Annotated in this window: 199 protein-coding genes, 3 rRNA genes, 14 pseudogenes and 1 riboswitch (1 of these 217 cut by a window edge); of the genes and pseudogenes, 84 read left to right on the forward strand and 132 right to left on the reverse strand. The window is 71.8% G+C overall.

What is annotated here, in order from left to right:
- From CCZ36_RS05345 to CCZ36_RS05370, 6 genes are all read right to left on the reverse strand, one after another.
- On the reverse strand, window positions 1–176 hold the start of the coding sequence (locus CCZ36_RS05345) for a Zn-dependent alcohol dehydrogenase (RefSeq protein WP_069738859.1). The gene continues 907 nt to the left of window position 1, outside the view; only the first 176 of its 1,083 coding nucleotides appear in the window; its start codon is at window positions 174–176; its stop codon lies beyond the left edge, outside the window.
- A 33-nt stretch (window positions 177–209) separates the two neighbouring features.
- Window positions 210–1,604: an aldehyde dehydrogenase family protein gene (locus CCZ36_RS05350; RefSeq protein ID WP_069738860.1), complete on the reverse strand. Its 1,395-nt coding sequence runs from the start codon at window positions 1,602–1,604 to the stop codon at window positions 210–212.
- Between the two features lie 145 nt (window positions 1,605–1,749).
- Entirely contained in the window at window positions 1,750–3,006 is a 1,257-nt protein-coding gene (locus tag CCZ36_RS05355) for an MFS transporter (RefSeq protein ID WP_069738861.1), read from the reverse strand.
- Complete coding sequence (locus CCZ36_RS05360; RefSeq protein ID WP_128817121.1) at window positions 3,006–4,457, reverse strand: CitMHS family transporter; 1,452 nt, start codon at window positions 4,455–4,457, stop codon at window positions 3,006–3,008. Before CCZ36_RS05360 ends, CCZ36_RS05355 begins: the two co-directional genes overlap by 1 nt.
- Window positions 4,458–4,596: 139 nt before the next feature.
- Window positions 4,597–6,801, reverse strand: a complete 2,205-nt coding sequence (locus CCZ36_RS05365; protein WP_069738863.1) for a molybdopterin oxidoreductase family protein — start codon at window positions 6,799–6,801, stop codon at window positions 4,597–4,599.
- Between the two features lie 171 nt (window positions 6,802–6,972).
- The gene (locus tag CCZ36_RS05370; protein WP_237302597.1) at window positions 6,973–7,593 is read right to left on the reverse strand and encodes a TetR/AcrR family transcriptional regulator; all 621 of its coding nucleotides are present in this window, start codon (window positions 7,591–7,593) and stop codon (window positions 6,973–6,975) included.
- A gap of 270 nt (window positions 7,594–7,863) precedes the next feature.
- Here CCZ36_RS05370 and hmgA point away from each other — a divergent pair, with 270 nt between their 5' ends.
- The 4 genes and pseudogenes from hmgA to CCZ36_RS05390 all read left to right on the forward strand — a co-directional run bounded on the left by hmgA (window position 7,864) and on the right by CCZ36_RS05390 (window position 12,713).
- Complete coding sequence (gene hmgA, locus CCZ36_RS05375) at window positions 7,864–9,183, forward strand: homogentisate 1,2-dioxygenase (protein WP_128817122.1); 1,320 nt, start codon at window positions 7,864–7,866, stop codon at window positions 9,181–9,183.
- 39 nt (window positions 9,184–9,222) lie between these two features.
- Entirely contained in the window at window positions 9,223–10,029 is an 807-nt protein-coding gene (locus CCZ36_RS05380; protein ID WP_069738866.1) for a GntR family transcriptional regulator, read from the forward strand.
- 70 nt (window positions 10,030–10,099) lie between these two features.
- Window positions 10,100–11,391 (forward strand): annotated as a pseudogene (locus tag CCZ36_RS05385) (type ISP restriction/modification enzyme).
- A 125-nt stretch (window positions 11,392–11,516) separates the two neighbouring features.
- The gene (locus CCZ36_RS05390) at window positions 11,517–12,713 is read left to right on the forward strand and encodes a CaiB/BaiF CoA transferase family protein (protein ID WP_069738892.1); all 1,197 of its coding nucleotides are present in this window, start codon (window positions 11,517–11,519) and stop codon (window positions 12,711–12,713) included.
- Window positions 12,714–12,767: 54 nt separating this feature from the next.
- Here the strand turns inward: CCZ36_RS05390 and CCZ36_RS05395 are convergent, their stop codons facing one another.
- Window positions 12,768–13,031: a hypothetical protein gene (locus CCZ36_RS05395; protein WP_006123458.1), complete on the reverse strand. Its 264-nt coding sequence runs from the start codon at window positions 13,029–13,031 to the stop codon at window positions 12,768–12,770.
- Between the two features lie 296 nt (window positions 13,032–13,327).
- Window positions 13,328–14,131, reverse strand: coding sequence for an SGNH/GDSL hydrolase family protein (locus CCZ36_RS05400; protein ID WP_128817123.1), 804 nt, complete (start codon window positions 14,129–14,131; stop codon window positions 13,328–13,330).
- Window positions 14,132–14,361: 230 nt separating this feature from the next.
- On the opposite strand from CCZ36_RS05400, the gene CCZ36_RS05405 reads away from it, so the two are divergent.
- Window positions 14,362–15,456, forward strand: coding sequence for a DUF5925 domain-containing protein (locus tag CCZ36_RS05405; protein WP_069738893.1), 1,095 nt, complete (start codon window positions 14,362–14,364; stop codon window positions 15,454–15,456).
- A 29-nt stretch (window positions 15,457–15,485) separates the two neighbouring features.
- Here the strand turns inward: CCZ36_RS05405 and CCZ36_RS05410 are convergent, their stop codons facing one another.
- The gene (locus tag CCZ36_RS05410) at window positions 15,486–15,860 is read right to left on the reverse strand and encodes a GntR family transcriptional regulator (protein WP_128817124.1); all 375 of its coding nucleotides are present in this window, start codon (window positions 15,858–15,860) and stop codon (window positions 15,486–15,488) included.
- Between the two features lie 70 nt (window positions 15,861–15,930).
- Between CCZ36_RS05410 and CCZ36_RS05415 the strand changes: the two genes are divergently transcribed.
- Both CCZ36_RS05415 and CCZ36_RS05420 read left to right on the forward strand, forming a co-directional pair.
- Window positions 15,931–16,848, forward strand: coding sequence for a GNAT family N-acetyltransferase (locus CCZ36_RS05415; RefSeq protein ID WP_128817125.1), 918 nt, complete (start codon window positions 15,931–15,933; stop codon window positions 16,846–16,848).
- Window positions 16,832–17,341, forward strand: coding sequence for a DUF402 domain-containing protein (locus tag CCZ36_RS05420; protein ID WP_128817126.1), 510 nt, complete (start codon window positions 16,832–16,834; stop codon window positions 17,339–17,341). Before CCZ36_RS05415 ends, CCZ36_RS05420 begins: the two co-directional genes overlap by 17 nt.
- Window positions 17,342–17,426: 85 nt before the next feature.
- On the opposite strand, the gene CCZ36_RS05425 is transcribed toward CCZ36_RS05420, so the two are convergent.
- From CCZ36_RS05425 to CCZ36_RS05445, 5 genes are all read right to left on the reverse strand, one after another.
- The gene (locus CCZ36_RS05425) at window positions 17,427–17,732 is read right to left on the reverse strand and encodes a hypothetical protein (RefSeq protein ID WP_069738871.1); all 306 of its coding nucleotides are present in this window, start codon (window positions 17,730–17,732) and stop codon (window positions 17,427–17,429) included.
- 229 nt (window positions 17,733–17,961) lie between these two features.
- Window positions 17,962–19,455, reverse strand: a complete 1,494-nt coding sequence (locus CCZ36_RS05430) for a trifunctional class I SAM-dependent methyltransferase/NUDIX hydrolase/VOC family protein (RefSeq protein ID WP_128817127.1) — start codon at window positions 19,453–19,455, stop codon at window positions 17,962–17,964.
- A 13-nt stretch (window positions 19,456–19,468) separates the two neighbouring features.
- Window positions 19,469–20,998 carry a tripartite tricarboxylate transporter permease gene (locus CCZ36_RS05435; protein WP_069743927.1) on the reverse strand — a complete coding sequence of 510 codons (1,530 nt, stop codon included), beginning with the start codon at window positions 20,996–20,998 and terminating at the stop codon, window positions 19,469–19,471.
- A 3-nt stretch (window positions 20,999–21,001) separates the two neighbouring features.
- The gene (locus CCZ36_RS05440) at window positions 21,002–21,601 is read right to left on the reverse strand and encodes a tripartite tricarboxylate transporter TctB family protein (RefSeq protein ID WP_128817128.1); all 600 of its coding nucleotides are present in this window, start codon (window positions 21,599–21,601) and stop codon (window positions 21,002–21,004) included.
- Window positions 21,598–22,581, reverse strand: a complete 984-nt coding sequence (locus CCZ36_RS05445; RefSeq protein ID WP_128817129.1) for a Bug family tripartite tricarboxylate transporter substrate binding protein — start codon at window positions 22,579–22,581, stop codon at window positions 21,598–21,600. Before CCZ36_RS05445 ends, CCZ36_RS05440 begins: the two co-directional genes overlap by 4 nt.
- 115 nt (window positions 22,582–22,696) lie before the next feature.
- Here CCZ36_RS05445 and CCZ36_RS05450 point away from each other — a divergent pair.
- Window positions 22,697–23,381, forward strand: a pseudogene (locus CCZ36_RS05450) (response regulator).
- 208 nt (window positions 23,382–23,589) lie between these two features.
- On the forward strand, window positions 23,590–24,636 hold the full coding sequence (locus CCZ36_RS05455; RefSeq protein WP_128817130.1) for a lytic polysaccharide monooxygenase auxiliary activity family 9 protein: 1,047 nt from the start codon (window positions 23,590–23,592) through the stop codon (window positions 24,634–24,636).
- 127 nt (window positions 24,637–24,763) lie between these two features.
- On the opposite strand, the gene CCZ36_RS05460 is transcribed toward CCZ36_RS05455, so the two are convergent.
- Entirely contained in the window at window positions 24,764–25,654 is an 891-nt protein-coding gene (locus CCZ36_RS05460; RefSeq protein ID WP_128817131.1) for an esterase/lipase family protein, read from the reverse strand.
- A 355-nt stretch (window positions 25,655–26,009) separates the two neighbouring features.
- Here CCZ36_RS05460 and CCZ36_RS05465 point away from each other — a divergent pair.
- Window positions 26,010–26,506: pseudogene (locus CCZ36_RS05465) on the forward strand (phospholipase).
- 82 nt (window positions 26,507–26,588) lie between these two features.
- On the opposite strand, the gene CCZ36_RS05470 reads toward CCZ36_RS05465, so the two are convergent.
- Window positions 26,589–27,674: an alpha-lytic protease prodomain-containing protein gene (locus CCZ36_RS05470; RefSeq protein WP_128817132.1), complete on the reverse strand. Its 1,086-nt coding sequence runs from the start codon at window positions 27,672–27,674 to the stop codon at window positions 26,589–26,591.
- A 448-nt stretch (window positions 27,675–28,122) separates the two neighbouring features.
- On the opposite strand from CCZ36_RS05470, the gene CCZ36_RS05475 reads away from it, so the two are divergent.
- On the forward strand, window positions 28,123–29,010 hold the full coding sequence (locus CCZ36_RS05475; protein WP_069738880.1) for an alpha/beta fold hydrolase: 888 nt from the start codon (window positions 28,123–28,125) through the stop codon (window positions 29,008–29,010).
- Window positions 29,011–29,058: 48 nt separating this feature from the next.
- Here the strand turns inward: CCZ36_RS05475 and fxsT are convergent, their stop codons facing one another.
- The 4 genes from fxsT to fxsA all read right to left on the reverse strand — a co-directional run bounded on the left by fxsT (window position 29,059) and on the right by fxsA (window position 36,930).
- Window positions 29,059–32,994, reverse strand: a complete 3,936-nt coding sequence (gene fxsT / locus CCZ36_RS05480) for an FxSxx-COOH system tetratricopeptide repeat protein (RefSeq protein WP_079149648.1) — start codon at window positions 32,992–32,994, stop codon at window positions 29,059–29,061.
- Window positions 32,991–34,331: an FxsC protein gene (gene fsxC, locus CCZ36_RS05485; protein WP_024263307.1), complete on the reverse strand. Its 1,341-nt coding sequence runs from the start codon at window positions 34,329–34,331 to the stop codon at window positions 32,991–32,993. Before fsxC ends, fxsT begins: the two co-directional genes overlap by 4 nt.
- Before the next feature lie 73 nt (window positions 34,332–34,404).
- Window positions 34,405–36,735, reverse strand: coding sequence for a radical SAM/SPASM protein FxsBH, inactivated beta-hydroxylase extension form (fxsBH, locus tag CCZ36_RS05490; RefSeq protein WP_128817133.1), 2,331 nt, complete (start codon window positions 36,733–36,735; stop codon window positions 34,405–34,407).
- 30 nt (window positions 36,736–36,765) lie between these two features.
- Entirely contained in the window at window positions 36,766–36,930 is a 165-nt protein-coding gene (gene fxsA / locus CCZ36_RS05495) for an FxSxx-COOH cyclophane-containing RiPP peptide (protein WP_010056998.1), read from the reverse strand.
- 628 nt (window positions 36,931–37,558) lie between these two features.
- On the opposite strand from fxsA, the gene CCZ36_RS05500 reads away from it, so the two are divergent.
- Complete coding sequence (locus tag CCZ36_RS05500) at window positions 37,559–38,485, forward strand: DUF4231 domain-containing protein (RefSeq protein WP_069738882.1); 927 nt, start codon at window positions 37,559–37,561, stop codon at window positions 38,483–38,485.
- 26 nt (window positions 38,486–38,511) lie between these two features.
- Here the strand turns inward: CCZ36_RS05500 and CCZ36_RS05505 are convergent, their stop codons facing one another.
- The 4 genes and pseudogenes from CCZ36_RS05505 to CCZ36_RS05520 all read right to left on the reverse strand — a co-directional run bounded on the left by CCZ36_RS05505 (window position 38,512) and on the right by CCZ36_RS05520 (window position 42,594).
- Window positions 38,512–38,991: a hypothetical protein gene (locus CCZ36_RS05505; RefSeq protein WP_069738883.1), complete on the reverse strand. Its 480-nt coding sequence runs from the start codon at window positions 38,989–38,991 to the stop codon at window positions 38,512–38,514.
- 188 nt (window positions 38,992–39,179) lie between these two features.
- Window positions 39,180–40,078: pseudogene (locus CCZ36_RS05510) on the reverse strand (S1 family peptidase).
- Between the two features lie 230 nt (window positions 40,079–40,308).
- Window positions 40,309–41,127 (reverse strand): DUF1684 domain-containing protein, encoded by an 819-nt coding sequence (locus tag CCZ36_RS05515; RefSeq protein ID WP_069738885.1) that lies wholly within the window; start codon window positions 41,125–41,127, stop codon window positions 40,309–40,311.
- 252 nt (window positions 41,128–41,379) lie between these two features.
- Window positions 41,380–42,594 (reverse strand): DUF5685 family protein, encoded by a 1,215-nt coding sequence (locus tag CCZ36_RS05520; protein ID WP_128817134.1) that lies wholly within the window; start codon window positions 42,592–42,594, stop codon window positions 41,380–41,382.
- Window positions 42,595–42,903: 309 nt separating this feature from the next.
- Between CCZ36_RS05520 and CCZ36_RS05525 the strand changes: the two genes are divergently transcribed.
- Window positions 42,904–43,347 (forward strand): cell division protein SepF, encoded by a 444-nt coding sequence (locus CCZ36_RS05525; RefSeq protein WP_032767521.1) that lies wholly within the window; start codon window positions 42,904–42,906, stop codon window positions 43,345–43,347.
- A gap of 67 nt (window positions 43,348–43,414) precedes the next feature.
- Here the strand turns inward: CCZ36_RS05525 and CCZ36_RS05530 are convergent, their stop codons facing one another.
- Both CCZ36_RS05530 and CCZ36_RS05535 read right to left on the reverse strand, forming a co-directional pair.
- Entirely contained in the window at window positions 43,415–44,635 is a 1,221-nt protein-coding gene (locus CCZ36_RS05530) for an acyl-CoA dehydrogenase family protein (protein ID WP_069744586.1), read from the reverse strand.
- A 102-nt stretch (window positions 44,636–44,737) separates the two neighbouring features.
- Entirely contained in the window at window positions 44,738–46,456 is a 1,719-nt protein-coding gene (locus CCZ36_RS05535; protein WP_128817135.1) for an MFS transporter, read from the reverse strand.
- Window positions 46,457–46,955: 499 nt separating this feature from the next.
- On the opposite strand from CCZ36_RS05535, the gene CCZ36_RS05540 reads away from it, so the two are divergent.
- Window positions 46,956–47,969: a phosphatase PAP2 family protein gene (locus CCZ36_RS05540; protein ID WP_128817136.1), complete on the forward strand. Its 1,014-nt coding sequence runs from the start codon at window positions 46,956–46,958 to the stop codon at window positions 47,967–47,969.
- Between the two features lie 89 nt (window positions 47,970–48,058).
- Here CCZ36_RS05540 and CCZ36_RS05545 read toward each other — a convergent pair whose 3' ends face one another.
- The 4 genes from CCZ36_RS05545 to CCZ36_RS05560 all read right to left on the reverse strand — a co-directional run bounded on the left by CCZ36_RS05545 (window position 48,059) and on the right by CCZ36_RS05560 (window position 51,745).
- Window positions 48,059–48,274 (reverse strand): I78 family peptidase inhibitor, encoded by a 216-nt coding sequence (locus CCZ36_RS05545; protein ID WP_006123499.1) that lies wholly within the window; start codon window positions 48,272–48,274, stop codon window positions 48,059–48,061.
- A 344-nt stretch (window positions 48,275–48,618) separates the two neighbouring features.
- On the reverse strand, window positions 48,619–49,584 hold the full coding sequence (locus tag CCZ36_RS05550; RefSeq protein WP_069740443.1) for a helix-turn-helix transcriptional regulator: 966 nt from the start codon (window positions 49,582–49,584) through the stop codon (window positions 48,619–48,621).
- A gap of 44 nt (window positions 49,585–49,628) precedes the next feature.
- Complete coding sequence (locus tag CCZ36_RS05555; protein WP_128817137.1) at window positions 49,629–50,465, reverse strand: transferase; 837 nt, start codon at window positions 50,463–50,465, stop codon at window positions 49,629–49,631.
- Window positions 50,462–51,745 (reverse strand): glycosyltransferase family 4 protein, encoded by a 1,284-nt coding sequence (locus tag CCZ36_RS05560; RefSeq protein ID WP_128817138.1) that lies wholly within the window; start codon window positions 51,743–51,745, stop codon window positions 50,462–50,464. Before CCZ36_RS05560 ends, CCZ36_RS05555 begins: the two co-directional genes overlap by 4 nt.
- A 526-nt stretch (window positions 51,746–52,271) precedes the next feature.
- On the opposite strand from CCZ36_RS05560, the gene CCZ36_RS05565 reads away from it, so the two are divergent.
- Together CCZ36_RS05565 and CCZ36_RS05570 are read left to right on the forward strand one after the other, a co-directional pair.
- Window positions 52,272–53,054: a hypothetical protein gene (locus tag CCZ36_RS05565; protein WP_006123503.1), complete on the forward strand. Its 783-nt coding sequence runs from the start codon at window positions 52,272–52,274 to the stop codon at window positions 53,052–53,054.
- Window positions 53,055–53,190: 136 nt separating this feature from the next.
- Window positions 53,191–53,526 carry a hypothetical protein gene (locus CCZ36_RS05570; RefSeq protein WP_069740447.1) on the forward strand — a complete coding sequence of 112 codons (336 nt, stop codon included), beginning with the start codon at window positions 53,191–53,193 and terminating at the stop codon, window positions 53,524–53,526.
- A gap of 81 nt (window positions 53,527–53,607) precedes the next feature.
- Here CCZ36_RS05570 and der read toward each other — a convergent pair whose 3' ends face one another.
- The 5 genes from der to aroH form a co-directional block, all read right to left on the reverse strand.
- Window positions 53,608–55,077 carry a ribosome biogenesis GTPase Der gene (der, locus tag CCZ36_RS05575; RefSeq protein ID WP_069744580.1) on the reverse strand — a complete coding sequence of 490 codons (1,470 nt, stop codon included), beginning with the start codon at window positions 55,075–55,077 and terminating at the stop codon, window positions 53,608–53,610.
- 78 nt (window positions 55,078–55,155) lie between these two features.
- The gene (locus CCZ36_RS05580; protein WP_069740449.1) at window positions 55,156–55,812 is read right to left on the reverse strand and encodes a lysophospholipid acyltransferase family protein; all 657 of its coding nucleotides are present in this window, start codon (window positions 55,810–55,812) and stop codon (window positions 55,156–55,158) included.
- Window positions 55,809–56,504 carry a (d)CMP kinase gene (cmk, locus tag CCZ36_RS05585; protein WP_069740450.1) on the reverse strand — a complete coding sequence of 232 codons (696 nt, stop codon included), beginning with the start codon at window positions 56,502–56,504 and terminating at the stop codon, window positions 55,809–55,811. Before cmk ends, CCZ36_RS05580 begins: the two co-directional genes overlap by 4 nt.
- 132 nt (window positions 56,505–56,636) lie before the next feature.
- On the reverse strand, window positions 56,637–57,722 hold the full coding sequence (locus CCZ36_RS05590) for a prephenate dehydrogenase (protein ID WP_128817139.1): 1,086 nt from the start codon (window positions 57,720–57,722) through the stop codon (window positions 56,637–56,639).
- Window positions 57,719–58,081 carry a chorismate mutase gene (aroH, locus tag CCZ36_RS05595; RefSeq protein ID WP_069740452.1) on the reverse strand — a complete coding sequence of 121 codons (363 nt, stop codon included), beginning with the start codon at window positions 58,079–58,081 and terminating at the stop codon, window positions 57,719–57,721. Before aroH ends, CCZ36_RS05590 begins: the two co-directional genes overlap by 4 nt.
- A gap of 265 nt (window positions 58,082–58,346) precedes the next feature.
- On the opposite strand from aroH, the gene CCZ36_RS05600 reads away from it, so the two are divergent.
- Window positions 58,347–58,769 carry a Rieske (2Fe-2S) protein gene (locus CCZ36_RS05600; protein ID WP_128817140.1) on the forward strand — a complete coding sequence of 141 codons (423 nt, stop codon included), beginning with the start codon at window positions 58,347–58,349 and terminating at the stop codon, window positions 58,767–58,769.
- 56 nt (window positions 58,770–58,825) lie between these two features.
- On the forward strand, window positions 58,826–59,566 hold the full coding sequence (locus CCZ36_RS05605) for a nucleotidyltransferase domain-containing protein (RefSeq protein WP_128817141.1): 741 nt from the start codon (window positions 58,826–58,828) through the stop codon (window positions 59,564–59,566).
- Here CCZ36_RS05605 and CCZ36_RS05610 read toward each other — a convergent pair.
- The 15 genes and pseudogenes from CCZ36_RS05610 to CCZ36_RS05675 all read right to left on the reverse strand — a co-directional run bounded on the left by CCZ36_RS05610 (window position 59,532) and on the right by CCZ36_RS05675 (window position 74,727).
- Entirely contained in the window at window positions 59,532–59,975 is a 444-nt protein-coding gene (locus tag CCZ36_RS05610) for an SRPBCC family protein (RefSeq protein WP_069744590.1), read from the reverse strand. The two genes, CCZ36_RS05605 and CCZ36_RS05610, sit on opposite strands and share 35 nt — an antisense overlap.
- A 61-nt stretch (window positions 59,976–60,036) precedes the next feature.
- Complete coding sequence (locus CCZ36_RS05615) at window positions 60,037–60,813, reverse strand: ADP-ribosylglycohydrolase family protein (RefSeq protein ID WP_443069792.1); 777 nt, start codon at window positions 60,811–60,813, stop codon at window positions 60,037–60,039.
- Window positions 60,813–61,061 (reverse strand): annotated as a pseudogene (locus tag CCZ36_RS36880) (ADP-ribosylglycohydrolase family protein); the annotation flags it as partial. The pseudogene CCZ36_RS36880 and the gene CCZ36_RS05615, both read right to left, overlap by 1 nt.
- The gene (locus CCZ36_RS05620) at window positions 61,058–61,822 is read right to left on the reverse strand and encodes an NUDIX hydrolase (RefSeq protein ID WP_069740457.1); all 765 of its coding nucleotides are present in this window, start codon (window positions 61,820–61,822) and stop codon (window positions 61,058–61,060) included. The pseudogene CCZ36_RS36880 and the gene CCZ36_RS05620, both read right to left, overlap by 4 nt.
- Window positions 61,819–62,898 carry an AAA family ATPase gene (locus CCZ36_RS05625; RefSeq protein WP_128817142.1) on the reverse strand — a complete coding sequence of 360 codons (1,080 nt, stop codon included), beginning with the start codon at window positions 62,896–62,898 and terminating at the stop codon, window positions 61,819–61,821. The genes CCZ36_RS05620 and CCZ36_RS05625 overlap by 4 nt, the downstream gene beginning before the upstream one ends.
- The gene (pnuC, locus tag CCZ36_RS05630; RefSeq protein WP_069740459.1) at window positions 62,895–63,551 is read right to left on the reverse strand and encodes a nicotinamide riboside transporter PnuC; all 657 of its coding nucleotides are present in this window, start codon (window positions 63,549–63,551) and stop codon (window positions 62,895–62,897) included. The genes CCZ36_RS05625 and pnuC overlap by 4 nt, the downstream gene beginning before the upstream one ends.
- Window positions 63,552–63,676: 125 nt before the next feature.
- Window positions 63,677–64,974: pseudogene (locus tag CCZ36_RS05635) on the reverse strand (pseudouridine synthase).
- A complete protein-coding gene (gene scpB, locus CCZ36_RS05640; protein ID WP_069740505.1) occupies window positions 64,974–65,624 on the reverse strand; it encodes an SMC-Scp complex subunit ScpB in 651 nt (216 codons plus the stop codon). The pseudogene CCZ36_RS05635 and the gene scpB overlap by 1 nt, the downstream one beginning before the upstream one ends.
- Window positions 65,621–66,646 carry a segregation and condensation protein A gene (locus CCZ36_RS05645; RefSeq protein WP_128817143.1) on the reverse strand — a complete coding sequence of 342 codons (1,026 nt, stop codon included), beginning with the start codon at window positions 66,644–66,646 and terminating at the stop codon, window positions 65,621–65,623. The genes scpB and CCZ36_RS05645 overlap by 4 nt, the downstream gene beginning before the upstream one ends.
- An 87-nt stretch (window positions 66,647–66,733) precedes the next feature.
- The gene (locus CCZ36_RS05650; protein ID WP_069740507.1) at window positions 66,734–67,297 is read right to left on the reverse strand and encodes a hypothetical protein; all 564 of its coding nucleotides are present in this window, start codon (window positions 67,295–67,297) and stop codon (window positions 66,734–66,736) included.
- The gene (locus CCZ36_RS05655; RefSeq protein WP_069740508.1) at window positions 67,294–68,412 is read right to left on the reverse strand and encodes a ParA family protein; all 1,119 of its coding nucleotides are present in this window, start codon (window positions 68,410–68,412) and stop codon (window positions 67,294–67,296) included. The genes CCZ36_RS05650 and CCZ36_RS05655 overlap by 4 nt, the downstream gene beginning before the upstream one ends.
- Window positions 68,413–68,780: 368 nt before the next feature.
- Entirely contained in the window at window positions 68,781–69,896 is a 1,116-nt protein-coding gene (gene ald / locus CCZ36_RS05660; RefSeq protein WP_069744601.1) for an alanine dehydrogenase, read from the reverse strand.
- 143 nt (window positions 69,897–70,039) lie between these two features.
- The gene (locus CCZ36_RS05665; protein ID WP_069740509.1) at window positions 70,040–72,172 is read right to left on the reverse strand and encodes an ATP-binding protein; all 2,133 of its coding nucleotides are present in this window, start codon (window positions 72,170–72,172) and stop codon (window positions 70,040–70,042) included.
- 182 nt (window positions 72,173–72,354) lie between these two features.
- Window positions 72,355–72,981 carry an NUDIX domain-containing protein gene (locus CCZ36_RS05670; protein WP_069740510.1) on the reverse strand — a complete coding sequence of 209 codons (627 nt, stop codon included), beginning with the start codon at window positions 72,979–72,981 and terminating at the stop codon, window positions 72,355–72,357.
- A 90-nt stretch (window positions 72,982–73,071) separates the two neighbouring features.
- A complete protein-coding gene (locus CCZ36_RS05675; protein ID WP_069740511.1) occupies window positions 73,072–74,727 on the reverse strand; it encodes a CTP synthase in 1,656 nt (551 codons plus the stop codon).
- A gap of 417 nt (window positions 74,728–75,144) precedes the next feature.
- On the opposite strand from CCZ36_RS05675, the gene CCZ36_RS05680 reads away from it, so the two are divergent.
- Complete coding sequence (locus CCZ36_RS05680) at window positions 75,145–76,971, forward strand: glycoside hydrolase family 15 protein (protein ID WP_079134351.1); 1,827 nt, start codon at window positions 75,145–75,147, stop codon at window positions 76,969–76,971.
- 30 nt (window positions 76,972–77,001) lie between these two features.
- Here CCZ36_RS05680 and CCZ36_RS05685 read toward each other — a convergent pair whose 3' ends face one another.
- Complete coding sequence (locus CCZ36_RS05685) at window positions 77,002–77,811, reverse strand: aminotransferase class IV family protein (protein WP_128817144.1); 810 nt, start codon at window positions 77,809–77,811, stop codon at window positions 77,002–77,004.
- A gap of 59 nt (window positions 77,812–77,870) precedes the next feature.
- On the opposite strand from CCZ36_RS05685, the gene CCZ36_RS05690 reads away from it, so the two are divergent.
- Window positions 77,871–78,215 (forward strand): MerR family transcriptional regulator, encoded by a 345-nt coding sequence (locus tag CCZ36_RS05690; protein ID WP_069740514.1) that lies wholly within the window; start codon window positions 77,871–77,873, stop codon window positions 78,213–78,215.
- A 160-nt stretch (window positions 78,216–78,375) separates the two neighbouring features.
- Entirely contained in the window at window positions 78,376–80,001 is a 1,626-nt protein-coding gene (locus CCZ36_RS05695; RefSeq protein WP_069740515.1) for a PucR family transcriptional regulator, read from the forward strand.
- 67 nt (window positions 80,002–80,068) lie between these two features.
- Here CCZ36_RS05695 and CCZ36_RS05700 read toward each other — a convergent pair whose 3' ends face one another.
- From CCZ36_RS05700 to CCZ36_RS05720, 5 genes are all read right to left on the reverse strand, one after another.
- Window positions 80,069–81,166 (reverse strand): glycosyltransferase family 4 protein, encoded by a 1,098-nt coding sequence (locus CCZ36_RS05700; RefSeq protein WP_069740516.1) that lies wholly within the window; start codon window positions 81,164–81,166, stop codon window positions 80,069–80,071.
- A 280-nt stretch (window positions 81,167–81,446) separates the two neighbouring features.
- The gene (recN, locus tag CCZ36_RS05705; protein WP_069740613.1) at window positions 81,447–83,192 is read right to left on the reverse strand and encodes a DNA repair protein RecN; all 1,746 of its coding nucleotides are present in this window, start codon (window positions 83,190–83,192) and stop codon (window positions 81,447–81,449) included.
- A 95-nt stretch (window positions 83,193–83,287) separates the two neighbouring features.
- Window positions 83,288–84,193 carry an NAD kinase gene (locus tag CCZ36_RS05710; RefSeq protein ID WP_069740612.1) on the reverse strand — a complete coding sequence of 302 codons (906 nt, stop codon included), beginning with the start codon at window positions 84,191–84,193 and terminating at the stop codon, window positions 83,288–83,290.
- An 8-nt stretch (window positions 84,194–84,201) separates the two neighbouring features.
- Entirely contained in the window at window positions 84,202–85,017 is an 816-nt protein-coding gene (locus tag CCZ36_RS05715) for a TlyA family RNA methyltransferase (protein WP_069744594.1), read from the reverse strand.
- Window positions 85,018–85,024: 7 nt separating this feature from the next.
- The gene (locus CCZ36_RS05720) at window positions 85,025–85,381 is read right to left on the reverse strand and encodes a hypothetical protein (protein WP_069740610.1); all 357 of its coding nucleotides are present in this window, start codon (window positions 85,379–85,381) and stop codon (window positions 85,025–85,027) included.
- A gap of 42 nt (window positions 85,382–85,423) precedes the next feature.
- On the opposite strand from CCZ36_RS05720, the gene CCZ36_RS05725 reads away from it, so the two are divergent.
- A complete protein-coding gene (locus CCZ36_RS05725) occupies window positions 85,424–85,771 on the forward strand; it encodes an SCP2 sterol-binding domain-containing protein (protein WP_069740609.1) in 348 nt (115 codons plus the stop codon).
- A gap of 36 nt (window positions 85,772–85,807) precedes the next feature.
- Here the strand turns inward: CCZ36_RS05725 and CCZ36_RS05730 are convergent, their stop codons facing one another.
- A complete protein-coding gene (locus CCZ36_RS05730; protein WP_069740614.1) occupies window positions 85,808–86,608 on the reverse strand; it encodes an ABC transporter ATP-binding protein in 801 nt (266 codons plus the stop codon).
- A gap of 161 nt (window positions 86,609–86,769) precedes the next feature.
- A complete protein-coding gene (locus CCZ36_RS05735; RefSeq protein ID WP_069740608.1) occupies window positions 86,770–87,801 on the reverse strand; it encodes an HAD-IIA family hydrolase in 1,032 nt (343 codons plus the stop codon).
- Between the two features lie 72 nt (window positions 87,802–87,873).
- Here CCZ36_RS05735 and CCZ36_RS05740 point away from each other — a divergent pair, with 72 nt between their 5' ends.
- Window positions 87,874–89,154 (forward strand): DUF1015 domain-containing protein, encoded by a 1,281-nt coding sequence (locus CCZ36_RS05740; RefSeq protein WP_128817145.1) that lies wholly within the window; start codon window positions 87,874–87,876, stop codon window positions 89,152–89,154.
- Window positions 89,155–89,224: 70 nt separating this feature from the next.
- Here the strand turns inward: CCZ36_RS05740 and CCZ36_RS35050 are convergent, their stop codons facing one another.
- The 6 genes and pseudogenes from CCZ36_RS35050 to CCZ36_RS05770 form a co-directional block, all read right to left on the reverse strand.
- Entirely contained in the window at window positions 89,225–89,920 is a 696-nt protein-coding gene (locus CCZ36_RS35050) for a tetratricopeptide repeat protein (RefSeq protein WP_069740606.1), read from the reverse strand.
- A complete protein-coding gene (locus CCZ36_RS36660) occupies window positions 89,917–91,089 on the reverse strand; it encodes a hypothetical protein (protein WP_335755790.1) in 1,173 nt (390 codons plus the stop codon). Before CCZ36_RS36660 ends, CCZ36_RS35050 begins: the two co-directional genes overlap by 4 nt.
- 212 nt (window positions 91,090–91,301) lie before the next feature.
- A 5S ribosomal RNA gene (gene rrf / locus CCZ36_RS05750) occupies window positions 91,302–91,418 on the reverse strand.
- Between the two features lie 111 nt (window positions 91,419–91,529).
- Window positions 91,530–94,649, reverse strand: a 23S ribosomal RNA gene (locus CCZ36_RS05755).
- 306 nt (window positions 94,650–94,955) lie between these two features.
- Window positions 94,956–96,481 (reverse strand): 16S ribosomal RNA (locus CCZ36_RS05760).
- The 16S, 23S and 5S rRNA genes sit together here, the layout of an rRNA operon.
- Before the next feature lie 679 nt (window positions 96,482–97,160).
- Window positions 97,161–97,812, reverse strand: a pseudogene (locus tag CCZ36_RS05770) (DNA-3-methyladenine glycosylase).
- 87 nt (window positions 97,813–97,899) lie between these two features.
- On the opposite strand from CCZ36_RS05770, the gene CCZ36_RS05775 reads away from it, so the two are divergent.
- The 3 genes and pseudogenes from CCZ36_RS05775 (at window position 97,900) to CCZ36_RS05785 (ending at window position 99,956) form a co-directional block, all read left to right on the forward strand.
- A complete protein-coding gene (locus CCZ36_RS05775; protein ID WP_128817147.1) occupies window positions 97,900–98,682 on the forward strand; it encodes a sporulation protein in 783 nt (260 codons plus the stop codon).
- A gap of 90 nt (window positions 98,683–98,772) precedes the next feature.
- Window positions 98,773–99,307: pseudogene (locus tag CCZ36_RS05780) on the forward strand (YbhB/YbcL family Raf kinase inhibitor-like protein).
- Window positions 99,308–99,445: 138 nt separating this feature from the next.
- Window positions 99,446–99,956, forward strand: a pseudogene (locus CCZ36_RS05785) (HNH endonuclease).
- Between the two features lie 63 nt (window positions 99,957–100,019).
- On the opposite strand, the pseudogene CCZ36_RS05790 reads toward CCZ36_RS05785, so the two are convergent.
- The 4 genes and pseudogenes from CCZ36_RS05790 to CCZ36_RS05805 all read right to left on the reverse strand — a co-directional run bounded on the left by CCZ36_RS05790 (window position 100,020) and on the right by CCZ36_RS05805 (window position 103,349).
- Window positions 100,020–100,792: pseudogene (locus CCZ36_RS05790) on the reverse strand (sulfite exporter TauE/SafE family protein).
- 78 nt (window positions 100,793–100,870) lie between these two features.
- Complete coding sequence (locus CCZ36_RS05795) at window positions 100,871–101,851, reverse strand: SPFH domain-containing protein (protein WP_010061443.1); 981 nt, start codon at window positions 101,849–101,851, stop codon at window positions 100,871–100,873.
- A gap of 165 nt (window positions 101,852–102,016) precedes the next feature.
- Window positions 102,017–102,445: an NfeD family protein gene (locus CCZ36_RS05800; protein ID WP_069743241.1), complete on the reverse strand. Its 429-nt coding sequence runs from the start codon at window positions 102,443–102,445 to the stop codon at window positions 102,017–102,019.
- A 106-nt stretch (window positions 102,446–102,551) separates the two neighbouring features.
- Complete coding sequence (locus CCZ36_RS05805; RefSeq protein ID WP_069740598.1) at window positions 102,552–103,349, reverse strand: ABC transporter ATP-binding protein; 798 nt, start codon at window positions 103,347–103,349, stop codon at window positions 102,552–102,554.
- A 144-nt stretch (window positions 103,350–103,493) separates the two neighbouring features.
- Between CCZ36_RS05805 and CCZ36_RS05810 the strand changes: the two genes are divergently transcribed.
- Window positions 103,494–104,285 carry a hypothetical protein gene (locus CCZ36_RS05810; RefSeq protein WP_069740597.1) on the forward strand — a complete coding sequence of 264 codons (792 nt, stop codon included), beginning with the start codon at window positions 103,494–103,496 and terminating at the stop codon, window positions 104,283–104,285.
- A 156-nt stretch (window positions 104,286–104,441) separates the two neighbouring features.
- Here the strand turns inward: CCZ36_RS05810 and CCZ36_RS05815 are convergent, their stop codons facing one another.
- The 3 genes from CCZ36_RS05815 to CCZ36_RS05825 form a co-directional block, all read right to left on the reverse strand.
- Window positions 104,442–104,693, reverse strand: a complete 252-nt coding sequence (locus CCZ36_RS05815; RefSeq protein ID WP_069740596.1) for a chaplin — start codon at window positions 104,691–104,693, stop codon at window positions 104,442–104,444.
- Window positions 104,694–104,842: 149 nt separating this feature from the next.
- Window positions 104,843–105,487 (reverse strand): response regulator, encoded by a 645-nt coding sequence (locus CCZ36_RS05820; protein WP_069740595.1) that lies wholly within the window; start codon window positions 105,485–105,487, stop codon window positions 104,843–104,845.
- A complete protein-coding gene (locus CCZ36_RS05825) occupies window positions 105,480–106,625 on the reverse strand; it encodes a GAF domain-containing sensor histidine kinase (RefSeq protein ID WP_069740594.1) in 1,146 nt (381 codons plus the stop codon). The genes CCZ36_RS05820 and CCZ36_RS05825 overlap by 8 nt, the downstream gene beginning before the upstream one ends.
- A gap of 242 nt (window positions 106,626–106,867) precedes the next feature.
- On the opposite strand from CCZ36_RS05825, the gene CCZ36_RS05830 reads away from it, so the two are divergent.
- The 3 genes and pseudogenes from CCZ36_RS05830 to CCZ36_RS05840 all read left to right on the forward strand — a co-directional run bounded on the left by CCZ36_RS05830 (window position 106,868) and on the right by CCZ36_RS05840 (window position 109,900).
- Entirely contained in the window at window positions 106,868–107,593 is a 726-nt protein-coding gene (locus CCZ36_RS05830; RefSeq protein WP_069740593.1) for an SDR family NAD(P)-dependent oxidoreductase, read from the forward strand.
- Window positions 107,590–108,851, forward strand: a pseudogene (locus CCZ36_RS05835) (S-adenosylmethionine:tRNA ribosyltransferase-isomerase). The gene CCZ36_RS05830 and the pseudogene CCZ36_RS05835 overlap by 4 nt, the downstream one beginning before the upstream one ends.
- A gap of 272 nt (window positions 108,852–109,123) precedes the next feature.
- Entirely contained in the window at window positions 109,124–109,900 is a 777-nt protein-coding gene (locus tag CCZ36_RS05840; RefSeq protein ID WP_006123564.1) for a transglycosylase SLT domain-containing protein, read from the forward strand.
- Window positions 109,901–109,999: 99 nt separating this feature from the next.
- Here CCZ36_RS05840 and CCZ36_RS05845 read toward each other — a convergent pair whose 3' ends face one another.
- Entirely contained in the window at window positions 110,000–112,615 is a 2,616-nt protein-coding gene (locus CCZ36_RS05845; protein ID WP_128817148.1) for an ABC transporter ATP-binding protein/permease, read from the reverse strand.
- A gap of 367 nt (window positions 112,616–112,982) precedes the next feature.
- Here CCZ36_RS05845 and serB point away from each other — a divergent pair, with 367 nt between their 5' ends.
- The gene (gene serB, locus CCZ36_RS05850; protein ID WP_069739696.1) at window positions 112,983–114,287 is read left to right on the forward strand and encodes a phosphoserine phosphatase SerB; all 1,305 of its coding nucleotides are present in this window, start codon (window positions 112,983–112,985) and stop codon (window positions 114,285–114,287) included.
- A gap of 134 nt (window positions 114,288–114,421) precedes the next feature.
- Here the strand turns inward: serB and CCZ36_RS05855 are convergent, their stop codons facing one another.
- The 4 genes from CCZ36_RS05855 to CCZ36_RS05865 all read right to left on the reverse strand — a co-directional run bounded on the left by CCZ36_RS05855 (window position 114,422) and on the right by CCZ36_RS05865 (window position 116,819).
- The gene (locus CCZ36_RS05855) at window positions 114,422–114,940 is read right to left on the reverse strand and encodes a SixA phosphatase family protein (RefSeq protein WP_069743236.1); all 519 of its coding nucleotides are present in this window, start codon (window positions 114,938–114,940) and stop codon (window positions 114,422–114,424) included.
- Between the two features lie 93 nt (window positions 114,941–115,033).
- Window positions 115,034–115,237, reverse strand: coding sequence for a hypothetical protein (locus CCZ36_RS05860; protein ID WP_128817149.1), 204 nt, complete (start codon window positions 115,235–115,237; stop codon window positions 115,034–115,036).
- A 149-nt stretch (window positions 115,238–115,386) separates the two neighbouring features.
- Complete coding sequence (locus CCZ36_RS36345; protein ID WP_252120221.1) at window positions 115,387–115,503, reverse strand: SGM_5486 family transporter-associated protein; 117 nt, start codon at window positions 115,501–115,503, stop codon at window positions 115,387–115,389.
- A gap of 17 nt (window positions 115,504–115,520) precedes the next feature.
- Entirely contained in the window at window positions 115,521–116,819 is a 1,299-nt protein-coding gene (locus tag CCZ36_RS05865; protein ID WP_069739694.1) for a CynX/NimT family MFS transporter, read from the reverse strand.
- A gap of 128 nt (window positions 116,820–116,947) precedes the next feature.
- Here CCZ36_RS05865 and CCZ36_RS05870 point away from each other — a divergent pair, with 128 nt between their 5' ends.
- Window positions 116,948–117,622: a FadR/GntR family transcriptional regulator gene (locus CCZ36_RS05870; protein ID WP_128817150.1), complete on the forward strand. Its 675-nt coding sequence runs from the start codon at window positions 116,948–116,950 to the stop codon at window positions 117,620–117,622.
- A 12-nt stretch (window positions 117,623–117,634) separates the two neighbouring features.
- Here CCZ36_RS05870 and CCZ36_RS05875 read toward each other — a convergent pair whose 3' ends face one another.
- The 3 genes from CCZ36_RS05875 to fabG form a co-directional block, all read right to left on the reverse strand.
- The gene (locus tag CCZ36_RS05875; RefSeq protein ID WP_069739692.1) at window positions 117,635–118,006 is read right to left on the reverse strand and encodes a hypothetical protein; all 372 of its coding nucleotides are present in this window, start codon (window positions 118,004–118,006) and stop codon (window positions 117,635–117,637) included.
- Window positions 118,007–118,192: 186 nt separating this feature from the next.
- Window positions 118,193–118,960 (reverse strand): enoyl-ACP reductase FabI, encoded by a 768-nt coding sequence (gene fabI / locus CCZ36_RS05880; protein ID WP_069743232.1) that lies wholly within the window; start codon window positions 118,958–118,960, stop codon window positions 118,193–118,195.
- A 5-nt stretch (window positions 118,961–118,965) separates the two neighbouring features.
- Window positions 118,966–119,685 carry a 3-oxoacyl-[acyl-carrier-protein] reductase gene (gene fabG, locus CCZ36_RS05885; RefSeq protein WP_069739690.1) on the reverse strand — a complete coding sequence of 240 codons (720 nt, stop codon included), beginning with the start codon at window positions 119,683–119,685 and terminating at the stop codon, window positions 118,966–118,968.
- A gap of 238 nt (window positions 119,686–119,923) precedes the next feature.
- On the opposite strand from fabG, the gene CCZ36_RS05890 reads away from it, so the two are divergent.
- The 3 genes from CCZ36_RS05890 to tyrS all read left to right on the forward strand — a co-directional run bounded on the left by CCZ36_RS05890 (window position 119,924) and on the right by tyrS (window position 124,270).
- A complete protein-coding gene (locus CCZ36_RS05890) occupies window positions 119,924–121,447 on the forward strand; it encodes a TldD/PmbA family protein (protein WP_069739689.1) in 1,524 nt (507 codons plus the stop codon).
- Window positions 121,448–121,529: 82 nt separating this feature from the next.
- The gene (locus CCZ36_RS05895; RefSeq protein WP_128817151.1) at window positions 121,530–122,924 is read left to right on the forward strand and encodes a metallopeptidase TldD-related protein; all 1,395 of its coding nucleotides are present in this window, start codon (window positions 121,530–121,532) and stop codon (window positions 122,922–122,924) included.
- Between the two features lie 74 nt (window positions 122,925–122,998).
- Window positions 122,999–124,270 carry a tyrosine--tRNA ligase gene (tyrS, locus tag CCZ36_RS05900; protein ID WP_069739687.1) on the forward strand — a complete coding sequence of 424 codons (1,272 nt, stop codon included), beginning with the start codon at window positions 122,999–123,001 and terminating at the stop codon, window positions 124,268–124,270.
- 127 nt (window positions 124,271–124,397) lie between these two features.
- Here the strand turns inward: tyrS and CCZ36_RS05905 are convergent, their stop codons facing one another.
- Both CCZ36_RS05905 and CCZ36_RS05910 read right to left on the reverse strand, forming a co-directional pair.
- A complete protein-coding gene (locus CCZ36_RS05905) occupies window positions 124,398–124,763 on the reverse strand; it encodes a hypothetical protein (protein ID WP_069739686.1) in 366 nt (121 codons plus the stop codon).
- A gap of 260 nt (window positions 124,764–125,023) precedes the next feature.
- Window positions 125,024–125,302, reverse strand: coding sequence for a GlsB/YeaQ/YmgE family stress response membrane protein (locus tag CCZ36_RS05910; protein ID WP_006123578.1), 279 nt, complete (start codon window positions 125,300–125,302; stop codon window positions 125,024–125,026).
- Between the two features lie 200 nt (window positions 125,303–125,502).
- Between CCZ36_RS05910 and CCZ36_RS05915 the strand changes: the two genes are divergently transcribed.
- Both CCZ36_RS05915 and CCZ36_RS05920 read left to right on the forward strand, forming a co-directional pair.
- On the forward strand, window positions 125,503–125,868 hold the full coding sequence (locus CCZ36_RS05915; protein ID WP_079134198.1) for a DUF3099 domain-containing protein: 366 nt from the start codon (window positions 125,503–125,505) through the stop codon (window positions 125,866–125,868).
- A 241-nt stretch (window positions 125,869–126,109) separates the two neighbouring features.
- On the forward strand, window positions 126,110–126,367 hold the full coding sequence (locus tag CCZ36_RS05920; RefSeq protein WP_069739684.1) for a hypothetical protein: 258 nt from the start codon (window positions 126,110–126,112) through the stop codon (window positions 126,365–126,367).
- Window positions 126,368–126,420: 53 nt separating this feature from the next.
- On the opposite strand, the gene moaA is transcribed toward CCZ36_RS05920, so the two are convergent.
- The 3 genes and pseudogenes from moaA to CCZ36_RS05935 all read right to left on the reverse strand — a co-directional run bounded on the left by moaA (window position 126,421) and on the right by CCZ36_RS05935 (window position 129,606).
- Window positions 126,421–127,410: a GTP 3',8-cyclase MoaA gene (gene moaA / locus CCZ36_RS05925; protein WP_069739683.1), complete on the reverse strand. Its 990-nt coding sequence runs from the start codon at window positions 127,408–127,410 to the stop codon at window positions 126,421–126,423.
- 191 nt (window positions 127,411–127,601) lie between these two features.
- The gene (locus CCZ36_RS05930) at window positions 127,602–129,245 is read right to left on the reverse strand and encodes a solute symporter family protein (protein ID WP_069739682.1); all 1,644 of its coding nucleotides are present in this window, start codon (window positions 129,243–129,245) and stop codon (window positions 127,602–127,604) included.
- A pseudogene (locus tag CCZ36_RS05935) lies at window positions 129,242–129,606 on the reverse strand (DUF485 domain-containing protein). Before CCZ36_RS05935 ends, CCZ36_RS05930 begins: the two are co-directional and overlap by 4 nt.
- Before the next feature lie 344 nt (window positions 129,607–129,950).
- Between CCZ36_RS05935 and CCZ36_RS05945 the strand changes: the two are divergent.
- Window positions 129,951–131,489, forward strand: coding sequence for a S8 family peptidase (locus tag CCZ36_RS05945; protein WP_069739680.1), 1,539 nt, complete (start codon window positions 129,951–129,953; stop codon window positions 131,487–131,489).
- 70 nt (window positions 131,490–131,559) lie between these two features.
- Here the strand turns inward: CCZ36_RS05945 and CCZ36_RS05950 are convergent, their stop codons facing one another.
- Window positions 131,560–132,255: a lysoplasmalogenase gene (locus CCZ36_RS05950; RefSeq protein WP_128817153.1), complete on the reverse strand. Its 696-nt coding sequence runs from the start codon at window positions 132,253–132,255 to the stop codon at window positions 131,560–131,562.
- On the reverse strand, window positions 132,252–133,181 hold the full coding sequence (locus tag CCZ36_RS05955; RefSeq protein WP_128817154.1) for a sterol desaturase family protein: 930 nt from the start codon (window positions 133,179–133,181) through the stop codon (window positions 132,252–132,254). Before CCZ36_RS05955 ends, CCZ36_RS05950 begins: the two co-directional genes overlap by 4 nt.
- Before the next feature lie 150 nt (window positions 133,182–133,331).
- Here CCZ36_RS05955 and CCZ36_RS05960 point away from each other — a divergent pair, with 150 nt between their 5' ends.
- From CCZ36_RS05960 to CCZ36_RS05985, 6 genes are all read left to right on the forward strand, one after another.
- A complete protein-coding gene (locus tag CCZ36_RS05960) occupies window positions 133,332–136,418 on the forward strand; it encodes an NACHT domain-containing protein (RefSeq protein WP_128817155.1) in 3,087 nt (1,028 codons plus the stop codon).
- Window positions 136,419–136,471: 53 nt separating this feature from the next.
- The gene (locus CCZ36_RS05965; RefSeq protein WP_128817156.1) at window positions 136,472–137,503 is read left to right on the forward strand and encodes a DEDDh family exonuclease; all 1,032 of its coding nucleotides are present in this window, start codon (window positions 136,472–136,474) and stop codon (window positions 137,501–137,503) included.
- A 63-nt stretch (window positions 137,504–137,566) separates the two neighbouring features.
- Entirely contained in the window at window positions 137,567–137,800 is a 234-nt protein-coding gene (locus CCZ36_RS05970; RefSeq protein ID WP_006123591.1) for a hypothetical protein, read from the forward strand.
- Between the two features lie 78 nt (window positions 137,801–137,878).
- Window positions 137,879–138,682 (forward strand): SURF1 family cytochrome oxidase biogenesis protein, encoded by an 804-nt coding sequence (locus tag CCZ36_RS05975; protein WP_069739675.1) that lies wholly within the window; start codon window positions 137,879–137,881, stop codon window positions 138,680–138,682.
- A 68-nt stretch (window positions 138,683–138,750) separates the two neighbouring features.
- Window positions 138,751–140,544 (forward strand): glycoside hydrolase family 15 protein, encoded by a 1,794-nt coding sequence (locus CCZ36_RS05980; RefSeq protein WP_069739674.1) that lies wholly within the window; start codon window positions 138,751–138,753, stop codon window positions 140,542–140,544.
- Window positions 140,545–140,548: 4 nt separating this feature from the next.
- Window positions 140,549–141,304: an SDR family oxidoreductase gene (locus CCZ36_RS05985; protein WP_069739673.1), complete on the forward strand. Its 756-nt coding sequence runs from the start codon at window positions 140,549–140,551 to the stop codon at window positions 141,302–141,304.
- Between the two features lie 40 nt (window positions 141,305–141,344).
- On the opposite strand, the gene amaP is transcribed toward CCZ36_RS05985, so the two are convergent.
- From amaP to CCZ36_RS06010, 5 genes are read right to left on the reverse strand one after another with little or no spacing between them, the layout of a single operon-like run.
- Window positions 141,345–141,923, reverse strand: a complete 579-nt coding sequence (amaP, locus tag CCZ36_RS05990; RefSeq protein WP_069739672.1) for an alkaline shock response membrane anchor protein AmaP — start codon at window positions 141,921–141,923, stop codon at window positions 141,345–141,347.
- Between the two features lie 5 nt (window positions 141,924–141,928).
- A complete protein-coding gene (locus CCZ36_RS05995; protein WP_069739671.1) occupies window positions 141,929–142,609 on the reverse strand; it encodes a DUF6286 domain-containing protein in 681 nt (226 codons plus the stop codon).
- Complete coding sequence (locus tag CCZ36_RS06000) at window positions 142,606–142,956, reverse strand: Asp23/Gls24 family envelope stress response protein (protein ID WP_069739670.1); 351 nt, start codon at window positions 142,954–142,956, stop codon at window positions 142,606–142,608. The genes CCZ36_RS05995 and CCZ36_RS06000 overlap by 4 nt, the downstream gene beginning before the upstream one ends.
- Window positions 142,953–143,144 carry a hypothetical protein gene (locus CCZ36_RS06005; RefSeq protein WP_006123598.1) on the reverse strand — a complete coding sequence of 64 codons (192 nt, stop codon included), beginning with the start codon at window positions 143,142–143,144 and terminating at the stop codon, window positions 142,953–142,955. Before CCZ36_RS06005 ends, CCZ36_RS06000 begins: the two co-directional genes overlap by 4 nt.
- Window positions 143,145–143,186: 42 nt before the next feature.
- Window positions 143,187–143,657 carry an Asp23/Gls24 family envelope stress response protein gene (locus tag CCZ36_RS06010; RefSeq protein ID WP_069739669.1) on the reverse strand — a complete coding sequence of 157 codons (471 nt, stop codon included), beginning with the start codon at window positions 143,655–143,657 and terminating at the stop codon, window positions 143,187–143,189.
- A gap of 93 nt (window positions 143,658–143,750) precedes the next feature.
- Here CCZ36_RS06010 and CCZ36_RS06015 point away from each other — a divergent pair, with 93 nt between their 5' ends.
- A complete protein-coding gene (locus CCZ36_RS06015; RefSeq protein WP_128817157.1) occupies window positions 143,751–144,596 on the forward strand; it encodes a hypothetical protein in 846 nt (281 codons plus the stop codon).
- Between the two features lie 102 nt (window positions 144,597–144,698).
- Here the strand turns inward: CCZ36_RS06015 and CCZ36_RS06020 are convergent, their stop codons facing one another.
- The 3 genes from CCZ36_RS06020 to CCZ36_RS06030 all read right to left on the reverse strand — a co-directional run bounded on the left by CCZ36_RS06020 (window position 144,699) and on the right by CCZ36_RS06030 (window position 147,798).
- Window positions 144,699–145,490 (reverse strand): enoyl-CoA hydratase/isomerase family protein, encoded by a 792-nt coding sequence (locus CCZ36_RS06020; RefSeq protein ID WP_069739667.1) that lies wholly within the window; start codon window positions 145,488–145,490, stop codon window positions 144,699–144,701.
- A 145-nt stretch (window positions 145,491–145,635) separates the two neighbouring features.
- Complete coding sequence (locus CCZ36_RS06025) at window positions 145,636–145,857, reverse strand: helix-turn-helix domain-containing protein (RefSeq protein WP_006123601.1); 222 nt, start codon at window positions 145,855–145,857, stop codon at window positions 145,636–145,638.
- 342 nt (window positions 145,858–146,199) lie between these two features.
- On the reverse strand, window positions 146,200–147,798 hold the full coding sequence (locus tag CCZ36_RS06030; protein WP_069739666.1) for an ABC-F family ATP-binding cassette domain-containing protein: 1,599 nt from the start codon (window positions 147,796–147,798) through the stop codon (window positions 146,200–146,202).
- A gap of 203 nt (window positions 147,799–148,001) precedes the next feature.
- Between CCZ36_RS06030 and ypfJ the strand changes: the two genes are divergently transcribed.
- The gene (ypfJ, locus tag CCZ36_RS06035; RefSeq protein WP_069739665.1) at window positions 148,002–148,892 is read left to right on the forward strand and encodes a KPN_02809 family neutral zinc metallopeptidase; all 891 of its coding nucleotides are present in this window, start codon (window positions 148,002–148,004) and stop codon (window positions 148,890–148,892) included.
- 117 nt (window positions 148,893–149,009) lie between these two features.
- Window positions 149,010–149,423, forward strand: coding sequence for a VOC family protein (locus CCZ36_RS06040; protein WP_128817158.1), 414 nt, complete (start codon window positions 149,010–149,012; stop codon window positions 149,421–149,423).
- A gap of 76 nt (window positions 149,424–149,499) precedes the next feature.
- Here CCZ36_RS06040 and CCZ36_RS06045 read toward each other — a convergent pair whose 3' ends face one another.
- From CCZ36_RS06045 to CCZ36_RS06055, 3 genes are all read right to left on the reverse strand, one after another.
- Window positions 149,500–150,843 (reverse strand): hypothetical protein, encoded by a 1,344-nt coding sequence (locus CCZ36_RS06045; protein WP_128819404.1) that lies wholly within the window; start codon window positions 150,841–150,843, stop codon window positions 149,500–149,502.
- A gap of 184 nt (window positions 150,844–151,027) precedes the next feature.
- Window positions 151,028–152,155, reverse strand: coding sequence for an alpha/beta hydrolase (locus CCZ36_RS06050; protein WP_069739662.1), 1,128 nt, complete (start codon window positions 152,153–152,155; stop codon window positions 151,028–151,030).
- Window positions 152,156–152,234: 79 nt separating this feature from the next.
- The gene (locus tag CCZ36_RS06055) at window positions 152,235–152,894 is read right to left on the reverse strand and encodes a class II aldolase/adducin family protein (RefSeq protein WP_128817159.1); all 660 of its coding nucleotides are present in this window, start codon (window positions 152,892–152,894) and stop codon (window positions 152,235–152,237) included.
- A 277-nt stretch (window positions 152,895–153,171) separates the two neighbouring features.
- Between CCZ36_RS06055 and CCZ36_RS06060 the strand changes: the two genes are divergently transcribed.
- From CCZ36_RS06060 to CCZ36_RS06090, 7 genes are all read left to right on the forward strand, one after another.
- Entirely contained in the window at window positions 153,172–154,425 is a 1,254-nt protein-coding gene (locus tag CCZ36_RS06060) for an inorganic phosphate transporter (RefSeq protein ID WP_069739660.1), read from the forward strand.
- Between the two features lie 12 nt (window positions 154,426–154,437).
- Window positions 154,438–154,668: a hypothetical protein gene (locus tag CCZ36_RS06065; protein ID WP_069739659.1), complete on the forward strand. Its 231-nt coding sequence runs from the start codon at window positions 154,438–154,440 to the stop codon at window positions 154,666–154,668.
- 150 nt (window positions 154,669–154,818) lie between these two features.
- Window positions 154,819–154,950: riboswitch (cobalamin riboswitch) on the forward strand.
- Between the two features lie 137 nt (window positions 154,951–155,087).
- Complete coding sequence (locus CCZ36_RS06070; protein ID WP_128817160.1) at window positions 155,088–156,083, forward strand: cobalamin biosynthesis protein; 996 nt, start codon at window positions 155,088–155,090, stop codon at window positions 156,081–156,083.
- Complete coding sequence (locus CCZ36_RS06075) at window positions 156,080–157,771, forward strand: cobyric acid synthase (RefSeq protein WP_128817161.1); 1,692 nt, start codon at window positions 156,080–156,082, stop codon at window positions 157,769–157,771. Before CCZ36_RS06070 ends, CCZ36_RS06075 begins: the two co-directional genes overlap by 4 nt.
- A complete protein-coding gene (locus tag CCZ36_RS06080) occupies window positions 157,768–159,798 on the forward strand; it encodes a putative cobaltochelatase (protein WP_128817162.1) in 2,031 nt (676 codons plus the stop codon). Before CCZ36_RS06075 ends, CCZ36_RS06080 begins: the two co-directional genes overlap by 4 nt.
- Window positions 159,798–160,397 (forward strand): cob(I)yrinic acid a,c-diamide adenosyltransferase, encoded by a 600-nt coding sequence (cobO, locus tag CCZ36_RS06085; protein ID WP_069739465.1) that lies wholly within the window; start codon window positions 159,798–159,800, stop codon window positions 160,395–160,397. The genes CCZ36_RS06080 and cobO overlap by 1 nt, the downstream gene beginning before the upstream one ends.
- Complete coding sequence (locus CCZ36_RS06090) at window positions 160,391–161,752, forward strand: cobyrinate a,c-diamide synthase (RefSeq protein ID WP_128817163.1); 1,362 nt, start codon at window positions 160,391–160,393, stop codon at window positions 161,750–161,752. Before cobO ends, CCZ36_RS06090 begins: the two co-directional genes overlap by 7 nt.
- Before the next feature lie 107 nt (window positions 161,753–161,859).
- Here the strand turns inward: CCZ36_RS06090 and CCZ36_RS06095 are convergent, their stop codons facing one another.
- On the reverse strand, window positions 161,860–162,594 hold the full coding sequence (locus tag CCZ36_RS06095) for a ZIP family metal transporter (protein ID WP_069743212.1): 735 nt from the start codon (window positions 162,592–162,594) through the stop codon (window positions 161,860–161,862).
- 179 nt (window positions 162,595–162,773) lie between these two features.
- On the opposite strand from CCZ36_RS06095, the pseudogene cobC reads away from it, so the two are divergent.
- A pseudogene (cobC, locus tag CCZ36_RS06105) lies at window positions 162,774–164,398 on the forward strand (Rv2231c family pyridoxal phosphate-dependent protein CobC).
- A 69-nt stretch (window positions 164,399–164,467) separates the two neighbouring features.
- On the opposite strand, the gene CCZ36_RS06110 reads toward cobC, so the two are convergent.
- Entirely contained in the window at window positions 164,468–165,451 is a 984-nt protein-coding gene (locus tag CCZ36_RS06110) for an SCO1860 family LAETG-anchored protein (protein WP_128817166.1), read from the reverse strand.
- A gap of 301 nt (window positions 165,452–165,752) precedes the next feature.
- A complete protein-coding gene (locus CCZ36_RS06115) occupies window positions 165,753–166,829 on the reverse strand; it encodes an amidohydrolase family protein (protein ID WP_128819405.1) in 1,077 nt (358 codons plus the stop codon).
- Between the two features lie 148 nt (window positions 166,830–166,977).
- Between CCZ36_RS06115 and CCZ36_RS06120 the strand changes: the two genes are divergently transcribed.
- The 6 genes from CCZ36_RS06120 to CCZ36_RS06145 all read left to right on the forward strand — a co-directional run bounded on the left by CCZ36_RS06120 (window position 166,978) and on the right by CCZ36_RS06145 (window position 172,936).
- Window positions 166,978–168,084: a pyridoxal-phosphate-dependent aminotransferase family protein gene (locus CCZ36_RS06120; protein ID WP_128817167.1), complete on the forward strand. Its 1,107-nt coding sequence runs from the start codon at window positions 166,978–166,980 to the stop codon at window positions 168,082–168,084.
- A gap of 310 nt (window positions 168,085–168,394) precedes the next feature.
- On the forward strand, window positions 168,395–168,925 hold the full coding sequence (gene ectA, locus CCZ36_RS06125; protein WP_079134193.1) for a diaminobutyrate acetyltransferase: 531 nt from the start codon (window positions 168,395–168,397) through the stop codon (window positions 168,923–168,925).
- Between the two features lie 181 nt (window positions 168,926–169,106).
- Window positions 169,107–170,369, forward strand: a complete 1,263-nt coding sequence (ectB, locus tag CCZ36_RS06130; protein WP_069739472.1) for a diaminobutyrate--2-oxoglutarate transaminase — start codon at window positions 169,107–169,109, stop codon at window positions 170,367–170,369.
- A gap of 89 nt (window positions 170,370–170,458) precedes the next feature.
- On the forward strand, window positions 170,459–170,857 hold the full coding sequence (locus CCZ36_RS06135) for an ectoine synthase (RefSeq protein WP_006123624.1): 399 nt from the start codon (window positions 170,459–170,461) through the stop codon (window positions 170,855–170,857).
- 3 nt (window positions 170,858–170,860) lie between these two features.
- On the forward strand, window positions 170,861–171,754 hold the full coding sequence (gene thpD / locus CCZ36_RS06140) for an ectoine hydroxylase (protein WP_069739473.1): 894 nt from the start codon (window positions 170,861–170,863) through the stop codon (window positions 171,752–171,754).
- A gap of 147 nt (window positions 171,755–171,901) precedes the next feature.
- Window positions 171,902–172,936, forward strand: a complete 1,035-nt coding sequence (locus CCZ36_RS06145) for a VOC family protein (protein ID WP_128817168.1) — start codon at window positions 171,902–171,904, stop codon at window positions 172,934–172,936.
- Here CCZ36_RS06145 and CCZ36_RS06150 read toward each other — a convergent pair.
- Window positions 172,912–173,982, reverse strand: coding sequence for an alkene reductase (locus CCZ36_RS06150; RefSeq protein WP_128817169.1), 1,071 nt, complete (start codon window positions 173,980–173,982; stop codon window positions 172,912–172,914). The two genes, CCZ36_RS06145 and CCZ36_RS06150, sit on opposite strands and share 25 nt — an antisense overlap.
- A 176-nt stretch (window positions 173,983–174,158) precedes the next feature.
- On the opposite strand from CCZ36_RS06150, the gene CCZ36_RS06155 reads away from it, so the two are divergent.
- Window positions 174,159–174,680, forward strand: a complete 522-nt coding sequence (locus tag CCZ36_RS06155) for a MarR family winged helix-turn-helix transcriptional regulator (RefSeq protein WP_069739476.1) — start codon at window positions 174,159–174,161, stop codon at window positions 174,678–174,680.
- 36 nt (window positions 174,681–174,716) lie between these two features.
- Here the strand turns inward: CCZ36_RS06155 and CCZ36_RS06160 are convergent, their stop codons facing one another.
- Complete coding sequence (locus CCZ36_RS06160) at window positions 174,717–175,775, reverse strand: aminotransferase class V-fold PLP-dependent enzyme (RefSeq protein ID WP_069739477.1); 1,059 nt, start codon at window positions 175,773–175,775, stop codon at window positions 174,717–174,719.
- Window positions 175,776–175,890: 115 nt separating this feature from the next.
- On the reverse strand, window positions 175,891–176,607 hold the full coding sequence (locus CCZ36_RS06165; RefSeq protein WP_069739478.1) for a DsbA family oxidoreductase: 717 nt from the start codon (window positions 176,605–176,607) through the stop codon (window positions 175,891–175,893).
- A 147-nt stretch (window positions 176,608–176,754) separates the two neighbouring features.
- Between CCZ36_RS06165 and CCZ36_RS06170 the strand changes: the two genes are divergently transcribed.
- The gene (locus CCZ36_RS06170) at window positions 176,755–177,138 is read left to right on the forward strand and encodes a VOC family protein (protein ID WP_069739479.1); all 384 of its coding nucleotides are present in this window, start codon (window positions 176,755–176,757) and stop codon (window positions 177,136–177,138) included.
- Between the two features lie 40 nt (window positions 177,139–177,178).
- Here the strand turns inward: CCZ36_RS06170 and CCZ36_RS06175 are convergent, their stop codons facing one another.
- Together CCZ36_RS06175 and CCZ36_RS06180 are read right to left on the reverse strand one after the other, a co-directional pair.
- The gene (locus CCZ36_RS06175) at window positions 177,179–177,790 is read right to left on the reverse strand and encodes a DUF1349 domain-containing protein (protein WP_069739480.1); all 612 of its coding nucleotides are present in this window, start codon (window positions 177,788–177,790) and stop codon (window positions 177,179–177,181) included.
- Window positions 177,787–179,310, reverse strand: a complete 1,524-nt coding sequence (locus tag CCZ36_RS06180) for an aldehyde dehydrogenase (NADP(+)) (RefSeq protein ID WP_069739481.1) — start codon at window positions 179,308–179,310, stop codon at window positions 177,787–177,789. The genes CCZ36_RS06175 and CCZ36_RS06180 overlap by 4 nt, the downstream gene beginning before the upstream one ends.
- Window positions 179,311–179,560: 250 nt before the next feature.
- Between CCZ36_RS06180 and CCZ36_RS06185 the strand changes: the two genes are divergently transcribed.
- The 7 genes and pseudogenes from CCZ36_RS06185 to CCZ36_RS06215 all read left to right on the forward strand — a co-directional run bounded on the left by CCZ36_RS06185 (window position 179,561) and on the right by CCZ36_RS06215 (window position 187,059).
- Window positions 179,561–180,331 carry an IclR family transcriptional regulator gene (locus CCZ36_RS06185; RefSeq protein WP_069739502.1) on the forward strand — a complete coding sequence of 257 codons (771 nt, stop codon included), beginning with the start codon at window positions 179,561–179,563 and terminating at the stop codon, window positions 180,329–180,331.
- On the forward strand, window positions 180,331–180,810 hold the full coding sequence (locus tag CCZ36_RS06190) for a GNAT family N-acetyltransferase (RefSeq protein WP_128817170.1): 480 nt from the start codon (window positions 180,331–180,333) through the stop codon (window positions 180,808–180,810). Before CCZ36_RS06185 ends, CCZ36_RS06190 begins: the two co-directional genes overlap by 1 nt.
- Window positions 180,811–180,910: 100 nt before the next feature.
- Window positions 180,911–181,990: a hypothetical protein gene (locus CCZ36_RS06195; protein WP_237302598.1), complete on the forward strand. Its 1,080-nt coding sequence runs from the start codon at window positions 180,911–180,913 to the stop codon at window positions 181,988–181,990.
- Entirely contained in the window at window positions 181,987–183,291 is a 1,305-nt protein-coding gene (locus CCZ36_RS06200) for a sensor histidine kinase (RefSeq protein WP_128817171.1), read from the forward strand. Before CCZ36_RS06195 ends, CCZ36_RS06200 begins: the two co-directional genes overlap by 4 nt.
- Window positions 183,288–183,950 (forward strand): response regulator transcription factor, encoded by a 663-nt coding sequence (locus tag CCZ36_RS06205; protein ID WP_069743196.1) that lies wholly within the window; start codon window positions 183,288–183,290, stop codon window positions 183,948–183,950. The genes CCZ36_RS06200 and CCZ36_RS06205 overlap by 4 nt, the downstream gene beginning before the upstream one ends.
- 90 nt (window positions 183,951–184,040) lie before the next feature.
- Window positions 184,041–185,492 carry a peptidoglycan D,D-transpeptidase FtsI family protein gene (locus CCZ36_RS06210; protein WP_069743195.1) on the forward strand — a complete coding sequence of 484 codons (1,452 nt, stop codon included), beginning with the start codon at window positions 184,041–184,043 and terminating at the stop codon, window positions 185,490–185,492.
- Between the two features lie 290 nt (window positions 185,493–185,782).
- Window positions 185,783–187,059: pseudogene (locus CCZ36_RS06215) on the forward strand (MFS transporter).
- Here the strand turns inward: CCZ36_RS06215 and CCZ36_RS06220 are convergent.
- Complete coding sequence (locus CCZ36_RS06220; protein WP_069739487.1) at window positions 187,045–188,220, reverse strand: hypothetical protein; 1,176 nt, start codon at window positions 188,218–188,220, stop codon at window positions 187,045–187,047. The pseudogene CCZ36_RS06215 and the gene CCZ36_RS06220 sit on opposite strands and share 15 nt — an antisense overlap.
- Window positions 188,217–188,381 carry a hypothetical protein gene (locus tag CCZ36_RS34715; protein ID WP_164873449.1) on the reverse strand — a complete coding sequence of 55 codons (165 nt, stop codon included), beginning with the start codon at window positions 188,379–188,381 and terminating at the stop codon, window positions 188,217–188,219. The genes CCZ36_RS06220 and CCZ36_RS34715 overlap by 4 nt, the downstream gene beginning before the upstream one ends.
- 233 nt (window positions 188,382–188,614) lie before the next feature.
- Between CCZ36_RS34715 and CCZ36_RS06225 the strand changes: the two genes are divergently transcribed.
- Both CCZ36_RS06225 and CCZ36_RS06230 read left to right on the forward strand, forming a co-directional pair.
- A complete protein-coding gene (locus CCZ36_RS06225; RefSeq protein ID WP_010070345.1) occupies window positions 188,615–188,836 on the forward strand; it encodes a hypothetical protein in 222 nt (73 codons plus the stop codon).
- Between the two features lie 136 nt (window positions 188,837–188,972).
- Window positions 188,973–190,208 carry a TerD family protein gene (locus CCZ36_RS06230; RefSeq protein WP_128817172.1) on the forward strand — a complete coding sequence of 412 codons (1,236 nt, stop codon included), beginning with the start codon at window positions 188,973–188,975 and terminating at the stop codon, window positions 190,206–190,208.
- A 63-nt stretch (window positions 190,209–190,271) separates the two neighbouring features.
- Here CCZ36_RS06230 and CCZ36_RS06235 read toward each other — a convergent pair whose 3' ends face one another.
- The 4 genes from CCZ36_RS06235 to CCZ36_RS06250 form a co-directional block, all read right to left on the reverse strand.
- Window positions 190,272–190,502 (reverse strand): hypothetical protein, encoded by a 231-nt coding sequence (locus CCZ36_RS06235; RefSeq protein ID WP_003969918.1) that lies wholly within the window; start codon window positions 190,500–190,502, stop codon window positions 190,272–190,274.
- 184 nt (window positions 190,503–190,686) lie between these two features.
- A complete protein-coding gene (locus CCZ36_RS06240) occupies window positions 190,687–192,144 on the reverse strand; it encodes a hypothetical protein (RefSeq protein ID WP_069739490.1) in 1,458 nt (485 codons plus the stop codon).
- A 161-nt stretch (window positions 192,145–192,305) separates the two neighbouring features.
- Entirely contained in the window at window positions 192,306–193,019 is a 714-nt protein-coding gene (locus CCZ36_RS06245) for an antibiotic biosynthesis monooxygenase (protein ID WP_128817173.1), read from the reverse strand.
- A 203-nt stretch (window positions 193,020–193,222) separates the two neighbouring features.
- A complete protein-coding gene (locus tag CCZ36_RS06250; RefSeq protein ID WP_128817174.1) occupies window positions 193,223–193,897 on the reverse strand; it encodes a DUF4232 domain-containing protein in 675 nt (224 codons plus the stop codon).
- A gap of 147 nt (window positions 193,898–194,044) precedes the next feature.
- On the opposite strand from CCZ36_RS06250, the gene dapA reads away from it, so the two are divergent.
- Entirely contained in the window at window positions 194,045–194,929 is an 885-nt protein-coding gene (gene dapA / locus CCZ36_RS06255; RefSeq protein ID WP_069739491.1) for a 4-hydroxy-tetrahydrodipicolinate synthase, read from the forward strand.
- 17 nt (window positions 194,930–194,946) lie between these two features.
- Here dapA and dapD read toward each other — a convergent pair whose 3' ends face one another.
- Window positions 194,947–195,945 carry a 2,3,4,5-tetrahydropyridine-2,6-dicarboxylate N-succinyltransferase gene (gene dapD, locus CCZ36_RS06260; RefSeq protein ID WP_069739506.1) on the reverse strand — a complete coding sequence of 333 codons (999 nt, stop codon included), beginning with the start codon at window positions 195,943–195,945 and terminating at the stop codon, window positions 194,947–194,949.
- A gap of 10 nt (window positions 195,946–195,955) precedes the next feature.
- Window positions 195,956–197,200, reverse strand: a complete 1,245-nt coding sequence (locus tag CCZ36_RS06265) for an MFS transporter (RefSeq protein WP_069739492.1) — start codon at window positions 197,198–197,200, stop codon at window positions 195,956–195,958.
- A gap of 146 nt (window positions 197,201–197,346) precedes the next feature.
- Between CCZ36_RS06265 and CCZ36_RS06270 the strand changes: the two genes are divergently transcribed.
- Window positions 197,347–198,225, forward strand: a complete 879-nt coding sequence (locus tag CCZ36_RS06270) for a winged helix-turn-helix transcriptional regulator (protein ID WP_069739493.1) — start codon at window positions 197,347–197,349, stop codon at window positions 198,223–198,225.
- Window positions 198,226–198,243: 18 nt separating this feature from the next.
- Here CCZ36_RS06270 and CCZ36_RS06275 read toward each other — a convergent pair whose 3' ends face one another.
- Together CCZ36_RS06275 and CCZ36_RS06280 are read right to left on the reverse strand one after the other, a co-directional pair.
- Entirely contained in the window at window positions 198,244–198,879 is a 636-nt protein-coding gene (locus CCZ36_RS06275; RefSeq protein WP_069739494.1) for a TetR/AcrR family transcriptional regulator, read from the reverse strand.
- Window positions 198,879–199,205: a DMT family transporter gene (locus CCZ36_RS06280; protein ID WP_128817175.1), complete on the reverse strand. Its 327-nt coding sequence runs from the start codon at window positions 199,203–199,205 to the stop codon at window positions 198,879–198,881. The genes CCZ36_RS06275 and CCZ36_RS06280 overlap by 1 nt, the downstream gene beginning before the upstream one ends.
- A 288-nt stretch (window positions 199,206–199,493) precedes the next feature.
- Between CCZ36_RS06280 and CCZ36_RS06285 the strand changes: the two genes are divergently transcribed.
- Complete coding sequence (locus CCZ36_RS06285) at window positions 199,494–200,483, forward strand: hypothetical protein (protein ID WP_069743187.1); 990 nt, start codon at window positions 199,494–199,496, stop codon at window positions 200,481–200,483.
- A 79-nt stretch (window positions 200,484–200,562) separates the two neighbouring features.
- On the opposite strand, the gene CCZ36_RS06290 is transcribed toward CCZ36_RS06285, so the two are convergent.
- From CCZ36_RS06290 to CCZ36_RS06325, 8 genes are all read right to left on the reverse strand, one after another.
- Complete coding sequence (locus tag CCZ36_RS06290) at window positions 200,563–200,901, reverse strand: metal-sulfur cluster assembly factor (protein ID WP_003969897.1); 339 nt, start codon at window positions 200,899–200,901, stop codon at window positions 200,563–200,565.
- Window positions 200,898–201,353, reverse strand: coding sequence for a Fe-S cluster assembly sulfur transfer protein SufU (gene sufU / locus CCZ36_RS06295; RefSeq protein ID WP_010061311.1), 456 nt, complete (start codon window positions 201,351–201,353; stop codon window positions 200,898–200,900). The genes CCZ36_RS06290 and sufU overlap by 4 nt, the downstream gene beginning before the upstream one ends.
- Window positions 201,354–201,363: 10 nt before the next feature.
- A complete protein-coding gene (locus CCZ36_RS06300; RefSeq protein ID WP_069739496.1) occupies window positions 201,364–202,632 on the reverse strand; it encodes a cysteine desulfurase in 1,269 nt (422 codons plus the stop codon).
- A complete protein-coding gene (gene sufC / locus CCZ36_RS06305) occupies window positions 202,629–203,393 on the reverse strand; it encodes a Fe-S cluster assembly ATPase SufC (protein WP_128817176.1) in 765 nt (254 codons plus the stop codon). The genes CCZ36_RS06300 and sufC overlap by 4 nt, the downstream gene beginning before the upstream one ends.
- A 7-nt stretch (window positions 203,394–203,400) precedes the next feature.
- Window positions 203,401–203,718: a bifunctional 3-phenylpropionate/cinnamic acid dioxygenase ferredoxin subunit gene (locus tag CCZ36_RS06310; RefSeq protein WP_010061308.1), complete on the reverse strand. Its 318-nt coding sequence runs from the start codon at window positions 203,716–203,718 to the stop codon at window positions 203,401–203,403.
- On the reverse strand, window positions 203,718–204,899 hold the full coding sequence (gene sufD, locus CCZ36_RS06315) for a Fe-S cluster assembly protein SufD (protein ID WP_029182346.1): 1,182 nt from the start codon (window positions 204,897–204,899) through the stop codon (window positions 203,718–203,720). Before sufD ends, CCZ36_RS06310 begins: the two co-directional genes overlap by 1 nt.
- A 98-nt stretch (window positions 204,900–204,997) precedes the next feature.
- A complete protein-coding gene (gene sufB, locus CCZ36_RS06320) occupies window positions 204,998–206,419 on the reverse strand; it encodes a Fe-S cluster assembly protein SufB (RefSeq protein WP_128817177.1) in 1,422 nt (473 codons plus the stop codon).
- The gene (locus tag CCZ36_RS06325; protein WP_069739497.1) at window positions 206,416–207,159 is read right to left on the reverse strand and encodes a helix-turn-helix transcriptional regulator; all 744 of its coding nucleotides are present in this window, start codon (window positions 207,157–207,159) and stop codon (window positions 206,416–206,418) included. The genes sufB and CCZ36_RS06325 overlap by 4 nt, the downstream gene beginning before the upstream one ends.
- A gap of 136 nt (window positions 207,160–207,295) precedes the next feature.
- Here CCZ36_RS06325 and CCZ36_RS06330 point away from each other — a divergent pair, with 136 nt between their 5' ends.
- The 3 genes from CCZ36_RS06330 (at window position 207,296) to CCZ36_RS06340 (ending at window position 210,065) form a co-directional block, all read left to right on the forward strand.
- Window positions 207,296–208,237, forward strand: coding sequence for an ABC transporter ATP-binding protein (locus tag CCZ36_RS06330; RefSeq protein ID WP_069739498.1), 942 nt, complete (start codon window positions 207,296–207,298; stop codon window positions 208,235–208,237).
- On the forward strand, window positions 208,234–209,001 hold the full coding sequence (locus CCZ36_RS06335) for an ABC transporter permease (protein ID WP_069743186.1): 768 nt from the start codon (window positions 208,234–208,236) through the stop codon (window positions 208,999–209,001). Before CCZ36_RS06330 ends, CCZ36_RS06335 begins: the two co-directional genes overlap by 4 nt.
- 77 nt (window positions 209,002–209,078) lie before the next feature.
- Window positions 209,079–210,065, forward strand: a complete 987-nt coding sequence (locus tag CCZ36_RS06340; RefSeq protein ID WP_128817178.1) for a COX15/CtaA family protein — start codon at window positions 209,079–209,081, stop codon at window positions 210,063–210,065.
- Window positions 210,066–210,129: 64 nt separating this feature from the next.
- Here the strand turns inward: CCZ36_RS06340 and CCZ36_RS06345 are convergent, their stop codons facing one another.
- The 3 genes from CCZ36_RS06345 to CCZ36_RS06355 form a co-directional block, all read right to left on the reverse strand.
- On the reverse strand, window positions 210,130–211,248 hold the full coding sequence (locus CCZ36_RS06345) for an amidohydrolase family protein (RefSeq protein WP_128817179.1): 1,119 nt from the start codon (window positions 211,246–211,248) through the stop codon (window positions 210,130–210,132).
- Between the two features lie 86 nt (window positions 211,249–211,334).
- Window positions 211,335–211,712 carry a hypothetical protein gene (locus CCZ36_RS06350; RefSeq protein ID WP_069740707.1) on the reverse strand — a complete coding sequence of 126 codons (378 nt, stop codon included), beginning with the start codon at window positions 211,710–211,712 and terminating at the stop codon, window positions 211,335–211,337.
- Window positions 211,713–211,805: 93 nt separating this feature from the next.
- A complete protein-coding gene (locus CCZ36_RS06355; protein WP_079134191.1) occupies window positions 211,806–212,759 on the reverse strand; it encodes a heme o synthase in 954 nt (317 codons plus the stop codon).
- A 286-nt stretch (window positions 212,760–213,045) separates the two neighbouring features.
- Between CCZ36_RS06355 and tkt the strand changes: the two genes are divergently transcribed.
- The 6 genes from tkt (at window position 213,046) to CCZ36_RS06385 (ending at window position 220,074) form a co-directional block, all read left to right on the forward strand.
- Window positions 213,046–215,133: a transketolase gene (gene tkt / locus CCZ36_RS06360; protein WP_128816952.1), complete on the forward strand. Its 2,088-nt coding sequence runs from the start codon at window positions 213,046–213,048 to the stop codon at window positions 215,131–215,133.
- 34 nt (window positions 215,134–215,167) lie between these two features.
- Window positions 215,168–216,286: a transaldolase gene (tal, locus tag CCZ36_RS06365; RefSeq protein ID WP_128817180.1), complete on the forward strand. Its 1,119-nt coding sequence runs from the start codon at window positions 215,168–215,170 to the stop codon at window positions 216,284–216,286.
- A gap of 5 nt (window positions 216,287–216,291) precedes the next feature.
- Complete coding sequence (gene zwf, locus CCZ36_RS06370; protein WP_010061287.1) at window positions 216,292–217,824, forward strand: glucose-6-phosphate dehydrogenase; 1,533 nt, start codon at window positions 216,292–216,294, stop codon at window positions 217,822–217,824.
- Window positions 217,821–218,861 carry a glucose-6-phosphate dehydrogenase assembly protein OpcA gene (opcA, locus tag CCZ36_RS06375; protein ID WP_128817181.1) on the forward strand — a complete coding sequence of 347 codons (1,041 nt, stop codon included), beginning with the start codon at window positions 217,821–217,823 and terminating at the stop codon, window positions 218,859–218,861. The genes zwf and opcA overlap by 4 nt, the downstream gene beginning before the upstream one ends.
- Window positions 218,858–219,640 carry a 6-phosphogluconolactonase gene (gene pgl, locus CCZ36_RS06380; RefSeq protein ID WP_069740405.1) on the forward strand — a complete coding sequence of 261 codons (783 nt, stop codon included), beginning with the start codon at window positions 218,858–218,860 and terminating at the stop codon, window positions 219,638–219,640. The genes opcA and pgl overlap by 4 nt, the downstream gene beginning before the upstream one ends.
- A 71-nt stretch (window positions 219,641–219,711) precedes the next feature.
- On the forward strand, window positions 219,712–220,074 hold the full coding sequence (locus CCZ36_RS06385; protein ID WP_128817182.1) for a VOC family protein: 363 nt from the start codon (window positions 219,712–219,714) through the stop codon (window positions 220,072–220,074).
- 26 nt (window positions 220,075–220,100) lie between these two features.
- Here the strand turns inward: CCZ36_RS06385 and CCZ36_RS06390 are convergent, their stop codons facing one another.
- From CCZ36_RS06390 to secG, 6 genes are all read right to left on the reverse strand, one after another.
- On the reverse strand, window positions 220,101–220,616 hold the full coding sequence (locus CCZ36_RS06390) for a hypothetical protein (protein ID WP_237302826.1): 516 nt from the start codon (window positions 220,614–220,616) through the stop codon (window positions 220,101–220,103).
- A 103-nt stretch (window positions 220,617–220,719) separates the two neighbouring features.
- Window positions 220,720–222,246: a PH domain-containing protein gene (locus tag CCZ36_RS06395; protein ID WP_128817184.1), complete on the reverse strand. Its 1,527-nt coding sequence runs from the start codon at window positions 222,244–222,246 to the stop codon at window positions 220,720–220,722.
- Window positions 222,243–222,749: a PH domain-containing protein gene (locus CCZ36_RS06400; protein WP_069740401.1), complete on the reverse strand. Its 507-nt coding sequence runs from the start codon at window positions 222,747–222,749 to the stop codon at window positions 222,243–222,245. The genes CCZ36_RS06395 and CCZ36_RS06400 overlap by 4 nt, the downstream gene beginning before the upstream one ends.
- Before the next feature lie 4 nt (window positions 222,750–222,753).
- Entirely contained in the window at window positions 222,754–224,412 is a 1,659-nt protein-coding gene (pgi, locus tag CCZ36_RS06405) for a glucose-6-phosphate isomerase (RefSeq protein ID WP_128817185.1), read from the reverse strand.
- 183 nt (window positions 224,413–224,595) lie between these two features.
- Window positions 224,596–224,931, reverse strand: a complete 336-nt coding sequence (locus CCZ36_RS06410; protein WP_073217477.1) for an RNA polymerase-binding protein RbpA — start codon at window positions 224,929–224,931, stop codon at window positions 224,596–224,598.
- Between the two features lie 111 nt (window positions 224,932–225,042).
- Window positions 225,043–225,276 carry a preprotein translocase subunit SecG gene (secG, locus tag CCZ36_RS06415; RefSeq protein ID WP_010061274.1) on the reverse strand — a complete coding sequence of 78 codons (234 nt, stop codon included), beginning with the start codon at window positions 225,274–225,276 and terminating at the stop codon, window positions 225,043–225,045.
- Between the last annotated feature and the right edge of the window lie 9 nt (window positions 225,277–225,285).

Below are 225,285 nucleotides of genomic sequence, written 5' to 3' on the forward strand. Positions count from 1 at the left end.
CCGAGGACGGCGGGCACCGGGACGCGCATGGTGCCGTTGGACAGGGACAGGTCGGAGTGGCAGACCCCGGCGGCGGCGAGACCGATACGCACCTGGCCGGGGCCGGGCTCCGGCAGGACGATGTCGGTGATCTCCAGCGGAGCTCCGACGGCGGGCAGTACGGCGGCGCGGACCACGAACAGGCTCCTTACGGAAAAGGGTTACGGAGGTCAGAACTGGAGCGACTTGGTCTGGAGGTACTCCGCCAGACCGTGCGGGCCCAGCTCGCGGCCGACCCCCGACTGCTTGTAACCGCCGAACGGGGCCAGCGGGTTGAACCGTCCGCCGTTGATGTCGACCTGCCCGGTGTCCATCCGGCGGGCGAAGGCCACCGCCTCCTCGTCGTCGGCGGCCCACACGGCCCCGGCGAGCCCGTACACGGTGTCGTTGGCGATCCGGAGGGCGTCGTCCACGTCCTCGTACCGCAGGATCGAGACCACCGGGCCGAAGATCTCCTCCTGGGCGATCGTCATGTCCGGGGTGACGTCGGCGAAGACGGTCGGGCTGACGTAGTAGCCGGTCTCCAGCGGCGCGTCCGGGCCGCCCGCGATCAGCCGGGCGCCCTCCTCGACGCCCTTGGCGATGTAACCGCGCACCCGGGCCTGCTGCTTGGCGTTGACCAGCGGGCCGACCCGTTCGCCGGGAACGTACTTGGTGACCGCGTTCGCCGCCAGCTCCACGGCCTCGTCGTACCGCTCGGCGTCCACCAGCATCCGGGTCCAGGCGCTGCACGTCTGGCCGGAGTTGGTCATCACGTTGGCGATGCCGACGTTGACCGCCTTGGCGAGGTCCGCGCCGGGGAGGATCACGTTGGCGGACTTGCCGCCCAGCTCCAGGGCGACGCGCTTCACCGCGGCCCCGGCGGTGGCGCCGATCTGCCTGCCGACGGCGGTGGAGCCGGTGAACGAGACCAGGTCGACGTCCTCGTGGGCGGCGAGCGCCTGGCCGGCCACCGGTCCGAGGCCGGTGACGAGGTTGAAGACCCCGGGCGGCAGCCCGGCGGCCTCGGTGGCCTCGGCGAAGAGCTGGGCGGTGAGCGGGGTGTCCTCGGCGGGCTTGAGGACGACGGTGCAGCCCGCGGCAAGAGCGGGGGCGACCTTGGCGACGATCTGGTGGAGCGGGTAGTTCCAGGGGGTGATCGCACCGACCACGCCGACCGGTTCCAGCAGCACGGTGGAGTTGCCGATCCGCTCCTCGAAGGCGTGGCGGGCGGCCAGTTCGGCGTACGAGGCGGCCACCAGCACGGGAACGCCCGCGTGGACCATCTGCGACAGCGGCAGCGGTGAGCCCAGCTCCGCCGTGATCGTCTCCGCCAGCACGTCCTTGCGGGCGGCCAGCGCGTCGGCCAGCGCGGTGAGCCGGGCGGCACGCTCGGCGGGCGGCGTCGCGGCCCAGGCGGGGAAGGCGGCGCGCGCGGCCCGTACCGCCGCGTCGACGTCCTCCGCCGTCCCCGCCGGCACGTGGGCGATGACCTGCTCGTCCGCCGGGTTCACGACCGCGATCGTGTCCCGGCCGACGGCGGGCCGCCACGCACCGTCGATGTACATCTGGTCATGGGCCTTCATGGCTGTTTCCCTCCCGGACGTGCTGTGCGGAGCGCCGAAGCCGTGCGGCGGGCGCGGGGCACACGTCGCACCCGCCCAAACTAGCGCCGTTAGTTTTCCGGCGCCAGGGAGCCTGCCGAGACGCCGGTCACGCCGGTCACACCGGTCACGCCTTCGCACCCGGTTCAGCATGGTCCCTCGCCCCGGGGCGGCCGGGGTCGTCGCCCCGGTCCGTACGGCTCTCGCCCTCGCCGCGCAGGCCGAGGCCCGCCGCGCCCACCAGCCCCGCGCCGAGCAGCACGAACGGGGCCGCCACCCCCACCGCGCCCGCGATCAGGCCCGCCGCCGCGGGGGCGGCGACCTGCCCGAGCCGGTTGCCGGTCAGCCGGAGGGCGAGCGCGGTGGAACGGGCCTTGTCGGGGGCGGCGCGGACGACCGTGGTCATGGACAGCGGCTGGCCGACGCCGAGGCAGAAGCCGAGGACCGCCAGCATCAGGGCGAGGAACGGGACGGGGACGGGCAGCGCGACGCCCGCGCAGAGGAGTCCGGCGAGCAGGCAGCCGGTGGTCAGCAGGGCCCGGCGGCCCAGCAGCCGCAGCAGCGGTGCCATCAACAGTCGGCAGGCGATCGTGGCGGCGGCCCGCAGGCTCAGCAGCAGTCCGACGGTGGCCGGCGCGATGGACCGGTGCTCGCCGACAACCGGCAGGTAGGCGGTGAGGACGTCGGTGGCGGACAGCACCGCCATGCTGATGAGGATGCCCGCGGGGACGCCGCGCGCGCCGAGGATCGTCCGGACCGGGACCTTGCCGTCGGCCCGCGGCCGGGCGCCGGCCGTCCCGCGGTGCTCGATGCGCCGGAGCGAGGTGAGGGCGAGCGCGCAGACTCCGGCCGCGACGAGGAGGGCGAGGGCGCTCGTACGGCCCAGGGCTCCGCCCTGTCCGGAGATGAGCGCGCCCGCCGCGATCGGGCCGATGAGCTGGCCGAGCGAGGCCCCGATGGTGAAGTGGCCGAAGTTGCGGTCCTGTTCGTGGGGTGCGGACTGCCGGGCCACGATCGACTGCGCGCCGATCACGAAACACAGATGGCCGAGACCCATCACCCCGCTCCAGGCGGCCATCGCGGGCAGCGAGGAGACGAGGCCGCTGAGCGCGCAGCCGCCGGAGACGAGGAGGACGCCGATGGGCAGCAGGGGCGCGCAGCGGCCGTGGTCGGTGCGGCGGCCGAGCGGTACGGCGACGAACAGCGGGAGCAGGGCGTACACCCCGGCGATGACACCGACAGCTGTTTCGTCCGCACCCAGCGCGAGGGCCCGGTAGGAGACGGCGGGCCGCGCCATCGACACCGCCCCCTGCGCGAAGGCGAAGGCGATGACGAGGCGCAGCAGCCAGCCCCTGCCGGGCCCGGGTCGCGGTCGGTCGGCCATCACATGATGCCGAAGACGACGCCCGCCGCGAGCACCACGAGGGAGGTGAGCACCGCCCACTTGACGGTGAAGCGGGTGTGGTCGCCGAACTCGACCTTCGCCATGCCGACGAGGACGTACACGGCGGGCACGAGGGGCGAGGACATGTGCAGGGCCTGACCGGCCAGGGAGGCGCGGGCGATCTCCAGCGGCGAGACCCCGTGGGCCGCGCCCGCCTCGGCGAGGACGGGCAGGACGCCGAAGTAGAAGCCGTCGTTGGACATGAAGTAGGTGAGCGGCAGGCTGAGCAGGCCGGTGACGAGGGCCATGTGCGGGCCCATCGCCTCGGGGACCGCGCCGACGACCCAGTCGGCCATGTGCTCGACCATGCCGGTGCCGGTGAGGACCCCGGTGAAGACGGCGGCGGCGAAGACCATGCCGGAGACGTTCAGGACGTTGTCGGCGTGGGCGGCGATCCGGGCCCGCTGGTCGGGCATGTGGGGGAAGTTGACGGTGAGCGCGAGGGCCGCGCCGAGGAGGAAGAGCACCGGGATCGGCAGCAGTTCCATGATCATCGCCGTCAGCAGGGCAGCGGTGAGCCCGGCGTTGAACCAGTAGAGCTTGGGGCGGAGCGTGGACCGGTCGGGGTCGAGGCCCTGGAACTCGTCGTCGTCCCCGTCCGTGACCGTGACCGAGCCCGCGCCCGCGCCCGCCGAGCCGCTTCCCGTACCGCTCGCGGAGACGGAGGCGGCGGTGCCCTTGTGGAGGCGGTCCTTGCCGCCGGTGCCACCGGCGTCGGCGGACACGGTCTCCGGCTCCGGCTCCGGCTCCCGGGCGAGCGCCTCGTCGAGGGTGAGCGTGCCGAGGCGCTTGCGCTCCCGGATGCCGAGCACGTACGCCAGCACGAACACGGCGAGCAGGCCCATGGCCAGCGCCGGGATCATGGGGACGAAGATCTCGGAGGCGTCCAGCTTGAGGGCGGTGGCGGCGCGGGCGGTGGGGCCGCCCCAGGGCAGGGTGTTCATGACGCCGTTGGCGGTGGCCGCGACGCCGGTCATCACGACCAGGCTCATCTTCAGGCGTTTGTAGAGGGGATACATCGCCGAAACGGTGATCATGAAGGTGGTGGAACCGTCGCCGTCCAGCGAGACGATCGCCGCGAGCACCGCCGTACCGACCACGATGCGCATCGGGTCGGCCTGGCAGAACTTCAGGATGCCCCGGACGACCGGGTCGAACAGGCCGACGTCGATCATCACGCCGAAGTAGACGATGGCGAACATCAGCATGGCGGCGGTGGGGGCGAGGTTGCCGACGCCTTCGATCACGTAGTCGCCGAGTCGGGCTCCGTCTCCGACGGCGACACAGAAGAGTGCGGGGATCAGTACCAGCGCCGCGATCGGCGACATCTTCTTCGTCATGATCAGGACCAGGAAGGTCGCGATCATGACGAAGCCGAGGATTGTCAGCATGGGGGATACCTAACGTTCATCCTTGAACTCCCACCGGTCCCGGCGGTCGGTCCGGATGACGTTAGGGGCCCCCTCGAAGAGTTAACAAGACGTTGACGCGTGAGCAATACGAGCAAAACCCCAGGTCAACGCGGTGGCGCTAGTGAGCTGGGGTGACGGAGACGGGGATGGCGTTCAGGACCGCGGTGCCGGACAGCGGATCCAGGAGCGTGCCGTCGAGCAGCTGGTTCACGTTCGCCCCGGGGTGGGCGGCGGCGATGGACATACGCGTCCCGGGGCGGCCGTGGCCCCAGCCGTGCGGGAGGCTCACCACCCCGTTGCGGACGGTGTCGGTGATCTCGGCGGGGGCCTCGATGCCACCGCCCGACGACTCGATCCGGGCGGTGTCCCCGTCGGCCAGCCCCAGGCGGGCCGCGTCGTCGGGGTGGATCTGGAGGGTGCAGACGTTGGACCCGCCGGTGAGTGAGCCGACGTTGTGCATCCAGCTGTTGTTGGAGCGCAGATGGCGGCGGCCGACGAGGACGAGCGGGGCGGGACGGCCGCCCAGCGCCCGGCGCAGCCGCGGCAGATCGGCGGCGATCGGTTCCGGGAGCAGTTCGACGCGGCCGGAGCGGGTGCGCAGGACCTCCGGGAGGCGGGGTTTCAGCGGGCCGAGGTCGATGCCGTGCGGGTGGGCGAGGAGTCGCTGGAGCGTCAGCCCGTACGGCCCGAGGCGCAGCAGCAGGTCCAGTCGCCGCTCGGGGCCGCTCTCTCCGGTGAGTTCGGCGGCCAGCTCCTTCGGGGCCCCGGCCCGGGTGAGGGCGGTGTCGACGGCCAGGTCGTCGACGGCGGAGGGCGGCGCGCCGTGCATGCCGCTCACCGCGAGGATCAGCCGGGCGTGGATCTCGCTCTCGTCCATCCGCCCGTCCTCCAGGGGCACGGCGGCGCGGGTGTAGCGGACCTGGTTGTGGACGGCGAAGGTGTTGAGCGCGAAGTCGAAGTGGGCGCTCTGCGAGGGCGGCGGCGGGGGCAGGACGACGTCGGCTCGGCGGGAGGTCTCGTTGAGGTACGGGTCGACGCTGACCATGAAGTCGAGCCCGTCGGCGAGGGCCGCGTCGAGCCGGTCGCCGTCGGGCGCGGAGAGTACGGGGTTGGCCGCGATGACCACCAGGGCGCGGATACGGCCCTCGCCCGGGGTGTCGATCTCCTCGGCGAGGGCGGCGATGGGCAGTTCGCCCTTGGCCTCGGGGTGCCCGGAGACCCGGCTCGACCAGCGGCCCAGCGCGAAGCCCTTGCCGGGGACGGCGTTACGAGTCCCGGGGGCGGCCGCCCGGGGTGCGCGGGCGGTGGCGGAGAGCGGGAAGAGCGCTCCGCCGGGCCGGTCGAGGTTGCCGGTGAGGATGTTGAGGACGTCCACCAGCCAGCTGGCCAGGGTGCCGTGCTCGACGGTGCAGCTGCCGATGCGCCCGTAGACGGCGGCGGTGGGGGCGGCCGCGAGTTCGCGGGCGATGGCGGTGATGGTGTCCGCGTCCACGTCGCAGGCGGCGGCGACCGCGTCCGGGGTGAAGTCCGCCAGGGCGGCGGCGAGTTCGTCGAGTCCGTCCAGGTGCTCGGCCAGCGGCCCGGGGTCGGCGAGCTTCTCGTCGATGAGGGTGTGCGCGACGGCCGCCAGGAGCAGTGCGTCCGCGCCGGGCCGGATCGCGACGTGCCGGTCGGCCAGGCGGGCGGTGCGGGTGCGGCGCGGGTCGATGACGGTGAGGGTGCCACCGCGCCGGCGCAGGGCCCTGAGCCGGCCGGGGAAGTCGGGGGCGGTGCAGAGGCTGCCGTTGGACTCCAGCGGGTTGGCGCCGATCAGGAGGAGATGGCCGGTGCGGTCGAGATCCGGCACGGGGATGGCGTGCGCGTCACCGAAGAGCAGGCCGCTGGAGACGTGCTTGGGCATCTGGTCCAGGGTGCTCGCGGTGAACACGTTGCGGGTGCGCAGGGCGCCGAGCAGCAGGGGCGGATAGAGGAAGCCCGCCATCGTGTGCACGTTGGGGTTGCCGAGGACCACACCGACTGCCTGTGGGCCGTGCGCTTTCACCAGGTCCGGTATCCGCGCGGCGATCAGGTCGAACGCCTCGCCCCAGGTCGCCTCGCGCAGCTCCCCGTCCTCGCCGCGCACGAGGGGGACGCGCAGCCGGTCGGGGTCGGCGTCGAGCCCTCCGAAGGAGGCCCCCTTGGGGCAGATGAAGCCCCGGCTGAAGATGTCGTCGCGGTCGCCGCGCGCACCGGTGACGGTGGTCCCCTCGATGGTGAGGGTGAGGCCGCAGGTGGCCTCACAGAGGGGGCAGATACGCGGTGCGGTGCGAGAGTCGTGGGACATGGGCCCTCCCCAGGGCGGCTGCGGCGACGGCACGCGGACATGGGCCGGGCAGGGGCGCCGGAACCCCGGGGCCCGGCACAGGCGAGCATACCGACCGGTACGCATGGTGGGGAGGGGTCGCACGGAGAAGACGACGGGCGGGCCCCGCGGAAGCGGCCCGAGGCGCTCGGCTCAGTCCAGCGTCTGCGCGAGATAGGACCTGACCAGGGTCCGCGTCTCGGCGATGATGGCCGCGTCCCCCGAGGGGTCCGTACGAAAGGCGAGTTGCAGCAGCGCGTCGGCGGCCTCGACGCTCACCAGGATCGCCCGGGAGAGCCCCTCGTCGGGCCGGCGGCCGAGGTGCCCGGCGAGCAGCACGGCGAGCCGGTCCGCCAGCCGTCGGTTGGCGTCGTCCGCCGCACCCTCGACGGGGAACGGCGGCCCGAAGTCGACGAGCGCGAAGCCGGGGACGCTCCGCTTCATCGCCAGGTACTCGTCGAGCACCGCGTCGATGGCGGCGCGCCAGTCGCCGACGGGGAGGCCGGCGAGCCGGGCGGCGATGCGGTCGGCGTAGGCGTCCAGATTGCGCAGCGCGAGGGCGTCGACGAGCGCGCGCTTGTTGGAGAAGAACCGGTAGACGGAGCCGATCGGCACCTCGGCGCGCTCGGCGACGGCCCGGGTGGTGAGCTGCTCGTATCCAGTCTCGTCGAGGAGACCGGCGCAGGAGTCGAGTATCCGGGCCAGCCGGTCGGCACTGCGCTGCTGCACGGGGGCGCGGCGGAGATTCGGGGAGACAGGGGGCTGAGAAGGCACGGGCCCATGATGCCGTGCCCCGCGCACGGGCCGGACACCAGTGGGGAGCGGGGCGGAGCCCAGGGGCAGGGGCGGACACCGGCGGCAGCAAGGGCCGGCACCACAGGCACAGGCACCCGGTCACGCACACGCACCGCACCGCACCGCACCGCACACGCACCGAATGGCCCGATGTGTGCCGTTGACGCGCCCCGCTCCTATTCCTACGGTGGTGCATAGGATTCGTCGTCCGGCGGATCCGATGGCTTTCTTGGGCACCGGGAGTGCGGGATGAGCGCGATCGACCAGGCGAGGAAGACGGCCGAGGGGCTGACCCATTCCTCCGGCTTCGGCAACGAGCACAGCTCGGAGGCGGTGCCGGGAGCGCTCCCGCACGGCCGCAACTCCCCCCAGCGCGCCCCCCTCGGGCTGTACGCGGAGCAGCTGAGCGGCTCCGCGTTCACCGAGCCGCGCGCGGACAACCGCCGTTCCTGGCTCTACCGGATCCGCCCCTCGGCCGCCCATCCGGCGTTCACCCGCATCGACAACGGCGCCCTGCGCTCGGCCCCGTTCACCGAGACCGTGCCGGACCCCAACCGGCTCCGCTGGAACCCGCTGCCCGACCCCGCGCCGGCCACGGACTTCCTGAGCGGGCTGTGGACGCTCGGCGGCAACGGCGACGCCGCGCAGCGCGCCGGGATGGCGATCCACCTCTACCACGCCAACTCCTCGATGACGGACCGTGTGTTCAGCGACTCCGACGGCGAGCTGCTGATCGTCCCGGAGCGCGGCGGGCTGCTGCTCCGCACCGAGCTGGGCCTGCTCCGCGCCGAACCGGGCCACATCGCGCTGATCCCGCGCGGGGTCCGCTTCCGGGTGGAGCTGCTGGAGGAGACCGCGCGCGGTTACGTCTGCGAGAACTACGGCCGCCCGTTCGCGCTGCCCGATCTCGGCCCGATCGGCGCCAACGGCCTGGCGAACGCCCGGGACTTCCTGGCGCCCGTCGCCGCGTACGAGGACCACGAGGGCCCGGTGGAGGTGGTCAACAAGTTCTGCGGGAACCTCTGGTCGGCGACGTACGACCACTCGCCGCTCGATGTGGTGGCCTGGCACGGCAACCACACCCCGTACGTCTACGACCTGCGCCGGTTCAACGTGATCGGCACGATCAGCTACGACCACCCCGACCCGTCGATCTTCACGGTGCTGACCTCGCCGTCCGACACCCCGGGGCTGGCCGGGGTGGACTTCGTCGTCTTCGCCCCGCGCTGGCTGGTCGGCGAGGACACCTTCCGCCCGCCGTACTTCCACCGCAACGTGATGAGCGAGTACATGGGCCTGATCGGCGGGGCGTACGACGCGAAGGCCGACGGCTTCGTCCCCGGCGGCGGCTCCCTGCACAACATGATGTCGGCGCACGGCCCGGACCGGGAGACCTTCGACCGGGCGAGCGCGGCGGAGCTGAAGCCGCAGAAGATCGACGACGGACTGGCCTTCATGTTCGAGACCCGGTGGCCGGTCACGGCGACGGAGCAGGCGGCATCCGCCGGTCATCTGCAGCGCGGCTACGACGACGTGTGGCAGGGTCTGAGCCGCAACTTCCGGCCGTAGCCGACGGGCGCGGCAGGGGCGGAACGGGACGGGGACGACATGACCGAGAGCCATGAGCAGGCCGGGGCGGACAGCGGGGTGGACCAGCCGCGCCATCCGCCCGCCTTCGCCCCCGACTCCCTCGTCCTGAACCGGAAGCTGCCGCTCTGGTATCAGGTCTCCCAGTCGCTGCGGGCCTCCATACTGGGCCGCCCGCAGGACGCCTCCGCCCGGCTGCCCACCGAGGAACAGCTCGCCGCGCACTACGGGGTCAGCGTCCTCACGATGCGCCAGGCGCTCAAGGAGCTGGAGACGGAGGGGCTGATCAGCCGGCACCGGCGGCGCGGCACGTTCATCGAGCCGCGCGCCCGGCGGGTCTCCCCGGTCCGGCTGCTGGGTTCGGTCGACGCGATCGTCGCCCAGCAGTCCGGCGAGGCGACGACCGTGCTCGGCCACGGCCCGGTGCCGCTGCCCGGCGATCTCGCGGAGTTCTTCCCCGACTGCGCCGAGGTCACCCGCTACCGGCGGCTGCGCCGCGACAACGAGAGCGACGAGCCCACCAACTGGGCGGAGAACGCGGTCCGCCCCGACATCGCCGCCCGCATCGACGTGGCCGATCTCGAACGCTGGCCGATGACGAAGGTCCTGCGGGACGTCGTCGGGGTCAGGATCTCCCGGATCACCGACACGGTGGAGGCCCGCCTCGCCGACCCCGTCACCGCCGAGCTGCTCCAGGTCCCGCTGCTCAGCCCGATCCTGCACTACACGGGCGTGACGTACGACGAGGAGGGTCGCGTGGTGGACGTGGCCCGGATCCGCTACCGGGGCGACCGGTTCTCCTTCTCCGTGACGGTGGAAGCCCACTGACCTCGCCCCCGCGGACGCCGCCCGCCGTTACGATGCGAAGGCTCACGGCGGACAGGGGAGGGACGGCTCGGTGGCAGCGCGCAGGACGGCGGCGGCCGGATCCGGCGGGGACACGGAGTCCTCGCCGCTCGACGCGTTCGTCCCCCTGGACGAGCTGATGCCGTGGTCCGTACGCCCGATCCGCACCGGCCGCGCCTGGGTCAGCGGCCCCGACCCCGTGGCGCTCCGGACCCGCTGGGAGCGGCTGGCCGGGGCCGAGGCCGCCGAGCAGGAGCGGCTGTTCGCGTCCACCCGTTCCCGTACGCCGCACACCTCGGCTGCGGCCCTGCCCGGCCAGTCGACCGGTACGGCCCGCTTCGCCCGGGACCCCGGCCCCTGCCCCGACCCCGTACGGATCCTGCACGGCCCCTACGACGAACAGTGGCTGCTCCCCGACCACCGTCTGATCGACGCGGCCCGGCCGGAGCTGTGGCGGGTCGCCGACGGGCAGCAGCTCTTCGCGGTCGAACACAGCTCCGCCCCCGAGGACGCCGGGCCCGCCCTGTCCGTGACCGCGCTGCTGCCCGACGGGCACTCCCCCGCCGGGCGGCCCGGCCGGATCAGGCCGCTCCACCGCAGGCCCGGGGGCACGGAACCCAACCTCGCGCCGGGCCTCCTGGACCTGCTGCGGGGGCGGCTCGGCGGCGGCACGGGGCCGGACGCGTTCGTCCCGGAAGCGGTGCTGGCCTGGATCCTGGCCGCCGCCCGGCCCTCCGCCACCGGCCCCCTGGTCCCGTTGCCGGCCGACGGGACGGTGTGGTCGCAGGGGGTGGCGCTCGGCCGGGAGCTGCTACGGCTCCAGACGCGCGGGGCCCGGGGCGGGGAGCGGCCCCGGCTGCCGGGCGGGCGCAGGCCCTATGTGCGGGCGGCGCTCCCCGCGCGCCCCACGGAGCTGTCCTACGACACCGAGGACGAGGCGCTGATCGTCGGCGACGGGCGGATCTCGCCGGTGCCCGCGGAAGCCTGGGGGTTCACGGTGGGCGGGGTGCGCGTGCTGGAGCTCTGGTTCGGCCGCCGGGCGGCGGCTGCGGGGGCCGGGGGCCGGACGGTGCGGCTACGGACGGCCTGGACGCGGTCGGGGCGCGCGGCTGGCCCCGGGAATGGACCTCGGAGCTGCTCGAACTCATCACCGTACTCGCTCTGCTGGACGGCACGGCGGGCGCCCGCGAGGAGTTGCGGGGAGCGCTGGAGAGGGGGCCGCTGATCGGTCCGGCCGAGCTGCGGGCGGCCGGAGTACTGCCGGTCCCGGCCTCGGCGCGGCGTCCGGCATCCGTCCTCGGCCACCAGGAGGAGGGCCCGGAGGGGCAGTTCGCGCTGCTGTAGCGGCGGGCGCAGAGCGGTTCTCGCTGCTGTGAGCGGTGGCCGGAAAGCAGCTCGCACTGCCGTGAGCGGCGGGCCGGGCGGGCGGAGGGTGGCGAAAGCGCCGGTCAGCGGGTATGCACGGGGTCATGGATTCCTTGCCCCTCCCCCTCGACGGCATCACGGTGGTGGCCGTCGAGCAGGCGGTCGCCGCCCCCTTCGCCACCCGGCAGCTCGCCGACCTCGGAGCCCGGGTCATCAAGGTGGAGCGCCCGGACGGCGGTGACTTCGCGCGCGGCTACGACACGGCGGCGCGCGGCCTCGCCTCGCACTTCGTCTGGTGCAACCGCGGCAAGGAGTCCCTCGCCGTCGATCTCAAGGACCCGCGCGGCCTCGCGGTGGTCCGTGAACTCGTCGCCGGAGCCGATGTGTTCGTCCAGAATCTGGCGCAGGGGGCGGCGGCCCGGCTCGGGCTCGACGCCGCCTCGCTCTGCGCCGCGCACCCGCGGCTCGTGGCCGTCGACATCTCCGGGTACGGGGCGGAGGGACCGTACGCCCACAAGCGGGCCTACGACATGCTCGTGCAGTGCGAGGCCGGGCTCGTCTCGGTGACGGGGACGGCGGAGCAGCCGGTGAAGGCAGGCATTCCGGCGGCCGACATCGCGGCGGCCATGTACGCGTTCTCCGGGGTGCTCGCGGCGCTGCTGCGGCGGGCGACCACCGGCCGGGGCGGCCCGGTGGAGGTCTCCATGCTGGACGCGCTCGCCGAGTGGATGGGCCACCCGCTGCACCAGGGGATGCACGGGGCCACGCCCCCACCGCGCACCGGTCTCGCGCACTCGGTGATCGCCCCGTACGACGCCTTCGCCACGGCCGACGGCGAGCAGGTGCTGCTCTCCGTGCAGAACGACCGGGAGTGGCGGCGGCTGGCGGAGCAGGTGCTGGGGCGGCCCGAGCTGGCCGATGACCCGGACTTCGCGACGAACGCCGCACGGACCGCGAACCGGGAGCGGACCGACGAAGCGGTGGGCCGGGCGCTGGCGCACCTGACGGGCGAGGAGGCGCTGACCGGCCTGGAGGCGGCGGGTATCGCGTGCGCCCGGCTGAACACGGTGGCCGACGTGGCGGCGCATCCGCAGCTCGCGGCACGGAACCGGTGGCGGGAAGTGGGTTCACCGGTGGGGCCGTTGCGGGCGCTGCTGCCGCCGATCACCCTGCCGGGCGGTGCGGATCCACGGATGGGTGCCGTACCGGCGCTGGGCGAGCACACCGATGCGCTGCTGCGAGCCCTGGGGATGACGGACGAGCAGACATCGGTGCTGCGCCGGGACGGAGTGATCGCCTGACCTGGTCCGTCCCGAGCGGTGGGACGGCTCACGGCGGGCGAGCCGGGCCGTGGGTCAGCGGCGGCTGCCGAAGAGCGAGCGCCGCAGTCGCCGCAGCGGCGCGAAGAGCGACACGCGGGCGCTCCTGCTCCGGCGGGTGTGCGCGGCGTCGCGCGAGGTCAGCTCACGCATGAGCAACGTCGCTTCGGCCGCTTCGCGCTGCGGGACGACGGGGCCGCCGAGCACCGCGAGATGGCGGTCGAGGCGCGTACTGGTCGCACCGCTCCCGCATGTGATGGCAGGCACACGCGGCCTGCTTCGCACCGTTATCTGTTCCATGTCACTCCCCACCCGTACGAGGGCACCCGGTCCGGGCAGGTTAACCCTATCGTCCCGGGGTGACACCCGTGTATCCCGGCCACACGATTGCGCACACATATACGGAGGTTGACGGGCCGTTACCGAATCCGCGCGATTCCAGGGCGACTTGGGGCAGTTCGACAGGTTTGCCCCTGAGGTCGCCCGCCGTTCACCCAGAAGCGGGAGACCTCGACCGCCGAGGACTCCCGCGACTTTCGCGGCTCCAGCAACTTCCGTGACTTCCGCACGAGGCTGCCGGCAGAGGAACGCGCCGGTCAGAGAGCGGACTTGAAGACCGGGAGGTACCCTCCCGACTGTCCGGCGGCGGTGGGGTGGTAGGACTCGCCGATATTGAGCCAGTTCACGCTGTGCAGCCAGGAGTTGCCGGAGCAGATCTCGTGCCCGGTGAAGGTCGTCCTGACGTCCCCGAAGGTGAAGCCGTGGTCCGCCGCCCGCTTGGCGGTGGCCGTGTTGAGGTGGTCGGACGCCCCGTTGATGGCGGTGCGCTCCTTCTCGCTGAGGCCGGCGATGCAGCTGCCGCCGAGCTGGTAGAAGCGGGGGTAGCCGAGGACGACGACCCGCGCGGAGGGGGCCTTGGAACGAATGGCCGAGTACACGGAGTCGAGCCTGCCCGGGAGGGTGGAGTCGACGTAGGCGCGGGCGGTGGCGATCCGGTTGAGACAGGTGGCCTCGGACTGGAGGACACAGGTCGTCATGACGTCGGCGAAGCCCGCGTCATTGCCGCCGATCGAGATCGAGACGAGGTCGGTCGAGGCGTTCAGCTTGCCGAGCTGACTGCCCGTGACGTCGTTGGTCCTGGCACCGGAGCAGGCGGCGAAGTCGAAGGACGAGGGGGAGTTGGCGGCGGCCCAGAGCGCGGGGTAGGCGCGGCTGCTGCGCTTGCAGCTGGAGCCGTCGTAGCTGCCGGCTCCGACGCCGGAGGAGTAGGAATCGCCGAGGGCGACATAGTCGACGGCCGCGGCGGACGAGTCGGCGTTCGCGACCCCCGCACCGGTCAGGGCGAGGGCGGCGCCGAGCAGGAGAGAGGACGAGAACGCCACGAGTCTGGACATTTTCATGGAACCTCCTTGAGCAGGGGATATCTGCCTACTCCGTAGTAGCAGCACCCTCGCCCGACCGGAAGTGTCCATGCCAAAAATAGGGGTGGAGTGCTTCCGTCCGCCCCCGGCGGTTCAACGGGCGCTCATCGGCACTCTGCTGTCGCTCCGTCGGCTGCCGCTGCTCACGCGCCCGGCACACGCCGGGAAACCGGGTGCGCGGGGTGCCCCTGTGCCGGATCATGAGCGCCATGCCCGACTCCCCCGAATCCGCTCTGCCGATCCGGCTCACCCTCGACGACAGCGATTCCCCGTCCGACGTCGTCGACGCGCTCTTCCTCGGCCGCTTCGCGACGGGCGAGCAGCCCTACTCCCACAGCTCCTCCCTCGACCGGATCAAGGCCGGGGCGACGCTGCTGCCGCCGGACGCCCGGGTGTTGCGGACCACCCGCGACGACAACCGCGGCTCGACGCTGGCGGAGGGCGAGGGGTGGACCCTGCTGGCCTCCCGGTGGAACCGGGGCGCGGACGTCACCGTGACCGCGACCAGCGCGGAGCTGGCGGAGAAGGTCCTCGGCCAGGCCACGGACGGGGCGCGGGACGAGCCGGAACCCCAGCCCGACAACGTGACCATGGGCTTCTGGTACGTCTCGCCGACCCGCGGCCCGCACCGCACCACCCGCCGGATCACCGCCGGGACCTGGGACGAGGTCCGCCCCAACTACACCGCACCGGTGGCCGACGCCGTGGGCCGGCTGATGAAGGTGACGCCGGACGACATCGCGGGCCGGCTGCTCCTGCTGCACGGACCGCCCGGCACCGGCAAGACGTCCGCGCTGCGCACCCTGGCCCGCTCCTGGCGCGACTGGTGCCAGGTCGACTGCGTGCTGGACCCCGAGCGGCTCTTCAGCGACGTCGGCTACCTGATGGACATCGCGATCGGCGAGGACGACGGCACGGAGAAGGGCCGGTGGCGGCTGCTCCTCCTGGAGGACTGCGACGAGCTGATCCGCGGCGAGGCCAAGCACACGGCGGGCCAGGCCCTGTCCCGGCTGCTGAACCTGACGGACGGTCTGCTGGGCCAGGGCCGCAACGTGCTGGTGGGGGTCACCACCAACGAGGACCTGGAACGGCTGCACCCGGCCGTCGTCCGGCCCGGCCGCTGTCTGGCCAGGATCGAGGTCGGCCCGCTGACCCGTCAGGAGTCGGTGGCCTGGCTGGGCACGGACGAGGGGGTGGGCCGGGAGGGCAACTCCCTGGCCGAGCTGTACGCGCTGCGCCGGGGCATCGGCCCCGCGTCGGTGCCGCAGCAGGACACGGGGGCGGACGCGGGGCTGTACCTCTGAGGCCGCGCCCTTCGGGGTACGGCCGCGGGTCAGTCCCCGTACGCCGCCCGCACCGCGTCCTTGGCCAGCGACAGGGCCTGCTGCCGGGTGAGGCCGAGCCGCTCGGCGGTCTCCGCGTACTGCTGCGCGGCGGTCGCGGCCCGCTGTTCGGCCGCTCCCCCGGCGGCCGCGACGAAGGTTCCGTGCCGCCCCCGGGTCTCGATCACCCCGTCCGCCTCCAGAGCCCGGTAGGCCTTGGCAACGGTGTTGGCGGCGAGGCCCAGCTCCTCGGCGAAGCCGCGTACGGTCGGGAGCCGGTGGCCGACGGGCAGCGCGCCGGAACGGGCCAGTTCGGAGAGCTGCGTGCGCAGTTGCTCGTACGGGGCAATGCCGGAGTCCGGGTCGAGGACGATCTTCTCAGTCACGGGGCGATTGTCCCCCACCGGCGGAAAAAGGGGAGGCGTTCGGGGTGCGGCTGCGCATACGGTCCACCGCATGACTGTGATCGTGCGTGATTTCCGCCCGTCCGACGCGGAGGCGTGGACCCGGGCCCGCCGGGCCTCGGTGCCGTGGATGGTGGCCACCCCCGAGCAGATCGTCCACGACCTGACGCACGCCCATCCGGACAAGCACTACCGGCTGCTGGTCGCCGAGGAGGACGGCGAGATCATCGCCACGGCCCAGGCGGGCATCGCCCACGAGAGCCCCGAGCCGGGGCAGGGCTTCTTCACCCCGCAGACGCTCCCCGGCCGCACCAACCGGGGCGCGGGCTCGCTGCTGCTGCGCACGGCCGAGGAACATCTGGCCGGGGTCGGGGCCACCGTGCTGTACGCATGGGTGCTGGACAACCCGGAAAGCCTGGAGTTCGCCCGTAAGCGGGGTTACGAGCCCAAGCGCTCGGCCCACTTCCAGCGGCTGGACCTCGCGGGCGGCACCCTGCCGCCGCGTCAGGAGCTGCCGCCGGGTGTCGAGCTGCGGACCGGGGCGGACTTCGCCGACGATCCCCGGGCGCTGTTCGAGGCGGACTCCGAGGTGACGGCGGACGAACCGGGCGACATCACCTCGGAGCTGGACGACTACGAGGACTGGCTGACGAACGTCTGGCGGCACCCGGCCTTCGACCAGGGGCTCACGTCGGTGGCGCTGGTGGGCGGGAAGGTGGCGGCGTTCAGCGCGGCCACCACCGACGGCGAACGGACGTATCTGAGCGCCATGACCGGCACCCTGCGGGAGTTCCGGGGACGGGGCCTGGCGAAGCTGGCGAAGAACGACTCGCTGCACCGGGCGCGGGCGGCCGGCTACACGGACGCCTACACCTCCAACGACACCGGCAACGGCCCGATGCTGGCCGTCAACCAGTGGTTCGGCTACCAGGTCTGCGCGACGGAGGTCCGCCATGTCCGTACCCTCTGAACCCCGCGCGGGCGGCCCGGAGGAGCTGGTCGTCGCCCTGACCAAGGCGGGCCGCACCAAGATCCGCTACCCGGCCGAGCTGGCCCGGGACGACGGCGTCCGCGTCACCGTCCGCGCGCCGTGGGCCGCGCCCGGGGTGCGGGACTTCGGCTTCGTCCGGTTCGAGCCGGGCGACGTGTTCACCGAGCACTACTGGCGGGACCGGTGGTTCGCGGTGAAGGAGGTCCGCACGGGCGACGGCGGGCTCAAGGGCTGGTACTGCGACATCACCCGTCCCGCCGTGCTCGCGGACGGGGTGCTGACGGTCGAGGACCTGGACCTGGATCTGTGGGTCTCGGCCGACGGCTCGACGGTCCTGAGGCTGGACGAGGACGAGTTCGAGGCGAGCGGCCTGGCGGAGCGCGACCCGGCGGCGGCCGGCGCGGCGGCCTCGGCCCTGGACGAGCTGGAACGCCTGGCGAGGTTCGAGGGCCTGGCTCCTCTCCTGACCTGACCGGCCCGGCAGGCGTCGGGGCAAGGGCTCGTGCGAACCGCCGGGCGGCTCAGGGTGGCCCTGAAGCTGGCGACCCCTTGGGGCCTCAGCCCTGCGGCCGCGCGGCGGGCACGTCACGGCGGGCCAGCCGGGAAAGCATCCTGGCGTACACCGTGGTCGCCGCCGCGATGACGGCCGCCAGGGTTGCCAGCGCGAGGATGCCCACCAGCGCGGGCCACTGCCGCAGTTCGCTGCGGCAGAGGACGTCTTCGGAGGGCGGGCCGACCAACGGGCCCCGGCACATCGGGCCGCCGCTTCCGAACTCGGGGCCGTAGTCGGAGAGCATCAGGAACGCGAACCACGCCCAGGCCGCCAGAGCCAGGAGCATCCACGCGATCGACCAGGCTTCCATCCGTCGGGCGTCCCGCCGGGCCTGATCCGGTGCGGCATCTGTTGGGGCGGGCACCGGCGGTGCGGATTCGTCGGCTGGCATTTCTCCCCCTGACCTCGGTAGACGCACGCCAGTCCATCACGGGCTGCGCACCGGAAGGACGGCGGCCCCGCCGGCACCACGGCACCATCGCCGAACAAGCCCGACACCGTCAGGCACCGGGGCCGGGCTGGAGGAACCGCGTGGCGGCTCACGGGCGCGGTCGCGACGCGGCGACCAGCTCCACCTCGTACCCCGCCGGGTCCTCCAGATAGGCGGCGTGGTGGCCGTCGCCGCCCGCGTGCGGATGGCGGTCGGGGAACAGCAGGCGCCAGCCGTACGCCGGGGCCTCGGCCGTCAGGGCGTCCAGGGCGGCCCGGTCCGCGACGTGGAACGCCAGGTGGTTGAGCCCGGGGCGGCGGCGGTCGTGATCACCCGCGACCAGGTCCGGGGACTGCTCCAGGACGATGTAGGCGTCGCCGCGCCGCCAGCTGCGGCCGTGGGCCCAGTGCTGGTACGGGACATGGCCGAGGCGGCCCAGGAGCCAGCCCCAACTGCGCTCCGCCGCCGCCAGGTCCGCGACCCACAGCTCGATGTGGTGGACCCGGCCGGTGGTCTCCCCGGCGGCGGGCAGCGGGAGGCCCCGCCCGGCACCGCCCGGGACGTACGCGATCGGCTCCCCGTCCCGATGCCAGTGGATCATGAAGTGCTCGCCCGAGCGGTAACCGTCCAGGCCCGCACGGCAGTACGCCACCATGTCGTCCGGCAGCGCGGCCAGCGGGAACCAGTCCAGCTCGGAGCACTTGTCCGGCTCCGCGTTGCGCGGCGGGCGCTCAGGGTCGTACTCGGCGACGAAGAACCAGCCCATGCGCGCCCCGCCGCCGGGGCCCCGGTGCTGCATCACCAGGGCCACCCGCAGTTCGTCGGGGTCCAGATCGAGGCCGGTCTCCTCGGCGGCCTCCCTGATCATCGCCTCGCGGACGTCCTCGCCGTCCTCCGCGTGGCCGGAGGGCAGATGGAGCAGGCCGTCCGCATAGCCCGTGTTGGAGCGGCGGGCCAGCAGGACGTCCGGGCCCCGGCGCAGGATCAGATGGACGTCGACGACCTCGGTGTGCCGGTGGGGCGGCATCGCGCGGGCGATGAGCGCATAGCGCTCGTCGTCGACCTTCTTGCCCCAGAGCCGGCTGTCGGACGTCAGGTCCTCGTGGTGGATGCGCTCGGTGTGCGCGGAGAGCAGGGCGGTGAGCGCGTTGGCGGACAGGCCCGTGCCGTTCCACACCCCTTCGACCAGGACGAGCCGGCCGCCCGGCTTCAGCAGGCCGAACCAGTGCTCCAGAGCCGCTGCGGGGTCGGGCAGCAGCCAGACGACATGCCGGGCCACGACCACGTCGAACGCCCGCTCCCCGACCGGGGGCCGGGCGGCGTCCCCGACGAGGACCTCCGCACCGGTCCCGGCGAGCTTGGTCCGGGCCAGCTCGGCCATGCGGGGCGAGCGGTCGACGGCGGTGACGCGGTGGCCCTGGCCCGCGGCGAGCAGGGAGAGGCTGCCGGTGCCGCACCCCAGGTCCAGCACGTCACCGCGGGTGACGGGCAGCCAGCTCTCCAGCCGCCCGGCCCAGGCGTCGCGCACCGCGGGGTCGAGAAGCCCGTGATCGGGCTCCTCGTCGAAGGAGCCGGCCGCCGCGTCCCAGTCGATCGTGGTCATGGCTCCGATGCTCTCAGCCGCCACTGACAGTGCGGGACTTCTCTGCCCTTTTCCGGCCACCGCGCAGCCGTACGATCAGCCGCCCGATCAGCGGCCACGCCACGATCAGCACCACGATCGCGTAGACCGTGACGGAGAACGGGGTGTTGACCAGGCCGGTCACGCTGCCGTCGCTGATCTGGAGGGCGCGGCGCAACTGCTGTTCGGCGGCCGGGCCGAGGATCACGCCGATGACGGCGGGCAGCACCGGCAGCCCGTACCGCCGCATCCCGAACCCGATCAGCCCGATGACCAGGAGGATCACCAGGTCGAGGGACTCGCCGCCGACCGCGTACGCGCCGACGGCGGCGAAGAAGAGGATGCCGGCGTACAGATAGGGACGCGGGATGCGCAGGAGCTTCGCCCAGACGGGCGCGAGCGGCAGGTTGAGCGCGAGCAGCAGCACCATGCCGACGAAGAGCGAGGCGATGAGCCCCCAGACCAGCTCCGGTTCACGCTCGAAGAGAAGCGGGCCGGGCTGGATTCCGTACTGCTGGAAGGCGGCCAGCATCACGGCGGCGACGGCGGTGGTGGGCAGTCCGAGGGTGAGCATCGAGACGAGGGTCCCGGCGGCGGAGGCGGAGGCCGCGGCCTCGGGTCCGGCGACGCCTTCGATGGCGCCCTTGCCGAACTGGTCGCGGTGCTTGGAGAGCCGCTTCTCGGTGACGTAACTGAGGAAGGTGGGTATCTCCGCGCCGCCCGCCGGGATCGCCCCGAACGGGAAGCCGATGACGGGCCCGCGCAACCAGGGTTTCCAGGTGCGCTTCAGATCGGCCCGGCCGAGCCAGGGCCGGCCGACGGGGATCGGCTTTCCGGTGGAGCGGCGCAGGTGGGCGGCGACCCAGAGGGCCTCGCCGATGGCGAAGAGCCCGACCGCGACGATCACCACGTCGACGCCGTCGGCGAGTTGGAGCGAGCCGAAGGTCAGGCGCTGCTGGCCGGTCATCTGGTCGAGGCCGACCAGACCGATGGTGAGGCCGATGAGGAGCGAGGCGATGCCGCGGATGCGGGAGGCGCCGAGGACGGAGGTGACGGCGATGAAGGCCAGCACCATGATGGCGAAGTAGTCGGGTGCGCCGATGCCGATGGCGAGCGACGCGACGGTCGGGGCGAGGACGACCAGCAGGATCGTGCCGATCATGCCGCCCGCGAAGTGACCGATCGCGGCGGCGGCGAGCGCCTGGGCGCCGCGTCCGCCCTTGGCCATCGGGTTGCCCTCGATCGCGGCGACCACGGCGGCGCTCTCACCGGGGGTGTTGAGGAGGATCGAGGTGGTGGAGCCGCCGAACATCGCCCCGTAGTAGATGCCCGCGAACATGATGAACGCGCCGGTCGGGTCGAGTCCGTACGTCACCGGGAGCAGCAGCGCCACGGCCATCGCGGGGCCGATGCCGGGAAGCACACCGATCGCCGTGCCGAGCAGGACGCCTGTCGCGGCCCACAGCAGGTTCATCGGAGTGAGCGCGGTACCGAAGCCGTCGATGAGGGAGTTGAGGGAATCCATCGGTCAGAGCACCCCCATCAGCGGGCCGCCCGGAAGGGGGACACCGAGCAGGTTGTCGAAGACGAAGTAGGTGAAGAGGGAGAGCCCGGCGGCGATGAGCGGATCGCGGTCGTGGTGGCGGCTGCCCAGCGCGTAGGCGGCCCCCCAGAAGAGGAGCGCCCCGGCGATCGGGAAGCCGAGCGGGCCGATCAGGACGGCGGTGGCGAGGAAGACTCCGGTGAGCAGGAGGACGGTGCGCCAGTCGGCGGGTTCGTCGAGGTCGACGTCCTCGCCGCTCTCGGCCTCGCCGCGTCCGCCGCGCAGGACGTCGACGGCGAGCAGGGCCCCGACCAGCAGGAGCCCGGCGCCGACGACGAAGGGGACGGTGCGGGGGCCGATGGGGCCGCGCTGGGCGATGTCGACGTCCATGGTGAGGGCGTCGGTGAGCACGAGCACGCCGAGCGCGAACAGCAGGACGCAGACGCCGAGTTCGGAGCGTTCGCGCAGCCAGGCGCGGGCACCGCCGCCGGCTGTGGCGGATTCGGCGGTCCCGGCCGGTCCGGCGGTCCCGGCCGGTCCGGCGGGTCCGGTGGACCCGGCGGGTTCTGTCGATTCGGTGGTCACAGTCCCAGCTCCTTGAGGACGGTGGCGACGCGCCGGTCCTGCTCGTCGAGGAAGGCGCCGAAGGGTTCACCGGCGAGGAAGGCGTCGTCCCAGCCGTTCTTCTTCATCGACTCCTTCCACTCCTTCGAGGCGTGGAGCTCGCGGATGAGGCCGGTGAGCTTGTCGCGTTCGGCGTCCGAGAGGCCGGGCGGGGCGACGATGCCGCGCCAGTTGGTGAACTCGGTGTCGAGTCCGGCTTCGCGCAGGGTGGGGGCGTCGAAGCCCGGCACCCGCTCGGGTCCGGTCACCGCGAGCAGCCGCAGCTCGCCCGCCTCGATCTGGTCGCGGTACTCGCCGAGGCCGGAGACCCCGAAGCCGACCTTGTCGCCGAGGATGGAGGCGAGGAGCTCGCCGCCGCCGTCGAACGGCACGTAGTTGACCGTCTTCGGGGCGATTCCGGCGGCCTGCGCCATGAGCATCGGGGCGAGGTGGTCCGGGCCGCCGGGCGAGGAACCTCCGCCGACCGGGACGCGGGCCGGGTCCCTCTTCCAGGCGGCGAGGAGGTCGGCGATGGTGCGGTGGGGCGAGTTCTCGGCCACCACCACGATGCCGGGCTCCTCGGTGAGCCGGGCGATCGGGGTGGTGTCGGCGAGGGTGCTCGGAGACTTGTTGGTGTGGACGGCCCCGACGACGCCGAGGCCCATGGAGAGGGCGAGCTTGCCGTTGCCGTGTTCACCGACGAGCCGGGTCAGGCCGACCGTTCCGCCGGCGCCCGGCAGGTTGAACACCTCGATGTTGTGGGTGAGTCCGGCGTCCTCGGCGTTCTTGGCCATGGTGCGGGCGGTGATGTCGTAACCGCCGCCGGGGGTGTTGGGGACCATGAAGCGGAGCCCGGGAATCTGAGTGCCGGTGTCGGAGCCGCCATCGGTGGAGAGCAGGGGTGGCCCCACCACCACGAGCAATGCGGCCCCGAACAGGGCGAGGAGAGTGCGCAGTCGCACAGGTTCCGCCTTTCGCTGTGAAGTGGCCCACATGTTGCCTGCGCGTTAAGAAGCTGTCTCTCTTCCGGTATCAACGGACGTTGTGGTCATTGAGGTCGCGGCCTAGCGTGGCGGCGTGACAACGGTGCTGGTGGTGGACGACGACTTCATGGTCGCGAAACTGCACGGCCGCTATGTGTCCGCGATGGACGGTTTTACGGTGGTGGGGGTGGCGCACAACGGCGCCGATGCCCTGCGGGCCGCCGAGCGGCTGCACCCCGATCTGGTGCTGCTCGACATCTACCTGCCCGACATGGACGGGATCGACGTGCTGCGCGCCCTGCGCACGGCGGAGGAGCGGGACGCGTCGCGCCCCAGCACGGACGCCCTGTTCATCACGGCGGCCAAGGACGCGGGGGTGATCCGGGCGGCGCTGCGGGCCGGAGCCCTCCATTACCTGATCAAGCCATTCAACCGCTCCGCCCTCCAGGAGCAGTTGCGCCATGTCGCCGCCCTGCGCACCCGCCTGGACGAGCTGGGAGAGGCCCGCCAGGAGGACGTCGACCAGATCTTCGGCACCCGCCCGCCCGGCTCCCGCGAGCTGCCGAAGGGCCTGGCCGCCCCCACGGCCGACCTCGTGGAACGCACCCTGCGCAACCACCCGGGGCCTGTCGGCCTCGGAGTGCGCGGAGGCGGGATCGCTGTCCCGGGTGAGCGCGCGCCGCTACCTGGAGTGGTTCGCCGGAACGGGCCGCGCGGAGGTGACCTTGCGGTACGGCGGGACGGGGCGGCCGGAGCGGCGGTACCGGTGGAAGGGGTGAGGAGCCACGGGGCCCCGCCGCTGGCGCACCCGCCCGAGGCGCCCCGGCACGGAGCCCGGCCCGGTTCCTGAGCCCACGCCTAACCGCTCCTTAAACGCACCATAAGGATCGCCATCACCCCCTCCCAACAGGGGTTTTCGCCCTTCCGAGCGGCTAGCTTGCTGATCGCCACCCCCGACAGCAGTGCCGTATCGAAGGAGATCCATCCATGACCGCTCGTCGCAAGGCCGCCGGAGTCCTCGCTCTCGGACTCGCACCGCTCGCGCTGGCCGGGCTGACCGCCACGCCGGCCGTCGCGCACGGTTCGCTGACCGACCCGGTGAGCCGGGTGTCGGCGTGCTTCGCGGAGGGGCCGGAGAGTCCGAAGTCGGCGGCGTGCAAGGCGGCGGTCGCGGCGGGGGGTACGCAGGCGCTGTACGACTGGAACGGGGTGAACATCGCCAACGCGGCGGGCAAGCACCGTGATCTGATCCCGGACGGCAAGCTCTGCAGCGCGGCCAACGACACGTTCAAGGGCCTGGACCTGCCGCGCGCCGACTGGCCGGCCACCGCGTTGTCGGCGGGCAAGCACACCTTCCGGTTCCGGGCGACGGCCCCGCACAAGGGCTCGTTCGAGCTGTACATGACGAAGCCCGGCTATGACGCCACGAAGCCGCTGGCCTGGTCGGACCTGGAGGCGAAGCCCTTCGCCGAGGTCACCGACCCGGTGCTGGAGAACGGTTCGTACGTCTTCGACGGGACGATTCCCGAGCGCTCCGGGCGGCAGCTCGTCTACACGATCTGGCAGCGTTCCGACTCTCCCGAGGCGTTCTACGCCTGCTCCGACGTGACGTTCGGCGGGGGTTCGGCGGGCGGGGGTTCGGCGGAGAAGGAAGAGGGGAAGGGGGAGCAGGGTTCCGGCGGTGACGCCGGTGCCGGGGCTCCGGCGCCGGCTCCCTCCGCTCCGTCCGAGGAGGCCATCACCGAGGGCGCCGCGAAGTCCTCCGTCGAGCACAACGGCCACGGTGACGACGACGCGAACACCGGGGCGAAGGTGACCGCCGCCGCTCCGGCCTCTCCGGAGAAGGAGGCCGAGGGCAATGCCCCCGAGGTCAACGCCGCGAGCGAGGACGAGGTGCTGGCCGAGACCGGTGGCTCCAGCAGCAGTACCTACCTGGCGATCGGGGGCGCCGGGGTGCTCGCCGCCGGTGCGGCCGTGCTGTTCGCCTCGCAGCGCCGCCGGGCCGCCGCCGCGACGGGGCGCCACAGCCGCTGACCGCGGCGCCCCTCTCCGTACCCCTGCCGCGTCCCTCCGGGACGTCGGGCGCGGCAGGACATGACGGGCCGGGGTCCGCCGTCCGTACCCTCGGACGTCGGACCCCGGCCCGTTGTCGTGCGGTGGGTCAGCCGATGACCGAGGCGCAGGTGGTCGGAGTGGCGCGGGTCGGATCGAGGGCGTTGGCCACCTCGTGGAAGGCGATGCGGTCGATGGTCCCGATCGCGACGTGCTCGGAGAGGTCGAGCGGGCACAGGTCCTGGAGCAGCACGTTGCGTACGTTCGGCCCGTCCAGGTACTGCGTGCGGTACGGGGTCACGACCTGGTCGTACGTGGTCGCGATGACGGTGTAGCGGACACCGGGTACGGTGTCGCCGCCCGCCGTGAGCTTGGTGATGAAGGGCGATCCCGCGATCTGGTCGGCGAGCCCGGGGGTCTTGTCGCTGATGAACTTCTCCACGCCGGGGAAGAACGGCAGCAGTTTGGTGAGGCCGAGCAGCGTGGTGCCGTGGTTGTCCGGTGCGATGCCGACGAGGGCGTTGACCTTGGCAGCGCCGCCGAGGAACTTCAGGTAGTAGTTGGGCATCATGCCGCCCTGGGAGTGGCCGACGAGGTCGGCCTTCGGGGCTCCGGTGGCGTCGAGCACCTTGTCGACGAACACGTCGAGTTGTTCGGCGGACTTGTCGATGGGCCCGAGACCGTGGAAGAACGGCACGCCGGGGAGCTGGCCGTAGTCGAGGGAGAAGACGCAGTAGCCCCGGTTGACCAAGTAGGGGGCGAGGACCAGCCAGTTGTCGATCGAGTTCCCGAAGGTTCCGTGGACCAGGACGACGGGCCGGGGATGGGCGGCGGAGGGCTTGCAGGAGTAGTCGTTCCAGCCTCGCGAGGTGGCCGCTTCGGCGGCCGGGGCCGCGCTCGCGGTCGCCGTGGGGGCGACGAGAACGGTGAGGGCGAGAAGCAGGGCGGCGAGCAGGCTGCGCGTGCGGGGAACGCGCGCAGCACGGATCCAGGGCAGCATCGTGTGGTCTCCTTGCGGCTCAAGGGAGGTGCGATGGCGGTGCGCCCTGTGGCCCGGACCACAAGCTGTACGTGCTCATGCCAAATTACGCACGAGTAAGCGGACGAGGGAAGTTACGCGTCGGTAAAAACTGGCACGGCCCCGACCCGGATCACGTAGTGGGGATCCCCGGCCGCTTCCGACCCCGCCCGGGCCGCCGGATCGACGCACCCTCCCACCCCACCCCTATCTTGATGTTCTGCGGGCCGAACACCTAGGCATGACGGGTCCATGACGACATTCTGTTCCTGCTCCTCGCACCACCCGACGAGGAGCACCTCAGGAGCAACTCCATTCACCCCCACGGAGGTCGTCCATGCGTCGTCGCTTCACGGTTCCGCTCGCCGCTGTCGCCCTGTCACTCCCCCTCGCCCTGGGCACCGCCGGTTCCGCATCGGCCGCCCCCGCCGACAAGCCCCAGGTGCTCAGCTCCTGGACCCAGACGAGCGCCACCAGCTACAACGCCTGGAACGCGGCCCGCAACAACCAGGGCGCCTGGGCGGCGTACGGCTTCAACTGGTCGACGGACTACTGCAGCACCTCCCCGACAACCCCTTCGGCTTCCCCTTCCAGAACTCCTGCGCCCGCCACGACTTCGGGTACCGGAACTACAAGGCCGCAGGCACGTTCTCCGCCAACAAGGCCCGGATCGACTCCGCCTTCTACGAGGACCTCAAGCGCGTGTGCGCCCGCTACTCGGGCGCGACGAAGACCTCGTGCAACAGCACCGCCTGGACCTACTACCAGGCCGTGAAGATCTTCGGCGTCTCCCCGGCGGACGCGGGCACGCGCAATCTGCCGCAGGCCGCCTGAACCCGACCGCGTCAGGACATACGGGAAGGGGCCCCGGCGTAGTACCGGGGCCCCTTCCTCACTGCCGTCGTACGGTGGTGCGTCAGCCGATCTCGGCGCCGTAGGCGGCCAGCGCCTCCGGGACCGGCTGGAAGAAGGTCGTACCGCCCGAGGAGCAGTCGCCGCTGCCGCCCGAGGTCAGACCGAGCGCGGTGTCGCCCGCGAAGAGGGCGCCGCCGCTGTCGCCCGGCTCGGCGCAGACCGTCGTCTCGATGAGGCCGTTGACGATGTCGCCGTTGCCGTAGTTGACCGTGGCGTCGAGGCCGGTGACCTCGCCGTCGTGCACCTGGGTGGTGGAGCCGCTGCGGGTGACCGCCTGGCCGACCGTCGCGTCGCCCGCCCGGGTGATCGCCTGGGTGGAGCCGTCGTAGAGGTTCACCTCGCTCGGGTGCTCGATGTCCGAGGTGTACTTGACCAGGCCGTAGTCGTTCTCCGGGAAGCTGGAGCCCTCGTTCGCCCCGATCTCCGCGCCGCCCTGGGAGTCCGACCAGCTGGTGACCGACTCGGTGCAGTGGCCGGCGGTCAGGAAGTACGGCTCGCCGTCCTTGACCACGTTGAAGCCGAGCGAGCAGCGGGAGCCGGAGCCGAAGATCGCGTCGCCGCCCGCGATCAGCGGCTTGAACTCCCCCTTGGTCTTGGAGAGTTCGGCCTTGCCGCCGAGACCGTCGACCACGGCCGAGAGCTTCTCCCAAGCCGCGCCGTCGACCGTGCTGTCGGCGGTGACCTTCACCTTGTTGGTCACCGGGTCGACCGCCCAGGAGGTGCCCGGGATCGTCGCCCTGTCGGTGAGGGTCTGCCGGGCCGACTTCAGCTCGGCGAGGGAGTTCTCCACGATTCTGGCCTTGGCGCCCGCCTGGCGGACCTGCTCGGCGCCGGCCTCGTCGACGACGTTCACGACGAGGGCCTTCGCCGAGGCGTCGTAGTACGAGCCCGCCGCGTCCGCACCCAGATCACGGTCCAGGGTGTCGGCCAGCTTTCCGGCCGCGCCCGCGCTGAGGGTCTTGGCCGCGAACTGCGGCACATCGTCACTGGCGTTCGCAGACTGGAACGTGAATCCCGCTGCGACCAGGGCGACGACAGCCGAGCCGGCCAGCGTCGCGCGCTTCCTGGATATGCGTCGATGCTTCAACTTCGACCTCCTGTGGGGCCGCGCACGGAGCATGTGGGGTGCCCGTACACGGAGGATGGGGCGCCCACTATTCCGAGGCCGGGAAACGCGCACAAGGCCGACTTCCGGACGTGCACACGACACCGACGCTTCACCCTCGGGTCGTTCACTTACCCTCGGTCATGCCATGTCGGTTCCCTTCGCAAACACCCGGTGCAACCGTCGACGGCCCCAGGGTGAGGACTAGTCCTGTCCGATATTCGCCCCCTCGGTCCGGATGATGGTGCGGTCCGTCCGGATGGCGACGGAAATCCTCCGCCGACGGCCGCCCAGGACCTTCACAGTTCGTCGTCGACGAACGGTCCCCGTAACGCCCCTGATGGGTCATCATCGAAACGGCGGCAGGCACCGGGAGCGCATCGGGTCCGGGCCCGCCGGGCGACCGGGTGACCGAGCGGGGGAGGCACGGGTGCGCGATCGGGTGCGCGCGGCGGACGGGCGGCATCTGATGGTCGAGCGGATGGGCGATCCCCGGGGAAGACCGGTCTTCCTCCTGCACGGCACCCCGGGCAGCAGGCTCGGCCCCGCGCCCCGCGGCATGGTCCTCTACCAACGTCATACGCAGCTCATCGCCTACGACCGCCCGGGCTACGGGGGCAGCGACCGCCACGAGGGCCGACGGATCAGCGACGTCGTCGGGGACGTCCGCGCGATCGCCGACGCGCTGGGGCTGGAGCGCTTCGCCGTGGTGGGCCGCTCCGGCGGGGCCCCGCACGCCCTGGCCTGCGCGGCCCTGATGCCGGAACGGGTCACCCGGACCGCGGCCCTGGTCAGTCTCGCGCCCCGGGACGCGGCCGGTCTCGACTGGTTCGAGGGGATGAGCGCGTCCAACGTGCTGGCGTACTCCACGGCGGCCGACGACCCGGAGTCCCTGGCGCGGTCCTTCATCGACCGCTCGGCGCAGATCCGGCGGGATCCGGTCCGGCTGCTGGACGATCTGCGCCGGGAGCTGACCGACTCCGACCGGCTGGTGGTCAACGACGCGGGCATCCGGTCCATGCTGCTGCGCAACTTCAGCGAGGGGCTGCGTCATTCGGCGTACGGCTGGATCGACGACGCCATCGCGTTCTGCCGCCCCTGGGGGTTCGATCCGTCCCGGATCACCGGCGAGGTGCTTCTCTGGCACGGAGTGAAGGACGTCTTCTCCCCGGTCGGCCACTCCCGCTGGCTGGCCGGGCAGATCCCGGGCGCCACCACCGTACTGGAGCCGAAGGCGGCCCACTTCGACGCGTTCCCCATGCTCCCCCGCATCCTCGACTGGCTGCTGGACGAGCGGGAGCACTGCGGCGGGAACTGACGCCGGCCGCCGCGCGCCGGGAGGACGAGCCTCCCGGCGCGCGGTGGATCACACCGGCATCGGCTCCAGCTCCCGGCGGAAACGCTCGTCGGTGCGGGCCATCCGGGCCAGCGGATGGTCGTCGCCGAGCTGGCGCGACAGCTCCATGACGATCTCCGACCGCAACTGCCCCGCCTCGTCCTCCCGGCCCATCGCATCGAGCGTGACCGCCATGTTCGACGTCATCGCCAGGGTCTCCGGATGGTGCGCCCCGAGCGCGTCGCGCAACTGCCCCGACAGCCGCCGTTCGGTCTCCAGCACGATGTCCAGGTCGCCGCGGTCGGCCGTCGCGCTCGCCAGGTTCATCACACAGAACAACGTGTTGGGGTGCTCCCGGCCGAACGCCTCCCGCATGGCGGCGACGACCTGCGTCAGCACCCGCTCCGCCGCCTCCGCCTCGCCGACGCCCGTCAGGTAGACGCCGAGGTTGTTCTGCGCCGCCAGGGTGTACGGGTGCTTCTCCCCCGGCACCTTCATGTACTGGTCGACGACCTCCTGCGCGGTCTCCAGCGCCTCGGCGCTCTCGCCCGCCGCGAACAGGTCCGCCGCCAGGTTGAGGTCGCAGGCCAGCGACTCGGGGTTGGCGACGGTGTACTTCGCCCGGTAGCGGGCGCGGGTCGCCACCGTGAGCCGGCGGGCGTCCTCCAGCCGGCCCGCCCTGCGCAGCGACACCGCGAGGCTCTTCGCGGCGCTCAGCGTGGTGGGGAAGGTGCGGCCCATCGTCTCCTTGAAGCTGTTGTACGTCGTGCTGAGCAGCCCCACCGAGTCCTCGTACCGGCCGACCTCCCGCAGGTCGCGCGCCAGGTTCATGGCGGAGGACAGGCTGTAGGGGTGGTCCGGTCCGAGCACCTGGGTGCGCAGGTCGTAGACGTCCTGGTCGATCTCCCGGGCCCGCGCGTACTGGCCGACGCTGCGCAGGTTCAGGGCGAGGTTGTTGGCGGCGGCCAGGGTCCGGGGGTGGGAGTCGTGGAAGATCTGCCCGAACCCCTCGTGGGCCTCGGTCGCCATCTCGATCGCCCGCGCGTAGTCCCCGAGCAGCCCGAGGTCGATGGCCAGGCTGCTGGTGGTCATGTACGTGTGCGGATGCTCGGGTCCCAGCACCTCCCGCTGCCGCTCCAGGGTGACCTCGTCCAGCTCTCGCGCCTCCACGTAACGGCCGCGCGTGCGGAGGATGTTGGAGAGGTGGAAGCGGAGGTACAGGTACTGGAGGTCGCGCTCCCCCAGCTTGTCGCGCCAGAGCTCGCGCAGATCCTCGCCGAGCGCCCAGGCGGTCCTGATGTCGCCGCGCTTCCACAGGTAGCGGACGCGGTCGATCAGCAGCCTGCGGGTCTCCGGCTCCTTGCAGTTGCGGGCGTCGGAGGGGCCGAGGTGCGGCCAGATCGTGGCGAAGCGCGGCCAGGTCTCCGGATTGTCTATCGGCTCGTCGTCGTCGGGGCGGGCCCCGGCGAGGATGCGGTGGACGACGTGCCGGGCCTCGCGCTGCTCCTCCTCGCTGAGCTGCGCCTTGATCACGGCTTGGACGAGGCGGTGCACCTGGATGGAGTTGGAGACCTGGTCGACCTTGGCCAGGGCGAAGCGGCCGATCTCCCGGATGACCCGGCCCAGCACCAGCTTCTCCTGGAGCGAGGAGTCGTACGGCTTCAGCGCGTCGATCATCTCCTTGCTGTAGAGGAGGTTCGCGGAGATCGGCTCGGGCGCGAAGAAGGCGCAGAGCTGGAGCAGCCGGACGGCGGCGGGCGAGCGCTCCTTGAGCCGGGCGATGGAGATGTTCCAGGTCGCGGCGACCGGTTCCGGGTAGCCGGCCGGCTGGTTGAGCGCGAGGACCTGGGGCGCCTGCCGGGCGAGCTGTTCGAGATAGGCGTCGATGGGGGTGGCGGTCTCCGCGATCCAGGCGGCCGCCTGCTCCACGGCGAGCGGCAGGTCGCCCACCGCGGTCGCCACCTGGGCGGCGTCCTCGTCGCTGAGCCCCGGGGCCCGGCGCTGGAGGTGCTCGATGGACTCCTCGCGGAGGAAGACGTCCACGGGCAGCGCGTCCCCGTGCTGGGACCAGCTCTGGTTGCGGGAGGTCACCAGGATGTGGCCGGAACCGCCCTGCGGGAAGTAGCGGCGCAGCTGCTCGGGGTCGTCCGCGTTGTCGAAGACCAGCAGCCAGCGGTCGGAGGGCACCCCCCGCCGCAGCAGGTCGACGGCCTCCTGGGAGGCGGCCGCGATGTCGTCGCCGCCCTGGGCGCCGAGCCGGGTGGCGAGTTCGGCGAGCGAGGCGACGACGTCGTCGGGCTGCTCGGACGATATCCACCAGACCAGGTCGTAGTCGGCCATGAAGCGGTGCACGTACTCCAGGGCCACCTGGGTCTTGCCGACGCCGCCGAGTCCGTACAGGGTCTGCGGCTGCGGCAGGACGACGGCCAGGCCGCCGCCGAGCTGGTCGCGCATCCGCTCCAGGACGAGCGAGCGGCCGGTGAAGCCGGGGTTGCGGGGCGGCGCGTTCCAGATCCTCGGTACGGTGCCGGGGAAGCGGGGACCGGGCGAGACGCCGTCGGCCACCTGCACCGGGCGGTCCAGGGCCCGCATCACGGCGGTGGTGGCGTGCACCTCGTCCAGCCGGAAGAGGTCGACCGGGTTGCGGTCGATGTACGGGGAGGTCAGGCGTACGTCCCCGATCCGCAGCGGGACCAGCCGGCGGCGGCCGCTGCCGACGGCCTCGGCGGCGGTCCGTTCCCACAGCTCGACCGCGCGCTGGGACTTCAGATACGCGCTGGAGAGCAGGACGACGGTGCGGGCGGCGTTCTCGGTGGTGGTGTCGGCCGGCTCCTCCGGGGGGCGTTCGGCGGAGACGTCGCGCGGAACGACCCGGAAGCCGGCCCGGGTGAGAATCGATTCGAGCCAGTCGGCCCACATCCGGTTCTCGGCCACATAGCTGAGGTGGAGATCGGCGGGCAGGGCGGGCCTGCGCCGGGTGAAGGCGTCGCGGATCCGCAGCCGGACCTCTTCGCCGACCGGGGGCATCGAGGTGATCTCCCGGTCGGTGATGACCGCGGTGAGCCGTTCGAAGGCGGAGAGCAGAGAGTTGGTGAGCCCGGCCTCGTCGCCGAAGGTGGCCAGCGTCTCCTCGTAGGCGTAGTAGGGCCGGTACGGGATCTCCACCGCCCCCCAGTAGGCGGTGAGTTCGTCGCCGGACAGATCGCGCGGCAGCCGGTCGAACTTGAGCCGGGCCAGCGCGCGTCCGGCGTCCGCCTTCTCCTTCTCGCCCTCGTCGATGCGCATCGGCACGGGGTAGAGGGCGATGGGGCGGCCGGTGTTGCGCTCGGCGATCTGGCGGGCGACCGAGGCCGCGCCGTCGATGGACTGGTCGCTGAGGGTGAAGCAGTCGACGAGCACGTCCGGGAGGTGGACGGTGCAGATGTCGGCGATGTCGCTGAGGCCGGTCCGGCTGTCGATGAGGACGTAGTCGTAGTTGGCCTTCATGTCGTCGCGCAGGGCGTCGAAGAAGTGGCCGCCGCCGAACCGGTCGTAGAAGTTGTCCCAGTCGAAGGTGGAGACGGTGGCGCTGTACTCGCGGTTCTGCCGTCCGGCGGAGACGAAGTCGAGCGTGCCGCCCTGCGGGAACTCCCAGCCGAGCGACTCCGGCGTCAGCGACACGGCGTGCGGCTGGATGCGGGCGTAGTCGCGGTGCCAGTCGTCGGCGCGCTGGGCGGGGCTGGTCGCGGCCCAGGCGTACTCGGTGATCAGGTCGATCACGCCGGTGGTGGCGCCGAGGGTGGCCGGGTCGAGGAAGGGGTGGAAGAACCGGTGGAGTCCGGGGGCTTCCAGGTCCCAGTCGACGGCCAGGACCCGCTTGCCGTTGGCCGCGAGGATCCAGGCGACGTTGGCGAGCGCCATGGTGCGCCCGGTGCCGCCCTTGTACGAGTAGAAGGTGACGATGCGCCCGTCACGACCGGCACTCATAGGTCCTCCGCTTCCGTCGCAGGGTCGTGCGGGTCGGGTATGTAGCTCGTGTTGCCCATGGGGCCGGTGAGCCGGGTCCGCTCGCCGGATCCGCCGCCGGATCCGGGCGGGTAGGCCTTCGCGTGTTTCAGGTACTGCTGGGCGGCCACCTCGACCACCTGGGGCAGGAGTTGACCGAACGCCTCCATGGTGGGCACTCCTTTCGCGGCGGCCCGGCAGAGGGCCCGTCCCTGGCCCATCTTGACCGGCATGACCGCTTCGAGTTTCTCGGTGAGCTCGGTCTCCGCCGCTCTGCTCTGGTGGTCGTCGCGGCTCCACGGGACGACCATGGTCACCCAGGGCCGGTTCTCCGCGTCGAAGGCGGCGAGCCTGCGGCAGTGGTCCTCGTCCCGCAGGGCCCAGCGGTCGACGAGCAGGATCTCGGGGGTGCTGGGCGGGGCCTTGCCGTCGTGCCGGTCCTCGTCGAACGAGGTGATGACGGCCTGGTAGTTGAGCGAGCGGACCAGCTCCTCGGCCACATAGGCCAGCGGCCGGGCGGAGGCGGGGTAGTACGGGTTCCAGTCCTGGGGATGGTCGCCGTAGTGGTCGCTGTTGCGGCCCTCCGGCAGATCGTGGCGGGTGGGCGCCGCGATGGTGATCTGCATCGGCCGGGGTGCGCCGACTCCGCTGCTGGGGGAGCCGAAGGCGCTGGGGGCGAGGCGGTAGTCGACGGGCCGCCCGGTGTCGATGCGGACCGAGTCGGCGACGCTGACGATGCGTTTGGCCAGCTCGTAGACGGCCCGTTCGTACTCCTCGGCGAAGAGTCTGAGCTTGATCAGACCGTAGAGGCCGTCGCTGACGTACCGTTCGCCGAAGTCGCGGTGGTTGAACTGCAACCGCTCGGCGGATCCCGGCAGTTGGCTCGGGGGCACCGGCACCCAGAGAGCGGGGACGATGGCCTCGGCCGGCTGGTTGGAGCGGGCCCGGTGGTGGATGGCCCGCTGTTCGAAGGCGTACCACTCCTTGCCGCACATCTCGCTGGCGAAGTAGCGCGGTGAGAACAGCGGAACGAAGACCCGGCAGGTGGCGAGGACGTCGCCGAGCCGTTCCGACCAGCCCTCCCCGGAGCGTATCTCCCGGTCCATGAATCCCGCGGGCGCGCCGGCGGGTAAGTCGGTCATGGCCATCACATGGCCGCAGAGGTCCTGGAAAAGCCGTTCGACCCACATATCGGGGTCCGTGCCGGCGCCGTACCCGGGCGTGTGGGCGTAACTCAGAAAGAAATACGGCCGATGGCCCACCGCTCGCTGTTGCGTCGATGCGTGCACACGACCCCCGTCCTGTATGAGCACTCGCATCCCGGAAGGAGGAAGGGAGTGCAAGCGAACTCATCATTCCGGAGCGGGCCGCGTTCCAGCCCCTCCCGTTCGGTCAATCGAACGTCACTTTCCGGTCAGACGCCAGGACGTTCGTTCCATGACCGGCCGGCGAGAAGCCCTTGCCGCGATTCTTTCCGGCCGCGCTCCGTGTTCCGCTGATCTCCTTGCGGACAGCGGCGATCAGCTGTTTTCCGTCGACCGTCACCTCCGCCGCGTTTTCGATCATCTCGAGTGCTTCCGGAACACCCGTGAGGAAGCGAGGATCGTAAAGCCCGAGCCCCGCCCGTTCGTATGTCTCGGCCAGCAGTCGGGAGAACGTCACGTGTTCGTTCCCCCAAGGCGTTCGATGTTCCCAGGTGCCGTCCAGGGCGTAAAGATCCGTCACTTCACCGAGCGCCCGCAGTTTCGCCCGGCGGAATCCGCTGAGCAGACCGAGTGCCAGCTCGTTCGCGCCGGTCACGGGGCCGGCGCCGAGCGCTCCGGGACCGTGGTGGCCCGGTGCGGCGGCCCCGGCGGGCAGCGGGGTCAGCGTGGTGAGCGTACGGGCGGCCTCGGCGGCCTGGTCCGGTACGGCGTCGGCCAGCAGCGCCCAGGCCTCGGCCATCCGGTCCGCCCAGGCCTCGGCCTCGTCGGCGGGGAGGCGGCCGGCCGCGGGGTCCTCGAAGCAGTCGCGGAGGGGGTCGAGGTCGTCCAGCAGGAGGGCGGGGGCCGGCGCCCGGCGCAGGACGCGCACGGGCAGCCAGTGCCGGCCTTCGGGCTCGTCGGGCATGATGCGCAGTCCGGTGCCGGGCGCGGCGTCCCGCAGGCGGACGAGGAAGCCGTCGCCGGTGGCCCGCACCACCGCCGTTCCCCGCTCCCCCGGCCCGCCCAGGACCACGGTGCCGAGGGTGGGCAGGTGGAGGCTTCCGTCGCGGTAGGCCACGGGCACGGGCAGGTCGAGCCGGGCGCGGACGGCGGCGGCGGCCACGGTCGCGGCGAGCCGTTCGGCGGCGGGTTCCGCGAGCCCTCGGCCGGCGTCGAGGTCCGCGAGGGCGTCGACCAGCCAGGTGCGGGTGTAAGGGTGCGCGAGGACCGCGTCGAGCGCGTCGGCGCCGGAGGCGTCCGCCTCGACCGCCGCCGCGAGCCGCCAGGCGTCGTCCCAGAGCGCTCCGCCCCGCCCGTCGAGGGTGTCGTGGACCACGGCGAGCAGGGTCCGGGTCAGGTCCTGGTGGGCGGCGAGCAGGGCGTCGGGCGAGCGGACGGCGGGTGACTCGGTGGCGGCGGTCCGTTCCTCGATGCCCCGGATCAGGGCGGCCAGGTCGTCGCAGTACACGGAGGGGTTGTCGAAGCCTCCGCCGGAGGCGTCGTCGGAGCGGTAGCGGTGGGTGTAGAGCCCGCCGCCGCACGAGCGTACGACCGGGCAGCGGCGGCAGGTCTCGCTGACTCCGGCCAGTCCGAGCTGCCGGGCCCGGACGCCGGGGTGGGCGGCGACCTCGTCGAAGGTGTTGCGGAAGACGTCGAACCCGGTGGCGGCGGCGCCCTCGTAGGCGCTCTTGAGCGAGTCGACCTGTTCCAGCGTGCCGTCGGTCTCGATGACGACGAGGTCGGTGGGGGCGAGGCCCAGGGACTCGGTGAGGCTGGGGCCGCCGCTCAGGCTGGAGAGCACCGAGGCGAACATCCGGACGGGCATCGGGCGGCCCTGTTCCGTCCAGCGGTCGAAGACCGTCAGGAGCCATGCGGCGTACGCGGTGGGCGATCCGTCCGGGCGAGGCGGCGGCTCGTCCCAGGTGGCGTGCGGCAGCAGGAAGTCGACGAGCGGGGGTTCGAGCGCGGCGAGGGCGTCGTGCACGGCCACCGGGTCGTTGTGGATGTCGACCGTGCAGAGCAGGCCGAGGTCCAGATGGCGGTAGCGCTCCTCGCGGAGCAGGTCGACCGCGCGCAGCACCATCGGGTGGCTGCTGCGTCCGTCGGCGTACCGGCGGTGGCGGTCGTTGGCGGCGCGGTCGCCGTCGAGCGAGATCCCGACCCGGACGTGGAACTCGTCGAAGAGGTCGAGGTAACGAGGGCTGAGCTGGACGCCGTTGGTGTGGATCCTGAGGTCCAGCTCAGCGATGCCGTTCAGGGCCGAGCCGAGCTCCTCGCAGACCCGGCGCAGTCGCGCGGGCCCTGCCAGGAGCGGTTCCCCGCCGTGCAGGATCACTGTGACGGAGGGAAGCGCATGAGTGGTCGCATGCTCGGCCAGACGCCGGGCCGTCCAGGAAATCGCCTCGTCGGAGATGACTTTCGGTCGGGTCAGCCAACTCTGATCTGCGTGTTCGTAGACGTAGCAGTGGTCGCAGGCGAGATCGCACCTGCTGTGCACCTTGAGAACGAATTCACGGAAAGGGACCAGGGGTCCTGTCATTCCGCCATTCTAGCCAGCTCTGACGCCTGCTCAGAGAGCGGAATTGAACGTGGAGATCCGGGTGGACCGGGCCGTGGTCGCACCGCATACGCGGTTGATCTTCGTGACGGCGTCGGCGCTGCGGACGTCGGTCGCCGCGAGGGTTGCGCGGGTCTTCGCAGGGGCGAAGTCGGGGGTGGTTCCGTAGGTCTTCACGGCCGTCCTAGGGGGATCCTGAGGGGGTCTGTTTCCGGACATTGAAACGCTGCCGGATTCCGTCTCATCACACGGCCCGGCACGCGCACTTTACTACCGGCGGGGCCCCTCCACATGCCGGCGGAACAGCCTTCACTCCAGTGTTTCGAAAGTCGAATCACGCCTTCCGTTCGGCCTCTTGGGTGAGCGAGGCGGGGGCGGCGGGGCCTGCGGGCGGGAGAGTGGGCTTCCGCGCCGCCGGCTTTCGCAGGTGGGAGGCTTGCGGCCGGCTCCGGAGCCGGCCCGGACCGGGGGCGGCCGCGCGAACCGCGAGGCGCCCGCCGCGGCCTCGCCGGGCCGCCGGGACGCCCTGGCGGGGTCCGTAATTCACTCGTTCACCGGCTCCGCTCCGGGGCGGCCGCCCTCCGCGCGGCGGTCACGACGTCCGCGCCCCGGCCCCGGGCCGGGCGGGCAGCGGCCCGGCCTTCCCGGCACGCCCTGCGCGACGTGGCCGAACCCCGTCGTGGCGGCCTTTCGAGGGGCCATGGCGCTCTTGCCCGGTCCTGCCCTCCCGCCTACTCTCGTGTGCCCGGGCGGGTCAGGCGCGACGGCCGGCCGGGTCATACGACAACTGCAGACGGAGGCGACCATGACGGCGTTGCCCGAGCCGCTGAGATCCATGGTCTTCAGGAACGACGATCTGCCCGAGCTGTTCCATCACACGGACGCGGTCGCCGTGGCCCGCCAGCGCGAGGCCGTGAACACGACCCGGGTGCAGCTGGCGCTGCTCGTGGCCGGCACGGTGCCCGCGGCGCTGCCCTGGCACGCCGACGACGGGCCCGCGGCCCGGGCGCTGTACGGCGCGGCGGTGCTGGCCTATCTGGGCGTGCTCTTCACGACCTTCCTCGCCTCCCAGCGCAAAGCAAAGTCGCATTGGCAACTCAACCGCTCCGCAGCCGAGTTCATCAAATCGAACTGCTGGCGCTACGCGGTGCACGGCGCCCCGTTCGACAGCGCTTCCGAGCATCCGGAGGCGCTGTTCGCCAATCGTCTGGAGGACGGTCTCCAGGAGCTGCGGAAGGTGGGCTGGGCCGATCCGCGCGAGGAACTGCCGGATTCCGGCGGCCTCATCACGGATTCCATGCGCGCGTTGCGGAACAAGGCCTACACGGTCCGCAAGGAGACGTATGTACGGGACCGGCTCATCGAACAGCGCCGTTGGTACCGCCGGCGTCAGCAGGCCTCCCGGCGCGGGGCGCTCATGTGGTCGGGCGCCATCGTCGCGCTGACGCTCCCGGCACTGGCACTGAGCGTGCTCCAGACCTTCGGGGTGGGCCGGTCGTTCGGTCTGACGGGGGCGCTGTCCGCGGCGGCGGCGGCCTGTCTCGCCTGGAACGAGATGCGCCGGCACCATCCGCTGATCTCGGCGCACTCGCTGGTGGAGCAGGACCTGGAGTCGATGCAGGCCGTCATGGAGACCACCCTCACCGAGCGGCACTGGCCGGCGGCGGTGTTCGAGACCGAGCGGATCGTGTCGCCCGAGCACACCGACTGGCTGGTCCGACACCGCGTGTGAGCCCTCGGACGCGGCCCCGGCTCCGGTCAGCCGCGCCGCACCCCGTCGCGCCAGATCACGGTGACCGGGCGGCCCAGGGTGCGGGCGTACGTCACGATGTCGCCCGTGCCGCCGAGGCCCCGGGCGGGGAGGCCGTCCCAGACCGCGAGCAGCCGGTCGCAGTGGTCGGCGATGTAGGCGCCCGCCGCGTAGTACGCCTCGTCGGTGGAGTGCGGGAAGTCGAGCCGGACCTCCCGCGCCGCGCGGGCCTTGAGCGTCCGGTAGCGGGCGAGGTCGGCGGCGTTGTCGAAGCAGGCCTCGTAGTCGCCGCTGGGGATCACGGCGGTCAGTTCGGCGCCGCAGGTGAGGGCGAGGTCGGCGAAGAGCTGGTCGGCTCCGACCGCCAGACTGGAGAGGGCCTGGCCGGGGCGGTCGGGTCCGCAGAGAGCGGCCCGCATTCCGGCGAGCACATGGGCCTCCGCCTCGGCGGGGATGGAGCGGTGACCGGTCACTCCGATGCGATACACGGACCTGCTACCCCCTGATGCCAGCGGAGCGCACCCCGGGAGCGCCCCCGCCCCCTGCCGCCCCGTCACGACGATCCGTCGTGGCGACATCCTCTCAAGAGCCCCCCGGCGAGCGGGAGCCCCCGTCCGGAATTCCGGACGGGGGCACGTATGTACGGACTGCTCCGTACCTGATCCGGTGGGGCCGGTCAGTACACGCTGACGCCGTACGCGTTCAGGGCTTCCACGACCGGCTGGAAGAAGGTCGTGCCGCCGGAGGAGCAGTTGCCGCTGCCGCCGGAGGTGAGACCGATCGCCCGGGTGCCGGAGTAGAGCGGGCCGCCGGAGTCGCCGGGCTCGGCGCAGACGTTGGTGCGGATCATGCCGTAGACGACGTCGCCGCCCCCGTAGTTGACGGTGGCGTTGAGTCCGGTGACCGAACCGCTGCGGGTGCCGGTGGTGGAGCCGCGGCGGGTGACGGCCATGCCGACGGTGGCGTTGGCGGCGCTGGTGATGTCCTGGCCGCCGACCGTGCCGTCCTTGGGGATCGTGGTGTTGGTGTAGCGCACGATGCCGTAGTCGTTGTTCGGGAAGCTGGACCCGGCGGTCGTCCCGAGCACGGTGGTGCGGGCGGAGTTGGCGTACCAGGTGGTCGCACCGTCGGTGCAGTGACCGGCGGTGAGGAAGTAGTAGGTGCTGCCGCTGCGGACGTTGAAGCCCAGTGAGCAGCGGCCGGTGCTGGAGTAGATCGCGTCGCCGCCGGAGATCAGCTTGGTGAACGTGCCGGGAGTGCGCTCGATGCGCAGCGCGCCGGCGTTGGCACCCGCCGACTTCTTGATCGTGTTGATCTCCGCCTGTGTGACCGTGCTGTCGACGGTGACGACGAGGCGTTTGGTCTGCGGGTCGATGTTCCAGGCGGTGCCCGCGATATCGGCGCCGAGCACGGCGTCGCTCGCCGCGGTCAGCTGGTTGGCGCTGAACGTCCGGGGGTTTCGGCGTTCGCGGTGGGGATGGCCATCGCCGCGACGGCGGCGAGCCCCGCGAGGACGGCCGTGGTACGGACGCGTCTCGCCGCGATGGAGCGGTTGTTGGTGCGCTTGATCCTCACGTCGGGTTCCTCCGAGGGGAATCGGGGGCCCTCCTGTGGGGTGGTGGGCCCGTGAGGCGCAGTCGGGGGCCTGTCCGGATTCCGGAATTGCCGTGCCCCTGACAATCGCTGACCGGAGTATCGAGGGGTCCGGACGGGAGGCGCAAGAATGCCTTTCGGCCACGCGGGCCCCACGCGTCTCCGGCCCCGGGGGCCGTGGGGTTGCCGGGGCCGGAGAGGTCTGTCGCGGGTCAGGCGTCGATCCGGTTCCGCTCCCCTGCCTCGACCGCCACGGTGAGGGCGTTGCCCGGGGGCGGGAAGGGGCAGATGAAGTGATCGGCGAAGGCGCACGGCGGCAGCAGTGCGCGGTTGAAGTCGACGCTGACGCTGCCGTCCTCGGCGGGTGCGCCGGGCCGCAGGAAGCGGAAGCGGTAGCTACTGTTCCCGCTGGTCACATCGGCGAAGACGGCCCACAGCGATCCGTCTGGCTCGACCGCCACCTGGAGCGTGTGCTCCTGGCCGTCGACCGTGAAGGCGAGCTCCCCGCCGAGCCCGAGACCGCGCTCGACCCCGTCCGCGTTGGCCACCCGTACGGTCCGGTCGGCGTACGGACGGAAGGTCCCGGGCAGCGTCCAGCGGGGGTCGTACGGGGTGGCCTCGATGGTCGAGAAGGCGTGCCGGGCCGGGGAGCCGGGGTCGAAGTCCCGTACCGCCCACAGCCCTTCGCGACGGAGGACCACCAGACGCCGCTCCCCCCGCGCGACCCGGGAGTCGTCGATGGGTCCGCGGTCCGCGCCGAGCCGGACCTCGCCGGTCAGGGGCTTGCCGTCGACGACGACGCCGTCCTCGGCGGCCGCCGTGAGGACCACCTCGTCGCCCTCCTCGCGCCAGTGGCCGGGGACGGCCGGAATTCGCCCTTCCGGGTAGTCGGCGAGCCAGTGGGTTCCGGTCAGGGAGAGAGGGCCGTACGGGGCGGCGACGGCGACGACGCGCCCTTCGTGCCACCGCTGCCAGTCCCGCGCGGCGTCCGGCCCGCCGCCCTGTTCCTGCTGCTGTGCGTCGGTGCTCATGCGGCCAACCTTTCCATACCGGCTCCGGGCGGCCGGGGCGCGACCGCGGTGGGCGTCCGGTGTGTTCGGAGCGGAACGCGCCGCTCTTCCGCAGGAGCGGAACGACCGTCGACGACGTCGTCCGGGCCGCGGGTCGGCCGGATCCAGGAGCACGGCACCTACGACCGCACCCCGAGGAAGCCGGGACCGCGATCGAGACCACCGAGACCGCACCGCCCGGGGCGAGGTGACCGGGTGTCAGCCCTGCCCGACTCAGCAGTCGCAGCCGCAGGAATCGCCGCAACAGCAGCAGCCCTCGCCGCACTGACCGCAGCAGTCGCACGCCTCGCAGCAGTCGCCGCAGTTCTGGCACGGCGCCTGCCGCTGCTCCCGGCTCCAGGGGTCCTCGTAGCTCCCGCAGCACATCTGGCAGGTGCAGGCGAGCCCGACCCAGACCAGGCAGCCGGCGATCAGCCCGCGCCGGTCGCGGGGCGGCCGTGGCGGAGGCGGCGGGGAGCCGGGTCCGCCGGGGGCGTACGGGTTGCCGGGCGGCGCCCCGTACGGATTGCCCGGCGGGGGCCCGAAGGAGCCGTCCGGGGGCAGCGGCCCCCGGCCCTCCTGGTGCGAGCAGGAGGAGGTGCCGAACGCCCGGTCGACCGAGCGCCGCAGTTCATGGGCGAGCAGGACGTGGACGAGCTTGCCGTCGGTGAACTCCACCTCGCGCAGCGCGAGCCGTACGCCGTGCAGCGCGTCGTCGCAGAGCCGGCGCGCCTCGGCGAGCGGGGTGCCGGTGGCGGTCAGCGGGTTCCAGGCGCCCGACGCGGCGTCCGCCTCCCGGTCCTCGACCGCGTCCAGCAGATGCGCGAGCCGCCCGAAGAGCCGGCCGGCCTCCGCGAGGGGCGCGGCGTTCTGCGGCTTCCCGGCGAGGTGGGCGGTGTGGGCGAAGGCGGCGGCGGTGGCGGTCTCGGTGGGTTCGGTGACCGTCAGCAGCGGGGTGCCGATCCCGGCGAGCGTCTCGATGCCGGTCTGCCGGTCCACCGCGTCGACCAGGAGGGCGGTGTCGAAGCCGAGGGCCGCCCCGGTCCGGGCACCCGCCCGGTCCCACCCGGCGGCGACCCGGCGCGCGGCGGCGGCGACCGGGCGGCGGGCCAACAGCCCGTCCCGGTCGGCGACGTGGTCGCGGACCTTGGCCGAGGCGAGGACGAGCGAGACGGCGGCGGCGAGCCGGGCCCCCTCGCCCTGGGCCACCGGTGCGGTGCGCATGGCGCGCAGCGGACAGGGGCCCGCGGTGCGACGCCCGCCGGGAGCGGGTCCCGTCTGAGCCTCCGTCAGGACGGAGACGATGAGGCCGTCATAGTTCGTCACGATACGGGCGAACTGCCCATGATCCGCCCTCAGAGCCAGGCAGAGACCGCAGAGATGGGCCATCCACTCGACCCTGAGACCTTCGGAGAGACGGTGGGTGCAGGGCCTGACGATTCCGAACACGACGATCCCCCGGGAGCCGTTCAGCCGGTGCGCGACACTCGCGCACCGGGGCGTCGTGCATCGTATCCAGCCATCCGTTCACCCGTCCGTCGGCAGGATCACCCGTACGGCTCGAAGCATCATATTTTCTTTTTGCAACCCCCCTTATGCAGGACGAACCCTGACGAATCGCCACATCCTCTGCACCAGTAGCGTCACGAATCGCCTGCGAGCCGACTATCTACTTGGCGCGCTATCCGCATCATGGACGACCATAGGGATACGAAAGAGATGCGGAACGCCACAGAACCGCGGTGAGAGGAGGCGTCCATGGGATCGGTGCGCAAGGCGAGTGCCTGGCTGGGCCTCGTGGAGGACAACGACGAGCGGTACTACGACGACGAGTACAACGAGGGCACGGAGACCGGTACGGGCAACCAGGCCTGGGTCACCGACCCGCGGGTGCAGGTGGCCGCCGAGGCGGCCGAGGAGCGGGACCGCCGGATCGCGACGGTGACCCCGGACAGCTTCCGGGACGCCCGGGCCATCGGCGAGCTGTTCCGGGACGGCGTCCCGGTGATCGTCAACCTCACGGCCATGGACCCCGCCGACGCCAAGCGCGTGGTGGACTTCGCCGCCGGGCTGATCTTCGGTCTGCGCGGCTCGATCGACCGGGTGGCCACCCGGGTCTTCCTGCTCTCCCCCGCCGACACCCAGGTGGTGGCGGGCGAAGCCGCCGGCCGGAAGACCGACGGCTTCTTCAACCAGAGCTGAGCAGGGCGCTCGCCGGAAGGTTCCGGTCAACGCCGCCGGTCGGCGTGTGCGTCACGGCGCACCTCCGTCACCGGAAGGCGTCGAGACCGGTGAGCGCCTTGCCCAGTACCAGCTGGTGCATCTCCACGGTGCCCTCGTAGGTGAGCACCGACTCCAGGTTCGTCGCGTGCCGCATGACCGGGTACTCCAGCGAGATTCCGTTGGCCCCGAGGATGGTGCGCGAGGTGCGGCAGATCTCGATCGCCTCCCGCACGTTGTTGAGCTTGCCGAAACTGACCTGCTCCGGCCGCAGCCCGCCCGCGTCCATCCGGCGGCCCAGGTGGTGGGCGAGCAGGATGCCCTTGTGCAGCTCCAGGGCCATGTCCGCCAGCTTGGCCTGGGTGAGCTGGAAACCGCCGATCGGGCGGCCGAACTGCTCCCGGCTCCGCGCGTAGTCGAGGGCCGCCTCGAAGCTGGCCCGCGCCGCGCCCATGGACCCCCAGACGATGCCGTAGCGTGCATGGCTCAGACAGCTGAGCGGGCCGCGCAGCCCCTTCGCGTCCGGCAGCACCGCGTCGGCCGGCAGCCGCACCTCGTCCATGACCAGCTCACTGGTGACCGAGGCGCGCAGCGACCACTTGTGGTGGATCTCCGGCGCGGCGAAGCCGGGGGCGTCGGTCGGCACGACGAAGCCCCGGATGCCCCGGCCGTCCTCGCCCTCGTCGGTCTGCGCCCAGACGACGGCGACCCCGGCCACCGAGCCGTTGGTGATCCACATCTTGCGGCCGGTGAGGATCCAGTCCTCGCCGTCGCGCTTGGCGTACGTCCGCATCCCGGCCGGGTCCGAGCCGTGGTCGGGCTCGGTCAGGCCGAAGCACCCGATGATCTCGCCGGCCGCCATGCCGGGCAGCCACCGCTGCTTCTGCTCCTCGGAGCCGAAGCGGTGGATCGCGTACATGGCGAGCGACCCCTGTACGGAGACGAGCGAGCGGATCCCGGAGTCGGCGGCCTCCAGCTCCAGGCAGGCCAGCCCGTACTGGACGGCGCTCGCCCCGGCGCAGCCGTAGCCGTCCAGCGACATGCCGAGCGCGCCCAGGGCGCCGAGTTCGCGGGCCAGCTCCCGGATGCCGGGCAGCTCGCCCTTCTCGTACCACTCGGCGATGTGCGGCAGCACGCGGTCGGTGGCCCAGGTGCGGACGGTGTCGCGGATCGCGAGGTCCTCCGGGCCGAGCAGGTCGTCGATACCGAGGGGGTCGGCGGCGTCGAACGGCGGGAGCTTCGACGGCTTCGCGGACTCGGTGCTGGACATGAGGGTGCCTCCGGCGGCTCGCACGGTGCTCGGAGGGACCGGGAGACGCCCGCCCTCCGAAAACTAGCAGTGGTAGTCAGGGCGTCGTGCTGACGTTACGGGTCAGCGTGCCACGCGTCCAGAGCCCGCCGCCTCGGCCGGTTCGCGGCGCGCGGGCAGCACCGGGCGCGGGACCGGACGGTTCCGCGCGGCCGGACGGACGGCCTCGGCCTCGGCCGCGTCGACCGGCTCGGGCAGTCCGGCCGGCCCGGCTTCGCTCCGGCGGCAGGGCTCCTGCGGCGGGCACTCCATGACCTTCGGCAGCCGCAGTGCGGCCAGCGCCCCGAGCAGCAGCAGCCCGGCGCTGACGAATAGCGTGATGTGGAGCCCGCCGATGAAGGCGTGCCGGGCCGTGGTGCGCAGCAGATCGCCCAACGGGCCGCCGAGCTGCGCGGCGACCTGGTAGGCCTCGCCCAGCGAGTGGGAGGCCTCGGCCCCGGCGCGGGCGGGGACGCCCTTCTCCCCGAGGGAGGCGAGGCCGGGGGCGTAGGCGGCGTTCATGACGCTGCCGAGCAGGGCGATGCCGAGACCGGCGCCCAGCTGGTAGGAGGTCTCGCCGATCGCCGCAGCGCCGCCCGCCCGCTCCGGCGGGGCGTCGCTGAGCATCGACTCGTACGCCCCGAAGAGCGTGGTCTGCAGCCCGAAGCCGAGCAGGACGAAGGCGCAGGTCAGTAGGGCGGGCCGGTCGTGCTGGCCCATCGCGGTGAGCACCAGGACCGAGGACGCGGTGAGGACGAAGCCGCAGCCGACCATGCGCCGGGGGCCGAAGCGGCGCAGGGTGTACGAGCCGGTGGCGCCCGCGGCCATCGCCGCGAAGGTCAGCGGCAGGAGGCGCAGTCCGGTCTCCAGCGGGGTGAGCCCCAGCACGAGCTGGAGGTACTGGACGGCGATCAGCTGGAGGCCGACCAGCGCCAGCATGGCCAGCACGATGCAGCCGACGGCGGTGGAGAAGGCCGGGCGGGCGAACATCGAGACGTCGATCAGCGGATGCCTGCGGCGCTTCTGCCGGCGGACGAAGAGGATGAGGAGCGCGAGGCCGAGGGCCAGCGGGCCGAGCGCGACCGGATCCAGGAGTCCCGCCCCGCCGCCCAGGCGCTTGACGCCCAGGACGAGGCCGAGCACCCCGGCCGCGGCCATCAGCGCGCCCAGCACGTCCCACGGGCCGTCGTCGCCGCCGCGCGATTCGGGCAGCAGCCAGCGGCCGAGCGGCAGGATCACCGCCATCAGCGGGATGTTGATCAGGAAGACCGAGCCCCACCAGAAGTGCTCGACCAGGAAGCCGCCGACGACCGGGCCGGTGGCGGCGCCGACCGCGGCGACCGCGGTCCACACCCCGATGGCGAGCGCCCGCTCCCGGCGGTCGGGGAAGACCTGGCGCAGGATCGACAGCGTGGCGGGCATGATCATCGCGCCGCCGACGCCGAGGAGGGCGCGGGCCGCTATCAGGGCGCCGGAGGTGTCGGCCGTCGCGGCGAGCACGGAGGCGGCGCCGAACAGCGCGTAACCGATCAGGAGCACGCGCCGTCTGCCGATCCGGTCACCCAGCGTGCCGAAGAGGATGAGCAGCGAGGCGCAGACGAGGGGGTAGGCGTCGACGATCCACAGGAGGGCGCTACCGCTCGGGCGCAGATCCTCGGTGAGGGACGGAACCGCGACATGGAGCACGGTCGCGTCGAGGGCGACGACCAGAAGACTGAGACAGAGGACGACGAGGACGACCCAGCGGTTGGCGTCGTCGGCGGCTTTGCGCAGCCGGACTCCGGCCGTGGTCGTCCCGGACATCTACGTACCTCCCGATGAGTCCTCGCGCTCGGCGGACCGACGGTGACGTGTGGGGGTGCGCGTCCCTCGGGCCCGGCATCGACGGGCGAGTGATTCGCCAGCGTACGCGAGTTCGGGGTGGTCACATGTGGTCCACGTCACACCCCGGTCCGCCGCACAGTGTGGCGTACGCCATCCCGGGCCCGGTCGGGGGGGCTCCCGTCGGAGGCCCGGCGGACCCGTCGCGGCGGGGCCGCGGGCGGCCGGCGCGGGGACGGCGGGACGGTGCGCGGCTCCCCCGAATGGCCGGATCAATTGCCGCGGATTTCGGTGCGCTCCAATTTCCGAGAGATCAAACACGCTTACGAACGGAACCCGTGGGCTATTGGGGCCAAGATCACGATGATTCTTCTCGACGCCCGGAAAAGACGCCGTTCCGAGACAAAGTCCACATCACATCGTCATCACAAAGCGGCCGGATTGGCCTGCTCGCACACTCACTCGCTGTAACGTCGATTGGGTGCGTACCGACATCTTTGCCCGGCTGGACCGGGAGCCGGAACCGCCGAAGATAGATGCACCGCGGATGAGCCGTCACCGCATCGCCCTCTTCGGCGGGACGTTGGCGTTCTATCTCGCCATCGTCTGGGCGGTGCTGATCACGTCCTGGCTGGTGGCCCTGGACTGGAAGGTCATGCTGTTCCGGCCCTACCAGCAGTGGCCCGAGCTGCACCCCTTCCTGGACTACTACGTCGTGCTCGGCCAGCGCGGCCCCACGGCGGTGATGGTCGCCTGCTGGCTGGGCTGGCGCTCCTGGCGTCAGCACACGCTCCGGCCGCTGCTGGTCCTCGGCACGTCCCTGCTGCTGCTCAATGTGACGGTGGGCGCGGTCAAGCTGGGGCTCGGGCGGCTCGGCCCGCACTACGCGACGCAGATCGGTTCGGCCGAGATGTTCGCCGGCGGCGATATATTTCCCTCCGGGCACACCGCGAACGCCGTCGTGACCTGGGGAATCCTCGCCTATCTGGCCACCACGCCCCGGGCCAGGCGCTACCTGTCGGCGGTCTCCGCGACCGTCTCGCTGGGTGTCGGCCTCACCACCGTCTACATCGGTACGCACTGGCTCAGCGATGTCCTGCTGGGATGGGCGGCCGGGCTGCTCATCCTGCTGGCGCTCCCGTGGTTCGAGCCGCTGATCGCCCGGACCGAGGCCTGGATCTTCGCGATGCGCGAGCGGTGGCGGGAGCGGCGCGGCGGGGCCCGTCCGGCGCCCGTCTCCGACACCGGACCGCAGCCGGTGCTGCTGCCGCAGTCGATGGCCGCCGACGGCCTCACCGCCGAAGCCGTGACGGCCCCGGCCGAACCGGTCCTCCCCGCCGGGCACGCGGCGGGCGTCCGGGCGCGGGCCCACACCGGGCACCCGGCGCGCCCGGGCTCCATGCCGGCGGCCCCGGCCGGGGTCCGCCGTCCGCCGCCGCACACCGAACGGGGTCCGCGTGCGGGCAGCCCGGCCCGCCCGATGACCGGCGGCTGACACCAGCCCGCGGAGACGTCGAAGGCCCCGACCACGGTCGGGGCCTTCGACATGTTCCGGCGTGTCGGAGGGGACGCGGGGCGAGCGGGTCAGCCCACCCAGCAACGCGTCACGGTGTCGTCCTCGACCTGGAAGTTGATGCGGCCGTGGCGGAACTCCATGGTCAGGAAGGCGCCCGGGGGGACGGCCCGGACCGTGTCCCAGCCACGGCTTCTGGCCTGCCGCTCGGCGGTGTCCGCAGCGAGGCCGACGTACGCGTCGGCGTCGTCGTCCGGCTGTGCTGGAGGGGTCGGTAGAGATGCCATGCCCTCACCGTAGGCGGCCCGGGACCGTGACGGAAGGCGGGGCCGTCAGGGCGTTCCGCCGCATCTCCTCGTGCCGAGGCGGTCACGCTTGTGTCACAGGATCCCCACACGCTTATACGCGGTTCTATTCACCCGAACGGACCGGAGGGAAGCCTCGGCGCACGATATCCGGGCCCTCGGACCACCGGCAGGAGTGAGGCGTCGGCGGCCTTCCGGAATCATGCGGTGACCTGCTTCTTTTACGATCGGAGCGGCAGCCCGTCCGAATGGCAGGGGCACCGGAATTTCCCTCCCCCGTAAGCCGTCCTTTCCTTTCCGTACGTTTCCCCACCCGGCCCCGGGGCTCACGGTCCGTCGAGCGCCCGCGTGAGCCGGCCCCACGCGTCCCGCATCAGCTCGGTGAGCTCGGGAGGCTCGATCACCTCGAAATCGATCCCCATCAGCAGGACGTGGATCACCAGCACGGTGAGGTCCGGGGCGCCCGTGGTGAGCCGGCAGGTGTCCGCGTCCACGGTCTCCAGGACCCCGGCGGACGGCGAGATGCGCTGGGCGGCCTCCGCCAACGGGGCTTTCAGCAGGATCACGGCGCGGGCCGCGTAGGCGGAGACCGCGACGCCCCGCGAGACGTACGCCGCCAGGTCCTCGGCGGGCGGAGGGCGCGGGACGAAACGGGGGCCGTGGGGCGGGGCCGGGGTGATCCGGTCCGCCCGGAAGGTGCGCCAGTCCTCCCGCTCCAGATCCCAGGCCACCAGGTACCAGCGGCGCTCGGTGCAGACCAGCCGGTGCGGCTCGACCGTCCGGCGCGAGGACTCCCCGCCGTGGGTCCGATAGGCGAACCGGAGGCGTTCGGCGTCCCGGCAGGCCGCGGCCAGCTCGGTGAGCAGGCCGGGATCGACCACGGAGGCGTCCTGATCGTGCAGCATCGGCACGGTGAACGCACCGAGCGCGCCCACCCTGCGGCGCAGCCGGTTCGGCAGTACCTGCTCCAGCTTGGCCAGCGCGCGTACGGAGGACTCGCCGATGCCCTCGATACCGTGTCCGGCGGCCGTGCGCAGGCCGACGGCGACCGCGACGGCCTCCTCGTCGTCCAGCAGCAGCGGTGGCAGCTCGGCGCCGGCCCCGAGCTGGTAGCCGCCGCCGGTGCCCCGGGCGGCGTTCACCGGGTAGCCCAGTTCACGCAGCTTGTCGACGTCCCGCCGGACGGTGCGCGGGGTGACGCCGAGCCGGTCGGCCAGATCGGCGCCGGACCAGTCGCGGTGGGTCTGGAGCAGGGAGAGCAGGCGCAGCAGTCGTGCCGAGGTCTCCAACATGGGGGCGAGTCTGCCAGGGCTTGCGGACAGCCCTGGTCCGCAAGCTAGCGGTCCGCGGGGACCGGCTCCAGGCGCAGGCAGAGGTCGTTGTCGGTGGTGTAGCAGGGGGTGGCGCGTACTCCGGGGGCCGCCGGGTGGCCCGGGTAGACGAAGGACTTGTCGCGGGACCAGACGTCGTCGAGGATCCGGGAGACCCTGATTCCGGCCGCGCCCGTCGCCGGGATCAGCCACAGCTGCCAGCGCTGCGCCTCGGGCACCGGTCCGGCGGCCGGCGGGGCGTAGGGCAGGGTGAAGGTGAAGGACCCGGCCGGTCCGTCCGGGTCCGGGGCGGTGAGCGGGACGCTGTGCACCCGGTCCGGCTCCCCCGGCAGCCGGGCCTCCACCGCGGCCCCCTCCCCCGCCTCGACGCCGTACAGCACGCCCCTGACCGTCATGCCGGACGGGCCGGCGAGGACGGTGCCCGCCTCGGCGTGCGGGGCTCGGACCCAGGAGCGCACCGCGAGCCGGCCGTCGAGGGTCGGGTACGGGACCCGGGCGCTGACGGTCGCGGCCGAGGTGTCCGGGCAGCGGTCGACGAGGGCCCGCAGGTCGCGCAGCCCCGGTTCGACGACCGTCTCGGCGGGCTCGTCACCGGGCTTCTCGACGTACGCGTCCCAGCGTCCCTCGGCCAGTTCGGCGGAGGCCGGGAGCACCGCCCGCAGCCGCCCGGGGGCCGGCCTGCTGAGCGGTATGCGTATCGTGCCGCCGGGCTTCCTGCCCGCCGCGCCCCGGCGCCGCAGGAGCAGCACGGAATCGAGGGCGGGGGCCGGGGCGGTCAGGTCGAAGGTGATCGTTCCGGCGCGATCGGCGGCGCAGTCGGCCCGTACGGCGGTGGAGCTCATGAGGTCCTTCCCTTGCGGAGCACATCGGCGGCCTTGTAACGCAGGGCGTAGGCTCCGTCGAGAACGCTGCCCCGGGTGCGGTGCAGCGCGGTGCGCAGGGCGCTGTGCCCGTGCCCCTGGGAGCCGCGCGCGACGAGTTCGGCGAACAGGCTCTCGTGCCGCTCGGCGATCCGGGCCGGGTCGAAGCGGGCCGAGGCCTTCAGCGCGGCACCGGCCATCCGGTGGCGCAGTCCGTCGTCCTCGATCAGCTGGAGCAGGGCTGCGGCGATCGCGTCCGGGTCGCCGACCGGCACCAGCCGGCCGTCGACGCCGTCCTCGATGATCTCGGCCGGTCCGTGCGGGCAGTCGGTGGCAACGACCGGCAGTCCGCCGCGCATCGCCTCGACGATCGTCATCCCGAAGGACTCGCGCTCCGACGTGACGGCGGCGATCGACCCCTTGAGCCACTCGGCCTCCATGGGGTTGGCCGAGCCCATCAGGAACACATGGTTGTGCAGACCGAGTTCGTCGACGAGGGAGCGCAGCTCGGCCTGTTCGTTCCCGGTCGCGTCCCCGGCGCCGTAGATGCGCAGCCGCCAGTCGGGGCGGGCCGCGGACACCTGGGCGAAGGCCCGCACGAGGAGGTCGTAGCGCTTGACGCGGTGCAGCCGGCCCGCCGCGACGACCCACTTCAGGTCGCCGTCCGCGGGCGGGCAGGCGGGCTCGGGGACGGCGTTGGGGATGGCCTCGATCCGTACGCCCGGGAGCTTCAGCCGGCTGCGGTAGTCGTCCGCGTCGGCGCGGGTGACGGTGGTGAGCGCGTCGAGCAGCGTGTAGCGGTGGGCGATCTCGCGGCGCAGCCGGTAGCCGTGGCTGTCGAGCGTCAGGTGCTCCTGCCCGACGCGCACGGGTCCGCGGCGGGTCTGCCGGCTGAGGTGCACGTTGAGTCCGGGGCGGGTGCCGACGACGACGTCCGCCTCGATGCCCTGGAGATGGGCGGCGATCCGCGCGTCGGTGAGCCGGCTGTACTGCTTGTGCCTGCTGTCGCCGCGCGGGAACACGGTGGCGGGCCGGGCGTGTTCGGCGCTGTCGCCGTCGTACGTCGCGCTCTTCTTCCGCAGGTCGACGAGGTGGCGCAGCGTCACGCCCTCGGGGGCGCCGAGGACGGGGGCGTCACGGTGCCGGAAGACGGACACGATCTCGACGTCGTGCTGCTCGGCGAGCGTACGGGCGAGCGTGAACGTCGTCCGGATCGTTCCTCCGATTCCGTAGGCATTGTGCAGAAGAAAAGAAATATGCATGGTGTCGCTGTTTCCCCTGTCGACCCGGCCTGGTCAAGACTGTCACTTCCCCGCGGATCAGTGCCCGAAATACGCCGGGAAATCCCGGAGCATCCGCGAGATGGCGCACGGAATCCCGTCTTCCGCCGCCGGACACACGTTGACCTGCGGGTTCCGGAGGCTACCCATCCGTTTTCCTGCGGGTCCGAAAGTGCCGGTCCGCTTCCGCGGGCCCACCGGTGCGGTGAACCGGCGCCTACCCGTCACCCGTTCACCACTGCTTTCCTCCGAGCTTGACGAAGGAAAATGCCGGGAGGTTGCCCGCACCCCGGAAAAACTTCCGGGCGGGGCACGGGAGCTGTACACCGGACGGGCGGAAGCCGTACGGCGGAGACGCGTGAGCCGTACGCCGAACAGTCGATGTACCGACGTGTCGACCTGGCCGCACTTCTGTCCGCTCAGGTGCGTGACCCCGGCCACGGATCCCGCGTTGTCTCTTCATGAGCCGGGAACCACCCGGCCCACGCACCGAGTTCGAGGAGCCCCCGTGCCGCGCATGCTCGACGTCAGCCAGGACGTACGCGCCGAGATCGGCGACGACGAAGCCGACCGGCTGCTCGTCGGCGACAACACCCCGGGCAGTTACGACTGCACCTCCTGCCGCACCCCCGGCGACTCCGACCAGGAACGCACCAGCACGGTGCTGTTCATCGGCGACGAGACCGCCGTGCTCGCGTTCGCCCACGCGACGTGCATCCCCTCGCAGGTCGTCAGGGTCGCGGAGGACCAGCTCCAGGGCGCGGTGCGCAGTATCACCGGCAGCGAGCAGAAGGACACGGAGGGGCTCATGCCCGAACAGGCCGTCCTCGGCATCACCAGCGGACTCGTCCTCATCGAGGACGATCTGCGCCCGGCCCTGGTCGTCGAACCGACCGGCCCGGTCGCCCGGCCCGGCACCGACGGCAGCGGGGGCGACGAGTTCCTCCAGCTGCTGCTGGAGCAGGGGTTCCGCCCCGCCCCCGACATGAACCGGCTGCCGGAGGTCCTCCCGGGCTGGTCCGTACTGCTTGCGGTGGGACAGCTGCACGCCGTGCTCCAGCCGAGCGCCGGCGGCGGCAACCCGGTGGCCTGGTGGCAGGCCCACCAGCCTCTCCAGGTCACCGAGGGCTGGCGGGCGGCGGTCAACAAGTCGCAGACGGTCCTCGTCTTCGCGGCCCCGGCCGGCACCATCGGCCAGCAGCCGCGCGAGGATCTGCTGCGGGACGCCCTGGAGAAGGCCGCGGTCAACGGGGTCCTGGTCGCCGCCTCGATGCCGCTGGCCGGGACCTGATCATGTCCGGTCGGCTCGGCCACCCCCGCCGAACAGCGATTTCTCCGGCGGGGCCGCATCCGACGGGCCGTGAGGTCGTTGGCACCTACGTGCACTCATACGACTCCCCCGCCAGCATCAGAGTCAGATCCCTGCCATGCGTCCTGCGCAGGATCCGTCGGGGGGCCTGTCCCCCACCCCGATCTACGACGCGCTGTACTCCGAGTACCGGCGCTCGTTCCGGGCGTTGCCGGGCGACCGGAGCGGCGAGGAGAATCTCGGCTTCTCGGCCTTCGGCGCCGGTCTCTTCGCCTCCCGGGCCCCGCTGAGCGGCTACTCCGCCGCCTCCTCGCACGGCGGTCACGGCGGCCAGAGCGGGAGCGGCGGGCAGAGCCAGCGCACGACCGGCAGCCTCGGTTCCTGGCAGCGGGTCGGGCGGCATGCGGGGCGGCCCCGTCCCGCGGCGCTGCCACCGGGGCCACGGGACTCCTGAGACCCGGACGGGCACGGGTTGGACGACGAAGCCCTGGGCCGCTCTCTCGGGAGCGGCCCAGGGCTTCGTCGTACGCCGGTGCTACTTGTTGCGGCCGCGCTTCTCGCGGACCCGGACGGAGATGTGGATCGGGGTGCCCTCGAAGCCGAACTCCTCGCGCAGCCGGCGCTCGACGAAGCGGCGGTAGCCGTGCTCCAGGAAGCCGGAGGCGAAGAGCACGAAGCGCGGGGGCTTGGTGCCCGCCTGGGTGCCGAAGAGGATGCGCGGCTGCTTGCCACCGCGGATCGGGTGCGGGTTGGAGGCGACGATCTCACCGAGGAAGGCGTTGAGCCGGCCGGTGGGGACGCGGGTCTCCCAGCCCTCCAGCGCGGTCTCGATGGCCGGGACCAGCTTCTCCATGTGGCGGCCGGTGACGGCGGAGACGTTGACGCGCGGGGCCCAGGCGATCTGCGCGAGCTCCGTCTCGATCTCGCGCTCCAGGTAGTAGCGGCGCTCCTCGTCGAGGGTGTCCCACTTGTTGAAGGCGACGACGATGGCGCGCCCGGCCTCCACGGCCATGGTGATGATGCGCTGGTCCTGGACGCTGATGGACTCGCTGGAGTCGATCAGGACGACGGCGACCTCGGCCTTCTCGACGGCGGCGGCCGTACGCAGCGAGGCGTAGTAGTCCGCGCCCTCCTGGAGGTGGACGCGGCGGCGGATGCCGGCCGTGTCGATGAACTTCCAGGTGATGCCGCCGAGGTTGATCAGCTCGTCGACCGGGTCGCGGGTGGTGCCCGCCAGCTCGTTGACGACGACCCGGTCCTCGCCCGCGACCTTGTTCAGCAGGGAGGACTTGCCGACGTTCGGGCGGCCGATCAGGGCGATCCGGCGGGGTCCGCCGAGCGCGGTGCCGAACTTCTGGGCCGGGGCGTCCGGCAGGGCCTCCAGGACCGCGTCGAGCATGTCGCCGGTGCCGCGGCCGTGCAGCGAGGAGACGGGGTGGGGCTCGCCGAGGCCGAGGGACCACAGGGCGGCGGCGTCGGCCTCGCCGCTCTGGCCGTCGACCTTGTTGGCGCAGAGGACGACGGGCTTGCCGGCCCGGCGCAGCAGCTTGACGACGGCCTCGTCGGTGTCGGTGGCGCCGACGGTGGAGTCGACGACGAAGACGACCGCGTCGGCCGTCTCGATGGCGTACTCCGCCTGGGCGGCGACCGAGGCATCGAGGCCCAGTACGTCCTGCTCCCAGCCGCCGGTGTCGACGACCTTGAAGCGGCGGCCGGCCCATTCGGCCTCGTAGCTGACGCGGTCGCGGGTGACGCCGGGCTTGTCCTGCACGACGGCCTCGCGGCGGCCGATGATCCGGTTCACCAGGGTCGACTTGCCGACATTGGGGCGGCCGACGACGGCGAGTACGGGGAGCGGGCCATGACCGGCCTCGCCGAGGGCGCCCTCGATCTCCTCGGGGTCGAAGCCCTCCTGCGCGGCGAGCTCCATGAACTCCGCGTACTCGGCATCGCCAAGTTCTCCGTGCTCGTGGCCCGAGCCCTCGGAGTGAATCTGGTCGTTCATGAAGTCCGTTCCTCTTTGCATCATCATCGATGGACCACGATCAGCGCGGTCCACTACTCACGTCTGGTCAAGTCTCGCCTATCGCCCGGTGAGGCGCTTGGCGCTTTCCAGGTGGGCGGTCAGCTTCGCCTGGATCCGCAGGGTCGCCTCGTCCAGCGCCTTGCGCGTACGCCGCCCGTCGCCGGCGCTCGCGTCGAACGCGTCGCCGAAGACGACGTCGACCCGGCTGCGCAGCGGGGGCAGCCCCCGTATCAACCGTCCGCGGCGCTCGGTGCTTCCCAGAACGGCCACGGGGACGATCGGGGCCCCGCCCCTGACCGCGAAGTACGCGAGTCCGGCCCGCAGCGAGGCGAAGTCTCCCTCGCCCCGGGTGCCCTCCGGGAAGATCCCCAGGGCGCCGCCGTCCGCCAGCACGCCGAGGGCGTGGCTGATCGCGGTGCGGTCGACGACTCGGCGGTCCACTTCGATCTGCCCGATCCTGTGCAGGAACGGGTCGAGGGGGCCGACGAACGCCTCCTTCTTGATCAGGAAGTGCACCGGCCGGGGTGCGGTGCCCATCAGCATCGGTCCGTCGATGTTGTGGGAGTGGTTCACCGCGAGGATGACGGGTCCGGCGGCGGGCACCCGCCAGGCGCCGAGGACCCGGGGCTTCCACAGCCCGTACATCAGGCCGATGCCGATGGTGCGCCCGACGGCCGCTCCGCGCAGCGTGGGCGCGCCGGTGGCATCGCTCACGCGGCGACCCGCTTCCCCTCGACGAGGGTGACGACGCACTCGATGACCTGCTGGAGGGTCAGCTCGGTGGTGTCCACCTCGACGGCGTCGTCGGCCTTGGCGAGCGGGGAGGTCTTGCGGCCGGAGTCGGCGGCGTCCCGCTTGATCAGGGCCTCACGCGTGGCGGTCAGGTCGGAGCCCTTGACCTCGCCGCTGCGGCGGGCGGCGCGGGCCTCCGGGGAGGCGGTCAGGAAGATCTTGAGGTCGGCGTCGGGCAGCACGGTGGTGCCGATGTCCCGGCCCTCGACGACGATGCCGCCGGTGGCGGCCGCGGCGATGGAGCGCTGGAGCGCGGTGATGAGCGTGCGCACTTCGGGGACCGCGCTGACGGCGCTGACCTTGGAGGTGACCTCCTGGGTGCGGATCGGGCCCGAGGCGTCCTCGCCGTCGACGGTGATCGTCGGGGCGGCGGGGTCGGTGCCGGAGACGATCACGGGCTTGGCGGCGGCGGTGGCGATCTCCTCCGGGTTGCTCACGTCGATGCCGTTGGTCAGCATCCACCAGGTGATGGCCCGGTACTGCGCGCCCGTGTCCAGGTAGCTCAGGCCGAGCTTGGCGGCGACGGCCTTGGAGGTGCTCGACTTGCCGGTGCCCGAGGGCCCGTCGATGGCGACGATCACGGAGGAGCGTGCGGTTTCCACGGTGGTGGACACCTTCCTGGTACACGGGGTGGGGACGGACGGGCCAGGGAACGGCCTCGTACCAGGTTACCGAGTGCGGGAGGCGCCCTTGTACCCCGTACGGGGGAGGCTCCCGCCACCCCGCACGGGTGGCCCTAGCCGGGCTCAGCCGCGGATCGACCAGCCCCGCTCCTGGAGGGCCGCGCCGAGGACCGGGGCGGCGCTGGGCTCGACCATGATCTGGACGAGGCCCGCCTGCTGGCCGGTGGCGTGCTCGATGCGGACGTCCTCGATGTTGACCCCGGCCCGCCCGGCGTCGGCGAAGATCGCGGCCAGCTCGCCCGGCTTGTCGCCGATGAGGACGGCGACGGTCTCGTACGCGGTGGGGGCGGCACCGTGCTTGCCGGGGACCCGGACGCGGCCGGCGTTGCCGCGCCGCAGGACGTCCTCGATGGCGTGGGTGCCCGCGCTCCGCTTCTCCGCGTCGGCCGAGCCGAGCCCGCGCAGCGCGGTCACGGTCTCCTCCAGGTCGGCGGCGACCCCGGCGAGCACGTCGGCGACCGGGCCGGGGTTGGCGGAGAGGATCTCCACCCACATCCGGGGGTCGGAGGCGGCGATCCGGGTGACGTCGCGGATGCCCTGGCCGCACAGCCGTACGGCGGTCTCGTCGGCCTCCTCCAGCCGGGCGGCGACCATCGAGGAGATCAGCTGCGGGGTGTGCGAGACGAGGGCCACGGCCCGGTCGTGGGCGTCGGCGTCCATGACGACGGGGACGGCCCGGCACAGGGCGACCAGCTCCAGCGCGAGGTTGAGCACCTCCGTGTCGGTGTCCCGGGTCGGGGTGAGCACCCAGGGGCGCCCCTCGAAGAGGTCGGCGGTGGCGGCCAGCGGGCCCGACCGCTCCTTGCCGGCCATCGGATGCGTACCGATGTACGCGGTGAGGTCGAGGCCGAGCGCCTCCAGCTCGCGGCGCGGGCCGCCCTTGACGCTGGCGACGTCCAGGTAGCCGCGGGCCACCCCGTCGCGCATGGCGGTGGCGAGGACGGCGGCGGTGTGCGCGGGCGGCACGGCGACGACGGCGAGGTCGACCGGGCCGGCGGGCGGTTCCTCGGTCCCGGCGCCGAGCGCGGCGGCGGTGCGGGCCGACTCGGGGTCGTGGTCGACGAGGTGCACGTGGATGCCCCGGTCGGCCAGTGCGAGGGCGGCGGAGGTGCCGACGAGCCCGGTTCCGATGACGAGGGCGGTTCTCACTGGGCGATGTCCTTGCGCAGGGCGGCGGTGGCGCCGAGGTAGACGTGGCTGATCTCGGCGCGCGAGAGGTAGGTCTCGACATGCACGAGGATACGGACGACCCGGGGCATCGCCCCTTCGACGTCCAGCTCCTGGGCGCAGATCAGGGGTACGTCGACGATCCCGAGGCCGCGCGCGGCGGCGGCCGGGAAGTCGCTGTGCAGGTCCGGGGTGGCGGTGAACCAGATGCTGATCAGGTCGTCGGCGACGAGCTCGTTGCGTTCCAGGACGGCGGTCAGCAGCTCACCGACCCGCTCGTCCATGTGCCCGGCCTCGTCCCGCTCCAGCTGGACGGCGCCCCGGACCGCTCGTACCGCCACGTCGCACTCCTCGTTCTTCGCTGCTCTTCGGTGCTCTTCGATGTCAGGGGCCCGGCGTCTTCCGACGCGGGCCGCCGCTCTCCTCAGCCTAGATCGACAGCGGCGGAGCCGGTCACGGTGTTCCGTCCGTGAGACGGGCGGGCCCACGTCCGTCGGAGTCCCGTCCGCCACCCGGTCGGGGGCACGGCCCGCCCGGTTGCTTCGCCCGGGGGCCCGACGCCGCCACGATGGCCCCCCACCCGCCGTCACCGAAGGAGAGCGCCCCATGAACGCACGGCGAAGGACGGTGCTGGCCGCGGGTGCGGCGGGCGCCGCCGCCCTGGCCACCGGCTGCGGCTCCTCCGACGGGGGCGACGACGGGGCGAGCCCGGCGCCGAGCGCGCCGGGGGACGCCACGGACGGCGCGGAGCTGGCCCGGACCGCGGACATCCCCGTCGGCGGCGGCACCGTCTTCAAGGAGCGGAAGGTGGTGGTGACCCAGCCGACGGAGGGCGAGTTCAAGGCGTTCTCCGCCGTGTGCACCCATGCGAGCTGTCTCGTCTCGACGGTGCGCGACGGCACCATCAACTGCCCGTGTCACGGCAGCAGGTTCAGCATCACGGACGCGGCGGTCGAGGCGGGCCCGGCGACCCGGCCGCTGCCCGCCGAGCAGATCAGCGTCTCGGGCGGGGCGATCCGGCTGGGCTGAGGGCGGACCCGGAATCTCAGGGGCGTCGCGGCCCGCTCCCCCGTACGCTCGCAGCCATGATCAGCGCCCCCGACGAGGCACTCGTACGCGACCACACGGTCTACGCCTGTGTGATGGGCTCGCGCGCGTTCGGACTGGCCACAAAGGACAGCGACACGGACCTGCGGGGTGTGTTCCTGGCACCCACTCCGCTGTTCTGGCGGTTCGAGAAGCCGCCGACGCATGTCGAAGGGCCCGCGCCGGAGCAGTTCTCCTGGGAACTGGAGCGCTTCTGCGAGCTGGCGCTCCGGGCCAACCCGAACGTGCTGGAGTGCCTGCACTCCCCGCTGGTCGAGTCGGTGGACGACACGGGCCGGGAGCTGCTGGCGCTGCGCGGGGCGTTTCTGTCCCGTCGGGCGCACGGCACGTTCGTCCGGTACGCGCTGGGACAGCGGCGCAAGCTGGAGGCGGACGTGCGGGTGCACGGCGCGCCGCGCTGGAAGCACGCGATGCATCTGCTGCGGCTGCTGGCGAGCAGCCGGGACCTGCTGCGTACGGGTGAGCTGGGCATCGACGTGGGCGATGCCCGGGAGGAGCTGCTGGCGGTGAAGCGGGGCGAGGTGTCCTGGGCGGAGGTGGAGCGCCGGATGGACCGCCTCGGCGAGGAGAACGACGAGGCGGCGGCCCGGTCCCCGCTGCCGCCGGAGCCGGACCGGGCGGCCGTGGAGGACTTCCTCGTACGGACCCGGCGGGCCTCGGCGCGCGCCGAGGCCCCTGACGGGCTCAGAGCGTCCGGGGGCCGCCCGCCTCGGCCGTGAGCTCGGCCAGCTTCTGGAACTCGCCCAGATCGTAGTTGGCCAGCGTGGAGTCGAGGTTGGTCAGCGCCCCGAGGTGCTCGATGAAGCCCTGGGGGTCGTACTCGATCTGCAGGGCGACGCGGCTGGACGTGTCGTCGAGCCGGTGGAAGGTGACCACCCCCGCGTGGTGGACCCCTTCGGTCGTCTTCCAGGCGATGCGTTCCTCGGGGATCACCTCCGTCAGTTCGGCGACGAAGTTCTTGTCCGCGCCGGGCAGCGAGAGCTGCCAGGCGAAGCGCCGCTCGTCGATCGGATCGACGCGCTGCACATGGCTCAGGAACCGCGGCCACTGGGTGACATCGCTCCACAGGGACCAGGTGACGGCCACCGGGGCCTTGATGTCGACGGTCTCGACGAGTGAGGAGGACACGGATACCACCAGACCTTCGTACGGGAACAGGTTCGCCCCCTCGTACCCTCTCCCCCGCCGCTCAGGCGTCCCAGAGTGCCGCGAGGGAGAGCAGGTCGCTGCGGTACTCGATGCGCTCGGACCACTCCTTGGGCCAGGCCGCCGCGCCCAGGTGGGCCCCGGCCAGAGCGCCGGCCAGGCAGGCGATGGAGTCGGAGTCGCCCCGGGTGCAGGCGGCCCGGCGCAGGGCGGTGACGGGCTCCTCGGGGAAGAGCAGGAAGCAGTGCAGGGCGGTGGCGAGGGCCTCCTCGGCGATCCAGCCGTCGCCGGTCCGCTCGCACGGGTCGGTCTCCGGCGACGGGTCGCGCAGGGCGTCCCGTACGGTCTCCAGGGCCGCCAGGCACTCGTCCCAGCCGCGCTGGATGTACGCCTGCGGGGTGGCGTCGCCCGCGTGGCGCCAGAGGTCGCCGAGCCAGCGGGTGTGGTAGCGGCCCCGGTTCTCCAGGGCGTAGCTGCGCAACTGCCCGATCAGGCCGAGGGGTTCGGCGCCCTGGGCGAGCAGGAACACCGCGCGGGCCAGCAGGTCGGAGGCGGCCAGGGCGGTGGGGTGGCCGTGGGTGAGGGCGGCCTGGAGCTGGGCGGCGCCGGCCCGCTGCTCCTCGCTGAGGCCGGGGACCAGGCCGACGGGGGCGACCCGCATGTTGGCGCCGCAGCCCTTGGAGTGCGTCTGGCTGGCCTCCTGCCAGATCCGGGTGTGTTCGAGCAGGCGGCAGGCGGTGAGGCAGGTGTTGCCGGGGGCGCGGTTGTTGTCCGGCGCGTGGTACCAGGCGATGAACTCGGCGCTGACCGGGCCCACCATGCGTTCGGGGTGAGCAGTCCGCTGTCCATGGCGGTACGGATGCCCCGGCCCAGCGCGATCGTCATCTGGGTGTCGTCGGAGACGACGGCGGGCTCCATGAGGGGCATGTGCCGCCAGGGGCCGAACTTGGCGAGGATGGAGGGCACGTCGTTGAACTCGGTGGGGAAGCCGAGCGCGTCGCCGAGGGCGAGCCCGGTCAGGACGCCGGTCGCGGCCTGCTTGGTGAGGGGCGGGATGGCGAGGGTCATCGGTCGTGTCCTTCCGTTGCGGAGGGGGTGGCGTCGGTGCGCGGCGGGCGCAGGAGCGGCGGGTGCAGGGCGGTGGCGTCGCCCGCCCGGTAGAGGGCGGCGGGTTTGCCCCGGCCGCCGGTGCGGCGCGGCGGGCCGCCGACCGGCTGGACGAAGCCCGGCGCGCTCAGCACCTTGCGCCGGAAGTTGGGCCGGTCCAGCTCGACGCCCCAGACGGTCTCGTAGACCCGCTGGAGCTCGCCGAGGGTGAATTCGGCGGGGCAGAACGCGGTGGCCAGGCAGCTGTATTCGAGCTTGGCGCCGATCCGGTCGCGGGCGTCGGCGAGGATCGTGTCGTGGTCGAAGGCGAGGGGCCCCACAGCGTCCGCGTCCCACCACCGGGCGCTGGCCGCGTCGCCGCCACCGCGCGGTTCGGGCAGGTCCGGCAGGAGGGCGGTGTAGGCGACGGAGACGACCCGCATCCTCGGGTCGCGGTCCGGGCCGGTGTAGGTGCGCAGCTGCTCCAGGTGGAGGGCGCCGACCGTGTCCGGGCCGAGGCCGGTCTCCTCGGCCAGTTCGCGGCGGGCCGCGTCGTCCGCGGACTCTCGGGGAAGCAGGAAGCCGCCGGGCAGCGCCCACCGGCCCCGGAAGGGCTCCTGGCCGCGTTCGACGAGCAGCACGTGCAGCCGGGCCTCGCGGACGGTGAAGACCGCGAGGTCGACGGTGACCGCGAACGGGGCGTAGGCGTGCGGGTCGTAGCCCTCGGGGGCGGGGGTGGTCATCGTTTCTCCGGGAGGGGGGCGGCGAACTCCCAGCCGTTGGTGAGGAGTTCGTCGACGGCGGCGACGGCGGCGGCGAGCCGCGTCTCGGGCGGTCCGGTCATCTCGATGAACCGGCGTCCGGTGCGAATGAGTTCGGCGCGGAAACGGTCGGTCGTCCAGGGGCGCAGCTCCTCGCCGTCGCGCAGCCCGTCGTCCTCGAAGGCGACGCCCTCGTGGTCGGTGAGCAGCCAGAGGTGGTGGTCGGCCCGGTCGGCGATCTCCTCGACGAGGGGGTTGCGGCCACCGACGTACCGCTCGTGCCAGACGGTGGTGGCGAAGGAGTCGGTGTCGCAGAAGAGCACCGGGGACCCGGCGCGGGCGGCGGCCTCCTCGCGGTCGTTCTGGGTCTGCGCGATGCGCGGGAAGTCGTCGGTGGTGAAGGTGACGTCCTCCCAGGCGGCCCCGGGCCACCGTCCGCGCAGGGCGGCGAGCTTGTCCTCGCTGTACTCGCGCCCGTACTCGGCGACGCACCCCGTGCGCGCCCACACGCCGCCGCGTGCCCGGTAGTGGGCGGCGAGCGCGCGGGCGAGGGTGGTGGTGCCGGTGGACTCCGCGCCGAGGACGACGACGCGGCGGGCGAGGGCGGCCCGTACGGGCGGCTGGAGGAAGTCCCAGCAGCCGACGGGGTCCTCGCGGACGGCGGTGCCGGAGACCGGGAAGAGAGTGCGGCCGGGGTCGACGAGCACGGAGTCCGCGCCGAAGCGGCGGCCCAGTTCCTTCCCGTACGCCTCCGAGGTGAAGACCGCGTCCACGCGCTCGGGCACGGCCGCCCTGAAGACGGCCATGTGCGCGTCCCAGACCGCCGGATCACGCACGTCCATGTGCGTGTCGTCGACCGCGCCGACCACCGTGGCCTCCGGGTGCACCTCGCGCATCCAGTCGACCCGGTCGGCGAGGGGGACGGACTCCACGGATGCGGCGCAGACCAGCACGGTCAGCCGTTCGCAGCGGTCCTGGGCGGTGCGGACGAGGTGGTGGTGGCCGGCGTGCGGCGGGTAGAACTTGCCGAGGACCAGGCCGTGTTCGTAGCGCTTCATGCCGCGGTCACCGCCGGGGTCCGGGCCTCGCGTGCGGTCAGGTCGCGGTGCCAGTTGCGCAGGCCGACGACGCAGAGCGCGAGGAACCCGGCGTACAGCAGCGAGGTCAGATGCAGCCCCTTGTGGGCGTAGAGCGGGATGTAGACCACGTCGGCGGCGATCCACAGCCACCAGGACTCCAGCCGCTTGCGGCACTGCCCGTACGTCGCCATCAGCGACAGGGACGTCGTAGCCGCGTCCCAGAACGGGACGGTGGAGTCGGTGGCCCGGGACAGCAGCAGCGTGATCGCGGCGGTCCCCACCACCCCCGCCGCGAGCAGCCAGGCCCATTCGGCGCGGGTCGTCCTGCGCACCGGCAGGACCGCGGTCCCTGGTCCACCCCCGTGGGTCCAGGTCCACCAGCCGTACGCGGCGAGGGTGATGAAGACGATCTGGAGGCCGGCGTCGGCGTACAGGCCGGCCTGGGTGAACAGCAGGATGAAGAAGAGGTTGTTGGCGATGCCGATCGGCCAGTTGGCGATGTGCTGGCGGGCCACGAGCCAGACGCAGAGCGCCCCGCTGCCGAATCCCAGCACCTCGGTCCAGCTGACCGGGGTGTCGAGGACGGTCACCAGGGGCTGTTGCAGGGGATCGAGTATGTCCGCGAGGCTCACGGGCCCGCCTCCTTTTTTATAGTCACTCTGACTATAAAGGGTGGACGGGGACAGCAGAAGGCCCGCGGCCGGTTCTGTTCGGACTTTCCGAACAGAACCGGCCGCGGGCCCCGGGAGCGTCCTGCCTAGAGGCCGACCTCGCGCATCAGCATGCCGACCTCGGTGTTGGTGAGGCGGCGCAGCCAGCCGGACTTCTGGTCGCCCAGCGGGATCGGCCCGAAGGACGTCCGCACCAGCCGCTCGACCGGGAAGCCGGCCTCGGCCAGCATCCGGCGCACGATGTGCTTGCGGCCCTCGTGGAGGGTGACCTCGACCAGGTAGTTCTTGCCGGTGTTCTCGACGACCCGGAAGTGGTCGGCGCGGGCGTACCCGTCCTCCAGCTGGATGCCGTCCTTGAGCCGCTTGCCGAGGTCGCGCGGCAGCGGGCCCTGGATGGCGGCCAGGTAGGTCTTCTTCACGCCGTACTTCGGGTGCGTGAGGCGGTGGGCCAGCTCACCGTGGTTGGTGAGCATGATGATGCCCTCGGTCTCGGTGTCGAGCCGGCCGACGTGGAAGAGCCGCGTCTCGCGGTTGGTCACGTAGTCGCCGAGGCACTGGCGGCCGTCCGGGTCCTCCATCGAGGAGACGACCCCGGCGGGCTTGTTCAGCGCGAAGAAGAGGTACGACTGGGCGGCGACGGTCAGGCCGTCGACCTTGATCTCGTCCTTGTGCACGTCGACGCGCATGCCCTGCTCGACGACGATCTCGCCGTTGACCTCGACGCGGGCCTGCTCGATCAGCTCCTCGCACGCGCGGCGCGAGCCCATGCCGGCCCGGGCGAGGACCTTCTGCAGCCGCTCGCCCTCCTGCTCGGCGCCCGGGTGGGTCTTGGGCAGCTTGATGTCGGGCTTGCCGGCGTACCGGTCGCGGTTGCGCTGCTCGATCTTGGCGTCCAGCTCACGGGGGCGCGAGGGACTGCCGCCACGCCGGAAGCCGCCGCCGCTGCCGCCCTGCGCGGACTTCGGGCCGCCCTTGGCGCCGCCGCGGGCCGCCGACCCACGGCCCTTGCGGGGCCGTCCTGGCCGCCCCGCGCGCCGGGGGCGTCGTTGCCGACGTCGTAGCGGCGCTCCTCCGGGCGAGGGCGGCGGGGACGCTGGTCCTGCTCGGCCCGCCCGCCCTGGAAGCCCTGACCGCCGCCCTGACCGCCGGAACGACCGCCCTGGCCGCTGCCGCCGGAGCGTCCGCCGCCCTGGCCGCTGCCGCCGCGTCCGCCGCCGCCCTGGCCGCCGGGGCGTCCGCCCTGGCCCCGGCGGGAGGACCCGCCGTCACGCCCGCCCTGACCGCGACCGCCGCCGCCCTGACCGCCGGGGCGACCGCCCTGGCCGCCGCCGCTCCGGCCACTGCCGCCGCTGCCGCTTCCGCTGTTCCTGCCACTGCTTCGCATCAAAATTCCGTCTTGTCGTCTGCGTGAGTATCCGGGGTGTCCGGTGCGTCCGGATCGAACGACGGCACACCCTCTAGCGTCTCAGCCTCGATCGCGTCCGCCTCCGGGAGGAAGGGCGCGAGCTCCGGGAGCTCGTCCAGGCCGCGCAGGCCCATTCGCTCCAGAAAGTAGTTCGTCGTCCTGTACAGGATCGCACCTGTTTCGGGTTCCGCGCCCGCCTCGGCCACCAGGCCCCTCTGGAGCAGGGTCCGCATGACCCCGTCGCAGTTGACTCCGCGCACCGCCGAGACCCGCGAGCGGCTCACCGGCTGCCGGTACGCGACCACCGCCAGGGTCTCCAGCGCGGCCTGGGTGAGCCGGGCGTGCTGGCCGTCCAGGACGAAGCCCTCCACGGCCGCCGCGTACTCGGGCCGGGTGGAGAACCGCCAGCCGCCCGCGACGAGCCGCAGTTCGAAGCCCCGGCGCTGCACGGTGTACTCGTCGGCCAGCTCCCGCAGCGCGTCCGCCACGGCCCTGCGGGGCCGCTGGAGCACCTTGGCGAGGTGGTCCACGGTGGCGGGCTCGTCGACGACCATGAGGACCGCCTCCAGCGCGGGCTTGAGGTCGAGCGAGGCGACCGCGCCCTCGTCCCGCTCCGGCTGCTCACTCATTCCCGTACGCCCTCCTCGTCCGTGCCGCCGTTCAGCTCCTGATCGAACTCGTCCGTCACCACCGGCTCCGCGCCCTCCCCGCCGCACCAGGCCACCAGCAGGTCGCCCAGCGCCTCGTCCTGGTCCAGGGTGACGGCCTTCTCGCGGTACAGCTCCAGGAGGGCCAGGAACCGGGCCACCACGGTCAGAGTGTCCGGCGCGTCCTCCGTCAGCGTCCTGAAGCTGACCGCCTCCCCGGCCGCGCGCAGCCGCTCCACCACCAGACCCGCCTGCTCCCGGACGCTGACCAGCGGGGCGTGGATGTGGTCCACGTACACCTGGGGCTTCGGCTTCGGCCGCATCGCCTTCACCGCCAGCTTCGCGAAGCCCTCGGGACCGATGCTGATGACCACCTCGGGCAGCAGCTCGGCGTGCTGGTCCTCCAGTCCGACCGTACGCGGGTGGCGACGGGCCTCCGACTCCAGCCGGCCCTGGAAGATCTCGGCGATCCGCTTGTACGCGCGGTACTGGAGCAGCCGCGCGAAGAGCAGGTCCCGCGCCTCCAGGAGTGCCAGGTCCGCCTCGTCCTCCACCTCGGCGGCGGGCAGCAGCCGGGCGGCCTTGAGATCGAGGAGGGTGGCGGCGACGACGAGGAACTCGGTGGTCTGGTCGAGGTCCCAGTCGGGGCCCATGGCGCGGATGTGCGCCATGAACTCGTCGGTGACCTTGGAGAGCGCGACCTCGGTCACGTCCAGCTTGTGCTTGGAGATCAGCTGGAGGAGGAGGTCGAAGGGGCCCTCGAAGTTCACGAGGCGGACAGTGAACCGCTTGTCGTCGCTCCCGGCCCGTTCCTCGCCCTCTTCCGCGGCCTCCGGCTCGGCCGGCGGTACGGGAACGGCTTCCGGCTCCGGTACGCGCTCCGGTTCGGTCGCGGGCTCCCGTACGGGCTCCGGTACTGCTTCCGGCTCCGGGAACGCCGCCACGCCCGGCCCCGGGCCCAGGGCGCGGCGGCGTGGGGCGGCGGGGTCGTCGGGCGTGGGCATCGGGGTCCAGGGGTGGGGCGGCGGCGGGGGCGGGCCCCGGTGGCGGGTGGGTGGGTCCTGCGGGGCAGGCTACCCGCGCCGTGCCGCTCAGCGGCCGCGCAGCCGCCGTACGAGGATGCTCGCGTCGCCCCGGGACTCCAGGTCGGCGAGGACCACCGCCACCGCCTCGCGGACGATACGACCCCGGTCGACGGCGAGGCCGTGTTCGCCGCGCAGGACGAGCCGGGCGTGTTCGAGGTCCATCAGCTCCTCGGCGGAGACGTAGACCGTGATCTTCTCGTCGTGGCGTTCCCGGCCGCTGGGGCGGCGGTTCGCGCCGCGTGCGCCGCCTCGCCTGCGCTGGGGCTGGACCGCGGGGGGCTGCTCGGCCGGGGCGGGGGCGGCGGGCCGCTCTCCGGAGGCCTTGGCGGACGGGGCTCGCTCGCCCTCGCCGCCACGGCCGCGCGAGTCGCCGCCGTCGGCGTCGGCCGCGGCGTGCTCCTCACGCTCGGCGGACGACGGGGCCTGGCCGGAGGGATCGCTCTCCCCGGCGGGCGCGGGCACCCGCGGCTCGCCGTTCGCCTTGCGCCGCCGCTCCGCGGGGGAGGACGGCTGGAGGCCCATCCCGCCTCCGGTGGTACGGAACAGTTCGTCGGCCCCCGGCAGACTCACTCGGCGTGACACCGGGCGAGCACCTCCCTGGCGAGCTGGCGATAGGCGGCGGCGCCGACCGAGTTGGAGGCGTAGGTGGTGATGGGCTCACCGGCGACCGTGGTCTCCGGGAAGCGGACCGTGCGCCCGATGACCGTGTGGTAGACGTGCTCGTCGAAGGCCTCGACGACGCGCGCCAGGACCTCGCGGCTGTGCACCGTACGGGAGTCGTACATGGTGGCGAGGATGCCGTCGAGCTCCAGCTCCGGGTTGAGCCGCTCCTGGACCTTCTCGATGGTCTCGGTGAGCAGCGCCACCCCGCGCAGCGCGAAGAACTCGCACTCCAGCGGCACTATGACCTTGTGAGCGGCCGTCAGGGCGTTCACGGTGAGCAGGCCGAGGGAGGGCTGACAGTCGATCACGATGTAGTCGTAGTCGGCCATCAGCGGCTTCAGGGCGCGCTGGAGCGTGGACTCGCGGGCCACCTCGCTGACGAGCTGCACCTCGGCCGCGGAGAGGTCGATGTTGCTGGGCAGCAGGTCCATGTTGGGGACCGCCGTCTTGAGCAGGACGTCGTCGGCCGCCATGCCCCGCTCCATGAGCAGGTTGTAGACGGTGAGGTCGAGCTCCATCGGGTTGACCCCGAGGCCGACGGAGAGCGCGCCCTGCGGATCGAAGTCGACGAGCAGGACCCGGCGTCCGTACTCCGCGAGCGCGGCGCCCAGGTTGATGGTCGACGTGGTCTTGCCGACGCCGCCCTTCTGGTTGCACATCGCGATGATCTTCGCGGGCCCGTGGTCGGTCAGGGGGCCCGGGATCGGGAAGTACGGGAGGGGCCGTCCGGTGGGGCCGATGCGCTCGCGGCGCTGACGCGCGGCGTCGGGCGCGAGGGTGGCCGCGTACTCCGGATCGGGTTCGTACTCGGCGTCGGGGTCGTAGAAGTGCCCCTCGGGCACCTCGGCGAAGTCGGCGAAGCGGTCGGTGTCCCGGCTGCTCTCGTTGCCGGCCGTGGCGTTCACGTTTGGGCCGTCCATCATCTGGGGGGCTGTCGTCATGTGCTGTTGGGTGGCGAAGGTGCGGACCGCGACGGAGCCGACAGCTTCGAGCCCGGTCGGGCTCAGACCCCGTACAGGCATCCCTGGTTGACCACCCCCAGGAGTAATTGTCGACTCATTCACAAGTCGTCTTACCTCCTTGGATGTGACCAGGAAACTTATCGATAGGTCAGCGTGGCACCATGCCGACGATTGGCGACTCTATGGCGTGTCACCGGTCCGCAGCAACACAATCCGCCGGACCCGGCCCGATGTGTCGGCAATCGAACGCCTCGCTGTCAAGGGTGCACAGCGACCAAGCCGCACATTTCACCGCTGCACGAAACGGGTAAAGAGTTACGTTCGGCGCGAGTTGCGCAAGGGCCTCACAGGGCCCGATACACGTCCGGCCGGACCTTGCGCGGCAAGGTCCGGCCGGACGTGCGATGTTGACGAAGGGGGTTGACCCGTCAGCCGAGGAGCGTGCTCAGCTCCACGTGCGGGAGGCCGTGCGCCTCGGCCACCTCGCGGTAAACCACCTGTCCCTCATGGGTGTTGAGACCCTTGGCCAGCGCGGCGTCACGGCGCAGGGCGTCGGCCCAGCCACGGTTGGCGAGCTCCACGATGTAGGGAAGCGTCGCGTTGGTGAGCGCGTAGGTGGAGGTGTTCGGGACCGCGCCGGGCATGTTGGCGACGCAGTAGAAGACCGAGTTGTGGACCGGGAAGGTCGGCTCGGCGTGGGTCGTCGGACGCGAGTCCTCGAAGCAGCCGCCCTGGTCGATCGCAATGTCGACAAGTACACTTCCGGGCTTCATCTTGGCGACGAGCTCGTTGGTGACCAGCTTCGGGGCCTTGGCTCCGGGGATCAGTACGGCGCCGATGACGAGGTCGGCCTCGACGACGGCCTTCTCCAGTTCGAAGGCGTTGGAGACGACGGTCTTCACCTTGGTGCCGAAGATCTTGTCGGCCTCGCGGAGCTTGTTGATGTCGCGGTCGAGCAGCGTGACGTGGAAGCCGAGGCCCACGGCGATCTGGGTGGCGTTCCAGCCGGAGACACCGCCGCCGATGACGACGGCCTCGCCGGCGTGGGTGCCGGGGACACCGCCGGGGAGCACGCCGCGGCCGCCCACCGAGCGCATCAGGTGGTACGCGCCGACCTGCGGGGCGAGGCGGCCCGCGACCTCGGACATCGGGGCGAGCAGCGGGAGCGCGCGGTTGGCGGTCTCGACCGTCTCGTAGGCGATGGCGGTGGTGCCGGAGGCCAGCAGCGCGTCGGTGCACTCGCGGGAGGCGGCGAGGTGCAGGTAGGTGAAGAGCGTCTGGTCCTTGCGGAGGCGGTGGTACTCCTCGGCGACCGGCTCCTTGACCTTGAGCAGCAGATCGGCGGCGGCCCAGACCTCGTCGGCGGTGGCCAGGATCTGCGCGCCGGCGGCGACGTACTCGGCGTCGGGGATGGACGAGCCGACGCCGGCGTCGTGCTCGATGACGACCTGGTGGCCGTGGCGGACGAGCTCATGCACTCCGGCGGGGGTGATCGCCACCCGGAACTCGTTGTTCTTGACTTCGCGGGGGATGCCGACCTTCACGTCGATCACGGTCCTTGGCTCGGAGGGTCATCCGGGCACAACGGTGCAGACCCGGACATATACAGCATAAATGGAGACGCCACGGAGGAACGCGGCAGAGCCAGTCTAATGAAGGACTTCGCGCTGTCTAGCCTTACAAAGCATTAATTTTCTGTCGAAGCACTGCGGATTTCGTAGGCCGAGGCCTCCTCGCCCAGCAATCTCTCGGCAGCACCCCGGTGCAACCGGGCCGCCGCGGGATCCCCGAGCCGGTCGAGCGTGTCCGCCAACCGCAGCTGGAGCGCGGCCTGAAGCCGCACGTCACCGGCGCGCCGGGCCAGCTCGACGGCCTCCCGGCAGGTCCGGAGCGAGTCGTGCGGCCGGCCCGCGTACTCCTGGACCCTCGCCGCCTCGCTGAGCGAGCGCGCCTGGGCCGCCGGATCGCCGAGCCTGCGGTGCCCGGCGGCGGCGGCACGCCAGTTCCGCAGCGCCTCGCCGTAGCGCCCGGCGTACGTGTGGACCGCCCCGAGCCGGCCGTAGAGCCGGGCCTCGTCGGCCCGCTCACCCTGGGTGAGACGCTGGGAGAGCGCCCGGCCGTACCAGTCGGCGGCCCGGTGGTAGTCCCCCAGCTCCTCGTACGCGCCGCCTACGGATTCCATCGCGCGGCCGGTGGCGTAGAGGTCCTTCGCGGCCTTTCCGGCGTCCAGCGCGGCCCGGTAGCGGGCCAGCGCCTCCCGGGTGCGGCCGGTGCGGGCGTCCAGGTCGGCGAGGTTCAGCAGGGCGGCCGCCTGTTCGCGGGGCAGCTCGCGGCGGCGCGCCACGTCGAGGACCAGACCGTGCAGCCCGTACAGCTCGGGGGCGGCCTCCTCCGTCCCCCGGTGCGCGGCCAGCGCCCGCACCAGGGCCGCGACCAGCCGGCGCGCCAGGGTGTCCAGCTCACCGTCGGCCACGGCGAGCCGGGCCGAGGCGAGCAGGGCGGGCTGGCGGACCCGCAGCCAGGCGCCCGCCTCCTCGGCGCTCGGGAACCGCAGCGAGCGGGGCAGGCCGGCGAGCTTGCCTCGGGCGGCGGACCCCTCCGGCTCGGTGATCGCACGGCAGGCCTGGAGCCGACGCACGGTCCGCTCCAGCATCCGGGCGCGGGCCAGCTGGATCTCGGCCGGGCGGTCCCGGTCCTCCAGGAGCGCCCGCAGCATCGGGGCGAGGCAGCCGGGGACCGCGTACTGGGGATGGGCCGCGCCGTCCGTCCGCAGCAGCCCGAGCTTCACGAAGTCGTCGAGGGTGGCGCGGGCGGCGGAGACCGAGCAGCCGGCCAGCGCGGAGGCGGTGTGGGCGTCGGCGAGCCCGGCGGGGGCGAGGGCCAGCAGGCGCAGTATCCGGGCGGCGGTCTGCGGCAGGGAGTCGTGGACGAGCCGGAAGGCGCGGGCCAGCGGGCGGGCGCCGACGGGCTGCTGTTCGTCGGGGTCGGGCAGCGCGCGCAGCTGCCCCGCCACATCGGCGACGGAGGCCATGGGGTGGGCGGCGAGCAAACCGCCCATCAGGACGAGCGCCGCGGGCTGCCCCCCGCACTCTTCGGCCAGCCGCTCCGCGGTGCGGGGGTCGACCGTGATGCGGACCTGGCCGATGGCACGGGCCAGCAGCCGCACCGCCGCGCCCTTCTCCAGACCGCCGAGAGTGCACGGCCGGACGTCGGGGATGCCGGTCAGCGGGCCGGTCGCGGTGGCGAGGACCAGGCAGTCGGGGTTGTCCGGGAGCAGCGGGTCGACCTGTTCGGCGTCGGCCGCGTCGTCGAGGACCAGGACGAGGCGGCGTCCGGCCAGGGCCTCGCGGACCATCTCGGACAGCTGGTCCTGGTCGGCCCCGGGCGGGACCGCGATCCCGAGGAGGCCGAGGATCTCGCCGGCGGTGCGTTCGGTGGGGACCCGCTCGCCGTCGGGGTCGGTGAGGCCGACCCGGAGCACCCCGTCGGGGTAGTCGCCGGAGCCCGTACCGGCGACGGCCCAGGGCAGGGCGCCCGTGACGGTCCCGGCGGCCCCGGCGGCGTCGGTTCCGCTGAGCGCCCCGGCCAGTTCCTCGGCGAGTGCGCTGCGGCCGGAGCCGGGGCGGCCCGCGACGAGCAGGACCCGGGCGCGGGGGGCCTTGCGGCCGGCCAGGGTGTCCAGGCCGGCGCGCTCGATGTCCGCCCGGAGATCCTTCAACTCGCGTTCGCGGCCGAAGAATCGGGGTGGGGCGGCACCGGACGGCTCCTCGGCCCCCGGGGCCTTCGCCGGGCCGCTGGTGTCCACCGCCTGATCGGTCACGAGCCACGCTCCACTTCGCTGCGCGCGATGCCCGCCGGAACTCCGGTCGGACGCGGTTCGAGCGTAGTTCAGCGGCGGGGACGATCACTGCGGAGCGAGGCGGGGCAGGCCCCGATGTCCCCCGATCGGATCAGCTTTTCTTCATCTCGTACGACCGGGAGTCCGGGGTGACGGACGGACCGTCAGGCTTCGAAGGGCCGGGCCGGCCACGGTGCTTCGGCCGGGCGCAGCGAGTCGACGCCGTCGCCCGCGCGGACGGCGGTGAGGGCGAGCACCCCGACGACGAGGCAGTTGTTGTGCAGGTCCCCCGCGACGACCGAGCGGACCAGCTCGTCCAGCGGCACCCGGGCCTGCTCCATGTCGGCCTCCTCCTCCGCGACCGCGTACCGCTCGCCCTCCGCCTCGGAGAGATCGCGGGCCAGGAAGATCCGCACGGCCTCGTCGCAGCCGCCGGGCGTGGTGTAGACGTCGGTCAGCACCCGCCAGTCCTCGGCCTTGACGTGCGCCTCCTCGTACAGCTCGCGCTGGGCGGCGTGCAGGGGGTTCTCGCCGGGGATGTCGAGCAGTCCGGCCGGGATCTCCCAGAGCCGGTGGCGTACCGGGTGGCGGTACTGGCGCAGCACGATGACCCGGTCCTCGTCGTCGATCGCGAGGACGGCGACGGAGCCCGGGTGGACCTGGTAGTCACGGCCGTGGACGGAACCGTCGGGCATCACCACCTGGTCGGTCCGGACGCTGGTCTTGTTGCCGGTGAAGGGGGTCACCGTCGCGGTGACCTGCCACTCCTCGGGCGTGTCCTGGATACCCACTGCGTCCTCCCACGTACCACGTACAAAACGAGAAACCGGGGCACGCATCCGTCAAGGATCCGTACCCCGGTCAACCGTAATGCCTCGGGACTACTCGGCCGCGCCGGTCTTGCGTGCGACGGCGGCCTTCACCAGACCCGCGAAGAGCGGGTGCGGGCGGGTCGGGCGCGAGCGCAGCTCCGGGTGCGCCTGGGTGGCGACCAGGTAGGGGTGGACCTCGCGCGGGTACTCGACGTACTCGACGAGCTTGTTGTCCGGGGAGGTGCCGGAGAAGACCAGTCCGGCCTTCTTCTCCAGCTCGGCGCGGTAGCCGTTGTTGACCTCGTAGCGGTGGCGGTGGCGCTCCTCGACGTACGGCTCGCCCGCGTACGCCTCGCGCACCACGGAGCCCTCGGCGAGCTTGGCCGGGTAGAGGCCGAGCCGCATGGTGCCGCCGAGGTCGCCCGCGCCCTCGACGTACGCGAGCTGCTCCTCCATCGTCGAGATGACGGGGTGGGAGGTGGCGGCGTCGAACTCGGTGGAGTTGGCGTCGGGGATCTCGGCGAGGTTGCGCGCCGCCTCGATCACGATGCACTGGAGGCCGAGGCAGAGACCGAGGAGGGGGACCTTGTTCTCGCGGGCGTAGCGGATGGCGCCGACCTTGCCGTCGACGCCGCGCTCGCCGAAGCCGCCCGGGATGCAGATCGCGTCCACGTCACCGAGGTGCTCGGCCGCTCCGGCGGCGGTGCGGCAGTCGTCGGAGGTGACCCACTTGACCTTGACCCGGGCCTTGTTGGCGAAGCCGCCGGCGCGGATCGCCTCGGTGACCGAGAGGTAGGCGTCGGGCAGGTCGATGTACTTGCCGACCAGGGCGACGGTGACCTCGTGGTCGGGGTTGTGGACCCGGTCCAGCAGGTCGTCCCAGGTCGTCCAGTCGACGTCGCGGAAGGGCAGGTCGAGCTTGCGCACGACGTAGGCGTCCAGGCCCTCGGTGTGCAGCACCTTGGGGATGTCGTAGATCGACTTGGCGTCGATGGCGGCGACCACGGCGGCCTCGTCGACGTCGCACATCAGCGAGATCTTGCGCTTGATGGCGGTGGGGACCTCACGGTCGGCGCGCAGCACGATGGCGTCCGGCTGGATGCCGATGTTGCGCAGGGCGGCGACCGAGTGCTGGGTGGGCTTGGTCTTCAGCTCGCCGGAGGGGCCGATGTAGGGCAGCAGCGAGATGTGCACGACGAAGACGTTGTCGCGGCCGACCTCGTGGCGGACCTGGCGGACGGTCTCCAGGAACGGCAGCGACTCGATGTCGCCGACCGTGCCGCCGACCTCGGTGATGACGACGTCCACGTCGTCGGTGGCCATGCGGCGGATGCGGTGCTTGATCTCGTTGGTGATGTGCGGGATGACCTGGACGGTGTCGCCCAGGTACTCGCCGCGCCGCTCCTTGGCGATGACCTGGGAGTAGACCTGGCCGGTCGTCACGTTGGCGGAGCCGTCGAGGTCCACGTCGAGGAAGCGCTCGTAGTGGCCGATGTCCAGGTCGGTCTCGGCGCCGTCGTTGGTGACGAACACCTCACCGTGCTGGAACGGGTTCATCGTGCCGGGGTCGACGTTGAGGTAGGGGTCGAGCTTCTGCATGGTGACCCGCAGGCCCCGTGCCTTGAGCAGGGCACCCAGGCTGGAGGCAGTCAGACCCTTGCCGAGGGAGGAGGCGACACCCCCGGTGACGAAGATGTGCTTGGTCGTCGTGGATGTGGGCTGCATAGCCAAAGGGGGCTCCCGTGGTCGCGATTCTGAGGTGCGTACGGCAGCCGAACCGAAGATTCCGGGGGTGCCGACGCTGCGGTTCGGGGGCCTCGTCCGCTGTCAGAGACGACCACCGTCCACGGGCTACCAGGGTAACAGCGACGGCGGGAGGCTGCTTCCGGCCACACCCTGCACAGAGGCGTCACACCATCACCTCAGTCATTTCACGTCCCACCCGATCAGCTCAGAGATCTTGCGGACACCGTCGCGCGGATCTTCGTGGTGCGTCGTATCCTGCTCAAACACTCGCTGCCGAGACGGCGGGGCGGCGGCACCACCCAGGCCGCCCACCGGTACAGGAACTCGTCGGATCTTCCCGGGTGAAAGACCCTACGACCCCCTTGACCCGCAGTAAGCGCCCTTTGACGGGGCGACATGGCCGTTCGACTGGAGACGCACGTGGCCGGGCGCATCGAGGATTACGCACTCATCGGAGACATGCAGACCGCCGCCCTGGTCTGCCGGGACGGCACAGCGGACTGGCTGTGCCTCCCCCGCTTCGACTCGCACGCCGTCTTCGCGGGGCTGCTGGGCACCGAGGAGCACGGCTTCTGGCGCCTGGGCCCCGCGAGACCGGAGGGGACGGAACCGGCCTCCGCCGACCGGCGGCGATACCGCGGTGACTCCCTCATCCTGGAATCGGAGTGGGACACACCGCGCGGCACCGTACGGGTGACCGATTTCATGCCCCCGCGTGACGGCGCGCCCCAGCTCATCCGGATCGTGGAAGGTGTCAGCGGCCGGGTGCCGATGCGCTCGGAGCTGCGGATGCGTTTCAGCTACGGCCGGGTGACGCCGTGGGTGCACAAGGTCGACAACCGTACGGTCGCGGTCGCCGGCCCGGATTCGGTCTGGCTGGACACGGAAGCGGAAACGTATGGCCAGAATCTGACCACCTACTCCGACTTCACGGTGGGCCCCGGGGACCGGGTGGCGTTCACGATCAGCTGGCAGCCCTCGCACCACGAGCCGCCCGCCCTCCCCGAGCCGGAGCACTCGCTGGAGGCGACGGAGAACTTCTGGCGCGATTGGGTCGAGCAGTGTACGTACCACGGGCCCTACCGGGAGGCGGTCGTCCGCTCCCTGATCACGCTGAAGGCCCTCACGTACGCCCCGACCGGTGGCATCGTCGCCGCGCCGACCACGTCGCTGCCCGAGGAGATCGGGGGCGTACGGAACTGGGACTACCGCTACACCTGGCTGCGGGACGCCGCCATCACCCTCTCCTCGCTGCTGCGCACCGGCTACCGGGAGGAGGCCCGGGCCTGGCGTGAGTGGCTGCTGCGGGCGGTGGCGGGGGACCCGGAGAACCTCCAGATCATGTACGGCATCGCCGGCGAGCGCGAGCTCGGTGAGGCGGAGCTGGACTGGCTGCCCGGTTACGAGAACTCCACCCCGGTCCGGGTCGGCAACGGCGCCGCCAACCAGCTCCAGCTGGACGTGTACGGCGAGGTCACCGAGGCGCTGCACCTGGCGCACATGACGGGCCTGACCCGCAACGACTACGCCATGGGGCTCCAGCTCAAGCTGATCGAGTATCTGGAGAAGCACTGGGAGGAGCCCGACGAGGGCATCTGGGAGGTGCGCGGGCCGCGCCGCCACTTCGTGCACTCGAAGGTGATGGCGTGGGTCGCGGTCGACCGGACGATCAAGCTGGTCGAGTCCGGTGACGTGGAGGGCCCGCTGGAGCGGTGGTACGAGCTCCGCGACGACATCCACCGGGATGTGTGCGAGCGCGGCTACGACAAGGAGCGCAACACCTTCACCCAGTCCTACGGGTCGAAGGAGCTGGACGCCTCCCTGCTGCTCATCCCGCAGATGGGCTTCCTGCCGCCGGACGACAAACGGGTCATCGGCACGATCGAGGCGATCCAGCGGGAGCTGTCCACGGAGGACGGCTTCATCCTGCGCTACCCGACCGAGGGCGAGGACGCGGGCGTCGACGGTCTGGAGGGCGACGAGGGCGCGTTCCTCGCCTGCTCGTTCTGGATGGCGGACGACCTGGCGATGATCGGCCGGGTCGACGAGGCGCGCCAGCTGTTCGAGAAGCTGCTGTCGCTCCGCAACGATCTGGGCCTGCTGGCCGAGGAGTGGGACTCGAACCTCCAGCGCCAGGTGGGGAACTTCCCGCAGGCGTTCAGCCACGTCCCGCTGATCGACACGGCCCTGCGGCTGACGGCCAGCGGCGCGTACGTGGGCTGAGGCCGGTCACCGGACCGTCCGTCGCGCCCCTCACGGCGCGGTGGGCGGTTCGGCCGTGTACGCCCGGTGCAGGGTCTCCAGGAACCGGGGCGCGGCGGGCAGTTCGGTGGAGCCGATGCGGTGGACGGGGATCCCCGGGGTCCAGGAGTTCATGACGGCCGCGCCGGCGAGGGCGGGCAGGTCGTCGGGGGTGACCGGGGCGACCCGCTGGCCGATGCCCAGCCGGTCCAGCTGCCGGCGGACGATGCCCAGGGTCGTGCCGGTCAGGATCCGGGCCTCGGGCCACACCACCGCGTCCCCGTCCCAGAACACCAGGTTCCAGATGGTCGCCTCGCTGAAGCGGCCCCTCCGGTCCAGGAAGGCGGCGTCGTCGAAGCCGTCGGCGACGGCCTGTCGGAGCAGGTGCGTCTTGGCCACCTCCCCGACGTGCTTGATGTGCGGCAGGAACCGTTCGTGTTCCACCGCGGCCAGGGCGAGCGGACCGGCGGGCCCGGACGACGGCGGTCCGGTCCGCACCAGGAGTGTCGGGTCGCCGTCGGGCGCGGCGAACTCCCCCGCCGTGGAGGAGACCGTGGCGGTCAGCGAGAGGTCGGCGGCCGGCGCGGCGGCGAGGGCGGTACGGAGGCGGGCGCGGACCACGTCGTCGGGCAGGGCCCGGCCGAACAGCTCCACCGACGCCGACCGCAGCCGCTCCAGATGGAGGTCCAGGCCTCGGATCCGCCCGTCGCGGATCTGTGCAGCGGTGAAGTGGGCATGGCCCGAGAAGGCGAGCGGCGCCAGGTCACCGGTGGTCGCCGGCCGGCCGTCGAGGTGCGCGATGTGCGGGGAATCTTCTTTCATGGCTGGGACGTTAGAGCTTGACACCGGTGTGAAGGTCAAGCGTCGAGGGCGGGGAATCCATGCTGATCGGGGAGTTGTCCCGGCGGACGGGCGTCAGCGCGCGGTCGTTGCGGTACTACGAGGCGCAGGGGCTGCTGGAGCCGCGACGCGGGACGAACGGCTATCGCGCGTACGACGAGGACGCGGTCGCCTCCGTGCGAAAGATCCGGGCGCTGCTGCGGGCCGGGCTCTCCACCGAGGTGATCCGTCAGGTGCTGCCGTGTGCCCGGGGCGAGCAGGTGGGCTTCGACTGGTGTGCGGAGCTGCGGGCGATCCTGGACGGGGAGCTGGCGGACCTGGACGAGCAGATCGAGGCGTTGCGGCGCAGCCGGGGGGCGTTGGTGGGGTTGCTGGCCGAGCGGTGACGGGCGGTGGGCCGTCCGGGCCCTGCCCGACCACGGCGTCCGGGCCTCCCCTGCCATGCGCACCCCGGGCCCCGGGCGGTAGCGTCCTGAACAGGACAGTCCGGATCAGGACGACCGCCCGGGAAGCGGGCAGGGCACCAGGGGAAAGCGGGCCGGGTACGTGGAGAGCCACAGCGGAATCACCGTGCAGCGGGCGCTGGAGCTGCCGGGGCTGCGCGCCGGGCTCCCGGAGGTGGTGGCCGGCGCCGACCGGCTGAACCGCACGGTGCGCTGGGTGCACGCGGGCGAGGTCCCGAACATCGCCTCGCTCCTCAAGGGCGGTGAACTGCTCCTGACGACCGGGCTCGGCCTGGGCGCCCGCCCCGCCGAACAGCGCGCCTTCGTCCGCCGCCTCGCCGACCGGGGCATCGCCGCCCTGGTGGTGGAGCTGGGCCCGCGCTTCGGCCGACTGCCCGCCTCCATCGTGGACGCCGCCCGCGCGGCCGGTCTTCCGCTGGTCCAGCTGCACCGCGAGGTGCCGTTCGTCGCGGTGACCGAGGAGGTGCACACCGAGATCGTCAACGGGCACTACGCGCTGCTCCAGCAGGCGGAGGAGGTACACCGGCGCGCCACCCGGGCACTGCTCGACGGGGGCGGGGTGCCGCAGGTCCTCGGTATCCTCGCCGACTTCACCGCCAACCCGGTCTTCCTGGAGACGCCCGACGGCCAGCTCCTGTACGCGGCGTCCACCGGGACCGGCCCGGTCGGCGCGGATCCGCTCCAGGTCTGGGAGGGCATGCGCGGCGACCGGGCGGCCCGGGAGTCCCCGCCGACCGGTGCGCTGCTGGTGGACGTGCCCGGCGGCGGTCCCGAGACCGGTTCGGTCCGGGCGCGGCTGGTGCTGCTCGCGGTGGCCGGGCCGTTGGCGACCGTGCACCGGATGGCGGCGGAGCGCGCCGCGGGCCTTCTGGCGGTCGTGCTGATGCAGGCCCGGCAGGAGGAGGAGCTGGCCGCCCGGGGCCGGGGCGACTTCCTGACCGACCTGGCGGAGGGCCGGATCGCCCCGGAGGACGCCCCCGCCCAGGCCCGGGTGCTCGGTTTCCGGCCCGGCGACACCCCGCTCCTGCCGGTGGTGATGCGGCTGGCCCCCGAGCTGTCCCCGTCGGGCAACTGGGCGCTGCTGGCCCGTGCGGTCCTGGAGGAGCTGGCCTCGGTCGGGGTGCCGGTGCTGCTCGGCGTACGCCCCGTGGAAGGGCGGGTTCCGCTGCTGTTGGGGCTGCGTTCGGAGGGCGAGCGCACGGCGGTCGCGGACCGGGTGGCGGCGGCGCTGCGGGCGGGTGTGGAGCGGGCCGGACTCGACCGGGCCGGATCGCAGCCGCCGGTGGTCGTGGTCGGCGTCGCGGGCGGCTGGGCGGCGGCGGGCGCCGGGCTGCGCCACGCGTCGGAGACGTCGACGGCCGCGCAGGGCCTGGACGACCGGCCCTGGTACGACGCCCGGCGGCTCGACATCGATCTGCTGCTGTGGCGGCTGCGGGACCATCCGGACCTGGCGGCGTTCGTGAACCGGGCGATCGGTCCGCTGCGCGAGCACGACCGCACATCACGCCCGCCCCTGCTGCCGACGCTCCAGGCCTATCTGGCGCACGCGGGCCGCAAGGCGGAGACCGCCCGCGAGCTGCACCTCAACCGCCAGACCCTCTACAACCGGCTCGCCCGGATCGGCGAGCTGCTGGGCACGGACCTGGACGACCCGCAGACGGTGCTGGCGCTGAGCCTGGCGCTGCGGGCCCGCCGTCACACGACCTGACCGGCCGGGGTACGCAACGGCTCGGTGCCCGCGCCGGCCTGCCGCCGCGCCGGGGGAGGCGCCGGGCTCAGCGGCCGCGTCCCGTCGCCAGCGGCTGGGCCAACTCGTCGTACACGCTGAGCACATGGGCGATCGTGTCGTCCTCGGTGGGCCAGCTCGCCGCCTGCACCCGCCCGGCCTCGGCGAGCCGGGTCCGCGCCGCCGGGTCCCCGAGCAGCCTCACGACCGTACGCGCGAGGGCCTCGGCGTTGCCGTACGGCACCAACTCAGCGGCTTCGCCGACCAGTTCGGGCACACCACCGACCGCTGTGGCCACCAGGGGCACCCCGGACCGCAGTGCCTCCTGGGCCAGCAGGGAGCGGCCTTCCCATCGGCTCGGCAGCAGGGCCAGATCGGCGGCGGCGATCAACTCGCCCACGTCCTCCCGGGGCCCGATGAGGGAGACAGGCAACTCCTCGTCCCTGATCCGCCGTTGCAGAGCGTCCCGGTCACGTCCCTCCCCCGCGATGACCAGCAGCGGCACGGGGTCCAGCCGCCGCCAGGCGCGGGCCGCGTCCAGCACAGTACCGAAGCCGTGGTGCGGTACGAGGCTGCCGACGGCCATCATCAACGGCCGCTCCACCGCCCCCAGTCCGGCCCGCACCTTGCCCGCGTCGACGGCCCCGCCCGGGTGCGCGGGCGGGGCGGCCGTGGGGGCGAGCCGGGCATCGCGGGCGCCCCGTTCCCGGGCCCGGTCCACCAGGTCGGAGGAGGGGGCGAGGACCACGGCCGCCGCCCGTGCGGCGCGCCGTTCCAGCAGGTGCAGGATCTGGCGGCGGGCCCCTTCCGCGTACCGCCGGGTGTGCCAGGTCGTCACCAGGGGCACGGTGCGTCCGCTCAGCGCGAGGGCGGTGCGGGCGGCGGCGTGGAGCCCGTGGGCGTGGACGACGTCCGCCCCCGTGCAGGCGGCCCGCAACGCGGCGACGGCGGCCGGGTCGCTGCGCCGGGGCACCGGCAGGAAGCGGGCCCCGGTCGCCGTGAAGCCGTAGGCGCGGTCCACGGCGGCCGGCGCGCAGACGGTCACCTGCACCCCGCGCGCCACCAGCCCGGCGGTCAGCGAACCGACGTGCGCGCTGCTGCCCGCACTGCCGCCGCCCAGGACTTGGACCGTACGCAGCTGTGACACGTTGATTGGCTCCCCGGGGCTCCGGAGTCGGCGGTAGGTACAGCGCCAAGGATGCCAGCCCGTACGCGCGTTCCGGCACCGCCGTAACGTTGCTGCCGCACCCACGGCGACAACCGACCACACCGCATCACCCTCACGGGTGAATTACGGCTGAACAGGGAGACGCGGAGTCGCCGTCATCGGCGGTGGAAGGGGAAGGGGTCCGGGCGGAGGAGGCGCCCCGCCCGGACCCGCCCGGGGGCGGAGCGCGCCGCGCGGGACGGCACGGCGCGCCCGCCCCTCACCCGTCGGCGCGCGCCGTGGCGAGCAGCTCCTCGGCGTGGGCGCGGGCCGTCTCGGAGTCCTCCTGGCCCGCCAGCATCCGGGACAGCTCCCGGACCCGGTCCTCGCCCTCCAGGACCGTGACACCGCTTCGGGTCACCGAACCGTCCACGGTCTTCTCGACCAGCAACTGCCGGTCGGCGAAGGCCGCGACCTGCGGAAGGTGGGTCACGACGACCACCTGCGCGGACTTGGCGAGCTTGGCGAGCCGGCGGCCGACCTCGACCGCCGCCTTGCCGCCGACGCCCGCGTCGACCTCGTCGAAGAGATACGTCGGTACGGGGTCGGAGCCCGCGAAGACGACCTCGACCGCGAGCATCACCCGGGACAGCTCACCGCCCGACGCGCCCTTGGCGATCGGCCGGGGCTGGGCGCCCGGGTGCGGAGCGAGGAGCAGTTCCACCTCGTCGGCGCCCGAAGGGCCGTAGAGGACGCTCCGCCCGCCGATGTCGATGCCGGACGCCTCGTCGGACGCCTCGGTCTGCCGAATGGCGAAGGAGACCCGGGCGTGCGGCATGGCGAGCGAGGCCAGCTCCTCGGTCACCGCCTGGGCGAACCGGGCGGCGGCCTCCGTACGCGCGTCGGTCAAGGCCTGCCCGAGCACGGAGAGTTCGGCCCGCAGAGCGTCGCGTTCGGCGGTCAGTTCGCCGATCCGCTCGTCGTCGCCCTCCAGCTCGGTCAGCCGGCCCGCGCCTTCCTGGGCCCAGGCCAGCACGGCCGTGATGTCCTCCCCGTACTTACGGGTCAGGGCGGTCAGCGCGGCCCGGCGCTCCTCCACGGCGGCCAGCCGCAGCGGATCGGCGTCGAGCTGGTCGGCGTACCCGGCCAGCTCGCCGGAGACGTCGGCGAGCAGGATGGAGATCTCCCCCACCCGGTCCGCCAGCGCGGCCAGCGCCGGATCGTGCGCCCGGACCCCGTCCAGGGCCTGCCCGGCGGCGGCGACCACCGTGGTGGCGTCCACGCTCTCCGGGTCCTCCGGATTCCCCGCCAGCGCGGTGTGCGCGAGGGCGGCGGCGGAGGCGAGGGCCTCCGCGTGCCCGAGCCGCTCCGCCTCGGCGGCCAGCTCGACGTCCTCCCCCGGCAACGGTTCGACGGCGGCGACCTCGTTCAGCCCGAACCGCAGCAGATCCGCCTCCTGGGCCCGCTCCCGGGCCCGGGTGGTCAGCTCTTCGAGCTCTGTGGCGACGGCGCGCAGCCGCCGGTAGGCAGCCGCGTACTTGGTGTGCGGGACCTCCACACCGTCCCCGGCGTACCGGTCCAGAGCCCCTCGCTGCCGGGCGGGCTTGAGCAGGCCCTGCTGGTCGGTCTGGCCGTGCACGGCGACGAGTTCGTCCGCCAGCTCGGTGAGGACCCCGACCGGCACGGATCTGCCGCCGAGGTGGGCCCGTGAGCGCCCCTCGGCCGAAACGGTACGGCTGATGAGCAGCGCACCGTCGTCGAGTTCCGCCCCGGCCTCCTCGGCCCGCAGCGCCGCCGCGTCGCCCTCGGACACGGTGATCCGGCCCTCGACGACCGCGGCCTTGGCCCCGACCCGTACGAGAGCGGGGTCCGCGCGCCCGCCGAGCAGCAGCCCGAGGCTCGTGACGACCATGGTCTTGCCCGCGCCGGTCTCACCCGTGACCGCGGTGAAACCGGGTGACAGCTCCACCACCGCGTCGTCGATGACTCCGAGCGACCGTATCCGCATCTCCTCCAACACGGACATGACCTTACGAGGTCCCGGGCCGGACGCGCGACGGCCCCCGCTCCCGGATTCACTCTCCCGGGTAGGACGGGGGCCACGGGCGCTCCCGGTGACCGTCAGTGGGGCGCGCCCCGCCACCCCGAGACGGGCAGCGCGAACTTCGCCACCAGACGGTCGGTGAACGACGCCTGGTGCAGCCGCGCCAGCCGTACGGGCACCGCGCCGCGCCGCACCTCGACCCGGGCGCCGGCGGGCAGCTCCACGGTCCGCCGGCCGTCGCACCACAGCACCCCGTGCGGGGTGTGCGGCTGGACCTCCACGGCGAGCACGGACGTGGGCGAGGTCACCAGGGGCTTGGCGAACAGCGCGTGGGCGCTGATCGGGACCATCAGCAGCGCCTCGACCTCGGGCCAGACGACGGGCCCGCCCGCCGAGAAGGCGTACGCCGTCGAACCGGTCGGGGTCGCGCAGACGATCCCGTCGCAGCCGAACCCGGTGACGGGACGGCCGTCGATCTCCAGGACCACTTCGAGCATCCGCTCGGGCGACACCTTCTGCACGGCCGCCTCGTTGAGCGCCCAGTCGCTGTGCACGACGTCGCCGTTGCTGTGCACGAGGACGTCGATCGTCATGCGCTCCTCGACGTCGTAATCGCGGGTGACGACCCGGGAGACCACTTTGTCGAGGTCGTCGCGCTCGGCCTCGGCGAGGAAGCCGACGCGTCCGAGGTTGACGCCGAGCATCGGCACCCCGGAGGCGCGGGAGAACTCCGCGCCGCGCAGCAGCGTGCCGTCACCGCCGAGGACGATCAGCAGTTCACAGCCGTCGACCGCGGAGGGGCTGGTGTCGGTGACCGTCTCCACGGTGTCCGGCAGCGGCAGATCGGCCGCCTCGGCCGCCGAGACCCGTACGCCGAGCCCGTTGCGCAGCAGCCCCTGCACGACGAGCTCCGCGCTGCGGATCGCGGCCGGGCGGCCGGTGTGCGCCAGAAGAAAGACAGTTCGTGCCGTATCGGTCGTCACATTCGTCGTCAACGAGGCCCCTCCGCCACTGCACGGTCGACATCCGCGGGATCCAGCTCGGGTGCGCCGGCCCGCAGCCACAGAAAGTACTCGACGTTGCCCGAAGGCCCGGGCAGCGGACTGGCCGTCACCCCGCGCACGCCGAGCCCCAGCTCCCCGGCCCGCCGCGCCACCTCCCGTACGGCTTCGGCGCGCAGCTCCGGGCTCCGCACCACGCCGCCGCTGCCGAGCCGCTCCTTGCCCACCTCGAACTGCGGCTTGACCATGAGGACCAGGTCCGCGCCGGGGGCGGCGCAGCGGGCGAGGGCGGGCAGCACGAGGCCCAGCGGAATGAAGGACAGATCCCCCACCACCAGGTCGACCACCTCCCCGTCGATGTCCTCCAGAGTCAACTCCCGTACGTTGGTACGGTCCTTGACGACGACCCGTTCATCGGACCGCAGCGACCAGGCGAGCTGCCCGTACCCGACGTCCACGGCGACGACCTGCCGGGCCCCGGCCCGCAGCAGCACATCGGTGAACCCCCCGGTCGACGCCCCGGCGTCCAGCGCCCGCCGCCCTTCCACCTCCAGCCCCAGCGGGACGAAGGCGGCGAGCGCCCCGGCCAGCTTGTGCCCGCCGCGCGAGACGTAGTCGGGATCGTCGTCGTCCTGGGTGACGACGATCGCGGCGGCCGTCTCGACCTGGGTGGCGGGTTTGGTCGCGGTGGTCCGGCCGACGGTGACGCGCCCCGCGGCGATCAGCTGGCTCGCGTGCTCGCGCGAGCGGGCGAGCTTGCGGCGTACCAGCTCGGCGTCGAGGCGGCGACGTGCCACTCCTGCCACGTTCGGTTCAGCTCCTGTGGTCGTGCGTGTTGTCGTACGCGGATGGGGTTCCGGGTGCGGCCGCGCTCCCGGGCGGCCCGGGTACGGCGGCCGGACGGGCGTCCAGCGAGGTCAGCTCGGCCCGCAGCCCACGGTGTACATCCTCGTACACCTCGATGTGCCCGTCCGCCGCGAGGTGGTCGGCGTCGGCCAGCCGCTCCAGCCGGGCGTCCACGGCCGCATGGCCGGTGGGGGTGCGCACGACCCCGAGGGGCGCGGGCCCGGCGGGCTCGAAGGAGGGCGCCTCGGCGGCCGGCTCTCCGTCCACCGGCTCGTCGGGCGTGCTCACGGGCGGTGTCCCCGCCTCCGGCGTCCAGTCGCTCATGCCGAAACGCTACCGCGACCGGCCGGTGTACCGTCGAGCACGATGGCGACCATGGCGGAGTGCCGCAGCGCACTCGACAAACTCTCCGACAACCTCGCAGCCGCCGAGGGCGACGTGCGCAGCGCGGCTGCCCTCGACCGCTCGCTGAGCTGCCACATCAAGGACCTCGACATCACGTTCACCGGCCGGCTGGCCCATGGCCGGATCCGGGTCGCGGACACGGTCGAGGGGCCGCCCGGGGAGAAGGCCGAGATCAGGCTCGCGATGACGAGCGACGACCTGGTGGCCCTGGTGGACGGCGACCTGAACTTCGCGAAGGCGTGGGCATCGGGCCGCGTACGCCTGGAGGCAGGCTTCAGGGACCTGCTGAAGCTGAGGACCTTGCTGTAGGAATCAAGCCCGTCCGGCGATGGAGGCCAGAGCCTTTCAGGCGGCGACCTTCCGAGCCTTGCGCGCAGCCGGCACGACGAGCGGCGTCCCCGTCTCCGGATCGTCGATCACCTGGCACCGCATTCCGAACACCCGCTCCACCAGCTCCGCGTCGACGACGTCCGAAGGCGCCCCCTCCGCGACGACCGCCCCGTCGCGCATCGCGATGAGATGCGTGGCGTACCGCGCGGCGTGGTTCAGATCGTGGAGCACGGCGACCAGGGTGCGTCCCTGCGTCTCGTGCAGCTCGGCACAGAGGTCCAGTACGTCGATCTGATGCTGGATGTCGAGGTACGTCGTCGGCTCGTCGAGCAGCAGCAGCGGAGTCTGCTGGGCCAGCGCCATGGCGATCCAGACCCGCTGGCGCTGACCGCCGGACAGCTCGTCGACATAGCGCTCGGCCAGCTCGGCGACGCCGGTGGACTCCATGGACTCGTTGACCACCCGCTCGTCCTCCGGCGACCACTGCCGCAGCAGCCCCTGGTGGGGGTAGCGGCCGCGGGCGACGAGGTCGGCGACGGTGATCCCGTCGGGGGCTATGGAGGACTGCGGCAGCAGCCCCAGCGTCCGGGCGACCTTCTTCGCGGGCAGCTGGTGGATGGTCTGGCCGTCGAGCAGCACCTGCCCCCGGCTCGGCTTCAGCATCCGGGCGAGGGCCCGCAGCAGGGTCGACTTGCCGCAGGCGTTGGGCCCGACGATCACGGTGAAGGAGTTGTCGGGGATCTCGACCGAGAGGTCCTCGGTGATGACCCGCTGGTCGTAGCCGAGGGTCACCGATTCTGCGGTGAGGCGCTGCATGGTCGTACTCCCGGAGTCGGTGAGGTGAAGCGGTACGGCGCGGGGCGCGGGCGGACCACCGAGCAGCACCAGGTTAGGGTAACCTACCTTCTCCCTCGCGCCACGGGTCCCGGTGGCCGCCCCACACGCTCAACGCCCTCACAGACAAAGGGCGTCCCGGTTCAGAGCTGAAGCCCGGCGACGGCCTTCCCCGCCTCAAGACCGCACACACCCGCACCGGCGAAGGCCCAGGCCGTCGCGCAGAGCGCCCGCAGCCCGTCGAGCGCGTCGCCTTCCCCTTCCAGGGCCAGCGCGTCCCCGCGCACGGAGGCCGCCCAGCCCCCGCAGCGGTACGCGTCCCCGTCCCGTGACACCTCGGGCTGCCCGGTCAGCAGTCCTCGCAGGTCCCGGTCCACATAGGTCGGCCGGTGCTCCGGCGGGGCGGCGACGAGCTGGGCCGCGTCGGTCACCCCGGTCAGGACCAGCAGGGAGTCCACGCCCCCGTTGAACGCTCCCTCGATGTCCGTGTCCAGCCGGTCTCCGACGACGATCGGCCGCTTCGCCCCGGTCCGCAGCACGGTCTCGCGGTGCATCGGCGGCAGCGGCTTCCCCGCGACCTGCGGCTCGGCCCCGGTGGCGATCCGTACGACCTCGACCGCGGCCCCGTTGCCGGGTGCGATGCCCCGGGCGCTCGGGATGGTGAGGTCGGTGTTGGACGCGAACCACGGCAGCCCGCGCCGGATCGCGTAACTCGCCTCGGCGAACCGCCCCCACGCCATGTCCGGCCCGCCGTACCCCTGGACCACGGCGGCCGGGTCGTCGTCCGCCGACTCCACCGGCTCGAGACCGCGCTCCCGCAACGCGACCCGCAGCCCCTCGCCGCCGATCGCCAGGACCCGCGCCCCGGGCGGCAGTTGGTCGGCGACCAGCCGGGCGACGGCCTGGGCCGAGGTGATCACGTCGGAGGGTTCGGCGGGCACGCCCAGCTCCGTCAGGTGCTCCGCCACCGCGTCCGGCGTCCGCAGGGCGTTGTTGGTGACGTAGGCGAGGTGCATGCCCCCGGCCCGCGCGGCGGCCAGCGACTCCACGGCGTGCACGATGGCCTCGCCGCCCGCGTACACCACCCCGTCGAGGTCGAGGAGAGCCGTGTCGTACGCCTCGATCAGCGCCGTGGCACTCCCCGACGGCCGAACGCCGTTCTGCTGGTGGCTCATATGAGTCGCTCCTCTTCGCTCTGCGTCTGCCCCGATCATCGCGTATGCCCCAGGCACACATACGATGCCCTGATGAACACTTCAGGTCCCGTCGACCAGGGGCTGCGGCTGATCCCGTTCCGCGGACTGCGTTACGTCCCCGAGCGGGTCGGCAGTCTTGCCGCCGTGACCTCGCCCCCGTACGACGTGGTCGTCCGGCCGGACGGGCTGCACCACCTGGAGTCCGCGGATCCGCACAACATCGTGCGCCTCATCCTCCCCCAGGCCGACACGGCCCGGGACCGGCACCGGCAGGCGGCCGACACGCTGGACCGCTGGCTGGCCGAGGGGGTCATCGCCCCGGACCCGGACCCGGCGCTGTACGTCTACGAGCAGCGCGACGACGAGATCCTCCAGCGGGGCCTGATCGGCGCACTGGCGCTCTCCCCCGCCGACGAGGGCATCGTGCTGCCCCACGAGGACGTCATGGACGACGTCGTCGCGGACCGCGCGGAGCTGATGCGTACGACAGGGGCCCATCTGGAGCCGCTGCTGCTGACGTACCGCGGCGACGGGGGCACGCCGACGGGGGCGGCCGCGGTCATCGACCGCACGGTCCTGCGGGAACCGCTGCTCACGACGACGACGGAGGACGGCTTCCGGCACCGGCTGTGGGCGGTGACGGACGCGTCGGACCGGCGCGAGATCGAGACGGACCTCGCCCGGCACCAGGCGCTCATCGCGGACGGCCACCACCGCTGGGCCACCTACCTCCGGCTCCAGCGGGAACAGGCCGCCCCGGGCCCCTGGGACCACGGCCTGGTCCTCCTCGTCGACACGGCCCGCCACCCGCTGCAGGTCCGCGCCATCCACCGGCTCCTGCGCAACCTGCCGGTTGCCCGGGCCCTGGAAGCGCTGACCGGCCACTTCCGCGTCCAGCAGGTCGAAGGGACGCTCCCCCGGGCCCTCGGCGTTCTGGCCGAAGCGGCGGCCGCCGGCAACGCGTTCCTCCTCGCCGGCGACGGGGGCTTCCACCTGGTGGACCGCCCCGACCCGGCTCTGCTGGCCCGCACCGTCCGTGCGGACCGCCCCGACGCCTGGCGCACCCTGGACGCGACGGTCCTGCACTCCGCGCTGCTCGACGAGGTGTGGCGGATCCCCGACGCGCCCGAGCACATCGGTTACATCCACGACACCGCGGCAGCCGTCGAACAGGCGGAACGTCTCGACGCCACGGCGGTCCTGATGCATCCCGTGCGCGAAGAGGTCGTCCGGGACCTGGCCCGGCAGGGCGTGACCATGCCCCGCAAGTCGACGTCGTTCGGCCCGAAGCCGGCCACGGGCCTGGTCATGCGGAGCCTCGCCCTCGACTGACCACCCGCCGGCGAACGAGAAGAGGGGGCGGCACTCCGGTCGGAGTGCCGCCCCCTCTTCTCGTCAGCGATCAGGCCTTGGCGGAACCGTCCACGGGACCGTCCTCGGCACGAGGCGTGCTCTCGTCGGCCGCGTCCGCCTCGTCGTCGTCGAGGACGTCGACGAACTCCACGCCGTCCATCTCGGCGAGCCGGTCCGAAGCGTCCGTGGAACCGTCCTTGTCGGCCTCCAGCGCCTTCCCGAACCACTCCCGGGCCTCGTCCTCGCGCCCGGCCTCCAGCAGGGCGTCCGCGTACGCGTACCGCAGCCGCGGGGTCCACGGCTGCACGGAGCTGGACGCCAGTTCGGGGCTCTGGAGCGTCACGATGGCGGCGTCGATCTGGCCCATGTCCCGGCGGGCGCCGGCGGCCACGAGCCGCATCTCGACCTGCCCGGCCTTGTCCAGCTTCTGCACCTCGGGCTCACCGGCCATGGCCATCGCCCGCTCGGGCCGCCCGAGCCCGCGCTCGCAGTCCGCCATGACGGGCCACAGCTCGACGGATCCGGTCATCCGCCGGGCCGCCCGGAACTCGGCGAGGGCCTCGGCGTACTTCTGCGTCGCGTACGCCGCGAACCCGGCCGCCTCACGGACGGCGGCGACACGGGACGCGAGCCGGAGAGCGATACGGGAGTAGGCGTACGCCTGCTCGGGGTCCTCGTCGATCAGCCGGGCCACCATGACGAGGTTGCGCGCGACATCCTCGGCAAGGGTCTTCGGCAGGCTCATGAGCTCCTGGCGTACGTCCTTGTCGATCTCGTCGCCCGTGACGTCGTCCGGAATCGGCAGCCGCTTGATCGGCTCACGGTCGCGGTCCCGGTCACGGTCATCGCGCCCCCGGAAACCGCCACGGTCCCGGTCGTCGCGCTGGCCGCCGCGGTATCCACCACGGTCGTCGCGGCGGAAGCCTCCACCACGGCTGTCGTCACGACGGAAGCCTCCACCACGGCTGTCGTCGCGGCGGAAGCCACCACCGGAACCGCCCCGGTCGCGGTCACGGTCGCGGTCGTCGCGACGGTAGCCGCCGGAGGGCCGGTCGTCGTCACGGCGGGGGCCGCGGGGACGGTCGTCACGGCGATCGAAGCCACCACGGTTGTCATCGCGACGGAAACCGCCACCGGAGCCACCGCCCCGGTTGTCGTCGCAACGCGGGCCACGGTCCCGATCCCGATCACGGTCGTCACGACGGAAACCGCCACCACGATGGTCGTCCCGACCGTAGCCGCCGCCGGAGGGCCGGTCGTCGTCGCGACGGGGGCCGCGGGGACGGTCGTCACGGCGATCGAAGCCACCACGGTTGTCATCGCGACGGAAACCGCCACCGGAGCCACCGCCCCGGTCGTCGTCGCGACGCGGGCCACGCGGGCGGTCGTCCCGACGGTCAAAGCCACCGCCCCGGTTGTCGTCCCGCCGGAACCCGCTGGAAGGCCGGTCGCGGTCGTCGCGACGGTAGCCGCCGGAGGGCCGGTCGCGGTCGTCGCGACGGTAGCCGCCGGAGGGCCGGTCGTCATCACGGCGGGGACCGCGCGGACGGTCGTCACGCCGATCGAAGCCTCCACCGGAACCACCACCGGGGCGCCCGCCCCGGTACCCACCACGGTCGTCCTCCCGGCGAGGCCCACGGTCCCGGTCACGGTCGTCACGACGGAACCCGCCACCGGGTCCGCCACCACGGCTGTCATCCCGACGGAAGCCACCACCGGAACCGCCACCACGGCTGTCATCCCGACGGAAACCACCACCGGAACCGCCACCACGGTTCTCGTCGCGACGGAAACCGCCACCGCTCGGCCGGCTGTCGTCACGGCGCGGGCCACGGTCGCGATCCCGGTCGTCGCGGCGGAAGCCGCCACGGTCGTTGTCACGTCGAGGTGCGCCGGAACCGGACCGGTCGTCACGACCACCGCGGTAGCCGCCCCTGTCACCGCCGTCCCGGCGACGCGGCTCGCGCTCCGGACGGTCGTCGGGAGAGTTGGTGGACATGGGTGTGACTCCTGTCTTCGGGTACCACAGACATTCTCGCGCAGCCGACCAGCCGACGCGCTCCGGGAAAAACAAAAGGACCCCTGGTCCCAGCGTGAACGCTGGGACCAGGGGTCCTTGAAAGATTGTTCGGCGGCGTCCTACTCTCCCACAGGGTCCCCCCTGCAGTACCATCGGCGCTGAAAGGCTTAGCTTCCGGGTTCGGAATGTAACCGGGCGTTTCCCTAACGCAATGACCACCGAAACCCTATCGGGTTCTAGCGAACAAGCACACTCTTCAATTAAGTAGTGAAACTGTTCAACCGGTGCGATAACTGTTCGCAACCCGGGAACAACACAGTGGACGCGAGCAACTGAGGACAAGCCCTCGGCCTATTAGTACCAGTCAGCTCCACCCGTTACCGGGCTTCCACATCTGGCCTATCAACCCAGTCGTCTACTGGGAGCCTTAACCCCTCAAGAGGGTGGGAATACTCATCTCGAAGCAGGCTTCCCGCTTAGATGCTTTCAGCGGTTATCCTTTCCGAACGTAGCCAACCAGCCATGCCCTTGGCAGGACAACTGGCACACCAGAGGTTCGTCCGTCCCGGTCCTCTCGTACTAGGGACAGCCCTTCTCAATATTCCTACGCGCACAGCGGATAGGGACCGAACTGTCTCACGACGTTCTAAACCCAGCTCGCGTACCGCTTTAATGGGCGAACAGCCCAACCCTTGGGACCGACTCCAGCCCCAGGATGCGACGAGCCGACATCGAGGTGCCAAACCATCCCGTCGATATGGACTCTTGGGGAAGATCAGCCTGTTATCCCCGGGGTACCTTTTATCCGTTGAGCGACAGCGCTTCCACAAGCCACTGCCGGATCACTAGTCCCGACTTTCGTCCCTGCTCGACCCGTCGGTCTCACAGTCAAGCTCCCTTGTGCACTTACACTCAACACCTGATTACCAACCAGGCTGAGGGAACCTTTGGGCGCCTCCGTTACTCTTTAGGAGGCAACCGCCCCAGTTAAACTACCCATCAGACACTGTCCCTGATCCGGATCACGGACCCAGGTTAGACATCCAGCACGACCAGAGTGGTATTTCAACGACGACTCCACAACCACTGGCGTGGCCGCTTCACAGTCTCCCACCTATCCTACACAAGCCGAACCGAACACCAATATCAAACTATAGTAAAGGTCCCGGGGTCTTTCCGTCCTGCTGCGCGAAACGAGCATCTTTACTCGTAGTGCAATTTCACCGGGCCTATGGTTGAGACAGTCGAGAAGTCGTTACGCCATTCGTGCAGGTCGGAACTTACCCGACAAGGAATTTCGCTACCTTAGGATGGTTATAGTTACCACCGCCGTTTACTGGCGCTTAAGTTCTCAGCTTCGCCACCCCGAAGAGCAGCTAACCGGTCCCCTTAACGTTCCAGCACCGGGCAGGCGTCAGTCCGTATACATCGCCTTACGGCTTCGCACGGACCTGTGTTTTTAGTAAACAGTCGCTTCTCGCTGGTCTCTGCGGCCACCCCCAGCTCACCGAGTAAATCGGATCACCAGTGATGGCCCCCCTTCTCCCGAAGTTACGGGGCATTTTGCCGAGTTCCTTAACCATAGTTCACCCGAACGCCTCGGTATTCTCTACCTGACCACCTGAGTCGGTTTAGGGTACGGGCCGCCATGAAACTCGCTAGAGGCTTTTCTCGACAGCATAGGATCATCCACTTCACCACAATCGGCTCGGCATCAGGTCTCAGACTTATGCACGACGGATTTGCCTACCGTGCGTCCTACACCCTTACCCCGGGACAACCACCGCCCGGGCTGGACTACCTTCCTGCGTCACCCCATCGCTTACCTACTACAAGTCTGGTTCATCGGCTCCACCACTACCCTCAACTCCGAAGAGATCGGGCCGGCTTCACGGACTTAGCATCGCCTGATTCAGTACTGGGCGTTTCAAAGCGGGTACCGGAATATCAACCGGTTGTCCATCGACTACGCCTGTCGGCCTCGCCTTAGGTCCCGACTTACCCTGGGCAGATCAGCTTGACCCAGGAACCCTTAGTCAATCGGCGCACACGTTTCTCACGTGTGTATCGCTACTCATGCCTGCATTCTCACTCGTGAACCGTCCACAACTCGCTTCCGCGGCTGCTTCACCCGGCACACGACGCTCCCCTACCCATCCATACAGGCGTTGGCCCTATGTGTATGAATGACACGACTTCGGCGGTACGCTTGAGCCCCGCTACATTGTCGGCGCGGAATCACTTGACCAGTGAGCTATTACGCACTCTTTCAAGGGTGGCTGCTTCTAAGCCAACCTCCTGGTTGTCTCTGCGACTCCACATCCTTTCCCACTTAGCGTACGCTTAGGGGCCTTAGTCGATGCTCTGGGCTGTTTCCCTCTCGACCATGGAGCTTATCCCCCACAGTCTCACTGCCGCGCTCTCACTTACCGGCATTCGGAGTTTGGCTAAGGTCAGTAACCCGGTAGGGCCCATCGCCTATCCAGTGCTCTACCTCCGGCAAGAAACACACGACGCTGCACCTAAATGCATTTCGGGGAGAACCAGCTATCACGGAGTTTGATTGGCCTTTCACCCCTAACCACAGGTCATCCCCCAGGTTTTCAACCCTGGTGGGTTCGGTCCTCCACGAAGTCTTACCTCCGCTTCAACCTGCCCATGGCTAGATCACTCCGCTTCGGGTCTAGAGCGTGCAACTCAAACGCCCTGTTCGGACTCGCTTTCGCTACGGCTTCCCCACACGGGTTAACCTCGCTACACACCGCTAACTCGCAGGCTCATTCTTCAAAAGGCACGCAGTCACGACGCACCGAGCAAGCTCGATGCGCGACGCTCCCACGGCTTGTAGGCACACGGTTTCAGGTACTATTTCACTCCGCTCCCGCGGTACTTTTCACCATTCCCTCACGGTACTATCCGCTATCGGTCACCAGGAATATTTAGGCTTAGCGGGTGGTCCCGCCAGATTCACACGGGATTTCTCGGGCCCCGTGCTACTTGGGTGTCTCTCAAACAAGCCGCTGATGTTTCAGCTACGGGGTCTTACCCTCTACGCCGGACCTTTCGCATGTCCTTCGCCTACATCAACGGTTTCTGACTCGTCTCACAGCCGGCAGACTATGAAAGAGAGATCCCACGACCCCGCATGCGCAACCCCTGCCGGGTATCACACGCATACGGTTTGGCCTCATCCAGTTTCGCTCGCCACTACTCCCGGAATCACGGTTGTTTTCTCTTCCTGAGGGTACTGAGATGTTTCACTTCCCCTCGTTCCCTCCACACTGCCTATGTGTTCAGCAGCGGGTGACAGCCCATGACGACTGCCGGTTTCCCCATTCGGAAACCCCCGGATCAAAGCTTGGTTGACAGCTCCCCGGGGACTATCGTGGCCTCCCACGTCCTTCATCGGTTCCTGGTGCCAAGGCATCCACCGTGCGCCCTTAAAAACTTGGCCACAGATGCTCGCGTCCACTGTGCAGTTCTCAAGCAACGACCAGCCACCCATCACCTCGTCCTGGGACGAGTTCACTGGGGCCGGCGTCGAAGGCAGCCATGTTCGGCCGTACCTTCAGACACCCAACAGCGCGCCCAGTACCCGGAATTCATTCGGTTCGTTTTCCACGCTCCGAGGAGCAGTACTCACGTCCCGGCTGAACCACCAGGTACTGAATAGTCAACGTTCCACCCATGAGCTGACCACCGTCGAACATTTGCCGACGTAGTGGCTCTGGATTCCTTGCGGAATCTAGATGCTCCTTAGAAAGGAGGTGATCCAGCCGCACCTTCCGGTACGGCTACCTTGTTACGACTTCGTCCCAATCGCCAGTCCCACCTTCGACAGCTCCCTCCCACAAGGGTTGGGCCACCGGCTTCGGGTGTTACCGACTTTCGTGACGTGACGGGCGGTGTGTACAAGGCCCGGGAACGTATTCACCGCAGCAATGCTGATCTGCGATTACTAGCAACTCCGACTTCATGGGTCGAGTTGCAGACCCCAATCCGAACTGAGACCGGCTTTTTGAGATTCGCTCCGCCTCGCGGCATCGCAGCTCATTGTACCGGCCATTGTAGCACGTGTGCAGCCCAAGACATAAGGGGCATGATGACTTGACGTCGTCCCCACCTTCCTCCGAGTTGACCCCGGCAGTCTCCTGTGAGTCCCCATCACCCCGAAGGGCATGCTGGCAACACAGAACAAGGGTTGCGCTCGTTGCGGGACTTAACCCAACATCTCACGACACGAGCTGACGACAGCCATGCACCACCTGTATACCGACCACAAGGGGGGCACCATCTCTGATGCTTTCCGGTATATGTCAAGCCTTGGTAAGGTTCTTCGCGTTGCGTCGAATTAAGCCACATGCTCCGCTGCTTGTGCGGGCCCCCGTCAATTCCTTTGAGTTTTAGCCTTGCGGCCGTACTCCCCAGGCGGGGAACTTAATGCGTTAGCTGCGGCACCGACGACGTGGAATGTCGCCAACACCTAGTTCCCAACGTTTACGGCGTGGACTACCAGGGTATCTAATCCTGTTCGCTCCCCACGCTTTCGCTCCTCAGCGTCAGTAATGGCCCAGAGATCCGCCTTCGCCACCGGTGTTCCTCCTGATATCTGCGCATTTCACCGCTACACCAGGAATTCCGATCTCCCCTACCACACTCTAGCTAGCCCGTATCGAATGCAGACCCGGGGTTAAGCCCCGGGCTTTCACATCCGACGTGACAAGCCGCCTACGAGCTCTTTACGCCCAATAATTCCGGACAACGCTTGCGCCCTACGTATTACCGCGGCTGCTGGCACGTAGTTAGCCGGCGCTTCTTCTGCAGGTACCGTCACTTTCGCTTCTTCCCTGCTGAAAGAGGTTTACAACCCGAAGGCCGTCATCCCTCACGCGGCGTCGCTGCATCAGGCTTTCGCCCATTGTGCAATATTCCCCACTGCTGCCTCCCGTAGGAGTCTGGGCCGTGTCTCAGTCCCAGTGTGGCCGGTCGCCCTCTCAGGCCGGCTACCCGTCGTCGCCTTGGTAGGCCATTACCCCACCAACAAGCTGATAGGCCGCGGGCTCATCCTTCACCGCCGGAGCTTTCAACCCCGTCCCATGCGGGACAGAGTGTTATCCGGTATTAGACCCCGTTTCCAGGGCTTGTCCCAGAGTGAAGGGCAGATTGCCCACGTGTTACTCACCCGTTCGCCACTAATCCACCACCGAAGCGGCTTCATCGTTCGACTTGCATGTGTTAAGCACGCCGCCAGCGTTCGTCCTGAGCCAGGATCAAACTCTCCGTGAATGTTTACCCGTAATCGGGTGCACACACACGAGAGCGGAACAACCGGTCGGAATAAGACCCGTTGTTCACAGCGTCCTCGCTGTGTATTGCCTACCGCCGCACATGGCGACCGTAGGACTTTCAAAGGAACCACCAACCTGCCGAAGCAGGCCGGGTATCAACATATCTGGCGTTGACTTTTGGCACGCTGTTGAGTTCTCAAGGAACGGACGCTTCCTTCGGTCCCGTATCACCGGGCCCTCCGGGCGCTTCCCTTCGTTTACTTCTTTGTCCTGCTGTCTTGCGTTTCCGACTCTATCAGACTCTTTCGTGTCCGATTCCCGGTCGAAGCGGGCCGTGCAGTTTCGCTTTCCAGGTTCTTCGCTTTCGCGTTTTCCCTTTCCGGCGGTTCCAACTTTACCAGACTCTTTTTCGTTCCGTTTCCGGTCCGAATTCGATTTCCGGTGGCCTGTGGAGTGGCCTTGCCTTTCGGCGTGTCCGCTACGTTAGCCGATTCTCTTGGCAGCTCATAATCGAGCCGATAGGGCGAATTACGGCATGCCGAATTCGCACCCGCCAGGGTGAGTCGTAGGTAGTGGTGTGGCCGCTTCGAGTGGCTCGGTCCGGTCCGATGGACTGTGCCGAGAGCTGTACCCGTGTCAAGCGGCTCGGACTACATTAGGCGTCCGCCGAGGGCGCGTCAAGTCGCCTTGCGGCTCGGTCGGCGGCGAGGTGCGTGGGCGCGGTACGGACTCACCGTGGGGTCTCCCTCGATCCAGAAGCGCCACGGCTGGTGGGCTCCGTCGCCGCCCACTCCGGTCCGGGGACCGCTGCGTACGAGGTCACGGGGCGGCGGGGTGCCGTGCAGGACGGACAGTGCGGGAGTGGGCCGCCGAAGAGGTCGCTGCCGTTCAGGTCGCGGTCGACGTCGAGGGCGGTGGCGAGGCGGGCCGGGCCTTTGGCCAGTTCCTTGTCGTTGCGGGCCGAGATGCGTCGCTCACGGGCCAGGTGGGCGCCGACGTTGATCTCGCCGGCCCGGAGCAGGACTCCGCTGGCGTGGCCGTCCGGGCCGCAGACCAGGTTGAGGCAGTGCCACATCCCGTAGGTGAAGTAGACGTACGTGTGGCCGGGCGGGCCGAACATCGTGCTGTTGCGGGCGGTGCGGCCGCGGAAGGCGTGCGAGCCGGGTCGATCTCGCCCGCGTACGCCTCCACCTCGGTCAGGCGCAGCTCGATCGTGCCCGCCGGCTCCCGGCGTACGAGGGTACGGCCCAGCAGATCGGGGGCGACCTCCAGGACGTCGCGGGCGAAGAAGTCTCGCGTCAGCGGGGTGCGGTCCGGGTTCTTGGTCATGGCGTCCGAGGGTACTGGGATCGCCACGGCGGGAACCGGCTACCGTCGTGGCGCGTATGTAGGGGTCAGGACCTAGAAGGAGTGACTATGGGCTTCAAGCGGCTGCTCGCGAGCATGGGTGCCGGCGGTGCCTCGGTGGAGACCGAGCTCACCGAGGTGAATGTCGTCCCCGGTGGGGTCGTCCAGGGTGAGGTGCGGATCCAGGGCGGTTCGGTCGCCCAGCAGATCGAGGGGCTCAACGTCGGGCTCCAGGCGCGGGTCGAGGTGGAGAACGGCGACCAGGAGACCAAGCAGGACATCGAGTTCACCAAGCTGAACCTCGGCGGCGCCTTCGAGGTGCAGCCGGGCGCGGTGCACGTGGTGCCGTTCGGCCTGGAGATCCCGTGGGAGACGCCGATCACGATGTTCGGCGGCCAGCATCTGCGCGGGATGAACATCGGGGTGACCACCGAGCTGGAGATCGCCCGGGCGCTGGACTCCGGTGACCTGGACCCGATCAACGTGCACCCGCTGCCGGCCCAGGAGGCCATCCTCAACGCCTTCCGGCAGCTCGGCTTCGGCTTCCGCAGCGCGGACATGGAGCGCGGTCACATCCGGGGGACGCGTCAGCGGCTGCCGTTCTACCAGGAGATCGAGTTCGTCCCGCCGACGCAGTACCGCGGGCTGAACCAGGTGGAGCTGACCTTCGTCGCCGACGACCGGGAGATGGACGTCATCCTGGAGATGGACAAGAAGCCGGGGCTGTTCAGCGAGGGCAGCGACTCCTACCGCGCGTTCAAGGTCGGGCTGCACGACTACCAGCAGACCGACTGGGCGGCGTACCTCAACCAGTGGCTCGCGCAGGTCGGCGGTCAGCGCAACTGGCTCTAGACGGCAGTACGCCCTCCGGAGCGGTGGTGCTCTTACGCCCCCTACAGTCGGGTAGGAAGGCAGACGAACCGATCAGGAGAGGTGCCAGACGTGACCGAGCCGAAGAGGGCCCCGCTGCCGCACGACTTCCATCCGGAGGTGCCGGCGTTCACCGTGGTGAGCGACGACCTCGCGCCGGGGCCGTGCTGGCTGACGCCCAGGTGCTTGCGGCCGGAAACACTTCGCCGCAGCTGCGGTGGGAGGGTTTCCCCGAGGGGACCAAGAGCTTCGCCGTGACGTGCTTCGACCCGGACGCGCCGACGGGCAGCGGCTTCTGGCACTGGGTGCTCTTCGACCTCCCGGTGTCGGTGACCGAGTTGCCGGCCGGTGCGGGCAGCGGGGAGTTCAAGGGGCTGCCGGAGGGCGCCGTTCAGGCGCGTAACGACTACGGGTCGAAGGATTTCGGCGGCGCCGCGCCGCCGGCCGGCGAGAACCACCGGTATGTGTTCACCGTGTACGCGGTGGACACCGAGAAGCTCGGATCGACAGTGATTCCTCGCCCGCCGTGGTCGGATTCAACCTCCGGTTCCACACACTCGGGCGTGCGCAGCTGATCGGTGAGTACCGGGCTCCCGCCGGCGATTAGTTCGTCTGCTGTTTGCCCTGCTCTGGTCTTGGAGAGACCAGAGCAGGGCATTTTTTATTGCGTTGTCCATCGCGGCCTGCCCAGCCAGAGTTGATCCGGGCCTGCCAGGGGGCGGGCGGCACACGGGAGGTGGGCAGGATGCGTGACACGTTGGTTCTCAACGCGAGCTTCGAGCCGCTGTCGACAGTGACCCTCAACCGTGCGGTGGTCCTGATCCTGACGGACAAGGCCGTCGTCGAGCAGTCGCACCCCGAACTCCGTATGCGCGGTGCCGCCGTGGACATTCCGGCCCCCCGGGTGATCAGGCTCTGCCGGTACGTACGGGTGCCGTTCCGAAGACAGGCCCCGTGGTCCAGAAGGGGGTGCTCGTCCGGGACCAGCACCGGTGCGCGTACTGCGGGCGGCGGGCGTCCACCGTCGACCACGTGGTGCCGCGTGCCCAGGGCGGGCAGGACACCTGGCTGAACACGGTGGCCTCCTGCGCCGAGGACAACCACCGCAAGGCTGCCCGTACGCCGGAGCAGGCGGGGATGCCGCTGCTGAAGCAGCCGTTCGTCCCCTCCCCCGCCGAAGCGATGTTGCTGGCGATGGGGCCGGTGACCGGGCGGAGCTGCCGGAGTGGCTGGACCGGGCCGTGGCGGCGGCCTAGTCGGCGTACGCCTGATGACGTAGAGATGGGCCCGTCCCTCGGTGGGGGCGGGCCCATCGTCTGTCAGCGGAGCAGCAGCTGGACGATGGCCACCGTGCCCACGGCGACGATGAGGGCGCGCAGGACGGTGGGGCTCAGGCGGCGGCCGACCTTGGCGCCTATCTGGCCACCGATGGCCGAGCCGACCGCGATGAGGACGACGGCCGTCCAGTCGAAGTGGGCGACGAAGAGGAAGAACAGCGCGGCGATGCTGTTGACGATGGCGGCCAGGACGTTCTTGACGGCGTTGAGGCGCTGCATGGTGTCGTCGAGCAGCATGCCCATCAGGGAGAGGTAGATGATCCCCTGGGCGGCGGTGAAGTAGCCGCCGTAGACGCTGGCGAGCATGAGGCCGGTGAACAGGAGGGGGCCGCCGTCGGTGCGGGCCACGGCGCCGGTGTGTTCACGGCGGCGCTGCACGGCTTTGCTGATGCGTGGTTGCAGGATCACCAGGACGAGCGCCATGGCGACGAGGACCGGACGATCGTCTCGAAGGCCGTGGAGGGCAGGGCGAGCAGGAGCGTGGCTCCGGTGAGGCCGCCGATGGCGGCTCCGATGCCCAGTTTGATGATGCGGCGGCGCTGGCCGGCCAGTTCCCTGCGGTAGCCGATGGCTCCGCTGATGGAGCCGGGGATGAGGCCCAGCGCGTTGGAGACCGTCGCGGTGACCGGCGGGAGGCCGGTGGCGAGCAGGACGGGGAAGGTGATCAGGGTGCCGGAGCCGACGATCGTGTTGATCGTGCCCGCTCCGACCCCGGCCGCGAAGACGGCGAGTATTTCCCAGATGGACAAGGCCATCTCCTTCGGTGGTCAGTGACGCCTCCCCGCCATGAAGGTCGAGGGGCCTCACTGATCATGCCCGAAGGGGATTCCGGGTCAGGAGACCGGGGGTTCCTCGCGGCGCTCCACCGCGGGGGCCGGGATGCCGCCCTTGGGACCGCCGCCGTTTCCGCCGTCGCCGCCGGTGTTGAAGCCGGGTACGCCGCCGCCGAGGTTGCCGAAGGCGCCGCTGAGGCCCTTGAGGGCGTCGCCGATCTCGCTGGGCACGATCCAGAGCTTGTTGGCGTCTCCCTCGGCGATCTTCGGGAGCATCTGGAGGTACTGGTACGAGAGGAGCTTCTGGTCCGGGTCTCCGGCGTGGATGGCCTCGAAGACGGTGCGGACGGCCTGGGCTTCACCCTCGGCGCGCAGGGCGGCGGCCTTGGCCTCACCCTCGGCGCGCAGGATCGCGGACTGCTTCTCACCCTCGGCGGTGAGGATCTGGGACTGCCGGATGCCCTCGGCGGTCAGGATCGCGGCGCGCTTGTCGCGGTCGGCGCGCATCTGCTTCTCCATCGAGTCCTGGATGGAGGTGGGCGGCTCGATCGCCTTGAGCTCGACGCGGTTGACGCGGATGCCCCACTTGCCGGTCGCCTCGTCGAGGACGCCGCGCAGGGCCGCGTTGATCTCCTCGCGGGAGGTGAGGGTCCGCTCCAGGTCCATGCCGCCGATGATGTTGCGGAGGGTGGTGACGGTCAGCTGCTCGATCGCCTGGATGTAGCTGGCCACTTCGTAGGTCGCGGCGCGGGCGTCGGTCACCTGGTAGTAGATGACGGTGTCGATGTTGACGACCAGGTTGTCCTGGGTGATCACCGGCTGCGGCGGGAAGGGCACGACCTGTTCACGGAGGTCGATCCGGTTGCGGATCGAGTCGATGAACGGGACGACGATGTTCAGGCCCGCGTTCAGGGTGCGGGTGTAGCGGCCGAATCGCTCCACGATGGCGGCGCTGGCCTGCGGGATGACCTGAATCGTCTTGATCAGGGCGATGAAGACGAGCACCACCAGAATGATCAGAACGATGATGATCGGTTGCATCGTGTCTCTCGTGCCCTTCGGTTGGCCGGTGGATCGCGGTGATCGGGGTCGGTCCTCAGGTGCGGCCGGTGGTCGGTGAGTTGCCGTCCGGGCCGGGGCTCCCTGGTGATCAACATGATCGACTTCGAGTCTGGCAGACGTGGGCCCGCCCCGTGCGCGCTTCGGTCACATCACGACGGCCGTCGCTCCGTCGATGTCGACGACATCGACCTGGGTGCCGGGCTCGAAGACCTGGTCGGCGTCGAGCGAGCGGGCCGACCAGACCTCGCCGGCGAGCTTGATGCGGCCACTGTCGGCCGACACCCGTTCCAGCACGACCGCTTGACGGCCCTTCAGGGCGTCGATGCCACTGGCCTGCCCGGTCTGTCCGGCCCGGTGTCTGGCGGCGATCGGGCGCACGACGGCGATCAGCGCGACCGAGACCAGGACGAAGACCAGCACCTGGGCGACGATTCCGCCGCCGAGGGCCGCGACGGCCGATGCGGCCACCGCCCCGACGGCGAACATACCGAATTCGGGCATCGCGGTCAGGACGAGGGGGATGCCCAGTCCCACCGCGCCGATCAGCCACCACACCCATGCGTCGATGTCCACATGGTCATCGTAGGACTGTCGGTGCGTCACCGACAGGGCGCACGGGGATCAACTGCTGTGAACCGCCTACCGATACGGGTGCGATGGCCTCGTGCGGCGGCCTCGGTCAGGAGAGCGGGAGGCCGTGGGCGGTGTAGCGGTCGCCGGTGTGCTCGACGATGAGCGGCAGGCCGAAGCAGCGGGAGAGGTTGCGGGAGCTGAGCTCGGTCTCCATGGGGCCGGCGGCGAGAATCTTGCCCTGGCGAATCATCAGGACGTGGGTGAACCCGGGGGCGATCTCCTCGACATGGTGGGTGACCATGATCATGGAGGGGGCGTACGGGTCGCGGGCGAGACGGCCGAGGCGGCGGACGAGGTCCTCGCGCCCGCCGAGGTCGAGCCCGGCGGCGGGCTCGTCGAGGAGCAGCAGCTCGGGGTCGGTCATCATGGCGCGGGCGATGAGCGTGCGCTTGCGCTCTCCCTCGGAGAGCGTGCCGAACTTGCGGTCCAGGTACTCGGTCATGCCGAGGCGGTCGAGGAAGGCGCGGGCGCGCTCCTCGTCGACGGCTTCGTAGTTCTCGTGCCAGGTGGCGGTCATGCCGTACGCGGCGGTGAGGACGGTCTGCAGCACGGTCTGGCGCTTGGGCAGCTTGTCGGCCATCGCGACGCCCGCCATGCCGATCCGGGGGCGGAGCTCGAAGACGTCGGTGCCGACGCCGCCGAGCTTCTCGCCGAGGACGGTGGCCGTTCCCTTGCTGGGGAAGAGGTAGCTGGACGCGAGGTTGAGGAGGGTCGTCTTGCCGGCGCCGTTGGGGCCCAGGATGACCCAGCGCTCCCCCTCCTTGACCGACCAGGAGACGTCTTCCACCAGAGCGCGTCCGTCGCGGACCACGGATACGTCCACCAGCTCCAGTACATCGCTCATGGCGCGTTGTCTCCCCAAGCAGTCTCGTCGATCGTCGCGTGCCGGTGGGCACGGCTCCCAGGGAAAACCTACGCCACCGCGCGAGTGGTTCGGGCGTGAGGTCCGTACGCCGGCCACGGTCCGGGCGTTCCCTAGGCTGTCGGCATGCTTGTCGAACCACGTTCAGGGTTGTTGGCCGCTTGGGGAAACGCGCTTCTGGCGGGACTCGTCTCACCCGACGAGGCGGCCCTCGCGATTGTCGGAGAGGACGCGGTGCACCGCGTCGAGGGGCTGCCGGGTGAGGCGGGGCCGGTCGGGCTCACGCTGGCGCTCGGCCGGCTGAGGGGGCTCGGGGCGACCGGATTCAGGGTGGCGTTGCCGGTGCCGGGGCATCCGCTGGGGCTGAGCGGTCCGCCGGACTTCAACGCGCGGGCGCTGGAGGCGGAGGAGGCCGTGGTCGGGTACGGGGTGCCGTACGGGCTGGTGCCGGAGGTGAGCGAGGCCGGGCCGGAGGGGGATCTGCACGTGGAGGTGGTGTGGCGGGTGCTGCCGGTGCGGGAGGCGCCGCCCGCGGATGTGCCGTCGCTGGGCGAGGCGGAGCGGGAGCTGGCGGAGGCGTTGCGGGATGCGACGGCGGTGCTGTCACGGCTGGACGTGGCCGGTTCCGGGCCGGTGGCGGAGGCGGCGGTGGACGCGTACCGGGCGCGGGTGGAGCGGGGTGGCGGGCGTGAGGTGCTGGCGCCCGGGTATCCGCCGCGGGCGGTGCGGGTGCTGGAGATGGCGCAGCGGGTGGGGCTGCTGGTCTCGGTGGCGTACGAGAACGGGCACGGCGGTGCGGTGAGCGCGTCGGAGATCGCGGCGCGGGGGGAGGCGTTGCGGCCGGTGGAGCGGGTGGCTCGGCGGGCGTTGGTGGCGGCGTACAACGCGTATGTGGAGGGCGGGGAGGTTCGGCGGTAGGGCCGCGGGCTCTCTGTCCTCAAGCGCCGGACGGGCAGGGGGGCGGTGCCCCTGGGCGGAGCTTTGTTCTGGTGCGGGAGCCCCGCCGTGAGGGTTCCGTCCTCAAGCGCCGGACGGGCTGGAACAGCGGGCGGGGCTTCCGGCTTCAGGGGCTGGTCAGTGGTTCAGGCCGAGGTTGCCGAAGGCCGGGTTGAGCAGGCCCACCACGTTGACCGTGTTGCCGACCACGTTCACCGGGACGGCGACCGGAACCTGCGCGAGGTTGCCGCTGACGACGCCCGGGGAGTCGGTGGCCACACCGTGGGCGTCGGCGCCGCTGTGGCCGGTGGCGGAGGCAGCACCGGCGCCGGCGGCGATGAGCCCGCCCGCGATCATCGTGACGGCGGCGGCCTTCTTCAGGTTCTTCACTTCAGGATCCTCCTAGAAAGGCTGCGGCAAGCCGCCGCAGCACGTCCTGGAGAACGCCGTGCCACCCGGAAGGATGCGCCGTTCGGGTGACATCCACCCGACAGTATGAAACTCGGTCCGGGTGGGAACCCGCACCCGAGGCCGCGGCGTCAGCCCACGGCTCCGTGGCGTACCGCCCACAGCGCCGCCTGGGTGCGGTCGGCCAGGTCCAGCTTCATCAGGATGTTCGAGACATGGGTCTTGACCGTCTTCTCGGAGAGGACGAGAGCCCGGGCGATCTCCCGGTTGGAGCGGCCGTCGGCGATGAGGCCGAGCACCTCGCGTTCCCGCTCGGTGAGCGTGCTCCCCCGGCCCGTGCCGGTGCCCGCGTCCTCCTGGGCGAGGAGGGCCCCGGCGACCTCGGGCTGGAGCAGGACGTGTCCGGCGTGGACCGAGCGGATCGCCCCCGCCAGGGCGTCCGGGTCGACGTCTTTGTAGACGTAACCGGAGGCTCCGGCGCGCAGGGCGGGGACCACCGTGCGCTGCTCGGTGAAGCTGGTGACGATGAGGACCTTGGCCGGGTTGTCGAGTTCCCGCAGGCGGCGCAGCGCCTCGATGCCGTCGGTGCCGGGCATCTTGATGTCCATCAGCACGACGTCGGGGCGCAGCTCCTCGGTCCGGGTCACGCCCTCCGCGCCGTCGGACGCCTCGCCGACGACCTCTATGTCCTCCTGGATCTCCAGGAACGTGCGCAGTCCGCGGCGGACCACCTGATGGTCGTCGACCAGCAGCACCCTGATGATCTTGTCAGCCACCGGGGACCTCCATCTCGATCGTGGCGCCCTTGCCGGGCTCCGATGCAACGGTGAGTCGGCCGCCGACGCTGTTCGCCCGGTGGCGCATGGAGACGAGGCCGAGGTGGCGGCCCGCCCGCCGGACGGCGGTGGGGTCGAATCCGTCCCCGTCGTCGGTGACGCGCAGGACGGTGGCGGGGCCGCGCCGGGCCAGGGTGACGCTCACGCGCTCCGCCCCGGAGTGGCGCAGGGCGTTGTGGAGGGCTTCCTGGGCGACCCGGAGCAGCGCTTCCTCCTGGGCGGCGGGCAGTGCGCGCACCCCGCAGCTCTCGAAGACGACCTCTGCGGTGTGCGCCCGGTCCAGGACCTGGATCTGGGTGCGGAGGGTGGCGATCAGGCCGTCCTCGTCGAGGGCGGCCGGGCGCAGTTCCACGACCGCCGCCCGCAGCTCGTCGACCGCCTCGGCGGCGAGGACGGCGACCTGCTGGAGCTCGCCCTTGGCGCGGACGGGGTCGCGGTCGACGAGGGCGGCGGCGGCCTGGGCCGTGAGGCGGAGCGAGAACAGCTTCTGGCTGACCGCGTCGTGCAGCTCGTGGGCGAGGCGGGAGCGCTCCTCGGCGATGGTCAGCTCGCGGCTGCGTTCGTAGAGGCGGGCGTTGGTGAGGGCGATCGCGGCGTGCTGGGCGAGGATCGAGAGCAGTTCCTCGTCCTCGGCGGTGAAGCCGCAGCCGCCCTCGGGTTTGGGGCACATCTTGTTGGCGAGGAAGAGCGCGCCGATGATCTCGTCGCCGTCCGTGATGGGAAGGCCGAGGAAGTCGGACATGTCGGGGTGGGCGTCGGGCCAGCCGCCGAAGCGGGGGTCCTGGCGGACGTCGGCGAGCCGTTCGGGCTTCGCCTGGTGGAGCATCGCGGCGAGGATGCCGTGCTGGCGGGGCAGCGGGCCGATGGCCTTCCACTGTTCGTCGCTGACGCCGTCGACCACGAACTGGGCGAAGCCGCCGTGGTCGTCCGGGACGCCGAGTGCCGCGTACTGGGCGTCCAGCAGCTCCCGGGCGGAGGCGACGATCTTCTTCAGGACGTCGCCCACTTCGAGGTGCCGGCTCATGGCGAGCAGCGCGGCACTCACCGCGGCGAGGCCCGACGGTGGGCGATGGCTCATGGGATCACCGTACCGGCGGGGGTGGGCGGTCGTATCGGCCCCGGGTCGGGGCTCGGCCCGCCGGGTCCTAGGCCCGGGCGGGACGGCCCCTCGGCCGGAGGTCGTAGGACTGCCCGGGACCTACGCCGAAGTGCCGGGTTTGGGTGCGGCTCCAGGGCGAGGCGCGGTGCGGCCGGGCCTTCCTACGGTGAGGTCGCCGGGGTCTTCCGGCGGACGCCGAGGGTACGAAGGGGACGGTCACCATGCCGGTCGCGATGATCACAGGTGGTTCGAAGGGGCTGGGACGGGCGTTGGCGGGGGCGCTGGCCGGGGAGGGCTGGGACCTGGTGCTGGACGCCCGGACGGCCGGGGTGCTGGAGGAGACGGCGCGGGAGCTGAGCGGGCGGTACGGGACGCGGGTGGTGGCGGTCCCCGGGGACGTCACGGACGCGGCGCACCGGGCGGATCTGGTGGCGGCGGCCGGGTCGCTGGGCGGTCTCGACCTCCTGGTGAGCAACGCGAGCGTGCTGGGCGCGGAGCCGCTGGTCCGGCTGGACGCGCTGCCGCTGGAGGGGCTCAGGCGTGCGCTGGAGACGAACGTGGTGGCGGCGCTCGGTCTCGTACAGGAGGCGTTGCCGGCGTTGCGGGCCTCGGAGGCCGGGGCGGTGGTGGTGATCAGCTCGGACGCGGCGGCGGAGCCGTACCCGACGTGGGGCGGTTACGGGGCGTCGAAGGCGGCGCTGGACCAGTTGGCGGCGGTGCTGGGCGAGGAGGAGCCGGGGCTGCGGGTGTGGGCGGTCGACCCGGGTGACATGGCGACGGACCTGTACGCGGCGGCGGTGCCGGAGGACGCGGACGCGTCGCGGCCGTCGCCGGAGAGCGTGGCGCCGGCGTTCCTGCGCCTGGTGCGGGAGCGGCCGGCCGGGGGCCGGTACGCGGCTCCGGCGCTGCTGGAGGGGGCGGCGGGGCAGGGCGGGGGTACCCGATGACCGCGCGGGGGCGGTGCGGGAGCGGCGAGGTGGCCCTTGCCGTGCCGGGGGCGGGCGGGGGGCCGTCCGTCTCGCCGGGCCCGGGCGGGGCGGGGCCGTCGGCGGCGGCCGCCGTGGGTTCCCCGGCCCCGCCGGAGCCGGACCGGGCCCGGACCGCCGAAGCTGCGGGGGCCACCCCGCTGGAGGCCCTGCGGGTGCCGGAGGAGTTGTCGGCCCGGGTGCCGGCCGAGCAGCGCGGGGCGGGGCGTGATGACGTGCGGCTGCTCGTGTCCCGGGGGCGGGCGGTCGCGCACCATGCGTTCCGGGAGCTGCCGGGGCAGTTGCGGGCCGGGGACGTGCTGGTGGTGAACACGTCCATGACGTTGCCCGCCGCGGTGAACGGGCGGGTCGGCGGAGAACGGGTCGTCGTGCACTTCTCGACGCGCGGTGCGGACGGGCGGTGGGCGGTGGAGCTGCGGGCGCCCGTGGGGGCGGGGGTGACCGGGCCGCGGCCCGGTGGTCCGGCGGGGGCCGTGGTGCGGTTGCCGGGCGGGCGGGCCCTGGTGCTGGAGGAGCCGCTGGGACCCGCGGCCGGGGCCCGGCTGTGGTGGGCGCGGGTGCCGGAACGGGTGCCGGAGCTGTTGCGCAGGCACGGGCGGCCCATTCGGTACGGCTACGCGGATCGGGATCAGCCGCTGTCGGCGTACCGGACGGTGTTCGCGGTGGACTCCCCGGACGGGAGCGGTTCGGCGGAGATGCCGAGCGCCGCGCGCCCCTTCACGGTCCCGTTGGTGGCGGAGCTGGTGCGCCGGGGGTGCTGTTCGCGCCGCTGTCCCTGCATACGGGGGTGGCCTCGGCGGAGGCGCACGAGCCGCCGTACCCGGAGCGGTTCGCGGTGCCGGCGGCGACGGCGTGGCTGGTGAACGCCGTACGGGCGGCGGGGAGCGGGCGGGTGGTCGCCGTGGGGACGACGGCCGTGCGGGCGCTGGAGTCGGCGGCGGGGGCGGACGGGGTGGTGCGGTCCGCCGACGGGTGGACGGACCTCGTGGTGACGCCGCGGCGCGGGGTGCGGGTGGTGGACGGGCTGCTGACCGGGCTGCACGAGCCGCAGGCCTCGCATCTGCTGATGCTGGAGGCGGTGGCGGGGGGCGAGGCGCTGCGCCACGGGTACGAGGCTGCGCTCCAGGAGCGGTACCTCTGGCACGAGTTCGGGGACGTCCACCTCATCCTGCCGGATGAGGAAGGTAACGCTCCGAATTGCTCCAGCAACGAATGGTGAGACTGTTACCTCGCCGATGTGAGCCCAGGCATAGGGTCCACGTCACTTACGAACGTACCTAGTGGGCCCATAAGGTCGTTTTGAGCAGGCACTGAGGAGGGTCATTTCGGGCGAACGGGACCCTTCTCCACTACCCGGCTTCGTACGTCACACCTTTGCCACAGGATTTTGCTGCCGCTAAGAATTGCTCTCGTCCCCGACGGAGGTGCGCATCACCGCCTCCGGTCTCGTCCTCCGTGAGGACACCTGAGCATTCGAAGAGGTAGCCCTACATGTCTGCGACTCGCATTCCCAGTCGTCTCCGTCGTCTGAACAAGGTCCAGAAGATCTCCGTGGCCGGTGTGTCGGCCCTGGGCGTCGCCGCCCTGACCTTCTCGCTCGTCCCGTCGAACGCCGATGCCGAGATTGCCCCGCAGGCGGCAGCCGCCGCTGCGCCCGTGGCCTTCACCAACGCCACGGGAACCGCCCAGGCCAAGACCGTGCAGAACAGCATGATCGAGCAGCACTCCACCGCGGAGAAGCTCGTGAAGGCCGCCGACGCCGCCAAGGCGAAGGCCGCCGCCGAGACCAAGGCCAAGGCCGCGAAGGCGAAGGCCGCGTCCGAGGCGAAGGCCAAGGCCGCCGCCGACGCGAAGGACAAGGCCGAGAAGGCCGCCAAGGCCAAGGCGGACGCGAAGAAGCGCGCGTCCGAGAAGGCCAACCGCTCGACCGCGCGCAAGCCCGTCTACGCCAACAACCTGGACGGCTGGATCCGCGAGGCCATGGCGATCATGAAGAAGGAAGGCATCCCCGGCTCCTACGAGGGGATCCACCGCAACATCATCCGTGAGTCCAGCGGTAACCGCTGGGCGATCAACAACTGGGACATCAACGCCCGCAACGGCGTCCCGTCCAAGGGTCTGCTCCAGGTGATCCAGCCGACCTTCGACCGCTACCACGTGGCGGGCACCAAGAAGGACCTGTACGACCCGGTCGCCAACATCGTCGCCGCCTGCAACTACGCGGCCGACCGCTACGGCTCCATGGACAACGTCAACAGCGCGTACTGAGCCGCTGCGACACCTGGGCGCTGAGTCACCGAGATCAGCCCTACGCATGCCGGAGGCCGGCACCCCGCGGGGTGCCGGCCTCGGCGTCGTACCCGGTGCTTACTTGCGCATGACCTCGGGCTCGTGGCGGCGCAGCAGGCGCGCGACCGCGACGGCGCAGACGGCGCCGATCACCAGCAGCACGAAGATGTTGATCCCCCACTGGGTCGCCGTGGCCTCCCACAGCGGGTCCAGGTCGGTCGGGTTCTTCGCGTCCCACGGCGGCATCAGGTTGGCCAGGTCCAGCGTGGTGCCGGCCGCGGCCACGCCCCAGCGGGACGGCATCAGCCAGGTGAGCTGCTCCAGGCCGGGCGTCCCGTACACCTGGAAGAGAACGCCGGTGAACACCAGCTGGACGATCGCGAACATGACCAGGAGTGGCATGGTCATCTCGGAGGTCTTGACCATCGCGGAGATCATCAGGCCGAACATCATCGAGGTGAACCCGAGGGCCACGATCGAGATGCAGATCTCGACGGCCGGAGGCATGAACAGCCCCTCCTCCGGCAGATCGCGGACGGCGAAGCAGATACCGCAGAGGATGACGCTCTGGAAGGCCGTGATCACGCCGAGCACGATCACCTTGGACGTCAGATAGGCCGAGCGGGAGAGGCCGGTGGCCCGTTCCCGTTCGTAGATCACGCGTTCCTTGATCAGTTCTCGTACGGAGCTGGCCGACCCGGCGAGGCAGATGCCGACCGCGAGGATCAGCAGGATCATCCCGGCCTTGCCGTTGAACTGGGTCGGCGGGGTGGGAGGGGCCAGTCCGAAGTCCGCCGGGATGACCGCGGCCAGCACACCGATCACCGCGGGCAGCGCCACCATCAGGCCGAGGAAGGCCTTGTCGGAGGCGATGACGGAGGTGTACCGGCGCACCAGGGTCCACAGCTGTGTACCCCAGCTCTGCGCCTTCGGGGGCCTCATCTGCTGGGGCGGCGGCATGTTGACCGGCTGGGCCGCGACGGCGTCGATGTCGGCGGCGTACATCTGGTAGTGCTGCGAACCGCGCCAGCGGCCCGCCCAGTCGTAGTCGCGGTAGTTCTCGAAGGCGGAGAAGACGTCGGCCCAGCTGGTGTAGCCGAAGAAGTTCAGCGCTTCCTCCGGCGGACCGAAGTAGGCGACGGAACCGCCGGGCGCCATCACGAGGAGCTTGTCGCAGATCGCCAGCTCGGCGACCGAGTGCGTGACCACGAGCACGGTGCGGCCGTCGTCGGCGAGGCCGCGCAGCAGCTGCATGACATCGCGGTCCATGCCCGGGTCGAGGCCGGAGGTCGGCTCGTCCAGGAAGATCAGCGACGGCTTGGTGAGCAGCTCCAGGGCGACCGAGACGCGCTTGCGCTGGCCGCCGGAGAGCGAGGTGATCTTCTTGTCCTTGTGGATGTCGAGCTTGAGCTCGGCGAGGACCTCGGTGATCCGGGACTGGCGCTCGGCCTCGGTGGTGTCCGCGGGGAAGCGGAGCTTGGCCGCGTACTTGAGGGCCTTGGCGACGGTCAGTTCCTTGTGCAGGATGTCGTCCTGCGGGACCAGACCGATGCGCTGGCGCAGCTCGGCGAACTGCTTGTACAGGTTCCGGTTGTCGTAGAGGACGTCACCCTGGTTGGCGGGCCGGTAGCCGGTGAGCGCCTTGAGCAGGGTGGACTTTCCGGAACCGGACGGGCCGATGACCGCGATCAGCGACTTCTCGGGGACGCCGAAGGAGACGTCCTTGAGGATCTGCTTGCCGCCGTCGACCGTCACCGTGAGGTGGCGGGCGGAGAAGGAGACCTCACCGGTGTCGACGAACTCTTCCAGCCGGTCGCCGACCAGCCGGAACGTCGAGTGGCCGACGCCGACGATGTCGTTCGGGCCGATGAGGGCCGAGCCGGACTTGTGGAGCGGCAGACCGTTGACGTACGTGCCGTTGTGCGAGCCGAGGTCGCGGATCTCGAAGCGGCCGTCGGGCGTCGCGTGGAACTCGGCGTGGTGGCGGGAGACCTGGAGGTCGGAGACGACCAGTTCGTTCTCCAGCGCACGACCGATGCGCATGACCCGGCCGAGGGCCAGCTGGTGGAACGTGGTGGGGCTGCGGTCGCCGTAGACCGGCGGCGCCCCCGCGGCACCGCCCTGTCCCGGTCCGCCCTGCTGCCCGGGGTGCTGCTGGTGCGGCACGTTCTGGTGCGCGGGCTGCTGGTGCGGGACCTGATGCTGGGGCGCCTGCGGCTGCTGCCAGGCCTGCTGCTGGGCCGGGGCCTGGTGGTGCGCCGGGGCCTGGTGCTGGGCGGGTGCCTGCTGTCCGTGCCAGCCCGGGGCGCCGCCCTGGGGCTGCTGGTGGGGCTGGTGAACCGGGGCCTGCTGCGCGCCGGCCGCCTGGCCGCCGGCGACACCGGCTCCCGCGGCGGCGCTGAGGCTCACCCGGGGCCCGTCGGTGGCGTTGCCCAGGTGCAGCACCGAACCGGCGCCGAGCTCCACCTGCTGGATCCGCCGGCCCTGCGCATAGGTGCCGTTGGTGCTGCCGTGGTCCTCGATGGACCAACTGCGGCCGTTCCAGCTGATCGTGGCGTGCCGCCACGACACTCTGGCGTCGTCGATCGTCAGGTCGCCCTGCGGATCACGTCCAAGGGTGTACGACCTGGACGGATCGAGCGTCCAGGTGCTGCCATTCAATTCCAGTACGAGTTCCGGCACTCCGCGCCCCACTAGTTGTCCCCCGTGATACCCCCGTCGCAGGGAGTCTAGGGATGCTGAACATCGTGGGGAACTATTCCAGGACCTGTCCCCGATCCGAAAGTCGGGCGGGTGAAGAGCGCGGGGAGACCTGCGCGAGCACCCACATACCGGGGGGTGAAACAGGAGCGGACACGGTCAGACAGTGCTGAAGACGTTGTTATCACTCAGAGGGTCTTCAGCAACGCGATAACGGTCGATACGAGACACCCGGGCCGGCCGAGCGCAAGACCCGTACCGGCCAGATCCGGACGCGCCGTCGGCGGTACCGCCGCGATTCCGTCCGGCACTCGGGACGGGCGGCCGGAGGAGAGGGCGGGACCGATACGGTGGGAGCACCATGAGCGCATCTCAGCCACCTCAGCACCCCTCCGCTTCTGAGCCCTCTGAGTCCCTCGAGCCCCTCGGGCCCCGTCGGGCCGACGGAACCGGCGACGGGCCCCCTCCGGGCAGCGACGCACCCACGCTGCTGGTCAAGATCTTCGGCAAGGACCGTCCCGGCATCACCGCCGGGCTCTTCGACACCCTCGCCGCGTACGCGGTCGACGTCGTGGACATCGAGCAGGTCGTCACCCGTGGCCGCATCGTGCTGTGCGCCCTGGTCACCGCGCCCACGGCGGGCGGGACCACCGAGGGCGATCTGCGGGCGACCGTGCACAGCTGGGCCGACTCCCTGAAGCTGCAGGCCGAGATCATCTCCGGCATCGGCGACAACCGGCCCCGCGGTGACGGCCGTTCCCATGTGACGGTGCTGGGGCACCCGCTCACCGCCGAGTCGACCGCCGCCATAGCGGCCACCATCACCTCGACCGGCGGGAACATCGACCGTGTCTTCCGGCTGGCGAAGTACCCGGTCACCGCCGTCGAGTTCGCGGTGTCGGGGACCGGGACCGCGGAGCTGCGGACCGCGCTGGCGACCGAGGCCGCGGAGATCGGCGTCGATGTCGCGGTGGTCTCGGCCGGGCTGAGCCGGCGGGCCCAGCGACTGGTGGTCATGGACGTCGACTCCACGCTGATCCAGGACGAGGTGATCGAGCTCTTCGCGGCGCACGCCGGCTGCGAGGACAAGGTCGCCGAGGTGACCGAGCAGGCGATGCGCGGCGAGCTGGACTTCGAGCAGTCGCTGCACGCCCGGGTCGCGCTGCTGGCCGGTCTGGACGCCTCGGTGGTGGACAAGGTCCGCGCCGAGGTACGGCTCACCCCCGGCGCCCGCACCCTGATCCGTACGCTGAAGCGCCTCGGCTACCAGGTCGGCGTGGTCTCCGGCGGCTTCACCCAGGTCACGGACGACCTCAAGGAGCGGCTCGGCCTGGACTTCGCCTCGGCCAACACCCTGGAAGTGGTGGACGGCAAGCTCACCGGCCGGGTCGTCGGCGAGGTGGTGGACCGGGCGGGCAAGGCCCGGCTGCTGCGCAGCTTCGCCGAGCAGGCGGGCGTACCGCTGGCGCAGACGGTGGCGATCGGGGACGGGGCGAACGATCTCGACATGCTGAACACGGCCGGGCTCGGTGTCGCGTTCAACGCCAAGCCGTTGGTCCGCGAGGCGGCGCACACCGCGGTGAACGTGCCGTTCCTGGACACCGTGCTCTACCTGCTCGGCATCACCCGGGAAGAGGTCGAGGCGGCGGACGGCCTCGTCGACTGAACCCGGACACGTGAGAGGGCCCGGCACCGCGATGGTGCCGGGCCCTTTGCGTGCGCTCGGTCGCTCCGCGCGTGCTCAGTGGTCCCGTGCGTGCGCCCGGTCGCTCCGCGTGTGCGCAGTGGTCCCGTGCGTGATCAGTCGTTCGGGGTCCAGTACTCCGTGAGCCTGCCCGCCCCGTGCTCCACGCTCTTCCAGGAGCCGGGGAACTCCACCACGGCGTAGGCGGCGGTGGGGAAACCGTCCCGGGTCATCCGGGCCAGGGTGTCGCCCTCGGCCGAGCCGGAGAGGGCGTCGGCGGCCCCGTGCATCCCTGGGTTGTGACCGATGACCAGGAGGTTGCGCACGTCGTCGGGGGTCTCGTTGAACAGGGCGATCAGTTCACCGAGGGATGCCTCGTACAGCCTCTCCTCGTAGACGGTCCGGGGGCGCTGGGAGAATTCATGGACCGCCAGCTTCCAGGTCTCCCGTGTCCTGGCGGCACTGGAGCAGAGGGCCAGATCGAAGTCGATGCCGGAATCGGCGAGCTTGCGGCCGGCCACGGGCGCGTCCTTTCGGCCGCGCTCGGCCAGCGGGCGCTCATGATCGGAAGCCTGCGACCATTCCGCCTTGGCATGCCGGAGAAGGACGATCCTGCGAGGTGTCTCGACGCTCATACATCTCAGCTTCGCATGAAACGCGCCCTCCGGCGCAGGGTGTTGACGGGCTCGTCCGGACAGTTGACGCGCTGGTCCGGGGGCGGCTTCGGCTCAGCGGAACAGCAGCTGGAAGGTGAGCTCGATCAGCTGTCCGAGCGCGGGGGCGGCGGTGGCCCGGGCCTGCCCGGGGCTGAGGATCATCAGCAGCAGCGCGGCGAACACGACGGCGGGCAGGGCGACCGCCCACCAGGGCAGCCGGATCTCGACAACGTCGGCGGCCGGTCGGTGGGACCTGGTGTGCGTCGGTGCCGGCATGTGCGCCTCCGTCAAGTCATCGGGTCGTTACCGAAGAACCTACGGAACGGGCACGGCCGGTCCCATCCGGTGACCCACCCACGTGACCCTGACCCTGGCCCCCTAGGGGAGGGTGGGGCTAGCCCCACCCTCCCCTAGGGGCCAGGGCGTCAGGGCGAGGCGATCGTGGCGATGACACCGATGACGACGGTGACGAGAAGCATCGCGCCGAACACGAGGAGAAGCTTCTTCTGGCCGTTTGGGGGGTTCGGATCGAGCACTGGCATGAGGTCAGTGTCGCATCTCAGCACTCGTCCTCGATCGTCCGGTCCCGGCCGGCGAGGATCCCGGCCACCATCTGGGGAATCATGAGGCCCGCCATCAGGGCGATCGGCAGCCCCCAGCCGCCACTGTGCTGGTAGAGGACGCCGACGAGCAGCGGGCCAGGGATCGAGAGCAGATAGCCGGTGGACTGGGCGAAGGCGGAGAGCCGGACCACGCCCGCGCCGGACCGGGCCCGCATGCCGATCATGGTGAGGGCGAGCGGGAAGGCGCAGTTCGCGACCCCGAGGAGCAGGGCCCAGGCCCAGGCTCCGGCGGCGGGCGCGAGGTAGAGGCCGCTGTAGCCGATCAGGCCGCACAGACCGAGGACGACGACGATGGGGCCCTGGTTCCTGAGCCGGGAGGCGACCCGGGGGATGACGAAGGCCAGCGGGACGCCCATCGCCATGGTGACCGCGAGCAGGAGTCCGGCGGTGCCGGCGGAGACCCCGGCGTCGCGGAAGATCTGCGGCATCCAGCCCATGGTGATGTACGCGGCGGTGGCCTGGAGCCCGAAGAAGCAGGCGAGGCCCCAGGCGGTCCGGCTGCGGGTGATCTTCAGGGCCGGCGCCTCGGCGGCGTTCGCGGCGACCGGCTCCGGCCGGCCGGGGGCCGGGGTGCGGTCGCGTACGAGGACGATCCAGGGCAGCACCGCGACGACGGCGAGCACGGCCCAGACGACCAGACCCGTCTGCCAGTTGCCGCCCAGCGCCCCGGTGACGGGAACGGTGAGGGCGGCGGCCAGGGCGGTGCCGAGGGCCAGGGCCATGGAGTAGAGGCCGGTCATGGTGCCGACGCGGTCGGGGAACCAGCGCTTGACGATCACCGGCATCAGGATGTTGCTGACGGCGATGCCCATCAGCGCCAGGGCGCTGGCGGCCAGGAACCCGGCGGTGGAGCCGATGTACGGGCGGACGACCAGGCCCACGGCGATCGCGGCCATGCCCGCGCAGACGACGGCGCCCGCGCCGAAGCGGCGGGCGAGGCGCGGTGCCATGACGCCGAAGACGGCGAAGCAGAGCGGCGGTACGGAGGTGAGGACGCCGGCCACGCTGCCGCTCATGTGCAGCCCTTCGCGGACCTCTTCGAGGAGGGCGCCGAGGCTGGTGATGGCGGGGCGGAGGTTGAGCGCGGCCAGGACGAGCCCCACGGCGATGAGGCGCAGCAGCCACGGGGAGGGGCCCTCGGCGGCCCCGGGAAACGACCGGGCCCGGGGGGCGTGGGACGTGCGCGCGGGGGTGTCGCGGTTCAGGGTCGGGGTCTGCGTCTCGTCGTCCGGCATGGAGTCATCATAGAATCATGGGATGATTGGTTGTCCAATCCGGCCATGGCCCGGAGTCCCCCGCACGCGTTGAGAGAATGCGGGAGAGAATCCGGCCCGGACCTCACCGCTCACGAGCAAGGAGCACCATGGCGCTGACGTCTCCTCGGCGTTCGGCACTCTCCGACCAGGTGATCGCCCAGTTGCGGAACCAGATCACCTCGGGCGAGTGGCCGGTCGGCTCGCGGATTCCGACCGAGCCCGAGCTGGTCGAGCAGCTGGGCGTGGCCCGTAACACCGTCCGCGAGGCCGTGCGGGCGCTCGCGCACAACGGGCTGCTGGACATCCGGCAGGGCTCCGGCACGTATGTGATCGCCACGAGCGAGCTGGCCGGGGTGATGCACCGCAGGTTCGCGGCGGCCGACCCCCGGCATGTCGCGGAGCTGCGCTCGACCCTGGAGTCCTCGGCGGCCCGGCTGGCGGCGGCCCGGCGCACGGACCGGGATCTGCGGCAGCTGGACGCGTTGATGGCACGCCGGGAGGAGGCCTGGGAGTCGGGTGACGCGGAGGTGTTCGTGGCGGCGGACGCGACGCTGCACCTGGCGGTGGTCGCCGCCTCCCACAACGACGTCCTGACCGGGCTCTACGCCGATCTCGGGGATCTGCTGCGCGACTATCTGCGCGGTGACGTGGGCCCCGAGCTGCGGCCGGAGAACCACATGGACCACGGCCGGCTGGTCGAGGCGATCCGGGCCGGGGACGCGGACACGGCGGCCGCCGAGGCGGCGAGCCACGCGCTGCACTGCCTCACGGACCGGGTGTAGCCCCCGGCCCGCTCACAGCGGGGCGGGGCGGTGGCTGACCCAGGCGGTGGCGACCTCTTTCCAGCAGCGGTCCTCCAGCCGCACGGTCCGGCCGGGCTCCACCGCGACCACCTCGCCGTCCGCGTCGACGTCCCACCACTGGTCGCACTCGGTGTGCAGCCGGACCAGGTCGACGGAGGGGTACGGGTTGTGGCAGTACGCGACGACCCGGGAGCCCTCGACGGTCGTACGGCACTCCGATCCGGCCGGTTCGGGCTCCGGGGGCGCCGTTTCCGTACCGGAGTCGGCTCCCCTGGCGGCGTGGACCCCCAGGGGTACGGCGAGGGCGGCGACGGCCACCGGTACGGCCAGGAGGAGACGGGTTCGTCGGTGCGTGGGGCGCACAGCAGTCTCCCTCCCGCAGCCTGACCAGAAGTCCGGTTCCTCCTCATTCTGCGGGGGATCGGCCGACTTTTCGACCGGAGCGGGAGCGGGGGGCCACGGTGCGTGAACGGCCCCCGGCCGCGTACCGCCTCAGTGACCGGGAGGGGGTGACGCGGCCGGGGGCCGTTCAGCAGGGGCGGTGCGCGGTCAGGCGCCCATCATGTGCACGCCGCTGTCGACGTGGATGATCTCGCCCGTGGTGCGCGGGAAGAAGTCGGAGAGCAGGGCGACGATGCTGCGGCCGGCCGGCTCCGGGTCGTTCATGTCCCAGGCCAGCGGGGCGCGGGTGTTCCAGACGTCGGCCAGCTCCTCGAAGCCCGGGATGGACTTGGCGGCCATCGAGCGGAGCGGTCCGGCGGAGATCAGGTTGCAGCGCAGCCCGTCCTTGCCCAGGTCACGGGCGAGGTAGCGGGAGGTGGCCTCCAGCGCGGCCTTGGCCGGGCCCATCCAGTCGTACTGCGGCCAGGCGTACTGGGCGTCGAAGGTGAGGCCGACGATCGAGCCGCCCTCGCTCATCAGCGGCTTGCAGGCCATGGCCAGCGACTTCAGCGAGAACGCCGAGACGTGCATCGCGGTGGAGACGGACTCGAAGGGCGTGTTGAGGAAATTGCCGCCGAGCGCGTCCTGCGGTGCGAAGCCGATGGAGTGGACGACGCCGTCGAGCGAACCGAGCTCCTCGCGGACCAGGCCCGCGAGCCGGTCCAGGTGCTCCTGGTTGGTCACGTCCAGCTCGATGACCTTGGCCGGCTTCGGCAGCTTCTTGGCGATGCGCTCGGTCAGGGTGGGACGCGGGAAGGCGGTGAGGATGACCTCGGCGCCCTGCTCCTGGGCCACCTTCGCGGCGTGGAACGCGATGGACGACTCCATCAGCACCCCGGTGATGAGGATGCGCTTGCCGTCGAGAATTCCGCTCATGGTGATCAGTGACCCATGCCCAATCCGCCGTCAACGGGAATGACGGCTCCAGTGATGTACGACGCGTCGTCGGAGGCGAGGAAGCGCACGGCGGCGGCGATCTCCTCGGGCCGCGCGTAGCGGCCGAGCGGCACCTGGCCCACGATGCCCTTGCGCTGCTCCTCGGTGAGCACCTGGGTCATGTCGGTGTCGACAAAACCAGGGGCGACGACGTTGAAGGTGATGTTCCGCGAACCGAGCTCACGGGCCAGCGACCGGGCGAAGCCGACCAGCCCGGCCTTGGAGGCGGCGTAGTTGGCCTGACCGGCCGAGCCGAGGAGGCCGACGACGGAGGAGATCAGGACGACGCGGCCCTTCTTGGCGCGCAGCATGCCGCGGTTGGCGCGCTTGACGACCCGGAAGGTGCCGGTGAGGTTGGTGTCGAGGACGGAGGTGAAGTCCTCCTCCGACATCCGCATCAGCAACTGGTCCTTGGTGATGCCCGCGTTGGCGACCAGCACCTCCACGGGACCGTGCTTCTCCTCGATCTCCTTGTAGGCCTGCTCCACCTGCTCGGCGTCGGTGATGTCGCAGCGGACCGCGAGGACACCGGCTTCGGTGAGCTCCTGAGGGGGCTCTCCGGAACGGTAGGTGATCGCGACCCGGTCGCCGTTGTCGGCGAGGACGCGGGCGATGGCGAGGCCGATGCCCCGGTTTCCTCCGGTGACGAGAACCGAGCGGCTCAACGGATCACCCTTTCCTTGGCGGTCTGGTGCGTGGTCCCGGGCGGTCGGGTACGTCGAAAACCTATCGGTACCGTGCGCCGATCGGGGAATCGGGCCCTGACAGTGGCTTGTCCGGGGTGCTGTGGGGTTCCTACAGTCCGTGCCGATGCGTGGTCGGCACATGCGTCCGCGATATCCCCCGGTACGGTCACCCTCCGGCGTGGTTCACTGCCGTGGTGTATCGAGAAGGGAACTCCCTGTGCCCCACGAGGTAGATCAGTCATTCCTGGCCCTGCCGTCGCGCGCGCTGGCCGACGCGGCGCTCGCCCGAGCGCGGGCCCTCGGCGCGACGCACGCCGACTTCCGGCTGGAGCGGGTGCGCAGCGCCACCTGGCGGCTGCGGGACGCGCGGCCGGCCGGGGCGTCGGACAGCACGGACCTGGGGTACGCGGTGCGCGTGGTGCACGGCGGGGCCTGGGGGTTCGCGTCCGGGGTGGATCTGACGATGGACGCGGCCGCGAAGGTGGCCTCGCAGGCGGTGGCGATGGCCAAGCTGTCGGCGAAGGTGATCGCCGCGGCCGGCTCGGACGAGCTGGTGGAGCTGGCGGACGAGCCGTCGCACGGTGAGCGGACCTGGGTCTCGGCGTACGACGTCGACCCCTTCTCCGTACCGGACGAGGAGAAGGCGGCGCTGCTCGCCGAGTGGAGCGGGCGGCTGCTGGGCGCGGAGGGTGTCGCGCATGTGGACGCGTCCCTGATGACCGTCCACGAGAACAAGTTCTACGCGGACACGGCGGGCACGGTCACCACACAGCAGCGGGTGCGGATCCACCCGCAGTTCACCGCCGTCGCGGTGGACGGCACGACCGGCGAGTTCGACTCGATGCGCACCATCGCGCCGCCGGTGGGCCGGGGCTGGGAGTATCTGACCGGCACCGGCTGGGACTGGGACGCCGAGCTGGAGGAGATCCCCGGGCTGCTCGCGGAGAAGATGCGCGCGCCGAGCGTCGAGGCGGGGGCGTACGACCTGGTCGTCGACCCGTCGAACCTGTGGCTGACCATCCACGAGTCGATCGGCCACGCCACCGAGCTGGACCGGGCACTGGGGTACGAGGCGGCGTACGCCGGGACCTCGTTCGCCACCTTCGACCAGCTGGGCAAGCTGGCGTACGGCTCCTCCGTGATGAACGTGACCGGCGACCGCACGGCCGAGCACGGGCTCGCGACGATCGGGTACGACGACGAGGGCGTCGAGGCGCAGTCGTGGGACCTGGTGAAGGACGGCACGCTCGTCGGATACCAGCTGGACCGCCGGATCGCGAAGCTCACCGGGCTGGGCCGCTCCAACGGGTGCGCGTACGCGGACTCGCCGGGCCACGTCCCCGTCCAGCGCATGGCCAACGTGTCGTTGCGGCCGGATCCCGGCGGCCTCTCCACGGAGGACCTGATCGGCGGGGTCGAGCGCGGGATCTACGTGGTCGGCGACCGGTCCTGGTCCATCGACATGCAGCGCTACAACTTCCAGTTCACCGGTCAGCGGTTCTTCCGCATCGAGAACGGCAGGCTCGCCGGGCAGCTGCGCGATGTGGCGTACCAGGCGACGACCACGGACTTCTGGGGCTCGATGGAGAAGGTCGGCGGCCCCCAGACGTACGTACTCGGTGGCGCGTTCAACTGCGGCAAGGCCCAGCCGGGCCAGGTCGCGGCGGTCTCGCACGGCTGTCCCTCCGCCCTCTTCCGGGGCGTCAACATCCTCAACACGACGCAGGAGGCCGGGCGATGAACGGCGACCACGGAACCGGCTGGGGGTCCGGGGGTCGTCCCCCGGGCAAGCACAGTCTCAACACGACGCAGGAGGCCGGGCGATGAGCCGCGTCAGCAAGCCGTACGAGATCGTCGAGCGGGCTCTGGAGCTGTCCACCACGGACGGCCTGGTGGTCATCGCCGACGAGCACTCCTCCGCCAATCTGCGCTGGGCGGGCAACGCGCTCACCACGAACGGGGTGACCCGGGGGCGGACCCTGACCGTCATCGCGACCGTGGACGGGGCCGAGGGCACCGCCTCCGGTGTCGTCTCCCGGTCCGCCGTGACCACCGACGACCTGGAGCCGCTGGTACGCGCCGCCGAGGCCGCCGCCCGGGGCGCGGGGCCGGCGGAGGACGCCCAGCCGCTGGTGAGCGGGGCGCCCGCGTCGCCCGACTTCACGGACGCGCCGGCCGAGACCGGCTCGGAGGTCTTCGCAGACTTCGCCCCGGCGCTCGGGGACGCCTTCGCGCGCGCCCGCGCCGGGGGCCGCGAGCTGTACGGCTTCGCCAACCACGAGCTGACCTCCACCTACGTGGGGACGTCGACGGGGCTGCGGCTGCGCCACGACCAGCCGAACGGGACGCTGGAGCTGAACGCGAAGTCCCCGGACCGGACGCGCTCCGCGTGGGCGGGCCGGGCGACCCGGGACTTCAAGGACGTCGACCCGGCGGCGATGGACGCGGAGCTGGCGCAGCGGCTGCGCTGGGCACAGCGGCGCATCGAGCTGCCCGCCGGGCGGTACGAGACGCTGCTGCCGCCGACGGCGGTCGCGGACCTGCTGATCTACCAGCTCTGGTCGTCGACCGCGCGGGACGCGGTGGAGGGCCGGACGGTGTTCTCGACTCCGGGCGGCGGGACCCGGCTGGGCGAGACGCTCGCTCCGCTCCCGCTCACCCTGCGCAGCGACCCGCACGCCCCGGGCCTGGAGTCGGCGCCGTTCGTGATCGCCCACTCCTCCGGCGACAGCGGTTCCGTCTTCGACAACGGGCTGCCGCTGGCCCCGACGGACTGGATCCGGGAGGGGAAGCTGGAGCGGCTGACGACGACCCGGCACTCGGCCGGGCTGACCGGCTTCCCGGTCGCCCCGGGCATCGACAACCTGCTCCTGGAGGCCGGCGGCGAGAAGTCGCTGGAGGAGATGGTCGCCGCGACGACCGGTCGGGCGCTGCTGCTGACCTGCCTCTGGTACATCCGCGAGGTGGACCCGGCGACGCTGCTGCTGACCGGGCTGACCCGGGACGGCGTCTATCTGGTCGAGGACGGCGAGGTGGTCGGTGAGGTGAACAACTTCCGGTTCAACGAGTCGCCGGTGGACCTGCTGTCGCGGGCCTCGGAGGCGGGCCGTACGGAGAAGACGCTGCCGCGCGAGTGGGGCGACTGGTTCACCCGGGCTGCGATGCCGGCGCTGCGCATCCCGGACTTCAACATGAGCTCGGTCAGTCCGGGCGTATGACTCGGTCAGCCCGGGCGTACGACCCGCCTAGACTGACCCGTACATCTCTACCAGGCATAAGGAGCACCGGAACCGTGACGGACATCGTCGACGAGCTGAAGTGGCGCGGGCTGTTCGCCCAGTCCACTGACGAGGACGCATTGCGCAAGGCTCTCGCGGACGGTCCCGTCACCTTCTATTGCGGCTTCGACCCGACCGCCGCGAGCCTGCACGTGGGGCACCTGGTGCAGGTGCTCACCATGCGGCGGCTCCAGCAGGCCGGGCTGAAGCCGCTGGCGCTGGTCGGCGGGGCCACGGGCCAGATCGGTGACCCGCGGCCCACCGCCGAGCGCACGCTGAACGACCCGGAGACCATCGCCGCCTGGGTGCAGCGGCTGCGGGGGCAGATCGAGCCCTTCCTCACCTTCGAGGGCCCGAACGCGGCGACGATGGTCAACAACCTGGACTGGACCGCGGGCATGTCCGCGATCGAGTTCCTGAGGGACATCGGCAAGCACTTCCGGGTCAACAAGATGCTCACCAAGGACTCGGTCGCCCGGCGGCTGGAGTCGCAGGAGGGCATCAGCTACACCGAGTTCAGCTACCAGCTGCTCCAGGGCATGGACTTCCTGGAGCTGTACCGCCGGCACGGCTGCACCCTTCAGCAGGGCGGCAGCGACCAGTGGGGCAACCTCACCGCGGGCATCGACCTGATCCACCGGCTGGAGCCGGGCGCGGTCGTGCACGCGCTGGCGACGCCGCTGATGACGAAGGCGGACGGGACGAAGTTCGGCAAGTCCGAGAGCGGTGCCGTCTGGCTCGACCCCGAGATGACGACGCCGTACGCGTTCTACCAGTTCTGGCTGAACGTGGACGACCGGGACGTCTCCCGCTACCTGCGCATCCTCAGCTTCAAGAGCCGTGAGGAGCTGGAGGAGCTGGAGAAGCTGACGCAGGAGCGTCCGCAGGCGCGGAACGCGCAGCGGGCGCTGGCCGAGGAGCTGACGACGCTGGTGCACGGCGGTGCGCAGTGCGCGGCCGTGATCGCGGCGTCGAAGGCGCTGTTCGGCCAGGGCGACCTGGCCGAGCTGGACGAGGCGACGCTGAGCGCGGCCCTGTCCGAGGTGCCGCACGCCACCGTGGCCGAGCTGGGTCCGCTGGTGGACCTGCTGGTGGAGGTCGGTCTCGCGCCCAGCAAGTCGGGGGCCCGCCGTACGGTCAAGGAGGGCGGCGCCTACGTGAACAACGTGAAGGTCGTCGACGGCGAGGTCGCGCCGGACGCCGGGGAGCTGCTGCACGGGCGTTGGCTGGTGCTGCGCCGGGGCAAGAAGAACCTGGCCGCCGTGGAGGTCAGCCCGGCGGGCTGACCTCCGGCGGATGACAGCGCCGCGGCCGGACACGAGTTCTCACGTGTCCGGCCGCGGCAGGCCCGGCCCGGCCGTCGTGCGGGGCGGTCTCCGGCGCGTGGGACGCCCGGCCCTCACGGGACGTCCGTCATCCTTTCTGCGCCTTGATGTGCTCGATGACCTCGTTGAAGTCCTTGGTCGGCGAGAAGTCCAGGTACTCGCAGTCCTCCAGCGCCACCGGGGCGTGTCCGGGCGGCCAGTAGAACGTCTCACCCGCTTCGTAGACGTCGTCGCCGTGGGGGGTCCGCATCTTCAGCCGGCCCTTGAAGAGATGCCCCCAGTGCGGGCACGGGCAAAGGTCGTCGGCCAGCCCCTGGAGAGCCGGACCCATGTCGGTGCCCTCGGGAAACTTCACAAAGGCGACGGACATGCCTCCACCGACGTCCTGAACACGCAGCTCCACTCCGTCGCCCTCGATGACGACAGGAGTGTCCTTCCGCGTCGTCGCTGTCATGGTTCCTCCTCGCTCATCTGCCGAAGGGAACAGCGAGAACTTCCTCACCTCCAGTCTGAGCCCGGGAGCTGCGCACCGCGAGCCTGTACGCCCTCCATCCGGAGGCCGGGGCAGCGGTACCGGACCGGGTCACGGTTCCTGGCGGGCACGGATCGACTCCGTCGTCCTGTCGTCGCCTCGACCGCCCACAGCGCAACGCCGCGGCCGAACACGCCTTCCTCGCGTGTCCGGCCGCGGCGTTCGGTGGAGCGGTGACCGGGTCAGGTTCTCTGGCTGCGGCCGCCCCGGATCTTCTGCCAGGCCATGTCGCCGACGGCGACGACCGCCACGGCGCCCGCCAGCTGGAGCACATGGCGGATCCAGTCGATGCCCTTGGTGTCCTCCACACCGATCCAGCCCGCCACGGCGTTACCGAGGATGCTGCCGAGGATGCCGAACACGGCCGTCAGCCAGAGCGGGATGTCCTGCTTACCCGGCAGGATCGCTCTGGCGATGACACCGAGCACCAACCCCACGATGATTGCCCACAACCAGCTCATTTCGCCTCCTCGTACGGCGCGGAGTGCGCGTCCGTCCAGTCTTGGCCCGCCGTCCGGGCGTCCGCATGCGGGGTTGGGCCGTCCGGGGGACCCCGGGCCCACCCGCCGGACGGCCCCGGTCGCCTGCCCGGCCGATGCCGGGCGTACCGTGGATGCGACCCGGTCCGTGAGTGTCCGGCGACGACATCTGGTGGTGGAGCATGCTGCGGAAGAACGCGGATTCGGAGGTCATCCGGATCACGGGCGCCCGTCAGGGGCTGACGGAGGACGTCCGCGGCCGGCAGCGGCGCTATGTGATCTCGATGTCGGTGCGCACGGTGTCGGTGGTGCTGGCCGCGGTGCTGTGGAACGTGGAGCGGCATGTGGCGATCGTCGCGCTCGTGCTGGGCGTGCTGCTGCCGTACGTGGCGGTGGTCATCGCCAACGCGGGCCGGGAGAACGCGACTTCGCTGCCGACGACGTTCGTGCCGATGCCGATGCGCCCGGCCCTGGAGGCCGGTTCGGCGGAGCCGGGGGATGCCCGGGGGGCGTCCGGCCGGGTTCCGCCGCCGCATGAGGCCGGCTGAGTACACGCGTCGCGCGAAGCTCAAGAAAAGCTCAGATCAATCATGACGTTCCAGTGCACCGCACCCCGGTCCCCGTGACATACTTCGAAAGCGCTCCGCATCCCCCGTCGGAGCGACGGACCGACGCCGGGCAGCTCCCCCCGTGGCTGCCCGGCGTCGCCTTTTCTCCGGCCGGGGGTGCGTCAGAAGGCTTGCGGTCCACCCGACTTGGCTCGCAAGCACCTGTTTTAGGCTGGGACCTGTGATCTTTCCCGAGACATCCGCCGAAAGTCCCACCGGTGCCCCGCTCTGTTCCGCCAAGGGCTGCCGGGCCGCCGCCGTGTGGGTGCTCGCCTGGAACAACCCCAAGCTGCACACGCCCGAGCGGCGCAAGACCTGGCTGGCCTGTGACGAGCACCGGGAGCACCTGTCCTCGTTCCTCGACGTACGAGGCTTCCTCAAGGACGTCGTGGCGCTGAAGGACTGGGAGCCCGGCCCCCAGGGGTCGCGGGACGCCTGAGCGTCGGCTCGCGGAGCGTCCGAGCGGCTGACACCGGGCCATCCGCTCCGGTGTCAGCCGCCGATCGCGGACATCGGGCGGTCGGGCTGCAGGAAGGACGGGTCGTCCAGTCCGGAGCCCGCCTTCTTGCCCCACATGGCCGTCCGCCAGAGCTGGGCGATCTCCTCGTCCGGCGCGTCCCCGCGCAGCGCCCCGCGCAGATCCGTCTCCTCACGGGCGAAGAGGCAGGTGCGGACCTGGCCGTCGGCGGTGAGCCGGGTGCGGTCGCAGGCGCGGCAGAACGGCCGGGTGACGGACGCGATCACGCCGACGCGGTGCGGGCCGCCGTCGACGGTCCAGCGCTCGGCGGGGGCGGAGCCGCGGGACGCGTCGCCCTCCGGGGTGAGGGTGAAGCGGGTGCGCAGCGAGGCGAGGATGTCACCGGCGGTGATCATGCCGTCACGCTTCCAGCCGTGCTGGGCGTCGAGCGGCATCTGCTCGATGAAGCGGAGCTCGTAGTCGTGGTCCAGGGCCCAGGCGAGCAGCTCGGGGGCCTCGTCGTCGTTGAGCCCCGGCATCAGGACGGAGTTGACCTTCACCGGGGTGAGCCCGGCCTCCTGGGCGGCCTCCAGGCCGTCCAGCACGTCCTGGTGGCGGTCACGGCGGGTGAGGGTCTTGAAGACGTCGGGCCGCAGGGTGTCCAGCGAGACGTTGACCCGGTCGAGGCCCGCTGCCTTGAGGGCGGTGGCGGTCCGCTTGAGCCCGATGCCGTTGGTCGTGAGGGACATGCGGGGGCGCGGGGTGAGCGCGGCGCACTGCTCGACGATGGAGACGAGGCCGGGGCGGAGCAGGGGCTCGCCGCCGGTGAAGCGGACCTCGGTGATGCCGAGCGAGGTCACGGCGATACGGATCAGGCGCACGATCTCGTCGTCGGACAGCAGCTCGCTCTTGCCGAGCCACTGCAGGCCCTCTTCCGGCATGCAGTAGGTGCAGCGCAGATTGCACTTGTCGGTGAGTGACACGCGCAGGTCGGTGGCGACCCGGTCGTAGGTGTCGATGAGCACGGTGGGCCCCTCCCCCGGTGGTGCGATCGCTCTTCTTCGTCTCTGGTACTTCCGAGCCTACGTGAGACATGTGACAACGGCGTGGCCCGTTTGCCACGAGGTGCGGCCGGGCCGCGTCGTAGGACTCTACGACGCGGCCCGGCCGCGGGTGGTGGGCGATGGGCCGAACGGGCCCGCCCGCTCCGGTGTGCTCAGTGGGCTCCGATGCCGGTGAGGGACTTGACCTCCAGCTCGGCGTACTTGTCCGAGTCGGCCTTCTCCTTGGAGATCAGGGAGCCGATCCAGCCGAGGAGGAAGCCGAGCGGGATCGAGATCAGGCCGGGGTTCTCCAGCGGGAACCAGGCGAAGTCGACGTCGGGGAACATCGAGCTGGGCTTGGAGGAGACGACCGGCGAGAACAGCACCAGCAGGACGGAGGAGCTGAGGCCTCCGTAGATGGACCAGAGGGCCCCCTGGGTGGTGAAGCGCTTCCAGAAGAGGCTGTAGAGGATCGTCGGCAGGTTGGCGGAGGCCGCGACGGCGAAGGCCAGGGCGACGAGTCCGGCGACGTTCAGGTCGCGGGCGAGTGCGCCGAGTGCGATGGAGACGATGCCGATCGCGACGGTGGCCCAGCGCGCCGCGCGGACCTCCTCCTTCTCGGTGGCCTGCCCCTTGCGGATGACGTTGGCGTAGATGTCGTGCGCGAAGGACGAGGAGGAGGCGAGGGTGAGTCCGGCGACGACGGCCAGGATGGTGGCGAAGGCGACGGCGGAGATCACCGCGAGGAGGATGGCGCCGCCGGTGGATCCGGAACCGCCGCCGATCTCCAGGGCGGCCAGCGGCGCCGCGGTGTTGCCCGCCTTGTTGGAGGCGATGATGTCGCCCGGCTTGAGGATCGCGGCGGCGCCGAAGCCGAGCACGATCGTCATCAGGTAGAAGGCGCCGATGATGCCGATCGCCCAGTTCACGGACTTACGGGCGGCCTTGGCGGTGGGCACGGTGTAGAAGCGGATCAGGATGTGCGGCAGGCCGGCGGTCCCGAGGACCAGGGCGATGCCGAGCGAGATGAAGTCCAGCTTCGAGACGCTGTCGGCGCCGTACTTCAGGCCGGGCTCCAGGAAGGCCGCGCCCTTGCCGCTGTTGCTGGCGGCGGTGCCGAGCAGGTCGGAGATGTTGAAGTTGAACTTCAGCAGGATCAGGAAGGTGATGAGCAGGGTGCCCGCGATGAGCAGGACGGCCTTGACCATCTGCACCCAGGTGGTGCCCTTCATGCCGCCGATGGTGACGTAGAGGATCATGAGCACGCCGACCAGGGCGACGATGAGGATCTTCCCGGCGTCGCTGGTGATGCCGAGCAGCAGCGAGACGAGGACGCCCGCGCCGGCCATCTGGGCCAGCAGGTAGAAGATCGAGACGACGATCGTGGACGTGCCGGCGGCGGTACGGACGGGGCGCTGGCGCATCCGGTAGGCGAGGACGTCGCCCATCGTGTAGCGGCCGGAGTTGCGCAGCGGTTCGGCGACCAGGAGCAGGGCGACGAGCCAGGCGACGAGGAAGCCGATGGAGTACAGGAAGCCGTCGTAGCCGAAGAGGGCGATGGCTCCGGCGATGCCGAGGAAGGACGCGGCGGACATGTAGTCGCCGGAGACCGCGAGTCCGTTCTGGAAGCCGGTGAACTGGCGGCCGCCCGCGTAGAAGTCGGAGGCGCTCTTGGTCTGGCGGCCCGCCCACACGGTGATGAAGAGGGTGGCGACGACGAACGCGGCGAACAGCGTGATGATCAGCGGCCGGTGCTCGCTCGCCCCCTCGGTGGCGGCCAGCTGGACGGTGGGGTAGAGGGCGTGGGCGGCGCTCATGCGTCGGCCTCCATGCGGGACTTGATCGCCTCGGCCTTGGGGTCGAGCTTGCCGGCGGCGTGCCGGGAGTACAGCCAGGCGATGAGGAAGGTGGTGGCGAACTGGGCGAGTCCGAGGACGAGCGCCATGTTGATGTTGCCGACGACCTTGGTGGCCATGAATCCGCCCGCGTAGTTGCAGAGCAGGACGTAGAGCAGGTACCAGGTCACAAAGGCGATGGTCAGGGGGAAGGCGAAGGACCGGAAGGAGCGGCGCAGGTCGGCGAACTCCGGGCTCGACTGCACCGCGACGTACGCCTCGGTGGTGGGCTGGACAGGTCCGGTGGGCGATGTGCCCTCGGGGGCGGTGCATCGGTTGCCACGGAAACTCCTCGCGACGCGGGTGCGGTGATCTGGGGGACGTTGGATGTCAAAGGAGGCCTCTTCGCCGGCGGGGACGGTGATGTACCTCTGGACAACGGCACGGAGGGCGCGACGAAGCGGTTCACCGCGTCTTTCGCCTTCTCGTTCGCCTTCCCGGAGGGGTCACCGTTCGTCCGGTTGGCGGCGCGTCGCCCGTTCACATTCGGCCGCATCGGTCACTCTTCGAACTCACTTGCCCGTAAACGTTGATGCGCCGGGATGATCAGCGATAGCTTCACTCGTCATGTACGCGACCGAACACGCCAGGTGTCCGGTCGTTCGGCACGGATGATGTGGAGAACCCATGGCTCATCTGGCATCGAGACGGACCCGCGCACTCGCGGTGCCCGTCGGGCTCGCGCTGACCGCCTCGCTCGGCTTCCTGCCGACGGCGACGGCCACGGCGGCACCCACCGGCGAGCAGGCCGCCGCGAGCGTGCGGACCGACGGGCCGAAGCTGTCCTACGTGGTCAACGTCCGGGGCGGCCACGGCACGGTGAAGAACGTCAAGAAGGCGATCGCCAAGGCCGGCGGCACCGTCGTCATCGCCTACGAGCAGATCGGCGTCATCGTCGTCCACTCGCAGAACCCGGCGTTCGGCGAAACGATCCGCCGCGCGCGGGGCGTGGAGTCGGCGGGCGCCACCCGCACGAACCCGATCGTGCCGCAGGCCACGAAGGACATCGGCTCGATAGCCGAGCCGCTCACCGCCGAGCAGGCGGCGGCCGCGGCCGCGGAAGCGAAGGCCGGCGAGGACCCGTTGGAGCCCCTCCAGTGGTCGCTGCCCGCGATCAAGGCGGACAAGGCGCACCAGAAGTCGCTGGGCTCGAAGAAGGTGACGGTCGCCGTCATCGACACGGGCGTCGACGACACCCACCCGGACCTGGCCCCGAACTTCGACGAGCGCGCCTCGGCGAACTGCGTGTCGGGCGCTCCGGACACCACCGCCGGCTCCTGGCGTCCCGCGGCGGGCGAGAGCGACCACGGCACGCATGTGGCGGGCACCATCGCCGCCGCGAAGAACGGCGTCGGCGTCACCGGCGTCGCCCCGGGCGTGAAGGTGTCGGGCATCAAGGTGTCGAACCCCGACGGGTTCTTCTACACCGAGGCCGTCGTCTGCGGGTTCCTCTGGGCCGCCGAGCACGGCGTCGAGGTGACCAACAACAGCTATTACACCGACCCGTGGCTGTTCAACTGCAAGAACGACCCCGACCAGGGCGCCCTGGTCGACGCGCTCACCCGCGCCGTGAAGTACGCGGAGCGCAAGGGCACGGTCAACGTCGCGGCGGCGGGCAACTCCCGCCACGACCTGGCGCTCGACGCGATCGAGGACAAGACCAGCCCGAACGACACCGAGCCGGTCACCCGGACGATCGACCCGAGCGCCTGCCCGGACATCCCGACCATGCTGCCGGGCGTCGTGACGGTCTCCGCGACGGGTGCGAAGGGTCTGAAGTCCTCGTACTCGAACTACGGCAAGGGGATCATCGACGTGGCGGCCCCGGGCGGTGACTCGACGGTCTACCAGACCCCCGAGCCGCCCGCCGTCAACGGCCTGATCCTCTCCACGCTGCCGGGCGGCAAGTTCGGCTACAAGGCCGGTACGTCGATGGCGTCCCCGCATGCCGCGGGCGTCGTGGCGCTGATCAAGTCCAAGCACCCCTACGCTTCGCCGGCCGCGGTCAAGGCTCTGCTGACGCTGCAGGCGGACGCGAAGGCGTGCGGCGAGCCGTACGACATCAACGGTGACGGCGTCATCGACGCGGTCTGCGAGGGCGGCAAGAACTACAACGGCTTCTACGGGGCCGGCGTGGTGGACGCGCTCGACGCGGTGCGCTGGTAGCAGCACGTCACGGTAAGGCCGAGGGGCCCGAGGAGAAGGTTCTCCTCGGGCCCCTCGGGCATTCCGGAGCTCACGTCCCCGGCTTGTGCCTTGCGAGGGCTCCGAGCACCCCGAGGGTCAGCAGGGCCTGTGCGGCGATGTAAGTGAGCATCACCCAGAAGTCGGGGGCGGGCGCCTGCGGCCACTCGGCGACGCCGGTGGCGATGAGGGCGTCGGAGAGCAGGAAGAGCGCTCCGCCGACCGCCGCGTACGGTCCGAACACGCCCGCCCGCCAGGCCATGGCGGTGAGCAGCAGGCTGTACCCGGTGAGCGGGATCCGCAGGTCCGCCGGGAGGTCCGGCCAGATCAGCACGAGGAAGACGACGAGGACGACGGCGTACCCGGCCCCGGTGACCAGCGGCGCGGGACCCGGGCCCCACCCCTCCCTCCGCCCCAACAGCGTCAGGTAGCAGACATGGCCGACGGCGAACGAACCCATGCCCACGAGGAAGGCCGGGTCGTTGTCGGCGAGCAGGAAGACATCGCCGCCCCACCCGAACAGCAGGGCGGCGACGAGCAGTTTGGGTGCGCCGCGCAGAGCCGCGTACCCGGCGAGCAGCGGCATCAGCAGCGGCTTGGCGACCAGGTGGACGGTCCCGGCCCCGGCGAGGAGCCCGGCCAGGTCGGCCGCGGCGACGAGGAGGAAGGCGAGGAGCACCGGGCGGGCGAAGCGCTCGGCCCGTCGGCCGGTCCCGGTGGAGCCGGGGCGGGCGGCGGTGGCGGTCACAGGGCACGTTCCGGGGCGGAGGCCTGCGGGGAGACGGTCTCCGGAGCGGGCGTGAGGGTCGTGGTGGCCGTGGCCGTGGCTGCCCCCGCCTTCACCGCCGGCTGCCAGCCCGGCCCGCGGAAGACCCGGCCGGCCCGCTCGCTCCAGGTGTCGGCGGCCCGGACGTCCCGGGCGATGGCGGCGTACTCATAGGTCGCGACGCGCAGCGGGTTGTAGGTGGAGATGTTCTTGGTGAGTCCGTAGACGGGCCGTTCGACCTCCGCCGCGAAGGACCCGAACATCCGGTCCCAGATGATCAGGATCCCGCCGTAGTTGCGGTCCAGGTAGCCGCCCTGCGAGGCGTGGTGGACGCGGTGGTGGGAGGGCGTGTTGAGGACGTACTCGAAGGGGCGGGGGAGCTTGCCGACCCGCTCGGTGTGCACCCAGAACTGGTAGACGAGGTTGGCCGACTGGCAGAACGCGAGCGCCGCGGGGTGCACGCCGCAGGCGATCAGCGGCAGGTAGAAGGGCCAGACGGTCGCGGAGGTCCAGGGCTGGCGCAGCGCGGTGGTGAGGTTGAACTTCTCGCTGGAGTGGTGGACCACATGGCAGGCCCACAGGATCCGGATCACGTGGTGGCCGCGGTGCGACCAGTAGTAGAAGAAGTCCTGGGCGAGGAGCATCAGCAGGACGGTCCACCACAGCACGGGCACCCGCAGCGGCGTCAGCTCGTAGACCCCCATGTAGATGGCCAGGATGGGGATCTTCCACAGCAGGTCGAAGCCCAGGCTGCCGAGCCCCATGGTGACGCTGGTGGCGGCGTCCTTGGTCTCGTATCCGGCCGCGTCCTCGTCCGGATGGAGGCGGTAGCTGACCATCTCGATCACGGTGAGCAGCACGAAGGCCGGTATTGACCACAGCACGACATCGGGCAGGTTCGGCTCCATGCGAGCACCGTAGGGCCGCCGGTCGGTGAGGGCTAGAGGTTGTTACCCACAAGTATGCGAGACCTGCTGTCAGCAGTCTTTGGCACCTTCTGCCAACAGCCCGCGTCATAGGATCTGCGGGATACGTGTCGCCGAGGGGGAGGAACGCACGTGTCCGGTACGGAGATTGCCCTGTTGCGGCTGGCCACCACGGTGGCCGGTGCGGCGGCCAAGGCACTGCTGACCCCGAAGCCGGGCGCGGGCCTGGTGCCGGACCCGGTCCGTCCACTCCCCCGCCCGGCGAAGCCGGACCGCTTGGCGAAGGTGCTCGCGGGCCGCGTGTCGGAGTCGTACGCGGACCTGCCCGAGCACGAACGGCTGGCCGCGCTCACCTCCGTACAGGACACGTTGGCAGCCGGCGTCCTGGACTCCGACCGGCTGTTCACCCTGGAGCTGGACCCGGAGCGGCTGCGGGCGCAGCTTTCGGCCCCGCCCGCCGGGCTGTCGGAGCGGGCTCTCGATCTGTACGAGGACCTCCTCGGCCGCTGCTGCGCGCATCTGGTGGAGCAGCTGACCGCGCACCCGTCGTTCGCGGCGCGGGCGGCGGTGGAGCAGGTCCGGGCGGCGGGGCGGACGCGGGAGCTGGTCGCGGAGGTACGGGACCGGGTGGGGCCGCGCCCGGACGCGGCGGACCTGGAGTTCGAGGGGCGGTACGCGGAGTTCGTCGCGAACGCCAACGACCGGGTGGAGCTGTTCGGGCTGACGCTGGGGCGGTCGGCGGGCGGGTGGCCGCTGGAGACGGCGTACATCGGTCTGGAGGTCAGTGGGGCGTACGAGACCCCCGACTGGCTCGGTCTGGACCACCCGGTCCGGACCACGGTCAGGATCGAGCAGGCCCTCGGTGACCGGGACCGGCTCCTGCTGCGCGGCCCGGCCGGTTCCGGCAAGAGCACGCTGGTGCAGTGGCTGGCTCTGAACGCGGCCCGCCAGTCGTTCGGGGACGAGCTGGCGGACTGGAACCGGTGCGTCCCCTTCGTGCTGCGGCTGCGCGCCTTCACGGCCCTCGACGCGCTGCCCGCCCCGGCGGATTTCCTGCGCGCGGCCGGCGTCCCGCTGCACGGCTCGGCCCCGGCGGGGTGGGCGGACCGGATGATGCAGCAGGGCCGGGCGCTGGTCCTGGTGGACGGGGTCGACGAGGTGCCGGACCGGCTCCGCAAGCGCACGGAACGCTGGTTGAAGGACCTGATCGTCGCCTACCCCCGGGCCAAGTACGTCGTGACGACCCGCCCCTCCGCCGTCCCCGAGACCTGGCTGTCGGGCTCCGGATTCGAGCCGCATACGTTGCTCGCGATGGGCCGCGCTGACATCGACGCCTTCATCGCACACTGGCACCGGGCCGCCCGCTCGGAGTGCCGGTCGGAGGAGAGCGCCGAGCTGGACCGTTACGAGAGCGCGCTCCGCCGCGCGGTCGGCACCCGCCGGGACCTCGGGCTGCTCGCGACGAACCCGCTGATGTGCGCCCTGCTCTGCGCGCTGAACCGGGACCGCAGGATGCAGCTGCCCCGGGCGCGCAAGGAACTGTACGACGCGGCGCTCGACATGCTGCTGGTCCGGCGCGACACGGAGCGCGAGGTGATCGGGGTGGAAGGTGTCGACCTGACCCGCGAGGAGCAGACGGCGCTGCTCCAGCGCCTCGCGTACTGGCTGATCCGCAACGGCTTGGCCGAGGCGCGGCAGGACGAGGTGGTGGCCCTGGTCGCGGACTGGCTGCGGGCCATGTCCCAGGTCCGGGGCGATCCCGACCAGGTCTTCACCCACCTCCTCAACCGCAGCGGCCTGCTCCGCGAACCGGCCCCGGGCGCGGTGGGATTCGTGCACCGCACCTTCCAGGACTACCTGGGCGCGAAGGCGGCGGTGGAGGCCCGCGACTTCGGCGTCCTGGTCCGCCACGCGCACGAGGACCAGTGGGACGACGTGGTCCAGATGGCGGTGGGGCACGCGCGGCCGGACGAGCGGGCGTCGCTGCTGACGGCACTACTGAAGCGGGCGGACGGGGAGCCGGAACACGGGCACCGGCTGGTCCTGCTGGCGGCGGGGAGTCTGGCTCATGCGCCGGAGCTGGATCCGGAGGTGCGGGATGAGGTGGGGACACGGACGGGGAAGCTGTTGCCGCCGGAGGGCCAGGAGTCCATCGACGAGCTGGCCAAGGTGGGCGATCTGGCGGTGGAGCTGCTGGCGTCGATGGTGGAGGAGTTGACGGAACGGGAAGCGGCGGCGGTCGTACGAACAGCGGCGGCCGTGGGCAGCGAGCGGGCGTACGAACTGGCGAGGCAGTTCCGGGAGGACGACCGGGGGCTGGTCGCGGACGCGGTGTCCTCGGCGTGGAAGGGGTTCGACGCGGACCTCTACGCGCGGGAGGTGCTGGCCGCGCGCGTCTGGGAGGACAACCACCTGGCGGTGACGACCGACGCGCAGCTCTCCGCGCTGCGACACCTCCCCCTCCTGCGGAGCGTGCATGTCTCGGGCAGCCGTCCCGATCTGACGGCGGTGACCGAGCGGCCGGACGTGGAGCAGGTCTTCGTGTACCGCAACGACCATCTGTCCGACGTGGCACCGCTGGCGGCGATGGTCCGGCTGCGCGAGATCGGTCTGAGCCAGTGCCCGCAGATCCGGGACATCGAGCCGCTGGCGCGGCCGGGAGTGGAATGGCTGTCCCTGGCCGAACTCCATCCGGCTCTCGATCCGTCGCCGCTCGCCCGGATGCCGGACCTCCGCTACCTGGCGCTCTGCCACCCCTTCCTGATGGAGAGCTTCAGCGAGCTTCCCGTGTGCGAGCAGGTGATCGGACTCGAACTGCTGTGGCAGACCCGGTACGTGAATCTGGAAGGCCTGGACCGCTGGACAGGCCTGCGGGAGCTGACCCTGCACGGTGCCAGCCACTTCCGGCAGCTCAGCGGGATGCGGCCGCTGCACGGCCTGAGCGAGCTACGGCTCCTCTCGATGTCCGAACTCGATCTGCGCCTGCTCTCCCCCTTCACCGCCCTGAAGGAACTTCTCCTCTTCCCGAGCAGCCTGGTCTCCGGTCTCGCACCCCTCACCGAGCTGCCGCTACTCGAAACCCTCGTCCTCTACGGGGAGGGGCCCTACGACCTCACGCCGCTCGTCGCCGCCGAGGACCTGACGATCCAACTCGCCCACGGCTGCAACGCCATCGGCACCCACCTCTTCCCGCCCGAGCGCATCATCCTCCTCCCCTGACCGCCCCCGGAGGCCGCCGAATAGGGGACTGTCAGTCGCGGCCCGTATTGTCTGTGACCATGCTCGACGACCGCCAGACAGCCGCACCGTGGCCGACCGCCTACCCCCAGGGGTACGCGGTCGTCGACGTGGAGACCACCGGCCTCGCCCGCGACGACCGGATAATCTCCGCCGCCGTCTACCGGCTGGACGCCCTGGGCAACGTCGAGGACCACTGGTACACGCTGGTCAACCCGGAGCGCGACCCCGGGCCCGTCTGGATCCACGGGCTGACGAGTGACGTGCTCGAAGGGGCGCCGCTCTTCCCCGAGGTGGCCGAGGAGCTGTCCGCACGGCTCGCGGACCGGGTGCTCGTGGCGCACAACGCCGCGTTCGACTGGTCGATGATCGCCCGGGAGTACGCCCGGGCGTCGGTGGTCGCCCCGGTCGAGCAGCGGCTGTGCACGATCGCGCTGGCCAAGGAGTTGCGGCTGCCGCTGCCCAACCACAAGCTGGCCTCCCTCGCCGCGCACTTCGGGGTCGTCCAGCAGCAGGCCCACCACGCCCTGGACGACGCCCGGGTGCTGGCCGAGGCGTTCCGGCCGAGTCTGCACGCGGCGGCCCGGGGCGGGGTGCGGCTGCCGTTGCTGGAGTGCCGGCCGCTGACCGAGTGGTCCGACTCCCCCGTCACCCCGCGCGTCGGGTATCGGACCGCGCGGCAGCCGAACAGCTGGCGGCCCTCGCGCAAGCGGCCGGCCTGCCCTTATCCCAATCCGGGGCGGTACCAGAACGAGAAGCCGCTCAAGCAGGGGATGCGGGTGGCCTTCTCCGGGGACACCTCGATCGACCGGGAACTGCTGGAGGACCGGGCGGTCGAGGCCGGTCTCCATGTGGCGACCAGCGTGTCGCGGCTGACCAGTCTGCTGGTGACCAACGATCCGGACGCGGCCACCTCCAAGACGCAGAAGGCCAAGTCCTTCGGCACGCCGATCCTGGAGGAGAGCGCCTTCACCCATCTGTTGCGTGATGTGGCCCCCGCCGACGGGGCCGTCCTTCCGCAGCAGGCGTCCCCGCCGCCACCGGAGTCGACCGCGTCATCGGAGTGAACCGGGCACGACTCGCCCGTCAGCCGCTCGCCCGGGGCCGCCCGGCGTCCCACCCTGTGGCGCATGGCACGTTGTGAGGTTTGCGGAAACGACTACGGCATGTCCTTCGAGGTGCACGCGCAGGGCGCGGTGCACGTCTTCGACTGCTTCTCCTGCGCCATCCACCGCATGGCGCCGATCTGCGAGCACTGCCGGGTCCAGGTGATCGGGCAGGGCGTCGAGGCCGACGGGCACTGGTACTGCGGCGCCCACTGCGCCCGCGCGGAAGGGAAGGCGGGCATCGTGGACAAAGTGTGACGAACCCTCTTTTTGTCGGGCTTGCCCGGCAGTACCCCTGAGTGCCGCACCCCATGACCCCGGTTGTACGGTCATGGGGTGTACCGCTTCCTGTTGACCCGGCAGTGGGTGATCCTCACCCTGCTCGGCCTCGCGCTGATCCCGACGATGATCGAGCTGGGTTTCTGGCAGTTCCACAAGCATGAGCACCGGGTCGAGCAGAACGCGCTGATCTCGCGGAACCTCGACGCGCAGCCGGTCCCGGTCACCGACCTCACCTCCGCCGGGCACACCGTCCCCCGCTCGGACTACTGGCGGACGGTCACCGCGACGGGCACGTTCGACACCGAGCACGAGGTGGTCGTCCGCCGCCGGACCTCGGACGACGACCGTATCGGCGTCCACGTCCTGACCCCGCTGGACCTCAAGGACGGCGGCACGGTGCTGGTCAACCGGGGCTGGGTCCCGGCCGCGCCCAACCAGACCTCCTTCCCCGACGTGCCGCCCGCGCCCCGGGGCGAAGTGACCGTCACCGGCCGTCTGAAGGCGGACGAGACGACCGGCAGCAGCGGCATCAAGGACCTGGCGGGGCTGCCGGACCGGCAGGTGATGCTGATCAACAGCGAGCAGCAGTCCCAGCTGCTGTCCCGGAAGGTCCTCGGCGGATACATCGAGCAGACCGAGCCCGTGCCCTCGGGTGATCTGCCCGAGCAGATCGCCCGCCCCGACGACAGCTCGATCGGGCCGCACATGGCCTACGCCGTCCAGTGGTGGCTGTTCGTCGCCGCCGTCCCGGTCGGCTGGATCATTCTCGTACGCCGGGAGAAGCGGGACCGCGAGGAGGCCGCGGCCTCGAACGCGACGGCCGACGCCCCCGAGCAGCCCGAACCGGCGAGCGCCTGAGACACGAGGCACACCCCTCGGGCCATATCGGCTGGTTGACAACCCCCCGGTTCGGGAAAACGCCTGGCGTGACCCCACGCATCGAGGACTACGCCCTGATCGGCGATCTCCAGACCGCCGCGCTCGTCGGCAGGAACGGTTCCGTCGACTGGCTCTGCCTGCCCCGCTTCGATTCCGGCGCCTGCTTCGCCGCCCTGCTCGGCACCGAGGAGAACGGCCACTGGCGCGTCGCGCCCAAGGGAGCGGGCCCCTCGGACACCTGCACCCGGCGCGCCTACGTGAAGGACTCCCTGGTCCTGGAGACGTACTGGGAGACGCGGACCGGCACGGTGAAGGTCATCGACTTCATGCCGCAGCGCGACAGCACCCCGGACCTCATGCGGATCGTGGAGGGCGTCAGCGGCACGGTCGACATGAGTTCGGTGCTGCGGCTGCGCTTCGACTTCGGGTCCGTGGTGCCGTGGGTCCGCAAGTCCCACGGCCACCGGGTCGCGATCGCGGGGCCCGACTCCGTATGGCTGCGCAGCGAACCGCCGGTCAAGACCTGGGGCCAGCAGTTCAGCACCTGCTCCTCGTTCACCGTCGCCGAGGGCGAGAGCGTGGCGTTCGTGCTGACCTGGCACCCCTCGCACTCACCGCGCCCGAAACTGATCGACCCGCACAAGGCGCTGAAGCACACGCTGCACGACTGGGCGAAGTGGACCGAGCGGTGCACGTACGAGGGGCCCTACCGCGACGCCGTGCTGCGTTCGCTGATCACGCTCAAGGCACTGACGTACGCCCCGACCGGCGGCATCGTGGCGGCCCCGACCACTTCCTTGCCGGAGGAGATCGGCGGCGTACGGAACTGGGACTACCGCTTCTGCTGGCTGCGGGACGCCACGCTGACCCTCGGGGCGATGGTCTCGGCCGGCTATCTGGCGGAGGCGGAGGCCTGGCGGGACTGGCTGCTGCGCGCCGTGGCGGGAGATCCGGCCGACCTCCAGATCATGTACGGGCTGGGGGGCGAGCGCCGGCTCCCCGAGATGGAGCTGCCCTGGCTCGCCGGGTACGAGCACTCCCGTCCCGTGCGGACCGGGAACGCGGCCGTGCGTCAGCGTCAGCTCGATGTGTACGGCGAGGTCATCGACGCGCTCCGCCTCGCCCGCGTCGCCGGGCTCGACGACAAGCCGCACGCCTGGAACCTCCAGCTCAGCCTGCTCGGCTTCCTGGAGTCGACCTGGCGCGAGCCGGACGAGGGGCTGTGGGAGATCCGCGGCCCGCGGCGGCACTTCGTGCACTCCAAGGTGATGGCCTGGGTCGCCGCCGACCGGGCGGTGCGCTCACTGGAGGAGAACCCGGAGCTGCCCGGCGACGCGGACCGCTGGCGGGCGATGCGGGACGCGGTGCACGCCGAGGTCTGCGAGAAGGGGTACGACCCCGAGCGGAACACCTTCACCCAGTCCTACGGGTCACGGGAGCTGGACGCCGCGACGCTGCTCATCGTGCGGACCGGGTTCCTGCCGCCCGACGATCCCCGGGTGATCGGCACGGTCGACGCGGTCCGCGACGAGCTGGGCAGTGACGGGCTGGTCCGGCGCTACAGCACGGAGGGCGTCTGTGTGGACGGGCTGCCCGGTGACGAGGGGGCCTTCCTCGCCTGCTCGTTCTGGCTGGTGGACGCGTTGCAGCGGATCGGCAGACCGGACGAGGCCCGGGAGCTGTTCGAGCATCTGCTGGAGCTGCGCAACGACATGGGGTTGCTGGCGGAGGAGTACGACGTCACGGCGGGGCGGCAGCTCGGCAACTTCCCGCAGGCATTCAGCCATATCGGACTGGTGAACTCCGCTGTCGACCTGGCCGGGGACGACCCGGCAGGATAGGACCATGGATCTTGGATTGAAGGACCGCGTCTACATCGTCACCGGAGCGACCCGGGGCCTCGGCAACGCCACGGCCCGGGCGCTGGCCGCCGACGGCGCGAAGGTGATCATCACCGGCCGGGACGAGAAGTCCGTCGAGGAGGCCGCCGCCGAGCTGGGCGGGGACGTGCTGGGGCTTGCCGCCGACAACGCCGACCCGAGCGCCGCCCAGCGCCTGGTGGACACGGCGCGGGACCGTTTCGGGCGGCTCGACGGCATCCTCGTCAGCGTCGGCGGGCCCGCTCCCGGCTTTCTCGCGGACAACACGGACGACCAGTGGCAGACGGCGTTCGAGACGGTGTTCCTGGGGGCGGTACGGCTGGCCCGCACGGCGGCGGCCGCGCTCGGCGAGGGAGGGGTGATCGGCTTCGTGCTCTCCGGGTCGGTCCATGAGCCGATCGCGGGGCTGACCATCTCCAACGGGCTGCGCCCCGGTCTCGCCGGTTTCGCCAAGTCGCTCGCCGACGAGCTGGGCCCGCGCGGCATCCGGGTGGTGGGCGTGCTGCCCGCCCGGATCGACACCGACCGGGTCCGCGAGCTGGACGCGCTGTCCGGCGACGCGGAGGCCGCCCGCGCCGCGAACGAGGCGCGGATCCCGCTGCGGCGCTACGGGACGCCGGAGGAGTTCGGGAAGACCGCGGCCTTCCTGCTCTCCCCCGCCGCCTCGTACCTCACGGGCATCATGGTCCCCGTCGACGGCGGGAACCGGCACGGCTTCTGAGCCCGGAAGCCCGGACTCCCGCCCGTATGCCTCCGGGCCGTCAGGACACCCGTTCCGCGCGGTGCTTGACGGCCTTGAGGCGCACCTCGGCGGGAAGCTCGTCCAGACCGGCCGAGACACGGGCGTGCGCCAGCGCCCCGTCGGCGACCGCGTTCAGCGTTCCGAGCGGGGCCGCGTGCGGCTCCATCAGCAGCCGGAGCCGGGCCCGGGGCTCGGTGCGGCGGCCGGTCAGCATCGCCTGGGCGCGGGCCACTCCGTCCAGTTCGCCCGCCTCCTCGGCGAGCACGCCCTCCAGGGCCCGGCCCCGCAGCTGGGCCCCTTCTCCGTCGCCGCTGTCCACCAGGACCTCGGTGAGCCGGCCGCGCCGGAGCTGGGCGAAGAACCACCACAGGGCGAGGACCACGAGGACGGCGAGGACGGCGATCACGGTCGGCCACCACCAGCCCTCGTCCCGCCAGCGGTGCCGGTCGGCCGCGCTGAGCAGGACGTCGTGTCTGCCGTCCCAGGGCCACCAGGACGGTACGGACGCGCCGAGTCCGGTGGCGAGCACGGCTCCGCCGACGACGACCAGCACCAGCCCGGCCAGGGCCAGCAGGACCCGGTTGACGGTGGAACGCATGCGGCTCATCCCTTCCTCGCCGGTCGGTGCACCTGGACGGAGAGGGCCGGCGGCCTGGCCAGACCCAGTTCCCGGACGGCCTTCTCCAGTACGGCGTCCAGGTCCGTCCGTACGTCGTCGAGTTCGCGGAAGTGCGAGAACGCCCGCACCTTCGCCTTCCGCCGACCCACCCTGACCCGTACGGCCTGCACCCCGGACACCTCCACGGCCCGGTCCCGCAGGACGAGGGCCGCGGCGGTGCGGTCGAGTCCGGCCCGGATGTCGGCGCGGTCGCGGCGCATCGGCAGCAGGTCGCGCAGTCCGGGGGTGAGGGCCAGCAGGATCAGCCAGAGACCGATCGCCGCGGCCACGCCGGCTCCGACGAGCACGGAGGTGTCCTCCAGGCGCTGTTCGGCCAGGCCGTCCGCGAGGGAACGCCGCCACTGCATGGCCGAGTGATCGGCCCGTACGGCGGCGATGTCGTAGAGGAGCAGTCCGGCCGCGCCGAGGAGCACGAGGGCCAGCAGGGCGGCCGGGACCCGGCGCGCGGACCAGAAGCGGCCGGCCCGGCCGTCGCCCCGTTCCAGGGTGGGGACCGGTTCGCGGGCGTCGGCCGACGCGTCCGGGGCGGCCGTGTGCGGGTCTTCGCTCTGCTCCACGGTGGGCATCCGTCGCGTGGAGCCGGTCGGTTCGCCGGGTTCGGTCATCGGATCCTCCCGTGTGCGGCGTTCGCTCCGGCGGGGTGCAGCCGTTCGACCTGGACGGCCACTTCGGGCACTTCCATGCCGGCCAGCGCCTTGACCCGCTGGGCGACCCGGCGGCGTACGGCCCCGCACTGGAGGCCGATGTCGCTGGGGTAGCCGAGCTCCAGGCTGACCCGGACCCGGGCTGCGTCGCTGTGCACGGTGACCGTGGCACGCGGGGACGCCCCGTCGGCGGGCGGTTCCTCGATCGCCTCCTTCGCCGCCTGGGCGGCGATCTTGGCGACGACGCGGTCGGCGATCCGGGTCTCGCCCCGTTCGGCGGCGGCGACCCGGCCGGTCACCGCCGTCACCGTCGCCGGTCGCCGCGCTCGCGACTCCGGAAGAAGTCGCCGGGCTCCAGGTCGCCGTCCAGGAAGCGGCCGGCGATGAAGCCGATCGCGCCCAGGGCGGCCACCAGTACGAAGGCTCCGAATCCGCCGAAGTATCCGGCGAACCCGAGCGCCATGCCGGCCAGCAGACCGGCGACAGCCATGCTCATCGTGTCTCTCCTCAACTGCCGTGCGACGGAGGTGCGGAAGGGCTACTGGACCCGCTGTTCGGAGTCGTCCTCGTCGTCGTCCTCGTCGGGCAGCTTGACGTCGCTGACCGCGATATTGACCTCGACGACTTCGAGACCGGTCATACGTTCCACCGCGGCGACGACGTTCTCGCGGACGTCGCGGGCCACGTCGGCGATGGAGACGCCGTATTCGACGACGATCTCCAGGTCGAGGGCCGCCTGGGACTCGCCGACCTCCGCCTTCACACCGCGGGTGACGGATTTGCCGCCGCCGGGAACCCGGTCGCGGACCGCGCCGAACGTCCGCGACAGCCCGCTGCCCATGGCGTGGACGCCGCCGACGTCGCGTGCCGCCATTCCGGCGATCTTCTCGACGACGCCGTCGGCGATGGTGGTGCGGCCCCGGGTCCCGGGGTCACCGCCGCCGCGCTTGCCGAGGGACTTGTCGCCCGAACCGCCGCTGGGGTTGTTGCGCTGGGAACTCTCAGTCATCGCCGCTCTTCCCTTCGGGACAGGGTTGGACTTCCTTGCCCACGTTAAGTGCGCTTTCCCCATCCCGCGCCGTGGATGCGGCAGGCTGGGGCAATGACGACGGCGCGGGGCCCGCGGAGGGCCGATGGATGGACCGCTGGGGTACGGGAACGGCTGGGTCTGGGCCGGCTGCTGCCACTGGGTGATCCGGCGGACGGAGTGTGGATCGCGGAGACGGCTGCCACGTCGGTGCTGCGCGAGGCGGCGGCCCGCCCGGAGGCGGTGCTCGGGGAACTGCGGATCGGCCTGGCGGTGGAGGCGGTGCCCGGTGAGGAAGCGGTGGTGGACGGTGCGGGGACGGGCGTGCAGGCCGGGGGCGGCCCCGACGGTCCGCAGGCCCCGGCGGACCGGGGAGGCACGGTGGACCGGGGAGGCACGGTGCTGCCCCCGGCTCCGCCGAGCGCTCTGCCCACGGGGCCGCTGCGGATCGAGGCGGCGTTCTCGGCGGCCCCGGACCGGCCGCTGCCGGACACCGCGGCGGCCCTGCGCACGGCGCTCCTGACGGCCGCCGCCGCCCGGCTGGGCCTGGAGATCACGGAGGTGGACCTGACGGTGACGGCATTGCTGGAGGACGGTGCGTCCGATCAGGTGACCCCGGCCCCGGCCGCCCCGGCGGCCCGCGTCGCGGAGCCGGATGACCCGGTGGCGACGGCGGCGGCCGGGGCGCCGGGCGTCGTCTCGCTGACCCAGGTCCTGGGCAGCCCGGTGCACACCGCTCGGGACCACGTACGCGTCGAGGTGGCGACGGCCGGGGACCACCGCGCGCTGGATGTCGCCCGGTCGGTGCGTACGGCGGTGGCGGCGGCCACGGAGAGGCGGCTGCCGGTGTCGGTGCTGGTCACCGACGTGGTGGGGCCGGGCCGGGCGCCGACGGCGGAGCCGGGCCCGGCCGACGTGTGACGGGCTCCGGGGCAGGGCCCGGCCCGGACCAGGTGTGACGGGCTCCGGCGACAGAGCCGGAACGCCGTGGGACGGGGGCCGCGCGCGCGGCCCCCGTGGGCGTCAGTCGGTGATGCCCGCCAGGTCGCGGAGTCGGCGGCCCTGGGCGGCCCGCTCGGCGACGCGCTGCTGTTCGTAGTCGCGCGAGAGCGCGCCGGCGAGGAGGGCCTTCGTCTCGACGACGGCGTCGCGGGGTGCTGCCACCAGGGCACCGGCGAGGTCGCGGGCCGCCGCGTCGAGCTGGTCGGCGGGGACCACGAGGTTGGCGAGGCCGGTGCGCTCGGCCTCCTCCGCGTGGACGAAGCGGCCCGTGGCGCAGATTTCGAGCGCGCGAGCATAGCCCACGAGGTGCACCAAGGGGTGGGTGCCCGTGAGGTCGGGAACGAGACCGAGGCTGGTCTCCCGCATGGCGAACTGCACGTCCTCGGCGACGATCCGCAGGTCGCAGGCGAGGGCGAGTTGGAAGCCGGCGCCGATGGCGTGGCCCTGGACCGTCGCGATCGACACGAGGTCGTTGCGGCGCCACCAGGTGAACGCCTCCTGGTACTCGGCGATGGTCGCGTCGAGCTCGGCCTCCGGGCCGCGCGCCATGTCGAGGAACGACGGCTCGCCGTCGAAGCCCTCGGGGGTGAAGGCCTGCCGGTCGAGGCCCGCGGAGAAGGACTTGCCCTCGCCGCGGAGCACCACGACCCGCACCGTGCCGGGCAGCACCCGTCCGGCCTCGGTCAACGCCCGCCACAGAGCGGGAGACTGAGCGTTGCGCTTGGCCGGGTTGGTGAGCGTCACCGTGGCGACGGCATCGTCGACGGTGAGCCGTACGCCGTCCTTGTCGAGCACAGTGGCGAGCGAGGTCATGGGGCGCCTCCGGATGGGGTGCAGTCAGCACTCGGTATGAAGTGACTGAACAGTAACCACCCGGGCGACCTTGCGGTCAGCCGGGTGGCCACCCCGAAATCCGTCGGTCCCGAATGACGCCGATGGCACCGAAAACGCGAAGGCCTCAGGCCGAAGCGGCCTTCTTGCCCCGTGTCGCGCCGCCGCGTCCCCGCAGCGTCACTCCGGACTCGCTGAGCATCCGGTGGACGAACCCGTAGGAGCGGCCGGTTTCCTCGGCCAGCGCCCTGATGCTCGCACCGGAGTCGTACTTCTTCTTCAGGTCTGCCGCGAGCTTGTCACGCGCGGCGCCGGTCACCCGGCTGCCCTTCTTCAGAGTCTCGGCCACCCGTGCCTCCTCATGGGAAGTGCGCTCTGGACTTCTCATGATCACCCCTCCCGCGCTTCCTGGCCACCCATTCGGCAAGGTCGGTGCGAGCGGTTTCCCTGACGAAAGGCGCGTCAACACGAGCGGAATCCCTGATTCCCGCGGGGGCACGAGGGCGTACGGCCCTCACCGACAGGAGAACCGGCAGGTCAGGGCCGTACGGGGCGAAGCGTCCGGAAATGGGGCGCGCGACGGGTGAGCGCCGGGCGCACCACCGGAGTACGAGACGCTCTCACGCAGATGACGGATCACGCGTAGGCCGAATGATCTATCCCCGGTGGATCGGCCAGGGTCCCCGGCGGGTCAGGCGAGGGCGACGAGGTCGCGGTAGTCCGCCCCCCAGAGGTCCTCGACGCCGTCCGGGAGCAGGATGATCCGCTCCGGCTGGAGCGCCTCGACGGCGCCCTCGTCGTGGGTGACGAGGACGACGGCGCCCTTGTAGGTGCGCAGCGCGCCGAGGATCTCCTCGCGGCTGGCGGGGTCGAGGTTGTTGGTGGGCTCGTCGAGCAGCAGCACGTTGGCGGAGGAGACGACCAGGGTCGCGAGCGCCAGCCGGGTCTTCTCACCGCCGGAGAGCACGCCCGCGGGCTTGTCGACGTCGTCGCCGGAGAAGAGGAAGGAGCCGAGCGTCTTGCGGACCTCGACGAGGTCGAGGTCGGGGGCGGCGGAGCGCATGTTCTCCAGGACCGTGCGCTCGGGGTCGAGGGTCTCGTGCTCCTGGGCGTAGTAGCCGAGCTTGAGGCCGTGGCCCTGGATGATCTCGCCGGTGTCGGGCTTCTCCGCCCCGCCGAGCAGGCGCAGCAGCGTGGTCTTGCCGGCGCCGTTGAGGCCGAGGATGACGACGCGGGAGCCCTTGTCGATGGCGAGGTCGACGTCGGTGAAGATCTCCAGCGAGCCGTACGACTTGGACAGGCCCTCCGCCATCAGCGGGGTCTTGCCGCAGGGGGCGGGCTCGGGGAAGCGGAGCTTGGCGACCTTGTCGGAGACCCGGACGGCCTCAAGGCCCGCCAGCAGCCGGTCGGCGCGCTTGGCCATGTTCTGGGCGGCGACGGTCTTGGTGGCCTTGGCCCGCATCTTGTCGGCCTGCGAGTTGAGGGCGGCGGCCTTCTTCTCGGCGTTCTGGCGCTCGCGCTTGCGGCGCTTCTCGTCGGCCTCGCGCTGCTGCTGGTAGAGCTTCCAGCCCATGTTGTAGATGTCGATCTGGGAGCGGTTGGCGTCGAGGTAGAACACCTTGTTGACGACCGTCTCGACCAGTTCGACGTCGTGGGAGATCACGACGAAGCCGCCGCGGTAGGACTTGAGGTAGTCGCGCAGCCAGACGATGGAGTCGGCGTCGAGGTGGTTGGTCGGCTCGTCCAGGAGCAGGGTGTCGGCGTCCGAGAAGAGGATCCGCGCGAGCTCGACGCGGCGGCGCTGACCGCCGGAGAGCGTGTGCAGGGGCTGGCCGAGGACCCGGTCGGGCAGGTTGAGCGCGGCGGCGATGGTGGCGGCCTCGGCCTCGGCGGCGTACCCGCCCTTGGTGAGGAACTCCGTCTCCAGGCGCTCGTACTTCTTCATCGCCTTCTCGCGGGTGGCGCCCTTGCCGTTCGCCATCCGGTCCTCGTTCTCGTGCATCTTGCGCAGGATCTCGTCGAGACCGCGGGCGGAGAGGATCCGGTCGCGGGCGAGGACGTCGAGGTCACCGGTGCGCGGGTCCTGCGGGAGGTAGCCCACCTCACCGGACTTGGTGATGGTGCCGCCCGCGGGGGTGCCTTCGCCCGCGAGGCACTTGGTGAGGGTGGTCTTGCCCGCTCCGTTGCGGCCGACGAGGCCGATGCGGTCGCCCTTGGCGATGCGGAAGGAAGCGGATTCGATGAGGATGCGGGCGCCGGCGCGCAGCTCGATGCCGGAAGCGGTGATCACGGGAAAAACTCCAGGGCAGTCAGGACGGCGGAGGGACGAGGGCGGAGGTCTCTCGACGCCGCTAATGCACAAGGAGGTAGGCCATACGGCCATTCTACTGGCGGTGCGCAACTGCTTTTCCGCGTGCTCGGCGGGACGAACCGTCCGATACTCGCCGCAGGGCGGCACGCCGTCGCCCGCCCGTTCCCGAGGGTGGTGCCACCGTGCAGTTCGACGACGACGCCGATCTGGACACCTCCGAGGTCCAGGACGTCCGCGGCAGCCGGATTCCGGGCGGGCGGGCCACCGTGGGCGGGGGCATCGCCGGGGTGATCGCCCTGATCCTGGGGCTGCTCTTCGGCGTCGGCCCCGATCAGCTGGGGCTCTCCTCCGACGGCGCGGACCCGGCGGCGACCTCCTCGTCGGCCGGGCAGGTGCGGGAGAGCTGTCTGAAGGGGCAGGACGCGAACAGCCGGGAGGACTGCCGGACGGTAGCGGTGGTCAACAGCGTGCAGGACTTCTGGCGGCTGGAGTTCCGGCGCCGGGACGCGACGTACACGGGGGCCCGGACGGTCCTGTTCAGCCGGCAGGTCGGCACCGCCTGCGGGGCGGCCACCTCGGCGGTCGGGCCGTTCTACTGCCCGGGCGACCGGAAGGTCTATCTGGACCTCGGGTTCTTCGACGACCTGCGGACGAAGTTCGGCTCCAGCGGCGGCCCGTTCGCGCAGGCGTACGTGGTGGCGCACGAGTACGGCCACCATGTGCAGAACCTGACGGGCACGCTGGGCCGCTCGCAGGACGGGCGGCAGGGCGAGAACAGCAACGCGGTGCGGGTGGAGCTCCAGGCCGACTGCTACGCCGGGGTCTGGGCGCACCACGCGACGACGACGCCGGACGAGTCGACCGGCCGGCCGCTGATCACGGAGCTGACCCGGGCGGACATCCGGGACGGCTTGGACGCGGCGGCGGCGGTCGGCGACGACCGGATCCAGGAGCGGTACCAGGGCCGGGTCACCCCGGAGTCGTGGACGCACGGTTCGGCCGCGCAGCGGCAGCAGTGGTTCACCACCGGGTTCGGCACGGGCGACATGGAGCGGTGCGACACGTTCGCCTGATCCGGGACGGCCGGTCGGGGGGAACCGGCCCGGGACGGCCTGCCGCTGTCAGTGCCTGGTGGAAGACTGAGACGCGGATCACATCGAACGGTGCGGACGGCAGGAGAGGTGAGTGTCATGGCGGGTTCGGCGAGCGGGGTTCCGACGATCTACCCGACGATCCTCTACGACGACGCGAGGGCGGCGATCAGGACGCTGGCCCAAGGCCTCGGCTTCACCGAGGAGGCGGTGTACGAGGGCGAGAACGGCAGTGTGCTGCATGCCGAGCTGTCCTTGGGCAACGGCAGGGTGATGCTCGGCTCCAAGGGGCGCGAGGGCGTGTTCGCCCGGGCGATGTCGGGCGCGGGCCCGGCGGGGGTGTACGTGGTGGTCGACGAGGTGGACGAGCACTGCGCGCGGGCCAGGGAGTTCGGCGTGGAGATCCTGATGGAGCCGACCGACCAGGACTACGGCTCCCGGGACTACATGGCGCGGGACGCCGAGGGCAATGTGTGGAGCTTCGGGACGTACGCCCCGGGGTCCGCCGGCTGAGCGGAGGCCCGGGACGTACGGATCGGTCGCACCGATCGGGCACGCGGACCGGGCGGGCGGCTCCGGGACGTACGGGTCAGGCTCCTCCGGTGTGCACCTGGAAGGCGGCCCGGCGGACCGCTTTGGCCAGGGCCGGGTCCGGGTGGGCCGCGGCCAGGGCGACCAGGACCTGGACCGTGCGGGGGTGGCCGACGGCCCTGACCTCGTCGAGGAGGGCCGGCACGGTGCCCTGGACGGCGGAGTCGAGGTGGCGCACCAGGAGTCCGGTCTCCCCGTGGTCGGCGACGGCGGCGGCCGTGTCGACCCAGAGCCAGGTGGACTCCTCACGGCTGAGGACGTCCTGGGCGTCGTCGGGGTCGTTGCCCTCGTACTCGGCGAGCCAGAGCAGCGCGTAGGGGCGCAGAGAGGGTTCGGCGAGGACGGCGCGAACCTCGGGCTCGGCGGGGGCGCCGACGACGCGCAGCGCCTCGAAGGCCAGTCCGCGCAGCAGCGCGTCCTCTCCTCGGGCGACGGCGAGCAGTTCGGCGACGGCGCTGCCGACGGTGCGGGCGGCCAGCCAGGCCCGGTATTCGTCGCGGGCCGGACCCGGGGTGAGCCGGGCGCAGCCGAGGAGCATGTCGGCGGCGGACTGTTCGATGTTTCCGGCCGGGCTCTGGGCGGCGACGCAGATCTGTTCCAGCTTGACCCAGACCGCCCAGTTGCCGAGCGGGGTGAGGGTGGCGTGCCCTTTGCCGAGGGTCAGCGCTCCGACGGCGGCGAGGCCCTCCAGGGCCCAGTCGAGCAGCAGGGCGTTGAGGTCGGCGCTCCGGGCGGGTCCGGTGGCTCGGTCGGCGGCTGCCTCTGCCGGGCCGGGGTGGGCGGCCGGCCCGGTTCTGCCGGGGCCCAGGGGCACTTCGCAGCGCTCCTCATGGAGTTCGGCGACGCGCTGGCCGAGGAGGTCCAGCAGGGCGGGGACGGTGACGGGGCCCGCCGAGAGCTGGAGGAGGGAGAGCACCTGGGGCACGGCCTCGACGGCCTCGGCGACCGCGCCCGCCTCGATGCCCGCGGGCGCCGGGTGGACGAGCGACCAGGCGTCGAAGAGCGCCACCCAGCCGCGCAGCACGGCGGAGTCGTCCCGGTCCCAGGCGCGCAGTCGCCAGCCGGGGCGGGCGGTGTCGCCGTGGAGTTCGACGAGTCCGGCCAGCCGGGCCCGGTCCCAGCCGGCCCGGACCTGCGCCGCGGAGAGTTCCAGGGCCGTGGCCGCCCGTTCGAGGGCGTGGGCCGCGAGCGGGGTGGCGGCGCCCGGCCCCGGGGTGTCGGCCGCCCAGTGGGCGATGCGTACGGCGTCGGCGAGCACCGCCCTGGCCTGGCGGGCCAGTTCCGCGCGGGGCGGGGTGCCCTCGGGGGGCCGGGGGGCCGGCCTGGTGCGCCGGTTGGTCACGGCCTTGCGGGCCGTGGCAAGGGGTCGCGGGCGGACAAGTCGCAGCCTGGAGTCGCGCGGAGTACGGGACGTCACGGGAGCAGTCTTGCCCCTGACGGCCCGAAAGCCCAAACGGAAGCCGTTTCACCGGTACGTGAAAGGTTCCCCGGGCGCGGCGGCAAAGGGGAGAGTTCACCCCATCGGCTCACATCAGGGGCGTGAGGAAGCGTCGCAGGGTCTCCTCGTAGCGGTCCGGACCGGCGTTCCACATCGCCCCATGCGGAGCCTGCGGTACGGCGTGCAGGCTGACCAGGTCCGCGCGGCGGGCGGCGAGCTCGCGGGAGGGGCCCCACGGGGCGATCGTGTCGTCGGGGCCGTGCAGGATCAGGGTCGGGGTGCGCAGGGAGGCCGGTACGGAGGTCTCCAGGACCGGGGTGACGCCCATCCCGGTGCGGCCCTGGGCGGCGCGGACGGCGAGCGGCAGCAGAGCGGCCGGGACACCGCGGGCGGCGGCCAGGGCGCGCAGGGTGACCGGCCAGTCCAGCACCGGGGAGTCGAGGACGAGGCCGCTGATCCGGTCGCGGAGCGGGGATTCGACGGCGGCGTACAGGGCCATGGTGGCGCCGGTGGACCAGCCGTGGACGATCACGTTCCGGGCGCCGTACCGCAGGGCGTAACGGAGGGCGGCGTCGAGGTCGCGCCACTCGGAGGCGCCGAAGTGGCCGAGGCCGTCTGCGGGGCGGGGGGCTCCGGGGTCGCCGCGGTAGGCGAGGTCGAGCACGGGGAAGCGCTGCCGGTGCAGGAAGCCCATGAGGTTCATGGGGTGCGCCCGGGTGGTGCCGAGGCCGTGCACGGTGATGATCCAGGTGTCGCGCGCGCCGGGGACGTACCAGGCGGGCAGGGTCCCGAGTTCGCCGGGGATCTCGACCTCGCTGTGGTCGAGGCCGAGGTCGCTGCCGGGATCGCCGCCGTACAGGGCGGGGGTGAGCCGGACCTTCGTGCCCGGTTCGAGGATCCCCCGGCCGACGCTCTCCAGCCCGCGGACGACGGTGTCGGCGCCCTCGGAGGCCCCGTCGACGACCGGCCCGACGACCGCGTGGACGCCGGATCCCGCGATGCCCCAGGTGCCGGGGCGGAGCGCCGAGAAGGAGCGGGTCAGGGTGACCCGGCCGGCCGCGGTGGCGTGCACGGTGAGTCTGCGGTCTGCGGGGAGGGGACGTCCGGGCGTCGCCTTGAGGGCGACGCCGCTGGCGTACCGGCCGGCCGCGACCGCTGCCGCACCGGCGCCGAGGATCGAGGTGACGGCCGCTGCCGTCGCGGTTACCGGGCGCACCGCTTCAGTGTCGTGGGGCCGGAGGCGCGCTGCCAGCGGGCGGGGGCCGTCCGGGGACGGGGCCCCGGCCCTCCCCCGGTCAGCCGCGCTGGCCGTACCCCTTGAGCGCCTCGGTCACCTCGGCCAACTGGGCCGTGGAGAGCAGGGCCGGGGTGCGGCCGGGCACCGAGCTCGCGGTGAGCCAGAGGTGGCACAGCCACTCCAGCTGGGCGGTGCGGTCGTAGGCCTGGTCGAGCGTGTCGCCGTAGGTGACGGTGCCGTGGTTGGCGAGCAGACAGCCGGTGCGGTCCCGGAGGGCTTCGAGCATGGCGTCGGCCAGCTCCGGGGTGCCGTAGCGCGCGTAGGCGGCGGTGCGGACGGGGCCGCCGAGGATGGCCGCCGCGTAGTGCACGAGCGGGACCTCGGCGACGAGGGTGGAGACGGCGGTGGCGTGCACGGCGTGGGTGTGGACCACGGCGGCGGCGTCGGTGGAGCGGTAGACCGCCAGGTGGAGGGGGAGCTCACTGGTCGGGCCGAGGTCCCCGAGGACCTGGTGGCCCTCCAGGTCGACGCCGACCGCGTCCCCGGGTCCGAGCCGGTCGTAGGGCACCCCGCTGGGCGTCACCAGCACGAGGTCGCCGACGCGGGTAGAGACGTTGCCGGAGGTGCCGACGACGAGGCCCTCCGCCGCGCTCCGGCGGGCCGTGTCGACGACGTCCTGCCAGGCTCGGCGGACGGATTCCAGCTGCTGCTCGCTCATGGGGCGAGCGTAGGGGGGCGGGCGCGCAACCGGAACGTCTCACCAGGGGTGACGGGGATCTCTTCCGGGTGCCGAACGGCCGTTCAAAATGTTCGCCAACGGGCAGTAAAGGGCAGCCCAGGCCGTGCCCCACCGGCCTCGCACCACCTCACCCGCACACAAGCGGAAGCGTCGCACTCCGCTTGGAGTCACCGTAGCGCCCTGCTCAGTTCATCTTCCGTTCACTCAGGTTGCCTACGGTCCACGAGCCACTGACGTCGAACGATTGCCTGGGTAAATGGAACACATCACGCTGCTGCTTGCGATTGTGGTCGTAACAGCTCTCGTGTTCGATTTCACGAACGGTTTCCACGACACCGCCAACGCGATGGCGACAACCATCTCGACCGGCGCGATGAAGCCCAAGACAGCGGTCGCCATGTCCGCCGTTCTCAACCTGATCGGCGCGTTCCTGTCGGTGGAGGTCGCCAAGACGATCTCCGGCGGGATCGTCAACGAAGACGGCATCAGAACAGAAGTCATCTTCGCGGCGCTCGTCGGCGCCATCCTGTGGAATCTGCTGACCTGGCTGCTGGGGCTGCCCTCCAGCTCCTCCCACGCCCTGTTCGGCGGTCTGATCGGCGCCGCGGTCATGTCGGCCGGCTGGTCCTCGATCAACGGCGGCACCGTCGTCACCAAGGTGCTGCTCCCCGCGATCGCCGCCCCGCTGGTCGCCGGTATCGCCGCGATGCTGGCCACCCGGCTGACGTACCGGATCAACCGGAACGTCACGGACCCGAACCAGCTGAAGTCGACCGCCAAGGGCTACCGGGCCGGGCAGATCGCCTCCGCCGGTCTCGTCTCGCTCGCCCACGGCACCAACGACGCCCAGAAGACGATGGGCATCATCACCCTCGCCCTGGTCACCAGCGGTGTCCTGGCCCCCGGCTCCAACCCGCCCCTGTGGGTCATCGTCTCCGCCGGTGTCGCCATCGCGCTCGGCACCTACCTCGGTGGCTGGCGCATCATCCGCACCATGGGCAAGGGCCTGACCGACCTCCAGCCGCCGCAGGGCTTCGCCGCCCAGACCAGCGCGGCGACCGTCATCCTGGCCTCCTCGCACCTCGGCTTCTCGCTCTCCACCACGCAGTCCTGCTCCGGCGCCGTGATGGGCTCGGGCCTCGGCCGCAAGGGGGGCGTGGTCCGCTGGTCCACCGCCACCCGGATGTTCGTCGCCTGGGGTCTGACTCTGCCGGCCGCGGGTCTGGTCGGCGCGGGCGCCGAATTCCTGACCAAGCAGGGCCCCTGGGGCATCACCGTCACCGCGATCCTGCTCGTGGGCGGCTCCTTCGCGATCTGGCTGGCCTCGCGCCGCCAGCCCGTGGACCACAACAACGTCAACGACACGGACGGCGACGAGCCCCAGGGCGTCGTCACCACGGCCATCGCCGCGGTCCAGCCGCCGCCCGTCGGGGCCCCGGCCTCCGACCTCGCGACCACCATCCCGGCCCCGGTGCCGGACGACCCGGCCCGGCCGCCGGCCACGGTGTAAGGACAGATCCGCATGAAAATCGACTGGGCAGCTCTCGCCTCCGTCTTCGGTGTCAGCCTCGTGGTCACCGTCGCGCTGGTAGGCCTCTTCACCCTGGGCATCGTCGCCCTCTCCAAGCAGTCCGCCACGGCCGGAGGCAGCGCCTCCGGCGGAGCGGTCGCCCTGGCGCGCGCCGGCGCGTACGCCTGCTTCGGGCTCTGCGTGGCGGCGGTCTCGTACGGGATCTATCTGATCGTCGCCTGACCCCGTACCCCGCACTCCCCCGGGCCGGACACACCCTCGTGTGTCCGGCCCGATGTGCGTCCGCCCACAGTCGAGCCCCGCAGGTCAACAGCGAGTTGACGGCTGTTCTCAGGGCGTGGTGGACTGCCGGAGCCATTTACGGCGACAGCAGAGGAAGCCGGTGCGAATCCGGCGCGGTCCCGCCACTGTCACCGGGGAGCACTCCCCCACACCGGATGTCACGGCTCGCGGTACGCGGGCTGGAAGGCCGGGGGAACTGCGGATCCGGGAGCCAGGAGACTCTCGTCGCCGGTCACGTCGAACCAGGGCGCGGACCCTGAGTGAGGACCTACGCCATGCCCGGCCGCAGTGCGCCGCTTCTCGTGCCCCTCCCTGTGCCTCTCCGTGCCGGAACGCCTCTTCCCACGACAGGCTGAGCCGTGCGTGCCGATCGCATCTTCGCGTACGGCGCCACGGCGGGGATGGTCGCCGACGCGCTGTTCGGCGATCCGCGGCGGGGCCACCCCGTCGCCGGATTCGGCCGCGCCGCGGCGCGCGTCGAGTCCCTGCTGTGGCGTGACGACCGTGGCCGGGGCGCGCTGCACACCCTGGTGTGCGCCGGAGGCGCCGTGGGGGCCGCCGCGCTGACCGCCCGCGCCGTACGGGGACGCCCCGCGCTCGCCGTCGCGCTGACCGCCGCCACCGCCTGGTCCGTGGTCGGGGTGACGTCGCTGGGCCGGGAGGCCCGCGCCATCGGGGGCGCGCTGGTCGCCGGGGACCTGGAGGCGGCCCGGGAGCGGCTGCCGCACCTGTGCGGGCGCGATCCGCACTCCCTGGACGGGCCGGGGATCGCCCGCGCGGTCGTCGAGTCGGTCGCCGAGAACACCTCGGACGCCGTCGTCGGCGCGCTGGTGTGGGGGGCGATCGGCGGGATACCGGGGCTCGTCGGCTTCCGGGCGGTGAACACGCTGGACGCGATGGTCGGCCACAAGTCTCCCCGCCACCGCCGTTACGGCTGGGCCTCGGCGCGCCTGGACGATGTGGCGGGGTGGCCGGGCGCCCGGCTGACGGCCGCGCTGGCCGTGGCGAGCGGCGGGCGGCCCGCTCAGGCCGTACGCGCCTGGAAGGCGGACGCGCACCGCCACCCGAGCCCGAACGCGGGGCCGGTCGAGGCGGCGTTCGCGGGGGCGCTCGGCGTACGGCTGGGCGGCACGCTCGCGTACGCGGGGCGCGTCGAGCACCGGCCCGTCCTGAACGGGGCGGCCGGCCGGGACGTGCGGGGCGCGGACATCGAGCGCGCGGTGCGGCTGTCGCGCCGCGTGAGTGCGCTGGCCCTGGGGGTGTGTGTGGCGGGCCGGCTGGCGGCGGGCCACCTGGTCGCGCGGCGGTCGGTCGCGGGACGGTCATCGACAGGACGGAAGCGGGGGCGGACATGAGGGGCGGCGGACTGCTGGTCGCGGGAACGACCTCCGACGCGGGCAAGAGCGTCGTCACGGCGGGCATCTGCCGCTGGCTGGTGCGCCGGGGCGTGGAGGTCGCGCCGTTCAAGGCGCAGAACATGTCCCTCAACTCCTTCGTGACCCGCGAGGGCGCGGAGATCGGACGCGCCCAGGCGATGCAGGCGCAGGCCGCCCGGGTGGAGCCGACGGCCCTGATGAACCCGGTGCTGCTGAAGCCCGGCGGCGACCGGTCCAGCCAGGTCGTCCTGATGGGGAAGCCGGTCGGCGAGATGAGCGCCCGCGGGTACCACGGGGGCCGTCAGGAGGCGCTGCTCGGGACGGTCACGGACTGCCTGGAGCAGCTGCGGTCGACGTACGACGCGGTGATCTGCGAGGGGGCGGGCTCCCCCGCCGAGATCAACCTCCGGCGCACCGACATCGTGAACATGGGCATCGCCCGGGCCGCCCGCTTCCCCGTGCTGGTCGTCGGGGACATCGACCGGGGCGGGGTCTTCGCCTCGTTCTTCGGGACGACGGCGCTGCTGAGCGCCAAGGACCAGTCACTGGTCGCGGGCTACCTGGTGAACAAGTTCCGGGGCGACGTCTCGCTGCTGGAGCCGGGGCTCGACATGCTGTACGGCCTGACCGGGCGGCGGACGTACGGGGTGCTGCCGTACGCCCACGGGCTCGGCATCGACGAGGAGGACGGCCTGCGGGTCTCCCTGCGGGGTGCGGTGCGGGAGTCGGTCGTGGCGCCGCCCCACGGCGAGGACGTGCTGCGGGTCGCGGTCTGCGCGGTGCCGTTGATGTCCAACTTCACGGACGTGGACGCGCTGGCCGCCGAACCGGGCGTCGTCGTGCGGTTCGTGGACCGGGCGGAGGAGCTGGCCGACGCGGACCTGGTGATCGTGCCCGGGACGCGCGGCACGGTGAAGGCGCTGGCCTGGCTGCGCGAGCGGGGGCTCGCGGACGCGTTGGTGCGGCGGGCGGCGGAGGGCCGGCCGGTGCTCGGCATCTGCGGCGGGTTCCAGGTGCTCGGGGAGCGCATCGAGGACGAGGTGGAGTCGCGGGCGGGGGTCGTGGACGGGCTGGGGGTGCTCCCCGTACGGATTCGCTTCGACCGGGACAAGACGCTGGCGCGGCCGGTCGGTTCGGCGCTGGGCCAGCCCGTGGAGGGGTACGAGATCCACCACGGGGTGGCCGACGTACGGGGCGGGGAGCCGTTCCTGGACGGGTGCCGGGTGGGGGCGGTGTGGGGGACGCACTGGCACGGGTCGCTGGAGAGCGATGCCTTCCGGCGGCGGTTCCTGGTGGAGGTGGCCCGGGCCGCCGGGCGGCGGTTCGTTCCCGCGCCGGACACGAGTTTCGGGGTGCTGCGGGAGGAGCAGCTGGATCGGCTGGGGGATCTGGTGGAGGAGCATGCGGACACGGATGCGTTGTGGCGGTTGATCGAGGGTGGGGCGCCGTCCCGGTTGCCGTTCGTGCCGCCGGGGGCGCCTTCGGCGCCGGGTGACGTGGGTGCGGGTGGTTCGGCGAGCCGGGGCGCTGTCCCGGACCCCGCGCCTCCGTCGCCCGAGGCGCTTGATTCCGCCGGGTCCGCCGGGTCTGCCGGGTCAAGGGGCCAGGGGATTGATGTGACCGGTCACGTAGAAGCTGAACAGCATGTCGACCAGGAGGCCTTGTGAGTACGCCGTATCCCTTCACCGCGATCGTCGGACAGGACGACCTGCGGCTCGGGCTGTTGCTGAACGCCGTCAGTCCGGCCGTCGGCGGCGTGCTCGTGCGGGGTGAGAAGGGGACCGCCAAGTCCACCGCCGTGCGGGCGCTCGCCGCGCTGATGCCCGAGGTCTCCGTGGTGCCCGGGTGCCGGTTCTCCTGTGACCCGGTCTCGCCGGACCCGGCGTGTCCCGACGGGCCGCACGCGGAGGCGGCCGGGGCGGCGCGGGCCGCGCGGACCGTGGAGCTGCCCGTCGGGGCGTCCGAGGACCGGCTGGTGGGGGCGCTGGACATCGAGCGGGCGCTCTCGGAGGGCGTGAAGGCGTTCGAACCGGGGCTGCTGGCGGACGCGCATCGCGGAATCCTGTACGTCGACGAGGTCAACCTCCTCCACGACCACCTGGTGGACCTGCTGCTGGACGCGGCCGCCATGGGCGCCTCGTACGTCGAGCGCGAAGGCGTCTCCGTACGGCATGCGGCGCGGTTCCTGCTGGTGGGGACGATGAACCCGGAAGAGGGCGAGCTGCGACCGCAGTTGCTGGACCGGTTCGGGCTGACCGTGGAGGTCTCCGCGTCCCGGGACACCGACGAGCGGGTCGAGGTCGTGCGGCGCCGGCTCGCGTACGACGACGACCCCGAGGGGTTCGCCGCGCGCTGGGCCGAGGAGGAGGGCGCACTGCGCGAGCGGATCGCCGCCGCGCGCGTCCTGCTGCCCCAGGTCGTGCTGAGCGACGGCGTACTGCGGCAGATCGCCGCCACCTGCGCCGCGTTCGAGGTCGACGGGATGCGGGCCGACATCGTGATGGCCCGTACCGCCACCGCGCTCGCCGCCTGGGCCGGGCGCGAGGAGGTCACCGCCGACGACGTACGGCAGGCGGCCCTGCTGGCGCTCCCCCACCGGCGGCGGCGCAACCCGTTCGACGCGCCCGGTCTGGACGAGGACAAGCTCGACCGGACGCTGGACGAGGCCGGCCCGCAGGAGAACAACGACGACGACGATCCCGATCCCGGGCCCGATGGCGGCGGTGACGGCGGTGGTGGCGGTGGCGTGCCGCCCCAGGCCGACGGGGACCGTACGCCGCCGGCCCCGGAAGACGGCGACACGCCGTCCCAGGCCCCCGAGAACGCGCCCGGGACGCCCGGTCGGCCCGCCGGTGGCGAGCAGCGGCCCGTGGCCGCCGCAGAGCCGTTCCGGACGAAGATGCTCAGCGTGCCGGGGCTCGGCGAGGGCGCGGCCGGGCGGCGCTCCCGGGCCCGTACCGAGCACGGGCGTACGACCGGCGCGCGCCGCCCGCAGGGGTCGCTGACCAAGCTTCACCTGGCCGCGACCGTGCAGGCCGCCGCCCCGCACCAGCGTGCGCGCGGGCGTGCGGGGCGCGGGCTCGTGGTGCGCCGGGACGATCTGCGGCAGGCGACCCGGGAGGGGCGTGAGGGCAACCTCGTGCTGTTCGTCGTGGACGCGTCGGGATCGATGGCGGCCCGGCAGCGGATGAGCGCGGTCAAGGGGGCCGTGCTGTCCCTGTTGCTCGACGCCTACCAGCGGCGGGACAAGGTCGGCCTGGTGACCTTCCGGGGCAAGGAGGCGGAGGTGGCGCTGCCGCCGACCTCGTCCGTGGACGCGGCCGCCGCCCGGCTGGAGTCGCTGCCGACGGGCGGGCGCACTCCGCTGGCCGCCGGGCTGCTCAAGGCCCATGACGTGCTGCGGGTGGAGCGGCTGCGCGATCCGTCGCGGCGGCCCCTGCTCGTCGTCGTCACCGACGGGCGGGCGACCGGCGGGCCCGAGCCCGTGGCGCTCGCGGGGCGGGCGGCGCGGCTGCACCGGGCCGAGGGGGCGGCCTCGGTCGTCGTGGACTGCGAGTCGGGGTACGTACGCCTCGGTCTCGCCGGAGAACTCGCCCGGGAGCTGGGAGGCACCGCCGTGACGCTCGACGAGCTGCGGGCCGACTCGATCGCCGGGCTCGTCAAGGACGTCACCGCAGCCGGGAGGGCCGCTTAATGCCGCAGGGACAGCCGACAATTGTGCCGGACGACGGGCTCACCACCCGTCAGCGCCGCAACCGCCCGCTCCTGTTCGTCCACACCGGCATCGGGAAGGGCAAGTCGACCGCCGCGTTCGGGCTCGCGCTGCGGGCCTGGAACCAGGGGTGGCCGATCGGGGTGTTCCAGTTCGTCAAGTCGGCGAAGTGGAAGGTCGGCGAGGAGAACGCGCTGAAGGTGCTCGGCGCGAGCGGCGAGGGCGGCACCGTCGACTGGCACAAGATGGGCGAGGGCTGGTCCTGGGTCCAGCGCGACGGCCAGCTCGACAACGAGGAGAAGGCCCGCGAGGGCTGGGAGCAGGTCAAGCGGGACCTGGCGGCCGAGACGTACAAGCTGTACGTGCTCGACGAGTTCGCCTATCCGATGCACTGGGGCTGGATCGACACCGACGAGGTCGTCGAGGTCATGCGGAACCGGCCCGGCACCCAGCATGTGGTGATCACCGGCCGCAACGCGCCCGACAAGCTCATCGAGGCCGCCGATCTGGTGACCGACATGTCGAAGGTCAAGCACCCGATGGACGCGGGGCAGAAGGGCCAGAGGGGCATCGAGTGGTGAGTGTGCCCCGTCTGGTCATCGCCGCTCCGGCCTCGGGCAGCGGCAAGACCACCGTCGCCACCGGTCTGATGGCCGCCTTCGCCGCGCGCGGGCTGGCCGTCTCGCCGCACAAGGTCGGCCCGGACTACATCGATCCGGGCTACCACTCCCTGGCGACGGGCCGCCCCGGCCGGAATCTCGACGCGTACATGTGCGGGACGGATCTCGTCGCCCCGCTCTTCGCGCACGGGTCGGCGGGGTGCGACCTCGCCGTGGTCGAGGGCGTGATGGGGCTGTACGACGGTGCCTCGGGGCAGGGGGAGCTGGCGTCGACCGCGCAGGTCGCCAAGCTGCTGAAGGCGCCCGTGGTGCTGGTGGTGGACGCCTCCTCGCAGTCCCGGTCGGTGGCGGCCCTGGTCCACGGGTTCGCCTCGTGGGATCCGGAGGTGCGGATCGGCGGGGTGATCCTGAACAAGGTGGCGTCCGACCGGCACGAGGCGCTGTTGCGGGACGCGCTGGACGAGTCGGGGCTGCCGGTGTTCGGGGTGATCCGGCGGGCGCCGCAGGTCGCGACGCCCTCGCGGCACCTGGGTCTGGTCCCGGTGGCCGAGCGGCAGAGCGACGCGGTGGACGCCGTACGGGCCATGGGCGAGCGGGTGCGCGCCGGATGCGACCTGGACGCGCTGCTGGCGCTGGCGCGGACGGCTCCCGCGCTGGCGGACGAGCCGTGGGAGCCCGCGTACGCCCCCGGGCCCGGCGCCGAGAAGCCCGTCGTCGCGGTGGCCGGCGGGCCGGCGTTCACCTTCGCGTACGCGGAACACGCCGAGCTGCTGACGGCGGCCGGGGCGGAGGTCGTGACCTTCGACCCGGTGCGGGACGAGAAGCTGCCGGCGGGGACGGCGGGGCTCGTCATCGGCGGCGGGTTCCCGGAGATGTACGCCCCCGAGCTGTCGGCCAACGAGCCGCTGCGGCGGGCGGTCACGGAACTGGCCCTGGGCGGTAAGCCGGTGGCCGCCGAGTGCGCGGGGCTGCTGTATCTGGCCCGCGAGCTGGACGGGAGGCCGATGTGCGGGGTGCTGGACGCCGAGGCCCGGATGTCGGAGCGCCTCACGCTCGGCTACCGGCAGGCGGTGGCGGTCTCGGACAGCCCGCTGGCGGTGGCGGGAACCCGGGTGCGCGGTCATGAGTTCCACCGCACGGTGCTGGAGCCCGGGGCGGGAGCCACGCCCGCCTGGGGCATGCACCAGCCGGAGCGGCGGGTCGAGGGATACGTCCAGCGGGGCGTGCACGCGAGCTATCTGCACACGCACTGGGCCGCGTCGCCCGAGGTGGCCCGACGGTTCGTCGAGCACTGCCGGGCGCATCCGGCACGGTGAACGGATCGCCTCCGCCCGGCTTCGCGGATCGCCTGCCGACGGGCGCGTCGGGCGTGGTGAGCTGCGGCGCGTCCGGCGCACCGGAACGTCCGGGGCGTACGCGCGGCTCACTCTGCGATGCCGACGACCAGCCAGATGAAACCCACGCCCCCGATGGTGCAGAGAAGGGTGGAGCGGGCGGGATGGGAGTGGTGCGCCTCGGGAAGGATCTCCGCAGCGGCCAGGTAGAGCAGGGCTCCGCCGAAGAAGCCGAGATAGCCGCCGAGCAGTTCCTCCGGAAGGGTGAACAGCAGCGTCGTCGCCGCGCCCACGACCGGTGCCACGGCGGCCGCGAACAGCATCACGAGCGCCTTGCGGCGGGCGTTCCCGTACAGACTGGTGAGGGTGTACGTGTTGAATCCGTCGGCGAAGTCATGACTGATCACCGCCAGCGCGACGGCCACCCCCATGGAGCCGCTGACCTGGAAGGCGGCGCCGAGCGCGATGCCGTCCATCAGGCTGTGGCCGACCATCGCGGCGGCCGCCGTCAGCCCCACCTGCGGGACGCGGTCGCCGTGGTGCCCGCCGCCCGCCCCGTGTGCCACCTGGCGTGCGGAGAGCAGCCGCTCGACCAGATGGGCCACCAGGAAGCCGCCCACGAACAGAAGCAGCGCCATCGGCACCCCGAACACCGGCTCGCCCGCCGCCTCGATCGCTTCCGGCAGGAGGTCGAGGCCGACCACGCCGAGCATCAGCCCGCCCGCGAGACCGAGCACCAGATGGCGGCGGTCGGTGACGCGTTGGGCGACCCAGCCGCCGGCCAGGGTCATCAGGAACGCGCCGAGCGCGACGAACACCGCCATGGGGCCTTGCTAGCCGATCGGGCCCCCTCCGCGCATCTCAGGGTGTCCTTACCGGTGGCGTCCCCGCCGCCCCTCCCGTCGCCGGGGCCCGTCCTCCGTATCCGGATGCGTATACGCAGCGGCCCCGCCCCCTTCCCCGTACCACCGAGACGTATGACCTGAAAGGCAGGACTCCGCCGATGACCGGAGCATCCCTCGGCCCCGGACCCGAGTCCGGCGCCCGCAGTCTGGTGGTGGGGGTCGGCGCACGCCGGGGTGTTTCGGGCGACGCGGTGTTCGCGCTGATCGAGGCGGTGTTGAGCGGGGCCGGGCTGGACCCGGCGGACGTGGTGGAGGTGGCCACGGTCGACGCCAAGGGGGACGAGCCGGGGATCGTGGGGGCGGCTGCCCGGCTCGGGGTGCCGGTGCGCACCCATCCGGCGGGGGCGCTGGCCGCGGTCCGGGTGCCGAACCCGTCGGCCGGGGTGGGCGCGGCGGTGGGGACGGTGTCGGTCGCGGAGGCCGCCGCGCTGATCGAGGCGGACGAGCTGGTGGTGCCGAAGACCCGCGCCCCGGGCGGGAAGGCGGCGGGGAAGGGGACGGCGAAGGGGGCGGCGACCTGTGCGGTGGCCCGCCGTCTTCCGGCCGCCGACGGGACTTTCGATGTTTCCGGCAGGAAAACTTCCACCTCACCGGTGACGGCAGGCTCCCGCCCGTTCACCATGGCTGCCATGAATCCCCCCACGCATCCCCCACGCGGGACATCGAGAGTGCCGGGCCCGACCTGTGGCACCACGGCGACGCGGAGGTGCGCGGCGAGAATCTGACCGATCTCGCCGTGAACGTCCGTACCCACACCCCTCCCCCGTGGCTGCGCGAGCGGATAGCCGCGTCGCTCACCTCGCTGGCCGCCTATCCCGACGGGTCGTCCGCCCGGGCCGCGGTCGCCGGCCGGCACGGGCTGCCGGTGGAGCGGGTGCTGCTGACGGCGGGCGCGGCCGAGGCGTTCGTCCTGATCGCCCGGGCGCTGCCGGCCTGCCGCCCGGTCGTGGTGCACCCGCAGTTCACGGAGCCGGAGGCGGCGTTGCGGGCGGCCGGGCACGAGGTGGGGCGGGTTCTGCTGCGGGCCGAGGACGGCTTCCGGCTCGATCCGGCGGCGGTGCCCGAGGAGGCGGACCTCGTGATGGTCGGCAATCCGACGAACCCGACGTCCGTGCTGCATCCGGCGGCCCTGCTGGAGAAGCTGGCGCGGCCGGGGCGGACGCTGGTGGTCGACGAGGCGTTCATGGACGTCGTGCCGGGCGAGCTCGAGGCGCTGTGCGACCGGACGGACATTCCGGGGCTCGTGGTGCTGCGCAGCCTCACCAAGACGTGGGGGCTCGCGGGGCTGAGGATCGGTTACGTGCTGGCCGAGCCGGAGACGGTGGCGCGGCTCGCCGACGCGCAGCCGCTGTGGCCGGTGTCCACCCCGGCGCTGGCGGCGGCGGAGGCGTGCATGGAGCCGCGGGCGCTGGTGGAGGCGGCTCAGGCGGCGGACCGGATCACGGTGGACCGGGCCCATCTGCTGGCCGGTCTCGCGGAGTTCAGCGAGGTGGAGGTGGTGGAGGCGGCCCGGGGGCCGTTCGTGCTGGTGCGGCTGGAGCGGGCGGCGGACGTCCGGGAACGGCTGCGGCTGCTGGGCTTCGCGGCCCGGCGCGGCGATACGTTCCCGGGGCTCGGGCCGCAGTGGCTGCGGCTCGCGGTCCGCGACCGGGCCACGACCAATCGTTTCCTCCAGGCCCTGGACCAGGCCGTGCAGGCGCTGCCCGCGAGATCGGGGCGCTGAGGGAGTCCGGCACGTGGGGCGGCGTTCTTCGTACGAACGCCGCCCCGTCCCCGTCCCCCGTCGTAGGGATCAGCTCTGGCCGCTGCTGCGCCTGCGCGCCAGCACCGTGGCGCCCGCGCCGACGGCGAGGAGCAGGGCGGCGCCGCCCGCGATGTACGGGGTGGTGGAGCTGCCGCCGGTCTCGGCGAGGTTGGCCTCGGTGGGGGCGGTGTCGGTGCCGGTCTGCGTCTTCACGTCGCCGCCGCCCTTGCCGCCGGTGCTCTTGTCTCCGCCGCTGTCGCCGCCCGTGGAACCGCCGTCGGTGGAACCGCCCGTGGTGCTCGGCTCCTCGGGGGTCTTCGGCCCCTTCGGGGTCTCGCAGGTCGCCTCGGCGAGGGTGACCTCGCCGTTGACCTCGGCGACGTTGAGCTTCAGCGGGTTGACCGCCACCTTGAGCTGAAGGGCCGTCGCGGCCGCCGTGCGCTCGGTGGTGACCGTCTTGGACAGGTCGAGGGTGACCTCGCCGACGCCCGGCACGGACACCTGGGTCGGGCCGCCCGCGCTGAGCGTCACCTTCTTCCCGAGCACCGCGACATGGCCGAGCACGTTCGATTCGGCGACGGGCTGCTTGCCCGCCTCGCAGAGCGCCTTGGAGGTGACCTTCTCGACCTCGACGAGCGGGAGCGCCGCGAGTCCGGGGACATGGATCCGGGCCTTCGCCAGGTTGGTGTAGCCCTCGGCCCTGTGCTCGTCCACGGTGGCGTCGGCGGTGGCCACGTCCGCGCGCAGGACGTCTACCGGGCGGCCCTGGACCCCGTCCAGGTTGACGGTCAGCGCGGTCTTCTCGGCGCTGGCCGGGGCCTGCACCTCGTTGAGCGTGACCTTGAGGGGCACCTGGACGGACTTGTTGAGGAGCGAGACGTCGAGCCCGGTGCGGAGCACGACGGCGCTCGCCCTGCCCTCACCGCCGGTGGTGGGCGTCGCCGGGGCTGCGTGCGCGGGGACGGCGGCAAGCAGCGCGACGGGGGCGGCGGCGACCGCCACGGCGGCGAGACGGAAGGTGTTGCTGTTCAAGATGGTGGAACCCCCACAAGAGACATGGAGCCACCGGCACAGTCCAATGGGGGACATCGCCCGGCCGGTGACCTCGACTCCGTGAATCTTTACGCACTGAGGGTGAACTGGCGGATACCTGACGTGAGTTCACCCCAAAGGGAGGTTTCCGCGCATACATTCGAATCTTTCGGCACGTGCGTTCCCTCCCGCCCCTCCCCGTCACCCGTTTCGCGCGGAAGGGGCCGCGGCGCGTGGACGGGCCGGCCATGTCAACGAGCCGGGGGCCGCATTCGTCACTGCCCGTCAACGCACCGCCGACTCAGCCGATGACCCGCCCGTTCAGCACGATGTGCCGGGGCGCCGCCAGCACCCGGACGTCCGCGCGGGGGTCCGCGTCGTACACGACCAGGTCCGCCGGAGCCCCCTCGTCGAGGCCGGGCCGCCCCAGCCAGCGCCTGGCTCCCCACGCGGTCGCGGAGAGGGCCTCCAGCGGCGGGATGCCCGCCTTCACCAGCTCGGCCACCTCCCCCGCGACCAGGCCGTGCGCCAGGGAGCCGCCCGCGTCGGTGCCGACGTAGACCGGGATCCCGGCGTCGTACGCGGAGCGCACGGTGTCGTAGCGGCGGTCGTACAGCTGCCGCATATGGGCCGACCAGCGGGGGAACTTGGCCTCGCCGCCCGCCGCCAGGTCGGGGAAGGTGGCGATGTTGACCAGCGTCGGGACGATCGCGACGCCGCGTTCGGCGAAGAGCGGGATGGTGTCCTCGGTGAGGCCGGTGGCGTGCTCGACGCAGTCGATGCCCGTCTCCACCAGATCGCGCAGGGACTCCTCGGCGAAGCAGTGCGCGGTGACCCGGGCACCCAGCCGGTGCGCCTCGGCGATGGCCGCCTCGACCTCGCCGCGCGGCCAGCAGGCGGTGAGGTCCCCGGCGTCGCGGTCGATCCAGTCCCCCACCAGCTTGACCCAGCCGTCGCCGCGCCGGGCCTCCTGGGCGACGTACGCGACGAGGTCGCCGGGCTCGATCTCGTGCGCGTAGTTGCGGATGTAGCGGCGGGTCCTGGCGATGTGGCGGCCGGCCCTGATGATCTTCGGCAGATCCTCGCGGTCGTCGATCCAGCGGGTGTCGGAGGGCGATCCGGCGTCGCGGATCAGCAGGGTCCCGGCCTCCCGGTCGGTGAGCGCCTGCTTCTCGGCGGTCGCCGCGTCGACCGGGCCGTGCCGGTCGAGCCCTACATGGCAGTGGGCGTCGACGAGGCCGGGCAGCACCCAGCCCCTGACCGTCACCGCGTCGTCCGCGCCGGGCGGCCGCTCGAAGGTGATCCGTCCGTCCACCGCCCACAGTTCGTCCCGCACCTCGTCCGGGCCGACGAGCACCCGGCCCTTCACCCGCAGCACCGGCCGCTCCTTGCGATCACTCACTCCGACCACCCGTCCGACCGCTCACCCGATCACTCATACGCCGCACTGTACGAGGCCGCCGGTGGGCCGTCGGTAGGCTGCCAGTGCCTTCCGACCGACGGACGAACCCGAAGAGAGCACCACCGTGACGCACCCCTTCCTCGACCTTCCCCCGCTGACCGCCGGCCACTTCGCGGCGATCGAGCGACGTGTGGCCCGGCTCCTCGCCACGGAGCAGGACGTCGTCATCACCCAGGGCGAGGCGCTGCTGCCGCTGGAGGGCTGCATCCGCGGCGGCGCCCGGCCCGGCTCGACCGCGCTGAACGTGGTCACGGGTCCGTACGGGCAGACCTTCGGCAACTGGCTGCGGGACTGCGGCGCCCAGGTCGTCGACCTCGCGGTGCCCTTCCACACGGCGGTGACCGCCGACCAGGTCGCCGAGGCGCTGGCCGGGCACCCGGAGATCGACTTCGTCTCGCTGGTGCACGCGGAGGCGGCGACCGGCAACACCAACCCGGTCGCGGAGATCGGCGAGGTGGTCGGGGCGCACGGGGCGCTGTTCATGCTGGACGCGGTCGCCTCGGTGGGCGCCGAACCGCTGCTGCCGGACGCCTGGGGCGTCGACCTGTGCGTGATCGGCGCGCAGAAGGCCATGGGCGGGCCCGCCGGGGTCTCCGCGGTGTCGGTGAGCGCGCGGGCCTGGGAGCGGATCGCCGCCAACCCGGCCGCCCCGCGCCGCTCCTACCTCTCGCTGCTGGACTGGAAGGAACGCTGGATCGACGGCGGCCGCACGGCCCTGCCGCACGCCCCGGCGCAGCTGGAGATGCTGGGTCTGGAGGCGTGTGTGGCCCGGATCGAGGACGAGGGCCTGGAGACGGTGATGGCCCGCCACGCCTCGGCCGCCGCGGCGACCCGGGCGGGAGCGGTGGCGCTGGGCGGCGGTCTGGAGCCGTACGTCCACGAGGCACGGGACGCGGCCCCGGTGGCGACGACGCTGCGTGCCCCGGCGGGGACGGACGCGGCCGCGCTGGTCGCGGCGGCACTGGCGACGGACCCCGCGCTGCCGCTGGTCGCGGGCGGCGGGGCGCTGTCCAAGGAGATGATCCGGGTCAACCATTACGGGGCGGATGCGACGCGGGGCGTGGTGCTGTCCTCGCTCGCGGCTCTGGGGGCGGCGCTGGCCGATGGGGGCCAGCAGGTCGATATCGAGGCTGCCCGCCGGGCCGTTTCGGAAACCTGGTCGAGCCGCTGATTTAGCCACCATGCGGGGAGCTGCTTTATTGAAAGCAGCTCCCCGCATTCTTTTGCCCGCTTCTCCGTCGCCTAAACGCGGAAGTTTTCGCGGGGCTCGAACTTCATGTTTCGGACACGCTCCAGGAGAGTTATGAGCCTGTGACCGACTCCACACGAGCGGCGTTATGCCCGTTAAATTCAGGACAAAGCGGTGGAAGTTCCATCCCGATCATGGGGCGGCTCGCGCACGCCTGATAACACACACAATCTCTTCACCCAACCCCTCACGTCGATGCAATTTCGAAATTTGCTGGGTAAATTCAATTCGCATGACCGCCGCACCAGCAGATCTTGCCCGTGCCCGAAGTGAATTCCTCAGTATCGATGCGCCGCGAGTGGAGGACGGAGCCGCGATCTGGCGCATAGCCCGCGACTCCCAGGTCCTGGACCTGAACTCCTCGTACAGCTACCTGCTGTGGTGCCGTGACTTCGCCGCGACCTCCGTCGTCGCCCGTGGCGAGAGCGGCGAGCCCATCGCCTTCGTGACGGGCTACATCCGGCCCGACCGCCCCCAGACCCTCGTCGTCTGGCAGGTGGCCGTCGACGCGGCCCACCGCGGCAAGGGACTGGCCGCCACGCTGCTGGACGCGCTGACCGCCCGGGTCGCCGCCGACCAGGGCCTGTCGTCCGTCGAGACGACGATCACCCCGGACAACACCGCCTCCGACCGGCTGTTCACGTCCTACGCCCAGCGGCACGACGTGGCGCTGGAGCAGGAGGTCCTCTTCGACGTCGACCTGTTCCCCGAAGGGACCCACCTGCCCGAGGTCCTCTACCGGATCGGCCCGTTCGCCACCTGAGCCCGCCCGGGCGCGCCCTCGGCGCCCCGGCCCGTACGCCCGCCGCCCGGCGCACCCCACCCGTGCGCCCGGCCCCCGACTTTTCGCGCCGGCCGACCACCCGGCGCGGTCCCGGCCGCATCCGTGCGGCCGGGAGCACGAGACCACCGCCCGTCACACCCCCTCACGCAGGAGATCCGCTGTGACCATCACCCCGCCCGCACTGAGTGTCTTCGAGACCCTGGAGTCCGAGGTCCGGAGCTACTGCCGCGGCTGGCCCGCCGTCTTCGACCGTGCGCAGGGCGCCCGGCTGACCGACGAGGACGGCCACTCCTACCTGGACTTCTTCGCCGGGGCCGGCTCGCTCAACTACGGCCACAACAACCCGGTGCTGAAACGAGCGCTGATCGACTACATCGAGCGCGACGGCATCACCCACGGCCTGGACATGGCGACCACCGCCAAGCGCGCGTTCCTGGAGACGTTCCAGAACGCGATCCTGCGCCCGCGCGACCTGCCGTACAAGGTGATGTTCCCCGGCCCGACCGGCACCAACGCCGTCGAGGCGGCGCTGAAGCTGGCCCGTAAGGTCAAGGGCCGCGAGTCCGTCGTCTCGTTCACCAACGCCTTCCACGGCATGTCGCTGGGCTCGCTCGCCGTCACGGGCAACGCCTTCAAGCGCGCCGGGGCCGGGATCCCGCTGGTGCACGGCACTCCGATGCCGTTCGACAACTACTTCGACGGTACGGTCCCCGACTTCCTGTGGTTCGAGCGGCTGCTGGAGGACCAGGGCTCCGGGCTGAACAAGCCCGCCGCGGTGATCGTCGAGACGGTCCAGGGCGAGGGCGGCATCAACGTCGCCCGCGCCGAGTGGCTGCGCGCGCTCAAGGAGCTGTGCGAGCGCCAGGACATGCTGCTGATCGTCGACGACATCCAGATGGGCTGCGGCCGGACCGGCGGCTTCTTCTCCTTCGAGGAGGCCGGCATCGTCCCGGACATCGTCACGCTGTCGAAGTCCATCAGCGGCTACGGGCTGCCGATGGCGCTCTGCCTGTTCAAGCCGGAGCTGGACATCTGGGAGCCGGGCGAGCACAACGGCACCTTCCGCGGCAACAACCCGGCCTTCGTCACGGCCGCCGCCGCGCTCCAGGCGTACTGGGCGGACGGCCAGATGGAGAAGCAGACCCTGGCCCGCGGCGAGCAGGTCGAGCAGACGCTGCTGGCCATCTGCGCCGAGGAGCCGACCGCTCAGTTCCGCGGCCGGGGCCTGGTGTGGGGCATGGAGTTCGAGGACCCGGCGCGGGCCTCGGCGGTCTGCGCCCGCGCCTTCGAGCTGGGGCTCCTGCTGGAGACCTCCGGCCCGCAGAGCGAGGTCGTCAAGCTGCTGCCGCCGCTGACCATCACCCCCGAGGAACTGGACGAGGGGCTGCGCACACTGGCCCGCTCCGTCCGCGAGACGGCCTGACCCGGAACCGCCGGGGCAGGTGGAAGAAGAGAGGCCCCGGGCCGCGACGCCCGGGGCCCGTGCAGAGAAGAGAAAGGCAACCGCTCACCGTGATCGTCCGATCGTTCAGTGACATCGAGAACACCGACCGGCATGTGAAGGCCGCGTCCGGCACCTGGGAGAGCAAGCGCATCGTGCTCGCCAAGGAGAAGGTGGGCTTCTCGCTCCACGAGACCGTGCTGTACGCGGGCACGGAGACCTCCATGTGGTACGCGAACCACATCGAGGCGGTGCTGTGCACCGAGGGCGAGGCCGAGCTCACCAACGACGAGACCGGCGAGAAGCACTGGATCACGCCCGGCACGATGTATCTGCTGGACGGACATGAGCGGCACACCATGCGGCCCAAGACCGACTTCCGCTGCGTGTGCGTCTTCAATCCCCCCGTCACCGGACGGGAGGACCATGACGAGAACGGTGTCTACCCACTGCTGACCGAGGAGGGCTGAACCATGACCACCGAAGTACGCGCCGATCTGTACCCCTCGCGCGGCGCCGCCGAGATGACCACTCCCCGCCAGGACCCGGTCATCTGGTCCGCGCCGGGCGCACCGGGTCCGATCGCCGCCAAGGACCTCCAGAGCTACGAGCACGACGGCTTCCTCAGCATCGAGCAGCTGATCACGCCGGACGAAGTCGCCGTCTACCGGGCGGAGCTGGACCGGCTGGTCGCCGACCCGCTGATCCGTGCCGACGAGCGCTCCATCGTGGAGAAGCAGTCGCAGAACGTGCGGTCCGTCTTCGAGGTCCACAAGATCAGTGAGGTCTTCGCCGGTCTGGTCCGCGACGAGCGGGTGGTGGGCCGGGCCCGCCAGATCCTCGGCTCGGACGTGTACGTCCACCAGTCGCGGATCAACGTGAAGCCGGGCTTCGGGGCCTCGGGCTTCTACTGGCACTCGGACTTCGAGACGTGGCACGCGGAGGACGGTCTGCCGAACATGCGGACGGTGTCCGTGTCGATCGCGCTGACGGAGAACTTCGACACCAACGGCGGGCTGATGATCATGCCCGGTTCGCACAAGACGTTCCTCGGCTGTGCGGGCGAGACGCCGAAGGACAACTACAAGAAGTCGCTCCAGATGCAGGACGCCGGCACCCCGTCCGACGAGGCGCTGACGAAGATGGCCGACCGCCACGGCATCAAGCTCTTCACGGGCAAGGCCGGTTCGGCGACCTGGTTCGACTGCAACGCCATGCACGGTTCGGGCGACAACATCACCCCGTACGCGCGCAGCAACGTCTTCATCGTCTTCAACAGCGTGGAGAACGCGGCGCAGGAGCCCTTCGCGGCTCCGATCCGCCGCCCGGAGTTCATCGGGGCGCGGGACTTCACCCCGGTGAGGTAGCGCGACGCGCAGGCGGCAAGGGCCGGGACGGTGCGCCGTCCCGGCCCTTCGCGTGTGCCGCCGGGACCGGGGCGCGGGGGGCAAGCCGGCCCGGTCGCCGGGTAACTCACTGGACCGGGACCCGAGTCGGCGGGGAGGGTGTCCGCCATGACTTCCCATGTACGCCACATCACGATCGACTGCGCCGACGCCTACGCGCTGGCCGCCTTCTGGGCCCAGGTGCTCGGTGCGCCGCTCTCCGACGAGGACTCCCCCGGTGATCCGGAGGCGCTGGTCGAGGCGCCCGGCGCGGCGATCCTCTTCGTACAGGTGGACGAGCCGAAACAGACCAAGAACCGCGTCCATCTCGACATCCAGCCGGACGACCGCTCCCGCGACGAGGAGGTCGAGCGGCTGCTCGCGCTCGGCGCGACCCTCGTCGCCGACCACCGCAAACCGAACGGGCGCGGCTGGGCGACGCTCGCCGATCCCGAGGGCAACGAGTTCTGCGTGGAGTGCGGCGCGGCCGAGCGGGCGGCGCTGACCGGGACCCGGCTGCCGGTGACCGCCGACGACGTGACGACCGCCGTGCGGCTCGCGGTGGACGTGCTGGCGAAGGCCCCGGCGGACCGCTGGGAGGCCAGGGCCGGTTCGCTGGAGTGGACCTGCTGGGAGACGGCGGAGCACCTGGGCGACGATCTCGTCTCGTACGCCGTGCGCTTGGGCCCGCGTACGCCCCCGATGGAGCAGAACCTCCCCTTCCGGTGGACCTCCGAACGCCCGGGCGGCCACGACGGCCTGCTCTTCGTCGACCGCTCGGCCGGGCCCGCCGGGCTGCTGGCGACGGTGGAGGCGCGCGGGGCGCTGCTGGCCTCGATGGTGCGGACGACGCCGCCGGAGGTGCGCGCGTACCACGTCTACAGCGTCTCGGACCCGGAGGGCTTCGCCGCGATGGGGGTGGTGGAGACCCTGGTGCACGCCCATGACATCGCGGAGGGGCTGGGGCTGACGTGGGAGCCGCCCGCCGCGCTCTGCGACCGGGCGCTGGCCCGGCTCTTCCCGGACGCTCCGGCGGGCGGCGACCGGTGGGCCGTCCTGCTGTGGGCCACCGGCCGCGCCGAACTGCCGGGCCACCCGCGCCGCACCGCGTGGCGGTGGGACGGGCGGCCCCTGGAGGATCAGACGGCGTCGAGCGCCGGATAGTCGGTGTAGCCCTTGGCGTCGCCGCCGAAGAAGGTCGACGGGTCGGGGGTGTTGAACGGGCCGCCCGCCCTCAGCCGGGCGGGCAGGTCCGGGTTGGCGAGGAAGAGTGCCCCGTAGGAGATCAGGTCGGCGATGCCGTCGTCGATCACCGTGTGGTCGCCGGGGCCGGTGGGTCCGTCGGAGTGCACGTTGATGACGACGGTCCCGGAGAAGGCCTTGCGCAGGGCGAGGGTCAGCTCGCGGATCGGGGTGGCCTCCAGGATGTGCAGATAGGCGAGGCCGAGCGGCTCGATCGCCCGGACCAGCGCGGTGTACGTGGCCTCCGGCGCGGGCTCGTCGATGTCGTTGTACGGGTTGCCGGGCGAGATGCGCAGTCCGGTGCGCTCCGGGCCGATCTCGGCGGCGACGGCCTCGACGACCTCCACGGCGAAGCGGGTGCGGGCCTCGTCGGAGCCGCCCCACGCGTCGGTGCGCCGGTTGGTGTTGGGGGCGAGGAACTGGTGGATGAGGTAGCCGTTGGCGCCGTGCAGCTCGACCCCGTCGAACCCGGCCGCCACGGCGTTGCGGGCGGCGGTGACGAAGTCGGCGACGGTCGCGCGGACCTCCGCGTCGGTCAGCTCGTGCGGCTCGACGAAGTCCTTCGGCCCGACGTGGGTGTAGACCTGCCCCTCGGCCTTGACCGGGGAGGCGCTGACGGGGACGAGCCCGTCCGGCAGCAGGACCGGGTGGCCAATACGGCCCGCGTGCATGATCTGGGCGAAGATCCTGCCGCCCTTCGCGTGCACCGCGTCGGTGACCGCACGCCAGGAGGCGACCTGCTCGGCGCTGTGCAGGCCGGGCGTGGAGGGGTAGCCCTGGCCCACGACGGACGGCTGGATGCCCTCGGTGATGATGAGTCCCGCCGAGGCGCGCTGGGCGTAGTACGTGGCGGTCAGCTCGGTGGCGGTGCCGCCCTCACCGGCCCGGCTGCGGGTCATCGGGGCCAGCGCGATGCGGTTGGCCAGCGGGGTGCCGGACAGGTCGATCGGGTCGAAAACGGTGGTCATGAGGGGCTCCCGGATAAGTATGTGGTCGGCCAACCATCGCCGCCGGGAGTAACTGTAACCCATTCCTTGGCCGACCAAGGTAAAGTTGTCCGGAACCGTCGGGCATCATCGGAAGCCGCCACCGAGGCCATCACCGAAACCGTCGCTCTCCACCCCGACGACCCCAGGAGCCCGCCATGACCACCGGCCGCGCCACCCCCGCGGAAGACGCCTGTACGAACGCGCCGCCCCTGGCGGCGCTCGGCGGGCCCGTCAGCCACGCCGTCTCCCGGGTGGCCCGGCTGCACCGGATCGCAGCGGGCAAGGCGCTCAGGGGCGTGGACCTCTACCCGGGGCAGGAGTTGCTGATGATGCACCTGTGGGACCGGGGGGCGGTCCGGCAGACGGAGCTGATCAGGGCCCTGGAGCTGGACCCGTCCACGGTCACGAAGATGCTCCAGCGGCTGGAGCAGACCGGGCATGTGCGCCGCCGCCCCGACCCGGCCGACCGGCGGGCCGTGCTGGTCGAGGCGACGGACGAGAGCTGCGCGCTGCACACCGCGGTGGAGGCCGCCTGGGGCAGCCTGGAGGAGCACACGCTCGCGGGCCTGGACCCGGCCGAGCGCACGGAGCTGGTGCGGCTGCTGGCGAAGGTCGAGGAGAACCTCTGCCGGGAGACCGAGGACTGCCCCGACCGGCGCGGGGCCGCGTCCGCCTGAGCCGTACGGCCCGAGCCACGCCCGTGCGGATACGGCTCAGGCCAGGAAGTCCAGCAGCCGGTCCACATCGGCCTCGGTGTTGTGGAGGTGGCAGGAGATCCGCAGGTTCCCGGCCGGGGCGGAGACCGCGATCCCGGCCTCCACCAGCTCGGGCTGACGCCCGTCGAGCCCCGGCACGGCGACGATCGCCGACTCCCCGGGAACGGCCTTGTGCCCGAGGGCCGCCAGCCCCGTCCGCAGCCGGGCGGCGAGCCCGGTGGCGTGCGCGTACAGGGCCTCGGCGCCGACCTCGGCGAGCAGGGCGAGGGAGTGCTCGGCCCCGTGGTACGAGAGGAAGGCGGGCGGCTCGTCGAAGCCGCGGGCGGTGGGGGCCAAGCGCTCCAGCGGGCCGTAGTTGTTCGTCCAGGGGGCACCCGCGGAGACCCAGCCCGCGAAGAGGGCCGGCAGGGTGTCCTGCGCCTCCTCGGTGACGGTCAGGAACGACGTACCGCGCGGGCAGAGCAGGAATTTGAAGCCGCCGGTCACGGTGTAGTCGTACGCCCCGGCGTCCACCGGGAACCAGCCCGCCGCCTGGGTGGCGTCCAGCAGGGTGCGGGCCCCGTGCGCCGAGGCGGCCGCGCGGACGGCGGCGAGGTCGGCGACCCGGCCGTCGGCCGACTGCACGGCGGAGAAGGCGACCAGCGCGGTCGATGCGCGGACGGCCCCGGCGAGGTCCGCGAGCGGCGCGTACCGCATGCGCAGATCGCCGCGGAGCGCGAACGGGCTGACGACGGAGGAGAACTCGCCCTCGGGGCAGAGGACTTCAGCACCGGGCGGCAGCGAGGCAGCGATCAGGCCGACGTGGACGGTGACGGAGCTGCCGGTGGCGACCCGGTCCGGGTGGACCCCGACGAGCCGCGCGAAGCCGGCCCGGGCGGCCTCCACGGCCTCGAAGCTGCCGGCCCCCACCCGGCGGCCCGCGGCGTTCTCGTCGGCCAGGGCCTTGACGGCGGCGATCGTCCGGCGGGGCAGCAGGCCCCAGCTGGAGGTGTTGAGGTAGGTGACCTCGGGCGCGAATTCGACGGCTGCGGCTTGGATGGGCGCGAGGATCGTCATGCGTCCACCCTGGAGCCCCCTCGACCCAAAGTCAATTACAGAGAGTTAAGGGGAACTCCAAAGAAGCGCTTATGGATCGCGACCGACGCGACGGACAGCGGCTCAGCCCTGCGGCTCAGCCCTGGGGAACCTCGCAGGCCCCGTCGGCGTCGCAGGCCGCCGCGTCCCCGCCGACGGTGGTCAGCGCGGTGGCGGGGCGGTCCTTCCACGCCTGCTCCAGAGCCTGGACGAAGACCTCGGAGGGCTGGCCGCCGGAGATGCCGTACCGCCGGTCGAGGACGAAGAACGGCACGGCGTTGGCGCCCAGTTCGGCCGCCTCGCGCTCGTCGGTGCGGACGTCGTCCGCGTACGCCTCGGGGTCGGCGAGCACCGCACGGGCCTCGGCGGCGTCGAGCCCGGCCTCCTCGGCGAGGGCGACCAGCACCTCGTCGTCGAAGACAGAGCGCTCCTCGGCGAAGTTCGCCCGGTAGGCGAGGGTCAGCAGCTGGTCCTGGCGGCCCCGGGCCTTGGCCAGGTGCAGCAGCCGGTGGATGTCGAAGGTGTTGCCGTGGTCCCGGCCGTCGGTGCGGTAGCCGAGCCCCTCGGACTGCGCGTTGGCAGCGACGTTCGCCTCCATCGCGGCGGCCTCCTCGCGGCTGCGGCCGTACTTCTCGGCCAGCATGTCGATCACGAGCGCGGTGTCGCCCTTGGCCCGGGAGGGGTCGAGCTCGAAGGACCGGTGCACCACCTCGACCTCGTCGCGGTGGGCGAACTCCGCGAGGCCCTTCTCGAAGCGGGCCTTGCCGATATAGCACCACGGGCAGGCGATGTCGCTCCAGATCTCGACGCGCATGACTCTTCTTCTCTCCCAAGGCTCACGGGGGGCGTGCGGAGAAGCCCTCCGTACGTCACGTCTCCGTACGAACACCAGACCTGACCTGGTGATTCCCGCCCCGGAACCCGCTGGCGCGCGGAGCGGAAATCGGGAAAGCTCGCGCGCATGGTCTCAGTGGTGCAGAACGTGGCGATCGACTGTGTGAACGCGTATGAGCTGGCGCGGTTCTGGAGCGAGGTGACCGGCCGCCCGCTGCATCCGGAGGACGAACCGGGCATGCCGGAGACACAGGTGATGATGGCGGAGGGCCCGATGCTCTACTTCCATCAGGTCCCCGAGGCCAAGAAGGGCAAGAACCGGCTCCATCTGTGCCTGCGCCCCAAGACCTCGCGCGAGGAGGAGGTGGAGCGGCTGCTGGCCCTCGGCGCCACGCTCGTCGCCGATCTCCGCAACCCGGACGGCTCCGGCTGGGCGGTGCTCGCCGACCCCGAGGGCAACGAGTTCTGTGTTCTGCGCAGCGAGTCCGACCGGGCCGCGACGGCTTCCTGACGCTCTCCGCGCGCACCCGGCCCTTCTCACCCCTCCCGCCTCACCGCCCGTCGCGCAGGTTCGCCACTCCCCCGGGCAGGAACGCGATCCGGTCGAAGACCGCGCCGCAGCCGTCCCCGGTCGGCGACTGGACGAGGAAGCCGACGCGGGCGGCCGCCCGCTCCTCCCTGGTACCGAGGGTGAAGACGCGGACGAAGGTCCAGCTGTCGCCGTCGACGGAGGCGTGGAAGGCGTAGGCGCTGCCGGTGCGGCTCAGGCGGAGCCAGCAGACGCCCTCCTCCACCACGAAGGCGTTGGCGTCGTCGGAGTGGCCCCGGGTGACGACGGTGCAGACGGTCGGGAGGTCGGCGGAGTGCTCCAGGCAGAGCTTGGCCCACTCCCGGTCCGCGACCTGGAGGAACAGCGCCCCCGCGTCACCGGCCGCCACCAGCCCCGGGCGGACCCGGGCCACCAGCCGGAAGTCCCCGTCGCCTACCGCGCCGAGCAGGCGCGGGGCGTCGGAGGCCGGGGCGAGGGAGTCGCCGGACGGCGGGACGAAGAGGTCCTGGCCGGGGCCTGCCCGGCCGGTCAGGACGCCGCCCGCGTGGGTCCAGCGCCCCTCGGGGCCCGCCGGGTCCAGGGCGAAGGGGAGGCGGTCGAGGTGCAGGCTCATGCGCGGCGTCCGTCCACCCGGCGCGGCAGGCCCAGCGGGTTGTCCTCGCGCAGCTCGGCCGGGAGGAGCGTCTCGGGGGTGGACTGGTACGTGACCGGGCGCAGCCAGCGCTCGATCGCCGTCGCGCCGACCGAGGTGGAGGTGGACGTGGCGGCCGGGTAGGGGCCGCCGTGGTGCTGGGCGGGGGCGACGGCGACACCGGTCGGCCAGCCGTTGACGAGGATGCGCCCGGCGAGCGGGGTGAGGGCGGCGAGCAGCGGGGCGGCGTCGGGGTCCCGGGCCTCGTCGGTGGCGGTCTGGAGGGTGGCGGTGAGGTTCCCCGGCAGCCGGGCGAGGACGGCGGCGATCTCGTCGACGGAGGCGTACCGGGCGATCACGGTGACCGGGCCGAAGCACTCCTCCAGCAGCGCGTCGTGCGGGCCCTCGGCGGTGAGCCGGGCGGCGGGCACGGTGAGGAATCCGGCGGAGACGGAGTGCTCGCCGGCGGCGCCGGGGGTGACCGGGGCGTCGACATCGGGCAGCGCGGCCCGCTCCCGTACGCCGGTGAGGAAGGCGTCCCGCATGCGGTGGTCCAGCAGGACGCCGGAGCCGGTCGAACTGACCGTCTCGGTGAGGGTCTTGAGGAGCTGGTCGCCCGCCGCGCCCGCGGGGACGAGGACGAAGCCGGGCTTGGTGCAGAACTGGCCGACGCCGAGCGTCATCGAGCCGCCGAGGCCCGTGCCGATCTCCCCGGCGCGCTCGGCCGCGGCGGCCGCGGTGACGACGACCGGGTTGAGGGAGCCGAGTTCACCGTGGAAGGGGATGGGGGCCGGGCGGGCGGCCGCCGCGTCGTACAGCGCGCGTCCGCCGCGTACGGAGCCGGTGAAGCCCGCGGCGCTCACCAGCGGGTGGCGGATCAGTTCGACGCCCGCGTCGAAGCCGTGCACCACGGTGAGGACGTCCTCGGGCAGCCCGGCGTCTGCGGCGGCGCGGCGCAGGACCGACGCGCAGAGTTCGGAGGTGGCCGGGTGGTCGGGGTGCGCCTTGACGACGACCGGGCAGCCGGCCGCGAGGGCGCTGGCGGTGTCGCCTCCGGGGACGGAGAAGGCGAGCGGGAAGTTGCTCGCGGCGTAGACGGCGACGACCCCGAGCGGGATCTTGTAGCGGCGCAGGTCGGGCCAGGGCGGGGTCCGGGAGGCGTCCGGGTGGTCGATGTGGACGTCGAGGTAGGCGCCTTCGTCGACGACCTCCGCGAAGGCCCTGAACTGGGCTGCCGTGCGGGCGAGTTCACCGGTGAGCCGGGCCGGACCGAGGGCGGTCTCCGCGTCGGCGGCCTCGATGATGTGCTCGCCGGACTCCTCCAGCAGCTCCGCCGCCGCCCGCAGGAAGGCGGCACGCGCCCCCCGGTCGGCGAGGGCGCCCCGTACGGCGTGGGCCGACCGGACCGCGCGGTCGACCTCCTCGGCGGTGGCCTCCGCGGCAACCTGCTCGCGCGGGTTCCCCGTTCGGGGGTCGACACTCCAGACTGGTACTGCGCTCACCGTGATTCCCTTCCGTCGCGCGACCGGCCCCGGGCCGGTCCCCGATCGCCGTGCGACCGCCGCCCCGCCGACTTCGGCCGCACATCAGCAAGTGTTCGGTATTCTGAACAGAGTTCCTGATCGTGAATGTCCTGGGACTCTATTTCCGGGTGTTCCGTGTTGGCAATCGTGTGGCGGTTTTTCGGACGGCGACGCGTTCAGCGACGCGGACGGGAAGCCGATGAGCTGGAAGACGAAGGGGGCGTGGGCGATGTCGGTCGCCGAGTCCGGTGGGGCACAGGTCAAGTCCGCGGTACGGACCGTGGAACTCCTCGAATACTTCGCGGGGCGACCCGGCATGCACTCGCTCGCCGCCGTCCAGGAGGCGGTCGGCTACCCCAAGTCCAGCCTCTACATGCTGCTGCGCACCCTGGTGGAGCTGGGCTGGGTCGAGACGGACGCGACGGGCACCCGGTACGGCATCGGGGTCCGCGCCCTGCTGGTCGGCACCTCGTACATCGACGGCGACGAGGTCGTGGCCGCCGCGCGGCCGACGCTGGACCGGCTCTCCGACGACACCACGGAGACCATCCACCTGGCCCGCCTCGACGGGACGAACGTGGTCTACCTCGCGACCCGGCAGTCCCAGCACTATCTGCGCCCCTTCACCCGGGTCGGCCGCCGGCTGCCCGCGCACTCCACCTCGCTGGGCAAGGCGCTGCTGGCCACCCACAGCGACGAACAGGTCCGCAAGCTGCTGCCCGAGACGCTGCCCGCGCTGACCGAACACACCATCACGGACCGTGAGAGGCTCATCGAGGAGCTGCGGCTGGTCCGCGAGCAGGGCTACGCGGTGGACCGCGAGGAGAACACCCTCGGCCTGCGCTGCTTCGGGGTCGCGATCCCCTACCGGACGCCCGCCCGGGACGCGATCAGCTGCTCGGTGCCGGTCGCCCGGCTCACCCCCGGCCATGAGCAGATGGTGAAGGACGCCCTGTTCGACGCCCGGGACCGGCTCTCCCTCGCGACGAGGCGGCTCTGATGGCCGGGGTGTCGCTGCGCGCGGTGGAGGACGCCGACCTGCCGCTGTTCTTCGCCTGGATGAGCGATCCGGACGCGACCCGGGTCGCCGCGTTCACCCCCGAGGACCCCACCGACCGCGCCGCGTTCGACGCCCACTGGGCGCGGATCCGGTCCGGATCCGGCGGCGTGGTGATGCGCACGGTGGTGGCCGACGGGGTCCCGGTGGGCCATGTCGGGGCGTACGGGGAGGTCGGCGACCGCCAGGTGACGTACTGGATCGCCCGCGCGCACTGGGGCCGCGGGTTGGCGACGGCCGCGCTGCGGGCGTTCCTCGACGAGACGCCCACGCGCCCGCTGCACGCCCGGGCGGCGGCCGACAACCTCGGCTCGCGCCGGGTGCTGGAGAAGTGCGGCTTCGTGGTGACCGGCACCGACCGGGGGTTCGCCCAGGCCCGGGGCGAGGAGATCGACGAGGTGCTGGTGACGCTCCGCGCGTGACCTCCCGGGGCTCCCCCTCCGGCGGGCCTCCCCCGCGCGGCGGAGGCGGATCGTCGGCGGGCAGGACGTACGGGGGCGGCCCGCGCGAAAGCCTGGCGGCATGACAGCGAACCCGCGCACCGGCACCGACGCACCACCCGAAGAACGCACCGGCACCGACGCACCACCCGGGGCGCCCTCGTACCGCATCGGCCGCGCACGGTCCGTGCTGCGAGGGGTCGCCATCGCGTCCTGCCTGCCGTACATCGGCCTCAAGACGGCCTGGGTGGCGGGCAGTCGGCTCGGCATCCCCGACGGCAGCCCGCTGCTGGACGGCGGCACCGCGTTGGCCGTCGCCAACGGAGCCACCGTGCTGATGGACGGTGGCGTCGTCGTCCTCGCGCTGCTGCTCACCCGGCCCTGGGGGCTGCGGGCGCCCGCCTGGCTGCTGGTGCTGCCGATGTGGGTGGCGAGCGGTCTGCTGCTGCCGATCATGACGGCCTACCCGGTCCAGCTGGTCGTACGGCTCCTCGGCGGTGGCGGCGGGCCGGTCGGTGAGGGGCGTTCCGAGACGTTCCTCGACCCGTGGGTGTTCGGTGTCGTCTACGGCGGCTTCATCGTCCAGGGCCTCGCCCTCGGCACCCTCTTCGCCCTGTACGCCGGGGAGCGCTGGGGTCATCTGTGGCGGGGGCGGCTGCGGGACCTGCCGACGACTCCGACCGCGCCCGCCCTGCGCGCGACCGCCGTCGCCGCCGCGTCGGCGGCCCTGATCCCCGGCGTCACCCACCTGCTGTGGGCCACCGGTTCGACGGCCGGGCTGGAGGCGGCCCGGGCGGCGGACCGCACCAGCGACTTCTACGTCCTGGAAGCTGTCAGCCTGCTCTTCGTCGTGGTCACCGCCGTCGCCGTGCTGCTGCTCGCCTTCCGGCGCACCGGCGGCCTCTCCCTGCGGCTGCCGCTGTTCCTGGCGTGGTGCGGTTCGGCGCAGCTGGCCTGCTGGGGCGGGTGGTTGAGCCTCGCCGGGCTGCTGGGCGCGGGCGAGGCGGCGGACCGGCCCACGGCGGCGACGACGGTGGCCTACGCTGTCCAGATGCTGGCCGGGGCGCTCGTCGTGACGCTGGGCGCGTACTTCTTCGCGGAGCGCGCGGCGGCTTCCGCGCCGTCCGCACGCGGCGCGCTCGACGAGAGCCGGGGGTCGTGAAGCTTCTCGCCGCGCTGTTCGGGCGGCGGGCGCGGTTGCGCTGGCTGCATCTGATCATCGGGGGCGCGCTGCTGATGCCGTACTTCCTGGTCGGCACGGTCCTGGTCGGCATGGCGGGCGGCGGGGAACCGGTCTTCTCCTCCCTGCCCGCGCAGGTGACCGCCTTCGGGCTCGCCCTGCCGATGGCGGCGGTGACCGGCTTCTTCGCCCTCGTCCGGCCGTTGTCCGTGGCCGCCGCCCGCGCCCTGTGCGGGATTCCGCCCGCCCTGCTGGCCGAGGGGCCCGCACGGACCCGGCAGGCCCGGGTGCGTACCGCCGGCTGGTACACCCTGCATCTGGCGCTCGGCGGGATCATCAGCGGGGCCACTCTGGCGCTGCCGCCGTTCGCGGTCGCGGTGATCGCCCTGCCGTTCTTCGCGGGGCTGCGCGAGACCTGGCTGCTGGACGGGCCGGAGGCGCTGCGGGGGCCGTGGGCCCTGGCCCTCGCGCCGTTCGCGGGGCTCGCGATGCTGGTGGCGCTGGCGCTGGCCGCCGCTGTGGCCGGGGAGGTGCTGGCCCGGCGGGCGCCGGTGCTGCTGGGACCGACGCCCGAGGACCGGCTGGCCGCCGCCGAGCGCCGCGCGGCGGAGCTGGCGGTGCGCAACCGGCTCGCCCGGGAGCTGCACGATTCGGTGGGGCACGCGCTGAGCGCGGTGACCCTTCAGGCGGGGGCGGCGCGGCGGGTCCTGGACCGGGACCCGGAGTTCGTCCGCGAGGCGCTGACCGCCATCGAGGAGACCACGCGGCGCACGGTCGGCGAGCTGGACTCGGTGCTGGGGCTGCTGCGGCAGGACGGGGAGCCGGACGAGGACGGCACGGCGTACGGGCCGGGTCTCGACGCGCTCGGCGGGCTGCTGGCGCACTGCGGAGTGCCGGTGGCGTACGAGCGGGAGGGCGGTCCGGAGAGCCCGGGCACGGTGGACCCGGTGGTCGGGCGTGAGGCGTACCGGATCGTCCAGGAGGGGCTGAGCAACGCCCTGCGCCACGGCGGGGGCGACGCGGCATCCCCGGTGCGGCTGCTGATCGCGGTACGGGAACGGGAGAGGGAGCTGGAGATCGTGATGGAGAATCCGCTGGGCGAGCGCCCGGCCGTGGCACGGCCCGGGGGCGGTCGCGGACTGCGCGGCATCGCGGAGCGGGCCGTCCTGCTCGGCGGCCGGGCCGGGGCGGGACCGTACGACGACGTCTGGCGGCTCACCGCCCGGCTGCCGCTGACGGTGCCGGGGCCGGAGACCACAGGCACCGCGGAGGGGCGGCGATGAGCGCGGATCCGGTGCGGGTGGTGCTCGCGGACGACGAGCGGATGGTGCGTACGGCGCTGCGGGTGATCCTGGACGCCGAGGAGGGCATCGAGGTCGTCGGGGAGGCGACCACCGGCGCGGAGGCCGTCTCCGTGGTGCGGGAGCTGCGGCCGGACGTGGTGCTGATGGACGTACGGATGCCGGAGATCGACGGCATCCGGGCCACGGAACAGATCCTCGCCACGCTGGAGGACCCGCCGAGGATCGTCGTCGTGACGACCTTCGAGAACGACGCGTACGTGTACGAAGCCCTGCACGCCGGGGCGGCCGGGTTCCTGTTGAAGCGGGCCGCGGCGGAGGAGCTGGTGCAGGCGGTGCGCCTGGTGGCGTGCGGCGACTCGCTCCTCTACCCGGCGGCGGTACGCACGCTGGCCGCCGAACACGCCGCACGGCAGCCGGCGAAGGCCCCGGCGTGGGTGGCGCGGCTGACCGACCGGGAGGCGGACGTGCTGCGGCTGATGGCGGCGGGGCTGACCAACGCGGAGATCGCCGGCCGGCTCTCGGTGGGCCCGGCGACGGCGAAGACACATGTGGCGGCGGTCCTCGCGAAGACCGGCGCCCGGGATCGCACCCAGGCGGTCATCGCGGCGTACGAGTCCGGTTTCATCACCCCGGGCTGAGCCGGGCGGCGTCGCGCGGCCGGTGAGAAAACGGTGAGAAGCGGCACGATCCGGAACGGCCAAAGCGGGCCCGCTCGTCCCTCCAGCGGGATGAACAAGACAATCAGGCGCGCTTCGGTCTTCTGCCTGCTCATGGTGCTCGCCCTGCTGGTGCGGGCGACGTGGGTGCAGGGCTACGGGGCCAAGGCGCTCGCAGACGACGAGCACAACCGGCGGAACACGATCGCGCGGTACGCGCAGCCGCTCGGGGACATCATCGTGGCCGGTTCGCCGGTCACCGGATCGAAGGGGACCAGGGGTGGCGACCTCCGCCACAAGCGCACGTACACCCAGGGCGAGCTGTACGCGGCCGTCACCGGCTACAGCTCGCAGGCGTACGGGGCGACCCAGCTCGAAGGCATTCACAGCGACGTCCTGGACGGCACGGACGACCGGCTGAAGAACCCGAAGGACCTGATCACCGGCGGGCAGGCGAAGCCGGGCAACGTCCTCACCACCATCGACCCGGGCGTCCAGAAGGCGGCGTACGAGGCGCTCGGCGACGACAAGGGCGCGGCGGTGGCGATCGACCCGAAGACCGGCCGGATCCTCGGCATGGTCTCGACCCCCTCGTACGACCCCTCGAAGATCAGCGGGACGACGGACGGGGACGCCTGGCGGAAGCTGCTGGACGATCCGGACAAGCCGCTGGTCAACCGGGCGCTGCGGCAGCCGCTGGCACCGGGCTCCACCTTCAAGCTGGTGGTCGCGGCGGCGGCGCTGGAGAACGGCCTCTACGGCTCGGTCGACGAGCGCACCGACAGCCCCGACCCGTACACCCTGCCCGGCACCAGCACGATCCTGCGCAACGAGAACGCGTCCGCGCCCTGCGAGAACGCGACGCTGCGCACCGCGCTCCAGTACTCCTGCAACAACGTCTTCGCGAAAGCGGCGGCCGACCTCGGCCAGGACAAGGTCAAGGAGATGGCGGACGCGTTCGGCTTCGACACCGAGAAGCTGGACGTCCCGGTGCGGGCGGCGAAGAGCGTGTATCCGACCGGCATGGACCAGGCGCAGACGGCGCTGACGGGGATCGGCCAGTTCGAGGTCACCGCGACCCCCCTCCAGATGGCGATGGTCACCTCGGCGCTGGCCAACGGCGGTGAGCTGGCGGCGCCGCACATGGTGTCGTCGGTGACCGACGGGGACGGCACGGTGCTGGAGGAGGCCGAGGACGGGGACACGAAGCGCGTGGTGGAGGAGGAGACCGCCGAGCAGCTGCGCAGCGCGATGGTGACCGTGGTCGAGAAGGGCACCGGTACCAACGCGAAGATCGCCGGGGCCGAGGTCGGCGGGAAGACCGGCACCGCGCAGAACGGTGTGGACAACAGCAACACCCCGTACGCCTGGTTCACCTCGTACGCGAAGGACGAGCGCGGCGGCAAGGAGGTCGCGGTCGCGGTGATCGTCGAGGACTCCGGCTCGGCGCGCTCCGAGGTCAGCGGCAACGGGCTGGCCGCGCCGATCGCGCAGAAGATGATGAAGGCGGCGCTGGAGGGGTGAGCTCGTGGCCGAGAGCCCCCGGGCCCCACAACTGAGCTCACTTTCAGCCTATTCGGCGCCCCGGCCGGTCCCGGGACGCCGACGTGCCGACGTGTCCGGCGGGCCGGCGTGCCGACGTGCGACGTGGGGGAGGCACGGGGATGGCCCCGGCGGTGGCGATGCCCGCGGAGGACGTCCGAGGACACCTAGGGCATCCGCCCGATGCCGCCGGACGGCCTTACTCCCCACCATGAGCCGCACACAGCGCGGATGCGCGGCTCGGAGCATGGAGCGGAGAGGACGGCGGCGGCATGGGTGGCGGTTCGGCGGTGGTGAGGGTTCTGCGGGACCGGACGGCGGGGCGCTGTCTCGCGGGGGTGGTCGTCTCCGGTTTCGGTACGTCGGCGATGTGGCTCACGGCGGGCATCTGGGTCAAGTCGCTGACCGGGTCGAACAGTCTGGCGGCGCTGACGGTGTGCGCGATGTGGGCGCCGGTGCTGGCCGGCCCGGCGCTCGGCGCGCTCGCGGACCGGATGGGCCGGAAGGTGCTGCTGGTGCGGGGCAATCTGGTGATGGCCTGCCTGCTGGTCCCCTGGTGCTGGTGGACTCCGGCCGCACCGTGTGGCTGCTCTTCGCGGTGCTGGCGCTATACGGGGCGATCGGCGTCGTGCTCGACGCGGCGGAGGCGGCGCTCGTCGCGGGGACCGTGCCCGCCTCGCTGCTGGCGGATTTCAACGGGTTGCGGATGACGGCCAACGAGGGCATGAAGCTGGTCGCCCCGCTGGCGGGCGCGGGGCTGTACGTACGGTTCGGCGGTCCGGCCGTGGCTCTGTCGGCGGCGGCGACGTGCGCGCTGGCCGCCCTGGTCCTCGCCCGGCTGCCGGTGATGAGTCCGCCTCGGGGCCCGGCCCCGGCGGGTTCCCGGCGCGATGACCTCACCGCCGGGGTGCGGCGGATCCGCGCCTCGGCCGTGCTGCGCCCGCTGGTGACGGCGGGGGCGGTCACGATGCTGCTGGCGGGCGTGAACGGGGCCGTGACCTTCGCGTACGTCGACGAGGTGCTCGGCCGGGCCCCGGCGTACGCGGGCGTGCTGTACGCGGTGCAGGGCGCGGGTTCGGTGGCGGTCGGGGTGCTGGCGGGCCCGCTGCTGCGCCGGCTGCCCCAGCGGGTGTTCGCGGCGGGCGGGATCGCGTTGTTCGCGCTGGGGGTCGGGGCGCGGACGGTGGAGCCGGACGCGGTGGCGCTGGGGGCGAGCGCGGCGATCGGGTTCGGCCTGCCGTGCGTGCTGGTCGCGGCGATGACGGCGGTGCAGCGGGAGACGCCGGACGCGGTGCTGGGGTGTACGGCGGCGACGGCGGGCTCACTGATGACGGCGCCCAACGCGGTGGCCCTGGCCCTGGGGGCGGGGCTCGTCGCGGTGGTGGATGTGCGGGTGCTGACGGCGTCGGCCGGGGCTGCGGGGGTGCTGGCCGCGGTGGCCCTGGCGGCGGGCGCACGACTGCGCCGGGGAGCCCCCGGGGCCATGGACCCGGCAACCGGGCCCGCACCGTCCGGGCCGGGGGCCGGCCCCGCCTCACCCCAGCCGTGAGAGTGCGGCGGCGACCGCCTCCAGGTCCGGGCCGGAGGCCAGTCCCGCGTGGTACAGGCGCAGTTGGTCCGCGCCGAGCGAGGCGGCGTGGGCCGCGTCGCGCTCCAGGGTGTGGGGGCTGCCACCCATCCCGGTGACGACCCCGAAGTTGGCGGCACGCACTCCGCCGCGCCCGGCGAACGGCCCGAGGACCGCCTCCCGTACGGCGTCGGCCCCGGTGCAGGGCAGCACCACCCCGTCGGCCACGGCGAGGATGTGGTCCGGTTCGACACCGACGTTGGCCCCCGTTCGGTACGGCACGGGGTCGGCGTGCAGCAGCACCTGGAAGCCGGGCGGGGCCGCCGCCCGTACGGCCGCGACGGCCGCTTCCTGGAACGCGCGGGCCACCCGGCCGCGCCATCGCAGGGTGGCGTCCGCGGACGTCGGCCCGAGCAGCCGCGCGATGCCGTCGCGGCCGGACTCCCGGGACCCGCCGCCGGACCAGGCCGGCTCCAGGGCCCGGCGTACGGCGGCGGACAGCGCCTCCGGGTCGACGCCCACGTCCCCGTACCCCTCGCGGCACACCGTGCAGAAGCACAGCGACATCAGATACTGCGCCGCGTCGCCGAGACCGACGCCCGCCACCTTGTCGTGGGCGTGGAGGTGGGCGAAGCCGTACCAGCCGCAGGACTCCAGTTCGGTGCCGCGCGCGCCGGGCCGGGCGGCGGCTTCCGCCGCGAGGTCCACGAGGTGGTCACGCACGTCGGGGCGGGCGATGCAGGGCGCCCAGGGGTAGCGGTCACCGTAGGCGTTGACCACCGAGGTGTCCGGGTGTTCCGCGCCGAGCCGGGAGCTGTGCGCGAGGACCACCCAGCTGTGCACCTCCAGGCCCGCGGCGGCCAGCACCTCGGCGGCCTCCCCGTACGGATCGTCGCCGGGCGTCCACGTCTGGCGGTACGGGGCGAGGGCCCGGCCCGCCCAGCGGTCCGGGTCCGGCGGGTAGAGGACGGCGGCGTGCTCGGCGGTCACGATGCGGTGGGCGGGGTGGCGGGGGGTGAGGGCGCGGGTGGAGTGGTAGGCGGAGGCCAGGGTGACCTGCCGGACACCGAGCCCGGCGATCCGGCCGGCTGCGTCCGGGTCCCCGACGACGTCCCAGGGATAGAGAAAGACGCCCGCCTTCACGCCCGGCCTCCCGAAGCGGCGTGCCCCTCGTCGGAGTACCCCTCAGCGGAGTGTCGGACCCCGGCCTCGACCCGCGCGATGTCGGGGGCGAACGCGGTCACGGGAAAGAAGGGCGCCCCGGCGACTTCGCGGAGCCGGGCGGCGAGGGGGGCTGAGGTCACGGGCGCTCCCTGAGCAGATTCAGGCGTGCACAAGTCTGATCGATGTACATATTTCTGAACACCGTCACGCTAAGACAGCTTTCAGCAACAGGTCAAGGCGGAGGCGGCTCTTGACATCGCCGTCACTCACCTTTAGCTGCCGCCCACCCATGTGCATGTCAGCCAGCAACGGAGAGGCCGGGTCGACGGAAATCCGGGCGACGCGGAGGCGTCCGGGCGGGCAGGATACGGCCATGCCGAGACCTTCCGGATTCCAGTACGAACAGCAGGGCGACCAGAGCGTCACCATCACCCACCACGGCAGGCCCGCGGGCACGCTGCGCGGCGGCCGGGCGGAGAAGTTCCTGGCCGAGGTGGTGTCGGGCGACGCACAGCTGGTGATGGCGCGCTGGACGGGCGCGTACAAGCACGGCAACGAGCGCACGGCCCGCAACCACCCGCGCAACCGCCGCTGAGCCGTTTCCGGGCCGCCGACCGCCGCTGAGCCGTTTCCGGGCCGCCGGGGTACCGCTGCCGGACGGCCGAAAAGCATCTGGTGGACAGAGGGAAAGGTAAGGGAACGGCAAAGCCGGGTCGTTCGTTACTCCGTGCATGACCGCAATGACCCCCGGCTCGAACATTCCCCTCTCCGCCGCCCGTGTGGCGGTGGACGTCGCCGCTCCGGTGCGGCTCGACGTCTCGGGCCTGCTGCTCACCGCCGACGGCAAGGTGCGCTCCGACGACGACTTCATCTTCTACAACCAGCCCTCGGGCCCCGGCGTGACCTACCGCGCCGGCGGGGGCTCGGCGCCCGACGCGATCGTGGTGGACACCACCGCCGTGCCGCCGGGCATCGAGAAGATCGTCGTGACCGCGAGCCCGGACGCCGCGGGCCAGACCTTCCAGGGCATCGAGCCCACCGCCACCGTGCGCAACGCGGACGACGGCAGCGCGCTCGCCACCTTCACCCCGCCGCAGCTGGGCGCCGAGACGGCGCTCGTGGTCATCGAGGTCTACCTGCGCAACGGCGCCTGGAAGGCCCGCGCGGTCGGCCAGGGCTACGCGAACGGGCTGGCCGGCATCGCCACGGACTTCGGCGTCTCGGTCGAGGAGCCCGCGGCCCCGGTCGCGGCCCCGGTCGCGCCTCCGGTTCCGGCGGCCCCCGCCCCGGTCGCGCCCCAGCCCCCGGCCCCGGTCGCCGCCCCCGTCGACCCGAGGATCGCCCCGCCCGCCCCGCCCGCTCCCCCGGCGGCGCCCGCCGCGGGCTCCGGGAAGATCAACCTGGACAAGGGCCGGGTCAACCTCCAGAAGAACCAGACCGTGTCCCTCGTGAAGGGCGGCGCACCGCTGCTCTCGCGGGTCAGGATGGGCCTGGGCTGGGAGCCCGCGTTCCGCGGCAAGGACATCGACCTGGACGCGTCGGTGATCGCCTACGGCCCCAACCGCAACCACCTGGACAGCTGCTACTTCGGCAAGCTGACCATCCTCAACGGGGCGATCAAGCACTCCGGGGACAACCTCACCGGTGAGGGCGCGGGCGACGACGAGACGATCGTCGTGGACCTCGGCCGGATCCCCGCCGATGCGACGGGCCTGGTCTTCACCGTGAACTCGTTCACCGGCCAGAAGTTCACCGAGGTCGCCAAGGCCTACTGCCGGCTGATCGACGACGCCTCCGGCGAGGAACTGGTCCGCTTCGACCTCACCGGCGCCGAGCCGCAGACCGGCGTGATGATGGCCAAGCTGATCAAGCAGTTCACTGGCGAGTGGGAGATGACCGCGATGGGCGAGTTCGTGAAGTCGCGCACCGTGCGGGGCATGGTGAAGCCCGCCGCCCAGGCCCTCTAGACGTGTCCGGGGCACCTGAACCGGCTGGGTTCAGGTGCCCCGGATACGGAGAAGGCGGGCGTCTCAGAGCTTGGTGAGCTTGGAGTAGGGGCTCAGGATCCTTCCCTGTCGCCCCGAGAAGTCGATGAGGACCGCGTCATTGTCGCCCTCGACAGCGAGAATCCTGCCGAGTCCGAACTGGTCGTGCGACACCCTGTCGCCCACATCGAAGCATTCGACCGGTGGGGCCTCCTGGGCCGGGCGGTTGAAGGGACTGGACGGCAGGTGACGCCGGGAACCGGCTGACTGTTTCATCAAGTCGAGTATGCGCCCTGTGAAGGCCCGACGCCATGCCCGTCTGCCGCTCGACGCCCAGACGTACCGCATTCGTGACCCGCGCCGCCCGGCCCGGGCAGCACTTTCCCCGGCCTCCGGCGGCAGAACCCCACCGAACGGGGCGCCGGAAAAGCACCCCGAACGTGTGGTGGTGCGAGCTCCCTCAGCCGCCCGCGCGCGACCGGGCCTTGAACGCCGCCTTGCGGGCGTCCTTGGCGGCCTTCTTGTCGCTGTGGAGACGGCCCATGGCCTCCAGCACATCGGCGGTGGCCGGGTGGTCGACGCGCCAGACCTCGTCGAAGAAGCCGCTGTGCTGGGCGGAGAGGCCCTCGATCAGACCCTGGAGCTCGTCCAGCTCGCCGTCCGCGTCCAGGTGGGCGGCGATGGTGTCGATGGCCAGCCAGAAGATCATGTCCTCCGGCGGGGCGGGCACGTCGGCGGCGCCGCGCTCCGCGAGCCAGACGCGGGCGAGGCCGCCCAGTTCCCGGTCGCCGAGCACCGCGCGTACGGCGGGCTCCGCCTCGGGGCCGGCCAGGGCGAGGGCCTGCTGGCAGTGGAGGCGGCGCAGCGGTCCGCCCTCGTCCGTGCCGCGCGCGGCGGCCAGCAGTTCGGCCGCCGCCGACACCGCGCCGTCGGCGTACCCCGCGAGCCAGAGCTTGACCTCGGCGCGGGCGGCGGACTCGGGGTAGTGGGCGATGCCGTCGAGGAGAGCGTCCGCGCCCTTGCCCGCGAGGTCGCCCACGGCGGGGGCGTCCACCCCGGCCTCCAGCATCCGGGCGCGGATGCCGTAGAGACCGAGGGGGGTGAGTTTGACCATGCCGTAACGGGTGACGTCGTCCTCGTCGCCCCCGACGGCGTCCACCGGTGCCTCGTCCTCCTCGACCATCAGCGTCTCGTCGACCGGCCGGTACTCGACGATCCCGATGGGTTCGAGGAGCCGGAACTGGTCGTCGAGGCGCATCATCGCCTCCGATACCTGCTCCAGGATGTCGTCGGTGGGCTCGCCCATGTCGTCGGGGACGATCATCGACGCGGCGAGGGCGGGCAGCGGGACCGGTCCTTCGCCCGCGCCGTTGTCCGCGAGGGTGAGCAGGTAGAGGTTGCCGAGGACGCCGTCGAGGAATTCCGCCTCGGCCTCCGGGTCCCAGTCCAGGGCGTCGAAGTCGATCGAGCCGTCCTCGCCGACGAGGTCCGTGAAGTCGTCCAGGACGGGCGCGGTGGCGTCAGCGTGCACGGCGTCCAGACCGTCGAGCCAGATGGACAGGACGTCCTGGGGGGAGCCGCCGGTGAGCAGGGCCAGGTTCTCGCCCGCGGAGGCGGTGCCCTCGGCGCCGTCCTCCTCGGGGTCGGTGACGTCGAGGAGGCCGGTGTCCACGGCGAGCCGCCAGGCCTCGCTGGCGTACGCGGCGCCGTCGTCGTCGGCCGGGAGCCCGAGGTGCTCGGCGGCGGCGGGCAGTTGCGCCTCGACGAGTTCGCCGCCGGCGCCGACCCGGGTGTCGGGGCCGGCCCACCGGGCGAGCCTGACGGCCCGGACGAACAGCGGAGCGGCGAGCGCGTCCCGTGCCAGTTCGGCCTCGGAGTTGAGCCGCACCGGCGGCAGGGAGGGGCGCTCTGCGGACATCGGGGGTTCTCCTCGGTGCGTGCTCGGGGGCGTACGGAGTGCGTACGCGGTTCAGCCGCCCAAGCCTAGACGCATTTCACCGCATGCCGCCCACGGCTTCGACCGCTTGCCCTCGTTCGCTTTCCCCGCATGCCGCCCGAGGCTTCGACCGCTTGCCCCTCTTACGCGCCCCCGCCCGGTTCCATGCTGAGCACGGGCGTGTAGCGGTGCACGCCGCCGCCGGTCATGCCCGGGTACTTCTGGACGCGTTCCCAGAGCGGGGACGGGGATCCGACGCCCTCCCCGGGTGCGGCGAGAGCCGCGATGTGGTGCTCGGCGCTCTCCCACTCGGCGTAGTTGAGGACCCGGGTGCCGTCGGTGCCGGCATGGAAGTGTGCGGCGATGCCGCCGGCAGGCAGGCTCTCCTCCTCGCCGAGCGCCTCGAACACGCTGTCCACCCAGTCGCGTTGGCGCGCCGCGTCGGGCCCGTCGAACTCGACGTCGACGATGACGACGCAGCCGGTCTCCCGGGTGTCGCCCTCGGCCCTCGGCCCGGAGCGGTACAGCTCGTACGTGTGCAGCGCGAGCCGTTCGATACCGGGAACGGCCGCGTCGATCTCGGCGTTGCGGGCGTCGCGCTCCTCCCGTACGAAGTCCTGGTAGGCCTGTTCGCCGGTCCACTGGGAGTAGTGCAGCAGGGTCGCGCCGTCCTCCCCGGCGTAGACGCTGTAGGAGAGCAGCCCGGGATGCGGCCACTCCCGGCTCCCCCAGGCCTTCCGGATCGCGTGGACGGCGTCCTGCTGCCGCTGCGGTGTCCCGACGTTCCAGGTGCTGGCCTTGGCGATCCGGGCGTCGGCGCGGGCCGGGTCGGGGCGGTCGGTGAAGTGCGTGGTCATGACGGCGTTCCCCTCTCGCACGCACCGCTCGGTGCGCGTGACCACCACGTTCACACCTCAAGTTCGGTTGAGGTCAAGGCCGTTCCGCCGGATGTCATCGGATGCCGCCGTACCGCGTTCGCCCAGGGCGTGAGGGGCGCGGGTGCGATCCGCCGGTGGGCCCGCTCCCGGGCTGTGCCGTGATCACCTGTGATCTCCCGGCGTCAGCCGCCGAGTTCGGTCCGCCAGGCCGTCGTGTTGAGTTCGTCCATCAGCCGGATGTCGTGGCCCTCCAGCGGGAAGACCCGCACCGGGAGGCCGGGGGCGGCCGAGATGGCCAGGGCGTCACCCTCGACGAGGTCGCCGCCCTCGGGTGTGGAGACCCAGGCGAGGATCGATTTCACGGTGAGGCCGGGGTCGAGGAGCAGCTTTTCGGGGCCCGGGTCGCTGCCGAAGTACGAGCCGTCCTGGTTGACCTTGACGGGGAGTGGGTTGCCGTCCTCGCCGAGGGCCTGGACCCAGGGGTAGCCGTCGACGGCGTAGGGCTTGCGGCCGCAGTTGGTGAGGGTGAGCACGACGGCCCGGTGCATCATTCCGGTCTCCACCGGGCCCATGTCCACCACGACCCCGGAGGTGGGGCACGTCCCGGGCGGGGCGGGGGTCGGGCCGGTCTGCGCGGGGGCGCCGTAGGCGGGCGCGTCCGCCCCCGGCGTGGGGGTCGGGGGCAGCGTCTCGGCGCGGACGATGCCGGGCCCGGACGCGGAGGCGGACGGGGTGGGGTCCGGCCGTTCGCCCTCGCCGGCGGGGACGAGGAAGCCGGAACAGCCGGTCAGTGCCGTCAGTGCCGCCGCCGGCAGGGCCACCCGGACCCGTCTCCGTACCCGTACGCCATCACTCATGTCGCCCACCCCTCGCCGCGGCCGGTCGTCCGCGCGTTCGATCGTGTCAGAGGAACGGCAGCGGTCCCCACTCTTCAGCAGCTCTTGCCGTTCACCACAAGGAGATCTAAGTGGACCTTTACGGTTCCGGGCGTTGAGACTGCCTCCATGACCACCACCCCACCGCGCCCCTTCGGCCGCACGCTCTGCGCCATGATCACACCCTTCACCGCCACCGGCGCCCTGGACCCGGACGCCGCCCGCGCACACGCCGCGCGCCTGGTGGCCGAGGGCTGCGACGGGATCGTCCTCAGCGGCACCACGGGCGAGTCCCCCACCACGACCGGCGCCGAGAAGTCCGCCCTGCTGCGGGCCGTCCGGGCCGAGGTCGGCGACGGGGTGCCGCTGCTCTCCGGCGTCGGCGGCCCGGACACGGCGTCCACCCTGCGCCTGGCCCGGGAGGCCGAGGAGGCGGGCGCCGACGGGCTGCTGGTGGTGAGCCCGTACTACAGCCGCCCGCCGCAGGCCGCCGTCGAGGCGTACTTCCTGCGGGTGGCCGAGTCCACCGGTCTGCCGCTGATGCTGTACGACATCCCCGGCCGCACCGGCGTCCGGATCGAGCCGGAGACCCTGCTGCGGCTGGCGGACCACCCGCGGGTGGTCGCGGTGAAGGACTGCTCCTACGACCTGCTCGGCGCGACGAAGGTGCTGGCCCGCACTTCGCTGGCGTACTACTCGGGCAGCGAGGAGCTGAACCTGCCGCTGTACGCGGTGGGCGGCGCGGGCTGTGTCAGTACGGTCGCGAACGTGGCCCCTCGCCAGATGCGGGCGCCGCTGGACGCGTTCGACGCGGGCCGCACCGACGAGGCGGCCCGGCTCAACGGACTCACGGCCCGGCTCGTCGAGCTGATGATGGCGAGCGGGCTGCCCGGCACCGTCACGGCGAAGGCGCTCCTGGACGCGGGCCCGGTCCGGGAACCGCTGCAGCCCGCCGGGCGCGAGGCGGCCGACGGGCTGCGGAAGGCGTACGAGGAACTCCTCGCCGCCTGCTGAGGCGGAGAGCGAACGGCTCAGTTGTGGGCGTGCAGGACCTCGTTCAGGCCGCCCCAGACCGCGTTGTTCGGGCGGGCCTCGACGGTGCCGGTGACCGAGTTGCGGCGGAAGAGGATGTTCGAGGCGCCGGACAGCTCGCGGGCCTTGACGACCTGACCGTCCGGCAGCGTGACGCGCGTACCGGCGGTGACGTACAGACCGGCCTCGACGACGCACTCGTCGCCCAGCGCGATGCCGACGCCCGCCTCGGCGCCGACCAGGCAGCGCTCGCCGATGATGATGCGCTCCTTGCCGCCGCCGGAGAGGGTGCCCATGGTGGAGGCGCCGCCGCCGATGTCGGAGCCGTCGCCGATGACGACGCCCGCGGAGATCCGGCCCTCGACCATGGAGGTGCCGAGCGTGCCCGCGTTGAAGTTGACGAAGCCCTCGTGCATGACGGTGGTCCCGGCGGCGAGGTGCGCGCCGAGCCGGACGCGGTCCGCGTCGGCGATGCGGACGCCCTGGGGGGCCACGTAGTCCGTCATGCGCGGGAACTTGTCGACCGAGGTGACCTGGAGGTGCAGGCCCTCGGCGCGGGCGTTGAGCCGCACCCGCTCCAGGTCGTCGACGGCGACCGGGCCGAGCGAGGTCCAGGCGACGTTGGCGAGCAGCCCGAAGAGGCCGTCGAGGTTCTGGCCGTGCGGCTGGACGAGCCGGTGCGAGAGCAGGTGCAGGCGCAGGTAGGCGTCGTGCGCGTCGAGCGGCTTGTCGTCGAGCGAGGAGATGACCGTGGACACGGCGACGATCTCGACGCCGCGCCGGGCGTCCACGCCGATCGCCTTGGCGGCGCCCTCACCGAGCCGGTTCACGGCCTCGTCCGGGGTGAGCCGCTGCGTACCGGCCGGGCCGGGGTCCAAGGTCAGCTCGGGGGCGGGGAACCAGGTGTCGAGGACGGTGCCGTCACCGGCGACGGTGGCGAGGCCGGCGGCGACGGCGCCGGTGGTACGGGCAGAACCCTGGGAAGTCGTGTCGGTCATGAACAGCAACCTAACCGGCCGGGGCCCGCTCGGGCGAACCGGTCTCAGCGTGCGGCCCCTTTCCCGTCACCCGCGCCCGCTCCCTGGGCCCGGGGAGCCGTCGCGCCGCCAGCACCGCTCCCCCGGCGGTCGCCGCGAGCAGGGCGCAGAGCGGCCAGAGCAGCCCGGGCGCCGCCGCGTACAGGGCGGCCCCGAGCGGTGGGGCGAGCACCTGCCCGCTGATCGACGCACCGGCGTACAGGCTCTGGAAGCGGCCCTGGGCGTGGCCGGGCGCCTGGTCGGCGACGTAGGCGGTGGCGGGGGTCTTGTAGAGGATCTCACCGAGGGTCAGCGAGAGCATCATGGTGACGGCGAAGAGCACGCCCGCGCCGGGGATCAGGACGGCGTAGCCGAGCCCGACGAGCAGGAGTCCGGCACCGACGAGGCCGAGTGGGGTGCGGCGGCGCAGGGCGTGGGCGGCGGGCAGTTCGAGGCAGAGGATGACGCCGCCGTTGATGGCGAGCAGCCAGCCGTAGAGCTGGGTGGTGTGCCCCTGGTCGGTGAGGAAGACCGGCAGGGTCGAGTACTGCTGCCGGTAGACGACGTCGACGACCACGATCGCGGCGAGCAGCACCAGGACGGCCGGCCTGGCCCGCAGTTCACGCCAGAGGCCCGGGGCGTCCGGGTCATGGGAGCGCACCGCGTGGGCGCTGCCGCGGGCCGGCAGGATCCGGGCGGCGTAGAGCGCGAAGAGCAGGGTGCCGAGGCCGTCGGCGACGAAGAGCCAGTCGTACGAGAAGCGGGTGGCGACCAGTGCGCCGAGCGGCGGGCCGATGGCGAAGCCGCCGTTGGAGGCGAACCGGAAGAGGGCGAAGCTCTGGCGGCGGCTTCCGCCCCCGGGTACGGAGACCGCGACGAGTGCGGCGTTGGCGGCGCGGACGACGCCCGCCGCGTACTGGGCGACCGGAAGCACCGCGTACAGGGCGGCGACCGGCAGGACGGGCAGGACGACGAGCGCCGCGCCGCTCGCACAGGCGCCGGTCAGCAGGGCGCGGCGGTGGCCGAAACGGTCGCCGAACCAGCCGCCGGTGAAGTTCCCCGCGACCAGGCCGATGCCGCCGACGCCGCTGATCACTCCGGCCTGGGTGACGCTCAGGCCGCGCGGCCCGACGAGGTACACGAAGAGATAGACGAAGGTGAAGCTGACGACGGCGTTGAGGAATGCCCCCAGCGCCAGCAGCCGTACCGTCCGCGGCACTCCGCGCACCATGCCCATCCCCCGCCCCCCTCTGGACGACCCCGCCGCACACGCCAGTGAGTTCCTTATGGGAACTGACTATGGCAGCATGATTCCATCGGGGTCAACCGAAAGGCCCCGGCGGGGTGGGCGGGGCGGACAGCGGCCACAACCGGAGGACGACCATGCCCCAGCGCACCAGCCTTGCCGACGCCGACTGCTCGATCGCCCAGGCGCTCGACGTCGTGGGCGACTGGTGGACGCTGCTGATCGTGCGGGACACCGCGCGCGGGGTGCACCGGTTCGACGCGCTCCAGCGGGAGTTGGGCGTCTCGCGCAAGGTGCTGACCGAGCGGCTGCGTCTGCTGGTCGACGCCGGCGTGCTGACGCGGGAGCCGTACCAGGACCGCCCGGTCCGGTACGAGTACCGCCTGGCCCCGCGCGGCCGGGCCCTGCTGCCCGTGCTGATCGCGCTCCAGGACTGGGGCGACACCTGGGTACTGGGAGAAGGGGAGACGATGGCCACGACGACGGAGGCCTCGCAGGAGGCGGCCCGGGTGCGGGCGCTCAAGGGGACGCGGCTGCCGGAGCTGCGGCTGCCGGGGGACGACGGCCGGCTCCACGACCCGGTCGCCGGCACCCCGTACACCGTCCTGTACTGCTTCCCCAGCGCCTACGCCACCCGCGACGCCTATCCGCCGGGCTGGGCGGGGATTCCGGGGGCGAGCGGCTGCACCCTCGAATCGTGCACGTACCGCGACCAGTTGGCCGACTTTACGGCGGCGGGCGCGACGGTGCACGGGGTGTCCGTGCAGCGCCCGGACGAGCAGCGCGCGTTCGCGGAGAAGGAAGGGCTGCGCTTCCCGCTGCTCTCGGACGCGGACCTGGCCCTGACGGCGGCGCTGCGGCTGCCGACGTTCCGGGCGGCGGGCGTGAGCAGACTCAAGCGGCTGACGCTGGTGGTGGACCGGGAGCGGACGATCCACGAGGTGCTGTACCCGATCACGGACATCGGGGCGAGCGTGCGGGAGGCGCTGGAGACGGTGCGCCGCGGGGCGGCCTGAGCGGAGGTCACGACGGGGTCAGGCGTCGCCGCCCGCGACGATGCGCTCGAGCATCACGCGGGCGTACGGCGCGTCGAACGTTCCCCCGGTCAGCAGGACCTGGAGGCAGACGCCGTCCATCAGCGCGACGAGGGCCCGAGCGGTCTCCGGATCGGTGCGCCGGGACAGCAGCGCGACGGCCTCCTCGGTCCACTCGGCGGCGACGGGGCGCAGCGCGGGACGGCGCAGGGCCGCGAGGTACAGCTCGTACTCCAGCTCGATCACGCCGCGCTCACCCGCGAACCACCCCTCGAGCAGCCGGGTCAGCTCCTCCGCGAGGCCGGCTCCCTCCACGCCCTTCTCGGCGCCCTCCTCACGCCGCCCGGCATCCCCCTCATCCCGTCCGGCGTCTCTCTCATCCCGCCCGGCGTCTCCCTCCTCGGCGAAGAGCCCGCTGGAGCGCAGTGCCTGGACGAAGTTCTCGTTGCACCGGCGCAGGGCGGCGACGAGGAGTTCGTCGAGCGAGGCGAAGTGGTACGTGGTCGAGCCGAGCGGCACATCGGCCTCGGCGGCAACGGTGCGATGGCTGAGCCCGGCGATGCCGTCGGCCGCGATCACGGACAGCGCCGCGTCGATGATCCGCGTCCGCCGCCCGGGGTCGTACCGGCGGGCCATCAGTGGGCCCCTCCCAGGTTCAGGACGACGACCCCGGCGACGATCAGGGCGATGCCCGCGATCTTGACCAGGCTGCTGGACTCCCCGAGGAAGAGGATTCCGATGAGGGCGACGGCCGCGGTGCCGACGCCGGCCCAGATGGCATACGCGGTGCCCACGGAGAGCGTCTTGAGGGTCTGGGCGAGCAGGGTGAAGGCGACGAGGTAGCCCACCACCGTGCCGATCGAGGGCCAGAGCCGGGTGAAGCCCTCGCTGTACTTCATGGCCGTCGTCCCGGCCACCTCCGCCGCGATGGCACCGGCGAGCAGTCCGTATGCGTATCCCATGTGTACGACTGTACTCAACGTTGCGTACGTCCGTACATATCATCGGCCCGCGTCAGGGGCGCTACGGTGTGCCGACTGAACGAACGGCCCGGCCGACCGGGCCGACGACGCGACGGAGAAGCAGTGGCGCAGGATGCAGGGTGGGGCGGTGGCCCGTACGGGGGCGCACCTCACGGTGGGGGGCCCTTCCACGGGGGCGCGCAGGGACCGGGCGGCGGCCGGCACAGCGGATGGGCCGCACCGCCCAAGCCGGGGGTGATACCCCTGGCGCCGCTGAGGATCTCGGACATGCTCAGCGGCGCCTTCACGACGCTCGGGCGGTACTGGAAGCCGCTGATCGGTATGGCGCTGACGCTGTTCGGCGCGGCGACGCTCGTGATGATCGTCGCTCTGGTGGTGGCCGGCTCCGCCGTCGCGAGCCAGTGGGACGAGCTGACCTCCGACTCCCCGGGGTCTCCGGACGCGGCGCAACTGATCCCGCTGGGCGTCGCGTTCGGTGTGCTGATGGTCGTCGGCCTGATCGCCTACCTGCTGGCGTCGGCCGTGGTGCAGGCGGCGGTTCCCGTCGTCCTCCAGGAGGCCGTCCTCGGCCGGCCGATCCGTTTCGGGGAGGTCTGGAAGCGGGCGTGGGCGCGGGTCTGGTCGGTCATCGGCACGGTGTTCCTGACCGGGCTGATCATGCTCGTCCCGATGGCGCTCTTCCTGGCCGGCTTCGCCGGGCTGATGATCTACACGATCTCGCTGGGGGACGAGCACGGCGTCGTGCCGCTGATCGTGACCGGCCTCATCGGCGCGCTGCTCATCGGCCCGTTCGCGATCTGGCTCTGGGTGCGGTTCTCCCTGGCCCCGACCGTGGTGGTCTTCGAGGGCCAGCGCCCGGTCGCGGCCCTGCGCCGCTCGGCCCAGCTGGTGCGCGGCACGTGGTGGCGGGTCTTCGGCGTCGGGCTGCTCGCCTACGCGCTCGCGTCCATGATCGGCTACATGATCCAGATGCCGTTCCAGATGATCGGCATGCTCCCCGGCCTGTTCGAACCCGAGGAGATGGGCACCGACCCGAGCGGCGGGGAGCTCATCGCCCTGTTCGGCGGTCTGATCCTGGTGTCGTTCATCAGTCAGCTGATCGCCCAGCTGTTCACGGCGATCTTCCCGCCGCTGGTGCTCGGCCTGCTCTACGTCGACCTCCGCATGCGTACGGAGAACCTGGGCCCGGTCCTCGCCGAGGCGGCGGCCTCGACGCTGCCCGAGCAGTACGGGCCACCGCCGCCCGCCCACGTCTGACGGCCTGCCGCACGGAAACGGCCATGCCCGCCGGTGTTGCCCGGCGGGCATGGCCGTCAGCGCTCTTCGGGGCGCGGGATCAGACGTTGAACCCCAGCGCGCGGAGCTGCTCGCGCCCGTCGTCGGTGATCTTGTCCGGGCCCCACGGCGGCATCCAGACCCAGTTGATCCGAAGCTCGTTGACGATGCCGTCCGTGGCGGACTTCGCCTGGTCCTCGATGACGTCGGTCAGCGGGCAGGCCGCGGACGTCAGGGTCATGTCGAGGGTGGCGATGTTGGCGTCGTCGACGTGGATGCCGTAGATCAGGCCCAGGTTGACGACGTCGATACCCAGCTCGGGGTCGACGACGTCGTACAGCGCCTCGCGGACCTCCTCCTCGGAGGCCGGCTTCATGGTCGCGGTCTCGTTGTCGCTCATGCGGTCTTCCCTTCGGACAGCGCCTTGGCCGTCGCGTCCTTCCACGCCATCCAGCTCAGCAGCGCGCACTTGACCCGGGCGGGGTACTTGGAGACGCCGGCGAACGCGACGGCGTCCTCCAGCACCTCCTCCATCGCGTCGTCCGGCTCCAGCTGGCCCTTGGACTGCATCAGCTCCAGGAAGGCGTCCTGGATCTTCTGCGCCTGGGACAGCTCCTTGCCGACGAGCAGCTCGTTCAGCACGGAGGCGGAGGCCTGGCTGATGGAGCAGCCCTGGCCCTCGTAGCTCACGTCGGCGATGGTCTCGCCGTCGTACTTCACGCGGAGCGTGATCTCGTCGCCGCACGTCGGATTGACGTGGTGCACCTCGGCGTCGCCGTCCCGCAGGCCGCGCCCGTGGGGGTGCTTGTAGTGGTCCAGGATCACTTCCTGGTACATCGAATCAAGCTTCACCAGTCAGCCCTCAGCCGAAGAAGTTCCGGACGTGCTCCAGGCCGTCCACCAGGGCGTCGACCTCGGCGGGCGTGGAGTACAGATAGAACGACGCTCGCGTCGTCGCGGGAATTCCGAACCGCAGGCAGACCGGGCGGGCGCAGTGGTGGCCGACCCGGACGGCGACGCCCTGCTCGTCGAGGACCTGACCCACGTCGTGCGGGTGGATGTCACCGAGCGTGAAGGAGATCGCCGCGCCACGGTCCTCGGCCGTCGCCGGACCGATGATCCGCAGGTCGGGAACGTCCAGGAGGCGCTTCACCGCGTATTCGGTGATCGCCTTCTCGTGCTGGTGGATCCGCTCCATGCCGATCGCGGTGAGGTAGTCCACGGCCGCGCCGAGGCCGACGGCCTGGGCGATCGGGGGCGTACCGGCCTCGAACTTGTGCGGCGCCGGGGCGTACGTCGACGAGTGCATCGACACGGTCTCGATCATCTCGCCGCCGCCGAGGAACGGCGGCAGGTCCTCCAGGAGCTCCTGCCGCCCCCACAGCACGCCGATGCCGGTCGGGCCGACCATCTTGTGGCCGGTGAAGGCCACGAAGTCCGCCTGGAGCGCCTGCACGTCGAGCACCATGTGCGGGGCCGCCTGCGAGGCGTCGATGCAGACCAGCGCGCCGACCTGCTGGGCACGGCGGATGATCTGCTCGACCGGGTTGACCGTGCCCAGGATGTTGGAGACCAGCGTGAAGGAGACGATCTTCGTCTTCTCGGTGATGATCTCGTCGATGTTCGACAGGTCGAGCCGGCCGTCGTCGGTGATGCCGAACCACTTCAGCTTCGCGCCGGTGCGCTGCGCGAGCAGCTGCCACGGCACGATGTTGGAGTGGTGCTCCATCTCCGTGGTGACGATCTCGGTGTCGCGGTCCACCCGATAGGGCTCGTCCGCCCAGCCGAGCATGTTCGCCACGAGGTTCAGCGACTCCGAGGCGTTCTTCGTGAAGATCACCTCGTCACGGCTGGGTGCGTTGATGAAGGCGGCGACCTTGTCGCGGGCGCCCTCGTACAGCGCGGTGGCCTCCTCGGCGATCGTGTAGACGCCGCGGTGCACGTTCGCGTTGTGGCGCTCGTAGTACGCGTTGAGCGCGTCGAGGACCTGGCGCGGCTTCTGCGAGGTCGCCGCGGAGTCCAGGTAAACGATCTTCTTGCCGTCGTGGACCGTGCGGTCCAGGATCGGGAAGTCCTTGCGGATCGCCTCGGTGTCGAGGAGGCCGGAGAGCCCCTGTCGGGCGTCAGTCACGCGGAAGCGCCACCCTTCGTGTAGGCCTCGTAGCCCTCGTTCTCCAGCTGGTCGGCCAGCTCGGCACCGCCGGAGGCCGCGATCCGGCCGTTGGCGAAGACGTGCACGAAGTCGGGCTGGATGTACTTGAGGATGCGGGTGTAGTGGGTGATCAGCAGGGTGCCGACCTCGCCGGTCGCGCGGACCCGGTTGACGCCCTCGGAGACGGTCTTGAGCGCGTCGACGTCCAGGCCGGAGTCGGTCTCGTCCAGGACGGCGATCTTCGGCTTGAGGAGCTCCAGCTGAAGGATCTCGTGGCGCTTCTTCTCACCGCCGGAGAAGCCCTCGTTGACGTTGCGCTCGGCGAAGGCCGGGTCCATCTGGAGCTCGGCCATCGTCTCCTTGACCTCCTTGACCCACGTCCGCAGCTTGGGGGCCTCGCCGCGGATGGCGGTGGCGGAGGTGCGCAGGAAGTTGGAGACCGAGACGCCGGGGATCTCGACCGGGTACTGCATGGCGAGGAACAGGCCGGCGCGGGCCCGCTCGTCGACGGACATCTCCTGGACGTCCTCGCCGTCCAGAGTGACCGAACCGCCGGTGATCGTGTACTTGGGGTGACCCGCGAGCGAGTACGCGAGGGTGGACTTGCCGGACCCGTTGGGGCCCATGATGGCGTGGGTCTCGCCCTGCTTCACGGTCAGGTCGACGCCCTTGAGGATCTCCTTCGTGGCGTTGTCGGCCTCGACGGTGACGTGCAGGTCGCGGATTTCAAGCGTTGCCATGGGTGACTCAGGACTCCTGGGTGACGGAGACGAGCACATCGTCCCCTTCGATCTTTACGGGGTATACGGGGACGGGGCGCGTCGCGGGAAGGCCGGACGGCTTGCCGGTGCGGAGGTCGAACGCGGATCCGTGCAGCCAGCACTCGATCGCGCAGTCCTCCACCTCGCCCTCCGAGAGGGAGACGTTCGCGTGCGAGCAGATGTCGTTGATCGCGAACACCTCGCCCTCGGTGCGGACGACGGAGACGGGTGTGCCGTCGAGCTCCACCCGCTTGGGGGTGTCGTCCTCCAGCTCACTCAGCGCACAGGCTTTGACGAAGGACATCAGACGGACGCCTTCAGCTCGGCCTCGATCTTCTCGATGAGCCGCTCCTCGACGTCCGGCAGACCGATCTGCTGGACCAGCTCGGCGAAGAAGCCGCGCACGACCAGGCGGCGGGCCTCCTCGGCCGGGATACCGCGGGACTGGAGGTAGAAGAGCTGCTCGTCGTCGAAGCGGCCGGTCGCCGAGGCGTGGCCCGCTCCGACGATCTCGCCGGTCTCGATCTCCAGGTTGGGCACGGAGTCGACCCGGGCGCCGTCGGTGAGGACGAGGTTCCGGTTCATCTCGTAGGTGTCGGTGCCCTCGGCCGCGGCCTGGATGAGGACGTCGCCGATCCAGACGGCGTGCGCGCCGTCGCCCTGGAGGGCGCCCTTGTACACCGCGTTGGACTTGCAGTGCGGGGTGTTGTGGTCGACCAGGAGGCGGTGCTCCTGGTGCTGGCCCTTGTCGGTGAAGTACAGACCGAAGAGCTCCGCCTCGCCGCCGGTGGCTGCGTAGGCGACCCGGGGGTGCAGGCGGACGACGTCGCCGCCGAAGGTGACGACGATCGACTTGAAGGAGGCGTCCCGGCCGACCAGTGCGTTGTGCTGGCCGACGTGGACGGCCGTGTCGTCCCAGTCCTGGACGGAGACGACGGTCAGCTTGGCGCCGTCGCCCAGGACGTAGTCGACGTTGGCGGCGAGCACCGCGTCGCCGGTGTGGTCGATGACGACGACGGCCTCGGCGAAGGCGCCCAGCTCGATGAGCTGGTGGCCGAAGGCGGTGCCGCCCTCGCCGTGCACGGCGATCCGGATCGGCTCGGTGAGCACGGCTTCCTTGGCGACCGTGACGACCGAGGCCTGCTCGAAGGAGCTGTAGGCCTGGGCGGCGACCCGGTCGACGGGGGTGCCCGCCTTGCCGAGCCGGGAGTCGTCCCGGCCGACGGTCTCGACCGTGACACCCTCGGGGGCCTCGATGGCGACCTTCACGCCGCTGCCGGTGGCGACCGCGGTGCCGTCGTGCAGTCCGCGCAGGCGCTCCAGCGGCGTGAAGCGCCACTCCTCCTCGCGGCCGTGCGGGACGGGGAAGTCCGCGACGTCGAAGGACGGGGGTGCGCTCATGCGCGTGGCGACGGTCGACTCGGCGGCGACCGCGATGGAGCCGGCGGTGGTGGAGCCCACCGGAGTGTTCTGAGCCTCAGCCATGGCTGTCGTAGTGCTCGCTTTCTCAGTCAAGAAGGGGGGTGGTTCGGTGGGGCGGGGACGGCCGCGCACGGCCGTCCCGGTGGTCCTCGGGTGCGGACCTAGCCGACCGAACCCTCCATCTGCAGCTCGATCAGCCGGTTGAGCTCCAGGGCGTACTCCATGGGCAGCTCCTTGGCGATCGGCTCGACGAAGCCGCGCACGATCATCGCCATGGCCTCGAACTCGGTGAGTCCGCGGCTCATGAGGTAGAAGAGCTGGTCCTCGGAGACCTTGGAGACGGTCGCCTCGTGGCCCATCGACACGTCGTCCTCGCGGACGTCGACGTAGGGGTAGGTGTCCGAGCGGGAGATCGTGTCGACCAGCAGAGCGTCGCAGAGGACGTTGGACTTCGCGCCCGGCGCGCCCTCGCCGATCTCGATCAGGCCGCGGTAGGACGTACGGCCGCCGCCTCGCGCCACCGACTTGGAGACGATGTTCGAGGAGGTGTTCGGGGCCATGTGGACCATCTTGGCGCCGGCGTCCTGGTGCTGGCCCTCGCCCGCGAAGGCGATGGACAGGGTCTCGCCCTTGGCGTGTTCGCCCATCAGGTAGACGGCCGGGTACTTCATGGTGACCTTGGAGCCGATGTTGCCGTCGACCCACTCCATGGTCGCGCCCTCGTAGGCCACGGCCCGCTTGGTGACCAGGTTGTAGACGTTGTTCGACCAGTTCTGGATGGTCGTGTAGCGGCAGCGGCCGCCCTTCTTCACGATGATCTCGACCACGGCGCTGTGCAGCGAGTCCGAGGAGTAGATCGGGGCGGTGCAGCCCTCGACGTAGTGGACGTAGGCGTCCTCGTCGACGATGATCAGCGTCCGCTCGAACTGGCCCATGTTCTCCGTGTTGATACGGAAGTAGGCCTGGAGCGGGATGTCCACGTGGACGCCCTTGGGCACGTAGATGAACGAGCCGCCGGACCACACGGCCGTGTTCAGCGAGGCGAACTTGTTGTCGCCGACCGGGATGACGGTGCCGAAGTACTCCTTGAAGAGCTCCGGGTGCTCCTTCAGCGCGGTGTCGGTGTCCAGGAAGATGACGCCCCGCTCCTCCAGGTCCTCGCGGATCTGGTGGTAGACGACCTCGGACTCGTACTGCGCGGCGACACCGGCGACGAGGCGCTGCTTCTCCGCCTCGGGGATGCCGAGCTTGTCGTACGTGTTCTTGATGTCCTCGGGCAGGTCCTCCCAGGAGGCGGCCTGCTTCTCCGTGGAGCGCACGAAGTACTTGATGTTGTCGAAGTCGATGCCCGACAGGTCCGAGCCCCAGCTGGGCATGGGCTTCTTGTCGAAGAGCTTGAGGCCCTTGAGCCGCAGCTTCAGCATCCACTCGGGCTCGTTCTTCTTCTCCGAGATGTCGCGGACGACAGCCTCGGAGAGACCGCGCTTCGCCGCCGCGCCTGCCGCGTCGGAGTCGGCCCAGCCGAATTCGTACGTACCCAGACCCTCGAGCTCAGGGTGGGCAGTCTCCGTGGGGAGCGTCATGCGGGGTTCCTCCCGGCCGTGCTTGCAGATGCTGAATGGGTGGTCTGTGGGGGTGCTGCGTGGCCACTTCGCGGCACATAGGTCGTGCACACGCCGTCGCCGTGGGCGAGGGTGGCCAGCCGCTGCACATGGGTCCCGAGGAGGCTGGAGAAGAATTCCGTCTCCGCCTCGCACAGCTGTGGGAACTGCTCGGCGACATGCGCCACCGGGCAGTGGTGCTGACACAGCTGTTCGCCCTGCTGCGGGCCCGGCGCGCTTCGCGCCGTAGCAGCGTACCCGTCGGCGGACAGGGCCCTGGCCAGGGCCTCGGTGCGCCTTTCGGGCTCCGCGGCCTCGACCGCCGCGCGGTAGGCCTCGCCCGTCGCGGCCATCCGGGCACGGGCGAAGGCGATGACCGCCTCGTCCCCGCCGGATTCGGCGATGAAGCGCAGGGCGTCGGCGGCCAGCTTGTCGTAGGACTGGTCGAAGGCGTCCCTGCCGCAGTCCGTCAGGGCGAACACCTTGGCGGGCCTGCCGCGGGTCCGCGCCCCGTACACCCGCTGTTCACGGGCTTCGACGACATCGTCGGAGACGAGGGCGTCCAGGTGGCGGCGGACGGCGGCCTGGGTGAGGCCGAGACGCTTGGCGAGGTCCGCGACGGTGGAGGGACCGTGGTCCAGGATGGAGCGCGCGACCCGGTTGCGCGTCGAGCGCTCACCGGTCGCGAGTTCCTCCTGAGGAGCCCGTCCGTCGTATTTCACAACACCATTGTTGCGTAATTCATTCGACCCTGACAACCACGGTCCGAAACGATCTACGGTGTGGTTCGTCACTTAGGGTCACCTAATCTGGCCCCGGGGGCGGGCCTCCTCCGGGTCCTGCCTAGACTTCCTTGCCATGGAGAACGAGCCCGTCGTACAGGTCACCGGCCTGGTGAAGCGGTACGGCGCGAAGACCGCGGTGAACGGCCTCGATCTGGTCGTCGCGGCCGGCGCGGTGACGGCCGTCCTCGGCCCGAACGGCGCCGGGAAGACCACCACCATCGAGACCTGCGAGGGCTACCGCCGCCCCGACGCGGGCACCGTACGGGTCCTCGGCCTCGACCCCGTCGCCGACGCGGAGCGGCTGCGTCCGCGAGTCGGGGTGATGCTCCAGTCCGGCGGCGTGTACTCCGGCGCCCGCGCCGACGAGATGCTCCGCCACATGGCCAGGCTGCACGCCCACCCCCTCGACGTGGACACCCTGATCGAGCGTCTCGGCCTGGGGGACTGCGGCCGCACCGCCTACCGGCGGCTCTCCGGCGGCCAGCAGCAGCGCCTCTCCCTGGCCATGGCGGTCGTCGGCCGGCCCGAGCTGGTCTTCCTGGACGAGCCGACCGCCGGGCTCGACCCGCAGGCCCGTCGGTCCACCTGGGACCTGGTCCGCGAGCTGCGCGCCGACGGCGTGTCCGTGGTGCTGACCACCCACTTCATGGACGAGGCCGAAACGCTCGCCGACGACGTCGCGATCATCGACGCGGGCCGGGTCGTCGCCCAGGGCAGCCCGGAGCAGCTCTGCCGGGGCGGGGCGGAGAACACCCTGCGCTTCACCGGCCGGCCGGGGCTCGACCTCGGCTCCCTCCTCAAGGCGCTGCCCGACGGCTGCGGTGCGGTCGAGCCGCTGCCGGGGACGTACCGGATCACCGGGAGCATCGACCCGCAGCTGTTGGCCACCGTGACCTCCTGGTGCGCGCAGCACGGCGTGATGCCCGAGGGCATCTCGGTCGAGCGGCACACCCTGGAGGACGTCTTCCTCGAACTGACCGGCAAGCGACTGACCGGCAAGGAGCTGCGCGCATGAGCGCCGGTACGTACACCCCGCGCCCCGGCGCCGCCCCGCTCCCCCGGATGATCGCCGCGCAGACCGCGCTGGAGACCCGGATGCTGCTGCGCAACGGCGAGCAGCTGCTGCTGACGGTGATCATCCCGACGCTGCTGCTGGTGCTGTTCAGCGCTGTCGACATCGTCGACACGGGCTCGGGCGCGTCGGTCGACTTCCTGGCCCCGGGCATCCTGGCCCTCGCCGTGATGTCCACCGCCTTCACCGGCCAGGCCATCGCCACCGGCTTCGAACGCCGTTACGGGGTCCTCAAGCGGCTCGGGGCCTCCCCGTTGCCCCGCTGGGCGCTGATGACCGCGAAGACGCTGTCGGTGCTCGTCACCGAGGTGCTCCAGATCGTGCTGCTGACGGCGATCGCCTTCGCGCTCGGCTGGTCGCCCGAGGGCGGCCCGCTCTCGGTGCTGCTGCTCCTCGTGCTCGGCACCGCCGCGTTCTCCGGCCTCGGGCTGCTGATGGCGGGAACGCTGAAGGCGGAGGCGACGCTCGCCGCCGCCAATCTGGTCTTCCTGCTGCTGCTGGTCGGCGGCGGGGTCATCGTGCCGCTGGAGAAGTTCCCGGGCGCGGTGCAGGCAGTGCTGGGGCTGCTGCCCGTGTCGGCGCTCTCGGAGGGGCTGCGGGACGTCCTCCAGCACGGTGCGTCGATGCCGTGGGCCCAGGCCGGGATCCTGGCGGTGTGGGCGGTGCTGGGGCTCGGCGCGGCCGCGAAGTTCTTCCGCTGGGAGTAGGGCCGCAACGGGGATCTTCCCGGGCAAGCCAGCACGTACCACCCCCTCGTGAAAACGCGCACAAGCCCCGTCCTACGATGGTCCGCGTGGAAACCCCCATCTCCCTCATCGCCAAGCGCTGGACGCCGTCCACCAAGGTGGTGAAGCGCGCCGCGCTCTCCGCCGTCGTGATGAGCGTCTTCATCATCGTCACCGGCGGGGCCGTCCGGCTCACCGGTTCGGGCCTCGGCTGCGACACCTGGCCCAAGTGCACCGACGACAGCCTGTTCGCGACGCCCGAGCAGGGGCTGCACGGCGCGATCGAGTTCGGCAACCGGATGCTGGCCTATGTGCTGTCGGCCGCGGTCGGCTGGGCGATCATCGCCGTCAGTTCGATGAAGCCACGCCGCCGCAAGGTGACCCGGCTGGCCTGGTCGCAGTTCTGGATCGTGCTGGGCAACGCCGTGCTCGGCGGGATCACGGTCTGGGCGGGACTCAACCCGTGGACGGTCGCCGGGCACTTCCTGCTGGCCAACACGCTCCTGGCGATCGCCGTGATCACCTGGGTACGGGTCGGCGAGGGCGACGGCCCGCCGCGGCCCCGGGCCCCGCTGCCGGTGCGCCGGCTGGCGTGGGCGATCGTGGCGACGACGGTGGTGCTGATCGTGCTGGGCACCTCCGTGACCGGCTCCGGCAAGCACGCGGGCGACAGCAGCGACGTGCCGCGCATGCCGTGGGACTGGTCGGTCGCCGCCCATGTCCACGCCATCGCCGCCTGGGTGGTCTGCGCCCTGGCCATCGCGATGTGGCTGGCGCTGCGGGTGGTCGACGCGCCGGCCGACACCCGGGCCCGCTCCCGTGACCTGCTGCTCGTGCTGCTCGCCCAGGGCGCGATCGGGTACGTGCAGTACTTCAGCGACGTCCCCGAGATCCTGGTCGGCGTCCACATGTTCGGCTCGGCCATCCTGTTGATCGCCGTGGTCCGGCTCGTCCTGAGCATGCGCGAGCGCGGCGACGACGCGACCGCCCCGCTGCCCGGCCCGTCCGCCGAGCGCCCGGAGTCGGCACCGGCGACGGCCGTCTGAACAGACACACGCGTACGGCGGGTGAGGGGCGGCGGGCCGGGGGCCTGCCGCCCCTCTTCGCGCCTCACTCCAGCCCGTACACCCGGCGCGCGTTGCCCGACCCGATCATCGTGGCGACCCGGGCCGCGTCCTGCCGGGTCCACGCGCCGTCCTCGACCCAGGCGCCCAGCACCCGCCCCAGCGCCTCGCGGAACTGCCGGGCGCCCACCAGGTGCAGTTCCGGGAGGGCCCGCGCCCCGGAGGAGAACAGCAGCTTGCCGAACGGCGCCAGCTCCATGATCTCCGCGAGCAGGGCCGCCGCCCGGGCCCCCGTCCGCGCCGGTACGGCCCCGAGGTCCGCGTAGACATGCGGGTGGCGGCCGGTCAGCGCGGCGGTCTGCCGGTGGTACGGGTAGCCGTGCAGGAGGACGAGGTCGCAGCCGTGCCCCTCGGTGGCGGCGGCGAAGTCGGCGAGGCAGGCCGGGTCCGCGGTGCCCAGGCGCAATTGCAGCGGGATCCCGCAGGCCACCGCCGACCAGCGCAGATGGTCCAGCAGCTCCGGTTCGACGGGCGCCCCGCCGCCCTCCCGGCCCGCCGTGCCCCGGCGGGCGGCCAGACGCGCCTCCTCCCGCCGGGCCAGCCAGCGCCCGGCCGCCGCCCGCACCCGGACCGGGTCCGGCGGGTCGGGCGCGGCGTACGGGGCGGCGGCGGAGGTGAACGCGGCGGCCGACGAGGCGGCGGTGTGCACGGCCTCGCCGAGGTTGACGAGGAAGGTGTCGACGGTGCCCGAGGTGTCGGCGACGTGTTCGGCGAGGACTTCCAGCCGGACGATCTCCCGGGCCTCGGACCCGGCCGCCGAGGCCAGCTCGGCCGGACCCGTGAGGTCGCCGGGGAGGCCGGTGTCGACGAGGTGGGCCAAGACCCCGGTGGCGCGCAGCAGGCGGCGGGAGGTCTCGGCGACGCCCAGTTCGCGCCGCCTGGCCAGATAGCGGGCGGGCGGGCAGTGCGCTTCGAGGCCGAGCGGGGGCGGGCACCAGCGGCGCACGGCGAACCCGGTCTGGGTGTCGAAGAAGGTGGTGCCGGGGGCGGCCGGGGAGTCGGCGGCGCCGAGCCGGGCCTCGAAGGTGCCGAGGCCCAGCTCGGTGCGGAGCACGCCGTGGCAGTTCTGGTCGACCAGATCGGCCACGGGCACGGTGTCGGTCATCCGGGGCTCCCTGGGACGGCGTGGGTACGCACGGCCTAACGGGTGAGCCCCGGGTCAGGTGTTGCCCGACGGGAGCGGAAGCCGCGTCAGCGGTCGTTGGAGGGGCCGCCGACCTGGATCCCGGCCATCCGGGACCACTCGTACGGACCGGTGCGGACCTTGAGTGCGAACTCCCCGTCGAACTCGTCGTGCATCGTGATGCCGGACTTCGCGGCCGCGCTCTCGGCCACCGCGTAGGTCGGGGCCACCAGGTCGCCCCAGGCGCCGTCCTGGCCGACCAGGACGATGCGGGCGCCCGCCTGGCCGATGTAGGCGAGCTGTCCCTCCGCTCCGCCGTGCTCCTTGGCGAAGGCGCCGATCTCGCGGGCGAGCTTCGCCGCCCTGCGCTCGGCGCGCGCCGCCTTCCTGGCGTCCGTCCGTGAGGTCTGCTCGGTGTCCGCTGCGTCTGCTGCCGTCTCTGCCATGGACAGGATGCTACCGACGGGTAGATGAACTGGCGACGGGCGGGTCGCGTGGCTTGTGCCACGTGACCCGCCCGTACGCCGGAAGCGGGGATGTCAGCGGAGGAAGGGGTCCACCGCGACGGCGAGGAAGAGGAGCGAGACATAGGTGATGGACCAGTGGAAGAGCCGCATCTCCTTGAGCTTGGCCCCGGTCACCCCGGCCTTGGCACGGTTCTGCAGGCCGTGGGCCTCCCAGAGCCAGGCGCCGCCGGCCAGCAGCGCCACCGCGGTGTAGAACCAGCCGGTGTAGCCCAGCGGGGTCAGCAGCAGCGAGACCGCGACCATCACCCAGCTGTAGAGGACGATCTGCTTGGCGACCACCCGGTTGGTGGCGACGACCGGAAGCATCGGGACGCCGACCCGGGCGTAGTCGTCCTTGACCTTCATCGACAGCGGCCAGTAGTGCGGCGGCGTCCAGAAGAAGATGACGGCGAAGAGGATGACGGCGGCCCAGGAGACCGTGTTCGTCACGGCCGACCAGCCGATGAGGACCGGCATGCAGCCCGCGATACCGCCCCAGACGATGTTCTGGGAGGTGCGGCGCTTCAGCAGCATCGTGTAGACGACGACGTAGAAGAGCAGCGCGCCGAGCGCGAGGGCGGCCGAGAGCCAGTTGACGAGCAGTCCGAACCAGAGCGTGGAGAACACCGCGAGGCCGATGCCGAAGGCCAGGCATTCGCGGGGGCTGACCATGCCCGTGACCAGCGGGCGCTGGGACGTGCGGTCCATCAGCGCGTCGATGTCCCGGTCGATGTACATGTTGAGCGCGTTGGCGCCGCCCGCGGAGAGATATCCCCCGATGGTGGTCGTGAGAACGAGCCACAGATCGGGTACGCCCTGGGCAGCCAGGAACATCACCGGAACGGTGGTGATGAGCAGCAGCTCGATGATCCGTGGCTTGGTAAGCGCCACGAATGCCTTGACGCGGGCCCCGAACGGGCGATGGCCCCCTGGGCTGGGAGTCAAGGCGACCCCTGCGGGTCGGGACTCGACGGCCGTCACGCACACCCCTGACAGAGAAATCCCAGCAAGCTCCGGGCCTGGAGGCCCTGGTGAAGACTTGCGCGAACTCGACCACTCTAGACGTTGGGGATACACCGCCCTTCGCGGGGGTGGGGTCGTGTTGAGGGTGACTGTTCGCCGGATGTGCATTCCGCCGGGAGGCGAACTCCACGGGGCGCCCACACCCTGGAAAGTGCACGGAAAGCGTGTCCGGCAACGGGGGTAGGCTCGACAACGCCCGGTGCGGTAACAGTCACCGGTTTACGACAGTGGAGAGGAGCCCTGACTCAGGGTGAGCATCAAGCCGACCACCACAGACCTCCAGTGGACCGATGTGGACCAGCGGGCCGTGGACACCGCCCGTGTTCTCGCCGCGGACGCCGTACAGAAAGTCGGGAACGGCCACCCGGGCACGGCGATGAGCCTGGCTCCTGCCGCGTACACCCTGTTCCAGAAGGTGATGCGGCACGATCCCGCGGATGCCGAGTGGACCGGCCGCGACCGGTTCGTCCTCTCCGCCGGCCACTCCAGCCTGACCCTCTACATCCAGCTCTACCTCGCCGGATACGGCCTGGAGCTGGAGGATCTGAAGGCCTTCCGCACCTGGGGCTCGAAGACGCCGGGCCACCCGGAGTACGGTCACACCACCGGTGTCGAGACGACGACCGGGCCGCTGGGCCAGGGTGTCGCCAACGCGGTGGGCATGGCGATGGCCGCCCGCTACGAGCGCGGCCTGTTCGACCCCGAGGCGGCCCCCGGCACCTCCCCGTTCGACCACATGGTGTGGGTCGTCGCGGGTGACGGCTGCCTCCAGGAGGGCATCTCGGCCGAGGCGTCCTCGCTGGCCGGACACCAGAAGCTGGGCAACCTGGTCCTGCTCTGGGACGACAACCACATCTCCATCGAGGGCGACACGGAGACCGCGGTCTCCGAGGACACCATCAAGCGGTACGAGGCGTACGGCTGGCACGTGCAGCGTGTCGACCAGCTGCCCAGCGGCGACCTGGACCCGGCGGGTCTGTACGCGGCGCTCCAGGCGGCCAAGGCCGAGACCGGGCGTCCGTCGTTCATCGCGGCCCGCTCGATCATCGCCTGGCCCGCCCCGAACGCGCAGAACACCGAGGCCGCGCACGGCTCGGCGCTCGGCGACGACGAGGTCGCGGCGACCAAGCGGGTCCTGGGCTTCGATGCGGAGCAGACCTTCGAGGTCTCCGACGAGGTCATCGGCCACACCCGTCAGGCCCTGGACCGCGGCCGCGAGGCCCGCGCCGAGTGGGACAAGGCGTTCGCCGCGTGGCGCACGGCCAACCCCGAGCGCGCCGCCTCCTTCGACCGGATCGCCGCGGGCGAGCTGCCCGAGGGCTGGGAGGAGAAGCTCCCCGTCTTCGAGCCCGGCAAGGGTCTGGCGACGCGTGCCGCGTCCGGCAAGGTGCTCCAGGCGCTCGGTGAGATCGTGCCCGAGCTGTGGGGCGGCTCCGCCGATCTGGCGGGCTCGAACAACACGACGATCGACAAGACGTCGTCGTTCCTCCCCGCGGGCAACCCGCTGCCTCAGGCCGACCCGTACGGCCGGACGATCCATTTCGGCATCCGCGAGCACGCGATGGCCGCCGCGATGAACGGCATCGCGCTGCACGGCAACACCCGCATCTACGGCGGCACCTTCCTGGTGTTCTCCGACTACATGCGCAACGCGGTGCGCCTCTCCGCGCTGATGCACCTGCCGGTGACGTACGTGTGGACGCACGACTCGATCGGCCTCGGCGAGGACGGCCCGACCCACCAGCCGGTGGAGCACCTGGCCTCGCTGCGCGCGATCCCGGGCCTGAACCTGGTGCGCCCGGCGGACGCCAACGAGACCGCCATCGCCTGGCGCGAGATCCTGCGCCGCTACACCAAGGTGTTCGGCAAGGGCACCCCGCACGGTCTGGCGCTGACCCGCCAGGGTGTGCCGACGTACGAGGCGAACGAGAACGCGGCCAAGGGCGGTTACGTCCTTTTCGAGGCCGAAGGCGGCGAGCCGCAGGTACTGCTCATCGCGACCGGCTCCGAGGTGCACGTGGCCGTCGAGGCGCGCGAGCAGCTCCAGGCGGCCGGGGTGCCGACCCGGGTGGTCTCGATGCCGTCGGTCGAGTGGTTCGAGGAGCAGGATCAGGGATACAAGGACAGCGTGCTGCCGCCGTCGGTGAAGGCGCGCGTCGCCGTCGAGGCGGGCATCGGCCTGACCTGGTACCGGTACGTGGGCGACGCGGGCCGCATTGTTTCGCTGGAGCACTTCGGTGCCTCGGCGGACGCGAAGGTGCTGTTCCGCGAGTTCGGCTTCACGCCGGAGCACGTGGCCGCCGCCGCGCGGGAATCCCTCGAAGCCGCAGCGCGCTGACGCCGGCAGATACGACTAGTAGGAGATGCAACTCATGACAGACGCACTCAAGCGCCTCTCCGACGAGGGCGTGGCGATCTGGCTCGACGACCTGTCGCGCAAGCGGATCACGTCCGGGAACCTGGCCGAGCTGATCGACCAGAGCCATGTCGTCGGCGTCACCACCAACCCGTCGATCTTCCAGAAGGCGATCTCCTCGGGCGACGGTTACGAGCAGCAGCTCACCGACCTCGCCGCCCGCAGGGTCACCGTCGAGGAAGCCCTGCGCATGATCACGACGGCGGACGTCCGCGACGCCGCCGACATCCTGCGCCCGGTCTTCGACGCCACCGGCGGCCAGGACGGCCGGGTCTCCATCGAGGTGGACCCGCGCCTGGCCCACAACACCCTGGCCACCGTCGCCGAGGCCAAGCAGCTGGCCTGGCTGGTCGACCGGCCGAACACGCTCATCAAGATCCCGGCCACCAAGGCGGGCCTCCCCGCGATCACCGAGACGATCGGCCGGGGCATCAGCGTCAACGTGACGCTGATCTTCTCGCTGGAGCGCTACCGCGCGGTCATGGACGCCTACCTCGCGGGCCTGGAGAAGGCGAAGGCCGCGGGCCTGGACCTCTCCAAGATCCACTCGGTGGCGTCGTTCTTCGTGTCCCGCGTGGACACCGAGATCGACAAGCGTCTGGACGCGATCGGCTCCGAGACGGCGAAGGCCGCCAAGGGCAAGTCCGCCCTGGCCAACGCCCGGCTGGCCTACGAGGCGTACGAGGAGGTCTTCTCCTCCGACCGCTGGGCGGCCCTGGACAAGGCGCAGGCCAACAAGCAGCGTCCACTGTGGGCCTCGACCGGTGTCAAGGACCCCTCGCTCAAGGACACGCTGTACGTCGACGACCTGGTGGCGCCGAACACGGTGAACACCATGCCGGAGGCGACCCTGGAAGCGGTGGCCGACCACGGCGAGATCACCGGCAACACCGTCGCCGGCGGCTACGACCAGGCACGCGCGGACCTCGACGCCATCAAGAACCTCGGCATCTCCTACGACGACGTCGTACAGGTGCTGGAGGACGAGGGCGTCGAGAAGTTCGAGGCGTCCTGGAACGACCTGCTCAAGTCGACCGAGGCGGAGCTTTCGCGCCTCGCCCCCTCGGAGGGCTGACCACTTTGTCTGCTGTTCCCGGAGCCAACCCGCTCCGTGACGCACAGGACCGACGGCTCCCGCGTATCGCGGGGCCGTCGGGCCTGGTCATCTTTGGCGTCACGGGCGATTTGTCCCGTAAAAAGCTGATGCCTGCCGTCTACGACCTGGCCAATCGCGGCCTGCTGCCGCCGGGCTTCTCGCTCATCGGCTTCGCGCGCCGCGACTGGGAGGACGAGGACTTCGCCCAGGTCGTCCACGACGCCGTCAAGGAGCACGCCCGTACGCCGTTCCGCGAGGAGGTCTGGCAGCAGCTCATCCAGGGGATGCGCTTCGTCCAGGGCAACTTCGACGACGACGAGGCGTTCGAGACGCTGAAGGCGACCATCGAGGAGCTCGACAAGGCGCAGGGGACGGGCGGCAACTTCGCCTTCTACCTCTCCGTGCCGCCGAAGTTCTTCCCCAAGGTCGTCCAGCAGCTGAAGAAGCACGGCCTGGCCGACCAGAAGGAGGGCTCCTGGCGGCGTGCCGTCATCGAGAAGCCGTTCGGCCACGACCTCGCCAGCGCGCAGGAGCTCAACCAGCTCGTGCACGACGTCTTCCCGCCCAACGAGGTCTTCCGGATCGACCACTACCTGGGGAAGGAGACGGTCCAGAACATCCTGGCGCTGCGGTTCGCCAACACGATGTGGGAGCCGATCTGGAACCGGTCCTACGTCGACCACGTACAGATCACGATGGCCGAGGACATCGGCATCGGCGGCCGGGCCGGCTACTACGACGGCATCGGCGCCGCCCGTGACGTCATCCAGAACCACCTGCTCCAGCTGCTGGCGCTCACCGCGATGGAGGAGCCCGGCTCCTTCCACCCGAAGGCCCTGGTCGCCGAGAAGCTCAAGGTGCTCACCGCCGTCGAGCTGCCCGAGGACCTCGGTCTGCACACCGTGCGCGCCCAGTACGAGCACGCCTGGCAGGGCGGCCAGGAAGTCCTCGGCTACTGCGAGGAGGACGGCATCGACCCCAAGTCGACGACCGACACCTACGCGGCGATCAAGCTGACGATCAACAACCGCCGCTGGGCGGGCGTGCCGTTCTACCTCCGCACCGGAAAGCGGCTCGGCCGCCGGGTCACGGAGATCGCGGTCGTCTTCAAGCGCGCTCCCTACCTGCCCTTCGAGTCGGGCGCGACCGAGGAGCTGGGCGGCAACGCCCTGGTCATCCGGGTCCAGCCGGACGAGGGCGTCACCGTGCGCTTCGGCTCCAAGGTGCCCGGCACCTCGATGGAGGTCCGGGACGTCACGATGGACTTCGCGTACGGCGAGTCGTTCACGGAGTCCAGCCCGGAGGCGTACGAGCGGCTCCTCCTGGACGTCCTGCTCGGCGACGCCAACCTCTTCCCGCGCCACCAGGAGGTCGAACTCTCCTGGACCATCCTCGACCCGATCGAGGAGTACTGGGACAAGCACGGCAAGCCCGCGAAGTACGCGGCCGGCACCTGGGGTCCGGCCGAGGCCGACGAGATGCTCGCACGTGACGGACGGAGCTGGAGGCGGCCATGAAGATCGATCTCACGGAAACCACGTCCAGCAAGATCAACCAGGCGCTGGTCTCGGCCCGCCGGGCGATCGGCACCCCCGCCATCGGCATGGTGCTCACGCTGGTCATCGTCACCGACGAGGAGAACGCGTACGACGCGCTCAAGTCGGCCGGTGACGCCTCGCGCGAGCACCCCTCGCGGATCATCGCGGTGATCAAGCGGGTCAGCCGCTCGCCGCGGGCCCGGCGCGACGCCCGGCTCGACGCCGAGGTCCGGGTCGGTTCCGACGCGGGCACCGGCGAGACCGTCGTCCTGCGCCTCCACGGCGAACTGGCCAACCACGCCCAGTCGGTGGTCCTGCCGCTGCTGCTGCCGGACGCCCCGGTCGTGGTGTGGTGGCCCGAGGACGCCCCCGCCGACCCGGCGAACGACCCGCTCGGGGCGCTCGCCCAGCGCCGGATCACCGACACCTACTCGGCGGAGCTGCCGCTGGACGAGCTGGCGGTGCGGGCCGAGACGTACAGCCCCGGCGACACCGATCTGGCCTGGACCCGGATCACTCCGTGGCGCTCGATGCTGGCCGCCGCGCTGGACCAGCAGCCGGCCGAGGTGATCGCCGCGACCGTCGAGGGCGAGAGCGACAACCCGAGCTGCGAACTGCTGGCCATGTGGCTCGCGGACCGGCTCGGCGTCCCGGTGGAGCGCACGCTCTCCCAGGGCCCCGGGCTCACCGCGGCCCGGATGGAGACGAAGAACGGCGTCATCGTCCTGGACCGGGCCGACGGTTCGCTGGCCACGCTCTCCATGCAGAACCAGCCCGACCGCGCGGTGGCGCTCAAGCGGCGGGACACCGCCGAGCTGCTGGCGGAGGAGCTGCGCCGGCTCGACCCGGACAACACCTACGCCTCGGCGGTGAAGTTCGGCGTCGACAAGCTGCATTCGGGCGGCGAGGTCACGGCCAAGCCGGTCGACAGCGCCACGGACAAGGCGGACAGGGCCGCCGAGGCCAAGGCTCCCGCCGCGAAGAAGGCCCCGGCCAAGAAGGCGGCCTCCAAGTGACGCCTCCCCAACTGGTCGTCCATCGCGACAAGGAGCTGATGGCCCAGGCCGCGGCGGCCCGGCTGATCACGAAGATCGTGGACGCCCAGGCCTCCCGGGGCCACGCCTCGGTGGTGCTGACCGGCGGGCGCAACGGCAACGGCCTGCTGGCCGCGCTCGCCGCCGCGCCCGCCCGGGACGCGGTCGACTGGTCGCGCCTGGACCTGTGGTGGGGCGACGAGCGGTTCCTGCCCGAGGGCGACCCGGAGCGCAATGTCACCCAGGCCCGTGAGGCGCTGCTCGACGCGGTGGAGCTGGATCCCGCCCGGGTGCACGCGATGCCCGCGTCCGACGGCCCGTACGGCGACGACGCGGATGCCGCGGCGGCCGGTTACGCCGACGAACTGGCCGCCGCCGCGGGTCCCGAGGACCACGGCCCGGTGCCCACGTTCGACGTGCTGATGCTGGGCGTCGGCCCGGACACGCATGTGGCGTCGCTCTTCCCGGAGCTGCCCGCGGTACGGGAGACCGAGCGCACCGTCGTCGGTGTGCACGGGGCGCCCAAGCCGCCGCCGGTCCGCGTCTCGCTCACGCTGCCCGCGATCCGCGCGGCGCGTGAGGTGTGGCTGCTGGCGGCGGGCGAGGACAAGGCGGAAGCGGCGGCCATCGCGCTGTCCGGGGCCGGGGAGATCCAGGTCCCGGCGGCCGGCGCGTACGGCCGCAGCCGCACGCTGTGGCTGCTGGACGCGGCGGCGGCCTCGCGACTGCCGCGCGCGCTCTACCCTCCGGCCTCCGCCTGAGCGTTGACGCTCTTCAGGCCCGGCCCGCATATCCCGAGCGGGCCGGGCCTCGTCGTGAAAGGCTCGGCCCCATGGTGCATATCGGAACCGTGGTGATGGGCGCGACCGACGTGAGCAGGGCCGCCGCCTTCTGGAAGGCCGCGCTCACGTACACCGAGCGCGAGCCGAGGACGGACGACTGGGTGGTGCTGGTCCCGGTCGAAGGGCCCGGCGTCGGCGTGGCGCTGGGGCGCTCCGCCTCCCCCGTGCAGGAGGTCCCCCGGGTCCACCTGGACCTCTACTCGGACGAGCAGGAGGCCGAGGTGGAGCGGCTGATGGGCCTGGGCGCCGAGCGGGTCGCGTGGGAGCTCTATCCGCCGGACCCGGACTTCGTGGTGCTCGCCGACCCGGAGGGGAACCGCTTCTGCGTCATCGACACGACGCACGGCGGCTGAGGCGCCCTCCCGGAGACGTCAGGGCTTCAGGGCTTCACGCCCAGGCGCCGCGCGAGGGCTTCCAGGCGTTCCAATTCCCGTCGGGCCGCCGTCGCGTGGGCGAGGTCGAGGGCCATGGCGGCGCGGGCGCAGATGTAGTCGATGTCCCGGCGCGTGGCGGCGTCGAGATCGGGGAGGGCCCTGAAGCGCCGCCTGGTGACGCTCAGAATGATCGCGATGGTGTCGAGATCCTCGCGCCGCTGGACCGTGAAGACCTTCCGCAGGTCGTCCTTGGCGTAGTCACGAGCCTGACGGTCCGCCTCCTCGGCGGTGGGCCGCGTCGGCGCCCACGGGAGGCCGGCTGCCTCGGCCTGGTCGTGCATCTCCGCCACCAGGGCCCGTGCGTGGGCGAGTTCGTCCTCGGCGGCTGCCGCGCGGGCCGACTCCAGCAGGTCGCGCAGCCGGGAGCGGGCCCCGGGGTCCTCACCGGTCCGGCTGCTCAGATAGCCCGACCACACGTCGAACGCCTTCCTCAACTCGGCGTCCAGCAGGAACCCGTACATATCCGGCACGCAGCCGCCTCTCCGTCGGGCCGCCCCCGTGCGGACGGCAGCGGTCAGGATAGGGCGGACGCGGGGCGGGGCGCCCGCGAGTTTTCCGGCCGTTCTACGGGCGGGGGCGCCCGGGGTCCCCGGCGCGTTCCAGGAAGGGCTCCAGCAGCCCCGGGACCGCGTCGGCGGCGAACGCCAGGCCCTCGGAGGCGTCGGTGTCGTACGCCGTGTACGCGCCGCCTCCGGCGGCCGTGGTGGCCGTGACGCTCAGCAGCCCGGCCCGGCGCTGGAACACCGACTGCTTCACCGTCCAGCCGATCACCCCGGCCCGTTCGAGGGCGGCCGTGGAGCGGCGGACCGTACCGGAGCGGGTGACCAGATAGCGGCCGGAGAGGGCGTGGCCGAGCGCCCGGTACGCGTCCAGGGCGAGCACCACCGCCACGGGGACGGCCACCACCGCGCAGCCGAGCGCGATCCACAGCAGCACGGGCGTGAGCAGCGCCCCGAGGAGCGTCAGGATCAGGACCGGGCCGAGGGCCGCCGCGAGCGACCAGCGCAGTCGGCGGCCCCGGGCGGCACGGGGGTGCGGGGTGAGCGCCGCGCCGGTCGGGGTGCCGGGCTCGCGCAGCACGTCGGCGGCGACGGTGTCGGCCCGGGCCCGGGGCGCGGCCGGGAGCAGGGTGTTGTGGTCGGCGTTCTTGGCCTCGTGGTCCTTGGCCAGGCCGGTGGTGATGGCGTCGAGGCGGGCCGCGCCGAGCAGCCGGACGCCCAGGGGCTCGACCAGGTCGACGCCGCGCAGCCGGGCCTCCTCGACGGAGATCGACCGGGAGGTGAACAGCCCGCGCCGGACCCGCAGCGTGCCGCCCGGTTCGCGCTCCAGGCGGTAGTTCCACCACATCTCGATCCAGAGGCCGAGCGCCCCGACGACGCCCGCGACCAGGGCGGCCAGGACCAGGACGATGATCACCCAGAGCAGCGGGGTCTCCCGGAAGCGGTCGCCGACCCACTCGATGACCTGGCCCTGCGCCCCGACCCAGTCGCTGACCTGCATCACGGCCCCGGCGGCGGCCCCGCCGAGCATCGGGGCGACGAAGGAGACCGGGGCGTAACGGATCCAGCGGGGGTCCAGGACGGCCAGTTCGCCCTCGCGGTGGACGCCGGGCGATGCGGTGGCGGCGCGCTCCAGGAGGAGGAGGCGCAGCCGTTCGCCCTCGGCACGGGTGACCGGGTCCAGTACGAGGGTGGACTCGGAGCCCTGTTCGCCGGTGCCGATCCTGACGGTGACCAGGCCGAGGAGGCGGAGCATCAGGTTGGCGGTGAGGTCGACCGTGCGGATGCGGCTGCGGGCCAGGGAGCGGCGCTTGACGAGGAGGAGGCCGGTGTGGAGATCGACGCGCTCAGCGCCGACGCGATAGCGGGTGCGGTGCCAGCGGACCCGGTCGGCGCCCGCCGCGACCCCGATGACCAGAACGGCTCCGGCGAGCACCTGGAGCACGGCGACGGGGAGGCTGAACCAGCGGGTGAGCCCGAGCGTGACGGGGATGGCCGCGCCCGCGACGACCCCGGCGACGACGAGGGCGGTGACCAGGACCGTACGGGGGTCGAGGCGGTGCCAGTCGGCGGGCGGGGCGGCGGTGCTCATGTGGCGTCGCCGGGGGTGTCGCGCGTGATCCGGGTGAGCTGTCCGGCGAGGTCGGCGGCCAGCTCGTGGTCCAGCCCCTGGATCCGGACCGCCCCCTTGGCGGAGGCGGTGGTGACCGTGACGGTGGCGAGCCGGAAGAGCTGCTCCAGCGGGCCGCGCACGGTGTCCACGGTCTGGATCCGGGACATCGGAGCGATCCGCCACTCCTGCCAGAAGAAACCGGTGCGGACGTACACCGCTTCCTCGGTGACCTCCCAGCGGTGCGTACGGAACCACCACAGGGGGAAGAGGACGGCGGCCGCCGTGCCCGCCACGGCCAGGACCGCGGCGGGCAGCAGCAGCCAGAAGCGGGCCGGTGCGACGATCGCTCCGAGCACCGCGAGCGGCACGACGTGCAGAGCCGTCAGCAGCAGCCACTGGACCCGCCACCAGCCGACGGCGCGCTCGTTCAGTGTGTTGCGCGGCGGCCGCAGCCGGACCGTCTCCCCCTCCCCCTGTGGCATCGGCTCAGCGCCCGCGCAGGGTGCGGTAGGCGTCGACCAGGGCGGCGGTGGAGCTGTCGAGCTGCCCGGCGTCCGCTCCCCCGTCGCCGGTCAGCAGCGGTTCGATCTTCTTGGCGAGGACCTTGCCGAGTTCGACGCCCCACTGGTCGAAGGAGTCGATGTTCCAGATGGCGCCCTGGACGAAGACCTTGTGCTCGTACAGCGCGATGAGCTGGCCGAGGACCGAGGGGGTCAGCTTGTCGGCGAGGATCGTCGTCGTGGGGTGGTTGCCCCGGAACGTCTTGTGCGGGACCAGCTCCTCGGGCACGCCTTCGGCCCGGACCTCCTCGGGCGTCTTGCCGAAGGCGAGGGCCTGGGTCTGGGCGAAGAAGTTGGCCATCAGCAGGTCGTGCTGGGCGATCAGGCCGGGCAGCAGGTCGTGGACGGGGGCGGCGAAGCCGATGAAGTCCGCCGGGACGAGCTTGGTGCCCTGGTGGATCAACTGGTAGTAGGCGTGCTGCCCGTTGGTGCCGGGCGTGCCCCAGACGACCGGCCCGGTCTGCCAGTCGACGCGGTCGCCCTCGCGGTCGACGGACTTGCCGTTGGACTCCATGTCGAGCTGCTGGAGGTACGCGGTGAACTTGGACAGGTAGTGGCTGTAGGGCAGCACCGCGTGCGACTGGGCGTCGAAGAAGTTGCCGTACCAGACGCCGAGGAGGCCCAGCAGGAGCGGGGCGTTCTCCTCTGCGGGGGCGGTGCGGAAGTGCTCGTCGACGAGGTGGAAACCGTCGAGCATCTCGCGGAAGCGGTCCGGGCCGATGGCGACCATCAGCGAGAGGCCGATCGCCGAGTCGTAGCTGTAGCGACCGCCGACCCAGTCCCAGAACTCGAACATGTTGGCCGTGTCGATGCCGAACTCTTCGACCTTCTCGGCGTTGGTCGACAGCGCCACGAAGTGCTTCGCGACGGCGTCCTGACCGGCCTTCAGCTCGGTCAGCAGCCAGTCCCGGGCGGAGGTGGCGTTGGTGATGGTCTCGATCGTCGTGAACGTCTTGGAGGCGATGACGAACAGCGTCTCGGCCGGGTCGAGGTCGCGGACGGCCTCGTGGAGGTCGGCGCCGTCGACGTTGGAGACGAAGCGGAGGGTGAGGTCGCGGTCCGTGAAGGAGCGCAGCACCTCGTAGGCCATGGCGGGGCCGAGGTCGGAGCCGCCGATGCCGATGTTGACGATGTTCTTCACCGGCTTGCCGGTGTGGCCGGTCCACTGTCCGGAGCGGACCTTCTCGGCGAAGCCGGCCATCTTGTCGAGGACGGCGTGCACCGCCGGTACGACGTTCTCGCCGTCGACCTCGATGACCGCGTCGCGCGGGGCGCGGAGCGCGGTGTGCAGGACGGCCCGGTCCTCGGTGGTGTTGATCTTCTCGCCGCGGAACATCGCGTCCCGCAGCTCCGCGACCCCGGTGGCGGCGGCGAGCTCGCGCAGCAGGCGCAGCGTCTCGTCGGTGACCAGGTGCTTGGAGTAATCGAGGTGGAGGTCGCCGACCCGCAGGGTGTAGGCGGTGCCCCGCTCCGGCTGCCGCGCGAACAGCTCGCGCAGCTGGGGTGCGCCGAGCTCCTCACGGTGCTTGGCGAGAGCCGTCCACTCGGGCGTCTGGTTGAGCTTGGTTCGGCTTGCTGCGTTCATCCGGGATATCAGCCCACTTCTCACTCGTCATCAGCATCCCCGCTGCCCCTCCAACCTAATTGATCGTGGAGGCCGACGGCGTGGAGGAGGCGGGTGGCGCGGGAACGCGATCCGGCCGGACACCCGTGGGGCGTCCGGCCGGTTGAACGACTGGGGTTTCCGTGGAGCTGTGCGGGAGAAATGTCAGATCTCGCCGCGGAGTTTGGCCAGTGCCTCGGCGAGGATCGCCTCGCCGTCCTCGTCGCTGCGCCGCTCGCGCACGTATGCGAGGTGCGTCTTGTAGGGCTCGGTGCGGGGCGGGTCGGGCGGGCTGTCCTTGTCCTGGCCGGCCGGGAAGCCGCAGCGCGGGCAGTCCCAGGTGTCCGGCACCTGCGCGTCATGGGCGAAGCTCGGCTGCGTCTCGTGCCCGTTCGAGCACCAGAAGGAGATGCGGAGGCGCGGCGCCGACTCGCCCCGCTCGGCCTCCCCCATCGGCCCCGCTCCGACCCGGCTTCCCCGGATCGCGTTGCCACTTGCCACGGTCGTAACTCCCTGCGTGATGGTGCTCGAAGGATGCCCCAGTCTACGTAAGGCCCAACGTGCGTCCAGTGGAAGGAGTTACACCGTTACCGGAATCGCGGAACGAGTCGTTCAGTCGAGCTTGATGAGCAGACCGAGGACGACGATGCACGCGAACCAGACCAGACCGACCACCACGGTGATCCGGTCGAGGTTACGCTCGGCGACCGAGGAGCCACCGACGGAGGACTGCATTCCGCCACCGAACATGTCGGAGAGGCCGCCGCCCTTGCCCTTGTGCATGAGCACCAGCAGCATCAGCAGCAGGCTGAAGACGATCAGGGCGATCTGGAACGCCAGAATCACGGCTGGTCC

This window comes from Streptomyces sp. S063 (assembly GCF_002832675.1).
GTDB lineage: Bacteria > Actinomycetota > Actinomycetes > Streptomycetales > Streptomycetaceae > Streptomyces > Streptomyces sindenensis.

What these genes read in the sequence shown, in the direction of transcription:
- CCZ36_RS05350 (WP_069738860.1), bottom strand. Translation starts at nt 1,604, where the DNA reads ATGAAGGCCCATGACCAGATGTACATCGACGGTGCGTGGCGGCCCGCC.
- CCZ36_RS05355 (WP_069738861.1), bottom strand. Translation starts at nt 3,006, where the DNA reads ATGGCCGACCGACCGCGACCCGGGCCCGGCAGGGGCTGGCTGCTGCGC.
- CCZ36_RS05360 (WP_128817121.1), bottom strand. Translation starts at nt 4,457, where the DNA reads ATGCTGACAATCCTCGGCTTCGTCATGATCGCGACCTTCCTGGTCCTG.
- CCZ36_RS05365 (WP_069738863.1), bottom strand. Translation starts at nt 6,801, where the DNA reads ATGTCCCACGACTCTCGCACCGCACCGCGTATCTGCCCCCTCTGTGAG.
- hmgA (WP_128817122.1), top strand. Translation starts at nt 7,864, where the DNA reads ATGAGCGCGATCGACCAGGCGAGGAAGACGGCCGAGGGGCTGACCCAT.
- CCZ36_RS05380 (WP_069738866.1), top strand. Translation starts at nt 9,223, where the DNA reads ATGACCGAGAGCCATGAGCAGGCCGGGGCGGACAGCGGGGTGGACCAG.
- CCZ36_RS05390 (WP_069738892.1), top strand. Translation starts at nt 11,517, where the DNA reads ATGGATTCCTTGCCCCTCCCCCTCGACGGCATCACGGTGGTGGCCGTC.
- CCZ36_RS05395 (WP_006123458.1), bottom strand. Translation starts at nt 13,031, where the DNA reads ATGGAACAGATAACGGTGCGAAGCAGGCCGCGTGTGCCTGCCATCACA.
- CCZ36_RS05400 (WP_128817123.1), bottom strand. Translation starts at nt 14,131, where the DNA reads ATGAAAATGTCCAGACTCGTGGCGTTCTCGTCCTCTCTCCTGCTCGGC.
- CCZ36_RS05405 (WP_069738893.1), top strand. Translation starts at nt 14,362, where the DNA reads ATGCCCGACTCCCCCGAATCCGCTCTGCCGATCCGGCTCACCCTCGAC.
- CCZ36_RS05415 (WP_128817125.1), top strand. Translation starts at nt 15,931, where the DNA reads ATGACTGTGATCGTGCGTGATTTCCGCCCGTCCGACGCGGAGGCGTGG.
- CCZ36_RS05420 (WP_128817126.1), top strand. Translation starts at nt 16,832, where the DNA reads ATGTCCGTACCCTCTGAACCCCGCGCGGGCGGCCCGGAGGAGCTGGTC.
- CCZ36_RS05425 (WP_069738871.1), bottom strand. Translation starts at nt 17,732, where the DNA reads ATGGAAGCCTGGTCGATCGCGTGGATGCTCCTGGCTCTGGCGGCCTGG.
- CCZ36_RS05430 (WP_128817127.1), bottom strand. Translation starts at nt 19,455, where the DNA reads ATGACCACGATCGACTGGGACGCGGCGGCCGGCTCCTTCGACGAGGAG.
- CCZ36_RS05435 (WP_069743927.1), bottom strand. Translation starts at nt 20,998, where the DNA reads ATGGATTCCCTCAACTCCCTCATCGACGGCTTCGGTACCGCGCTCACT.
- CCZ36_RS05455 (WP_128817130.1), top strand. Translation starts at nt 23,590, where the DNA reads ATGACCGCTCGTCGCAAGGCCGCCGGAGTCCTCGCTCTCGGACTCGCA.
- CCZ36_RS05460 (WP_128817131.1), bottom strand. Translation starts at nt 25,654, where the DNA reads ATGCTGCCCTGGATCCGTGCTGCGCGCGTTCCCCGCACGCGCAGCCTG.
- fxsT (WP_079149648.1), bottom strand. Translation starts at nt 32,994, where the DNA reads ATGAGTGCCGGTCGTGACGGGCGCATCGTCACCTTCTACTCGTACAAG.
- fsxC (WP_024263307.1), bottom strand. Translation starts at nt 34,331, where the DNA reads ATGCGAGTGCTCATACAGGACGGGGGTCGTGTGCACGCATCGACGCAA.
- fxsBH (WP_128817133.1), bottom strand. Translation starts at nt 36,735, where the DNA reads ATGACAGGACCCCTGGTCCCTTTCCGTGAATTCGTTCTCAAGGTGCAC.
- CCZ36_RS05500 (WP_069738882.1), top strand. Translation starts at nt 37,559, where the DNA reads ATGACGGCGTTGCCCGAGCCGCTGAGATCCATGGTCTTCAGGAACGAC.
- CCZ36_RS05515 (WP_069738885.1), bottom strand. Translation starts at nt 41,127, where the DNA reads ATGAGCACCGACGCACAGCAGCAGGAACAGGGCGGCGGGCCGGACGCC.
- CCZ36_RS05525 (WP_032767521.1), top strand. Translation starts at nt 42,904, where the DNA reads ATGGGATCGGTGCGCAAGGCGAGTGCCTGGCTGGGCCTCGTGGAGGAC.
- CCZ36_RS05530 (WP_069744586.1), bottom strand. Translation starts at nt 44,635, where the DNA reads ATGTCCAGCACCGAGTCCGCGAAGCCGTCGAAGCTCCCGCCGTTCGAC.
- CCZ36_RS05535 (WP_128817135.1), bottom strand. Translation starts at nt 46,456, where the DNA reads ATGTCCGGGACGACCACGGCCGGAGTCCGGCTGCGCAAAGCCGCCGAC.
- CCZ36_RS05545 (WP_006123499.1), bottom strand. Translation starts at nt 48,274, where the DNA reads ATGGCATCTCTACCGACCCCTCCAGCACAGCCGGACGACGACGCCGAC.
- CCZ36_RS05550 (WP_069740443.1), bottom strand. Translation starts at nt 49,584, where the DNA reads ATGTTGGAGACCTCGGCACGACTGCTGCGCCTGCTCTCCCTGCTCCAG.
- CCZ36_RS05555 (WP_128817137.1), bottom strand. Translation starts at nt 50,465, where the DNA reads ATGAGCTCCACCGCCGTACGGGCCGACTGCGCCGCCGATCGCGCCGGA.
- CCZ36_RS05560 (WP_128817138.1), bottom strand. Translation starts at nt 51,745, where the DNA reads ATGCATATTTCTTTTCTTCTGCACAATGCCTACGGAATCGGAGGAACG.
- CCZ36_RS05570 (WP_069740447.1), top strand. Translation starts at nt 53,191, where the DNA reads ATGCGTCCTGCGCAGGATCCGTCGGGGGGCCTGTCCCCCACCCCGATC.
- der (WP_069744580.1), bottom strand. Translation starts at nt 55,077, where the DNA reads ATGAACGACCAGATTCACTCCGAGGGCTCGGGCCACGAGCACGGAGAA.
- CCZ36_RS05600 (WP_128817140.1), top strand. Translation starts at nt 58,347, where the DNA reads ATGAACGCACGGCGAAGGACGGTGCTGGCCGCGGGTGCGGCGGGCGCC.
- CCZ36_RS05605 (WP_128817141.1), top strand. Translation starts at nt 58,826, where the DNA reads ATGATCAGCGCCCCCGACGAGGCACTCGTACGCGACCACACGGTCTAC.
- CCZ36_RS05615 (WP_443069792.1), bottom strand. Translation starts at nt 60,813, where the DNA reads ATGGTGGGCCCGGTCAGCGCCGAGTTCATCGCCTGGTACCACGCGCCG.
- CCZ36_RS05620 (WP_069740457.1), bottom strand. Translation starts at nt 61,822, where the DNA reads ATGACCACCCCCGCCCCCGAGGGCTACGACCCGCACGCCTACGCCCCG.
- CCZ36_RS05625 (WP_128817142.1), bottom strand. Translation starts at nt 62,898, where the DNA reads ATGAAGCGCTACGAACACGGCCTGGTCCTCGGCAAGTTCTACCCGCCG.
- scpB (WP_069740505.1), bottom strand. Translation starts at nt 65,624, where the DNA reads ATGAGTGAGCAGCCGGAGCGGGACGAGGGCGCGGTCGCCTCGCTCGAC.
- CCZ36_RS05645 (WP_128817143.1), bottom strand. Translation starts at nt 66,646, where the DNA reads ATGCCCACGCCCGACGACCCCGCCGCCCCACGCCGCCGCGCCCTGGGC.
- CCZ36_RS05655 (WP_069740508.1), bottom strand. Translation starts at nt 68,412, where the DNA reads ATGCCTGTACGGGGTCTGAGCCCGACCGGGCTCGAAGCTGTCGGCTCC.
- CCZ36_RS05675 (WP_069740511.1), bottom strand. Translation starts at nt 74,727, where the DNA reads ATGCAGCCCACATCCACGACGACCAAGCACATCTTCGTCACCGGGGGT.
- CCZ36_RS05680 (WP_079134351.1), top strand. Translation starts at nt 75,145, where the DNA reads ATGGCCGTTCGACTGGAGACGCACGTGGCCGGGCGCATCGAGGATTAC.
- CCZ36_RS05685 (WP_128817144.1), bottom strand. Translation starts at nt 77,811, where the DNA reads ATGAAAGAAGATTCCCCGCACATCGCGCACCTCGACGGCCGGCCGGCG.
- CCZ36_RS05690 (WP_069740514.1), top strand. Translation starts at nt 77,871, where the DNA reads ATGCTGATCGGGGAGTTGTCCCGGCGGACGGGCGTCAGCGCGCGGTCG.
- recN (WP_069740613.1), bottom strand. Translation starts at nt 83,192, where the DNA reads ATGTCCGTGTTGGAGGAGATGCGGATACGGTCGCTCGGAGTCATCGAC.
- CCZ36_RS05720 (WP_069740610.1), bottom strand. Translation starts at nt 85,381, where the DNA reads ATGAGCGACTGGACGCCGGAGGCGGGGACACCGCCCGTGAGCACGCCC.
- CCZ36_RS05725 (WP_069740609.1), top strand. Translation starts at nt 85,424, where the DNA reads ATGGCGACCATGGCGGAGTGCCGCAGCGCACTCGACAAACTCTCCGAC.
- CCZ36_RS05730 (WP_069740614.1), bottom strand. Translation starts at nt 86,608, where the DNA reads ATGCAGCGCCTCACCGCAGAATCGGTGACCCTCGGCTACGACCAGCGG.
- CCZ36_RS05735 (WP_069740608.1), bottom strand. Translation starts at nt 87,801, where the DNA reads ATGAGCCACCAGCAGAACGGCGTTCGGCCGTCGGGGAGTGCCACGGCG.
- CCZ36_RS05740 (WP_128817145.1), top strand. Translation starts at nt 87,874, where the DNA reads ATGAACACTTCAGGTCCCGTCGACCAGGGGCTGCGGCTGATCCCGTTC.
- CCZ36_RS35050 (WP_069740606.1), bottom strand. Translation starts at nt 89,920, where the DNA reads ATGAGCCTGCCGAAGACCCTTGCCGAGGATGTCGCGCGCAACCTCGTC.
- CCZ36_RS05775 (WP_128817147.1), top strand. Translation starts at nt 97,900, where the DNA reads ATGGGCTTCAAGCGGCTGCTCGCGAGCATGGGTGCCGGCGGTGCCTCG.
- CCZ36_RS05795 (WP_010061443.1), bottom strand. Translation starts at nt 101,851, where the DNA reads ATGCAACCGATCATCATCGTTCTGATCATTCTGGTGGTGCTCGTCTTC.
- CCZ36_RS05805 (WP_069740598.1), bottom strand. Translation starts at nt 103,349, where the DNA reads ATGAGCGATGTACTGGAGCTGGTGGACGTATCCGTGGTCCGCGACGGA.
- CCZ36_RS05810 (WP_069740597.1), top strand. Translation starts at nt 103,494, where the DNA reads ATGCTTGTCGAACCACGTTCAGGGTTGTTGGCCGCTTGGGGAAACGCG.
- CCZ36_RS05825 (WP_069740594.1), bottom strand. Translation starts at nt 106,625, where the DNA reads ATGAGCCATCGCCCACCGTCGGGCCTCGCCGCGGTGAGTGCCGCGCTG.
- CCZ36_RS05830 (WP_069740593.1), top strand. Translation starts at nt 106,868, where the DNA reads ATGCCGGTCGCGATGATCACAGGTGGTTCGAAGGGGCTGGGACGGGCG.
- CCZ36_RS05840 (WP_006123564.1), top strand. Translation starts at nt 109,124, where the DNA reads ATGTCTGCGACTCGCATTCCCAGTCGTCTCCGTCGTCTGAACAAGGTC.
- serB (WP_069739696.1), top strand. Translation starts at nt 112,983, where the DNA reads ATGAGCGCATCTCAGCCACCTCAGCACCCCTCCGCTTCTGAGCCCTCT.
- CCZ36_RS05855 (WP_069743236.1), bottom strand. Translation starts at nt 114,940, where the DNA reads ATGAGCGTCGAGACACCTCGCAGGATCGTCCTTCTCCGGCATGCCAAG.
- CCZ36_RS05860 (WP_128817149.1), bottom strand. Translation starts at nt 115,237, where the DNA reads ATGCCGGCACCGACGCACACCAGGTCCCACCGACCGGCCGCCGACGTT.
- CCZ36_RS36345 (WP_252120221.1), bottom strand. Translation starts at nt 115,503, where the DNA reads ATGCCAGTGCTCGATCCGAACCCCCCAAACGGCCAGAAGAAGCTTCTC.
- CCZ36_RS05865 (WP_069739694.1), bottom strand. Translation starts at nt 116,819, where the DNA reads ATGCCGGACGACGAGACGCAGACCCCGACCCTGAACCGCGACACCCCC.
- CCZ36_RS05870 (WP_128817150.1), top strand. Translation starts at nt 116,948, where the DNA reads ATGGCGCTGACGTCTCCTCGGCGTTCGGCACTCTCCGACCAGGTGATC.
- fabI (WP_069743232.1), bottom strand. Translation starts at nt 118,960, where the DNA reads ATGAGCGGAATTCTCGACGGCAAGCGCATCCTCATCACCGGGGTGCTG.
- CCZ36_RS05895 (WP_128817151.1), top strand. Translation starts at nt 121,530, where the DNA reads ATGAGCCGCGTCAGCAAGCCGTACGAGATCGTCGAGCGGGCTCTGGAG.
- CCZ36_RS05905 (WP_069739686.1), bottom strand. Translation starts at nt 124,763, where the DNA reads ATGACAGCGACGACGCGGAAGGACACTCCTGTCGTCATCGAGGGCGAC.
- CCZ36_RS05910 (WP_006123578.1), bottom strand. Translation starts at nt 125,302, where the DNA reads ATGAGCTGGTTGTGGGCAATCATCGTGGGGTTGGTGCTCGGTGTCATC.
- CCZ36_RS05915 (WP_079134198.1), top strand. Translation starts at nt 125,503, where the DNA reads ATGCTGCGGAAGAACGCGGATTCGGAGGTCATCCGGATCACGGGCGCC.
- CCZ36_RS05930 (WP_069739682.1), bottom strand. Translation starts at nt 129,245, where the DNA reads ATGAGCGCCGCCCACGCCCTCTACCCCACCGTCCAGCTGGCCGCCACC.
- CCZ36_RS05945 (WP_069739680.1), top strand. Translation starts at nt 129,951, where the DNA reads ATGGCTCATCTGGCATCGAGACGGACCCGCGCACTCGCGGTGCCCGTC.
- CCZ36_RS05955 (WP_128817154.1), bottom strand. Translation starts at nt 133,181, where the DNA reads ATGGAGCCGAACCTGCCCGATGTCGTGCTGTGGTCAATACCGGCCTTC.
- CCZ36_RS05970 (WP_006123591.1), top strand. Translation starts at nt 137,567, where the DNA reads ATGGCACGTTGTGAGGTTTGCGGAAACGACTACGGCATGTCCTTCGAG.
- CCZ36_RS05985 (WP_069739673.1), top strand. Translation starts at nt 140,549, where the DNA reads ATGGATCTTGGATTGAAGGACCGCGTCTACATCGTCACCGGAGCGACC.
- amaP (WP_069739672.1), bottom strand. Translation starts at nt 141,923, where the DNA reads ATGCGTTCCACCGTCAACCGGGTCCTGCTGGCCCTGGCCGGGCTGGTG.
- CCZ36_RS05995 (WP_069739671.1), bottom strand. Translation starts at nt 142,609, where the DNA reads ATGACCGAACCCGGCGAACCGACCGGCTCCACGCGACGGATGCCCACC.
- CCZ36_RS06005 (WP_006123598.1), bottom strand. Translation starts at nt 143,144, where the DNA reads ATGAGCATGGCTGTCGCCGGTCTGCTGGCCGGCATGGCGCTCGGGTTC.
- CCZ36_RS06010 (WP_069739669.1), bottom strand. Translation starts at nt 143,657, where the DNA reads ATGACTGAGAGTTCCCAGCGCAACAACCCCAGCGGCGGTTCGGGCGAC.
- CCZ36_RS06015 (WP_128817157.1), top strand. Translation starts at nt 143,751, where the DNA reads ATGACGACGGCGCGGGGCCCGCGGAGGGCCGATGGATGGACCGCTGGG.
- CCZ36_RS06020 (WP_069739667.1), bottom strand. Translation starts at nt 145,490, where the DNA reads ATGACCTCGCTCGCCACTGTGCTCGACAAGGACGGCGTACGGCTCACC.
- CCZ36_RS06040 (WP_128817158.1), top strand. Translation starts at nt 149,010, where the DNA reads ATGGCGGGTTCGGCGAGCGGGGTTCCGACGATCTACCCGACGATCCTC.
- CCZ36_RS06055 (WP_128817159.1), bottom strand. Translation starts at nt 152,894, where the DNA reads ATGAGCGAGCAGCAGCTGGAATCCGTCCGCCGAGCCTGGCAGGACGTC.
- CCZ36_RS06060 (WP_069739660.1), top strand. Translation starts at nt 153,172, where the DNA reads ATGGAACACATCACGCTGCTGCTTGCGATTGTGGTCGTAACAGCTCTC.
- CCZ36_RS06065 (WP_069739659.1), top strand. Translation starts at nt 154,438, where the DNA reads ATGAAAATCGACTGGGCAGCTCTCGCCTCCGTCTTCGGTGTCAGCCTC.
- CCZ36_RS06075 (WP_128817161.1), top strand. Translation starts at nt 156,080, where the DNA reads ATGAGGGGCGGCGGACTGCTGGTCGCGGGAACGACCTCCGACGCGGGC.
- cobO (WP_069739465.1), top strand. Translation starts at nt 159,798, where the DNA reads ATGCCGCAGGGACAGCCGACAATTGTGCCGGACGACGGGCTCACCACC.
- CCZ36_RS06095 (WP_069743212.1), bottom strand. Translation starts at nt 162,594, where the DNA reads ATGGCGGTGTTCGTCGCGCTCGGCGCGTTCCTGATGACCCTGGCCGGC.
- ectA (WP_079134193.1), top strand. Translation starts at nt 168,395, where the DNA reads ATGACCGCCGCACCAGCAGATCTTGCCCGTGCCCGAAGTGAATTCCTC.
- thpD (WP_069739473.1), top strand. Translation starts at nt 170,861, where the DNA reads ATGACCACCGAAGTACGCGCCGATCTGTACCCCTCGCGCGGCGCCGCC.
- CCZ36_RS06145 (WP_128817168.1), top strand. Translation starts at nt 171,902, where the DNA reads ATGACTTCCCATGTACGCCACATCACGATCGACTGCGCCGACGCCTAC.
- CCZ36_RS06150 (WP_128817169.1), bottom strand. Translation starts at nt 173,982, where the DNA reads ATGACCACCGTTTTCGACCCGATCGACCTGTCCGGCACCCCGCTGGCC.
- CCZ36_RS06155 (WP_069739476.1), top strand. Translation starts at nt 174,159, where the DNA reads ATGACCACCGGCCGCGCCACCCCCGCGGAAGACGCCTGTACGAACGCG.
- CCZ36_RS06160 (WP_069739477.1), bottom strand. Translation starts at nt 175,775, where the DNA reads ATGACGATCCTCGCGCCCATCCAAGCCGCAGCCGTCGAATTCGCGCCC.
- CCZ36_RS06165 (WP_069739478.1), bottom strand. Translation starts at nt 176,607, where the DNA reads ATGCGCGTCGAGATCTGGAGCGACATCGCCTGCCCGTGGTGCTATATC.
- CCZ36_RS06170 (WP_069739479.1), top strand. Translation starts at nt 176,755, where the DNA reads ATGGTCTCAGTGGTGCAGAACGTGGCGATCGACTGTGTGAACGCGTAT.
- CCZ36_RS06175 (WP_069739480.1), bottom strand. Translation starts at nt 177,790, where the DNA reads ATGAGCCTGCACCTCGACCGCCTCCCCTTCGCCCTGGACCCGGCGGGC.
- CCZ36_RS06185 (WP_069739502.1), top strand. Translation starts at nt 179,561, where the DNA reads ATGTCGGTCGCCGAGTCCGGTGGGGCACAGGTCAAGTCCGCGGTACGG.
- CCZ36_RS06190 (WP_128817170.1), top strand. Translation starts at nt 180,331, where the DNA reads ATGGCCGGGGTGTCGCTGCGCGCGGTGGAGGACGCCGACCTGCCGCTG.
- CCZ36_RS06195 (WP_237302598.1), top strand. Translation starts at nt 180,911, where the DNA reads ATGACAGCGAACCCGCGCACCGGCACCGACGCACCACCCGAAGAACGC.
- CCZ36_RS06205 (WP_069743196.1), top strand. Translation starts at nt 183,288, where the DNA reads ATGAGCGCGGATCCGGTGCGGGTGGTGCTCGCGGACGACGAGCGGATG.
- CCZ36_RS06210 (WP_069743195.1), top strand. Translation starts at nt 184,041, where the DNA reads ATGAACAAGACAATCAGGCGCGCTTCGGTCTTCTGCCTGCTCATGGTG.
- CCZ36_RS06225 (WP_010070345.1), top strand. Translation starts at nt 188,615, where the DNA reads ATGCCGAGACCTTCCGGATTCCAGTACGAACAGCAGGGCGACCAGAGC.
- CCZ36_RS06230 (WP_128817172.1), top strand. Translation starts at nt 188,973, where the DNA reads ATGACCGCAATGACCCCCGGCTCGAACATTCCCCTCTCCGCCGCCCGT.
- CCZ36_RS06235 (WP_003969918.1), bottom strand. Translation starts at nt 190,502, where the DNA reads ATGAAACAGTCAGCCGGTTCCCGGCGTCACCTGCCGTCCAGTCCCTTC.
- CCZ36_RS06240 (WP_069739490.1), bottom strand. Translation starts at nt 192,144, where the DNA reads ATGTCCGCAGAGCGCCCCTCCCTGCCGCCGGTGCGGCTCAACTCCGAG.
- CCZ36_RS06245 (WP_128817173.1), bottom strand. Translation starts at nt 193,019, where the DNA reads ATGACCACGCACTTCACCGACCGCCCCGACCCGGCCCGCGCCGACGCC.
- CCZ36_RS06250 (WP_128817174.1), bottom strand. Translation starts at nt 193,897, where the DNA reads ATGAGTGATGGCGTACGGGTACGGAGACGGGTCCGGGTGGCCCTGCCG.
- dapA (WP_069739491.1), top strand. Translation starts at nt 194,045, where the DNA reads ATGACCACCACCCCACCGCGCCCCTTCGGCCGCACGCTCTGCGCCATG.
- dapD (WP_069739506.1), bottom strand. Translation starts at nt 195,945, where the DNA reads ATGACCGACACGACTTCCCAGGGTTCTGCCCGTACCACCGGCGCCGTC.
- CCZ36_RS06265 (WP_069739492.1), bottom strand. Translation starts at nt 197,200, where the DNA reads ATGGGCATGGTGCGCGGAGTGCCGCGGACGGTACGGCTGCTGGCGCTG.
- CCZ36_RS06270 (WP_069739493.1), top strand. Translation starts at nt 197,347, where the DNA reads ATGCCCCAGCGCACCAGCCTTGCCGACGCCGACTGCTCGATCGCCCAG.
- CCZ36_RS06275 (WP_069739494.1), bottom strand. Translation starts at nt 198,879, where the DNA reads ATGGCCCGCCGGTACGACCCCGGGCGGCGGACGCGGATCATCGACGCG.
- CCZ36_RS06280 (WP_128817175.1), bottom strand. Translation starts at nt 199,205, where the DNA reads ATGGGATACGCATACGGACTGCTCGCCGGTGCCATCGCGGCGGAGGTG.
- CCZ36_RS06285 (WP_069743187.1), top strand. Translation starts at nt 199,494, where the DNA reads ATGCTCAGCGGCGCCTTCACGACGCTCGGGCGGTACTGGAAGCCGCTG.
- CCZ36_RS06290 (WP_003969897.1), bottom strand. Translation starts at nt 200,901, where the DNA reads ATGAGCGACAACGAGACCGCGACCATGAAGCCGGCCTCCGAGGAGGAG.
- sufC (WP_128817176.1), bottom strand. Translation starts at nt 203,393, where the DNA reads ATGGCAACGCTTGAAATCCGCGACCTGCACGTCACCGTCGAGGCCGAC.
- CCZ36_RS06310 (WP_010061308.1), bottom strand. Translation starts at nt 203,718, where the DNA reads ATGTCCTTCGTCAAAGCCTGTGCGCTGAGTGAGCTGGAGGACGACACC.
- sufD (WP_029182346.1), bottom strand. Translation starts at nt 204,899, where the DNA reads ATGGCTGAGGCTCAGAACACTCCGGTGGGCTCCACCACCGCCGGCTCC.
- sufB (WP_128817177.1), bottom strand. Translation starts at nt 206,419, where the DNA reads ATGACGCTCCCCACGGAGACTGCCCACCCTGAGCTCGAGGGTCTGGGT.
- CCZ36_RS06330 (WP_069739498.1), top strand. Translation starts at nt 207,296, where the DNA reads ATGGAGAACGAGCCCGTCGTACAGGTCACCGGCCTGGTGAAGCGGTAC.
- CCZ36_RS06335 (WP_069743186.1), top strand. Translation starts at nt 208,234, where the DNA reads ATGAGCGCCGGTACGTACACCCCGCGCCCCGGCGCCGCCCCGCTCCCC.
- CCZ36_RS06340 (WP_128817178.1), top strand. Translation starts at nt 209,079, where the DNA reads ATGGTCCGCGTGGAAACCCCCATCTCCCTCATCGCCAAGCGCTGGACG.
- CCZ36_RS06345 (WP_128817179.1), bottom strand. Translation starts at nt 211,248, where the DNA reads ATGACCGACACCGTGCCCGTGGCCGATCTGGTCGACCAGAACTGCCAC.
- CCZ36_RS06350 (WP_069740707.1), bottom strand. Translation starts at nt 211,712, where the DNA reads ATGGCAGAGACGGCAGCAGACGCAGCGGACACCGAGCAGACCTCACGG.
- tal (WP_128817180.1), top strand. Translation starts at nt 215,168, where the DNA reads ATGACAGACGCACTCAAGCGCCTCTCCGACGAGGGCGTGGCGATCTGG.
- opcA (WP_128817181.1), top strand. Translation starts at nt 217,821, where the DNA reads ATGAAGATCGATCTCACGGAAACCACGTCCAGCAAGATCAACCAGGCG.
- CCZ36_RS06385 (WP_128817182.1), top strand. Translation starts at nt 219,712, where the DNA reads ATGGTGCATATCGGAACCGTGGTGATGGGCGCGACCGACGTGAGCAGG.
- CCZ36_RS06390 (WP_237302826.1), bottom strand. Translation starts at nt 220,616, where the DNA reads ATGTACGGGTTCCTGCTGGACGCCGAGTTGAGGAAGGCGTTCGACGTG.
- CCZ36_RS06395 (WP_128817184.1), bottom strand. Translation starts at nt 222,246, where the DNA reads ATGAGCACCGCCGCCCCGCCCGCCGACTGGCACCGCCTCGACCCCCGT.
- CCZ36_RS06400 (WP_069740401.1), bottom strand. Translation starts at nt 222,749, where the DNA reads ATGCCACAGGGGGAGGGGGAGACGGTCCGGCTGCGGCCGCCGCGCAAC.
- pgi (WP_128817185.1), bottom strand. Translation starts at nt 224,412, where the DNA reads ATGAACGCAGCAAGCCGAACCAAGCTCAACCAGACGCCCGAGTGGACG.